The sequence below is a fragment of the Bradyrhizobium vignae genome (genome assembly GCF_900324035.1).
Classification (GTDB): Bacteria; Pseudomonadota; Alphaproteobacteria; order Rhizobiales; family Xanthobacteraceae; genus Bradyrhizobium; species Bradyrhizobium vignae.
This window is the reverse complement of sequence record NZ_LS398110.1, coordinates 6663659-6894344: the sequence shown is the minus strand read 5'-3', so window position 1 is coordinate 6894344 and position 230686 is coordinate 6663659. Positions and strand designations below refer to the sequence as shown.

159 protein-coding genes and 43 pseudogenes are annotated in these 230686 nt (G+C 59.5%); 143 read left to right on the top strand and 59 right to left on the bottom strand.

Annotation, left to right across the window (positions count from 1 at the left end; all coding sequences use genetic code 11):
* Window positions 1-497 precede the first annotated feature (497 nt).
* From BRAD3257_RS33245 to BRAD3257_RS33210, 7 genes and pseudogenes are all read left to right on the top strand, one after another.
* Window positions 498-938, top strand: coding sequence for a tyrosine-type recombinase/integrase (locus BRAD3257_RS33245; RefSeq protein ID WP_122405347.1), 441 nt, complete (start codon window positions 498-500; stop codon window positions 936-938).
* Window positions 939-1993: 1055 nt separating this feature from the next.
* Entirely contained in the window at window positions 1994-2317 is a 324-nt protein-coding gene (locus BRAD3257_RS41855; protein WP_283809916.1) for a CoA transferase, read from the top strand.
* Complete coding sequence (locus BRAD3257_RS33240; protein ID WP_283809915.1) at window positions 2238-2711, top strand: CoA transferase; 474 nt, start codon at window positions 2238-2240, stop codon at window positions 2709-2711. Before BRAD3257_RS41855 ends, BRAD3257_RS33240 begins: the two co-directional genes overlap by 80 nt.
* Window positions 2712-3340: 629 nt before the next feature.
* Window positions 3341-4202: pseudogene (locus tag BRAD3257_RS41545) on the top strand (IS21 family transposase); the annotation flags it as partial.
* Window positions 4203-4459: 257 nt separating this feature from the next.
* Complete coding sequence (locus BRAD3257_RS33225; RefSeq protein WP_283809914.1) at window positions 4460-4657, top strand: hypothetical protein; 198 nt, start codon at window positions 4460-4462, stop codon at window positions 4655-4657.
* A 276-nt stretch (window positions 4658-4933) separates the two neighbouring features.
* Window positions 4934-5782 (top strand): DDE-type integrase/transposase/recombinase, encoded by an 849-nt coding sequence (locus BRAD3257_RS41850; RefSeq protein WP_283809913.1) that lies wholly within the window; start codon window positions 4934-4936, stop codon window positions 5780-5782.
* 252 nt (window positions 5783-6034) lie between these two features.
* Window positions 6035-6439, top strand: coding sequence for a helix-turn-helix domain-containing protein (locus BRAD3257_RS33210; protein WP_160118908.1), 405 nt, complete (start codon window positions 6035-6037; stop codon window positions 6437-6439).
* 61 nt (window positions 6440-6500) lie between these two features.
* On the opposite strand, the gene BRAD3257_RS33205 is transcribed toward BRAD3257_RS33210, so the two are convergent.
* Together BRAD3257_RS33205 and ccrA are read right to left on the bottom strand one after the other, a co-directional pair.
* Complete coding sequence (locus BRAD3257_RS33205) at window positions 6501-7253, bottom strand: enoyl-CoA hydratase/isomerase family protein (protein ID WP_122405343.1); 753 nt, start codon at window positions 7251-7253, stop codon at window positions 6501-6503.
* Between the two features lie 521 nt (window positions 7254-7774).
* On the bottom strand, window positions 7775-9061 hold the full coding sequence (gene ccrA / locus BRAD3257_RS33200; RefSeq protein WP_122405342.1) for a crotonyl-CoA carboxylase/reductase: 1287 nt from the start codon (window positions 9059-9061) through the stop codon (window positions 7775-7777).
* 707 nt (window positions 9062-9768) lie between these two features.
* Between ccrA and proB the strand changes: the two genes are divergently transcribed.
* Together proB and BRAD3257_RS39495 are read left to right on the top strand one after the other, a co-directional pair.
* Window positions 9769-10971, top strand: coding sequence for a glutamate 5-kinase (gene proB / locus BRAD3257_RS33195; RefSeq protein WP_122405341.1), 1203 nt, complete (start codon window positions 9769-9771; stop codon window positions 10969-10971).
* A gap of 555 nt (window positions 10972-11526) precedes the next feature.
* A complete protein-coding gene (locus BRAD3257_RS39495) occupies window positions 11527-11799 on the top strand; it encodes a hypothetical protein (protein ID WP_145987080.1) in 273 nt (90 codons plus the stop codon).
* Window positions 11800-12284: 485 nt separating this feature from the next.
* Here the strand turns inward: BRAD3257_RS39495 and BRAD3257_RS33185 are convergent, their stop codons facing one another.
* Both BRAD3257_RS33185 and BRAD3257_RS33180 read right to left on the bottom strand, forming a co-directional pair.
* Complete coding sequence (locus BRAD3257_RS33185; RefSeq protein ID WP_122405339.1) at window positions 12285-13268, bottom strand: 2-hydroxyacid dehydrogenase; 984 nt, start codon at window positions 13266-13268, stop codon at window positions 12285-12287.
* Between the two features lie 697 nt (window positions 13269-13965).
* Window positions 13966-14205: pseudogene (locus BRAD3257_RS33180) on the bottom strand (IS110 family transposase); the annotation flags it as partial.
* A gap of 395 nt (window positions 14206-14600) precedes the next feature.
* Here BRAD3257_RS33180 and BRAD3257_RS33175 point away from each other — a divergent pair.
* Complete coding sequence (locus BRAD3257_RS33175) at window positions 14601-15959, top strand: LLM class flavin-dependent oxidoreductase (RefSeq protein WP_122406887.1); 1359 nt, start codon at window positions 14601-14603, stop codon at window positions 15957-15959.
* Window positions 15960-16250: 291 nt separating this feature from the next.
* Here the strand turns inward: BRAD3257_RS33175 and BRAD3257_RS33170 are convergent.
* The 3 genes and pseudogenes from BRAD3257_RS33170 to BRAD3257_RS42415 form a co-directional block, all read right to left on the bottom strand.
* Window positions 16251-16970, bottom strand: a pseudogene (locus BRAD3257_RS33170) (DDE-type integrase/transposase/recombinase); the annotation flags it as partial.
* A 782-nt stretch (window positions 16971-17752) separates the two neighbouring features.
* The gene (locus BRAD3257_RS33160; protein WP_122405338.1) at window positions 17753-18955 is read right to left on the bottom strand and encodes an alpha-hydroxy acid oxidase; all 1203 of its coding nucleotides are present in this window, start codon (window positions 18953-18955) and stop codon (window positions 17753-17755) included.
* A 760-nt stretch (window positions 18956-19715) separates the two neighbouring features.
* Window positions 19716-20033, bottom strand: a complete 318-nt coding sequence (locus BRAD3257_RS42415; RefSeq protein WP_122405337.1) for a cyclase family protein — start codon at window positions 20031-20033, stop codon at window positions 19716-19718.
* 630 nt (window positions 20034-20663) lie between these two features.
* On the opposite strand from BRAD3257_RS42415, the pseudogene BRAD3257_RS33150 reads away from it, so the two are divergent.
* Both BRAD3257_RS33150 and BRAD3257_RS41540 read left to right on the top strand, forming a co-directional pair.
* Window positions 20664-21623, top strand: a pseudogene (locus BRAD3257_RS33150) (IS110 family RNA-guided transposase).
* A gap of 195 nt (window positions 21624-21818) precedes the next feature.
* A pseudogene (locus tag BRAD3257_RS41540) lies at window positions 21819-21953 on the top strand (transposase); the annotation flags it as partial.
* A gap of 326 nt (window positions 21954-22279) precedes the next feature.
* On the opposite strand, the pseudogene BRAD3257_RS40655 reads toward BRAD3257_RS41540, so the two are convergent.
* Window positions 22280-22409 (bottom strand): annotated as a pseudogene (locus BRAD3257_RS40655) (ATP-binding protein); the annotation flags it as partial.
* Between the two features lie 476 nt (window positions 22410-22885).
* On the opposite strand from BRAD3257_RS40655, the gene tnpA (BRAD3257_RS33135) reads away from it, so the two are divergent.
* The 4 genes from tnpA (BRAD3257_RS33135) to BRAD3257_RS33120 are packed head-to-tail and all read left to right on the top strand — an operon-like array spanning window position 22886 to window position 25870.
* Window positions 22886-23308: an IS66-like element accessory protein TnpA gene (tnpA, locus tag BRAD3257_RS33135; RefSeq protein ID WP_122405335.1), complete on the top strand. Its 423-nt coding sequence runs from the start codon at window positions 22886-22888 to the stop codon at window positions 23306-23308.
* Window positions 23302-23655, top strand: coding sequence for an IS66 family insertion sequence element accessory protein TnpB (gene tnpB / locus BRAD3257_RS33130; protein ID WP_122405334.1), 354 nt, complete (start codon window positions 23302-23304; stop codon window positions 23653-23655). Before tnpA (BRAD3257_RS33135) ends, tnpB (BRAD3257_RS33130) begins: the two co-directional genes overlap by 7 nt.
* 50 nt (window positions 23656-23705) lie before the next feature.
* Complete coding sequence (gene tnpC / locus BRAD3257_RS33125; RefSeq protein ID WP_091880708.1) at window positions 23706-25271, top strand: IS66 family transposase; 1566 nt, start codon at window positions 23706-23708, stop codon at window positions 25269-25271.
* Window positions 25268-25870 carry a plasmid pRiA4b ORF-3 family protein gene (locus tag BRAD3257_RS33120; protein ID WP_122405333.1) on the top strand — a complete coding sequence of 201 codons (603 nt, stop codon included), beginning with the start codon at window positions 25268-25270 and terminating at the stop codon, window positions 25868-25870. Before tnpC (BRAD3257_RS33125) ends, BRAD3257_RS33120 begins: the two co-directional genes overlap by 4 nt.
* A 476-nt stretch (window positions 25871-26346) precedes the next feature.
* On the opposite strand, the gene BRAD3257_RS39930 is transcribed toward BRAD3257_RS33120, so the two are convergent.
* On the bottom strand, window positions 26347-26493 hold the full coding sequence (locus BRAD3257_RS39930; protein ID WP_160118905.1) for a hypothetical protein: 147 nt from the start codon (window positions 26491-26493) through the stop codon (window positions 26347-26349).
* Between the two features lie 961 nt (window positions 26494-27454).
* On the opposite strand from BRAD3257_RS39930, the pseudogene BRAD3257_RS42410 reads away from it, so the two are divergent.
* Window positions 27455-27827, top strand: a pseudogene (locus BRAD3257_RS42410) (transposase); the annotation flags it as partial.
* A gap of 1097 nt (window positions 27828-28924) precedes the next feature.
* Window positions 28925-29272 carry a reverse transcriptase domain-containing protein gene (locus tag BRAD3257_RS41535; RefSeq protein WP_347338437.1) on the top strand — a complete coding sequence of 116 codons (348 nt, stop codon included), beginning with the start codon at window positions 28925-28927 and terminating at the stop codon, window positions 29270-29272.
* 418 nt (window positions 29273-29690) lie between these two features.
* Here the strand turns inward: BRAD3257_RS41535 and tnpC (BRAD3257_RS33105) are convergent.
* The 4 genes and pseudogenes from tnpC (BRAD3257_RS33105) to BRAD3257_RS33090 all read right to left on the bottom strand — a co-directional run.
* Window positions 29691-31278, bottom strand: a pseudogene (gene tnpC, locus BRAD3257_RS33105) (IS66 family transposase); the annotation flags it as partial.
* A gap of 68 nt (window positions 31279-31346) precedes the next feature.
* On the bottom strand, window positions 31347-31700 hold the full coding sequence (tnpB, locus tag BRAD3257_RS33100; protein WP_122406886.1) for an IS66 family insertion sequence element accessory protein TnpB: 354 nt from the start codon (window positions 31698-31700) through the stop codon (window positions 31347-31349).
* A 121-nt stretch (window positions 31701-31821) separates the two neighbouring features.
* Window positions 31822-32031, bottom strand: coding sequence for a transposase (locus BRAD3257_RS33095; RefSeq protein WP_244607801.1), 210 nt, complete (start codon window positions 32029-32031; stop codon window positions 31822-31824).
* A gap of 624 nt (window positions 32032-32655) precedes the next feature.
* A pseudogene (locus BRAD3257_RS33090) lies at window positions 32656-32930 on the bottom strand (IS66 family transposase); the annotation flags it as partial.
* Window positions 32931-33178: 248 nt separating this feature from the next.
* Between BRAD3257_RS33090 and BRAD3257_RS33085 the strand changes: the two are divergent.
* The gene (locus BRAD3257_RS33085) at window positions 33179-34831 is read left to right on the top strand and encodes a class I adenylate-forming enzyme family protein (RefSeq protein ID WP_122405331.1); all 1653 of its coding nucleotides are present in this window, start codon (window positions 33179-33181) and stop codon (window positions 34829-34831) included.
* A gap of 397 nt (window positions 34832-35228) precedes the next feature.
* Here BRAD3257_RS33085 and BRAD3257_RS33080 read toward each other — a convergent pair.
* Window positions 35229-36157, bottom strand: a pseudogene (locus BRAD3257_RS33080) (IS630 family transposase).
* A gap of 1651 nt (window positions 36158-37808) precedes the next feature.
* Window positions 37809-39124 (bottom strand): annotated as a pseudogene (locus BRAD3257_RS33065) (transposase).
* A 971-nt stretch (window positions 39125-40095) separates the two neighbouring features.
* Here BRAD3257_RS33065 and BRAD3257_RS41525 point away from each other — a divergent pair.
* Window positions 40096-40730: pseudogene (locus tag BRAD3257_RS41525) on the top strand (transposase); the annotation flags it as partial.
* Window positions 40731-41359: 629 nt separating this feature from the next.
* Here BRAD3257_RS41525 and BRAD3257_RS41520 read toward each other — a convergent pair.
* From BRAD3257_RS41520 to tnpB (BRAD3257_RS42405), 5 genes are all read right to left on the bottom strand, one after another.
* Window positions 41360-41620: a site-specific integrase gene (locus BRAD3257_RS41520; protein WP_244607800.1), complete on the bottom strand. Its 261-nt coding sequence runs from the start codon at window positions 41618-41620 to the stop codon at window positions 41360-41362.
* Between the two features lie 16 nt (window positions 41621-41636).
* Window positions 41637-42056, bottom strand: a complete 420-nt coding sequence (locus tag BRAD3257_RS41515) for a tyrosine-type recombinase/integrase (RefSeq protein WP_244607799.1) — start codon at window positions 42054-42056, stop codon at window positions 41637-41639.
* An 83-nt stretch (window positions 42057-42139) separates the two neighbouring features.
* Complete coding sequence (locus BRAD3257_RS41510) at window positions 42140-42301, bottom strand: hypothetical protein (RefSeq protein WP_244607798.1); 162 nt, start codon at window positions 42299-42301, stop codon at window positions 42140-42142.
* The gene (locus BRAD3257_RS41505; protein WP_244607797.1) at window positions 42298-42540 is read right to left on the bottom strand and encodes a hypothetical protein; all 243 of its coding nucleotides are present in this window, start codon (window positions 42538-42540) and stop codon (window positions 42298-42300) included. The genes BRAD3257_RS41510 and BRAD3257_RS41505 overlap by 4 nt, the downstream gene beginning before the upstream one ends.
* A gap of 216 nt (window positions 42541-42756) precedes the next feature.
* Complete coding sequence (gene tnpB, locus BRAD3257_RS42405; RefSeq protein ID WP_145987079.1) at window positions 42757-42906, bottom strand: IS66 family insertion sequence element accessory protein TnpB; 150 nt, start codon at window positions 42904-42906, stop codon at window positions 42757-42759.
* An 80-nt stretch (window positions 42907-42986) separates the two neighbouring features.
* Here tnpB (BRAD3257_RS42405) and BRAD3257_RS33035 point away from each other — a divergent pair.
* From BRAD3257_RS33035 to BRAD3257_RS42400, 6 genes and pseudogenes are all read left to right on the top strand, one after another.
* Window positions 42987-43627 (top strand): annotated as a pseudogene (locus BRAD3257_RS33035) (ATP-binding protein).
* Window positions 43628-45930: 2303 nt separating this feature from the next.
* On the top strand, window positions 45931-47058 hold the full coding sequence (locus tag BRAD3257_RS33025) for an acyl-CoA dehydrogenase family protein (RefSeq protein WP_122405327.1): 1128 nt from the start codon (window positions 45931-45933) through the stop codon (window positions 47056-47058).
* 39 nt (window positions 47059-47097) lie between these two features.
* Entirely contained in the window at window positions 47098-47241 is a 144-nt protein-coding gene (locus tag BRAD3257_RS39485) for a M18 family aminopeptidase (RefSeq protein ID WP_145987078.1), read from the top strand.
* Between the two features lie 20 nt (window positions 47242-47261).
* Complete coding sequence (locus tag BRAD3257_RS33020; protein WP_122405326.1) at window positions 47262-48911, top strand: class I adenylate-forming enzyme family protein; 1650 nt, start codon at window positions 47262-47264, stop codon at window positions 48909-48911.
* A gap of 660 nt (window positions 48912-49571) precedes the next feature.
* On the top strand, window positions 49572-50603 hold the full coding sequence (locus BRAD3257_RS33015) for an MBL fold metallo-hydrolase (protein WP_122405325.1): 1032 nt from the start codon (window positions 49572-49574) through the stop codon (window positions 50601-50603).
* A 501-nt stretch (window positions 50604-51104) separates the two neighbouring features.
* Window positions 51105-51259 (top strand): annotated as a pseudogene (locus BRAD3257_RS42400) (transposase zinc-binding domain-containing protein); the annotation flags it as partial.
* An 846-nt stretch (window positions 51260-52105) separates the two neighbouring features.
* Here BRAD3257_RS42400 and BRAD3257_RS41845 read toward each other — a convergent pair.
* Together BRAD3257_RS41845 and BRAD3257_RS32990 are read right to left on the bottom strand one after the other, a co-directional pair.
* Window positions 52106-52231, bottom strand: coding sequence for a hypothetical protein (locus BRAD3257_RS41845; protein ID WP_283809912.1), 126 nt, complete (start codon window positions 52229-52231; stop codon window positions 52106-52108).
* A gap of 817 nt (window positions 52232-53048) precedes the next feature.
* Window positions 53049-53306, bottom strand: a complete 258-nt coding sequence (locus tag BRAD3257_RS32990) for a hypothetical protein (protein WP_122405322.1) — start codon at window positions 53304-53306, stop codon at window positions 53049-53051.
* Between the two features lie 232 nt (window positions 53307-53538).
* Here BRAD3257_RS32990 and BRAD3257_RS32985 point away from each other — a divergent pair, with 232 nt between their 5' ends.
* The 5 genes from BRAD3257_RS32985 (at window position 53539) to BRAD3257_RS32970 (ending at window position 58656) form a co-directional block, all read left to right on the top strand.
* The gene (locus tag BRAD3257_RS32985) at window positions 53539-54360 is read left to right on the top strand and encodes a hypothetical protein (protein WP_145987077.1); all 822 of its coding nucleotides are present in this window, start codon (window positions 53539-53541) and stop codon (window positions 54358-54360) included.
* 384 nt (window positions 54361-54744) lie between these two features.
* The gene (locus tag BRAD3257_RS32980; RefSeq protein ID WP_244607796.1) at window positions 54745-55494 is read left to right on the top strand and encodes a Crp/Fnr family transcriptional regulator; all 750 of its coding nucleotides are present in this window, start codon (window positions 54745-54747) and stop codon (window positions 55492-55494) included.
* A 285-nt stretch (window positions 55495-55779) separates the two neighbouring features.
* Entirely contained in the window at window positions 55780-56322 is a 543-nt protein-coding gene (locus BRAD3257_RS41500) for an IS630 family transposase (RefSeq protein ID WP_244607795.1), read from the top strand.
* Window positions 56285-56665 carry a transposase gene (locus BRAD3257_RS41495; RefSeq protein WP_244607794.1) on the top strand — a complete coding sequence of 127 codons (381 nt, stop codon included), beginning with the start codon at window positions 56285-56287 and terminating at the stop codon, window positions 56663-56665. Before BRAD3257_RS41500 ends, BRAD3257_RS41495 begins: the two co-directional genes overlap by 38 nt.
* 485 nt (window positions 56666-57150) lie before the next feature.
* Entirely contained in the window at window positions 57151-58656 is a 1506-nt protein-coding gene (locus BRAD3257_RS32970; protein WP_122405320.1) for a porin, read from the top strand.
* A 141-nt stretch (window positions 58657-58797) separates the two neighbouring features.
* Here BRAD3257_RS32970 and BRAD3257_RS32965 read toward each other — a convergent pair.
* A pseudogene (locus BRAD3257_RS32965) lies at window positions 58798-59308 on the bottom strand (IS3 family transposase); the annotation flags it as partial.
* A 48-nt stretch (window positions 59309-59356) separates the two neighbouring features.
* Between BRAD3257_RS32965 and tnpA (BRAD3257_RS42395) the strand changes: the two are divergent.
* The 4 genes and pseudogenes from tnpA (BRAD3257_RS42395) (at window position 59357) to BRAD3257_RS32945 (ending at window position 63457) form a co-directional block, all read left to right on the top strand.
* On the top strand, window positions 59357-59791 hold the full coding sequence (tnpA, locus tag BRAD3257_RS42395; RefSeq protein WP_122405319.1) for an IS66-like element accessory protein TnpA: 435 nt from the start codon (window positions 59357-59359) through the stop codon (window positions 59789-59791).
* Window positions 59788-60135 (top strand): annotated as a pseudogene (gene tnpB, locus BRAD3257_RS32955) (IS66 family insertion sequence element accessory protein TnpB). Before tnpA (BRAD3257_RS42395) ends, tnpB (BRAD3257_RS32955) begins: the two are co-directional and overlap by 4 nt.
* Window positions 60136-60182: 47 nt before the next feature.
* Window positions 60183-61855 (top strand): IS66 family transposase gene (gene tnpC, locus BRAD3257_RS32950; RefSeq protein WP_122405318.1). Its coding sequence is split into 2 segments (ribosomal slippage): window positions 60183-60339 and window positions 60339-61855, totalling 1674 coding nucleotides; the frame shifts between segments, so codons are not numbered across the junction.
* Between the two features lie 156 nt (window positions 61856-62011).
* Window positions 62012-63457, top strand: coding sequence for an IS4 family transposase (locus BRAD3257_RS32945; RefSeq protein ID WP_122405317.1), 1446 nt, complete (start codon window positions 62012-62014; stop codon window positions 63455-63457).
* Window positions 63458-63485: 28 nt separating this feature from the next.
* Here the strand turns inward: BRAD3257_RS32945 and BRAD3257_RS32940 are convergent.
* The 4 genes and pseudogenes from BRAD3257_RS32940 to BRAD3257_RS32930 all read right to left on the bottom strand — a co-directional run.
* A pseudogene (locus BRAD3257_RS32940) lies at window positions 63486-64138 on the bottom strand (IS3 family transposase); the annotation flags it as partial.
* Window positions 64139-64740: 602 nt separating this feature from the next.
* On the bottom strand, window positions 64741-65199 hold the full coding sequence (locus tag BRAD3257_RS39925) for a hypothetical protein (RefSeq protein WP_160118903.1): 459 nt from the start codon (window positions 65197-65199) through the stop codon (window positions 64741-64743).
* A gap of 21 nt (window positions 65200-65220) precedes the next feature.
* On the bottom strand, window positions 65221-65277 hold the full coding sequence (locus BRAD3257_RS32935; protein ID WP_244608047.1) for a transposase: 57 nt from the start codon (window positions 65275-65277) through the stop codon (window positions 65221-65223).
* 71 nt (window positions 65278-65348) lie between these two features.
* A pseudogene (locus BRAD3257_RS32930) lies at window positions 65349-65565 on the bottom strand (transposase); the annotation flags it as partial.
* Between the two features lie 263 nt (window positions 65566-65828).
* On the opposite strand from BRAD3257_RS32930, the gene BRAD3257_RS32925 reads away from it, so the two are divergent.
* The gene (locus tag BRAD3257_RS32925; protein ID WP_174221646.1) at window positions 65829-67046 is read left to right on the top strand and encodes an IS110 family RNA-guided transposase; all 1218 of its coding nucleotides are present in this window, start codon (window positions 65829-65831) and stop codon (window positions 67044-67046) included.
* A gap of 311 nt (window positions 67047-67357) precedes the next feature.
* On the opposite strand, the pseudogene BRAD3257_RS32920 reads toward BRAD3257_RS32925, so the two are convergent.
* The 3 genes and pseudogenes from BRAD3257_RS32920 to BRAD3257_RS32910 form a co-directional block, all read right to left on the bottom strand.
* Window positions 67358-67618, bottom strand: a pseudogene (locus BRAD3257_RS32920) (transposase); the annotation flags it as partial.
* 78 nt (window positions 67619-67696) lie between these two features.
* Window positions 67697-69046, bottom strand: coding sequence for a transposase (locus tag BRAD3257_RS32915; protein ID WP_122405315.1), 1350 nt, complete (start codon window positions 69044-69046; stop codon window positions 67697-67699).
* A gap of 71 nt (window positions 69047-69117) precedes the next feature.
* Window positions 69118-69861 (bottom strand): annotated as a pseudogene (locus BRAD3257_RS32910) (IS256 family transposase); the annotation flags it as partial.
* 354 nt (window positions 69862-70215) lie between these two features.
* On the opposite strand from BRAD3257_RS32910, the gene ltrA reads away from it, so the two are divergent.
* Window positions 70216-71523 (top strand): group II intron reverse transcriptase/maturase, encoded by a 1308-nt coding sequence (gene ltrA, locus BRAD3257_RS32905; RefSeq protein ID WP_244607793.1) that lies wholly within the window; start codon window positions 70216-70218, stop codon window positions 71521-71523.
* 69 nt (window positions 71524-71592) lie between these two features.
* A complete protein-coding gene (locus BRAD3257_RS39920) occupies window positions 71593-71850 on the top strand; it encodes a hypothetical protein (RefSeq protein ID WP_160118902.1) in 258 nt (85 codons plus the stop codon).
* 54 nt (window positions 71851-71904) lie between these two features.
* On the opposite strand, the pseudogene BRAD3257_RS32900 reads toward BRAD3257_RS39920, so the two are convergent.
* Window positions 71905-72273: pseudogene (locus BRAD3257_RS32900) on the bottom strand (IS66 family transposase); the annotation flags it as partial.
* 335 nt (window positions 72274-72608) lie between these two features.
* Complete coding sequence (gene nodU / locus BRAD3257_RS32895; RefSeq protein WP_122406884.1) at window positions 72609-74288, bottom strand: nodulation protein NodU; 1680 nt, start codon at window positions 74286-74288, stop codon at window positions 72609-72611.
* Window positions 74289-75304: 1016 nt separating this feature from the next.
* Between nodU and BRAD3257_RS32890 the strand changes: the two are divergent.
* Window positions 75305-76163: pseudogene (locus BRAD3257_RS32890) on the top strand (IS110 family transposase); the annotation flags it as partial.
* 374 nt (window positions 76164-76537) lie between these two features.
* Here BRAD3257_RS32890 and BRAD3257_RS42390 read toward each other — a convergent pair.
* From BRAD3257_RS42390 to BRAD3257_RS32875, 3 genes are all read right to left on the bottom strand, one after another.
* Complete coding sequence (locus tag BRAD3257_RS42390) at window positions 76538-76771, bottom strand: integrase core domain-containing protein (protein ID WP_122405314.1); 234 nt, start codon at window positions 76769-76771, stop codon at window positions 76538-76540.
* Window positions 76772-77153: 382 nt separating this feature from the next.
* The gene (locus BRAD3257_RS32880; RefSeq protein ID WP_145987076.1) at window positions 77154-77360 is read right to left on the bottom strand and encodes a hypothetical protein; all 207 of its coding nucleotides are present in this window, start codon (window positions 77358-77360) and stop codon (window positions 77154-77156) included.
* Window positions 77361-77397: 37 nt separating this feature from the next.
* Entirely contained in the window at window positions 77398-78318 is a 921-nt protein-coding gene (locus BRAD3257_RS32875; protein WP_122406883.1) for a TauD/TfdA dioxygenase family protein, read from the bottom strand.
* A 597-nt stretch (window positions 78319-78915) separates the two neighbouring features.
* Here BRAD3257_RS32875 and BRAD3257_RS32870 point away from each other — a divergent pair.
* The 41 genes and pseudogenes from BRAD3257_RS32870 to BRAD3257_RS32700 all read left to right on the top strand — a co-directional run bounded on the left by BRAD3257_RS32870 (window position 78916) and on the right by BRAD3257_RS32700 (window position 124814).
* Window positions 78916-80230: pseudogene (locus BRAD3257_RS32870) on the top strand (transposase).
* 52 nt (window positions 80231-80282) lie between these two features.
* Complete coding sequence (locus BRAD3257_RS32865) at window positions 80283-80639, top strand: hypothetical protein (protein ID WP_145987075.1); 357 nt, start codon at window positions 80283-80285, stop codon at window positions 80637-80639.
* A 183-nt stretch (window positions 80640-80822) separates the two neighbouring features.
* Window positions 80823-81128 carry an IS4/Tn5 family transposase DNA-binding protein gene (locus tag BRAD3257_RS41490; RefSeq protein ID WP_244607792.1) on the top strand — a complete coding sequence of 102 codons (306 nt, stop codon included), beginning with the start codon at window positions 80823-80825 and terminating at the stop codon, window positions 81126-81128.
* A 198-nt stretch (window positions 81129-81326) separates the two neighbouring features.
* Window positions 81327-82352, top strand: a pseudogene (locus tag BRAD3257_RS32855) (IS110 family RNA-guided transposase); the annotation flags it as partial.
* Window positions 82353-82530: 178 nt separating this feature from the next.
* Window positions 82531-82581 (top strand): annotated as a pseudogene (locus BRAD3257_RS42385) (hypothetical protein); the annotation flags it as partial.
* A gap of 118 nt (window positions 82582-82699) precedes the next feature.
* Window positions 82700-82849 (top strand): hypothetical protein, encoded by a 150-nt coding sequence (locus BRAD3257_RS41485; RefSeq protein ID WP_244607791.1) that lies wholly within the window; start codon window positions 82700-82702, stop codon window positions 82847-82849.
* Between the two features lie 254 nt (window positions 82850-83103).
* Complete coding sequence (locus BRAD3257_RS41480; RefSeq protein ID WP_244607790.1) at window positions 83104-83847, top strand: site-specific integrase; 744 nt, start codon at window positions 83104-83106, stop codon at window positions 83845-83847.
* Complete coding sequence (locus BRAD3257_RS41475; RefSeq protein ID WP_244607789.1) at window positions 83786-84310, top strand: tyrosine-type recombinase/integrase; 525 nt, start codon at window positions 83786-83788, stop codon at window positions 84308-84310. Before BRAD3257_RS41480 ends, BRAD3257_RS41475 begins: the two co-directional genes overlap by 62 nt.
* A 30-nt stretch (window positions 84311-84340) precedes the next feature.
* Window positions 84341-85414 (top strand): tyrosine-type recombinase/integrase, encoded by a 1074-nt coding sequence (locus BRAD3257_RS42080; protein ID WP_347338411.1) that lies wholly within the window; start codon window positions 84341-84343, stop codon window positions 85412-85414.
* Window positions 85296-85856, top strand: a complete 561-nt coding sequence (locus tag BRAD3257_RS42075; RefSeq protein ID WP_347338410.1) for a phage integrase N-terminal SAM-like domain-containing protein — start codon at window positions 85296-85298, stop codon at window positions 85854-85856. Before BRAD3257_RS42080 ends, BRAD3257_RS42075 begins: the two co-directional genes overlap by 119 nt.
* Window positions 85760-86082 (top strand): annotated as a pseudogene (locus BRAD3257_RS42070) (tyrosine-type recombinase/integrase); the annotation flags it as partial. The gene BRAD3257_RS42075 and the pseudogene BRAD3257_RS42070, both read left to right, overlap by 97 nt.
* A 393-nt stretch (window positions 86083-86475) precedes the next feature.
* Complete coding sequence (locus BRAD3257_RS41455; RefSeq protein WP_244607787.1) at window positions 86476-86781, top strand: IS66 family transposase zinc-finger binding domain-containing protein; 306 nt, start codon at window positions 86476-86478, stop codon at window positions 86779-86781.
* A gap of 847 nt (window positions 86782-87628) precedes the next feature.
* Entirely contained in the window at window positions 87629-87850 is a 222-nt protein-coding gene (locus tag BRAD3257_RS39480) for a hypothetical protein (protein WP_145987074.1), read from the top strand.
* A gap of 303 nt (window positions 87851-88153) precedes the next feature.
* A complete protein-coding gene (locus tag BRAD3257_RS32825) occupies window positions 88154-89566 on the top strand; it encodes an amidase (protein ID WP_122405311.1) in 1413 nt (470 codons plus the stop codon).
* Between the two features lie 848 nt (window positions 89567-90414).
* Complete coding sequence (locus tag BRAD3257_RS32820; RefSeq protein ID WP_122405310.1) at window positions 90415-91275, top strand: transporter substrate-binding domain-containing protein; 861 nt, start codon at window positions 90415-90417, stop codon at window positions 91273-91275.
* A gap of 964 nt (window positions 91276-92239) precedes the next feature.
* A complete protein-coding gene (pimC, locus tag BRAD3257_RS32815) occupies window positions 92240-93442 on the top strand; it encodes a pimeloyl-CoA dehydrogenase large subunit (protein WP_122405309.1) in 1203 nt (400 codons plus the stop codon).
* A gap of 95 nt (window positions 93443-93537) precedes the next feature.
* Window positions 93538-94692 (top strand): acyl-CoA dehydrogenase family protein, encoded by a 1155-nt coding sequence (locus BRAD3257_RS32810; protein WP_122405308.1) that lies wholly within the window; start codon window positions 93538-93540, stop codon window positions 94690-94692.
* A 236-nt stretch (window positions 94693-94928) separates the two neighbouring features.
* Window positions 94929-95315 carry a Zn-ribbon domain-containing OB-fold protein gene (locus BRAD3257_RS32805; RefSeq protein ID WP_174221606.1) on the top strand — a complete coding sequence of 129 codons (387 nt, stop codon included), beginning with the start codon at window positions 94929-94931 and terminating at the stop codon, window positions 95313-95315.
* Window positions 95312-96487, top strand: coding sequence for a thiolase (locus BRAD3257_RS32800; protein ID WP_122405306.1), 1176 nt, complete (start codon window positions 95312-95314; stop codon window positions 96485-96487). The genes BRAD3257_RS32805 and BRAD3257_RS32800 overlap by 4 nt, the downstream gene beginning before the upstream one ends.
* Window positions 96488-96903: 416 nt before the next feature.
* Window positions 96904-98061, top strand: a complete 1158-nt coding sequence (locus BRAD3257_RS32795) for an acyl-CoA dehydrogenase family protein (protein ID WP_160118901.1) — start codon at window positions 96904-96906, stop codon at window positions 98059-98061.
* Between the two features lie 35 nt (window positions 98062-98096).
* A complete protein-coding gene (locus BRAD3257_RS32790) occupies window positions 98097-99227 on the top strand; it encodes a RidA family protein (protein ID WP_122405304.1) in 1131 nt (376 codons plus the stop codon).
* Between the two features lie 3 nt (window positions 99228-99230).
* A complete protein-coding gene (locus BRAD3257_RS32785) occupies window positions 99231-99728 on the top strand; it encodes an FAS1-like dehydratase domain-containing protein (RefSeq protein ID WP_122405303.1) in 498 nt (165 codons plus the stop codon).
* Window positions 99725-100138 (top strand): MaoC/PaaZ C-terminal domain-containing protein, encoded by a 414-nt coding sequence (locus tag BRAD3257_RS32780; protein ID WP_122405302.1) that lies wholly within the window; start codon window positions 99725-99727, stop codon window positions 100136-100138. Before BRAD3257_RS32785 ends, BRAD3257_RS32780 begins: the two co-directional genes overlap by 4 nt.
* A gap of 174 nt (window positions 100139-100312) precedes the next feature.
* Window positions 100313-102427, top strand: a complete 2115-nt coding sequence (locus BRAD3257_RS32775; protein WP_122405301.1) for a 3-hydroxyacyl-CoA dehydrogenase NAD-binding domain-containing protein — start codon at window positions 100313-100315, stop codon at window positions 102425-102427.
* A 47-nt stretch (window positions 102428-102474) separates the two neighbouring features.
* Entirely contained in the window at window positions 102475-103659 is a 1185-nt protein-coding gene (locus BRAD3257_RS32770) for an acetyl-CoA C-acyltransferase (protein ID WP_122405300.1), read from the top strand.
* A gap of 139 nt (window positions 103660-103798) precedes the next feature.
* Window positions 103799-103972: a hypothetical protein gene (locus tag BRAD3257_RS40650; RefSeq protein WP_197711518.1), complete on the top strand. Its 174-nt coding sequence runs from the start codon at window positions 103799-103801 to the stop codon at window positions 103970-103972.
* A gap of 12 nt (window positions 103973-103984) precedes the next feature.
* Window positions 103985-104716: pseudogene (locus BRAD3257_RS40645) on the top strand (AMP-binding protein); the annotation flags it as partial.
* On the top strand, window positions 104659-105357 hold the full coding sequence (locus BRAD3257_RS41840) for an AMP-binding protein (RefSeq protein WP_197711517.1): 699 nt from the start codon (window positions 104659-104661) through the stop codon (window positions 105355-105357). The pseudogene BRAD3257_RS40645 and the gene BRAD3257_RS41840, both read left to right, overlap by 58 nt.
* A 373-nt stretch (window positions 105358-105730) precedes the next feature.
* A complete protein-coding gene (locus BRAD3257_RS32760) occupies window positions 105731-106855 on the top strand; it encodes an NAD-dependent epimerase/dehydratase family protein (RefSeq protein WP_160118900.1) in 1125 nt (374 codons plus the stop codon).
* Window positions 106785-108551 carry a class I adenylate-forming enzyme family protein gene (locus BRAD3257_RS32755; protein ID WP_244607786.1) on the top strand — a complete coding sequence of 589 codons (1767 nt, stop codon included), beginning with the start codon at window positions 106785-106787 and terminating at the stop codon, window positions 108549-108551. The genes BRAD3257_RS32760 and BRAD3257_RS32755 overlap by 71 nt, the downstream gene beginning before the upstream one ends.
* A 676-nt stretch (window positions 108552-109227) precedes the next feature.
* The gene (locus tag BRAD3257_RS39475) at window positions 109228-109464 is read left to right on the top strand and encodes a hypothetical protein (protein ID WP_145987072.1); all 237 of its coding nucleotides are present in this window, start codon (window positions 109228-109230) and stop codon (window positions 109462-109464) included.
* Between the two features lie 293 nt (window positions 109465-109757).
* Window positions 109758-111839 carry a hydantoinase/oxoprolinase family protein gene (locus BRAD3257_RS32750; protein ID WP_122405288.1) on the top strand — a complete coding sequence of 694 codons (2082 nt, stop codon included), beginning with the start codon at window positions 109758-109760 and terminating at the stop codon, window positions 111837-111839.
* Complete coding sequence (locus BRAD3257_RS32745; RefSeq protein WP_122405298.1) at window positions 111836-113575, top strand: hydantoinase B/oxoprolinase family protein; 1740 nt, start codon at window positions 111836-111838, stop codon at window positions 113573-113575. The genes BRAD3257_RS32750 and BRAD3257_RS32745 overlap by 4 nt, the downstream gene beginning before the upstream one ends.
* A 65-nt stretch (window positions 113576-113640) precedes the next feature.
* Window positions 113641-114468 (top strand): annotated as a pseudogene (locus tag BRAD3257_RS32740) (aldo/keto reductase).
* Between the two features lie 144 nt (window positions 114469-114612).
* On the top strand, window positions 114613-116478 hold the full coding sequence (locus tag BRAD3257_RS32735) for an MBL fold metallo-hydrolase (protein ID WP_122405297.1): 1866 nt from the start codon (window positions 114613-114615) through the stop codon (window positions 116476-116478).
* Window positions 116479-117380: 902 nt separating this feature from the next.
* Window positions 117381-118319, top strand: a complete 939-nt coding sequence (locus tag BRAD3257_RS32725; protein ID WP_122405295.1) for a 2-hydroxyacid dehydrogenase — start codon at window positions 117381-117383, stop codon at window positions 118317-118319.
* A 282-nt stretch (window positions 118320-118601) separates the two neighbouring features.
* A complete protein-coding gene (locus BRAD3257_RS32720) occupies window positions 118602-119057 on the top strand; it encodes a hypothetical protein (RefSeq protein ID WP_145987071.1) in 456 nt (151 codons plus the stop codon).
* A 176-nt stretch (window positions 119058-119233) separates the two neighbouring features.
* Window positions 119234-119452 carry a hypothetical protein gene (locus BRAD3257_RS32715; RefSeq protein WP_122406881.1) on the top strand — a complete coding sequence of 73 codons (219 nt, stop codon included), beginning with the start codon at window positions 119234-119236 and terminating at the stop codon, window positions 119450-119452.
* Window positions 119453-119495: 43 nt separating this feature from the next.
* Window positions 119496-120965, top strand: coding sequence for an NAD-dependent succinate-semialdehyde dehydrogenase (locus tag BRAD3257_RS32710; protein WP_122405293.1), 1470 nt, complete (start codon window positions 119496-119498; stop codon window positions 120963-120965).
* Window positions 120966-121990: 1025 nt separating this feature from the next.
* Entirely contained in the window at window positions 121991-123250 is a 1260-nt protein-coding gene (locus tag BRAD3257_RS32705; protein ID WP_122405292.1) for a Glu/Leu/Phe/Val family dehydrogenase, read from the top strand.
* Window positions 123251-123467: 217 nt separating this feature from the next.
* Window positions 123468-124814 (top strand): IS5 family transposase, encoded by a 1347-nt coding sequence (locus BRAD3257_RS32700; protein WP_122406345.1) that lies wholly within the window; start codon window positions 123468-123470, stop codon window positions 124812-124814.
* A 248-nt stretch (window positions 124815-125062) separates the two neighbouring features.
* Here BRAD3257_RS32700 and BRAD3257_RS32695 read toward each other — a convergent pair whose 3' ends face one another.
* Window positions 125063-126016, bottom strand: a complete 954-nt coding sequence (locus tag BRAD3257_RS32695) for a LysR substrate-binding domain-containing protein (RefSeq protein ID WP_160118899.1) — start codon at window positions 126014-126016, stop codon at window positions 125063-125065.
* 292 nt (window positions 126017-126308) lie between these two features.
* Here BRAD3257_RS32695 and gabT point away from each other — a divergent pair, with 292 nt between their 5' ends.
* The 31 genes and pseudogenes from gabT (at window position 126309) to BRAD3257_RS42485 (ending at window position 162348) form a co-directional block, all read left to right on the top strand.
* The gene (gene gabT / locus BRAD3257_RS32690) at window positions 126309-127592 is read left to right on the top strand and encodes a 4-aminobutyrate--2-oxoglutarate transaminase (protein ID WP_122405290.1); all 1284 of its coding nucleotides are present in this window, start codon (window positions 126309-126311) and stop codon (window positions 127590-127592) included.
* Between the two features lie 13 nt (window positions 127593-127605).
* A complete protein-coding gene (locus BRAD3257_RS32685; protein ID WP_122405289.1) occupies window positions 127606-129075 on the top strand; it encodes an NAD-dependent succinate-semialdehyde dehydrogenase in 1470 nt (489 codons plus the stop codon).
* Window positions 129076-129446: 371 nt separating this feature from the next.
* Window positions 129447-131528 carry a hydantoinase/oxoprolinase family protein gene (locus BRAD3257_RS32680; RefSeq protein ID WP_122405288.1) on the top strand — a complete coding sequence of 694 codons (2082 nt, stop codon included), beginning with the start codon at window positions 129447-129449 and terminating at the stop codon, window positions 131526-131528.
* Window positions 131525-133258: a hydantoinase B/oxoprolinase family protein gene (locus BRAD3257_RS32675; protein ID WP_122405287.1), complete on the top strand. Its 1734-nt coding sequence runs from the start codon at window positions 131525-131527 to the stop codon at window positions 133256-133258. Before BRAD3257_RS32680 ends, BRAD3257_RS32675 begins: the two co-directional genes overlap by 4 nt.
* Window positions 133255-133401 (top strand): hypothetical protein, encoded by a 147-nt coding sequence (locus BRAD3257_RS39915; RefSeq protein ID WP_160118898.1) that lies wholly within the window; start codon window positions 133255-133257, stop codon window positions 133399-133401. The genes BRAD3257_RS32675 and BRAD3257_RS39915 overlap by 4 nt, the downstream gene beginning before the upstream one ends.
* 123 nt (window positions 133402-133524) lie before the next feature.
* Window positions 133525-134766: a pyridoxal phosphate-dependent decarboxylase family protein gene (locus tag BRAD3257_RS32670; RefSeq protein ID WP_122405286.1), complete on the top strand. Its 1242-nt coding sequence runs from the start codon at window positions 133525-133527 to the stop codon at window positions 134764-134766.
* A 267-nt stretch (window positions 134767-135033) separates the two neighbouring features.
* Window positions 135034-136680 (top strand): class I adenylate-forming enzyme family protein, encoded by a 1647-nt coding sequence (locus BRAD3257_RS32665; protein ID WP_122405285.1) that lies wholly within the window; start codon window positions 135034-135036, stop codon window positions 136678-136680.
* Window positions 136677-137657, top strand: coding sequence for an NADPH:quinone oxidoreductase family protein (locus tag BRAD3257_RS32660; RefSeq protein WP_122405284.1), 981 nt, complete (start codon window positions 136677-136679; stop codon window positions 137655-137657). Before BRAD3257_RS32665 ends, BRAD3257_RS32660 begins: the two co-directional genes overlap by 4 nt.
* A gap of 13 nt (window positions 137658-137670) precedes the next feature.
* On the top strand, window positions 137671-138573 hold the full coding sequence (locus BRAD3257_RS32655; RefSeq protein WP_122405283.1) for an alpha/beta fold hydrolase: 903 nt from the start codon (window positions 137671-137673) through the stop codon (window positions 138571-138573).
* Window positions 138574-139323: 750 nt separating this feature from the next.
* Window positions 139324-140139: an enoyl-CoA hydratase/isomerase family protein gene (locus BRAD3257_RS32650; RefSeq protein WP_122405282.1), complete on the top strand. Its 816-nt coding sequence runs from the start codon at window positions 139324-139326 to the stop codon at window positions 140137-140139.
* 10 nt (window positions 140140-140149) lie between these two features.
* Window positions 140150-140749 (top strand): aldehyde dehydrogenase family protein, encoded by a 600-nt coding sequence (locus BRAD3257_RS41835; protein ID WP_283809911.1) that lies wholly within the window; start codon window positions 140150-140152, stop codon window positions 140747-140749.
* 22 nt (window positions 140750-140771) lie between these two features.
* The gene (locus BRAD3257_RS32645; RefSeq protein WP_283809910.1) at window positions 140772-141794 is read left to right on the top strand and encodes an aldehyde dehydrogenase family protein; all 1023 of its coding nucleotides are present in this window, start codon (window positions 140772-140774) and stop codon (window positions 141792-141794) included.
* A gap of 408 nt (window positions 141795-142202) precedes the next feature.
* The gene (locus tag BRAD3257_RS32640; RefSeq protein ID WP_160118897.1) at window positions 142203-143357 is read left to right on the top strand and encodes a M24 family metallopeptidase; all 1155 of its coding nucleotides are present in this window, start codon (window positions 142203-142205) and stop codon (window positions 143355-143357) included.
* Window positions 143358-143826: 469 nt separating this feature from the next.
* The gene (locus BRAD3257_RS32635) at window positions 143827-145146 is read left to right on the top strand and encodes an alpha-hydroxy acid oxidase (RefSeq protein ID WP_122405280.1); all 1320 of its coding nucleotides are present in this window, start codon (window positions 143827-143829) and stop codon (window positions 145144-145146) included.
* Between the two features lie 132 nt (window positions 145147-145278).
* The gene (locus tag BRAD3257_RS32630; protein WP_122405279.1) at window positions 145279-145947 is read left to right on the top strand and encodes an SDR family oxidoreductase; all 669 of its coding nucleotides are present in this window, start codon (window positions 145279-145281) and stop codon (window positions 145945-145947) included.
* Window positions 145948-146609: 662 nt separating this feature from the next.
* Window positions 146610-146821 (top strand): annotated as a pseudogene (locus tag BRAD3257_RS42380) (IS5/IS1182 family transposase); the annotation flags it as partial.
* A gap of 55 nt (window positions 146822-146876) precedes the next feature.
* Window positions 146877-147155: pseudogene (locus tag BRAD3257_RS32620) on the top strand (hypothetical protein).
* 363 nt (window positions 147156-147518) lie between these two features.
* Window positions 147519-148376 (top strand): ectoine/hydroxyectoine ABC transporter substrate-binding protein EhuB, encoded by an 858-nt coding sequence (gene ehuB / locus BRAD3257_RS32615; RefSeq protein WP_122405278.1) that lies wholly within the window; start codon window positions 147519-147521, stop codon window positions 148374-148376.
* Window positions 148377-148388: 12 nt separating this feature from the next.
* Window positions 148389-149102 carry an amino acid ABC transporter permease gene (locus BRAD3257_RS32610; RefSeq protein WP_122405277.1) on the top strand — a complete coding sequence of 238 codons (714 nt, stop codon included), beginning with the start codon at window positions 148389-148391 and terminating at the stop codon, window positions 149100-149102.
* Window positions 149099-149746, top strand: coding sequence for an amino acid ABC transporter permease (locus BRAD3257_RS32605; protein ID WP_122405276.1), 648 nt, complete (start codon window positions 149099-149101; stop codon window positions 149744-149746). Before BRAD3257_RS32610 ends, BRAD3257_RS32605 begins: the two co-directional genes overlap by 4 nt.
* A gap of 61 nt (window positions 149747-149807) precedes the next feature.
* Window positions 149808-150602 carry an amino acid ABC transporter ATP-binding protein gene (locus tag BRAD3257_RS32600; protein ID WP_122405275.1) on the top strand — a complete coding sequence of 265 codons (795 nt, stop codon included), beginning with the start codon at window positions 149808-149810 and terminating at the stop codon, window positions 150600-150602.
* A 177-nt stretch (window positions 150603-150779) separates the two neighbouring features.
* On the top strand, window positions 150780-151592 hold the full coding sequence (locus BRAD3257_RS32595) for an enoyl-CoA hydratase/isomerase family protein (protein ID WP_160118896.1): 813 nt from the start codon (window positions 150780-150782) through the stop codon (window positions 151590-151592).
* Complete coding sequence (locus BRAD3257_RS32590) at window positions 151489-152595, top strand: NAD(P)-binding domain-containing protein (protein WP_160118895.1); 1107 nt, start codon at window positions 151489-151491, stop codon at window positions 152593-152595. Before BRAD3257_RS32595 ends, BRAD3257_RS32590 begins: the two co-directional genes overlap by 104 nt.
* Entirely contained in the window at window positions 152592-153956 is a 1365-nt protein-coding gene (locus BRAD3257_RS32585) for an NAD(P)/FAD-dependent oxidoreductase (protein ID WP_122405272.1), read from the top strand. The genes BRAD3257_RS32590 and BRAD3257_RS32585 overlap by 4 nt, the downstream gene beginning before the upstream one ends.
* 39 nt (window positions 153957-153995) lie before the next feature.
* The gene (locus BRAD3257_RS32580; RefSeq protein WP_122405271.1) at window positions 153996-155681 is read left to right on the top strand and encodes an MFS transporter; all 1686 of its coding nucleotides are present in this window, start codon (window positions 153996-153998) and stop codon (window positions 155679-155681) included.
* A gap of 297 nt (window positions 155682-155978) precedes the next feature.
* Entirely contained in the window at window positions 155979-156983 is a 1005-nt protein-coding gene (locus tag BRAD3257_RS32575; RefSeq protein ID WP_122405270.1) for a LysR family transcriptional regulator, read from the top strand.
* Between the two features lie 574 nt (window positions 156984-157557).
* Window positions 157558-159200, top strand: a pseudogene (locus BRAD3257_RS32570) (MFS transporter).
* 273 nt (window positions 159201-159473) lie between these two features.
* Complete coding sequence (gene rfbD / locus BRAD3257_RS32565; protein WP_122406880.1) at window positions 159474-160391, top strand: dTDP-4-dehydrorhamnose reductase; 918 nt, start codon at window positions 159474-159476, stop codon at window positions 160389-160391.
* A gap of 374 nt (window positions 160392-160765) precedes the next feature.
* Window positions 160766-161445: pseudogene (locus BRAD3257_RS32560) on the top strand (IS110 family transposase); the annotation flags it as partial.
* Window positions 161446-161565: 120 nt separating this feature from the next.
* A pseudogene (locus BRAD3257_RS32555) lies at window positions 161566-161817 on the top strand (hypothetical protein); the annotation flags it as partial.
* A 240-nt stretch (window positions 161818-162057) separates the two neighbouring features.
* The gene (locus tag BRAD3257_RS42485) at window positions 162058-162348 is read left to right on the top strand and encodes a sigma 54-interacting transcriptional regulator (protein WP_488225967.1); all 291 of its coding nucleotides are present in this window, start codon (window positions 162058-162060) and stop codon (window positions 162346-162348) included.
* A 2100-nt stretch (window positions 162349-164448) separates the two neighbouring features.
* Here the strand turns inward: BRAD3257_RS42485 and BRAD3257_RS42480 are convergent.
* Window positions 164449-164775, bottom strand: a complete 327-nt coding sequence (locus tag BRAD3257_RS42480) for a hypothetical protein (RefSeq protein ID WP_488225963.1) — start codon at window positions 164773-164775, stop codon at window positions 164449-164451.
* A 48-nt stretch (window positions 164776-164823) separates the two neighbouring features.
* Window positions 164824-166026, bottom strand: a complete 1203-nt coding sequence (locus BRAD3257_RS32545; RefSeq protein ID WP_122405268.1) for an aminotransferase-like domain-containing protein — start codon at window positions 166024-166026, stop codon at window positions 164824-164826.
* Between the two features lie 1119 nt (window positions 166027-167145).
* Between BRAD3257_RS32545 and BRAD3257_RS32540 the strand changes: the two genes are divergently transcribed.
* Window positions 167146-168246 carry an IS4 family transposase gene (locus tag BRAD3257_RS32540; RefSeq protein ID WP_122405267.1) on the top strand — a complete coding sequence of 367 codons (1101 nt, stop codon included), beginning with the start codon at window positions 167146-167148 and terminating at the stop codon, window positions 168244-168246.
* Window positions 168247-168637: 391 nt separating this feature from the next.
* Here BRAD3257_RS32540 and BRAD3257_RS32535 read toward each other — a convergent pair whose 3' ends face one another.
* Window positions 168638-169849, bottom strand: a complete 1212-nt coding sequence (locus BRAD3257_RS32535; protein ID WP_122405266.1) for a pyridoxal phosphate-dependent decarboxylase family protein — start codon at window positions 169847-169849, stop codon at window positions 168638-168640.
* A gap of 1018 nt (window positions 169850-170867) precedes the next feature.
* On the opposite strand from BRAD3257_RS32535, the gene BRAD3257_RS42375 reads away from it, so the two are divergent.
* Window positions 170868-171110, top strand: a complete 243-nt coding sequence (locus BRAD3257_RS42375; RefSeq protein ID WP_122405265.1) for an integrase core domain-containing protein — start codon at window positions 170868-170870, stop codon at window positions 171108-171110.
* Between the two features lie 338 nt (window positions 171111-171448).
* Here the strand turns inward: BRAD3257_RS42375 and BRAD3257_RS32525 are convergent, their stop codons facing one another.
* The gene (locus BRAD3257_RS32525; RefSeq protein ID WP_122405264.1) at window positions 171449-172477 is read right to left on the bottom strand and encodes a phosphotriesterase family protein; all 1029 of its coding nucleotides are present in this window, start codon (window positions 172475-172477) and stop codon (window positions 171449-171451) included.
* Between the two features lie 586 nt (window positions 172478-173063).
* Here BRAD3257_RS32525 and BRAD3257_RS32520 point away from each other — a divergent pair.
* Together BRAD3257_RS32520 and BRAD3257_RS32515 are read left to right on the top strand one after the other, a co-directional pair.
* Window positions 173064-174212 (top strand): annotated as a pseudogene (locus tag BRAD3257_RS32520) (IS3 family transposase).
* A gap of 89 nt (window positions 174213-174301) precedes the next feature.
* Window positions 174302-174688: pseudogene (locus tag BRAD3257_RS32515) on the top strand (IS110 family transposase); the annotation flags it as partial.
* A gap of 10 nt (window positions 174689-174698) precedes the next feature.
* On the opposite strand, the pseudogene BRAD3257_RS32510 reads toward BRAD3257_RS32515, so the two are convergent.
* Window positions 174699-175458 (bottom strand): annotated as a pseudogene (locus tag BRAD3257_RS32510) (IS5 family transposase).
* Between the two features lie 71 nt (window positions 175459-175529).
* Between BRAD3257_RS32510 and BRAD3257_RS32505 the strand changes: the two are divergent.
* Together BRAD3257_RS32505 and BRAD3257_RS32495 are read left to right on the top strand one after the other, a co-directional pair.
* Window positions 175530-176185: pseudogene (locus BRAD3257_RS32505) on the top strand (IS110 family RNA-guided transposase); the annotation flags it as partial.
* A 207-nt stretch (window positions 176186-176392) separates the two neighbouring features.
* Window positions 176393-176806: a hypothetical protein gene (locus BRAD3257_RS32495; RefSeq protein WP_160118894.1), complete on the top strand. Its 414-nt coding sequence runs from the start codon at window positions 176393-176395 to the stop codon at window positions 176804-176806.
* 1094 nt (window positions 176807-177900) lie between these two features.
* On the opposite strand, the gene BRAD3257_RS32485 is transcribed toward BRAD3257_RS32495, so the two are convergent.
* From BRAD3257_RS32485 to BRAD3257_RS32475, 3 genes are all read right to left on the bottom strand, one after another.
* The gene (locus tag BRAD3257_RS32485; protein ID WP_122405260.1) at window positions 177901-180357 is read right to left on the bottom strand and encodes an AAA family ATPase; all 2457 of its coding nucleotides are present in this window, start codon (window positions 180355-180357) and stop codon (window positions 177901-177903) included.
* Entirely contained in the window at window positions 180354-180563 is a 210-nt protein-coding gene (locus BRAD3257_RS32480; protein WP_122405259.1) for a hypothetical protein, read from the bottom strand. Before BRAD3257_RS32480 ends, BRAD3257_RS32485 begins: the two co-directional genes overlap by 4 nt.
* A 1771-nt stretch (window positions 180564-182334) precedes the next feature.
* Window positions 182335-182562 carry a helix-turn-helix domain-containing protein gene (locus BRAD3257_RS32475; RefSeq protein ID WP_122405258.1) on the bottom strand — a complete coding sequence of 76 codons (228 nt, stop codon included), beginning with the start codon at window positions 182560-182562 and terminating at the stop codon, window positions 182335-182337.
* Window positions 182563-183740: 1178 nt separating this feature from the next.
* On the opposite strand from BRAD3257_RS32475, the gene BRAD3257_RS32470 reads away from it, so the two are divergent.
* From BRAD3257_RS32470 to BRAD3257_RS32465, 3 genes are all read left to right on the top strand, one after another.
* A complete protein-coding gene (locus BRAD3257_RS32470) occupies window positions 183741-184019 on the top strand; it encodes a DNA -binding domain-containing protein (protein WP_122405257.1) in 279 nt (92 codons plus the stop codon).
* 170 nt (window positions 184020-184189) lie between these two features.
* Window positions 184190-184429: a transcriptional regulator domain-containing protein gene (locus tag BRAD3257_RS39470; protein ID WP_145987069.1), complete on the top strand. Its 240-nt coding sequence runs from the start codon at window positions 184190-184192 to the stop codon at window positions 184427-184429.
* A 187-nt stretch (window positions 184430-184616) separates the two neighbouring features.
* Window positions 184617-184976 (top strand): DUF2285 domain-containing protein, encoded by a 360-nt coding sequence (locus BRAD3257_RS32465; protein WP_244607783.1) that lies wholly within the window; start codon window positions 184617-184619, stop codon window positions 184974-184976.
* 673 nt (window positions 184977-185649) lie between these two features.
* Here the strand turns inward: BRAD3257_RS32465 and BRAD3257_RS32460 are convergent.
* Both BRAD3257_RS32460 and BRAD3257_RS32455 read right to left on the bottom strand, forming a co-directional pair.
* Entirely contained in the window at window positions 185650-185874 is a 225-nt protein-coding gene (locus BRAD3257_RS32460; RefSeq protein WP_122405255.1) for a helix-turn-helix domain-containing protein, read from the bottom strand.
* A 763-nt stretch (window positions 185875-186637) separates the two neighbouring features.
* Window positions 186638-187546, bottom strand: coding sequence for a LysR family transcriptional regulator (locus BRAD3257_RS32455; protein WP_122405254.1), 909 nt, complete (start codon window positions 187544-187546; stop codon window positions 186638-186640).
* Window positions 187547-188005: 459 nt separating this feature from the next.
* Here BRAD3257_RS32455 and BRAD3257_RS32450 point away from each other — a divergent pair, with 459 nt between their 5' ends.
* From BRAD3257_RS32450 to istB, 3 genes and pseudogenes are all read left to right on the top strand, one after another.
* Window positions 188006-188452, top strand: a complete 447-nt coding sequence (locus BRAD3257_RS32450) for a type IV secretory system conjugative DNA transfer family protein (RefSeq protein ID WP_122405253.1) — start codon at window positions 188006-188008, stop codon at window positions 188450-188452.
* A gap of 141 nt (window positions 188453-188593) precedes the next feature.
* A pseudogene (istA, locus tag BRAD3257_RS32445) lies at window positions 188594-189843 on the top strand (IS21 family transposase).
* The gene (istB, locus tag BRAD3257_RS32440; RefSeq protein ID WP_407120139.1) at window positions 189840-190703 is read left to right on the top strand and encodes an IS21-like element helper ATPase IstB; all 864 of its coding nucleotides are present in this window, start codon (window positions 189840-189842) and stop codon (window positions 190701-190703) included. Before istA ends, istB begins: the two are co-directional and overlap by 4 nt.
* Before the next feature lie 529 nt (window positions 190704-191232).
* On the opposite strand, the gene BRAD3257_RS32435 is transcribed toward istB, so the two are convergent.
* The 4 genes from BRAD3257_RS32435 to BRAD3257_RS32420 all read right to left on the bottom strand — a co-directional run bounded on the left by BRAD3257_RS32435 (window position 191233) and on the right by BRAD3257_RS32420 (window position 196004).
* Window positions 191233-191970 carry a hypothetical protein gene (locus tag BRAD3257_RS32435; RefSeq protein WP_145987068.1) on the bottom strand — a complete coding sequence of 246 codons (738 nt, stop codon included), beginning with the start codon at window positions 191968-191970 and terminating at the stop codon, window positions 191233-191235.
* A gap of 760 nt (window positions 191971-192730) precedes the next feature.
* On the bottom strand, window positions 192731-192853 hold the full coding sequence (locus tag BRAD3257_RS41830; RefSeq protein WP_283809909.1) for a hypothetical protein: 123 nt from the start codon (window positions 192851-192853) through the stop codon (window positions 192731-192733).
* A 983-nt stretch (window positions 192854-193836) separates the two neighbouring features.
* Window positions 193837-195240: a ThiF family adenylyltransferase gene (locus BRAD3257_RS32425; protein ID WP_160118893.1), complete on the bottom strand. Its 1404-nt coding sequence runs from the start codon at window positions 195238-195240 to the stop codon at window positions 193837-193839.
* A gap of 23 nt (window positions 195241-195263) precedes the next feature.
* Complete coding sequence (locus tag BRAD3257_RS32420; RefSeq protein ID WP_160118892.1) at window positions 195264-196004, bottom strand: E2/UBC family protein; 741 nt, start codon at window positions 196002-196004, stop codon at window positions 195264-195266.
* A 117-nt stretch (window positions 196005-196121) separates the two neighbouring features.
* On the opposite strand from BRAD3257_RS32420, the gene BRAD3257_RS32415 reads away from it, so the two are divergent.
* From BRAD3257_RS32415 to BRAD3257_RS32405, 3 genes are all read left to right on the top strand, one after another.
* Complete coding sequence (locus BRAD3257_RS32415; RefSeq protein ID WP_122405248.1) at window positions 196122-196472, top strand: helix-turn-helix domain-containing protein; 351 nt, start codon at window positions 196122-196124, stop codon at window positions 196470-196472.
* A complete protein-coding gene (locus BRAD3257_RS32410) occupies window positions 196472-197365 on the top strand; it encodes an ImmA/IrrE family metallo-endopeptidase (protein ID WP_122405247.1) in 894 nt (297 codons plus the stop codon). The genes BRAD3257_RS32415 and BRAD3257_RS32410 overlap by 1 nt, the downstream gene beginning before the upstream one ends.
* A gap of 80 nt (window positions 197366-197445) precedes the next feature.
* Window positions 197446-197937 carry a hypothetical protein gene (locus tag BRAD3257_RS32405; RefSeq protein WP_197711516.1) on the top strand — a complete coding sequence of 164 codons (492 nt, stop codon included), beginning with the start codon at window positions 197446-197448 and terminating at the stop codon, window positions 197935-197937.
* Window positions 197938-198485: 548 nt separating this feature from the next.
* On the opposite strand, the pseudogene BRAD3257_RS32400 reads toward BRAD3257_RS32405, so the two are convergent.
* A pseudogene (locus BRAD3257_RS32400) lies at window positions 198486-198758 on the bottom strand (transposase); the annotation flags it as partial.
* A gap of 58 nt (window positions 198759-198816) precedes the next feature.
* Here BRAD3257_RS32400 and BRAD3257_RS32395 point away from each other — a divergent pair.
* A pseudogene (locus BRAD3257_RS32395) lies at window positions 198817-199736 on the top strand (IS3 family transposase); the annotation flags it as partial.
* A gap of 257 nt (window positions 199737-199993) precedes the next feature.
* On the opposite strand, the gene BRAD3257_RS32390 reads toward BRAD3257_RS32395, so the two are convergent.
* Window positions 199994-201016: an IS110 family RNA-guided transposase gene (locus tag BRAD3257_RS32390; RefSeq protein WP_122405246.1), complete on the bottom strand. Its 1023-nt coding sequence runs from the start codon at window positions 201014-201016 to the stop codon at window positions 199994-199996.
* 80 nt (window positions 201017-201096) lie between these two features.
* Here BRAD3257_RS32390 and BRAD3257_RS32385 point away from each other — a divergent pair.
* A pseudogene (locus BRAD3257_RS32385) lies at window positions 201097-201366 on the top strand (integrase core domain-containing protein); the annotation flags it as partial.
* Here the strand turns inward: BRAD3257_RS32385 and BRAD3257_RS42370 are convergent.
* Window positions 201353-201772 (bottom strand): hypothetical protein, encoded by a 420-nt coding sequence (locus tag BRAD3257_RS42370; RefSeq protein ID WP_122405245.1) that lies wholly within the window; start codon window positions 201770-201772, stop codon window positions 201353-201355. The pseudogene BRAD3257_RS32385 and the gene BRAD3257_RS42370 sit on opposite strands and share 14 nt — an antisense overlap.
* A gap of 126 nt (window positions 201773-201898) precedes the next feature.
* Window positions 201899-202048: pseudogene (locus BRAD3257_RS32375) on the bottom strand (IS5/IS1182 family transposase); the annotation flags it as partial.
* 514 nt (window positions 202049-202562) lie between these two features.
* On the opposite strand from BRAD3257_RS32375, the gene BRAD3257_RS32365 reads away from it, so the two are divergent.
* From BRAD3257_RS32365 to BRAD3257_RS32330, 8 genes are all read left to right on the top strand, one after another.
* The gene (locus BRAD3257_RS32365; protein WP_122405244.1) at window positions 202563-204143 is read left to right on the top strand and encodes an ABC transporter substrate-binding protein; all 1581 of its coding nucleotides are present in this window, start codon (window positions 202563-202565) and stop codon (window positions 204141-204143) included.
* Window positions 204144-204749: 606 nt separating this feature from the next.
* Complete coding sequence (locus BRAD3257_RS32360; RefSeq protein WP_122405243.1) at window positions 204750-205736, top strand: ABC transporter ATP-binding protein; 987 nt, start codon at window positions 204750-204752, stop codon at window positions 205734-205736.
* Complete coding sequence (locus BRAD3257_RS32355) at window positions 205733-206728, top strand: ABC transporter ATP-binding protein (RefSeq protein WP_122405242.1); 996 nt, start codon at window positions 205733-205735, stop codon at window positions 206726-206728. The genes BRAD3257_RS32360 and BRAD3257_RS32355 overlap by 4 nt, the downstream gene beginning before the upstream one ends.
* The gene (locus BRAD3257_RS32350) at window positions 206728-207663 is read left to right on the top strand and encodes an ABC transporter permease (RefSeq protein WP_122406879.1); all 936 of its coding nucleotides are present in this window, start codon (window positions 206728-206730) and stop codon (window positions 207661-207663) included. The genes BRAD3257_RS32355 and BRAD3257_RS32350 overlap by 1 nt, the downstream gene beginning before the upstream one ends.
* Window positions 207664-207690: 27 nt before the next feature.
* On the top strand, window positions 207691-208536 hold the full coding sequence (locus BRAD3257_RS32345) for an ABC transporter permease (protein WP_244608044.1): 846 nt from the start codon (window positions 207691-207693) through the stop codon (window positions 208534-208536).
* A gap of 693 nt (window positions 208537-209229) precedes the next feature.
* The gene (locus BRAD3257_RS32340; RefSeq protein ID WP_244607782.1) at window positions 209230-210801 is read left to right on the top strand and encodes a porin; all 1572 of its coding nucleotides are present in this window, start codon (window positions 209230-209232) and stop codon (window positions 210799-210801) included.
* Window positions 210802-211705: 904 nt separating this feature from the next.
* The gene (locus tag BRAD3257_RS32335; RefSeq protein ID WP_122405240.1) at window positions 211706-213127 is read left to right on the top strand and encodes an MATE family efflux transporter; all 1422 of its coding nucleotides are present in this window, start codon (window positions 211706-211708) and stop codon (window positions 213125-213127) included.
* A 547-nt stretch (window positions 213128-213674) separates the two neighbouring features.
* Window positions 213675-215159 carry an alkaline phosphatase family protein gene (locus BRAD3257_RS32330; RefSeq protein ID WP_122405239.1) on the top strand — a complete coding sequence of 495 codons (1485 nt, stop codon included), beginning with the start codon at window positions 213675-213677 and terminating at the stop codon, window positions 215157-215159.
* A gap of 380 nt (window positions 215160-215539) precedes the next feature.
* Here the strand turns inward: BRAD3257_RS32330 and BRAD3257_RS32325 are convergent, their stop codons facing one another.
* The 4 genes from BRAD3257_RS32325 to aepX all read right to left on the bottom strand — a co-directional run bounded on the left by BRAD3257_RS32325 (window position 215540) and on the right by aepX (window position 219350).
* A complete protein-coding gene (locus BRAD3257_RS32325; RefSeq protein WP_122405238.1) occupies window positions 215540-216658 on the bottom strand; it encodes a pyridoxal phosphate-dependent aminotransferase in 1119 nt (372 codons plus the stop codon).
* 156 nt (window positions 216659-216814) lie between these two features.
* Window positions 216815-217423: a CDP-alcohol phosphatidyltransferase family protein gene (locus BRAD3257_RS32320; RefSeq protein ID WP_122405237.1), complete on the bottom strand. Its 609-nt coding sequence runs from the start codon at window positions 217421-217423 to the stop codon at window positions 216815-216817.
* Between the two features lie 7 nt (window positions 217424-217430).
* Window positions 217431-218249 carry a phosphocholine cytidylyltransferase family protein gene (locus BRAD3257_RS32315; RefSeq protein WP_122406877.1) on the bottom strand — a complete coding sequence of 273 codons (819 nt, stop codon included), beginning with the start codon at window positions 218247-218249 and terminating at the stop codon, window positions 217431-217433.
* Window positions 218250-218483: 234 nt separating this feature from the next.
* Entirely contained in the window at window positions 218484-219350 is an 867-nt protein-coding gene (gene aepX, locus BRAD3257_RS32310; RefSeq protein WP_174221645.1) for a phosphoenolpyruvate mutase, read from the bottom strand.
* Between the two features lie 767 nt (window positions 219351-220117).
* On the opposite strand from aepX, the gene BRAD3257_RS32300 reads away from it, so the two are divergent.
* The 7 genes and pseudogenes from BRAD3257_RS32300 (at window position 220118) to BRAD3257_RS32270 (ending at window position 228788) form a co-directional block, all read left to right on the top strand.
* Complete coding sequence (locus BRAD3257_RS32300) at window positions 220118-220789, top strand: type VI secretion system ImpA family N-terminal domain-containing protein (protein WP_160118891.1); 672 nt, start codon at window positions 220118-220120, stop codon at window positions 220787-220789.
* A 445-nt stretch (window positions 220790-221234) separates the two neighbouring features.
* Window positions 221235-221444 carry a transcriptional regulator domain-containing protein gene (locus BRAD3257_RS42365; protein ID WP_430648839.1) on the top strand — a complete coding sequence of 70 codons (210 nt, stop codon included), beginning with the start codon at window positions 221235-221237 and terminating at the stop codon, window positions 221442-221444.
* Between the two features lie 73 nt (window positions 221445-221517).
* A complete protein-coding gene (locus BRAD3257_RS32295; protein ID WP_174221605.1) occupies window positions 221518-222036 on the top strand; it encodes a DUF2285 domain-containing protein in 519 nt (172 codons plus the stop codon).
* 1139 nt (window positions 222037-223175) lie between these two features.
* Window positions 223176-223385 carry a response regulator transcription factor gene (locus BRAD3257_RS32285; protein ID WP_122406875.1) on the top strand — a complete coding sequence of 70 codons (210 nt, stop codon included), beginning with the start codon at window positions 223176-223178 and terminating at the stop codon, window positions 223383-223385.
* A 523-nt stretch (window positions 223386-223908) separates the two neighbouring features.
* Window positions 223909-225818: pseudogene (locus tag BRAD3257_RS42065) on the top strand (alpha,alpha-trehalose-phosphate synthase (UDP-forming)).
* Between the two features lie 1194 nt (window positions 225819-227012).
* A complete protein-coding gene (locus BRAD3257_RS32275) occupies window positions 227013-228080 on the top strand; it encodes a prolyl oligopeptidase family protein (protein WP_122405233.1) in 1068 nt (355 codons plus the stop codon).
* A gap of 501 nt (window positions 228081-228581) precedes the next feature.
* Window positions 228582-228788 carry a cold-shock protein gene (locus tag BRAD3257_RS32270; protein WP_122406874.1) on the top strand — a complete coding sequence of 69 codons (207 nt, stop codon included), beginning with the start codon at window positions 228582-228584 and terminating at the stop codon, window positions 228786-228788.
* Window positions 228789-229301: 513 nt separating this feature from the next.
* On the opposite strand, the gene BRAD3257_RS40560 is transcribed toward BRAD3257_RS32270, so the two are convergent.
* Window positions 229302-229460: a hypothetical protein gene (locus BRAD3257_RS40560; protein WP_181956128.1), complete on the bottom strand. Its 159-nt coding sequence runs from the start codon at window positions 229458-229460 to the stop codon at window positions 229302-229304.
* Window positions 229461-230686: the final 1226 nt, after the last annotated feature.

Here is a 230686-nt window from a genome sequence, read left to right as displayed (position 1 = left end):
GAGGTAGGAGGCAGTCTATCCAACCCGGTGATCGAGCCGAGCTCAAGCGATGGCTGTCGGTGGTGCGCGAGGAAGGCGCGATCGCGCCATTGGTGCTACCGCCTCTCACCCGGCACGATCGCATCTTCAGGGAGTTCGATGCCTAGCTGCGATCAGAGCGCGGTTTGGCCCCGAAGTCCATCGTCCGCCATCTCCCGGTCATCCGCAGGTTCCTGCACGAGGCGTGCTCCGGCGGCGCCGCCGCCCTGTGCAAATTAGCCAAGAGGACGTGATCCGCTACCTTGAGCGCCACGCCCTGGATTGGAGCCCGGGAACAGGCAAGCCGATGTGCTGGTCGTTGCGCGCCTTTCTCCGTTACCTCCACCATCGGGGGCTGAACGCGCGCCCGCTGGCGGATTGCGTTCCATCGATGCGACGATGGAAGCTCGCAACTCTGCCGACCTATCTGCCGGCCGCTCAGGTGGAAGGCTCTCGACGGCTGCGACCGAAAGACGGTGATGGGACGGCGCGATTACGCCATTCTGTCGTTGGTGGCCAAGCTCGGCCTGCGGGCCAACGAGGTCGCGACGCTCACGCTCGATGATATCGACTGGCGCACCGGCGAGATACTCGTTCGCGCCAAGGGCCGACAGCGTGCACGGATGCCGATACCTGGAATTGGACGCCACCATCGGCGATCGCCGCTCAAGCGGCATGAGACCACCCACGTCAACAAGGTCCATCACGTCACTACCATCACCCTGGTCGCGAAAGACCTCGGCGAAGATGAAGATTGGCTACGAGACGTCGCCAACGAAATGGAGATCGAGAGCGCTATTTGGGTGTTTGGCGTTGGCGAAGACGGCGTTCAAGCGTTCACCGACTTTGGCATCGAAAACCTGATCGACCTCGTCAGAAAGAAAACCCCCAAGCTGCTTACGCGCTGGCAACGGGAATGATCCAGCCAGCCTGCGGCCCACGCCGGATGCCCGCTGAAGCTGGCCGGGAGAGGGGAGGTTCGCTTCTTTTGTGAGGCCGAGCGAGAAGCTGGATGGAAGGCGCAGTGCCGCTTGACCGCACGCGATCGCGGCGTTGACCGTCTAAGAACTGAGCAAGAGCCGGGAGTACAGGACGCGCATGGCGCGCGCTCAGTAACCATTGGGTTGGCCCGAGCTTTCGTGGAGATTAAGGGCTTCGGCGCAACACGCCGCACCGAAGATACAAAGTCGTTTACACGGGCTGCCGTGCAGTCTGCGGGATTGGTTCTTGATCAAGAGCATGTCCGTAGGGGGCTGTGATGTCAGGTTTGCGACAGCACCATCGTTGAGTTGAGCGTACCTCATTTTCCTTTCCCTTCCATCTGATGCCATACTGGCACGGTCCTTGCTCGGTCCTGGTGTTAAGGCAATCGATGATGCGAGAGGAGCGCCGCGACCGGTAGTACTAAAGCCAATGATCGTCGCGGAAGCATGAGTTGGCGCAATGGTGCGCTGGTCTTGCATTCGCCTGAGCAACACGTTGAGGCATGTCCTTCAGAGGCCGCGGGGGATACGCGATGCAGCTGCATCTGAATAGAGGAAATTGATGGGACCGTAGCGAGCGCGCCAGGCGCCGATGGCGCCGGCTTATCTGCCTAATTTTGTCGAGGCTTGGTCGACGGATAGTCGACGGATGGGACCGAAGAGTTGGATGCTGTGTCTCTTCGGCGGAGGAGGCTATTTACCGACCTGTTCGGACACGAAGAGCATGGCAGGTCTCGCGGAGCTCAAAGCAAGCGACAAGAGTGTATCGATTGCCTCGATGTCAGAGCTCGATAGCGTCATCGGTTTCGTAGAGAGCTGGCGAGCCCGGCACATCTGCACTCGATCGAGTCGCCCTGCGTAGTCTCAGACGCCCGCGTATCGATGCGGTGGAAGCGATCTCCAGGGCTCCTATAGATGCCGAACGATGATTTAGAGCAACAGCACGTCATGATGTCGATGTCAGCGTTTGGTGCGGAGAGCGTCTATCGCGATTGCCGGGCCTACGGCTCCACTCTCGAGCAAGAATCAGGGTTGCCGACCGTAGTCGGAAACCCAGGCGGCCTCCCGTTATGAGCCACACCGCCTTCGGGGATCCTGTCGGTGGATTGAACGGATGCGCCGCAGTTCTGGTCGCCCTGATTCACGCCCGCAACACCGGGCAGGGACAGTTCATTGAACTCGCGCAGATCGAATGTATGATGCCCTTCGTGGCGCCATGGATCACAGTTTCAATCGGTGGGCGGCACGCCTGCGGTAAAATGCGGCAACCGACATTTTCAGTTTGTACCGCACGGCTGCTTTCGGTGCTCGGGTGAGGACAACTGGATTGTGGTAGCGGCGACCAACGGGGACATGTGGCAGAGGCTTGCGCTGGTCATCGGTCGGCCTGATTGGTCTAAGGACGCATCGCTGAAATCCGTGGAAGCCCGCCGCGCTGTTGAGAATGTCATAGAGACAGGCATCACGGCCTGGACGCTCAGCCGCGACGCGGACGAGGCTATGTCGGACCTACAGGCCGCAAAGGTTGCTGCCGGCGTAGCCCGCTTGCCGATTGACCTACTGAAGGATCGACATCTCCGCTCGCGGGCATTTCTGCAAGAGCTGGAACGCGCTTTCATGGGCTTGCATCTGCAGCCCTCGATGCCAATTCGCGAAGGTGTGGGGCCTTATCCGATCAGCAGCGGCGCCGACGCTCGGACAGCCCAATAGAGAAGTTCTATCAGGGATACTCGGCCTTTCTCACGCCCAGATTGCACAATCGGCGGAGGATGGCATCATTAGTACGTCGATGCTCTCCGAAAGCGAGCGCGGGAAAAAATGAAGGCGTCGTGAGGTCTACAGGTCGACGCTAGCGCCCGGCGTTACATACTCATCAGAGTTGATACCCGGTGATGAAAAATTCACGATGGGGCCGGCACCGTTATGGGCGGGGATCGTTCGGATCTCCGGACGAAGTCCATCGTCGAGGTCTCGTTTGATCGCGTCGGCGGATTGCGGTCATCGAACGGCAGCGCAAGCCATTCGGCGCGGCGATGCATCAAGACGCTGCGATATTCCTCATGGCGATCCCCGGTTCTCCGTGCAACGGCAATCCACTCAGCGATCAGTGATCCTTAACGCTTTTCAAATGGGCGTGATGTCTCGGTTTGGCTGGGCTCGGTGGTGCCTCGCCAATATTCGCCTGGAGGTAAGCCCCCGACGGTCGGTCAAAATCCCCGGGTGAGCTCACCTCAAACTCCCCACCTGATCCGCCTGGCTGGGCTGCTGATCGGCCGCAACAGACATAGCAGGACATTTATTTTCGTCGCCTTTTTAGGGAGGAGTGGACGGGGAGTTGAATGAAGCCGCATCTGCAGAGCACTGTACCCACAATACTTGAGCGCCAGACGAGACAGCGAGAGATCCAGCGGCTGACGGGGATCGACCGCAAGATGATCCGGTGCTACCAGGCGATGTTCGTGTCCCAGCGAGCGGCGGAGGCAAATTCCCGGGGTGACCGCCGGCTCCGAGGCTGCGGATGGCCAAACTCCCCGACCTCCGCGACCGCCGGCTATCAGCATGAAGGTGGCCGCGAGGACGTTTGATTTCGCCCGCTCAGCCTGTGAACCGCATCGCGTCAAGCGTTTCGTGCGCACCTTGCGCCTTGCGCCACATCGATCCCAAACAGTTCGACCGTCTCGAGTTTGGCCCCGGCGACAAGGCCTAGTCGATGATGGTAAAGGCGCGCTGACCCGTGATCCGAAAGGGCGGTTGTTACCGCCGGGCGCACCTCTTCGTGATGATCCTGCGCTAGTCGCGGCGTAGCTTCCGGCGCGTGGTCTGGAGTCGAGCCGTCGAGTCAGCAGATCTGGGCACAGCTCCACGAAGAGGCTTTTCGATATTCGGCTATTCGTGCTCGATAATCTCAAGGAAGGCGTCGTCACGCCCGACCCGTACGAGCCCGAGTTCGACCGGCTCTACGGCGCGGTGCTCGCACATTACGACGTCGTCGCCGATCCGGCAGGAGTGCGGAACCCGAGAACGCGATCCAGCACACCCAGGCACCGCGCTCCCCGGCGGCGCTTCGAGTCACTCGAGGCTCAGAACAGCTTTCTGGAGGACTGGGAGACGAACTGGGCTCCGAGCGCATCCAGGCAGCACGAGGCGCGCCAGGTCGAGGCCGTGTTCCAGGAGGAGACACCGCATCTGCGGCCATTGCCCGCGACCGGCTGCCTCTGACGCGGGATCATCCACTGATGCGTCCCACAGACGAATACGGCGAACGCTTTGACTTTGGCGCCAGAACCATGCCAGCAACGATAACCGGCCATCAGCGGCGATGATCAGCCCGGACCAAACCGCGCTCGCGTCGTCTCCGCACCCCCGGCCAGCTCCGACGACGCGAGCGCTCTCACCGAGACCTTGATCGCCGATCAACTCAGCCTTTCAAGCTGCACAGGAGCTCCTTCTAAATAACCATGACCTTGCCGGAAATCGATCTCGGACTACGACAATTGCGGCTGTCGGGCATACGCGGCACGTTTGAAGCCCGGGTCCTGCAGGTGCAGGGCGCCAGCCAACCGTTCCTCGAGACCTTCTGTCTGCTCCTGCAGGACGAAGTCGATCGTCGTCAGTCCCGTCTCATCGCTCGCGGGCTACTAGCAATCCAGGGTTGAAGAGAACCTCACGAGAAGCTCCACGCCAAGATCGGACTATTGACGGTCGAGCGAAATTTCTTAGCCAGGAGGTCCGGAAGATGAGCGCGCCGGATCGTCGAGAATTGCTTCAGTGCGATCATGAGAGTCTATCGATCCGCCGGCAATGCTAACTGCTGAGCGTTGCGCGATCGAGCGTATATCGGCCGCCGCGGCCGGCCAATGACAACGACGTTGAGCTGATGCGGCGGATCGACCAGCTGTTCACGGCCTGGCCGTTCCTGGGCTCGCGGGCGGATGATGGCGATGCTCAATGGCGAAGGGTGTCGCATCAATCGCAAGGGCGTGCAGCGGTTGATGCGCAAGATGGGCATCGCGGCGCTGGGACCAAAGCCCAAAACCACAAAACCGGTGCCGGAACACAAGATCTTCCCGTATCTCTTGCGCCATATGGTCATCGATCGGCCGAATCAAATGTGCGCGGCCGATATCATCTATGTGCCGATCGGCCAGGGCTTTCTGTATCTGGTGGCGATCATCGATTGGGCGAGCCGTGCGGTGCTGGCCTGGCGCCTGTCGAACACGATGGACACATCGTACTGCGTGTCTGCGCTCGAAGGGGCGGCCTTGGCACGCTTCGGCCGGCCTGAGATCTTCAATACCGACCAGGGCAGCCAGTTCACCAGCGTCGCCTTCACCGGCACGCTGGCCGCCACCGGCGTCAGGATCTCGATGGACGGTCGCGGGCGCTGGATGGACAACGTGTTCATCCAGCGGCTGTGCGCTCCCTCAAATACGAGGACATCTATCTCAAGGATTATCGCCACGAGGCAAAGCCGGAATCGCCCCATGGATCGAATTTTACAATTTCCTGCGCCCTCATCAGGCGCTGGAAGACCGCGCGCCGATGGCGGTCTGGCGGGCCAGTGTAAACGGCGCATTCGGCGAAGAGGCTGTGGATATGACGCTTCTCGCAAGCGAGAAGCTTGGACAACGCTGCGCGTTGCCCACATCTCTACAGCCACAACAGCTGGCACTTTGCCGCAGAATCTGATCCTTCAACGCTACAAATTGCACCGCGCGTCATCGTCACGTCTAATCGCGTCGTGCAGGATTGGAACGCTTATCTCCGCGACAACACCATGAGCACGACGACCCTTCACCGCCACATTCAGCATTGTCACCTTCGAGTTTGACGGCCGTAGTTACCGTCCTCAAGGAAACCGCCGAAGCCCTTGCACGCAAGACCCAGTCAACCTAATAGCCTCTTGTCCTCCTCCACAGGTGGGGGAATTTGAGGTGACCATCCGGGTTCGATTTTTCGACTTGTTTGATTAAACGAACTATTTGAAAATGTCACGATCTAAGCTGTTGACAATCAAAAGGCCGGACTTAGCCGTGACATACAGTGATATGGATGCGAGAATTGGTGAACGCATTCGCAATCAGCGAAAGCGAATCGGCCTGAGTCAGAAGGAACTCGCGGGTCGATTGGATATAGTTTTTCAGCAGCTGCAGAAGCACGAGAGCGGCACAAGTCGAGTGCCGGCCAGTCGGCTTTACGAAATTGCCCAGGCGCTGAACACACCCATCTCACACTTCTTCGACGTCGACGAGCGCAAAACGCAGCGACGGCCGTCGTCACTCTCTGACATTTCTACTATCATTGGCCCGAAAAAAGGCAAACTGGAAAAACAAGTGCTGGAGCTTGTCACAGCCTTCATAAAGATCAAGGACGAAGGTGCTCGAACAGACATTGTTTCGCTGGTTGCCAAACTATCAAAGTCGAGCGGAAGTCGATAGACTTGAGCTTTCGGCTCCGACTGACGCCAGCGCGCGTTATGACCGCGTATCATCGCTCCGGCTAATGTCCTAATACACGCTTAAAGTGTGGTTGGGCGGCGCTACTCGCGACGCCGGCGACGTGTGCTTCCTTCGCGTCAAGCGCAATATCGTGTAATCCAGCGACCAAGCCCTGATTGACCAACGCTTTCGTTCGCCGAAAAGTGACTTCCGGAAACTCAGCGAGAAACTGAGCTCGCGCGACTGCCTTCTCCAGAAGAAGATTCGAATCGACCACTTCATGAAATAATTTGTGGTCTAGGGCCCATGCAGTCGGAATGGGCTCGCAACCATAAATTATATCAGACATGGCTGCTCGGCCGACGAAATTCTCAAGCATATAGCTGCCGATTGGACATGCGATACCGTGCTTCAATTCCCACATAAGCAACTTGGCTCCCGGCGATCCGATGCGCCAGTCGCACGATAGCGCGACCTGGAAACCGACGCCAATTGCGTAACCACCGACTGCGGCAATAGTCGGCTTCGTGATGTTGAGTATCGTGGAGTAGAAATCGATCCACCTGTCAATAGCCGCTTCAACCGCCTCGCGTCCGGAAAGCTGCGCCACCTCGTTAAAATCAGCGCCGGCGCAAAACGATCGATCATTCCCGCCGGTCAAAACTAGAGCCCGAATTTCAGCATTATCCTCTGTCTCTTGGCATACAGAGCGAATGGCGTTCTCGAGTTCTAGACTCATTGGGTTCTGAGCACTGGGGTGATTGAACTGCGCGACCAGGACAGAACCCCGAGCTTCTGTTTGTAGAATGGCCATGGTGTCTCCTGATCAGTTGCTTGCCGTGAGGCCGCGTCCTCACTCGCCGTCTCGATCTGGGAATGACTTATACATCTATCGAGAGAATTGCTCAACGACATTGCACACCGATATTAAGAAAACGTGTGAGTGGTGTGGACGGCGTGCTCAAGACTATAGCGCGTGACAACAACAGCGGAACTCCCCCGCGTCTGTACGTGAGATCTGGATCGCCGTACTACAGAGATCGTTCAGGATATGGCATATTGAAATGTGAGCAGAGACGGATCAGAGATCGGGCTCTGTACGTTCATGGGCGTTGATCGACGGGCGAACCCCCGCGCGATCCAGCCGTTGCCGGCCTGCAGCAAACCTTGCCGTCATGGACATGGAAAATGGCGAGCATCAGTCCCAGAGGGCAGCTTTGCGCTAAGAATAAGAAACGATGTTGACGGCAGTGTAAGGTCAGTGATCCGGGGCACGATCGGCAATCGACCGCCGACTTTGCTGCAAAACCGCATTGGCAACCCGTCCCAACGTGATTAGCCACCGCCCTCAACACCAGGCTGCGCTACGCCTGCTTGGACAAGAACCGCCATGTTTCCGGGCTGGTGCTGGTTTCTCCACATTTTTGTGTGTGCGCGCGGAATCTCGGGCCACGTGAATACTTCTGATAGGCATGGATCTATACGCCGTTCAAGAACGAGTCGGTTTGCCTCCCACAACTGATATGGGTTTGCGAAGTGGCTGCCCTGAACTCTCTTTTGCCGCATCCAGACAAAGCGTGCATCCATGGTAAGATTGTAACCTGAGGTTCCACCACAGAATACGACCATTCCGCCTCGTTTCACGACATAGCAGCTGACGGGAAATGTCAATTCTCCAGGATGCTCAAAGACAACATCTACGTCGTTGCCCTTTCCCGTAATCTCCCAAATGGCTTTCCCAAAGCGACGTACTTCCTTCATGTAATCGCTGTATATGGAGGTCTCATCGATATTGGGGTGTCGACCCCAGCAGTCGAACTCTCTTCGATTTATCACGCCTTTGGCCCCCAACGACATCACGTAGTCCCGCTTCGATTCATCTGAAACGATGCCGATCGCGTTGGCCCCAGTTACGGTTATGAGTTGGACCGCCATTGAGCCGAGCCCGCCCCCAGCACCCCACACTAGAACGTTTTGACCTGGTCGGATGGCGTGCGGGGCATGGCCAAACAACATCCTGTATGCAGTCCCCAGCGTGCCCGCATAGCAGGCGCTCTCCTCCCAGCTAAGGTGAGTTGGCCGAGGTAACAACTGACTCGACTGGACACGCGCAAATTGCGCAAAGGATCCGTCGGGAGTTTCGTAACCCCAAATTCTCTGAGACGGCGATAACATAGGATCGCCGCCGTTGCACTCTACGTCATCGCCGTCGTCCTGATGGCAATGAATAACCACCTCATCACCCACCTTCCATTTCGTCACGCGATCTCCGACAGCCCAAACAACTCCCGCCGCATCGGAGCCAGCGATGTGATGAGAATGCCCATGAATGTCGAACGGCGAGATTGGCTGCCCGAGCGACGCCCAGATGCCATTGTAGCCTACCCCCGCCGCCATAGTCATGACGAGCGCGTCGTCCGGGCCAACGGCAGGAGTATCGATTACCTCCACTTGCATTGCAATCTCCGGATCTCCGTGCCGCTCCCGGCGTATCACCCAAGCATACATGTGTCTCGGTGTATGACCCAATGGGGGAGTTTCCCCAATCTCGTAAAGATCCTTCGTGACCGTCTGGGCATGGTTTGTCGCGGATCGGCTGTTGTATTGATTGATTTCGCTCATGTGTACCTCGATGGAAGTGAAGATTGACCAGCGCCCCGTCAATCCAACCGATCAACCCGCGTCGTCGAACGTCAGATACCGCCTCCGGCGCGACATGATTAGGTAGACCATTGCGGGCGACCACCCGCAGTATCTTTGCAGCCGTCACCGCCTCGCGCTCTGAAGAGCGGTTACCCGGTACGATATGTCCCAGCCCTCGAGCTGCACGACGAAAGTCAATTGACCCTGTGCCTTGCAGTAACAGGAAGAGGCCAAAGGAACTTGCTTCGATCCAAATCGACCGGCGACGAGTTAGATCGCTTCTCGTGGAGGGCGCACAGGGCAGCAAAATCCAGCTGATTCTTCGACGTGTCGATCAGAAGCATCTCTCCTCCGATTCTCAATGACGGGACGGCTCTTCGTCTCCGAACAAGCTTCGCACGATCACATCATCCGAGTGAGCGAAGCAAGCCAGTCCCCTTTGGTAGCTTGCTTCTCAACTGACGGCTTGCATCGCTTGGCAAAGCCTACACCTATAATGAGAATAGTCAAACTGAGGCACACATAACATAAGAATTTTATGCTTGTCTCGCCTTCAAATATTCATAAGAGTCAAAAGAGTGGCGCTCAGACTGAAGCCGAAACTTGGGCAGAGGAAACAACATTGGCGATGAGCCAGACCAAGATACTGCCTATCGTTCATTAAGCAACCTGCGCGGGGCCAAGCTATGGCTAAAGAGGACATCAGGCGGTTCATTCGGCTTAGCGAAGCACCAAGAGGGCACCGGGAGTCCGAGCGTCTATTCCGACCAACTTCCCGGAAGCTTGAGTCGGCGCGGCGGATTGTCGTGAAGATTGGTTCAGCTCTCATCGTCGACCAAGCCACTGGCAGAGTTAGAGAGCCGTGGCTTGAGATGTTAGCCGATGACGTCGCGCGGCTTCGTGGGCGTGGCCAAGACGTTGCTGTGGTTTCGTCAGGCGCCGTTGCTGTTGGAAGATATGCTCTCGATCTACACCAGAAGACGCTGCGGAAGACAGAGTGGCAAGCGGCTGCCGCAGTTGGGCAAATTCAACTGGCCAAAGCTTACAGAGAAGCATTCGCGCGACATAGGCTGACTGCGGCGCAGATTCTACTCACCCTGGACGATACGACAGAGAAAAAGCGCATGGCCGGCGTCCGCGCGACCTTGATCAGACTTCTGACTTTGCAGGCGGTTCCCGTGGTCAACGAAAACGACGCTGTTGCGAGGAACATAGCGAGCTTCGGTGATAATGATCGCCTTGCGGCCCGCGCAGCGCGGTTGATTGAAGGCGACACGTTGGTGCTCCTATCCAACGTGGCTGGCCTTTACTCGGCAGATCCGCACGAATCATCAAGCGCCACTTTAATAACAGATGTGAATAACGTAACCGCGGAGATTGAACAGATGGCCGGTAGTGCACGATCTGGTTATAGCTCCGGCGGGATGGTCACCAAGCTCGTCGCCGGGAAGATGGCACTTGCCTCCGGATGCACCATGATTATTGCAGATGGCCGTGATCCATACCCCCTCTCAGCGATTGACGACGGTAGTCAATGTACCTGGTTTCGTCCCTCCACCGCAGCACGTGTCGCCCGCAAGACGCGGATCGCAACCACGCTAAGGCCGCTCGGTGCCCTTGTTGTTGACAATGCTGCAGTGAACCAATTGCGGTCAGGCGAGGGTCTTTGCATCCCGGAAGTGAGATCGTTCGACGGCGACTTTGGTCGTGGTGATGCTATCGTCATACGAGACATCTGCGGTCACGAAGTCGCTCGGGGTCTTTCAATCTACTCCAGCGCAGAAATCCGCCGCATCACGCGGCGGTCCGGGCTGGGTACTGGATGGCCTTTAACCGCTGGTAGTCTTGACCTGATCGTTCACAGTGATGACTTGGTACTTACCGACTGAACGACGGCATCAGTTGGGAGTGCACGGCTCCAGTTGCGTCTGAATCGGAGAAATTAAATTGAGATTGTATCTGCTCGCATCGGAATCCGGCCGACACAGCAGACCGCACGAGATATGCCGGCTTGTGGGCAACACGCGAGATGCCCATATCGCCACCCGGAGCTCGATGTAGAACGTTGGTTCGGAGGTCACCAGACACAAGTGATGGAGGCGCCAGATCTGATCGCCTCAGAAAATGGTAATGCCGCACAGACGAAAACGTTGAGCGGTGCTGCTGTCGGTCCAGGGCTTTCGACAGTGTCGATGCTGACGCGGGCTACGTGTGGATAGCAACCCTTTGAGTGATGTCAAGTTAGCAATCGTATGGACTCACGATAAACGTCCCTTCGGCTTACTCGCGGAAGGTGAGTCGTGACTTATCCCAATTGGTAAGGCGACAAAGCCGTTTGCCGTTTCTGCGATGTGTTTGACCATCAGATCCATTTTCAGTTCTGGTGGTGGGAGCGGTGAGGCGAATTCTCCTTAGAGCTCGCAACCGCTGTCGCGTTACTCCAAATGTTGAGCGACATCGGCGATTGCGGCTCCCAAAAGCACCTTAGATGTGTCGAGGTGGAGCTCAGCGATCTCGGCCTCTGCGTAGCGCAGCAAATTAAGAATGCTCAAGAGTTGTTCCTTCCGTTTGCCATTCGCAACCGATTGATCATCTTCGAGAGCCTTGGCGGGCATAATGTGTCGGTACTGGAAATCGCGCACTCGGACGGCTGCCTTAAGATAATTGCAAGAGTCGTGATCGATCGTGCCGCAGCTCAACGCAACAATGAAATTTGACTGCGTCTCGTTGACGGGTTGTCCACGAAGTCTCTCGTGGTCGATGAGTCTCGGATTGGGGGCGAGGAGCCGAAGCTGAGAATCGGCGACCAGGAGCACGGTATGCTCCAATCTTCTGGTAACGACATAATGTCGAATTGATCGATGGTTTACCACGAGCTTACGTAGGTGAGCTTTGAGCGTCAATGGTGCCCAGCCTTTGGTCGAGACAAGGCATCTGACTGAAATTAGACCTTTTTCTCAGTTGCTTGGGAGATGGTACCTCCTTTCGCGGAATCTTGAAACGCCGCAGGACGGATCTTCCAAGTGACGCACACTACATAAAGCTGACGGCAAGCGGCCCTCCCAGCTCAGGTAGGAGATCGCCCTCGCTTAAGTGCGCACTCTATTAGATGTTCGAACGAGCCTGTTTGACTGTTTGCCGCAAGCCGTCGTGTAGAGCACGATTGGTTGGACGCTGTTGGTCGAATCGCCTCCGTCAACGCCTAGTAACCGCGGGCGCGATCAATGGCATGTGGCGGCCTGTTGCCAGCGAGGATAGCGTCGGCGGTCGCGAGTAGCGTGGTCGCGACCGCGCGTACACTGACGTCGCTCGCATCATGTGGCGTAACTGTTATTCTAGGATGCGTCCAGAACGGATGGCTAGTCGGTAATGGCTCGGTTGCGAAAACGTCGAGTGCCGCCCCCGCCAGCTGACCTTTATTGAGCGCCGCTAGCAAGTCCGCTTCCACGAGGTGTTCACCGCGGCCGATCTGGATTAGGTAACCGCGGCGCTGCATTTTTGCAAAAAGTTGCGCGTCGAGAATGCCTCGGGTCTCGTGCGTGAGCGGCAGGGTATTGACCAGTACCTCCGTATTTTCGAGCATTGCGGCAAGTCCACGGGGCCCGTGGTAGCTCCGAGCTGCGTTGGACATGGATTTGGGTGTTCGGCTCCAGCACATCACCGGAAATCCGAGAAGAGCGAGATCGGTCGCGACTTTGCCGCCGATTTGGCCATGGCCCAGAATGCCGACCGGCACGCTGTCGGCGCTGCGTTGCGGACGCGGTCGCCAAACACGATTGCGCTGTTGCTCGTAATAGTCGGCGAAGCCGCGCTGGTGCCCAATCACGTGCCAGGTGACAAAACCCGCCATCATACGCGCCTGTCCGGGATCAACGACGCGGACCACATCGATCTCAGGCCTGAGGCTCCGACAGCGGACGATATTGTCGACGCCGGCACCTATGGAACACACTGCTTTCAGATTAGGGTAGCGGGAAAACGCATCATCCTGCGGGTGCCACGCCATCGCTAGGCAAACATCGGCCTGACCATCCTCTTCCTGATCGACCAGATCGAGCTGATCAGCAATGAACGAAAGCTCCATGCCAAGATAACGTCGCAAATCCAGTCGACTCGAGATGAGCACGCAGCGTAGCCGCCTTTCGACGTTCAGGCGGTTCAGTGGCGTATTCTCGATTGAAGCCATGCAGAATCTCCTCAAACGATTCAATCGCCGGACAGCTTTGTCCGCCTAACGTGCAATGCAAATTCCTTGCCGCTGCACGTGGCTGTCTCGTGACGTGGGTATAGAGAGCTCTCTGAGCGCGATTGCAATCCTTGCTAGCACGAGTCGGGAGTCTAACATGCGTCGCAAAACAAACAGGCGTGTGTGTTTGCATGCAACTTGCGGGCTCGAACGTCGCTGGAAGTGTGGTGCAAAACCGAGGTAGTGACGCGTTTTGCGGTCGCAGGCGGAAAGTCCGGCATAGCCCGATTATAAACCGCCTCGTGTGGGAGGTGGCGTAGCGTCGCGCCGATGTCTAGCCGATTGTTGACCGCAGATCGACGGTTGCTGCTTGTCGTTGTGGATATCAGAATGCACTGTCCCAGTGCATGCTTAAGCTGTGCAAACGCTTGTGATGGCGCTTAAACGGTTTGGCTTGGTTTCCCGCGGTCAGAGCCGCTCCGCTCGATGACAGGCAAATTCAACCGCACTGTGCACCAGTTCAGCCGAGGCAAGCGTCCTCATCGTCGGGTCGAGGCGTTTGGCATTTCGTCTGATCAACGCGAATTCCGCCGCCGATCCGCCGTCGAGCCTGATCGGACCATGAAGGCCGGCCACCTCGGTTGGTACCGTAAGACCGTATGTCCGTCTCTGACGATGAGGTGGCTCGCCCTACACCGCGGCTCACGTCGCCAAGTTCGGTCGCGAATGTCACCGAGACAATCAGATCGATGCCGCGCAATGTTTGGAGCGCCCGCACGAGAGGCTCCAGAGACCAGGCCGAGACGAACTCTTCGATCGTGCGCTCGAGCCGGTCGACCCGGCCTCTGGCGACGCGAACTGCTTCGACCATTTCTTGTAGCGCGATCTGATGTGCGGGGTAATCGAACTGTTGTTCCTGGAGCCAACGCAAATAGCGCGGCACTCAAACGTCCGTTGTGGCTTAACCGCGAATTCACGCTTTCCCATTGCGGATCCAACAATGTGCTCTTCAAGCAACTACCAATGCTAGGAATTGATGTCCATAACAGGGGCATGCCACCTATGAGGCAATCAGCATTTGAGCCGGTCGACGCCTCATTCCAACAATCTCAGCATGCGACATCACCCGCAATCCCAACGGCTCACCACGTGCAGAGATCGTGCGCTGGCTCAAATCCGGCCTTAGAGGAGTGGACGTGTCAGGGGCCGATCGCAAATATGCTGGCTGCAAAGAGACTGCGTCTGAGGTTCGCGGTTTCTTTGCCCTAGTGGAAATGACGAATTAGCTGAACGCGGCTCGCGAGAGTAGTGCAGTTTAAAAGGAGGTACGGCATGCGTCGCAATGAGGAAATGAAGCTTGGAGTGATGCTCCTACAGGCGGGATGCCACGAAGGTGCGTGGCGCGACCCAGGCGTGCCCGCGAACGGCGGTGTTGACGTAGAACATTTTGCTCGTTTGACAGCGCTTGCCGAAGACGCGGCGTTTCACTTCGTATTTCTTCCCGATAGCCCGAGCGTGGTGGAGCAAGATGACGTGAGCATAGCTCGTGCAAGTCGAAATGATGGGTTCGAGCCATTCACGCTGCTCTCGGCTCTTTCAGCGAGAACGCGAGACATTGGGCTTGTCGCGACAGCGACGACGACGTACCATCAGCCTTATCATCTTGCACGCATGCTTGCCTCACTCGATCATTTGTCGGGGGGGCGTGCGGCTTGGAACATTGTCACCTCAGGATTTAAGTTCGAGGCTCAAAATTTCGGCGAGGCGGAGCTTCCGGACCATGATACTCGCTACGCCCGAGCGAGAGAATTTGTAGAAATTGTTAAAGGTCTCTGGGACACATGGGAGGACGACGCTTTCATTCGTGACAAGCAAAGTGGCATTTTTGCTGATACCAAGAAGCTGCATTTGCTTAACCACGAAGGGGACTATTTATCAGTTAGAGGTCCGCTGAATACCTCCAGGCCGCCGCAGGGTTATCCCGTGTTGGTTCAGGCCGGCACATCCGACGCCGGAATAGCGCTGGCTGCAGAAGTCGGCGAGGTGGTATTCACGGCCGAACCTTCTTTGGAAAATGGGAAGCGATATTACACTACTCTCAAAGAGAAGGCGCGCGAAGTCGGTCGGAAAGACGACGAGGTTCTAGTCATGCCGGGCATTCTGCCAATCATCGGGAGGACCAAACAAGAAGCGTCGATGAAGCTTCAAAGACTGCAATCGGACACGCATCTCGACGTTCAGATTGCATTGGCTGATCGTTGGTTGGGGTTTGTCACCGACCTGCGGTCAATCAATCTCGACTCATTGGTTCCGGAGGCTCTGCCGCAGACGAACTTAATTCGAAGCCGTCAAAAATTGCTTCTTGAGCTGGCCGCTAGGCAAAAGCTCACTTGGAGACAGCTGATCCGCTTGGTGTCGGACAGCCGGGGCCATCTTATGGTTGTTGGAACACCGGACGAAATTGCCGACGTCATGGTGGATACATTTGATCAGCGTGCGGCAGACGGATTCAACGTATTGCCGGCTACGGTTCCCGGCGGACTCAAGGATTTCGTTGATCTCGTCGTTCCCGAACTACGCCGACGATGCAAGTTCAGATCGAGATACCGCGGAAAGACACTAAGGGAGAACCTCGGCCTCACGCGGCCACTCAATCGTTTCGCGCAGGCGGGTCCAACGGGGCGTCGGTGAAAAGGATCCTAGCGGAAGCTGGCTTCTGCTAAGGTTCGCGAGCGCAGTGCTCCCTCAAGTAACGACGCGAGACAACAGCCATCAAGCCAGGTGGGTAAGCCGGTGACCGACGCATTTAGGAACAAGGTCATCGATTGGGGGAGAGAACGGGACCACGCGCGACGTGACCAGTGCGGGTCCGGCAATGTTAGACATGCCGTCAATGTTTAACCATATTGCCGACGGATGCCAACAAATCAACTGCACCATTATAGGGCAACTCTGCATAGACAAGATCCTGGACAAACGCTCGGTGTTTAGTCCCGGCATTTGCTGGAGCGGGTTGAGTTTGAATCTTTCGGGCTGGGAAGCGCAGCATTTGCAGATGTACTCGTAGGGTGTGAGGCCCTTCAGGGTCTTCAGCCGCCTAGCGCGGCGGGAAGGTGAATTGGATCCCATTGTCGGTGAGCACACTATGGACGTTGTAGGGGATGGCCGCGATCAGAGCTTCGAGGAAGGCCGAGGCTGAGGTCCTTCCCGTCTTCCTGACCAGCTGCACGAAGGCGAACTTGCTGGTGCGATCGATTGCGACGTAGAGGTAGTGCTTGCCTTCAGCGGTCTGGAGCTCGGCGATGTCGATGTGGAAATAGCCGATCGGGTAAGCCTTGAACTTCTTCTTCGAGGGCTTGCCGCCTTCAACCTCCGGCAACTGGCTGATGCCGTGGCGCTGGAGGCGGCGATGTAGGGATGACCGCGTCGGGTGCGGGATGGTCGGCTGCAGCGCATAGAGGCAATCGTCGAGTGGCAGCAGCGAGTGCCGCCGGAAAGCGACGATGATCGGTTCCTCCTCGAGGAGAGGACTGTCGACTTGGCTTCCTTGGGACCAGTCGAACGATCGGCGACGGTCTCGCGCTGCTTCCACTTCGCGACAGTCTTCTGGTCGATTTCATGACGCTTGGCGAGACCTCTCAGGCTCTCTTCTCGACGGACTGCCTCCGTCGTGGTGGCGCAGCCGTGTAAAACCTGTCCCATAGCGCATCCTTCGAATCGTGCGTCAAGAATGCACCATCAAAGCGTGGGACTAAACACCTAGGCCGTGTTGGGCTGGCAGATGGGCCATATGGATGCGCGACAATTCGCGGCGAGCCGAGTTATGAGATCCCGGGGATGTATAGAAAAGTTTCACGCGGGGCCCGCTCAGCAACGTCGCTTCGACCTTGTTCAGACCGACACCTTCTGCTTTCATACCTAGCTGGAGGACGCTTGCACCCACTACAAAAAACGTGCGCGGTGTGCCTAAGCAGGATGGATCCTCGGTGAGTACGACATCGCCGGGCTTGATCTAAGCCTCGACAACAATTTGTATAGCTTGTGATGCCCCAGGGTGACGATGACTTCGTCATGCCGCACATTGTGCCGGAAGGCCACGCCACTTCTCCGTGTGGATGCGCTTCAAATCATTCCCGCGTCGGAACGGAGATCCCACGGATACGCGTACGCATCCGACGAAACTTACAATTACCGACATTTTTGAGGGGCAGAGTGCAAAATCTCTCGGCAAGTCGAGCTTCCTGAAATTCGCACAGCGCAGCTTCACGGTCAAACCAGGTCACCGCGTCAGACGCTAACCGATGCGCCTTCTCATCCCGGGCGCGTGAAGTCAGTCCCATTAGAGCACCCCCTCCTGAATCAGGTGCTCATCAAAGAATCACAAGCGATTCTGGCGACGCAAGTTTTTTGGCTCACTGCACCTCAAAAAACGTGGGTAATCCTTAATTTCGCCTATGCGTACACTGCGGTCAGCCGCTTCGCTCTCATCCGGCCTCTCGTCGACAGTTTTGGGGCCGCTCGAGTCGCCGCCCGTCCTGCAATAGCATGTCTCGTGACAGCTGATCACTACTGCTTACGCCGATCATTGCCTGAGTGTACTCGATCTCCGAAGACAGTATTTCGATGATCCGGCGGGCGCCGCGAGCACCATCCGCCGCCAGCCCGTAGAGCGCCGCCCGACCGATGAAACAAAATTTCGCCCCCAGCGCCATAGCGATCAAAATGTCAGACCCTTTCCTGATACCGCTATCAAGAAAGATTGTCGTCGCGTCGCCTGCAAGCTGGGGCTTAGGCTCCGCAAGCAGGTCAATAGAGGCGGGGATACAGTCAAGCTTGTTACCCCCGTGATTTGAAATTGTGACCGCTTCCGCGCCGATGCTGAAAGCGCGCGCCGTATCATCTGGATGCAAAAGACCTTTGATAACGAGCTTGCCGGTCCACTCACGCCTTATCCACTCCAAATCCGACCAGCAAAGATTCAGCGGCCATATGCTGGCAAAATACTTCCTAACATCCAGGCTATTGCTGCCCTCCGGGAGATAACGCGCCCATTCCTCCAATCGTGGTGCGTTCCCGCCTCTCAAAAAGTCGAAGGTCCATCGCGGATGGGATACAATATCAGACAGAATTACCCGCCACATAGTCCAGTCCAGGCCGGTCGTGACCGATACGCCGCGCCGGTCCGATCCGCGCGGCGTTACTGGGAAATCGACTGTCACAACCAGTACGGAGACGCCGGCGTCACGCGCCCGGCCGATCACGTCAATAGCGACCCTTTGATCGCTCGGCATGTAGTACTGATACCACAAATGATCAGGTGCCAGCCGAGCAATCTCTTCGATGGAGGCGTTTGCCATGCCAGATAGGATGAAGGGAATATTGGCGTCGCGCGCGGTCTCTGCGAGGATCTGATCCGCATGCCGCCGCACGAAACCGATGTTTCCCATCGCAGAGATACCGAACGGAAGGGAATATACTCGGCCGAAAATCGTGCGATCGGTAGTCACTGGGGTGACCTCAACTAGACTGCGTGGGACAAATGTATATCGATCGAAGGCAGCCAAATTGCGCTGCTGACTGAGTCCGCTGCCCCCTCCGGTATCAATGTATTCGGAGATGAATTTCGGGAGGTAGTCGTTTGCCAGTTGCTTGAAATGATCTACGCTGACCGGGCGCAATGCCTTCATGAAGAATCTCTCCCTGCATAGGACGTGGAGCTGTCGATTGCCGCAACTTGGCGGTGAGGATGTGGCTTTTCGCTGTGAGTTTCTCTATTCGGCTACTCGCTATTGTGCTGCATTCGCGCAAATCACAGCAACTGGTCGGCCAAGTAGGCATCCCGATCGCGTTGACATAAGATGGTTGGATCTCGTGAAGAGGCCTCATGGTCCTTCCGCTGACTAAGCATATGGGCCGATCGACCCGCCAACGCATAAGCTGCGCAAAGTGATTGCCGTACTTCTCGTCACACCTCAATTCGGGGCGCGATCGTCGAATTCCTTGAGAAAATGAGCCATCTAGAAGCGATCGTCAGACGTACAACAGATGAGCCTCCAAATCGCGTCTCTCTACTCGGAAGGACGTTTTGCATAACGTCGTCTAGAGCACCAGACATGCCGACGTACTGGAGAGCCAGTCCCGTCCCACATCTCCAAGAGCAGGCAAACGTGCAGGAACTTCTTTCTAACCAGGTCAGCGAGATTGCACAGTTGCTGGATCATCCAAATCTTCTTTCTAGCCAAGTCGAGCGTGAGCCGCCGCACTCGCTCGAAGCGTGCATTTCCATGGGATCGGCGCAGAGCAAGTTATCTTGCTATCGACCAGCCACTTCGCAGTTTCCGTTGGGACGAAGGGATGATACCGACCAAAGCCGGGCGTAACCCCGGGCCGTGTCAACGTTTGTCCAGCTAACGTTGCTTTGCCGGTTTCAATCTTTTCGCTCGCCACTTAGGCCTCTCCCACGTTCTTAACGGAGATAGCTTCGCCGATCTTTTCATGGGTGAGGTCCAGGAGGTGACCTGGAAGGATGAGTTGCTCAAGCGGAGACCGCTCAACCGACGCGCCGTTCTCGGAAGAATGTCGCGGCGCAGTAAGGTGAGTGCCGGGGTACTCTGTATCAAGATCATCCGGCCTGCATCCCAAGCTTGCCTCGAGTGAAATGCTCGAAATCGTAGGCAGGCCCAATGCAACTAAGTTCCTGTTGCAAACTGTCGTGCCGTTAAAGCATTCGTGACCGGCATCGATCTCTTGGAATTGTGTTATCATCCCTTCCTTCTTGCGTTCAAACTTGTAACTTCGTTGGCCCCGCTTGTCTGGGGACCAATTGAACCCTTTTCGTGCAATTCTGCCTCTGGGTCTTGCACGGTGCGACCATTCCCAAAGCTGCTACGAATACCATGTTTAGAGCGATCGATATCCTACCAGATCATGTTGATGCCCGCGTGCAACCGCTCGTTAGGCGCGTGAGCGAGTCTTTGCGCGCCGATCACGAAGGGGTCACTGCCGGATGAGGGGCCGAACGAGTGAAAATGGCAAGTAGGACCGGCACCTCAGGAGCAGAAAGCGGCAGACAAACAGCCATGACGGGTCTCAGGCACGGATGGTCGGAGTGAAACCCCTGTTGCCGCAACGGGAAGAGCCGAACACTCTGTGGCCATGACGGCGATCGAAAGGTAAGGCCGTATGTCCGTCTCTGCCGATGAGGTGGCTCGTGACCGTGCCCCACGGGCTTAATCCAGTTTGAAGTTCGCTCTGGCCCACGACAAGGACCTGAGAATGAAGCGCACCCGCTTTTCGGAAGAGATGGGGTATTCGGTCCCGATCGTCTGACCTATTTGCCGCGCGGCACGTTTTGGCTGACGATCATGGACCAACTCCATCCGAAGGAGAAAAGTCATGATCTACGTCGGCCTCGATGTTTCGCTGAATTCCGTTGCGGTATGTGCGGTGGACGAGACCGGAAAGCTTATCCGGGAGGGAACCACGTTGGCGGACGCGCCATCGATTGTGCAGTACCTCGAACCATGGGCTGATCAAGTTGAACGGGTGGGCCTTGAGGCAGGCCCGACGTCAGAATGGCTGACCGCAAATCTAATCGAACTGGGGCTGCCGGCCGTCAGTTTGGAAGCCCGCCAGGTTAAGGCGGCACTTTCGGCCATGCCGGTGAAGACCGATCGGAATGACGCCCGTGGGATCGCGCAGGTGGTGAGAACGGGATGGTTCAAGCCTGTTCACGTCAAGAGCATCGGCAGCCAAAGGGCGCGAACGCTGGCCGCGGCTCGCAAGCATATCATCCGCTCCATCGCTGCCGCAGAGCAAGTCATCCGCGGACTTCTGCGTCCGCTCGGTCTCAAAGTCGGAGTCGTCTCGCGGACTTTGTTCGCGACGCGAGTTCGTGAGTTGGTCGGCGATGACGCTTTGCTGGAGGCGATCATGAATCCACTGCTTGCCGGACGCGAAGCGCTGATGCGGGAGTACGGCCGACTGCATCGTCTGGTTCTGAAGGCCGTGCGCAGTGACCCGGCTTGTCGGCTCTTGATGACGATGCCGGGGGATCGGCCCGATCTCTGCGTTGACCTTCCGCTCCACTGTGGACGATCCTAGGCGATTCCTGCATTCTCAATCCGTCGGCGCCTATCTCGGGTTAACGCCCCGGCCAATCTGGCGAGGTTGATCGGGTGGGACGGATCACAAAAGTCGGAGATGGAGAGACGCGCACAGGCCTGTTCGAAGGTGCGGGTTGCCCACCGGCAAGGAAGCAAGCGTGCGAAGGTCGCGCTGGCCAGAAAGATGGCTGTCGTCCTTCACCGAATGTGGGTTGATGGAACCGAATTCCGATGGACGGCGGTGGCGTAAGGACGCCATCGCCATCCCAAGAGACGCCCGTCGCGGGGCGTGGGGATGGTCGAGTTCGTATGTCGTGGCGTCCGCCCTCCAGGCGGCTGACTACGCCGAAGAGCTTGAACCGACCATTCAACCGAATCCCATCGTGTGGCGGCTTTGCCGACCACGAACAGAAGCAAGGTACCCGCGGCACGCGCTCTTAAGGGATTGACAGAAGCAGACCGAATACAGAAGCAGATCATCGGGATTTTGAAGGAACACGAGGCCGGCGTTTCGGTCGCCGATCTGTGCCGCAAGTATGGCGTCAGCGACGTCAGCATCTACAAATGGAAGGCCAGGTTCTCGATTGAACGGGCGGTGCTATGTGAAGCCGCCTGGAGTTTTCGCACCACGCCAAAAGTCGGTGTCGCCCGAGCGGGTGTTTGCGCTAACCGATGCGCTTCGATTTGAGATCAAGCGGAGCGCGGCGGCCATTCATCCTTTTGTTCGATCGGGCCATCCTTCCGCTCCGACCTGCGTGCCGATAAGGGCTCTTCGGGCCACAGCGTGAGCGGGTCGCAGCGTCCTTGGCGAACGCGAGCACGACGGCAGACTCGGCGGAGTTGAGATGCGATCACGATGGACCTAAGTGGGCTCGACGGCGAGCTGACAGCGGACTCGGCCTTCATTTTGCGCAGGCTATCGCCGCTGAGCTCGATGCGGTATGCGTTGGTGGACGATGCGATCGAGAATGGCGTCGGCGAGCGTGGGGTCGTACCAGTTCTCGATCGGGACCTGACTTGTGATCAGAAGCGAACGGGCGTCCCTTTCATGCTATGGTCCCGAGCTTAAATCTGCAGATCCCGCCAGGCCTTTCGTCGCCACACCTACACGATCTGCGGCACTCGTTCCCGTTGGTACACTCACGCGCTGGTACGGGCTCGGCCTCGATCCTCACACAAAGCGTCTTGCACTCTCGACTTTCATGGGGCACGGCGACATCAATTCCACTGCGGTGTATCTGACGCCGACCCCGGAGCTTCTCGAACACGCCAATCGCCGCTTCCGCGCCTTTGCTGCGACGATGCTGGGGGAGGATCAGTCATGCGCCCTCCCTCGGTACATTGGTTCAGTCACTTCACCGATCATCTCCCGTTACAGAAAGCGCCTGCGGCTCGGTTCGATCCGCAGCTATCGTGACACGATCGTAAGCGTAGCGCCGAGGCCCTTTGGATTGTTTGTGCGGAGTCTTGAGAGCACCGTTAGAAGAGTCATCCCCTGGAAGGGTGCTCACAATGGACGACCATTCTGACGACATAAGACGACCGTTGTCACCGCGTATTGAAGTGTTCGCTGGCGCAGGTCGAAAGCGCTGGCCGGATGATTTGAAGGCACAGATTGCCGCGGAAAGCCTCGAGCCGGGGGCGGTTGTCACAGACGTCGCCCGTCGCCATGGCTGCCGGCCCCAGCAGGTGCATGACTGGCGGCGCCGGGCGCGTTTGGGCCAGTTGGTGCTGCCAGCTTCGGCGGAGACGCTGTCGTTCGTGCCGGTGGTGTCGGAATCGGCGCTACCGGCGGCCGCAGAGCCCACCGGGTCGCCGGAAGCAGCCGTTGTGACGGTTGAGCTCCAGGGGGCACGAGTGGAGGTGCGGGGGGCGCCTGGCCTTGCTGTGTTGAGTGATGTGTTCTTGGCGCTTCGACGGACACGTTCATGCTGACGCCGCCTGCGAACCTTACGATTTACGTGGCGACGCAACCTGTGGACTTCAGAAAAGGTGCGGAGGGCTTGGCGCTTTTGGCGAAGGAGACGCTGGGCCATGATCCGATGAAGGGCGTGGCGGTGGTGTTCCGCGCGAAGCGCGCCGATCGGGTGAAGATTGTCGTCTGGGATGGCAGCGGCCTTGTGATGTATTGGAAGCGGCTCGATAGCAACGGCTTCAAATGGCCTCCCATCGTGGCCGGCGTGATGCGGATGAATGCCGCGCAGTTGTCGGCGCTTCTGGCCGGCATGGATTGGACGCGGATGCACGCGCCTCGGATCCGGCAGCCGAAAGCGCTTGCGTAAAGATACAAATCTCGCTGCATCGGGGCGCGAAGCATGGCAGACTCGGGCCAATGAGTGATTTGCCTGATGAGCTGCCGAGTGATCCAGCTGAGTTGCGTGTCTTTGCCGCGGCTCTGCTGGATCGCTGCGCCAGGCTCGAGCGGTTGCTCAAGCTTGCAAAAGATGCGCAGTTCGGTCGGTCCTCGGAAAAGCTGGACGCTGATCAGCTGCAGCTTGTTCTGGAGGACATCGAAGAGGCCGTCGCGGCCCTCGAAGCAGCCGAGGATCGCGCCAATCCCAGAACCTGCGAGAAGAGGACGGCCGAGCGCAAAGCCAACCGTGGTCAGCTGCCGGAGCATTTGCCGCGCATCATCGAGACCCTGATGCCCGCTGCAACCTGCTGTCCGTCCTGCAAAGGCGATCTCTTTGAGATCGGTCACGATGAGAGCCAGAGGTTGGACGTCGTACCGGCGCAGTATCGCGTGATCGTCACCCGCCGGCCCAAACTGGCCTGCCGCGCCTGTCACGGTGTCATCCTCCAGCATGCTGCTCCCGAGCGACTGATCAGGGGAGGATTGCCCACCGAGCGGCTGGTCGCGCATGTGATCGACGCGAAGTATCATTGGCATTTGCCGCTTTATCGCCAGGCGCAGATGCTGGAGACCCACGGAATAGCGCTGGACCGTTCCACGCTCGCCTTCTGGGTCGGCTACGCCGCCCAGGAATTGAAGCCCTTGTGGCATCGTCTACGCCAGCTTCTGCTGGCCTCCTCGAAGCTCTGTGTCGATGAGACCCCGGCGCCGGTGCTGGATCCGGGGCGCGGCAGGACAAAAACCGGCTACTTCTGGGCGCTGTCACGCGATGACAGGCCTTGGGCCGGACCTGATCCGCCTGGGGTGGTCTATGCCTATGCACCGGGCCGCGGCGCCGTTCATGGCTTGCGGCTGCTTGAGGGCTATCGCGGCATCATCCACTGCGACGGCTATCAGGCTTACAAGACCATGACCCGAGAGACGCGTGCGGACGCCCTGTCCGGGACGCTCGCCTTCTGCTGGTCGCATCTGCGGCGCCAGTTTGTGAAGATCGAGCGGGAGGCTGCGCCGGCGCCAGCTCCGGTTGCCCGCGAGGCGCTCGCGCGCATTGCCCAGCTCTACGCGGTCGAGAAGGCACTGCGCGGCCGCTCTGCTTCCGAGCGCTGCGCCGGCCGACAAGCGCATGCCCGGCCTCTGGCTACAGCCTTGAAGCAGTGGTTTGAGGCCAAGCTTGATCACCTTGCGGGGAAGAGCGACACGGCGAAGGCTTTGCGTTATGCGCTACGCCATTGGGACGGCCTGACGCTCTACCTTGATGACGGGCGCATCGAGATGGACACGAATGCGGTCGAGCGTGCGATGCGGCCGATCAAGCTCAACGCCAAGAACTCCCTTTTTGCCGGTTGCGACGAAGGTGCCGAGAATTGGGCATTGCTGGCTTCGCTCATTGAGACCTGTAAGCTCAATGGCGTCAGTGCCGAGCACTGGCTCGCTGACGTTCTCGCCAAGCTCGTCAATGGTTGGCCTGCGGCGCGACTGGACGAACTGCTTCCCTGGGCATCGACCTATACGATGCATACACACGATCCGAGGCTGGCGGCATGAGCCTGAACACGACCGCGGTCCGGATCAAGGTGACCCTCAAGGATGTGAAGCCGGAGGTGATGCGTCGCCTTGTCGTACCCGTCACCCTGCGCCTTGATCGGTTGCATCTGACGCTTCAGGAGGCATTCGGCTGGACGAACAGTCACCTCTTCGAGTTCTTCGCTGGTGAGGTCCGTTGGGGGATTCCTGATCCCCACAACGATTACGGCCACCAGCCCATGGATGCCCGCAAAGCGCGGCTTTGCGATATCGTTCGCGAGACCGGCGCCAAGACGATCCACTATCTCTATGACTTCGGCGACAGCTGGGACCATGTGATCAAGCTCGAAAAATGGTTCGAGAACACCACGACGGAGGGGCTTCCCTTCCTGCTCGAGGCCGCCGGCCGTTGTCCTCCGGAAGACGTCGGCGGTGCGCCAGGCTATGCCGAATACCTCGCCGCCATCAGCGACCCCGGCCATCCCGAGCACGAACACATGCGCCTCTGGGGCCCGGAGCGGTTCGATCCCAACGTCGTCGACCGGAAGGCGCTCGAAGCCGCCGTCAAGGCGTTGTCCGACACATGGATACCGCGGCGACGCGCCACGCGAACAAAATAGGCGTCAAGCGTCATTCAGAAGGGCTGCAGAGCTACGCTTACACACGATCCGCCTGTTCCTGTGCTTCGTGTCCGAGCAGCGTGGTCGCCGGGTTGCTACACTGGCCCTTGATGACCTGACGTTCGAACGAAGTCTGGCGTTCCTGAGGCGCCTGGAGCAAGAGCGGGGTGACTCGGTGCGTACTCGTAGTCAGCGGCGGACAGCACTGAACACCTTGTTTGCCTAACTCGCCGTGCGTGCCGAGATGTTGGCGGTTTGTCAGCAGGTCGCGGCGCTATTTTTGGCTGATTATGCCGATTGTGGAACTATGCCGAATGGTTCTAGGGAGGAGCCCGCGGTTTGGGCAGGCTTACCGACGGACGAGCGATCGTCGTCCTGGTCCATTCGGCATTGTCCGGCGTCTTACAGCGCCTTGAGAAACGCGAGCAGGTGCTCGCTTGGCTGACGCCCGATATGATCCAAGTGCCGAGCACTCACTAGGCAATCGCGATCGCCAGAGGCAGTTTGCCCACGGCGGCCTGCGCGGTGATCACCGATTCCCTCTCGGTGCGCGTGGCTAGCGGACCATCGGTCCGGAGCCCCCAGATGATCGGCACCGCCGTCCGTCCGCCAAACAGATTCATGTCCTTCACCGCGCGCAACCGTAGAACCGACCTCTCGGCAGACCGAACCTCCTCAAGAAGGTCCGGCAAGATAGCCGCGGCTCACGAATGCCTCTGACTTCCTAGGCGTCCGTCGCCCCCCACTCGCAGCTCGGCAGGAAGTCGCTCGCCTTTGCATACTTACCGAGTAGCCGGACCCTCGCATCGCCGTTCGCGTCCGCCCGAGACGCCAGCCTGATGGTCAGGAACGCCGAAGATTTGCTCGAGCTTGACGCCCTGACTCAGCGCGTAGCGGCGATAATCGCTCGATCTACCTATAATGGCAACCTTGATAACTCCGCGCGAGACGTCTGCGACGGGTAGTTAGATGGTTAGGATTTCCTGGTAGGACATACAGCGCCGCCTGCGGAGTCGCGCTGGCTGCTGGTTTGTGCTTCGCGGCTATCGGCTCTGACACGCGAGGATCGATACGAGCAGGCTGGTAGGGTATAAGGGATGATGTCCAGCAATGGCCCCCATCGTAGCTTGAAAGGATACGTACTCAATTGTGGACCATACGTCCGACTCCAATACCAATTTCAGACGGATCATTACCAAATCGGAATGACGCCTTTCTGGCTTTGATGCTGTCGGCGGGAGGGCCCCCAATGTAAGCGTTAGGTCATCGGATCGAATCGCGCGTTCGAAATCAACGCTTTTATGGGGTAGACGTTTGCCGAGTTGGAGGCCAGTGCGAGGAGGCCCGCCGAATGGTTTGAGATAAGTGCGAGCAACGAAAGGCGCCATGCGGCATGGGCCGGTAGCGTCAGCCCGTCATCCATCCTCCAGCAGCGCCACCAGACCATCCACCCGTTGCCGGCTGCTGGAAATTCAGTAGCGGGTCGATTGACATCAATCCAGTGAGATTTGCGATTGCCACCTCAGCTCTCGGCTGATATCGCGTATCAACCTCCCGCGTTCGCCGCATCCGATGGCGAAGTTGCTGTCCTCGATTCCCGGCATCGACCCCATCACGGCTACGGCTCTCGCCGCGACTCTGCCGCACGCGACCCATGTTCCGCTCCGGGCGGGAGTTCGCGGCCTGGCTTGGGCTGGCGCCCAAGCAGAACTCCACCGGCGGGAAGGACTGGCTCGGCCGCATCACGAAGCAGGGCGATGCCTATCTCAGGCACCTGCTTGTTATCGGAGCCGGCAACGTCGTTCGGTACCCAAAGGCCCGCACGGCCGGCAGAATGCGGATCATCGCTGCCGTCCGCCGCGACTGCGGCGTTCAGCGCCGCCGCTTCGACTGCGCCCGTAATCCGCATCCGAATCCCGGCAGAAAATTCGATCTCGATCGACCCGCCGCTGCTTGACGGCGCGACTGGACCAAGCGTTATGCTGCAATCCTGGACAACCCTCGGTGGTACGAAGCCCATTTGTTGCTCCGGGCTATTCTTCGGCTCCGGATGGAACGACCTTCGCCATCGCAGCAGCAATGACCGCGAAACACCATATCGCCACGCCGTCGAGGCGCCGCAGCGGAAACCCTGATGCCGCTGGTCGACGCAATATGGAGTCATGTCTTCGCTGCCGAGCGCATCCGCGCGGATGACAGTGTGCTGCAGAAGCACACGGAAAGGATGACCCAGATGATCTGAAGATCTGTGTGTACAAGCTGTGGCAGCGATGAGGTAGGCGCCTCGGGATCGACCTTCAGGAGTGGGTCTCATATCACTTCAAGCGGCTTCGCTTAAGAGGCGCGGTCGTGAGCGTTGAAGCTAACGGTCGGGAATACCCGAGCGGATAGGCGTCCGAGAGACGAATGAAAATGAACCCGCCGATGAACCGTCGCACGTGGAAATCGTCGTCAAAACCAGAGGTGTGTCGTTCCTCTGAGATGAGCCCGCCGGAAGCCTGATGACCGGGCAGGCGGCGATCAGCGTTAAGGAGGCGTGAATCGGATGAAGGCGCTGCCGCGGAACTGCAGGACCCAGTCGCTCCGATGGAAAGGGAGAAGGACAAGCGGAGAAGACCGCGAGGCGAGATCACCGACGCGGAGCACTGGGACGGACCGATCCGTATTAGCGACGAAAGCTCGTAATGGGGTGCCGAGCGAAGGGATCGGATCAGGTGCGCTGGCCATCGTCGCAACTGACAACAGGAGGACGACGGTGAACCAGCCGAGCAAACCGTTCAACATCGACAAGAGAGGTGTACGAAGCATATCTGCAGGTGAGATCCAATGGTGGCGCAGCCGTTGTCGACGGAGCGACGATTGAGCAGTTCGAGTCCGACTTGAAGAGCAATCTGTACAAATTTGGAATCGAATGAGCTCAGGCGCTTACTTCCCACCGCCTGTTCGCACCATGTCCATTCCAAAGAAGAGTGGGGGCCAAAGGATCCTCGGGGTGCCCACTGTGGCAGACCGCGTGGCTCAGACGGTTGTTAAACAACTGATTGAGCCGACGCAATCTTTCTGGCAGATTCCTATGGCTACAGACCCGGCAGATCGGCTCTTGATGCGGTAGGCGTCAGGCGACAGCGGTGCTGGAAGTACGATTGGGTTCTAGAGTTCGACATCAAGGGATTGTTAGACGAGCTCTTGCTGCGGGCCGTCCGGAAACATATAACGTGCGCATGGGCGCTGCTCTACATCGAACGATGGCTGACAGCGCCGATGGTGCAAGAGGATGGAACGATAATCGAGCGAAGCCGCGGCACCCCACAAGGGGGCGTGGTGAGCCCGATCCTCGCCAACCTCTTCATGCAGTATGCATTTGATCTCTGGATGGCACGGATGTTCCCCGCTCTGAGGTGATGTCGGTATGGGGATGACGGGTTGGTACATTGTCGGAATGAGATGGAGGCGCAAAGGGTTCGCGAAGTGCTCCAGGCTCAGCTGGAGTGCCGTCTGGAATGGCATCCTACGAAGACGAGGATCATCTACTGCAACGATGATCGACGCCGAGGTAAAAGCGAAACGGTCATGTTTGACTTTCTCGGTTATTGCTTCCGGGCACGATCCGTCCTGGGCCCGCATTCGCGGAAGATGTTCTGCGGGTTCACTCCAGCGGTCAGCAAACCAGCGCTGAACGCCATGCGAGCGACGATCCGCGGCTTGAACTCGCAGGCGAACCGAGGTGACGTTGGACGATATTGCCCGCGAGCTAAACCCGATGGTTAGGGGTGGATCGCTTACTATGGGCAATACACGCGTTCAGCGGTAAGCGCTTAGCCGCCACCCTATTGATGCTGGCTTGACGTCGGAACCGCCATGGCATTAAGTCGTCGATTTCGCTTTGGGGATGGCCGGCGATGATCGCCGTGAGCGTTTCGGCGATGTAGGCGGCCGGGTTGACGTCGTTGAGCTTACAGGTCGCCACGATGGATGCGGGCAAGGCCCAGTTTTCAGCCCCGACCTCATGATCAGCGAAGAGCGCGCTTTTTCTGGTCAAGCAGATCGGCCGGATCGCGTTTTCAACCGAATTGGTGTCGAGCTCGAGCCGCCCGTCATCGAGGAAGCGCGTCAGCCCCTGCCAATGATTGAGCGCGTAGCGGATGTCATCAGCGAGCGTCGAGCCGCTGGAGATCATCGACAGCTGTTTCTCGAACCACGGCTTGAACGCCTCGACGAGGGGCAGCGAGTGTTCCTTGCGCGCGGCCAGCCTGATGTCCGGCGATGAACCGCGTGCCATGGCTTCGATGCCGTAGAGCTGTGCGATCTGCCGGACGGCGGCCTCGGCGATCGGCGATTTACTGTTGCGGGCCAATTTGATGAAGCGCCGGCGCAAATGGCTCCAGCAGTGTACGAGCGTCCAGGGTCCTTGCGGTCGAGCGACTTCGATCAGCCGATCATAGCCGTCGTAGGCATCGCATTGCAGGAAGCGTCCGGTGAAGCCGTCCAGGAACTGCTCAGCGAAGGCGCCGCTGCGACCGGAGGCATATCGGAACAGCACGATCGGCGGACTTGGGCCGCTATGGCCGCGGTCGTCGGAGACGATCGCCCAGAAGTAACCCTTCTTCGTTTGACCACGCCCGGGATCGAGCACCGGCGCCGTGGTTTCATCCATGAACAGGCGATCCGCCGCTGCCAGATGGCAGCGCATGCGGTCGGCAACGGGCTGAAGATGGAAGCCGGCGCGACCGGACCAGTTGCCCAGTGTCGCCCGATCAAGTCGAATCCCCTGGCGCATAGATCTCGGCCTGACGGTAAAACGGCGTATGGTCGCCAAACTTGAAGACGATCACCTGCGCAATCGCCGCTTCGGTCGGTAGTCCACCAGGCACGACATGCTCTGGTGCGTGCGCCTGCACGACAGAGCCGGAGCAGCGGCGGCAGATGTATTTCGGGCGACTCGTCACCAGCACGCGCCATTGTGCCGGGATCACGTCAAGGCGTTTGCTGACGTCCTCGCCGATCTTCGTCATCGCGCCGCAACCGCACGGATAGAACGTGCTCGCAGGCTCGAGGATCCGCTCCACCTGCGGCAAATGGGCGGGCAAGCAGCCCCGATTGCGATGACGGTCCTGATCCGAAGCACGCGATCGGCCCCTGATGACCGCCGCAACCTTCTCTTGTGCCGCGTCCAGGACGCCTTGCGCGATCTCCACGTCTTCGAGCGGCAAATGATATTGATCTGGCCGCAGCTTCTCGGACTTCGCTCCGAACTTCTCTCGGCGTAGTTCCCCGAGAATGACCTCCAACCGGCGCCGCGCTTCTTCCGACGTTGCCAACGCCGCTTGATGTTCGCTCAATGCTGCCTGCGTTTGCGCTAAAAGCGCCTTCAGGCGTTCATTCTCGTCGCGAAGCGTCGCGGTGCTCATGCGCCATGTCGAGCACGTCTGCGCCGACGGCGCCATGCCCAACTCGGCACAGAGTCATTCTGCCGCACTTATCCAGCGATCTGTGGACGCCGCGCTTCCTCCGGGCGGACCAACCGCCAATCCAGGCCCTCAAACAACGCGGCGAACATCGCCGGCGATATCCGCATCACGCCGTCCGCAATCTTTGGCCACACGAACTTGCAACCCTCGAGGCGTTTATGCACCAGCACCAGGCCCGTTCGATCCCACACCAGAATCTTGATCCGGTCCGCCCGTTTCGACCGGAACACGAAGGCTGCACCGCCGAACGGATCGAGGCCAAGCATCTCCTGCACCTTAGCAGCGAGCCCATCGTGTCCACAGCGGAAGTCGACGGGCCGCGTCGCGATATAAATCTTCAGTTCGGAGCCGGGGACAATCATCGTGACGCCCGCACCGCGCGGATCAATCGAGACAGCTGCTCCCCATCTATCGCCGCGTCCGTCCGCACGACGACGTCGCCAATCGCAATCTCGAGCTTGACTGCCGGAACGGGACGCTCCTCTAACGGCCCGTCCACGACCAGCGGCGCGAACGGCGGCTAATTCGCCGCGCTGTCGGAAGATGTCGTCGCCAATCGTAAATTTGCCAGCGCGTCGCTCCGTGCTTGCGTGCTATCTCCGCCACCTGAGCGCCGGGCAGCAGACTCTCGCCCACGATCCGAGCCCACTCGGCATCTGAACGCACACGACGCCCGGACGGTCCCTCAAGCATTCAAGCCGGCTGACTGCTCCAGACCCAACTGTTGAGCTGTCCAAATGGGCGTCTTTTTTGCCGTCCAATCCCATCCTAAACCTCCGTTCAACCCGGAGGCTTCTTCGCACATCTAATCCAACCCCGGAGCCAGGGTATTGGCTGAGCGCTTACGATCAGCGCTTTATCCGTTGGCGCGCTACGTCAACCAGACGTTGGGCTATATGGTTGAAGCGAAAGTACAAGCGCTTTCATCACCGCTTAGGACGTGCGCGTCTCGTCCTGGGAAAAGATCGCGTGAGAACCGCAGGCTCTTTGTGCATTGGCAACTTGGCGATGGCGGCAAACTTGCCTGATGGGAGCCTGGTGAGGCGAGAGTCTCACGCCCGGTTCTGCGAGAGGCTGGAGGTGAAATCCCTCCGGCCTACTCACCCCACGGTGCCGGTCCTGGCCAAGGGCAGGACCCGGACCGGCCGGCTCCGGACCTACGTGCGCGACCACCGACCGTTCGCCGGCCCAGATCCGCCGGCGTCGTATTCTTCTACTCGGCTGATCGTGGCGGTGCGCATCCGGAGCAAACAAGCCAGTGACGCCGGCCTGCGCGTGCTTCGACATCCGTTACCTTCGTCGTCTTGACCGCGGGCTGTCGGGCGCTGGGTCGTCTGAAGTGGCGTCGGCTTCCAGCTGTTCGAACGTCAGCGCCAGTACTCGATCAGGCGCGACGAGCGTTCCGAGCGCGAGCGGTAGATGTGGCGTTCGAGGTTGGCGTTCTGCTGGACGATCAGCGCCTGGTCTTCCGATGCTTTCGCACGGGCAACGGTGAGTTCAGCGGCCATTTCCAACTCCTTCGCACGCTGGATCGCCACTGCCTGCTTACCGGTGGTCACGTCATCCGGAATCGCTTCGCGATCAGCCTCCATGAGCAGCAGTGAATCACAAGTTCGATGCGGCGTCGACCACCCAGCTCTCGACCCCTTCGGGTGTGGCACAGCACGCAGTGAATCCAGAAGCCGTCCAGACGTGTCTCTTGGATCGTGATGATTGGGGGCTCGTCGTCCATTGCGGAAACAGCACGGCCATACACTATCCTCATCAGAATAGGTAGTGTCTCGATCCTTGTTAACCTTATATCTGTAAGCTCGTAACATTGGCCGTAAGGATTCTTAAGATGACCCCTGCAAGCTCGTCGCGAAGCCAATTGCATGACCGCGTAACAAAGGCCTTGCGGAGGATCGAGGCGCTGGAATCCGCATATGAAACCACCACGGTTGGCCAGTTGGTTTCAATGCGGGGGCGAACGCATCCGTCAACGGTCGCCATCGACTTCTTCGAGCGCGGCGAACGCGCGACCTATTCCGACATGGAGTGCTGGTCTAACAAATATGCGCATGCGTTGCGCGCACTCGGAGTGCTGAAGGGCGATCGCATTGGCGTGATACTGCCCAATCGCATCGAGTTTCCGATCTTGTGGTTCGCGATCGCAAAGCTTGGCGCGGTTCTGGTCCCGGTCAACGTGCTTTATACGCCCAGGGAGATCGAATATGTTCTCAGCGACACGCAGGCGAAATTCGCGATTGTCGATGAGTCGGCGTGGCCAGTGTTCTCCGCGATGGACCCATGGCCTCAGGACCTCGCCAAGGAGCGAGTGATTCTCGTCGGACAACCTTCCACCTCGGCCGCGACTACTCTCGACAAATTGCTCAAGGGCGTCGACGACTCGCCGGTGGACGAAGATGTCCGAGCTAACGACCTGCTGATCATCGCCTACACGTCAGGCACCACGGGCTTTCCGAAGGGCTGCATGTTGACGCATGACTATTTTGGCGTTGGCTCGTACGCGGCGGTCAATTGCGACTTTCAGTCGTACAGGAGGTATCTTTCTGCCTCACCTTTTTTCTATGGCAATGCGCGAGGGAATCTTCTGAAGGCATATCGACTTGGCGGCACGCTGTACGTAGCTCAGCAACCGACCTCTTCGCAATTCATAGGTTGGATCAAGAAGTACCGCATCGAGTGGTGTCATTTGCCTGAGCTGATCGCTCGACATCCCGAAGCCACCGCCCAGTCGTTCACGAGCCTCAAGCAGGTCGGGCAGCCCTACAGCTGGAGTCCTGACACAGTACGCCAATTCCGCAAGCAGTGTGGAGTGCGCAGCACGACCGGATTCGGAATGACCGAAATAGGGTACGGGACTACGATGCCCGACATAGAAGAGATGGACGGCTCCGGTTCCGTCGGGATTCGCTCGCCTTTTCGGGTGCTAAGGTTGGTGAACGAGGAGGGTGGCCTCGCGCCGGTCGGCGCAGTCGGCGAGCTGTGGGTGAAGGGACGTGCGATCTTCAAGGGCTACTGGAATAGACCGGAAGCAAATGCCGCCGCATTCGAGGGCGAATGGTTCAAGACCGGTGATCTGTTGCGCCGCGACGAACTCGGCTTTTACTGGTTCATAGGGCGCAAAAAGGACATGATCCGGCGCGCGCCCGATGAGAACATCTCTGCGCACGAGGTCGAGACCATCATACGCGAAATCTCCGAGATCGCGGACGTGGCCGCAGTGCCCGTTCCCGATGAGGAGCGCGGCGAGGAGGTCAAGATCTTCGTCGAGCTGAAGGAAGGTCTCACGGCAGCCGATTTGCCGGTGGAGCGAATTATCCAGCATGCTCGTACGCGCCTGGCCGTATTCAAGGTGCCCCGGTATATCGCCTTCACTCCGGCGCTTCCGAGAACCACCTCAAGCAATAAAGTTGTTAAGCGTGAGCTAGTCGACGTCAGCGATCCGGTTTCCGGCGCCTATGACAGTGAGGAGAAACGCTGGCGCTGAGGTTCGGAAGTGACCAAACAGGTCCACCATGACCACCGTCACGGCGAGCCATTCGACATCAGTGTTCGGGAATGGCCCGGAATCATTGGACTCCGCTGTTGGCCGCCCCTTCGATTGATTCGACGACTTCCGTACGGCCAAGGTCTTTCACTCGACTGCCTTTATGTCGACCTTGAGGACACCGTAGCGGTTCGATTGCGGTGGGCAATGGCAAAATCTCTCATGTCGGAGCGATCGGAGTTCCTTTGCCACCTGGGTGATGGGTGGTGACGTGATGGACATTGTTGACGAGTGTGGTTATGCCGCTCGAGCAGAGATTGCTGACTGCCTCCGCGGTCAGAGCCGCACAGCAGCCAGGCCTTTCGCCCAAGAGTTGTTCCACTAGAGCGGTTCCCGATCAGGTTGGTTCATATCCAGCGGCTGCGAAGTAGTTGGCGCATTCGTGCGAGGTGAAGCGGTCGAGGCATCTTCCGATTGCGTTCCACAAGCCTTGGATGGTTCGTTCTGCGGCGCTGCGCAGCATGCTTTCAGTTTGGCGAAGGCGTTCTCGATCGGATTGAAGTCGGGACTGTAGGGCGGGAGATAAAGGAGCTTTGCGCCGGCAGCCTCGATCGCTGCGCGCACGCCTGCGCTCTTGTGGCCACCGAGATTGTCCATGACGACGATGTCACCTTCCCGCAATTCTGGAACGAGTACTTGGTCCACATAGACCTTGAACGCGAGCCCGTTGATCGGCCCATCGAGAACCATGGGCGCGACGATACCCGACAGGCGCAGGCATGCAACGAAGATCGTTATCTTCCAGTGGCCATGCGGGACGGAAGCCCGCAGCCGCTCGCCGCGGGGCGCGCGCCATGTATCGACGCCATGTCTGGTCAATGAAGATGAGCTTGTCAGGATCGAGGCCAATCTGGCCGTCCACCCACTCTTCTCGCCTCTTCAGGACGTTCAGGCGCTCTTGCTCGGTGGCGTATACGGTCTTGGTTTGAGCGTGATTTGGCGACGCTGGAAGAAGCGCGACAGCGCGGAGTCGCTGAAAGTGTGTCCATCGGCGGCGTGCGCCGCCTTCAGTTCCTCCAATGTGCTGTCGCGCTTGGCCGCAATCAGCGCGAGGATGCGTTCAGCTTGCGCGTCGATCGCATGCGAACGTCGATCGCCGTCCTGTGGCTTCGGTGTCACCTCGCCCGTCTCGCGCGCTCGCGCTACCCAGCGGATCGCGCTCGATACGCCCACTCGAAAGTGCGCCGCAGCCTCCCGACACGACATGCTGCCCGCAACTGAGGTAACCACTCGCCTGCGAAGATCAATCGAAAGAGGTCGCGTCATACCTGCCAGCCTCCTTCGCCAGCAGGCAGCTTGAATCAGAACCGGCGTGGTTCAATTCGGTCGGGAACCGCTCTCTAGCCTCGCTGCACCTACTCCTTCATCGTAAGGGACTTTCACCATCCGTCTCCTACCGGTCTCCCGGCGCACCCAGTCGACCGCTCCTTCCAATAGGGGATCATCCGTTGGATTTCCATTGAACAGTGTCTGTCTTGTAGGGGATTGCGATCGAACCTTCGAGCAATGCGGGTCTGGCGACCGGCTAATGCCGTGGCATTGGATACCCCGATGCGGGGATGATCGCGTCAGATGCTGATGGTCGAGTGGAGCGCATGGAGACAATCGTGGACCGGCAATAGCGTATGCCGATGATCGCCTCCTCCTCGAAAAGCACGGTCGATTGGCTTTGGACGGGCCGATCAGCGACAGTCTCGCGCTGCTTCCATTTCGCTACGGTCTTTTTGGATGCTGAGCGCCCACTCCGATCGTGTTGACGCGTCTAATGCTGCTTGAAAAGCGCAGTACAGTGTCCGCCGGGCGGAAGCGCATGATGGATCAACTGCAGCCGCTGTGCTTTTTGGCCGACGCGAGAGTAATCCTGTCGACGACTGTGATCCATAGCTTGCAGGAGCGGTGGGAGAAGAGGCTCGTCACCACGGCAAAATCATCTTGGAAGCGAGCGACATCGAGCGGAAGCCGCTCGCGCGCCGGCTACATGACAAGGATAAAAACTGCCAGCTTTAGTGGGTTCACTGTTCGCCTTCCTCAGGTAAAGTGAGCGAAGCCATTCTGGGACGTAACCAGTTCCGGACATAACGTTGAACATAATATTTGGGATACGATGTCATATTTGCGCACGTGAGAGAAGCGCGCCTAGTTATCGAACTACCTACTTGAAGGAGACGATAATGGGTGAAGTGATTGGCGAGCAAAGGAATATACAGACTCGCGATGCCTTAGAATCATACCTCTGCTCGTATTCACGTTCGTGGAAGGCGATCTCCTTGGCTGTGGCGAGTCCGATCCGTACCCTTGCGCTGATTCTTCAGCGGACATCACAAGTCTAAGATCGTTGAGGCGATGATGAATTCGATCATGGTATCGCCTCAGTCACCGCACGAGTAGCGCTCAACCTGTATGCCAGCATCCCCGAGGAAGGGGGTAACCTGCGGATCTGGAACCGTAAGCCGACAATCACCGACCGAAAGTCGCAGGGGGTCGAAAGCACGGGCTACCCCTATTCGACAGCCTATCTCGAGGCCGTTCCTTGTCACGACTTGCAGCTCAAGGCGGGGGATATCGCCCTGATAGACGGCGGCTTCATTCACGGTGTTACACGGCAATCAGGCAACGGAAAATGCCGTCTTCTTCTGCACAGCTTCCTCGGGTTTGCGCGGCCGGATCTTGTTCTATGGTGGACTTGAAGTGGGGACACTCTGGCGATTCGCCTGTGAGCAAAGGTCGGTAACGGTGTCCAGGATGACTACCGGTTAGCTCAAGTCGGCGAGGTCCGCGTGACAATCGCTCGCCGAGGAGGTCTAATTTGATGGCGGGCTGAACAGGGCTTCTTACATTCCCATGGCAGCAACCGATGGCGTCACCTAGGAACCCGTCCAGATAGCGCCGGTATTGGGCTTGTCGATGAACGATTTGCTCAAGCGGCTCTTGCGAGCTTTCTGAGATTGTGGGTGGTGCAGATCAACGCCCACTCGGCCGTCACTTTCTCAGTGCCACGCAGCAGGAACTGCCTGAACCCGTGCGCCTGCTTGATCTGCCCGAACACCGGTTTGACGATTTGGTTCCTGAGCCGGTAGCGGCTTCGCCAGCCGGCGCGCTTGAGCTTGGCCCGCATGGCTTTGGTGAGCTCTCCGGTCATGGTTCGCTTGCCTTCGGCGGCATGCTTGGCGCGCCCGATCGCGACGTAAGCGCTGATGTGGCGATCGGCGAGGGTTTGCAGGTTGGCCTCGCTCAGATAGCCGCTATCGGCCGAGGCTTCCTTCGGCGTGAAGCCGAGGTTGGCCTCAATGCCGTCAATAAGCCCTACGAGTTGGCTATGATCGCACATGCGCGCAGTGAGCCCGTGCGCAACGATGATCTGGGCGGTTCCATCGACAACGACCTGGGCATTGTAGCCTTGGATGTACCCGTCCTTGGTCTTCAGGATGCGGCTGTTCGGATCGGTGAAGTTGCGCTGCGCTTTACCCCCGGGCTCCGCTTTCGGCGGTGCGGGCGTCTTGCCGTTCTTTTTCCCCCTTCCGCAATGCGCTTCTTTTTCACCTCGGCCCGGCGCTGCAGTTCCTCCTCGGCGGTGGCTTTGGCTTCGAGCTTGGCCTTGGGCCTCGCGGATCTTGGCCAGGCGCTTCTCCTTGTCAGCCACCCAGTCCGGCAGCTCATCGCCGCGCTGGTAGCCGGTCCTCCTCGGCATCCGCCGCCTCGGCCGCTTCAAGCCAGTGATCGACCTCGGCTTGAAGCTCTGCTTATCGCTTCTTCATGCGCTCGTACTCATGGCCTTCTTCGATGCGTTCGCATTGATCTTGGTGCCATCGAGCGCCATGTGCCCAAGCTTCACCAACCCAGCCTTCTCAGCAAGCTTCAACACCTGAACAAACAGACCCGCCAAGGCCTCAAGGTGCCGCTTGCGGAATTCCGAGATCCCGCCGAAGTCCGGCGGGTCGTCCGCCACAATCATCATCAAGTCCGCCCGTTCCATGGCCGCCTTGGCAATCCGGCGCGACAAGATTAGATGCCGCTCGCATAACCGTGCAGAAGTAGCGCCGTCATTATCCGCGAATCAAACGACGGCTGTCCAAGCCCGCTCCGGTAACTGGCTGTGATCGCAGATAGGTCGAGGCTTTCTCGCACCAGCGATACAATTAGCCGCGACAGGTGGTCCTTCGGCACATAGTCCTGCACGCTCGGCGGCAGAAGCTGCGCCTCATCGATCTTCCAGGGGTGAAAATCCTTGCTCATGCGCACGCAAAGACTCAGACTCACACCGTCTTGACCAGCGACTGCTCAGAGAACCTCCTAGGCTTTCGGGTCGACCTCGTCGCCGGCCGCCGAACTATGCCGAAGGGTCTTGGAAAGGATAGTCGATTTCGGCGTTTGTGGCTGGTCGAGCGGTCGTCGTCCTCGTTCGGCATAATCTGACGTTTGCAGCGGCAAGAAAGGCGCGTTTGTTGGCTCTTTTTTACCCTAGGAAAGCTTTGGCAACGGATCGGCGACTGTTAGTCTCTAAAACGGAGCCGCCGTATACGATAGAGGAACCCAGGACTGGAGATGGGCACTCGTTGGTACGACACGTAACAGCCAGATCAATCGCGTGCCGACTCGAAATAGTCCTGACGCCGCCTAAAGCGGTCGAAGCTGAACCAGATTTGCTGCTCAAGCGGGAAGAGGAAAGGGATGATCGCACACCTAAGAGGCATCGGTCCGGAGTGCGCCCGCCATATGGTCCAAGGGCCTGTTTCGTCACGGCGCCGATCGGATGCCGGCTTGGGCCCGCTGCCTCCGCAAAATGGGTCGGTCCCGCGAGCAAGGGATCTCCACATCGGGTAATCCGAGGCTCCGAAAGATTGTGTTTCAGGTCGCTCGGTTGTGGTTAGGGCATCAACCTCAATCGGCGTTGAGCCTGTGGTACAATGAGTACAATCAACGCGACGGACGGGCGTTCAAGCCGACGATCATCGCGATGGCGCGAAAACTTCTCGTAGCTCTGACGCGATATGCCGTCCATGGCGTCGTTATCGAGCGCTCTGTGATGAAGCCGCGTGAGCTCCAAGACTGCGAAACATCTAGTTGGAACTCCAGGGCATATGTAAGACCGTATGTCCGCCTCTGCCGATGAGGTGGCTCGCCTACACTGTGCGTCCGAGGGGTGCTCGGGGCAAGACCGAGCCGATCCTCATCACAGGAGAACGAGCCGTGGCAGCTTCGTCGGAATCGATGTGGCCAAGCTGCGAAACACCATCGCAATTACGGAGGCAGGCCGGGAGTGAGAAGTTCGCTTCTTCGTCGAGATCGACGCTTCCGCAGCCGACATGGATCGCATCATAGTGCGGATCGCCACCCGGTTTGACTGCGTGCTTTTCCGTTACGAGACCTGCCCGACTGGCTACTGCCTCTATCGCCTGGTCGCTGGGGCATCAATGCACGGTCGTGGCGATCGCAGATCCCAAGGAAGCCGGGCGCTCGCGTGAAGACGAACCGCTGGAACACCGTTTCTCTCGCGCGGCTGGTACGCGCTGGCGAGCTGACTGCGGTATGGGTTCCCGATGAAGGCCACGAGGCGATGCGGGATCTCGTTCGCGCGCGATCGGCAGCGGTTGAGGGGCTGCGGGTTCATTGGCAACAGGTGAGCGCCTTCATGCTCATGCAGGGCCGCACCTATCCTCGCAAGAAGAGTTGGACGATGCGATATCTGCGCCGGCTTCGGGAGGAGCAGCTTGACGACCTCGCACATCAAATTGCACGAAGCAGTTCGCGTCGCCAGGGGCGGGTCGACCGGCTCAAGCGCACGATCGAAGAATTTGTCTCGGGTTGGTCTCTGGGGCCAATCGTGCGGGCGCTTCAAACATAGCGCGGCATCGATCTGATTGTCGCGGTGACATTCGCGACCGAGGTTGGCGATGTGAGCGCGAGATTGCCTGGAAGGCGCAGAGCCGCTGCTACCCGAGGCTGGCTGCGCGCGGCAAACGAACGACGGTGGTAGGCTGAATACGGCCTTGAACAAGCCGCCAGATGCGCTTCGTGACGCTCACTCTTTCGATTGCGTGAGTAGTCGAACACCGCCGCGGCCGGGGGGACTCCCCACCATTTAACAAGCTGATTTTGGGCAGCCAGCGACGGGTCGAAGGTGGTACCGGTTTTCAGCATGGCGCAGGCGACGTTGAGAAGGCGGTCGGCAACCGATCGGAGAGCCCGACCTTGGCTGTGACCTCGGCTTCGGAGTGCGGCGTATTTCGAGCGGCTTCTAGGATCGTGCTGGATGACGACGCGCGCCCAATGGTACATGGCGTTGGCGAGCCTGTCATGACAGGCCAGTCTTCTGACCACGAGGCAGCTCTTACCCAACCGTTTCGTGACGCGCGCGACTCCTGTCCAAGCTGCGCAAGGCGACGTAGACAGGTCGCCACAGGGCATCAAAGGCTTCTGCGAGCAGCGTGGCGAGGAGGATCTTTCCCACTCCCGGCAAGGATCTCCACGTCATGCCGCTTCCTCTGCCTCGGCTCGGCCTCTTCGGTCGGGACGAGACGGGCGGTCAGTGTGCTCAGCTGATGATGCGCTTGCCTGAGCTGCCGGTTCTTCCATCAACTCGGGGCAGGCCGAGAGATACCAGTAACTGTCGCGCACGCAAGCGTGGCCGAGGTAAGTGGAGAGCGCTGGGAGTTGTTGTTCGACGTCCTTGCCTTCGCGATACCAGTCGAGCAGCGTCCGGATGGCGAAGCGATGACGGAAGTCGTGCACGCGTGGCCCGGTACGATCACCTGGGCGCCGCAACCCGATCTCCCTGGACAGTCGCCAGAAGGACGCGATGAACGTACTGGTGCAGCAAGCGGCCTCCCTGTTCGGCAACGAAGAAGGTCGAGCCGCAGCGTGATCCGAGCAGGGCATCGCGCCGGTGGGCGTAGTGGCGCAGAACGGTTCTCGTCGGATGCAATGGCACGAGCCGCGACTTGCCGAACTTGGTCAACCGGACAGTCAGCACGCCGGCGCCGAGGTCGACGTCATCACGCTCCAGGCCCATCGCCTCGGATATACGCATGCCCGTCACCGCGATCAGCCCGAACGAGGTATGGTAGGTCCATCGGCGCAGCCCGTCCGCTGGCGGCAGAGCCAGCGCTGCCGTCAGCGACGCATTGATCTCCGCGTCGCTGTAGACATAGGGCTGGCGCGCTTCCATCCGGGCAGCATGCCGACGGGCGGCACCTCCGTTCTCGGATCGAAGTTGGCGACATGACGCGGGAACCCGCGCATGTCGCTCTCTCAGCGCCAGGATGCATGACGATCGGGCGGCAGCGTTGCCATTCCATTGCCAAGCTTCGTCGTGATGATCCTGGCTTTGCGCCTCTCCATGAAGGCGACGAAGTCGGCGAGCCGACAGGTCTGGTGCTCGTACTTGTATCCCAGCCCCTTGCGCATGCTCACGTACCTATCGAGTGCGGCGCGCAGAATTGCGCGCCTCCCGGCCAGGGCAGGTTTAATGTTCTCAGCGCATCGATATCGACCTTCGCGTAAATCCGGGTGGTGTCGTGGTTCTCGTGGCATAGTTTGGCGGGCGGCATAAACCGCCGTATGCCGCGCCAGCTCGATTGCTCGTCCACGAGCACCGCAAGCCTCTCCGAACGATTCCCGAAGATCATCTTCCTGAATGTCTGCACCGCCACCGCAGCTTCTCATTCTCGGCGTCAAGCGCGAGTACCATCTCGGTCAGAGCCGCCGGATCGGTCGGGAGAGCGTCGGGACGAATCGCCATCATCAGACGATACAGGCGCGCGCCGCATGCTCCAGCAAAATCCTCACTCCTCAGACGACAACGGCCGGCTGCTTCACAGGCTGGGTGAGACACGCGTCCACTCAAGCCCGTCGAGCAGCATCGCAAGTCACGTCGCACTCAGATGCACCACACCGTTGCGGATCGGCGGCCAGGTGAAGCGCCCTTGGTGCAACCACTTCGTTACCAGCACCATGCCGCTGCCGTCCCACGCCAGAAGCCAAATCGATCCTCGAGAAGGAGCTCGATCGCGTTGCAACGCCCGCGTCTCCCGAGCGCGAGGCGATCCTACACACCGACATCAGAGGCTCGTACTATTACCACTAAAAGGGAAGAAAAATGCTGACACACCCCACACTCCACTTGCTTACCCAGCTCGGCCTTGCCAGCATGGCCGAGGCCTTCGAGCCCCGTCGACAACGAGGAGGTCCATGGTCTCGCTCACGCCGAATGGCTGGCGTTACTGCTGGACCACGAAGCGACCTGGTTAACAACCGGCGCCCGGCGCTTCGTCTACGTAAGGCAAAGCTGGTCATCATCCCGTGCCCGAGGATATCGACTACCGCTCCCCTCGTGGGCTCCCGCCGCTTGTTCGACGTGCTGCTCAAGGGAGACTGGATCTAGAACCATGAGAATTGTGCCATTGTCGGACGAACCGGCGTCGGGAAGAGCTGACTTGGCTGTGCGCTTGGTCACAAGCCTGCCGGGACAACCACTCTGTACTTTTACACCCGGCTGCTGCGGTTGTTCGAAGAACTAGATCTTGCTCTGCGCGACGGCCGACTCACCTCGCGGATGAAGAGCATCGCCGCCGTCGAGCTCTTGATTTTGGATGATTGGGGCCTTCAGACCATCGACGCCAATGCCCGTCATTATCTGCTCAACGCTGATGCCATACTCGATCGCCGCTTCACAACACTCACAGGCTCGAACTGAACAGTGACTCCATGCGTCGTCCGCTGGTTCTTCCTCGGCCTTGATTACATCGTCGGCCCGATGAAGACCGAGACTGCAGCCGGCGAAGCTGACCGGCCGCTACGGCACTTTTGGGTGGCGCGTCCAGTCAGCTCCGCTCCATCGAGCGACACCAGACGTGATCTCTTCGGCGGCCACTTGACCACGGGCTAACAATAGTGCCAATTGCCTTCGATCGGGGGTTTCACATGCGCGCGATCAGATTGGAACGCTGCGCGGCATCAGATTGGAACAACTGCGCGCGATCGTCGGAATCCGCATCCAGCATCAACAGCAATTTCTGCCGTTGCGGTCCGGATCAAGGCTTTCGGTCAAGCGCCGCCCGATCTGCTTGAGGATGAGCCGCATCAAGGGCGTGGTGCGAACGATGTCGGATGGCGGCACGACGAGGTAGATTGAGAGACGGGTTCCGGGCCATCAACGAGGTCCCGGATACTCCAGTCGCTTTAGTTTGCATGGCTTTCGCGTCATCCGGCCAGAGCGCGAGGACAAGGCGTCATCCGTGGTCCGTCCAATGAGTATGAGTGCAGCGTCCCCTGCCGTCGTCATTTAGCTTGAATCCCTGATCCTTAGTGGAACTTGAAGCGGCAGCCACTTTATAGTTGAACGATAGCATAGTCTGAAACTTAGGCGGCTCGATATGGTCGAGCTTCTCTTGCAGGGAGCCAACTATTTTAGTGGGGCCGGTGGCGGGGAAGTAGGAAGCTCTGCGCAGTCTCGGAATGCGCACTTCGGCGGCACCGGCGCTTGGCTCCCAGTAAAGGTTGCGATAATCGTTGCGCTGAATGCGGTACCCGGAGCTCTTCTCGCCGTAGCGCCGCCGATCAAGCCTTCGACCCCCACCTTCATCAGTCGCTGGACGGCAAAACCATCATCTCGCGCAGATCGGCCTCCGGGATCTTCCCCACGAGCGTGCGAAGGTTCATCATCTCCTCGGTCATCGGTGGTTCCTCGAATCGATGGAAGCAATCCAACACTTACCGGCGGATCATCGACGCCCACCGCGCAGCTACACCAGCAAAGGGGACACGACTGGTGTCGCGGCGCTCGGCGAATATCTCACCAATTGCCGCCGGTTTCGCAATCGAAGGGCACGCCTGATCTTTTGGCAGGCCGAGTAGACGGGCGTCATCGTCGTGAGGTTCTGCATCGATGGCAGCGAGGTGAAACTCGTCGCGGGCGCCGGAGAGAGCTCTTAGCCGCATGCGTTCGAAAACCGTTGGAGGGCTCTGGGATGAAGCAGAGCGCGTCTCAACGAATGCGTTCATCCCTCGATTTAAGGAAGCGCTAGTCCCTACGAGCCGTCGCACCATATCGCGCGCATCTTTGAACATCCCGGGGGCGCTTTTGCCGCGATAGCGGCTGCGTCAGCTTACATCACGCTCGCATCCGCCGCGCGCCTCTCGCCGTTGACGAGGCCAGCGGCCAACCACGTGTTCGAGAATATGTCGTAGGATCTCACTCTCCCGGAAGCGGCCAAGCCGGTTCACCGATAGTGCCGAATGTGCCGAACCTTATCGTCGAGATCGAACTTGCAGAACCAGCAGTAAGCAAGCCGCAGCGGAAGATCCTGACACAGCGGGCTCTGATGACGAACTCCATAGCAGCAACCGACCACGAGGTCCGGATCATCAGCACGGGACCGGCCGAGGGCCTACAAATGTCGCCGTAAAACGCTCCTAGCTGGTGGTGCAATTGCCCAGAACGGCTGTCGCGAACACACTCGAGGCTAAACTCGCAAAGGAACTGCCCTGATCTCGATCCAGCCATTATCGCCGACTCTCCTGATTCTTAAGCAGCAATCATTGTTCGCTCGGCTCCTTGAGCCCATCTTTCGACAGCATCGGTCAACTATCGAGATGAGGGGGCCATCCGTCATAACCTCGGGTGGCCTCGTCCTCTTGTCCATCGTATGGTTATGCGTGCGGTGGCGCACAGGCGGCCAGTCCGGGTCGGGCGGCGAGTTGCGGCGAACCGTATTGGAAGCGAGGGGAGCGAAACAGTGTGACTGAGCTGCTTGAACTAGGAACGCAAGGCTGTTACCCGGCGCAGGGCGTGGGAGAAGATGACGCAGCATTTTGCCGCTCGCGAAGCGGCGGGCGTGCTTGTGAACGATTATCTCTCCAAGTGCGCCGAAGGGGACGAAAACGAAGTCGACCGTGGGAGGCAAGGCGATAGCGGAGGCCGACGTCACTGGTCTCACCCAGCACGGCATTTGCCCGTTAGGCGCCGCGCAGCGGGCGCCTCTTGCGCGCCACTGCCGATTTCTTCGATAAACTAAATTGCAAAGACGACAACAGGAGACGACATGCACAAGCACAAGGAAGAGACATGGGCACTCGTCGATCTGGTTCGGAAGATCGTCAAGGATCACCAGGCGCCGCTCGAAACACGAATGCTCAGAGGCGAGAAACTGACCCGGGCCGACTTTGAGCCAGGATGTGAAGCGGCCCGTATGGCTGGCTTGTGGGGGCTCAACCTGCCGCCCGAACTTGGCGGCGTGCGCCTTTCTATGGTCGATCGACTCGCCATCACCGAGGAAAACTCCAAATGCCTGGCACCGATCCGCTTCGGCGGCGAAGTCCTCCACGCCATGCTCAATCTGCAGGGCGAGCAGAAGGCCCGTTACCTCGACCCGTTGCTGTCTGGCGTGAAGCGATATTGCTTTGCGCTGACCGAGCCCGGCGGGGGATCTGATCCGGCTCGCGCCGTTTTGACCCATGCGAAGCGGGACGGCGGCAGCTGGCTGATCAACGGCTCGAAGACTTGGATCAGCCTCTTCGAGGATGCCGATGGTGTGCTCGTTTTTGCCCGCACCTCCAAGGAGAAAGGTGCTAACGCCATTTCGATGTTCGCCGTAGAGAGGGGCAACCCAGGCCTCGTCGCGCGTCCGGTGCCAATGCTCGGCGGCTTCTCAACCCACCAGCTAACGTTTGATAACTGCCGAGTCGACGACCTTGCGTTCATTGGCGCGGAGGGCGACGGATTCAAAGGCGCTCAACAGGAACTGTCACGGGTCCGGTTCGAATCAGGCGCGATGGCGCTCGGCATTGCTCAGAGGTGTTATGATATGATGGTCCAACACGCCAAGCAGCGGATCGTATTCGAGGGTCCGCTCAGCGAGAAGCAAGCGGTACAGTCGATGATCGTCGACTCATGGATCGAAATCCAACAGCACCGACTGACGTTGTATGCCTGCGCGGAAAAACATGATGCCGGACAGGATACGCGTGTCGAAGCAGGAATGGTCAAGATGACCTGCACCGAAATGGTCGGCCGCGTCATTGACCGTGCAATCCAGATCCATGGCGCTGCGGGCTGCACGTATGAGAGTCCGCTTGCGCACTGGTACGACCAGCTGCGCTTGTCGCGTATTTATGACGGTCCGACCGAAGTCCACAAGTACCGCGTGCTCGCTCGCAGTCTTTTGGCATGAGCATTATCCCTACAGCAGGTTCGAAAGCATCGACAGCCGTTGCAAATTGAGCAAGCCGCCAAGGTTGTACTACGCGCGCTGATCGAGACGACACTGGAAGAGGCGTTCCCAGATGAACGCTGGTGGTTCGATCGCTCGCTGCAAGGGTGCGGCAGGGTGATGGTCCGCGAGACGCTCGTCTAGCAGGCGAAAGGGTTGTTCTGATGACTGCTATAAGGCTGACAAGCCAGCTGCAGGACCGCGCAGCAGATGCACTGCGCAGGATCGAGGCGTTGGAATTCGCTTATGAGACCGTGACGCTCGGACAGCTAGTCTCGATGCAAGCGCGAGCGCACGGTTCGAAGATCGCCATTGATCTCTTCGAGCGCGGCGAACGTGCGACCTATGCGGAAATGGACCAGCTTTCCAACAAATGTGCGCGTGCGCTGCGCGCATTCGGAGTTCGCAAGGGTGATCGCATCGGTGTGATGTTGGCCAACCGTATCGAGTTTCCGATCCTGTGGTTCGCATTTGCAAAGCTCGGCGCGGTGATCGTTCCTGTCAATATACGCTACACGCCGAGAGAGGTGGAGCATGTTCTGTGCGATACCCAGGCGCGATTTGCCATTCTCGACGAATCCGCTTGGCCTGTTTTCTCCGGAATGGGGTTTTGGCAGCGAGAACTGGCCAAAGAACGAGTGGTTCTTGTCGTTCACTTCGCTGGCGGAACTGCGACGAGACTCGATGAATTGCTCAAGGGAATCGACGACTCGTCGGTGGACGAGAATGTCGGTCCCGAAGACCTGCTGAACATCCAATACACCTCGGGAACGACAGGGTTTCCGAAGGGCTGCATGTTGACGCACGACTATTGGGGCGTGGGCTCGTACGGGTCAGTCTACACCGATTATCAGCCGTACAAAACTTACCTGTCTTGGGCGCCCCTTTTCTATGCCGAAGGGCTAGGGCAACTTCTCAGGTCATACCGACAAGGTGGAACGCTGTACTTGGCTCAAAAACTCAGTTCGACGCGATTTGTCGACTGGCTGAAGAGCTATGGTATTGAATGGTGTATGTTACCCGAGCTGATCGCGCGCCAGCTTGAGGCTGCCGACAGCACATCGATGTGTCTGAAACAGATCTGGCAGGACGGCGGCTGGGGTCCTCAATTGATGCACCGATTTCGCGAGCGGTTTCGAGTCCCCGGCCACAGTGCCTATGGGATGACGGAAATCGGATGGGGCGCACTGATGCCGTGCGGCATCGACGAGATGGATGACTCTGGTTCGGTCGGGATTCGTGCGCCGTTTCGGGTACTGCGGCTGGTCAACGATGACGGCAGCCCCACGCCGGTCGGCGAAGTGGGCGAGTTGTGGGTGAGCGGTCGTGGCATCTTCGAGGGCTATTGGAATAGGCCGGAAGCGAATGCCGCCTCATTCGAAGGCGAATGGTTCAAGACAGGCGATCTGATGCGTCGCGATGAACTCGGTTTTTATTGGCTGATGGGGCGCACCAAGGATATGATCCGCCGCTCCGGCGAGAACATTGCTGCGCGCGAGGTGGAGGCGATCGTCCGCGAGATTCCAGAGATTTCGGATGTGGCTGCGATACCCGTTCGCGATGAAAAGTGCGGCGAGGAGGTCAAGATTTGCGTGGAGCTGATAGAAGGTGTCACTCCAGCCGATCTTCCGGTGGAGCGCATTCTCGAGCATGCTCGAGCGCGACTTGCCGTATTCAAAGTGCCGCGGTACATCGCCTTCATTCCTTCGTTTCCGAGAACCACGTCCAGTAATAAAGTGATCAAACGTGAGCTGATGGATGTCACCGATCCGCTCGCCGGAGCCTACGACACGAAGGAAAAGCGCTGGCGATGAAACGGGCGGCTTTTTCCAGCCCTCGAGCACGCGCTCGCCAGTTCCACCCGTGAAGCGACCCGAAGGACCAACATGGACATCGTCGACTCCATTCTTGGAGACCTGCATACCGACGCAGGAGACGGAGCGAGTGCAGACGCAGCCGATGTCGTGATGACGTTCCGCTGCAGATAACTGGGCACCTGCTCCGCGTGGTCCACGAACAAGAGTAAATTCAATGAGCATCGTATAAGGCAGGGGCGTCGTGGTTATGGGTGCCACCGGCGGCATTGGCCGCGACATCGCGCCCAAGGTAGCTGATTAAGGCGAGAAGGTGCATGGTGAACAGCGAGAGCAAACGGTTCCGCGCAGCCGCGCGGGAGCGAAGTGAATGCTTTGGGCGGGCGGGCCGTCGCGACACTGACGGCACGTCGGAATCGCCAAGCGCGGCGTGCATCGCGGGGAGACCTCACGTCTGCGCTCCGCATCTTTGCCGCGGCTATCACAGATGTTCGGAAGACCTGGCAAAACACCTGACTGTCCCGAGCAGTGCGCGACCCGACGGTACCGACATGGCCCCTCCGATATCGCCGTCATCCTAAGAGCGACGAAGGCTCAAGATCGGCGAGCGGCCGAATAACGTATCTTTGACACTTTCTGATTATCCAACCCCGTTAAAACATGACCGACTCCGTCGTGTTCCCCTACAACCCGCCGGCGCGGGACGAATTCACTGAGATCGCGCCGGGCGTGCGCTGGATCCAGGTGCCCATGCCGGGTCGCCTGGACCACACCAACGTCTGGGTCATCGACGATGACGACGGCTGGGCGTTGGTGGACACCGGGCTGAGCACGCAGGAGGTGGTGGGTGCCTGGGAGGTGCTGATCGCGAAGCCTCCGCTGAGTGGACCGCTCACGCGTGTGCTGGTCACGCACATGCATGCGGACCACATTGGACTGGCCGGCTGGCTCACCCGGCGCTACGGCGTGCGGCTGTGGATCTCCAACATAGAGTACCTGATGTGCCGCGCGATGATCTCCGACAGCGGCCAAGAAGCGCCGGCCGATGCATTGCAGTTCTACCGCGGGGCCGGCTGGGGTGAGGTGGCCATCGAGGACTACCGAGCCCGCTTCGGCTGCTTCGGCACCCATGTCTACGCACTGCCGCACAGCTTTCACCGCCTGCAGGATGGCATGAGATTGCAGATCGGGCAACACGCGTGGGAGGTGATCGCCGGCCATGGACACTCCCCGGAGCAGGCTTGCCTGTACTGCCCCGAGCTAAAGCTGCTGATCTCCGGTGACCACGTGCTGCCCCGTGGCTCCGCCAATGTCTGCGTTTTCCCGTTGGAGCCGGATGCGAATCCAATCGCCGATTGGTTCGCCTCAATGATAAGCTTGAAGCAGCGCGTGCCGGATGACGTGCTCGTCGCGCCAGGCCACCACGATGTCTTCCTTGGCCTGCACGCGCGCATCGAACAACTGCTGAGCCGTCAGCAGGAAGTGCTGGAGCGGCTCCTGGCGCTATTGGAGCAGCCGCGCCGCGTGGTCGACGTCTTCAGCGCACTATTCCGCAGCCGCATCTCGGAGTTCGATTCGCAGCATTTGGGGCTCGCAACGGGGCAGGCCGTGGCTAACCTGAATTATCTGATCGGTGCCGGCCGGGTCGCGAAAGAGGTACGGGATGGCGTCGCGCGGTACCGCAAGATCTAATGCATCGGGAAACTGATCTTCCTTCCCAGTCTTGGGTCGACGTTGCCGCATGGGAATTGTCCAACAACCCACTTGCTAGGGGTCATGAGAGTGGTGAGATCACTACCCGTCTGCAAAGTGATGGAACGATGGGCGCCCATCGTGGACTGATCGAAAAGTAATATTGGATCGTCTCACCTTGGTGATACATTGCAGCTTCGTGCGACTCGCGGCTCTTCTGTCGACGAACTCGAAACATGGGATCAGACGCAGAGCCACGCAAGCTGCCGGTCGTGCTGAGTGCCGACGAGGTGGTGAGCTTTCTGGAGGCAATCCCGAGCCTAAAGAACCGGTAGTTAGTCTATGCTACCGGATTACGCGTGTCGAAGGTGCTTTTCCTCAAGGTTCGGATATCGACAAGCCAGCGGATGGTGATCCGGCTCGAATAAGGCAAAGGCGGCAGGCGCCATACGTCATGCTCTCGCCGCAGCTGCTGAGCCCACTGGCGGGTAACCTGCTCAAATAATCGGTCGCCACGGCGAAGCCTTTCGACAGGCGTATGCCGGTCATTTCGCGTCGAGCGATCGGCGTCATCACAGCGTGCCGGGACTGCGGCGCTCGGCCATATTGAGCAATGCGACGACAGCGGCGCCACGCGCATCGCCTACAACTCCTGTCTTATAAAGGCGACCCGTCGCGGCATCGGGCGGCGGCGCAATTTGGGCGGCATCAGTAACGATCAACGGGTACAGCGCTTCCACGGGATCGGCAGCGTCAAGGTCAAAGAAGATCGCGAGGCCGCTCCGCAAATGGCTGATCCAACGGTGCCGGAACGTTTTACCGTACGCGGGCCGTCGACTCGCTGAGCGTAGCCTCAAGGTCGACAACCGTACGGTGTGGGAATTCGTCCTCGCCGAGAAGCTCAGTTACAAAAAAGACGTTGATTGCCGCCGAGCAGGACCGTCCCGATGTTGCTGGCACAATGGACCAAGTGTCAGGGTCGGATTGATTCCTCCCGCTTGGTTGAAGAGTGTGCTGCAGAGTAGCGAGAGGAGTTCGCCATGAACTGACATGCGCGCAAGCCAAGGATCTGTTGTCGAGCCTTTGCGCATTGTCCGGCCCACGGCCGCGCTCGCGCCGATGATTAGCAGTCGACGCCGGTTCGTTCGCCCATCCGTGATGTCTTGCCGAGCTTCTGCTTTCCGCCGGTGAGCGCTGCAGCGGCGTGAGCCCCAGCCACGCCGCGAAGTCGCGTCCTCTCTTGAAGGCCTGGCCGTCGGCGCCAGGGCAACGAGCGCCGTCGCTGTGATCGGCTCCGATTCCCTAGACCCATCATTAGCCGCTTCGCGGCATCCTTCTTCGCGCGCCGGGCGACTCTCGGTCGAGCAGCGCCCCCCCTCCCGTCCCGTGATCGCAACTGCTCACGACTAGCCGCAGGATAGGTCTAGCCAATTCAGGAACGTCGGCGTCATGGTCCTCGATCGCGCAAAGGAGTTTTGCAAGATTGGACGGAGCTTACGCCGCTACCACCCAAATTCGGCCAGATGGCCGCGCAGCGCATTCATGGTTTGGGTGCGCTGACGCACCAGTGGGTCGCGGGCGCGAAACACAACGGCCGTCGCGTGTTGCTCTTCGCTCTTCACCGCCACGAAAACGCATCCTCGGGCGCTGGGCGGCTTCGCAGATCGCTTCCACATCGGCGGCATCATTCTTCTGCCGCTTTACGAGAGGCTTTACCTGTCTCGCGCAATGGTCCGCACCGCATGCCCCCAATCTCCCGATCTGGCGGCACCCAACCCTCCATGGGCGGCCCCATGACGCCCTGCTCGGCGCAGGCCTCCATGGTGACCATGCGAGCCGACTGCGCGGCAAGAAATTTGAACACCTGGTCCCGGCACGGCTACTTGCGGAAAAGCATAGTTTCTGATGAATCCGCGCCGTGCACCTGGAACACATTCTTCGCCGGATCCAAGCCGATTGCGCTAATTTCTCATATAGACGCTTCCGTTCAAGTGACGAAGACGCCACTTTGGCGCGGCGGTTGCTTTGAGGGGACGTCTACCCCATCAATCTCGGTTCGAAAGCCAACGCCGTGCGTCGCGCCATCCACCTCACTCTAGCTAGTTTCTGTCGCGAAACGCATTTCACCCTTAAAATATGGGTTATTGCGCGATTTTCGCGCACGTTTTTCTTGCGCCGCACATGTGCATAGCATCACATGATTGATATTAAGCATGTTGATTCGGAATCGCCTTCGGATGTTGCGCGCTGGCTGTGCAGCGGAATCGACGAGTCTCTGGCCGGCGCTTCTGTGTTTGCTGAACCTTCGTCGTAGCCGGTGCATCCGCAAGAATGGCCCGGCGTGCCAGTCTGGCGAACAGCATCAAAGTTATGTGCTCTACGGTCGCGCGAACGGGCGTGGCGTTGCCGGCTACACAACGGGCGCGCTCTGCAGGATCTGCTGAGTCAGGCGGCACCGCGATACATCAAAGCGCTGAAACGAGAACGCGCCAAAGCATCCAAAAGCAAGAAGAGCCGAGCGATGTGAGAGCGACGGCGCGACAGATCAGCTTTGCCGATTGGTAGCTGCAGCGCGATCAGGGCATTCGCCTGGAACCGCCGTTGGAGGCGATATCCGGCTTTCTCGACGACCAGCGGGACGTCATCGAGCGCGTCCGGCGGGACTTGGTGCGTGGCCTGAAGCAGCCCGATAGCGGTCGTCACGGATTAACGGCGACGCAGGTTCCGCGCTCGCCGGTTCTGATGCGGCTAGAACCGGGACGATCGCGAGTTGCGTGAACGCCTCGCAGATGGATTAACGCTTCGTCAGTTCACCGACTTCTACTACGCGCCGGTGCCGAAGCATGACGCCTTTCAGCGTGGCTTCATCCGTCTGACCCCATAAACGCTGAGAGCGGTCAACGATTTGGTGGTTCGGGCAGCGGTCGAGCTCGGATTGGAGGACGGCGCTAAGTTGCGGGTCGACACGACGGTAGTGCAGACCGACATTCCTCATCCGACCGACAATACGTTGTTATGGGATGTAGTCCGCGTCGTCACACGCCTGCCACGCGCGGGGATCGAGAGAACCCGCACGATCCGCGGCAAGGACGTCTGCACCGACATGGCCATCAAAGAACTGCGCGGGCAGATCGAACACTGCCGCCACCTGGGAGATCGTGTCATCGATCGAGCACGTCGTCGTGTGCTCCTTGGTGAGCAGCTCGCTACCGACGAGAAGATCTATTCCATCTTCGAGCCTCATACCGACCTGATCAAGCGCGGCAAGTTGCGCACGCTGGTCGAGTGTGGCCACAAGGTCTTCCTCGCCGAAAGCGCAGCGGGCCTGATCACGCAGTACGAGGTGCTGAGGAGCAATCCACCCGACGAGTTCCACGTGGCATTTTCCCTCCAGCGCCACAGGCAGTCCTTTGGCCGAGCCCCCAACTGTACGGCTCAGATCGCGGCTTCTTCAGTGAGCAGAACCTCGCCTCGTGCAACCGGCGTCCAAGTGGTGTGCATTCCTCAGCGTGGCGGCAAGAGGACGGCACGACGGGAGGCGTATGAGAAGAGTACAGTCTTCAAGGATGGTCAGCGCTTTCGCGCCGGCGTCGAGGGGCGCATCTCCGTGCCGTTTAGAGGCCGCGGCATGAAGCGCTGCCACGCCGAAGGACGCGACCGTTTCGAGATGTGGGTCGGCGCCGCCGTGCTGCCAACAATCTCATTGAGGATCGCAGCACTGCTGGCGCGACCGTTACGCAAGCGAAAAGCTGCTTGATCGACACGACGGCCGCCCCAGTCACTCAAAGTGGCCACCGTTCAGCACCCCCCCCCAAGCTCACAAACGGCGCGCAACTCCGAACCGCACCGAAACTCGCCCGCTACGAGCTTGCCGATTCCCCATTCTCCGTCACTTTGTGCCCAATCTATCGGCATAACTTGAATCGGACACCATAAGTTCAGCCGTTTCGCGACAGAAACTAGTCTCAGCAGGGAGCGTGCATGTCAATTCCAGACTGGTATCAATCTCTCCGAAATTGGTATTGGTGCCGGAGGCGGCAATGCAACAAAAATTCGTGAAGCGCAGGGCAACCCTTAAACGAGTCGGAGTCAGTTTTGGCGACGATCTTCCTTGGCCGACCAGATGCATGGGAGACAGCTGATGCGTCATTGGCGTGATGCTGTGCGTCCAAATACGCGGCTCTTCGTCAAGAATGCGATACTGGCAGGCCTCTCCCTCTACGACCTCGCGGCAATAGGGGGGCTCCTAGAGCCAGTCGTGCTGAGAGAACGTATGGTTCTGCACGAGCCGAAGAAGCAGATTGACTACGTCTATTTGGTAGAGTCAGGTCTCATCTCCCTGAGGATTGTCGCTGCCGGAAGCATCCTTGAAACGGCGGTTATAGGATATCAGGGGGCGGTCGGCGCTTCAGTCTTATTGGGAGCGCATCTTACCACCCATCAGTCCGTTGTATTGATTCCGGGCAGCGCTCACCGAATCCGTGTCGAGGATCTTCGTCGAGTAATGGACGCGCGCTCTGACATACGGGATCATCTCCTGCGGTACATCCAAGCGCTAGCTTTGCATAGTGCCCAGACGGGATTGTGCGGGGTTCGGCACGATCGCGAAAAGCGCCTCGCGTCCTGGCTCTGTTTGGCAAGTGATGCTGTTGATTCGCACGTGCTCCCAGTTACCCATGACTATCTTTCGTCCGTCTTGGGATTGCGTCGCGCTGGCGTGACGGAGACCTTAATTCAGTTCGAAGAACAAGGTCTGATTCGTAAGATGCGCGGCGTCTTGCAGATCGATGAACGCAAAGGCCTCGAGCAACGGGCGTGCAGTTGCTACAAGGTGATTTCTGGGGCTTATCCTTCGCCTGAGTTAACCGCGCAAAAAGAGTCCGCAAGCTAGTCATCTGGAACGCAAGTTCGTCACATTAGTTGATAGCTCGAATCTCTACAGAGGAGAGTGCGAGTGGCGAATGCAGGTGAGCGAGGTCGGCCGATCGCGCCGTTAGTACTGAGTGCGCAGGAGCGGGCGTACTTGGAGAGGCAAGTTCGTCGTCATCGCGTAGCCCGGTCGCTATCTGAGCGATGACGTGCGATCTTACGGTGTGCGGATGGCTTGCCAAGCAAGTCCGTAGCTGCCGAAATCGGCCTTCACTAACATACCGTTGGTAAGTGGCGTCGCCGGTTTTTGAAGGATCGCTGTGATGGCCTGCTTGACGAAACGCGACCTGGCCGCCCTCGCACCATCAACGACGATCAGGTTGCCGCCGTGATCGAGCGGACGCTGCGGACGACGCCGGCCGACGCGACGCACTGGTCGATCCGCTCGATGGCGGCGGAAACTGAGTTTTCCCACACCACGATCCGCCGAATGTGGTCGGCGTTCGGCTTGCAGCCGCACCGTAGCCAGACATTCAAGCTGTCGAGCGATCCGCTATTCGTCGACAAGGTGCGCGATATCGTCGGCCTTTATCTATCCCCACCGAACCGTGCGCTCCTCAGCATCGATGAGAAAAGCCAGATTCAGGCGCTTGATCGCGAGCAGCCGGTCTTGCCGATGATGTCTGGCGTGCCGGAACGGCGCACGCACAGCTATGTGCGGCACGGTACGACCTCGCTGTTTGCCGCGCTCGTACGTCGCCTCGGGGTTCGTCATCGGCAAATGCTACAAGCGGCACAGGGCAGTCGAATTCTTGAAGTTCTTAAAAGAGATCGATGCCCAGATCCCTGAAGGCCTCGATGTCCATATCGTTATGGACAATTACGCCACCCACAAGACACCCAAGATCAAAGCGTGGCTTGCTCGCCGGCCGCACTATCATGTCCACTTCACACCAACTTCCGCGTCATGGATCAATCAGGTCGAGCGTTGCTTCGCTGAACTCACCAGAAAGCAGATCCATCGAGGTGTTCACACCTCCGTCAGGCAGCTCGAGGCCGACATCCGTAGCTTCATCGACCTGCACAACAGAAACCCGAAGCCCTTCAAATGGACTAAGTCCGCCGACCAGATTCTGGCTTCCGTCAAACGCTTCTGCCACAAAGCCCACCAGACTTTATGTGGCGAACTTTAGATTCAGGTGACTAGCAAGAGAGCTGCGAGCTCCGATTTGCTTCTTCAGCTCTTCCTCAGACAAATTGCCGATTGCGGTTTTTTATCCGCACCTCCTGTCGGCGGTGCGCGTACGCGTCGGTGAGACTTACGAGAGTCAGATCCAGCATCACGTTTGATGCGCGACGGCCGATGCAATGTACAGAACGTGCGTTCTGAACCGGCGGACGTACGAAGCGTGGCCTTATGAAACAATTGCGACACGCTTGCGGAGCGTCCACGCGCGTTGGTTCGTTCCGTACCAAGTTTGGACGCCGATCGCGAACGCAATCTGTCAACATCCTCATGCGAGGGGCGGAATGGTCCGCACCGCGACGTTCACTGATCGATCTATCACTCGGCGATGAGGAAGGCCGTGCAGGTCGAGAATGATTGGGGGGCGAAAGCGGCTGGTCTCATCGTGACCGTTGAGAAGCCACTTTGAGGTGAAACATTCGGAGGACTTTTATGAAGATAGTGAAGAGCCTTTTGCTCGGTTCGGCAGTGGGGCTGATCGCCGCAGGCGGAGCGCAGGCTGCCGATCTCCCGGTCAAGGCCAAGGCGATCGAGTACGTGAAGATCTGTTCGCTGTATGGCGCAGGCTTCTACTACATCCCCGGGACTGACACCTGCATCAAGGTGGGAGGATATCTGCGCGCTGAAGTGGCGCTGAACACTAACGGGATCTACGCGTCAGGCCGAGTGAACGGTGTGGCAGGAGCTAACAACCGCCTGAGTAACTATTACACCACTCGTTCTCGTGAAGAACTTACTATCGATACTCGCACGGCGAGCGAGTATGGTCTGGTCCGCACGTTCGCCGAGTTGGCCTTTGGTTGGACCGCGGGCGGCTATAGCGGCACCGGTGGTGGCGGTACCGCCTACAGTGGTGACAACATCGCAGGCGGCTCGCTCGGCGTCTATTACGCCTTCATTCAATTCGCTGGTTTCACGTTCGGAAAGGCGCAGTCGCAGTTCTCTGCGCCCTGGTCCAACTATCCTGGGAACAACTTTGACGGTATGCCGGGCGGCGGCGGCTGGGATCCCGTGAACCAGTTCACGTATACCACGGAATTCGGTCAGGGCATCTCGGCGTCTTTCTCGGCCGAGGATCAAGTCATCCGTGACACGACCAATATTTGGAACGTGAGCGGCGCGACGGCCGGGGGGCTCGCTACCGGTACGTACGGTGCCAACGACATCGGTGGTTCGCGAGCTCCGGACTTCATTGCGATGCTTCGTGTTGACCAGGCTTGGGGCCTCTTCCAAGCCTCGGTCGCGGCGCATAACAACCATGCGGCTTACTACGGTGCCACCGAACTTGCCGGTCATCCCGACGATAAGTGGGGCTGGGCTGGTCAGCTGGCATTGTCGATCAAAAACATCCCGACCGGTGCGGGTGACACGATCAACGTACAAGGAGCGTATACAAATGGGGCAAGCCGCTACAACTTTCATCCCTACGTGTCGACCGCCTACGCGATGTACGGTGGTACAGGCTTGGCGGGTGCTTACCAGAGTGTCGGCCTCGGTGGTGTGTCTGACTCCGTGTTCGTCGCTGGCGCTGGCCAGGAGTTGACGACGACCTATGGTTTCAATGGTGCCTACACCCATAACTGGAATCCCTACTGGAACACTTCGGTTTACGGTGCGTGGGGTGCTGTGCGGTACAACGACACAGCCAAAGGCTACATCTGCGGCGCCTTCGTCGCAGCCCTCGCGCTCTCGAGCGGCGCTGCCGGCTGCAATCCCGACTTTAACTACTCGGTTGTTGGTACGGTCACGCGCTGGACTCCGGTCAAGAACCTGACCTTCTCCGCAGATCTCACTTACACCATGCTCGATCAAAAGTATGCGGCGGGAAGCACGGTGGTGTTGCCGGCGCAAGCTAGTATCGCCAAGCCGGGCGTCACCTACGAGCTGAAGGACCAGAGCACGTTGAGCTTGCTGCTGCGAGTTCAGCGCAACTGGTGATTTTTCTCAAACTAGCGAAGGAGAAAAGGCAAGCACTTCTTAATCTCAGTTAACCTCCAAGAAGGCCTCCGGCATGCCCGCCGGAGGCCCTTTACTACTCAGATCGAATTGTGAGCTGCTGCCGGTTTGATGGACACCGAGTTAAGCTAATCCCACCTTGCGCTCGAATTCAACCGGGCTGAGATAGCCGATGGTCGAGTGCCTGCGGATCGTGTTGTAAAATCGTTCGATGTAGTCGAACACATCGGCTCGTGCCTCGTCTCTGGTCCTGTAGGTTTTGCCTTCGGTCCGTTCGGTCTTGAGCGACGAGAAGAAGCTCTCCATCGCCGCCTTGTCCCAGACATTGCCGGAACGGCTCATGCTGCAGATAATGCCGTGGTCTGCCATCAAACGCTGGAACTGCCTCGCTGGTGTACTGACTGCCTTGGTCGGAGTGGTGCAACAGTGCGTCCGGCTTGCCGCGTCGCCAGACGGCCATCAGCAGGGCATCGGTAACCAACTGAGCTGTCATGGCGGCGCTCATCGACCAACCCACCCCCCCGCGTGAGAACAGGTCGATCACTGCTGCGACGTAGAGCCAACCCTCGGCCGTCCAGAGATACGTAAAGCCGGCGATCCACTTCTGGTTCGGCCGCTCGGCAATGAACGTACGCATCCGACTGGGGCCGTCTTGCGTGACGGGTGGTAATTCGCGAAGCGTGTGGCCTTAAGTCTAGCTTTAAGGTCATCAGGCGATGCGGGTCGAGGTTTTGGGCGGGCTGGAGCGGCGGCGGCGCTGGTCGCAACCGACAAGGCACGGATTGTCGAGGAGACGTTGGCGCCGGGCGCGAAGGTGACTGAGGTTGCGCGTCGCAACGGAGTAGCGGCCAGCCTGGTGTTTACCTGGCGTCGACAAGCACGGACATCGGAACAAGCTGTACCATCTTTTACGCCGGTGCAGATCGCCGCCGTAGCGGCATCGGCTGAGGAAACTCCGAAGCTTTTGCCTACGGTTGATGGCCGAGTTCGCTCCGTGGCAGCCGCGCGTACTGGATTGATAGAGATCGATCTCGGCAACCGACGGTGCATCCGGGTGGATGCGCACGTCGATCCGGAGGCGCTGGCGCGGGTCCTCGATGTGCTTGGACGCCGATGATTGCGATGCCGGGGAATGTGCGAGTGTGGCTCGCGACAGGCTACACGGATATGCGCAGAGGCTTTCCGTCGCTGGCACTCCAAGTGCAGGAGGTGCTGCACAAAGACCCGCTCAGCGGTCATCTGTTCGTCTTCCGCGGTCGCCGCAGCGATCTTGTGAAGGCGATCTGGCACGATGGCCAGGGAGCCTACTTGTTCACAAAATGACTCGAGAGAGGAAAGTTCATCTGGCCATCGGTTGCCGGTGAATCGGTAACGATCTCGCCGGCGCAGTTGAGCTATCTTCTGTCCGGGATCGATTGGCGTAACCCTCAAGAAACCCACCGGCCGACGCGGGTGGGATAGCCGCTTTTACGGTTTGAATCTGCTGCTTGATCTGATTCAATGGCTTCATGATATCGAAGCCGGACGATCTTCCATCGGACCTTGCGAGTGCCCTGGCGGCGCTGCAGGCCGAGCGTGAGGCGCGGCTGCGAGCTGAGGCGGTGGCTGCCAACTGGCAGGCGCAAGCCGCGAATGCGCGGGCGCAACTGTCGGATACCGAGGCGTGATCGCGCATCTCGAGTTGCGCATTGAGAAGCTCAAACGCGAACTGTACGGGCAACGCTCCGAACGCACGGCACGGCTGCTCGAGCAGCTGGAGCTGGAGCTGGAAGAGCTCGTCACCACAGCGAGCGAGGATGAGCTTGCCGCGCAGGCCGCAGCGGCGAAGACGCATAACGTCCGCCCCTTCATGCGCAAGCGGCCGGTGCGCAAGCCCTGGCCGGACGACATCGAACACGAGCGCGTCGTCATTGAGGCTCCAACGAGCTGCGCCTGCTGTGGCGGGTCGCGGCTGGCGAAGATCGGCGAGGATGTGACCAAGACGCTGGAGGAGATTCCGCGTCGATTCAAGGTCATCGAGACAGTGCGCGAGAAGTTCACCTGCCGCGATTGCGAGAAGATCAGCCAGCCGCCTGCGCCGTTCCATGCCACGCCGCGCGGCTTCATTGGCCCACAATTGCTGGCGACGATCCTGTTCGACAAGTTCGGCATGCATATCCCGCTCAACGGCCAGAGTGCGCGCTTCAAGGCCGAGGGGATCGACCTGTCTTTGTCGACGCTGGCCGACCAGGTCGGCCACGGCACCTTCGCCGTTATGCCGCTCTTCCAATTGATCGAACGTTATGTGCTGGCTGCCGAACGTCTTCATGGCGATGACACCACCATCCGTATCCTGGCGAAGGGCAAGTGTACCACTGGACGAATCTGGACTTATGTGCGGGATGACCGGCCCTTCGCCGGGCCTGCGCCGCCGGCGGCGGTCTATTACGCCTCGAGCGACCGAGGAGGCGAGCATCCCCAGAAGCATCTGGCCGCCTTCGCCGGTATCCTGCAGTGCGACTGTTACAGTGGCTTCGAGCCGCTGTTCGACCCGCAGCGGAAAGAGCTGCCGATCACGCCGGCGTTTTGCTTTGCCCATGCGCGGCGGGGCTTCTTCGAGCTGGCTGACATCGAGAAAAATGCCCGGGAAGGTAAGAAGGGCAAACCGGTCTCTCCGATCGCGCTGGAGGCGGTCAAGCGCCTCGATGCATTGTTCGAGATCGAGCGCGCCATCAACGGCCGCGACGCCGACGAGCGGCGCGCCGTGCGCCAGGAAAACAGCAAGCCGCTTCTCGAGGACATGCACGCCTGGTTGCTGCGTGAGCGCGAAACCCTCTCGCGCTCCTCCGAGGTCCTGAAGCCGATCAACTACATGCTCAGGCGCTGGGACGACTTCGGCCGCTTCCTCGAAGATGGCAGGATCTGCTTGACCAACAATTGCGCTGAGCGCGCATTGAGAGGCATCGCCTTGGGAAGGCGCAACTGGACCTTCGCTGGTAGCCAGCGTGGCGCCGACCGTGCCGCCATCATGCTAACGATGATCACGACCTGTCGCCTCAACGACGTCGATCCCAAGACCTGGCTCGCCGAGGTTCTCGCCCGGATCGCCGATCTTCCCGCGTCGCGCCTGCACGAACTGCTGCCCTGGGAATGGAAGCTCCTGCGCCAGGCCGAGAAGCCCGCCGGTCAGCAGGCCGCCTGACCATCACCCAACCGATCATAGAGCTCACTGTGCCCGCGCGCATGCGTCAATCAGGCGGTCTTCGCCGTCTTTCGATTACCCACATCTCGTGCGTAGGATTTGCATCGGTTGAATCTGTGATTCTGTTTGTGACGCCGATTCGCGGAGGCGTCACAGATGAGCGGAGACACGGGAGCCGGTGCTGCAGGCTGGCATGACGACGAAGTCGTTTCGGCAGGGCTGCCGGACAAGCGATTGGCGCGCCGATTTGTCCGCCTGCTTGATCAGATGTCGGCGGCACCTGGCCAACCGGTCCCGGCCGCGTGCGGCGACTGGGCGGCGACGAAGGCGGCCTATCGCTTCTTCGATAATCCGCGCGTTACCGAGCATGGGATGCTGGCCGGCCATTTTGCCGCGACCGCCATGCGCTGCGCGGCGAGCGAAGGACCAATCCTCATTCTGCAGGATACCACCGAGTTCATCTACAGCCGTGCGCAGCCGGGTAAGATCGGCTTTACCAAGACCATCAACGCCGGACGTTACAAGGCGGGTCAGCCCAACGTGGTGACTTTGTGCGGAGTGCTGATGCATTCGAGCCTGGCCGTAACCCTCGGCGGCACGCCGCTCGGGCTGACGGCAGCGAAGTTCTGGACACGCACGAAGTTCAAGGGGACCTGGACGCTCAAGCGGCATGTGAACCCCACGCGGGTACCGATCGAGACGAAGGAAAGCTATCGCTGGCTGGAGAACCTGCGCCAGTCGATGGCGCTCGTGGGCACGCCGGAACGCTGCGTGCATGTGGCCGACCGCGAGAGCGACATCTACGAGCTCTTTTGCCTGGCGCAGGATCTCGGCACGCGCTTTCTGGTGCGAGTGCAGACCAACCGATTGGCCGGCGCGCCCGCCGACGCAGAGCCACGGGATGGAGCTCATCGGGTCTTCGCCCAGCTCTCGGCCACGCCTTGGGCGGGACGCCATTACGTCGCGATAGGACAGGATGAGACGGCGTGCGTGCACGTGAAGTTCGCCGCAATCCAAACCTTGCCGCCCATAGGCAAGCAGAAGCGATACAGTCCTCAGCTTCTCACCTACATTCACGCCCTTGAGATCGACCCGCCGGCGGGCCGTCCGCCGATCGACTGGAAGCTGGTGACCAATCTGCCGGTCGGAGATTTCACCATGGCCATCGAGAAGCTCGAATGGTACGCCTTGCGCTGGAAAGCAGAGGTGTTTCACAAGATAATGAAGTCTGGCTGCCGCGCCGAAGAGACGAGGCTTGAGACCGCCGAGCGGCTGACCAAGTTCCTCGCCCTCATCGCGATGGTCAGCTGGCGCATCTTCTTCCTCACCATGTCCGCACGAGCGAAGCCCGACGCTGCGCCGGAGACAGTCCTTACCTCAACCGAAATCGCGACGCTAGATGCCATCGACGCGGCGCGGTCCAAGCCGCGCATCTTGCGCAAGACCCTCGCCACCTACTTGCTCCAGATTGCCATGCTGGGCGGCTACCTCGCGCGCAACCACGATCCGCCGCCAGGAAACATGGTGGTGTGGCGAGGCCTAACACGCCTCAATGACATCGCCTTCGGCCTCTCAATCAGAACTCGTCGACGATGTGGATAATTGAAAGCTTCGCCGTATGCGTACCAATGAACTGCCGGTCAAGGAGGTTCGCCGGCACGGCCTCGAGCTGTCGATCGCCGCTGTCCTTCGGCAAGCGCCGGCGTCGCGGCCGCGCCCGCAAGGCTTGCAGGCGCATCAGTCGTTCGATTTAGTGGAGGCCACAGTCCGCGCCATCGGCAAGCAGATCACGCCACACCCGGCGCGCACCATAGGTGCGGTCGCTCGCCATGAAGCTTGCCTTCACCTTACCGCCGAGCTCTTCGTCGCTGCGGGATCTGGCGCTGGGCGAGCGATTCAGCCAGGCATGGAAGCCCGACCGCGACACCCCCAGCGCATCGCATAGCCATGCCACTGGCCAGATCGCCCGGTGCTTCGCGGTGAAGACGAACTTCATGTCGCTTCCTTCGCGAAGAAGGCTGCGGCCTTTTTTACGATATCCCGCTCGGCCTTTAACTTGGCGACCTCACGGCGCAACCGCTCGATCTCCTGCTGCTCCGGCTTCATCTGCCCGTGGCCGGGAAAGGCCTGCACCGGATCGGAGCCGAACTCTTTCACCCATTTGCGCAGAACGTTCTCATGGACATCCAGGTCGCGCCCGGCCTGCGCCACCGACACCCCACGCTCCCTAACCAGCTTGACCGCCTCGATCTTGAACTCACGACTGAACTTCCGTCTCTTCATCGCCCACCTCCGGCTTCATGAAACACCTAATCTCGGTGTCCATCAAACCGGCAGCAGCTCAGTCATGCGAGCTTCGGTGACGCGTTTGGGGCGATGCGATTGAGCGTGGTGAGCCGAGGACGCGTCAACTGAGAATGCAGAAAACCGCCATTAGATTGGCAAGTCGCTCCGCGGTCCGGAGTTTTGAGTCTTCCGCCTTGCAGCCCGATTTCAGGATCTTATGGAATACCTCGATTTTCCACCGCATGGCGTACCAGTTAATCTTCTCGATTGCTTCGAAGCGACTGCGGACAGACCAGGTCTGTGATGAGCTTCCACTCAATCGGTTTACGACCCTTTGGCGTACCGCGCTCGGTCGCATGGAGTATCGTCAGGTCGAGGACTGGATAACGTTTCTGCTTGCCGATGGGAGGCAAGACCGCGATCCGCTTGAACTTGATTTCCAGCGACCTTCGTCGTCTCACCCTTGTCGTTGCGCACGTCGATGTAATGCAAGCCTTTGACGCTGGTCTCTTCCATCTCGGTTGCAATCGTATGACCGCCATCGCCGGCCAGCCGATCGACGTAGGCGCGGACAAGGAAGTGAGCGCCAAGCTCCTGCGTCAGGCAATACAGTTCGTAGATGTCGCTTTCGCGGTCACCGATATGAAGCAACGCTCCGGCTGTCCAAGCCGCTCGATTGATTGCCTGAGGTTGTCGAGCAAGCGAACGCTTTCCTTCTCAATCGGAACGCGGATCGGGTTAATCTTCTTCTTGAGCTGCGCCGTGCCTTTGAACGTTTTCCGTGTCCAGAACTTAACCGCCGCCAATGCCAGCGGTAGGCCCTCGACAGTCACGGCGAGACTGGAATGCATCAGCATTCCGCAGACCGTGTGATGGCGCCAACGGCCGCCCTTGTCCTGGCCGCTGTTGACGCTCTTGGTCAGGCCAATAGCGCTCGTGTTCGCGCGCTGATAGGAGAATTCCATCGTGTCCTGAATAAGGAGGATCTGGCCTCTACAATCATCGTAACGCGCGCGCGTGGCGGCGAAGTGTCCGCGGAGGATGTCGGCCTCCTCCACGCGCTCGTTGGCGAAGAAGCGCTAGGCCGCCTTAGTGTTCGCCCAGTCCTGGCACGCAAACGGTATGCTCCCGCCCATGCCGATCGTGTCCCCTGGCGTGGTGTAGCTGACGGCGGGTCACCGCCGATTTTCCGGCGGGTCGGAAGGCATCAGCCTGCCACGTCAGGCAAGCCGACAATGGGATCATCGCTCAAGGGCGCGATGGGTTTCCAGCGTCATGTAGCGGGCCCGCTGAACCGCCCGCTCGTCGTTTTGCTCGCGCAGGATCGCGCCGATGAGGCGAACGATGGCGTCTTCATTTGGGAAGATGCCAACCACCTCGGTCCGCCGCTTGATCTCGCCGTTGAGGCGCTCGATCGGATTGGTAACCGGTATGAGATGTCTCGGTGCCAACGTTCCCGCTGCGGTGTGCTACATCGTGGCGTATGGTGCGACCATCGGGACAGAGGCACCGGGAGCACGAAGTGCGGGCAGGCCGATGTTATTCGATGAGCCGAGAGCTCGAGTTAGTAGCTGGCCGCCTCTGCGACTCGCCCGGTTGCGCTGGGAGCGCGAATCCGTAGTTGTCGTGTCGCCCGCCGCTCCCGTCATATGTCTGGCAGGAGGTGCGAATGCGACGGGTGATTGGCATCGACGTCCACCGAACTTTCGGCGAGGTGGTGTTTTGGGAGGACGGCAGGCTCCGACATGCGGGCCGCATCGATATGACGCGGACGGCGTTGGAGGGATTTGGCAAGACCCTGCTGGCCAGTGATGAGGTGGTGATCGAAGCGACTGCCAACAGCATGGCGGTGTCGCGGGTTCTGGCGCCGTTCGTGGCACGGGTGATTATCGCCAATCCGCTGCAGGTGAAGGCGATCGCCCAGGCTCACGTTAAGACCGACAAGATCGATGCCGGCACGCTCGCCAGTCTGCAGGCGGCCGGGTACCTGCCGCAGATCTGGACGCCTGACGCGGAGACCGAACGCAAGCGTCGGCTGGTGGCGGGGCGCTACCAGGTCGTGCGGCATCGCACGCGGCTCAAGAACGAGGTGCATTCGATCCTGCACGCGCACCTAATCCCGAAGTGCCCGCATGCCGATCTTTTCAACGCCCGCGGCCGGGCGTGGTTGGCCGCCCAACAGCTGCGGAACGATGAGCGCGCGGCCATCGATCGGCACGTCCGTGAGCTTGACCGGCTGGCGGAAGACCTGGCTCTGCTCGACCGCGAGATCGCGCGGGACGCCATCGACGATCTCGCGGTCAACAGATTGATGACGATCACCGGCGTCAATCTGGCGGTTGCCGCCGGCATAGTGGCGGCGATCGGCGACATCAGCCGGTTCGACAGCCCGCAGAAGCTGGTGAGCTATTTCGGGCTGAACCCGCGGGTGCGGCAGTCGGGACTGGGAGCCGCCCATCACGGTCGCATCAGCAAGATCGGCCGCAGTCACGCGCGCGCCATGCTGGTCGAGGCGGCTTGGGCCGCGGCCAAGGCGCCCGGTCCACTGCATGCTTTTTTCGTGCGGATCCGCGCCCGGCGTGGCCATCAGGTCGCCGCGGTGGCCGTGGCTCGCAAGCTCACGGTGCTCTGCTGGCATTTGCTGACGAAGGGCGAGGATTACCTGTGGGCGCGCCCGGCGCTGGTCGCCAACAAGACCCGCGCGATGCAACTTCAAGCTGGACATCCGCAACAGAAGGGCAGCCGGCGTGGACCAGCCTATGCCTACAACATCAAGGCGCTGCGCGACCGTGAGATGTTGATTGCCGCCCAGGCGGAGCGAAGCTACGAACGATTGGTGTCGCAATGGAAACCGCGGCGGCCAAAACCCGGCGCGCGGGCGCCTCAGCTCGGCAGGACAAAATAGGCAGTCCGGTGACGCTTGCAGCCGACGCGTCACGCTTCGCCACGAGGTCGCCCGCGCCCGACAACCATAACCGCCGCTGACGGCAAGTGCCAGCCAGGAATGCAGTCCCGTTCCACGCCAGCATGCCGCCGTGCTCGGGCCGGTCAAGGCCAAGCCGTGCGGTGGCCGCAAACGCGGCCAGCCTTGACCGACCCTGCGCGCGGCGGCTGCGGGATCGGTGGCCGGGACGGAAGAATGGCCCGCGGCGCGGCCAAACAAAAGAATGGACGCGATTTCCGCAATCGTCATCGCGGCGCGGTCATAAAAAATCGCTTGTCCATCTCATCCGTCGAATGCAGTTTGGTTCGGTGCTGCGGCGGGAACGTCATATAGGCCAGCACATCGGTCTCGGCTTCGTCGAGGAAGCCGGCAAGCTTGGGCAGTTCGGGACGGAGCTGGTCGGCGACCTTGCGCCACTGAGCCCTGGCCGCTTCGGCATCGTCATGGGCAAAGGCGGTGGCGATGAAGGCGGAGACGACGCGTCTTCCGCTCTTGCCGGCATGGGCCAGGACGTTGCGCATGAAGTGGACGCGGGGGTCGTTGAAGAAGTGGCCAATAGATTTGGCGCGATGCAGCGACGGGCTATCCTGGCCCTCGCGTCAAAGCTCGCGCTACGGCCGATCTGAAGCCGCAAACGCATTTTGAGGGACAATCCAAGACAGAATAAGCGCAAGGAGAGCGGTTGCCAGCCGCTTGAGGTTGATGGCGGCGGCCGTGAGGTAGGCCTGGATCTTCATATTCGGTAGACCGCGCCGTATGGCGCGCGCCAGCCCATGCCAAGTTTTGGCTTCGCCGTGGAAGCCCTCTGAGCGCCAGCGATGGCGTTGATAGAGATGTCGATCCTGCTTACTCCATCGCTCGCGACGGCGGCGGGCGCGCAGCAGTGCCGGATAATGGTCACCGACAACGACCGCTTTGTTAACCCGCCCTTTGGATAGGCAATCGCCCTTGAGCGGACACCGGGTGCAATCCTTCGCCTTCGAGTAAAAGAAACGGCCGTGCTTGATGGGCCGCGCCGGGCGCAAGATACGCCCTCGCGGGCACTTCAAGATGTCGTTCTTGGCATCGTACCGGAAGCGTCTGAGCGGTACGCGACTCTTGATTGGTTCGGCTTTAGCTGGGATGAGGGCATCAATGCCGCGCCGCTCGAGCGCGCCGTAGACTTTAGCGTAGGCATAGCCCGCATCGGCGGTGACCACCTTTATATCGATGCCCGTAATCGCTTCAACCTCATCGACTTGCGGCTCGATCATCTCTCCTTCGTTCGTTTGTCCAGTCGTGACCGCGACATCCAGAATGACACCGACCTTGTCATCGACGGCCGCGTGCTGCTTGTAAGCGGGTTCCAGCCGCCGGTTTCGGGCATTCGTAGCCATTGTCGCATCGGGATCAGTCGTGCAGACCTTTTTGTACTTCCCGCTTTGCCGGGCCTTTCTCTCATCTTCGCTTTGATTTTCGCTCAGCACATCCACCACATGCTGCTCGGTGAGGCTGTCCCAACTCACGTTGGCGCGGATTAGCGACGCATCGATGTGAACCACTTCGGCTGTTGCGATCTTGGCCTTCAGACAGGCCTGGACCGTGCGTTTAAAGATCCTACGGAATCGCTCTTCGCCCCAGCGCTGGCGGATGCGCGTCAGGCTGGAATGGTGTGGTAGCTGCTCATGCAGGCCATAACCAGCAAACCAGCGAATGGCGATGTTAACCTGAGCCTCCCGGATCAGCTTGCGATCGTGTACGATGCCGGTGAGCAGACCCGCGAGCATCAAGCGGACCGCGGCCTCCGGATCGATGCCTGGCCGACCATCGTTCGCGCAATAGCAGTCGGAAACCTCTTCCCTTAGCCAAGATACGTCGAGCACGCGATCGACCCGCGCCAGCACGTGCTCATCTGGGACGAGCTGTCTGAGCGTGCCAGTGATGAAGAGCTCCAACTGATCCCGCTCCTTGCGCCCCAGCATCTCGTTTGCTCCGCCGATCGCGAATCGCCGACGAGAACGGAATCAGCCAATTGCAGCTTTTTCAACGACCCCACGCGGCAGCGCTGCCAGGTGGCGGCACCTTGCTGACTGCGGCCTTGATCCCCTCGTGGGCATCGGAGATCGCCAGTTTGACGCCACGCAGGCCGCGCCGTGCGAGCTTGCGCAGGAACGCGGTCCAGAACGTCTCGGCCTCGGACGGGCCGATATCCATGCCGAGCACCTCGCGCCGGCCATCGCTGTTGACACCCACCGCGATGATGACGGCGACCGAGACGATGCGCCCATTCTGGCGCACCTTCACGTAGGTGGCGTCGATCCACAGATAAAGCCAATCGCCCTCAATCGGACGGGTGAGGAAGGCCTTCACCTTGTCGTCGATCTCGCCGCACAGGCGCGACACCTGGCTCTTGGAGATTCCCGTCATGCCCATGGCCTGCACCAAGTCGTCCACTGAGCGGGTGGAAACGCCCTGAACGGAGGCTTCCTGCACCACCGCGATGAGCGCCTTTTCAGCCATCCGACGCGGCTCCAGGAAGCCCGGGAAGTAGCTTCCTTTGCGCAGCTTGGGAATGCGCAGCTCGACCGCGCCGGCGCGCGTCTCCCAGGTCCGGTCACGGTAGCCATTACGCTGGGCAAGGCGCTCGGCATTCTTCTCGCCGTAGGCCGCTCCGGTCAGCCCGGCAACCTCCAGCTCCATCAATCGCTGGGCGGCAAAGCCAATCATCTCGCGAAGCAGATCGGCGTCTGCTGCCTTCTTCCACGAGCGCGCGAAGGTTCATCATCTCGTCGGTCATCGGTGGTTCCTCGAATCAGCTTGGTGTCAGCAACCCGATCCTACCGGCGAATTGCAGGTGACCACCGCAAAGCGTCCGCCCGCCGATGTAGCTCCGTCGGGGTCGATGGCAGGATCACGCATGGAAGGCAATCATCGGAACATGAGAGGCCCGACCGGGTCCGCTGGATTGGTCTCCAGCGGGGGACAGCGGCAAGGCACTGCCAGAGCCGTTGTCCGAGCTGAGGTCGGGAGTCGGACTGGTCCATACTACCTGTGAAGTCGTCGAAGGTAACGAGACGCATGGAGGGAAGGGACCAGCGCGAGGGGAGCCTGCGCGAGGAGGCCAGGGTCCGCACACAGAGCCGGGTTTACCTTGCCGCCGAACCTCAAGCGGGTGAACGCGGCAGCCAAGCAAGCTGCCCAAACCCGGTTCACGGCCCTGCTGCACCATGTCGACGAAGACGCTCTGCTTCGGGCGTTTCGACGACAAAAGCGGCAGGCCAGCGCGGGGGTCGATGGAGTGACGGTGGCGAAGTACCAAGAGAGGCTGACGGATAACCTCCGCGACCTCTGCGGACGAGTCCACACTGGTCGTTACCGGCCACAGCCGGTGCGGCGCGTCTACATCCTCAAAGCCGATGGCGGTAAGCGGCCTCTCGGCGTGCCGGCGCTAGAGGACAAGATTGTCCAAAGCGCGGTGGCCGAGGTGCTGAGCGCCGTCTACGAGGCCGACTTCCTCGGGTTCTCCTATGGCTTCCGGCCGGGGCGGAATCCTCACATGGCGCTTGATGCTCTGCATACGGCGATCATGAGCCAGCACGTGAACTGGGTGCTCGATGCCGACATACGCAGCTTCTTCGACTCGGTCGACCACGAGTGGCTGTTGCTGGTGGCGCACAGGATCGCCGATCCTCGCATCTTGCAGCTCATCGGGCTGTGGCTGCGAGCCGGCGTTCTTGAGAGCGGCGAGAAGCAAGAGACGGACAGGGGCACGCCGCAAGGGGCGGGCATCAGCCCGCTCCTTGCCAACATCTTCCTGCACTACATCCTCGATCTCTGGACCCAGAAATGGCGTCGTCGCTGCGCACGCGGTCGTATCGTGATCGTGCGCTACGCCGACGACTTCGTCATGGGCTTCGAGAACAAGGCAGATGCGCGGGAAATGCTCTTGGCCCTCAAGGCGCGGCTGGCCGGCTTCGGCCTGATGCTTCATGAGGACAAGACGCGGCTGATCGAGTTTGGCCGGTTCGCGGCCCTCTCGCGGCAGCGGCGCGGCGAACGGCGGCCAGAGACCTTCGCCTTCCTCGGCTTTACCCACTACTGCGGGCGGACCCGAGATGGCCGGTTCATTGTGAAGCACAAGACGGAAGGGAAACGCCTGACGCGCAAGCTGACGGCGTTGCGCCAGGAGGCCTGGCGGCTCATGCACACGCCACTGGCCACGCAGTACGAGTGGTTCGCCGCCGTTCTGCGCGGGCACTATGGCTATTATGGCAGGCCGCATAATTATCCAGCGCTCAACGGCTTCTACCGCGAAGTGCATAGGACCTGGCTGCGTTGTCTGAGACGGTGCAGCCAGAAAAGTCGGCGCATGGGCTGGCCGGAGTTCGAGACCCTGACGGCAGCGCTTCCGCCTGCCAACTTCACGCATCACTCGCAATGGGCGCAGGCGCGGATATGACGCGGGTTACCCTCGGGAAGAGCCGGGTGCGGGAAAGCCGCCTGCCCGGATCTGTGAGGGCGAAGCCAAATGGCCGAGCTACTCGATCACGACCCCCATGCCGTCGCCAATTTGCTTCAACAGCTCGCTAAATCCTTGACCGAGACGGGCATCCTCGAACGCTGTCTTGTCGATCTCGCGCTCCGTCCAATGTTCGAGGGCCCCCCGGGCTGGCCGAGCAACGACACGCCGTTCCGCTTGACCACATCAAGGCACCTCGCGGTCGCGACTCAGGTGCCCGACAATAAATCACAAGCGATTTCATCGGATTTAAGATTTTTCGATTAGAACTATCGCGATCGAAACGAGCATTTGTGGGTAATTGAAAGCTTCACCGGAGGGTTACTCGTACGCGCACGGGCAAGCCCACGGGATTGTTGCACGCGCGCGGGCGCTGGCGGATCTATTAGCTTGACGCAGACGCCTCCATTCCCGGGGGCAGCAGTTCGTGCACACGCGAGGCGGGAACATCAGTAATGCGAGCGAGAACGCCGGCGAACCAGGCTTTCGGGTCGATGTCGTTGAGGCGCGCGGTGATGATGAGGGCGAGCATGATTGCGGCACGGTCGACGCCGCGTTGGGAACCGACGAACGAGTTACGCCTGCCCAATGCGATGCCACGCAAAGCTCTTTCGGCCGGTTGTTGCTGAGGCAGGTCCTGCCATCGTCGAGGAAGCGGACGAAGTCATCCCAGCGCGTGAGCATTTAATTAATGAGCTTCAGAACCTCGAAGGAGGGCGAGAGGGGTTCGCGCTCACGCAGTAACGAGGCGTGCATGTTGTCGAGAACGGTTTGCTCTTCTCCTGGCGCCCGACAAACCGGTCGTGCGCTGATATAGGCCTACAGCTCCAATAGGGAGCGGTCGACGCCTTTCGACCGGCAGTCCTGGCTGGAACGCTGGACAATCCCTTTCAGATGAGAGCGTTCGCGATTCCCACCATTAGGACGGCGTCCAGAATGGTCATCCAAGATCCGATCTCCGCGTTCTTGACCTCCGGACCCTCTCATCGTTGTCATGCTCATCGTAGTGTGAAAGAAGCCGTCGGTTAGTGATCGCTCACGGCTTTTTTATACAGTACGCCGTCGCACCATATGTGCTCAACGCGTCCCCACTCGCACGCAGCTGCGGCATCCGGGAAGAAGCCGCGTCCATGGTGATTGGCACTCGTGTTGCAAAGCAGCGGAATGCCCGTGAGTTTTTCATATTCTACGAGGAGCTCGACAACCTTATGCTGAGAGGTCCTGGGAATAGTCTGCAGCCGCGCAGATCCATCGAGATGTACAACAGCGGGGATCTTGTCCCGCCATTCTGCTCGTGTCTGGTGATCAAACAGCATGTAAGGATCCGGCGTTCCAGGGCTAAAAATATCCGCCGCACGATCTTCGAGGCAGATGGGTGCGACAGGTCGGAAGTCTTCGCGAAGTTTGATGCAGTTGAGATGATCCTTCATTCGCGGCGACGTTGCGGCTGCGACGATGCTTCTGCCACCTAATGCTCGTGGTCCGAGCTCGGCGCGCCCAACGAGAAAGACAACAGGCTTGTTGCTCGCGAGGATGGTCGCGAGTTCGCGCATACTGCACGGCGAGGTATTCCATCCGGGCAGCTCACCGGTGCGCAACAAGGCTGGGCCGCTATAGACCGACCACTCTAGTGGCACGAAACCTTGGTCCGCAGCCAGTGCGGAGCAAGCGGCACCTATCGCCGAGCCACTATCATTTGGGAAAGGCGGCACCCAGATAGCATCGAAGAGGCGCGTCGCACGTAGTGCACTGTTCCATTTAATGTTGAGACCGCAGCCACCGGCTATGCACAAATTGCGTGCCGCAATGCGCGAATGGCGCTGCACAGCAATCGCCATTTCGCGGATGAGCAAACGCTCGAGAAAACAATGAACTGATGCAAGCACATCCTCGGGCGCCTTGGTCTCTAATTGGAGCTCACTAGCATCGAAGAAGTCATGCACGGCCGCAAGCGGCGACTCTGCGCTGTTACGTCCGGCACGCCTCGCGCCGGCCGCCAATCGCTCCTCGTAGAGTTCCTCAAAGACCGTGACGATGCTTTCGTCAACAGACCCGAGCGCGATGTAGGCCATCAGCTTGCCCGCAACACCGAGGTCCAGTTTGGCGGGATCATACAGGTCCCTGCGGTTCGTCTGCCGGTACGGACCAAAGTGATGGCCCGCGGCGGCATAGACGTGTCCAATAAGCGGAAATAGGGACGCGATGAACCGCGCGCCCCGGCGTTCTACATGGTAGAGACGTGGAAAGGTGCCGCCGTCCCACACCAGGCAGTAAGCGGGCTGTCCGGCTTTGGCAAAGGGGCTGGTGCAGTATGCAGAGGCCACATGGCCTGTGATATGCGGATAGCTTCTATAAGGGAAATCGCTGCCGTCGAGCCTAAGGCCAAAGCCATCGTGCGAGTCGAGAAGACCCTCCGCATGGCGTTCAACATACGGGGCTCCTTTAAGAGTGATAGGTGTCGCCCCGCTGAAAACCTGGAACTGGGACTCCACCGCCCCCCCCCAGCCGTCAATGACGAATTGATCAACTTGCCGAGGGTCCAAACCATGCTCCGTCAATGCGACGGCAATTGCGTCGAGATTGTCGATCGTTTGATACCGCGGATTGTTGTTTCGCTTTTCCTGCTCGATACAAAAGATAAGTTTCGCGTCCTCGACAAGAGCAATCGCTCCGTCATGCGTCAGTTTGATACCGCAGATGCGCATAGTGCCCTCCTTAAACGCCGCTAATCGGTTCATTCGCGGGTCAAACCGGATTTCGAAGACGCTCGCCTAGTGGTCCTCGCTCAGCGACCCACCTCGCACTCGTTTGTTCTTGTGCTCACGGCTTGTCCATCTAGGTAATGTGCTCATAACTAACCTCGAAGAACCCCGCAAAAGATCCGGCTTGCGAAGCCACCAGCAATTCCCGAAGCACTTCGTTGTGGTCCAATGATCAGAGTTTCGGATCGATCATCTGTTTCCATTAGCTTTGTGGTGTTGGCGGCATTCCATGACGGCCGATCTGCCCGCTCATCGTCTTGGCCAATCGAGATTTCAAACGAGCCTCATTTTTCGTCGACTCCACCATAGCGTTGCATAACTTGTGCCAGCGCTGAATTAAGGAGAATCGTCCACGGTCGAATGTCGCGGTTGCATACAAGTTGGCGAACTGCTGACATCGGGCGCGAGCGGTGTCGGACAAGAGCATGGGCCGACCCGCCGAACGGCTCCAGATCTGAGCCCGTCGGCCTCCCAAGAACCCGCTAGGCACCGTCTAGGCGCTCGCCGATCTGTTCTGAAGCGACGGACATCGAGACTGTGGGCTGTTCAAATCTCGCGAAGCGACCTTTAGGTCTCAAGATCACACCTAATCAGCTCAGCGCCCGCGGGTTACTTCAAATTCCTCGGGGTGTGGCCAGTCAAATCCTCCACCCCAAGACAGGACGGAAGGGATTGTTATTTGACTTTGTTTCACGCGAAAGCTTCAGCGGCCTCTTTGAGCGGATAACTGCGTCCATCGAACTCCAACACATGGCAGTGATGCATCAGGCAAAAGACGCGATGTTGCGAACTTCTGGTTCAGGACACAAGTTTGTCCGTTTGTCATCAAACATCGTCCGCTACCTAATGCATGGTAAGACCGTATGTCCGCTTCTTGCGGTGAGGAGGCTCGCCCTACACTGCGCGTCCGAGGGTTGCTCGGGCGTACCGAGCCGATCCTCATCACAGGAGGACGAGCCGTGGCAGATTATAGGGAAGCATTTGTCGGAATCGATGTGGCCAAGCTAAGAAATGCCGTCGCGATGCGGATGCTGGCCGGGAGGGGGAGGTTCGGTTTTTCGGTGAGGTCGATGCTTCGGCCACCAACATGCGCCGCGTCTTAGAACGGATCACCAACCGGTTAGACCGCGTCCACTTCTGCTACGAAGCTGGCCCGACTTTATCGCCTGATCCGGTCGCTCGGCTACGAATGCACGGTGGTCGCGCCATCGCTAATCCCAAGGAAGCCGGGCGATCGTGTGAAGATCAACCACCGGGACGCTGTTTCTCTCGCCCGGTTGCTGCGTGCCGGAGAGCTAACGGCTGTGTGGGTTCCCGATGAACGTCAGGAAGCGATGCGCGATCTCGTTCGCGCCCGATCGGCAGCGGTTGAGACGCTGCGGGCCACCGACAGCAGGTGAGCACCTTCATCTCAAGCACGGCCGTACCTATCCCCGCAGGAAGGGCTGGATGATGCGCTATTTGCGTTGGCTCCAAGCGCAGCAGTTCGATCATCCCGCACACCAGATCGCGCTACAAGAAGTGGTCGAAGCAGTTCGCATCGCAAGAGAGCGGGTCGATCGGCTCGAGCGCACGATCGAAGAGTTCGTCTCGCCTGGACGTATCGACACCCCGCCGAAGATCGGCAAGACAAAGTTATACCGGCTCGAGCAGACGTCGCCAGCAGTGCGAGAGATTGCTTGGAAGGCGCAGAGCCGTTTGACGGCCCGCTACCGAAAGCTGGCTGCGCGCGGCAAGCGAACGACGGTGGTCTGCACCGCTATCGCCCGTGAATTGGTCGGGTTCATGTGGGCGGTTGCCAGGCAAGTGCAGCAGCCTGATTTGAGCGCCCTTCTCATCATCGTGCATGGGCGGAGGCGGAGCCACGGCAGAGGGAATGCCCGTCAGACGCTTTGTGGCCGGCAAGAGCGCCGACGCCCGTTGTAAGATAGGAGCAGACCTCGGACGCACAATCGGGAATGTGGTAGTCAACCCGCGTATCAGAGCTTGATCACCGACGTCCTTCGGTTCCGCCTCCACCTATGCACGATCATCTATATCAACGTCCGATCGACGATCGGACGATGCTCTGTGTTCTAATTCTTGACAACGGACATCAGAGCGTCGATCGCGGTAGTGAAATGGACCCGCGGAGCGGGAGCGTTTGAGCCGGTTTGTTAGTTGGAAATCCGACCGCTCCTACTTCCTTTGTATCACGCCGCCAACGACGTTGTCTGCTGTGGGCATGTGGTCAACGCCGTAGCGTTGTCCATCATGTCCACAGCGGCTGCGGTTGGTTCGCGCCAGACCGCCATCGGCGTGCGATAGCAAAGTGCCTGATGCAAGCGCTGTTCATTATAGAACTCGATCCACGCGGCGATGCCGGCCTTGGCCTCGCGGCCGTCGGCGTAGCCCTTAACGTAGGTGAGTGGTGCGGGGCATTGCAGCCCCGCGCTCTCTCAGAACCGGACGTGAACCTCGCGATTCATCCGGCTCCCGCCATCCAACCGTTGATCCCGCAGCCCAGTGGGCGAACAGGCCTGGATTCCGTCGCTTGCCGTGATCCGCCGCGAGCCGAGAAATGGCCAGGCGGTGAACAACTCGTCGATCCGCCGCATCACCGCCAGATCGTTCGTTGGCCAGCTTTTGCAAGCGATAGACGCCGGAGCGCGCCAGCCAAGCAGTTCGCATTAGCGGCGGATCGACAGCCCCTTCGCCATCGAGCATACCGCGACGGTCCGAAACGCTCATCTTCCGGAGCTCTTTGCCAAAAAATCCCGCTCCACCGTCAATTGCCCGATCTTCGTAGAGGTCCTCGACCTTTTTTTGTCACGGCCTTCTCCGCGAAGGCCAGCATTGGCGTCGAAGGCGCGCGCTGCATTCTCCAGAAGCTGCTTCTTCCAGGTAAATCTGATTCGGGTGAACCTCGTAACACTGGGCCAAATCGGCGACCATCGCTTGCTCTCGCGCCGCCTCAAAGGCGATCTTCGCCTTCAGCGCTACATCAATCTTCCCTCTCGACTTCTTCGTGATCATCCGCTCCATCTAGCAAACGGAGCGGTCGCCCTCCAGCTTAACTGATGGTCCGAAAAACGGGGTCCATTTCGGGGTTGACTCGCGCTACACTGCACCGGCCATCGACGCTGATGGGTACATCACCCTCGATAAAGCCGAGCCGAACGACCCGATGCTGTTCGCCGTAATCATTGACCGCAAAATGTAATGTGGCGCGATTGTCCCAGATAGCGACGTCACCCTCCTGCCAGTTCCAGCGCACGGTGTTTTCGGGCGCTGTGATATGAGACTGGAACAGATCGAACAGCCTCTGGCCGTCATATTTTGGGACGTCAACAAAACGCTGCACGTAAGTGCCGAGCACCAGCGTGCGTTCACCGGTCTCAGGGTGGACACGCACGACTGGATGTTCGGCCTCGTAGGTCGTTGCGGTAAAGACCTCCCGAAAATGCTTCTTGTCGATTTCGCGGGCCCGGCTGATTCCCTCGTAGTCGAAAAAGTTGCTGTGAACGGCCCAAAGGTCGTTGGCAAGCCGCTGTAGCGGCGGCGAGAGGTCCATGTACGCGGTCGCGGCGTTTGACCAGATCGTATCGCCGCCGAATTTTGGGATCAACACGCCTCGTAGCACCGAAATCTTGGGATAGGCATCAACGTAGCTCAGATCGATATGCCACCTATCAGCACGGGCACCTGCGGTGGTACAATCGAGCTCGAGGACCCCCTCCGTGTCCACGGTCGGAATCGGCGCGAGTTTCCCCAAACGAAGGGCAAAGCGCTCCTGCTCAGCCTTGTCGAGATGACCCTGGTCGCGGAAGAAGATGACTTTGTGTTCAAGCAGCAAGCGGTTGATCGCAGCGATGGTATCGCCCGGCAAATCGCCCGATAGCTTGACATTCTTGATTACAGCGCCGATGCGCGTTGCGCGTTTGACGACATCAGCACGTGGAATGACATCATAGATCAAAACCGTTTCACTCATGGGGGTCTTCTCCAACGTTGTATCTTCTTCGCCAATAATCGCGACGAAAGCCGCGGGCTTTCACGGCACTAGCGTCACCTCGCGACCTCAAGCAAACGCCGTGCCAATTGCGAAAACTGGGTCTCCCGCCGTTCATTCAACCAAGAGATAGCTTGTGCTATCCCGCGTGCGCTAGATCACAACCAAACCGCTCGCCGGCTGCCATCGCGCGATCAATCCCGGCCGAAGCGATGCCGGCAAAGGATTTGGAGATAACTACGGGGCCTTGGTGCATCTCACGCGTCCCAATGTGGCATCATTTACGGTTCTCATCGGGCTTGCACGGTTATGCTCGATGCGCCGTTACCGGCTGGAAGCAACGATCATGGTCTAATTGGATATCAGGCGCCGAGCAATTGAGGTCCTTTATGCGGCCTGTCTCTGCCATCGGATATAAGAAACCCCGGCCCGGTGACAGCGGAGGCGCAGGCGGCGGTATGGCTCCAAGCTGGCACAGCCGGTTTATTCTCTCGGTTAGGGCAACCTTGCTCATTGACCTAGGAGGCTGTCTGAGTAGTCTCTGGTCAAGAGGGTGCGAGTCTGATTGTTTGCGTGCGCATGAGCAAGGATTTTCACCCCTGGAAGATCGATGAGGCGCAGCTTCTGCCGCCGAGCGTGCAGGACTATGTGCCGAAGGACCACCTGTCGCGGCTAATTGTATCGCTGGTGCGAGAAAGCCTCGACCTATCTGCGATCACAGCCAGTTACCGGAGCGGGCTTGGACAGCCGTCGTTTGATTCGCGGATAATGACGGCGCTACTTCTGCACGGTTATGCGAGCGGCATCTAATCTTGTCGCGCCGGATTGCCAAGGCGGCCATGGAACGGGCGGACTTGATGATGATTGTGGCGGACGACCCGCCGGACTTCGGCGGGATCTCGGAATTCCGCAAGCGGCACCTTGAGGCCTTGGCGGGTCTGTTTGTTCAGGTGTTGAAGCTTGCTGAGAAGGCTGGGTTGGTGAAGCTTGGGCACATGGCGCTCGATGGCACCAAGATCAATGCGAACGCATCGAAGAAGGCCATGAGTACGAGCGCATGAAGAAGCGATAAGCAGAGCTTCAAGCCGAGGTCGATCACTGGCTTGAAGCGGCCGAGGCGGCGGATGCCGAGGAGGACCGGCTACCAGCGCGGCGATGAGCTGCCGGACTGGGTGGCTGACAAGGAGAAGCGCCTGGCCAAGATCCGCGAGGCCCAAGGCCAAGCTCGAAGCCAAAGCCACCGCCGAGGAGGAACTGCAGCGCCGGGCCGAGGTGAAAAAGAAGCGCATTGCGGAAGGGGGAAAAAGAACGGCAAGACGCCCGCACCGCCGAAAGCGGAGCCCGGGGTAAAGCGCAGCGCAACTTCACCGATCCGAACAGCCGCATCCTGAAGACCAAGGACGGGTACATCCAAGGCTACAATGCCCAGGTCGTTGTCGATGGAACCGCCCAGATCATCGTTGCGCACGGGCTCACTGCGCGCATGTGCGATCATAGCCAACTCGTAGGGCTTATTGACGGCATTGAGGCCAACCTCGGCTTCACGCCGAAGGAAGCCTCGGCCGATAGCGGCTATCTGAGCGAGGCCAACCTGCAAACCCTCGCCGATCGCCACATCAGCGCTTACGTCGCGATCGGGCGCGCCAAGCATGCCGCCGAAGGCAAGCGAACCATGACCGGAGAGCTCACCAAAGCCATGCGGGCCAAGCTCAAGCGCGCCGGCTGGCGAAGCCGCTACCGGCTCAGGAACCAAATCGTCAAACCGGTGTTCGGGCAGATCAAGCAGGCGCACGGGTTCAGGCAGTTCCTGCTGCGTGGCACTGAGAAAGTGACGGCCGAGTGGGCGTTGATCTGCACCACCCACAATCTCAGAAAGCTCGCAAGAGCCGCTTGAGCAAATCGTTCATCGACAAGCCCGATACCGGCGCTATCTGGACGGGCTCCCAATGCTCGCACGACGCGGCCACGTAGTTAACATGTATGATGGCACGGCTGAAGAACCGACAAAGACCCACCCGAACTTTCGATTTCATAAACAGACGATAGATACAGGCGAAGGAGGCTTGGAAAACATTATCACCAAGAACGGCCACAGCGTCCGGGATGACTCGTTTGTGCAAATGGACATCGAGCCTGCCAAATATGAAGTTACTCCTGCCACGCCGCCAGACGTCTTAGATCAATTCAAGCAGATCGTGATCGAGATTCCTTGGCTATCTCACCTGGTAAATTCGAGTATCCTCGAAAGGAAACTTGCTACGCTGAAGGCACTCCGGCGATCACATGATGTTACCCTCCGGTGAGGCTTTCAATTGCCCATAACTTTGACCAGTCGGGCTAATCGCTGATCGGCGAAATCTTGAATCGAAAGAATCACTTCTGATCCTTTCTGAGCACCTGATCCGCGGGGGGCTCTATGAGGCTGACATTAAGGGATCGATCAGCAAAAGGGTGTTTGCGGCCCTTGGAAGGCGAATGTTGGATTGATGAGTAGAGGATGCGAGTTTAAGGGACGCGCGGCTCGGCGACAGATTCCGCAAACTGCTCACGCAGATTGGAAGCGCCATGGACAAAGCATTCCGCTCGTCTGCCAGGATTGGGCGAATACCAAGGCGGCCTACCGCTTCTTCTCTAATGACCGGGTCAGCGAAGCGGACATTCTGGCCGGCCATTTCCAATCGACACGTGATCGTGCCGCCGCCACTGAAGGTCTCGTTCTTGTGCTGCACGATACAACGAGTTCAGCTATCAACGCGAGAAGTCAGAATCGATTGGCATCACCAACAGCATAAACAGTGGACGGGATAAAGGCGGGTCGTCTCAGATCGCAAACGGTTTGCGGCATCCTGATGCATTCGAGCCTCGCGGTTACAATCAAGGGGGTGCCGCTGGGTTGGCGGCCGTTAAGTTCTGGACCCGGAAGAAACTCAAGGAGACGGCTGCGCTTAAAAAGAAGATCAATCCGACCCCGTTTCCAAGGAGGACGAGCCGTGGCAGATTATAGGGAAGCATTTGTCGGAATCGATGTGGCCAAGCTAAGAAATGCCGTCGCGATTGCGGATGCTGGCCGGGAGGGGGAGGTTCGGTTTTTCGGTGAGGTCGATGCTTCGGCCACCAACATGCGCCGCGTCTTAGAACGGATCACCAACCGGTTAGACCGCGTCCACTTCTGCTACGAAGCTGGCCCGACTTTATCGCCTGATCCGGTCGCTCGGCTACGAATGCACGGTGGTCGCGCCATCGCTAATCCCAAGGAAGCCGGGCGATCGTGTGAAGATCAACCACCGGGACGCTGTTTCTCTCGCCCGGTTGCTGCGTGCCGGAGAGCTAACGGCTGTGTGGGTTCCCGATGAACGTCAGGAAGCGATGCGCGATCTCGTTCGCGCCCGATCGGCAGCGGTTGAGACGCTGCGGGTCCACCGACAGCAGGTGAGCACCTTCATCTCAAGCACGGCCGTACCTATCCCCGCAGGAAGGGCTGGATGATGCGCTATTTGCGTTGGCTCCAAGCGCAGCAGTTCGATCATCCCGCACACCAGATCGCGCTACAAGAAGTGGTCGAAGCAGTTCGCATCGCAAGAGAGCGGGTCGATCGGCTCGAGCGCACGATCGAAGAGTTCGTCTCGACCTGGTCCCTAGAGCCGCTCGTGCGGGCGCTTCAAACATTGCGAGGTATCGATCTGATCGTCGCGGTGACATTTGCCACCGTCGGTGATGTGAACCGTTTTGAGAGCCCACGTCAACTTAAGGGTTACCTCGGCCTGGTGCCAAGCGAGCGATCGACGGGCGAGTCCGTCAGGCGTGGCGGGATCACTAAGGCCTGCAACGGCCGCGTTCGCCACATGTTGGTCGAAAGCGCCTGGACGTATCGACACCCGCCGAAGATCGGCAAGACAAAGTTATACCGGCTCGAGCAGACGTCGCCAGCAGTGCGAGAGATTGCTTGGAAGGCGCAGAGCCGTTTGGCGGCCCGCTACCGAAAGCTGGCTGCGCGCGGCAAGCGAACGACGGTGGTCTTCTCGCGGCACTTGGGATAGGCGAGTTTCACGATCTCTTTGAAAGGATCGGCTTGTGTCTATGCTTGACCATACGCTTAAGTCGGACGTAACGGTGCGCCGGCTGGAAGTGATCACGGAGACGGGACGCCGTCGTTGAGTTCTCCGAGGACGACAAGGCCCGGATTGTCGAGGAGCGCTGGTACCAGGCGCCGTCGTTTCCGAGATTGCTCGGCGACACGGGCTGACCCCACAACAAGTGTTCACTTGGCGCCGGCAAGCCCGCCGGCAGCCGGTGCCGATGGCTGACGATCCGCCGTTTGTACCGGCGGTGGTGGACGCCGTGGTACCGGCCGTGGCTGTTGGCCTTGAGCGCAAGACAGCGCAACGCAAGGCCGAAATCGGATGTCGGCGGGCCCATCGAGATCGAAGCCGATGGCGTCACGATCCGGGTCGGCCGAGGCGCGGACGTGGCGATGATTGCGGCCATCGTCCATGCGCTGAAGGCAAGCCGGTGATCGGCCCGTCCGGAACGGTCCGGCTGATGGTGGCAACCAAGCCGGTCGACTTCCGCAAGGGAATGGAAGGGTTTGCGACCCTGGTGCGCGAAAGCATGCGGGCAGATCCATTCTTATGTGTCGGACGAGATTATGTGGCGGAGATCCCCTAACGGGCCAGGGCTGGCCACGCCTGGATTCCTCCGCCACATAATATTTTCGTGCCTCTTGCGCGGACGCGCGATCCCCCTGCGCCGCAACGCCAGAGGGGCACAATGCTCGAGTTCTATTTTTCGTATCGCGGGGTGCTCAAGCGCCTTCATAACGGGGCGCTTGGAGCCGAGATGGATCGCATCGCGGGGCACTTTTTCTCGCTCGGTTACAAGCAAACATCCGCTAAGCTTTATCTGAGCCGGATTGCGCGGTTCAGCCATTTTGCCGCAGCACACTGCGGTTCGGCGCCGATCGGCGAAGCTATCGTCGATTGCTATCTACGCTCGTTCACCACGGACTCTCCGCGGATTGCGGCAGTGTCCGCGCTTCAACACGCGCGGCGAGTGGTGCCCGAACGATTTATTGCTTCGGCGCCCAGTGTAGTCGATGATCCGGACGCTCCGCTTTTGAGCTTCTTTTCGGACTATCTAAGTAGGGTACGAGGCCTTGAGCCCAAGTCCCGCGACGGCATTCTCTTGGGCGCGCGGCACTTTCTGGATTGGCTCCGCCATCGCCACCCCGGCCAAGACCTCGAGACGTTGACGGCGGAGCATGTCCTTGCCGCCGTCGAGTATCGGCTGTCGCTCTCGGCGACCTCCGCCACTCGCACGGCGGCGACCTCTTACATCCGAACGTTTCTCCACTTTCTGCATTGGGCTGGCCACCACGAGCAGGATCTGGCTCCCGTCGTTCCAAGAACGCCCCATTGGCGTCTGGCCCATTTGCCGCGCCGGCTTTCGTGGGATGATGTTCGCCGCGCCATCGATGCGATCGGCGCGGCGACGCCGATCGACCTTCGCGATTGAGCCATCCCTGCTGCTGCTCGCCACCACAGGCATTCGCAACGGCGAGCAGCGCGCTCTTCAGCTCCGGGATATCGACTGGCGAGCTGGCGAGGTTTTTGTCCGGCGCACCAAGGGCAAGCGTGACCGAGTGGCCCCGCTCCTCGAGGAGACCGGCGCCGCGCTCGCCGACTACATCCTGCGGGCTCGACCGAAGGTCGATCGTCCGTATCTATTCCTGTCCTTCACGCCGCCCGTGGGGCCGTTCAAATCCGCGTCGCCTGTTTCGAGGATCGTGCGGAAGCGGTTGCGGCATGGCGGGATCGAGCTCGGTCGCGTCGAAGGCGCGCATCTCCTGCGCCACAGTTTGGCCACCCAGCTCGTCGGGCGTCGAAGACCGAATCAACGAGGTCGCCGATCTTCTAGGGCACCCAAGCATCAACACAACGGCGCTGTACGTGAAGGTCGCAGCCTCACAGCTCGCTGAGGTCGCGCTGCCCTTTCCGGGAGGCGCCGCATGACCGCCTTCGCCGCATTCCTCGGCGAGAAGGTCGAGCGTTACATCGAGCTGCGCCGCTCCCTCGGCTACGCCTTCAACAAGCAAGCGGGCACGCTGCGGGCTTTCGTTCGCTACGTCGAGCGATCTCAGCTGCATGCGCCCGCCGCCCGGACGATGGCCCTGGGCTTCGTGCTGTCGTTCGGCGGCGCCACCAACAGTCGCGCCGTCCGTCACGGCGTGCTCCGCCGATTCTACGAGTACCGGCCGTCTACGCCCCCCAGACCGAGGACTTGGAGCGCGGAGCCTTCTCCAGATCCAGAGCGATTCCCCCCGCGCATCCTTACCGAGGCTGAGCTGGCGTCGCTCATCGACGCATGCAGCTTCATTTCGCCAGGGATCCCTCTCAGGGGCCGCACGATGGCGACGCTGATCGGATTGTTGGCCAGCACGGGGCTACGATCGGTCAAAGTGGTCAGGCTTGATCGCGGCGACGTCGATCTGACCAACGGGGTCGTCCTCGTCCGTAAGACAAAGTTCCGTAAAGACCGCCTAGTTCCTGTTCATCAGACGACTCAGGCAGCCCTTCGTCGATACGCCCGCGAGCGCGACGCCGTGTTTCCCAGGCCCAAGGACGAGGCCTTCTTCCTCAGCTCTCGAGGCCGCCGCCTGTCGGCGGCCGGCCTGCAAAGCAACTTCGTTAAGGCCCGCAAGCTCGCGGGTCAGCCCCTGCGACCGCACGATCTCCGGCATCGGTTCGCAGTGACTAAGCTCAGGCTTTGGCACCAACAGCGCGCAGATGTTCAAGCGCTGCTACCTTTACTCGCCACCTATCTCGGCCACGCCAGCTACAGCGACACGGCCTATCATCTCACCTTCTCGCCATCGCGGCTGAACGCGCCTTCCTCGACGGAGGCGCCGCATGAGCGAACACCTCCTTCTGGCGCGGCTGCTGGAGTCGTACTTCCGGCGCCGGTTGACCAAGCAACGCAACGCGACCTCCGCGACGTTGGCCAGTTATCGCGACGCCTTGCGCATGCTGATCCTCTTTGCCGCTGCCCGTTTGCGGAAGAAGCCAGCGGCGTTGGCCCTTGAAGATCTCGATCGGGACCTCGTTCTCGCCTTTCTCGACGAGCTTGAGGAGAAGCGGAACAATTCCGTCGCAACGCGCAACGCCCGACTAGCCGCGATCCGATTCTTCTTCCATCACGTCGCCGCCGCCGATCCCGCCTCGTTCGGCGTCGCCCAACGGGTTCTGACAATCCCCACCAAACGGGCACACATCGAGGTGACGCACCACCTCACCAACGCCGAGGTGGAGGCCATCGTCGCAGCTCCTGATCAGACGATGCCTCGCGGCCGGCGCGACCAGGCCTTTCTGCTCTTCTTGGCGCGAGAACTGGCGCCCGCGTGTCCGAAGCGCCCGGCCTCAACGCGAACGATCTTCAGTTGGAGCGAGGACGCCCGCAGGTGCTGCTTCAGGGCAAGGGACGAGATCGCGTCGTTCCCATTCCTCACGATCTGGTGCGATCGCTGACGAACCTATTGAGCGAACGCGGACTCGCCCGCCGATCTTCGTCGGGGTCCATAACGAGCGCCTGACGCGTTTCGGTGCGACACTCATCGTGCGGCGTGCCGCCTCCCAGGCCGGGTCCACCACGCCAAGTTTGGAGGGCAAGCCCATATCGCCGCACATCTTCCGGCATTCTCTCGCCATGAAGCTTCTCCGGTCGGGCGTGGACGTCCTGACGATCCAGGCCTGATTTGGCCATGCTCAGGTCGCCACAACTCACCGCTGCGCCGCCGCGGATGTCGAGATGATGCGCCGGGGCCTCGAGAAGGCGGGCGTCTCAGGCGACCGCAGCGCGCGATTCCGGCCGAACGACGCCGTCCTGCAGCTGCTCGACAGCATCTGATGATTATGTGGCGGAGGAATCCAGGCGTGGCCGGCCCTGGCTGGCGTGAGGGCATCTCCGCCACATAATCTCGTCCGACACATTAGCTGCGGTTATGTTGCGCGCAACATAACCGCACGGCGACGACCTCTATGTGTTCCGCGGCAAGAGCGGCAAGCTCATCAAGGTCCTTTGGCATGGCGTGCTGCAGAGCATGAAGGAGGTGAATAACCGAATTTGATGCGTACAGCTTTATGAGAGATGGAGGTTGCTGCGCCGACCAACGACGATAGGCCCGCGACAAAGCCTTCCGACAAGCCGCGCAAGAAGGCGCGCCTCAACATCGGTGCACCGCCCAAGCACGTGCCGCGCTGCGAGCAGGTTCTGCAGCCGGAGGCGACCGCGTGCCCGTGCTGCCAAGGCCAAAATCACAAGATCGGCGAGGATGTCAGCGAGGTGCTGGACCTGATCCCGGCGATCCTGCGGGTGCTGCGCACGGTCGTCCCAAGTACGCCTGCCGCAGCTGCACCGATGGCTTGGTCCGGGCAAAGGTGCTGCCGCGCCTGATCGAGGGCGGCACTGGCGTCGACAGTACTCGTGACACACGTGGTCGTCTCGAACTTCACGTAGTATCTGCCGCTGTACCGCCAGTGCAGATCTAGCCGATCAGGGCATTTTCCTTGACCGCGCGACGCTCGCCGGCTGGGTGAAGCGCACGGCCTGATGGCCCAAGAGCCTTCGAGCTCCAGCTACGGATGATTCAGGCCACGCGCGGGTGTTCTGCGACGATACGCCGATGCCGGTGCTTGATCCCGGCACATCCCACCCGCATCTGCCAGTTCTGGGGCGCATGCCATGGACCGGCCGTGGGGCGGCCAGCGGTTGCCTATGTGTTCGTCGACAGCCGTGGCACGTAGGGAGATCGCCGCATAACTAACGGGCTTTTCCGGATTCTGCAGATGGATGGCTATGCCGCCTACGAGGCGCTCGCCCGCGCGCGATCCGGCTCGCTTTTGTCTCGCCAATGCCCGACGCAAAATAAAATCGTCGCGCTGCCCAGTCATGCGCTCGCGAAGTGATCGAATGCCTGCAGGCGTTCTATATCATCGAGACCAGGGGGGCTGATCTCGTTATGGCCCAATACAACCACGGCAGCAGTGCCGAGCAGCGGCTTGCCGGGTCCTGAGCATCGACCGTGGGGTCCTGGTGAGGCGGGCTGGCCTCCGCCATCTTCGACTGGGAGAAAAGCTAGCCGACCATGGCCGTAGATCATGCGCCGATCGGTCAACGCAGCTAGCGGGAATCGTGCTCAATTCCAATTCGGCATTGGTCGGTCTGAAATTGGTATTGGTGTCGCCAATGATGTTTCATCCACAATTCATTACGAATCTTATCAAGCTCTCAGGCGCTGAGCATGGCAGAATTTGTATTTGAAACCAACTCAACGTCGCTGCCACCTAACACGTCGTCTCTTCGAAGTTTGGCGCGCGAAAACGAGATTGATGCCGCAGGCGTCCTAGTTGATGTTGGCAAAAACCGCGGCGCAATTAGAATTGATCTCGATTACCGACCGGCCGCGACGCAAGTCGCTGTAGTGAATGCGTCCAAGAGCTTGCGGATAGAATCTGTCAGCTGATGTCCCTGTGCATCCTTGGCGAGGTCCTTAGCGACGGATCGGCAAGCGGTTTTGATGCACTCCGGCTGGCGAGGTTTTTTTACTACGGACAAAGATCTTGAAGGTCGGTGCGGCCTACACGAACAGATTGACTACGCGCTATGTCCGGAGGGGCGCTCCGTGCCGCTTCCGAGCCGTAGCATCGTCAGGAAATAGTGGCTGGATGCTGAGTCCAGAATTGTTTCGTGAACGGCAGCAGCTGGCGGTCAGAGGTGGGGGCTCGTTTCAATAAATGAATTCTGGACAACGTAGGAAGGGAGCAAAATGAGCGCTCACGATTGGTGTTACGATTCGTTGCTGGCCGTGGCTAAGAAACTTCATTCCGGACAGGTGTCGCCCACTGCGCTGACGGAGTTCATGCTCGAACGTATCAACCGGCTAAATCCGCGGCTCAACTGCTTCCTGACGGTTACTGCGGAGCTTGCTCTTCGACAGGCAGCCCAGGCTGAGACAGAGCTTAGCCAGGGGCGCCGCCGCGGGCCCCTTCATGGGGTACCCGTAGCAGTGAAGGATCTCTGCTTTACCCAAGGTATACCGACCACGAACGGCATGTCGTTCCAGAAGGATTTCAAGCCCAATGAAGATGCGACGGTGGTCCGTCGCCTGCGTGATGCCGGTGCAGTGCTGGTAGGTAAGCTACATCTGGCCGAAGGCGCAGGCGTCGATCATCATCCAGCGTTCGGCAACCCTGTGAACCCTTGGCGGGATGATCTGTGGCCTGGGGGGTCGTCCTCCGGCTCTGGAGTCGCGCTGGCTGCTGGTTTGTGCTTCGCGGCTATTGGCTCTGACACGGGAGGATCGATACGCATTCCAAGCGCCCACAATGGATTGACGGGTCTCAAGCCGACATGGGGGCGCATAAGCCGACACGGGATATTCGATCTTGCGCCGTCCTATGACACGCTGGGTCCAATGGCGCGATCCGCCGCAGACGTGGCGGCAACGATGGGTGTCATTGCTGGACATGATCCCTTAGACCCTACCAGCCTGCTTGATCCCGTACCAAACTACCTCGGAGCCCTGGGCGGAATAGACTCCTTGCGAGGTGTCAGGATCGGCATTGATCGTGACTACAATGGCAACGGCGCCGAGAAACGGACCATCGACCTTCTCGAAGATGTGGTGCGCGTTCTCGAGTCGCTGGGAGCGGAGATCAAGCCGATCACCTTCCCCGACCCGGCACCCATGATGCGGCATTTGTCGAAGGCACTACAGGCCGAAATTGCCAGCGTGCATGCCGGAACCTATCCGGCCATGGCCGACCACTACGGAGCGCGGTTCACAAAGAGCATTCAATCCGGCCTTGGCGTGAGTCCCTTGGACTATGCCAGAGCCGTGATCGAGCGTGATCGTTTCAGCGGGCTGCTTCGTCTGACGCTGCGGGATGTCGACGCGTTGATCATGCCGGTCAGTAGTTTTCAGTCGCTGACGTGGTCAGAGTTGGAACATATGGCCGCGACCGAGACCGAGGCCGGCTTCCGTTTCACTCTCCCGTTCAATGCCAGCGGCAATCCGACCGTGACGTTTCCCGCCGGGTTCAGTGAAGAGGACAGGCCGCTGGGGATTCAACTAGTCGGAACCCATCTCTCCGAAGCGCGGTTGCTTCGTTTCGTACACAGCTATCAAATCGCTACGAGTTGGCACCTAAAATGGAGCCGAGGTGCCACAGACCGGTAACTTCTGGAATGGGTACGAATTTTGACCCCAAAACCGCCGTCATTTTGTCGGAGATGCGACCATGGCGGTGGGATGGACGATCGCGATCGAGGAGATGAACGAGTTCGGAGACGTTTGTCGCCGGGGAGGTCTCGTGTACGAAGCGTATATGCCTCGCCGTTGACCCGCCAAGCATTTCTTGCGCCCCGACACTCGTTCAATCGTTCGATCCGCTTCTTGAACTTGCGGATATCTGAGATGATATCTTCGCTTTCGCTATCGACATTATAGCGATTAACGTTGGTAGCTATAGGCGCAGGACGGCCGCCGGAACTCGCGACACAAAAGACGATCGCTGGATTGACGACCCGCCTTGCCCGGGCCGCTGTAATGCTCTTGGTGATCTCGATCGCGTCTGAGTTTGCTGAACTCAGTCGTATTAGGCGGCACTAGCCTTCTCATCCCTTCCTTGCACCGACAATAGATCCCGATTGGTCTTTGGAGGAGGACTGGGATGCGCAATATGCGCTAGATCATCGGGCGGATCGAAGCTCATCGCGCCGCATGTCTGTAATGTCGAGCACGCAGATGACACCACGTGATCAATGGCACCGTTCATACTTCCAACGCAGTCCTCTTCGGCAAAGTCGCACAAATTGATTCGACCGGTTTTCCATGCGCGCGTTTCACCAAGTGAATGGTCGAGCTGCACGTAGCCCAACGAGAAAGCGAGCGCCGATCTTCCTCGATTCAGTCTGCCGGCGATTCAATGCCAAACTGGTATCGACAATTCCAAAGTTGGTATTGGAGTTGTCGAGTGCAGTAAATCAGATTGATCAAGTAAATTTGATACAATTGAAGGAGACCTCATGCGTGTGACATCAAAACTCTCGTTGCTGGTCCTGCTTATTGCATCTTTCTGCCATTTGTCTCCTACGCTTGCGCAAACGGAGGATCCTCTTTTCGCCTCGATCCGCAAAGCGGGCGGAGTCAAGGTGGCGGTAGTTTCGTTACCTCCGTATATGATTATGTCGCCGAACGGAGAGGCGACGGGTGCTTCGATTGACCTGCAAAATATGGTCCTGAAGGGCATGGGCCTCCCAGCGCTTACGCCGGTGGTCACAGATTGGGCTGCCATGATCCCGTCATTGCAGGCCCGCCACGTCGACTATGTTGGCGCGGGTTGGGACATCACGGCGGAAACCTGCAAAGTCGTAATTTTCTCGACGCCCTATTACGCATTGCAGGCGGCGCTGTATGTCCTACCTGGAAATCCTAAGCATCTGACTACTGTCGCAGACGTCGCGCGTGGGCCCGCGCTCAAAGTTGCAATTATAGGTAGGTCGAGCGATTACCGCCGCTACGCGCTAAGTCAAGGAGTCAAGCCCGAGCAAATCTTAGATGTTCCTGACCATGAGGCTGCCGTCGCTAGCGTCCGCGGCGGTCGGGTGGATGCCTTCCTAGTCGGTCAATTCGGCATCTCGGATCCGGAGCAGAAGGGCGTCGAAGAGGTTGTCGACGAACGGTCGCCGATCACCGCAGGTGGCGCGGTATTTCGCAAGGAAGACGCACGTTTCCGTGACGCCTTCAATGAGCAGCTCAACCTCTTGATCAAGAAGGGCGCGATCCAAAAGCTGTACGAGAAGTACGGGATCGCGAACGGCGATGCGAGGGTCCGGCTACTCGGTAAGTATACAAAGGCGAGTGACTTCCTACCAAGCTGCGAGTGAGGAGCAGCGACTCCTAGGAAATCAGACGTATTTGGCCGTGAGCGGCTGCTATCTTGCCCAAAATCTCCTCAAGGAAATTCAGTTTCCCGCTAGGTAGGGCAGCTCACGGTTGTGCGCGGTAAAGGGTCATGAATGGTTGATGGGCGGTCGGTGGTGCCGATTGTTGGTGGCTCCGAACCGGTGGTCCGCCGGCACGCGTAACCGAGACGGAATGGGTGATCACCGGGGAAACTGCCAATAGCGACCGTGATTGCCCAATGAGTGCTCGGCAGGATCAAATCGAGTGTTCGGTCGGCACGCGAATCTGGCCGATCAACTGGTCGAAGTCGAGACCTAGACTAAGTCTAGAACCATTCGGCTTTGTTCGACAGTCGGCACAAACAGCCAAAAAAGAAGAGCGTCGATCCGCCCGCCCGTGTCTTGCTACATCGCCGCCCATCCCGCTCATCGGCTAGACGAGCTCTGACCTGCAATTGGACGCCGACATCAACATCGCCCCTCAGCGGCATGATGGCTAGAAGGTGCATCATGTAAACACTACTACCTATGTCGCAAAGGCCATCCGTGAAGAGAAGATCGGCTAATCGATTCTTGATCGAAATGAAGATCGAGGATCGTCTGGGTCTACTCTCTCCCGTCAGAACATGTGACGCGTTCCGCACTCGGGGCGAGGATTGGGGGGCGTGGTCTGAGAAAGAGTGTACCACATCAATTCCATCCGGATATTGATCTCTCCAAAATTGGTATTGGCGTCGCCACAGGCGGTTCCTTTAACGACACTTTGCCGAGCCGGTCGTCTATCGCCACGACAATCTCGGTCCCGATCCTGCAAAGCTTAGCGTCAAGGGCGCCGGGGGCATGTTGGGCACGCGACTTGTCGCGCGCCCATCTAAAGGCAAAGCTGGCGCGGTGCGGAGGCATGGGTAGCGCAGGCCAAACGATATTTCTGAAATAGGCAGCAACGATGGACCTGAGCTTCACTGAAGACGAACTCGCTTTTCGTGACGAGGTTAGAGCTTTCTTCCGCGCCTCGGTTCCCCCCGACATCTGCGAGAAACTTGTTGCCGGCCTACACCCCAACAAAAGCGACATGAGACGCTGGACGCGTGTCCTCGCGGATAAAGGTTGGGCCGTGCCGCACTGGCCGATCGAATTTGGCGGCACAGGCTGGGGCCCGGTCAAGCAGTACATTTTTACGGAGGAGATGAGCCAAGCGCCGGCACCGGCGCCGCTCGCCTTCGGCGTAAACATGGTAGCGCCTGTCATCTACACCTTTGGCACCGAAGCCCAAAAGAAGCGCTTCCTGCCGCGTATCGTCACCCTCGAGGACTGGTGGTGCCAAGGCTTCTCCGAACCCGGCTCCGGCTCCGACCTCGCTTCGCTCAAGACCCGCGCTGTGCGCGAAGGCGATCACTATGTCGTCAATGGACAGAAAACCTGGACGACCTTTGCGCAATACGCCGACTGGATCTTCTGCTTGGTAAGAACCGATCCGAATGCGAAAAAGCAGCTCGGCATTTCGTTCCTTCTGATCGACATGAAGTCGCCGGGCATCACGGTGCGTCCAATCCAGATGATCGACGGCAGTCACGAAGTGAATGAAGTCTTTTTCGACGACGTTCGCGTGCCGGCCGAAAACCTCGTAGGTCAGGAGAACCGCGGCTGGGACTACGCTAAGTTTCTCCTTGGCCACGAGCGGTTCAACATCGCTTGCGTCGGCGCTTCCAAGGAGCGCATCCGGCGCATCAAACACCTCGCCTCTCGATCCTGCTTCGGCCGAGGGCGGTTGATTGACCAAGCCGACTTCCGCGAAAAGGTTGCCGCAGTGGAGCTCCAGCTGAAGGCGCTCGAGATCACGCAGCTTCGCGTGCTCGCCAACGTGTCGAAACAGCAAAAGGATGTGCAAGACCCGGCAAGCTCGATCCTTAAGATACGGGGTGCCGAGATTCAGCAGGCGACGTCGGAGCTTCTGATGGACGTGGTCGGCCCCTATGCCTTGCCTCATCAATCCGAGGAGGATCTCGAGCGTCGCAACGAGCCGCCGATTGGCCCCGACTGGGCGACAACGATCGCGTCTGCCTATTTCAATGCCCGCAAAGTCTCGATCTATGGCGGCTCCGATGAGATACAGAAAAACATCATCGCCAAGGCGGTCCTGGGCCTCTGACGATCGAACATCAATGTCGGAAAGCAAGGCAGGGTCTACTTGCGAGGCGCCAGAAGGCGGCTGCTACTGTCCCGACTCACAGGAGAATTCCAAGCATGGACTTTGAACTTTCGGAGGAGCAGCGTCTCCTGAAGGATAGCGTCGAGCGACTAATGCTCGACAACTACAGCTTTGAACATCGTCGCAAATATCAGTCCGAGCATTCACGCTTCAGCGAGACAATGTGGATGCGCTACGCCGAGCTTGGCTTTCTCGCGCTGCCATTCTCCGAGGAACACGGTGGCTATGGCGGCGGCCCGGTCGAGACGATGATCGTCATGGAAGCGTTTGGGAAAGCCCTGATTCTCGAGCCCTATTTCGCAACCGTGGTGCTTGCCGGTGGCATTCTCCGGCATGGAGCAAACGAAACGCAGAAATCCGCTCTGATTCCGGCGATCGCAGAAGGCCGTTTGAAGCTCGCCTTCGCATATGCCGAGTTGCAGTCACGCTACGACCTTTTCGACATCGAGACTTGGGCCAAGAGGGATGCAGACGCTTGGATTCTCAATGGTGGTAAGGGGCTCGTGCTTCACGGCGACGTGGCCGACAAGATCATCGTGTCTGCGCGCACTGCAGGGGCTTCGCGGGATAAGGACGGAATCGGTCTGTTCTTGATAGATGCGGGTGCACCGGGTCTCAAGCGGCGCGGATATGTGACCCAGGATGGGCTGCGTGCGGCGGAGGTCTCGCTGGACAATGTCCGTGTCGATGCCGTCAATGCCATCGGTGATCCGGTGGGCGCCTTTCCGATCATTGCCCGCGTGGCCGACGAGGCGATTGCAGCGCTTTGCGCAGAAGCAGTCGGCTGTTTCGCTGAAATGCAGGCCACCACGCTTGACTACCTGAAGACCCGCAAGCAGTTCGGCGCGACCATCGGCTCGTTCCAGGCGCTGCAGCACCGAGCGGTCGACATGTTCATCGAATTGGAGCAGTCGCGCTCCATGGCCATGTACGCCACGATGATGGTCGACGAAAGCAAGACCACAGAGCGCGAGCGGGCGATCTCAGCAGCGAAGGCTCAGATTGGCCAGTCGGCGAGGACGATCGGCCGGCAGTCGATCCAGCTCCATGGAGGGGTTGGCATGACCATGGAGTATCGCATTGGCCACTATTTCAAGCACGTCACCATGATAGATACCCTGCTAGGCGATGCCGATCATCACCTGCGTCGGCTTGCAACTCTGGGCGGCATCATCCATGAGCTGGAATAGTAATGCTCCTTGTCTCCGCACAACGCGGCGCCAGATGTGAACCATCAGATCTTCGTACTACGCAAAAACGCGAGTTTTTCGGATGAGCCGGCTGTGGCCTCTGCGCTCTGCGCATTACGACGAACGCTGGACCCCGCAGACAATCACGGCGTCCCTGCCGACGCTTGAGGCGCGCCTCTGCGGAATACTGAGTTCGCACAAGCTGTTCAGCTGGGCTTCGATCTAAAGGAATGGTCATGAGTGAATCGAAAGGCGTCGAAGCGTTCCACCAGCTCGAGCTCAATGCGGGCCGCTTCTTGATCCAGCGTTGCATCCAATGCAGTAAGCACGTGTATTTCCCTCGCGAAGTCTGCCCGCATTGCAACAGCAGGTCGCTAGAATGGACCGCACCAAAAGGTACCGGTACCATCTACGCGGTCACCACCATACGGCGCAAACCAGCGGAAGGTGGCGATCTTAACCTCTCGCTGGTCGACCTCGATGAAGGCGTGCGTCTCATGAGTCGCGTTGAGAACCTTGCGCCTAACGCCGTGAAGATTGGCCAGCGCGTGAAAGCGCGCGTGGAGATCGATAACAGCAAAGGATTGGTCGTGTTCGATGCGATCGACGGAGCTGCGCTATGATCACCCTCAAGAATTTGCGCGGAAGTAGCGCAATCGTGGGCGTAGGCACCTTCGGCAATGGCGAGTCGCCTGGGTTCACAGATATAGAGCTGCTCGCGCGGTCGGCCCAAGCCGCTGTGGCAGATGCCGGCCTTAAGGTGAGCGACATCGATGGCCTGTGCAGTGCGAGCATCGGCGCCTCAATGTGGACGATGCCAGTCATCGAGTACCTGGGTCTAAATCCACGCTACATCGACGGCACGATGCTTGGCGGCTCAAGCTTCATCGCACACCTTCTCCCTGCGATGCAGGCGATCCGCTCCGGCCAGTGCAGCGCGGTGCTCGTTTGCTATGGCAGCGCACAACGCAGTAGCGCTTTGGGTCGCCGACAAATGGGCCAACTGCGCCGCTCGATCGATCCGCAGCCATACGAATACGCATATGAGCCGTTGCTGCCGGTGTCCGCGTATGCGTTGGCCGCATCGCGTCACATGTACGAATTCGGCACCACGCGCGACCAGTTGGCCGACGTCGCTGTCGCCGCACGGGCATGGGCCCGCCTCAATCCGGAAGCCTTTTCGCGCGATCCGCTCACGCGCGAGGACGTGTTGAAGTCCCGCATGGTGTCTGATCCGCTCACTCTGCGTGATTGCTGTCTTGTGACGGACGGCGGCGGTGCGTACGTGCTGGTGAGCGCCGAGCGCGCGAAGTCGCTGCGCAAGAAACCAGTATACGTGCTCGGCAATGCGACCGCGGTCTGGAACCGGCAGATCTCGTCCATGCACGACCTTACCCTCACCTCGGCAAGGCAATCCGGTGCCGAAGCGTTCGCGATGGCGGGCATGAAGCCGAACGACATCGACCTGCTTCAGCTGTACGACGCATTCACGATCAATACCATCCTGTTCCTGGAGGACCTCGGCTTCTGCCCCAAGGGCGAAGGGGGCCGTTTTGTGGAGAACGGGACGATCGCACCGGGCGGCAAGCTACCCGTCAACACCAACGGTGGCGGGTTGTCATGCACTCACCCCGGCATGTACGGCATCTTTGCTCTGATCGAAGCCGTACGGCAGCTGCGTGGCGAAGGCGGTGAGCGCCAAGTGAAAGGCGCGAAAACGGCGCTGGTGCACGGCAACGGCGGCACGCTGTCCAGCCAATCCACCGCCATTCTCGGAGTAGAGGAGACGCTGTGATCCGTGACGGCGAAGGGGCTTCGCTGAAACCGCGCTCTCCCGCATCTAGCTCAAGTCACCAGCCCTGTGCCGCTGGTCACGCGCACATGCGAAGCCGCACGCCCCAGTGTTAGAGCTGCACCCCAGTGGCGCAATCCGACGGATCGCACAACCGATGCCAATTTGGTATTGATCGCTCCGCGATTGGTATTGGCCTCACCGGAGGCCGTTTGCTTAACGTGCCGAACGATATCCAAATAATTCGGCGCGCGGGAGGGAATCGCAATGGTAACGATGAGACCAGCATATCTTCGGGTGGTCGCCCGTGTCTGCATCCTAGGACAGTGGCGGTCACGGTGGCTGCTCCCACCTCCGGGTGGGCAACCAGGGACCATGTGCGCAACACTTACCGCGGCATGTACTATTGGGGGGCGGTAATGAATTTCGAACCCATCCCCGAGCATGAGGCGCTGCGCGACAGCGTGCGCAGTTTCTTTGATCGTGAGCTTCAGGAGCCGAAGATCCGCGAGATGGATCGCGCGCGGCGCGTCCCGCGCGATCTTTGGAAGCGGCTTGCCCAACTCGGTTGGCCAGGCCTTACGGTGCCGACCGAATACGGCGGCAGCGGCGGCGACGTAATGACCAGCGCGATCCTGTGCGAGGAAATCGCGCGACGCTTCCCGTCGCTAGCCAACTATTGGGTAATCACTTCAATGGCGGCGCGGGTGCTCAGCGAATCCGGCACCGAAGAGCAAAAGGCGGAGTATCTACACAAGCTTGCCGCCGGCGAATTCCTGATGAGCTTCGGGATGACCGAGCCGGGCGGTGGAACGGACATTCTCGGTTTGAAGACTCGAGCCACGCTTGAGGGCGGCGAGTGGGTCGTACGTGGGCAGAAGCTTTACACATCACTGGCCGACGATGCCAATGCGATCCTGGTCCTGTGTCGCACGCATCCTCCCGAGGGGGCCAAGCGCTCGCGCGGACTGTCACTGATACTCACCCCCGTTCATCAGGAGGCGGTAAAAGTGCGTCGCCTCGAGCTTATGGGGCAGCGCGCTGGATGCACGTGCGAGGTCTTCCTCGACGAGGCTCGTGCGCCGGCCGATGCGGTGGTCGGTGAGGTGGGGCGCGGGTGGCATACGCTCCTTCGGACACTGAACGATGAGCGTATCATTTGCGCGTCGATGTATGTCGGCATCACCGCTGCCGCCCTCGATCTGACCGTGCAATACGCCAAAGATCGAACGGCTTTCGGGCGCCCGATTGGCGCCTACCAAGCCATACAGCATCCACTCGCCGACACTGCGATCGAGCTGGAACAGATCCGTTTGCTCACTGCAAGGGCGGCCTGGCTGCATACCAACGGCCGCGAGTGCTCCACCGAGGCTGCAATGGCCAAGCTCGCAGCGAGCGAGGCGGCGATTCGCGCGACCGACCGGTGCATGCGCGTCCTGGGGGGATTCGGACTGGTGGAGGAGTCGCCGTTGGAGCGCCTGTTCCGAGACGCGCGCCTGGGACCGTTCAGTCCCATCTCCAATGAAATGGTTCGCAATTTCATCGGTGAGCGCATGGGCCTTCCCCGCAGCTACTGAGCCTCGATAACAGCAGAGATAAGCCGGATGATTCCATGACGATTGCACCCATCCACGTGGAACGCTTCCATTGGTATGACTACAAGCGGTACTCCTTCTCTCTTGGGCTCAAGTCGTCCGCGGGCACCTATCTATCCGGCCATACGGCCTCGGAGTACGAGGCCGCAACTAAGCGCATGATCGTGCGCGGAGGGATGACCGAGCAGGTACGCACGATCTACGCCAAGGTTGCCGCCATCCTCGAAAGTGGCGGACTGGGATACGGCGACGTTGCCAGAATCGTCGAATATGTGCGCGCTGAGGACATTGAACGCTATGCGGAAGCGGCGGCTGTGCGGCGCGAGCTTTTCGGCCGACATCAGCCCGTGGTCAATACCGTCGTGGTCAAGAACCTGCTCAGGCCGGATGCCTTCATTGAGATCGAGGTGACGGCAGCGCCCGCGCATGGCGTAGCCACCGGCGGCGTCTTCCTGCCGTCAATCCAGCCCGTGGATGACCGCGGAAATATCGTGGGTGCCGGCGACCTGGTTGTGCAGACCCATGCTGTGTACGACAACGCCGCGCGTATGCTTTCGGAGCTGGGTCTTGGCCTCGATCGCGTTGTGAAAATCGCCTGCTACGTTACGCCGCCCGCGCTGTCGGCGTACGATAAGACTGCGCGCGTGTGGCGCGAGCGGCTCGGCCCGGTGTTTCCAACAGCTGCTGAGATCGTCATGCCGCGGTTGCTGCATCCTCAGGCGATGGTCCAGTGTGACTTCATCGCCACGCGCGAACTGCCGGTGGCGGTGAACCCGGGCTGGAAGCGTTATGGCGAGTTGGCCTGCAGCCCGGCCGTGCGAGCCGGAAAGCTGCTCTATATGTCGGGCCAAGCCTCACTCGACCCGACGACCGGGGACATGTTGCACGAAAGGGACATCGTCGCCCAGGCCGAATGCATCTACGGCAACGTTCTCCAGCTGGTGCGGGCCGCTGGGGGCGCCCCACATCATTTGGTCAAGACAATTGAGTACGTGACCACAGCGTCGCTCGATCGCTATCGCGAGGTCGGTGCCGTGCGTTCGAAGATGCTCCAAGAGCCACGTCCCGCCTCAACCGGTCTCATCAGCGAAGCACTGTTGCGGCCGGGGATGCTAATCGATGTCGATGCGCTTGCCGTCCTGGACTGACCCATGGCACTGCTGACTGAGGAACTGAAGGCATGGATTGGCCGCGAAGCGCACTATCCCGCTCAGGAGGAGCTTGGTCGCGCATCGATCAGGTACCTTGCGCTCGCCATGGGGGACGAGAACCCGCTCTATGTCGATGATGCTTACGCGCGGGAGGCCGGCTATCCGTCAGTCATCGCGCCGCCGACACTGGTCTGCGAAACTTGTCAATACGCCCATCGCAGGCCGGATGCGAACGGCTACATAGGCCACGAGTGGCAACTACCCGTCCCCAACTGTCGCATGATCCGCGCAGGCAACGAATATGAATTCGTGCGGCCGCTGCTTCCGCAAGATCGCATCTCCGTCACCTGGATCCTGGAGGACATCGTGGAGCGAGCGTCTTCACGCGGCGGTACACAGCTCTTCGTCAGTTCGGTCGCACGCTTCAGGGATGCGGCAGGCGAGGTGGTGGCGATCAATCGCGAGACGGTTGTTTATCAGCCGGTGGTGACGGAATGATCAAGCCAACCAAAAACGTGGCGATGGTCCAGATTGGGTTGTCATTGCCAGCACTTGAGAAGACCTTCACGACCGTCGACCTCATGGCCTATGGTGCCGCCACTTGGGATTGGCACCGCCTGCACTACGACGGCGATTTCGCACGGAGCATGAATCTGCCGAATGTCGTCGTCGACGGGCAGGCATTCGGACACTTGTTCGCGCGAGCTGCGATCGATTGGGCCGGACCACAAGCCTTCATTGAACGGCTGTCGTTCAAGATGAAGTCAATGGCCTTCGCTGGAGAGACGCTGCGGGTGGAAAGCGAGGTGACGCAAATCCGCAACCATACCGTCGTTGTGAGGCAGCGCCTGACCAGCCGCGGCCGTCTCGTGTCCGAAGCCGAAACGGAGGTGCGGCTTCCCATGTGATCGGCATTCGCAGGAGTAACGAGCCGGGCGCGTTTCTTTGTGACCATTTTCACCGCGCACGTTTTGTGCCCGGAAATTCAGCAGTGCTATTGCAAGTCCTCAACTGCGGAAGGATGCGGCGCTGGAATTGCCCGCGCGATCATCAAAATTCAAGCCAACTGAACAAGTGAAAACATGTCCTTGAACATCGTCCGCTATGAAAACGGTAATGGCATCGGGCTGGTGCTGATTTCGAATCCTCCCGTCAATGCACTCTCGGCGGAAGTTGTCGCGGGGCTGCGCAAGGCGGTGGATATCTTCGAGGCGGATACCAGTGCCAAGGCACTCGTCCTACATTGCGAAGGACGAACTTTCGTTGCGGGGGGCGACATCGCCAACTTCGAGACGCCGAATTTCGATACTCGGCCATTCAGCTCGCTGCTTTCACGGCTGGATGAGTCGCCGCGACCGGTCGTTGCAACATTGCATGGCACCGTCCTTGGTGGCGGTTTGGAATTGGCAATGTCCTGTCACCATCGGCTAGCCTTACCGGACACACGTCTCGGCATGCCTGAAGTCAAGTTGGGTCTGCTTCCTGGCTCCCAAGGCACCCAACGTCTCCCTCGCCTCGTGGGGGTGCCCCTTGCACTCGATCTCATGCTTACAGGTCGATTCATCTCCGCGCAGGATGCGCTCGCCGCAGGCATTCTCGACGAGATCGCGAGCGACGATTCACTTGCGCTGGGAATTGCCGCAGCCGAACGCCTGGCCGAGGCGAACCTGCCCGTGCGGCGCTCGAGCACCTTGAACGTTTCTGCCGATGCAGCAACGAGACAGGCCCTCGCGGAAGCGACAGCCAGGGCCGCAAAGAAGCCGAACTACCCAGCACTCGGCGCGATCGTGCGAGCCGTCGAAGCAGCTGTCAATCTTCCATTCTCTGATGGTGAAGAGATGGAGGCCCGCGAGTTCGATCAGCTGCGCTTGAGCAGCACCTCCCGAGCGCTGCGCCATTTGTTCTTCGCTGAACGCACTGCTGCACGGATCCCGGGACTGTCGCGAGAGGGGGCCGCTCGCGAGGTGCACTCCGTGGGCATTGTGGGCGCCGGCACCATGGGGGGCGGCATCGCCATGAACTTTGCTAACGTAGGCATCCCCGTTGTGCTCGTAGAAGCCACCGATGAAGCGCTAAAACGCGGCCTGTCGGTAGTGCGTAACAATTACGAGGCGAGCGCCGCCAAGGGGAAGCTGAGCAAGGAGGAGGTCGAGAAGCGAATGTCCCTCCTGAACGGATCCTTGGATTACGGCTCGCTAGCGAGCTGCGACCTCGTGGTCGAAGCCGTATTCGAGGATTTTTATATCAAGAAGGACGTCTGCGCACGACTGGGGCAGATCTGCAAAAAAGGAGCGATCATTGCGACGAATACCTCTACCCTCGACGTGGACCTCCTAGCTGAAGCAACAGGCCGGCCGGCCGACGTCGTCGGCATGCATTTCTTCAGTCCGGCGAACGTGATGCGCCTCGTCGAAGTCGTCCGCGGGGCCCGGACTGCTCCCGACGTGCTGACGACAGCGATGCGCCTCGCGCGCCGGATCGGAAAGGTTCCGGTGGTGTCGGGTGTTTGCTACGGCTTCATCGGAAATCGAATGCTCGATCCGTACATCCGCGAGATGGAGTTTCTGCTACTTGAAGGCGCCGAGCCACAACAGATCGATAACGCCATCGAATCGTTGGGCATGGCCATGGGGCCTTGCCGGATGTCCGACCTGTCCGGGGTGGACATCGGGGCAAAGGTCGTCAACGGCCGCCTTGAAGCGGGCGAATTGCCGCCCGATCCCAGCTATCGCGTGGTGGTGCGGAAACTGTTCGCATTGGGTCGCTGCGGTCAAAAGACGAAGGCGGGCTACTATCGCTATGACGGCCGAACTCCATTGCCTGACCCGAAGATCGTCGACATATGCGCCGATCTGGCGCGCGAGCATGGAATAGCGCGCCGGCGCGACATCAAAGACCAGGAGATCATCGAGCGGCTGATGTACCCCCTCATCAACGAGGGCATTCAGATCCTTGACGAAGGTATTGCATACCGACCAGGCGATATCGATGTCGTGTGGACCGCTGGATACGGTTTTCCCGATTACCGCGGTGGCCCAATGTTTATGGCCGACCAAATCGGATTGTCTGAAATCAAGAACACACTCGATCATTACGCCCGCATGCGAGGAAACCAGTTCGGCTACTGGACTGCGAGCCGCCTTCTCGAGTCGCTTGCGGCGACCGGGCAGCGCATTAGCGCCTGGACCAAACAATAAATCATCTATCAATCTAAAACCAAAGACCACCGGCAGGACATCTCACCATGCGCGAAGCAGTCATCGTCTCCACCGCACGCACTCCGATCGGGCGCGCTTTCAAGGGAGCTTTCAACAATATCAAGTCTCCGACTCTTCTTGGCCATGCCATCCATCACGCCGTCAGTCGTGCAAGAGTCGATGGAGCGGAGGTCGAAGACGCGGTGATCGGCTGTTGTCTTGCCGCAGGTACTTCGAGCATGAATGTCGCTCGCCTCGGCGTGCTCGCCGCTGGACTCCCGGTGGACGTTTCCGCCCAGACCATAGATCGCCAATGCGCTTCGGGTCTGGTGGCTGTCGCGACCGCTGCCAAGCAGGTGATGGTCGACGGTATGAACGTGGCTGTGGCTGGCGGCATTGAGAACATCTCTGCGGTTCAAAACGAGTACTACCAGTGGACGGATCGCACGCACGATAACGCGGTGACGGCGCGGGCGCCGCACATCTACATGCCTATGCTGAAAACCGCCGAATTCGTCTCGAGGAAGTACGGCATCAGCCGCGCGGCCCAGGACGAATATGCCCTGCAGTCCCAACAGCGGACTGCGGCAGCTAAGATAGCCAAGCGATTGGATGCAGAAATAGTTCCTCTCACTACGACGATGGCAGTTGTCGACAAGGCGACAGGGCAGACGATCTACAAGGAGGTTACTCTTGCTGCAGACGAGGGAAACCGTCCGGACACGACCTTCGAGACACTGAAAGGTCTAAAGCCCGTGATCGAGGGGGGCGTTGTCACCGCCGGAAACGCAAGCCAACTTTCCGACGGCGCTTCAGCCTGCGTTGTCATGGAACGATCGCTGGCCGAGCGGCGCGGCATACAGCCGCTCGGAATCTACCGTGGCATGGCGGTTGCCGGCTGTCCTCCAGAAGAGATGGGGATCGGTCCGATCTACGCGATTCCGAAACTGCTAAAGCGACACGGATTGAAGATTGCCGATATCGGACTGTGGGAACTCAACGAGGCGTTTGCCTGCCAAGCTCTCTATTGTCGAGATCATCTCGGAATCGATCCTGCCATCTACAACGTCAATGGCGGAGGCGTTTCAATTGGCCATCCCTATGGGATGACTGGAGCACGACTAGTGGGCCATGCCCTCGTTGAGGGTAAGCGCCGGGGTGTGATGTATGTCGTGGTAACGATGTGCGTCGGAGGCGGCATGGGAGCTGCCGGCCTGTTCGAAGTGGCGTGAGATCGGGATGGACCGCGGCTTCACTTAGCTCGTCACAAATGAGCAGGGCGCGTCATCGTGAGCACGCAGGCAAGACTGGCTATTCCAGAGTTAGCGGTTTGGCGCGCCTCCACACTCACGCGAAGGAAGGAGATTGGCGATGCAAAGCACGATGATGGATGTGCCGCTCTCGCTCAATCACTTCCTTGAACGCGCGGGAACGCTCTTTTCGGGCAACGAGATCGTCTCCCGGTTGCCCGATAAGAGCTTGCGCCGACACAGTTATGGCGAATTCTATGGGCGCACGCGCTCGCTCGCGTCAGCGCTGCTTTAGCTTGGCCTCAAGAAAGGAGACCGCGTCGCGACGCTGTGCTGGAACCACCACGCGCACCTAGAGTGCTACTTCGGCATCCCTGCAGCTGGCGGTGTGATGCACACGCTGAACCTGCGCTTGGCGCCTGATGAGATCGGTTGGATCGCTGGAAACGCCAGGGATCGATTCCTGATCGTCGACGACATCCTGCTGCCCTTGTACGAGCGGTTTGCGCAGTTGCATCGCTTTGAGCGGGTCATCGTATTTCCGTTCTCCGGCGCGCTCGTTTCTCCGGAAATGGATGGCTATGAAGCCATCCTATCACGCGGGGACCCCGACGGCTTCGAATACGCACCCCACGACGAAACCGATCCCGTCGCGATGTGCTACACGTCTGGGACGACGGGCCGTCCCAAAGGCGTCGTATACTCGCACCGTTCGACCGTCCTGCACACACTCGTGGCGAGCCTGGCCGACATCTGGGCCCTGCGTAGCACGGACGTCGTGATGCCGATCACGCCGATGTTCCATGTCAACGCCTGGGGTATTCCCTATGGTGCGTTTAACCTGGGTGCGAAGCTCGTGCTTCCCGGGCCGCACCTTCATGCTGACGATCTTCTCGATCTGATGCAGGTCGAGCCGCCCACGCTCGCGATCGGCGTGCCGACGATCTGGATTAGTTTAATGCAGATCTTCAGTGAGGCTCAATGCGACGGCTCGACCAATCGAGGCGATGGAAGCTGCCGAAGGCGATGCACGCAGTAACAGGCGGCGCCGCGGTATCCGAATCCCTGATCCGGGCTTTTGACGCACACGGCGTGTGGATGGAGCAAGGATGGGGCATGACCGAAACGTCGCCCGTTGCCACCCGATCCTATCGCCGGGCCGAACTGCGCGATGCCGGCGACGACGAGAAGTACCGCCGCGCGATCATGGCCGGCGTACCGGTGCCGCTTCTTGAGCTCCGCCTCCATAACGACGACGGTACTCAGCCGTGGGACGGCAGAAGGGTTGGCGAGATCCAGGTGCGTGGTCCGTTCGTTACCGGCTCCTATTATGAGGTGCCCGTGACGCGCGACAAATTCACCGGGGATGGTTGGCTGCGCACCGGCGACGTCGCCTCGGTGGACCCGCTCGGCTTCGTGCGCATCACCGATCGCACGAAGGACCTGATCAAATCCGGCGGCGAATGGATCAGCTCCGTCGACCTCGAGAATGCGTTGATGGAACATCCCACCGTCGCCGAAGCTGCGGTGATCGCGATTTCCGACGAGAAATGGAGCGAAAGACCGCTCGCCTGCGTCGTGCTCATCCCTGGCGGGGAGGCTAGCGCAAAGGAACTATACGCACCTGCTCGCGCATGGTTGGGCGAAGTGGCAATTGCCAGATCGTTACGAGTTCATTGATCACATCCCGCGAACATCAACTGGCAAGTTCTGGAAAGTGAAACTCCGCGAACGCTTTCCGAAGTGAAATCACTCGCCGCCTGTTAAATTCCATCAAACCGGATCGAATGTATCAGTGAGTGAAGGCCTGCTCCTTTCCAGGCATCAGGAAAACCAGAGAGTCTGAGTGCTCGCGCCGCTCAATCGCGGGCCCGATGGCCTCGTTCCTTCTTAGCCGCATCAATACCACACCGGTATTGACTGCATCGAAATTGGTATTGGCGTCTGGCGAGGTCGTCCGCCTAACGGTTCAAGATGTTATTCTGATGATTCCGGGCAGCGCCGGCACATTCGAAAGGTTGCAGGCGCACGCCGGCCGACCGAGAGGTGTCTCGTGAACGAAGCCAACAGCGCCTTGGTCGTTGGTGGGACGGGCCCCACTGGACCCCATATTGTCAATGGATTGATTGCGCGAGGATACCGGGTCACGGTGTTTCACCGAGGTACACACGAGAGCAACGAGATCCCAGACTCGGTCGAACACATACACGGCGACCCGCACTTCAGCCAAACGATTCAAGAGGCGCTGGGTCAACGTGATTTTGAGCTCGTCGTCGCGATGTACGGTCGCACCCGCTTAGTGGCGCAACACTTCGGAGATCGTGCTGCTCGCTTCGTTGCCATTAGTGCGCTGGCCGCCACCCGCGGCCATTTCGCTCGCGACGCGCTCTTTCCCACTGGCTTGCCGATCCCAGCAAGCGAGACCGAGCCGGCCGTACAAACGGAGGCCGATCCCGATGGGCGCTTTGCCTGGCGGATAGCTGAGACCGAACGCGAGATCCTGGCTCTCCACAAGCACGCGACCATCTTGCGCTACCCGATCATCTATGGGCCTCACCAAATCCTACCGGTGGAATGGTGCTTGATACGGCGCGCGTTGGATCGCCGTCCGTTTGTCATCCTTCCGGACGGTGGTCTTCAGATCATCACGCGCGGGTATTCCCTTAACATGGCCCACGCCGTGCTATGCGCAGTGGATCGTGCGCAAGAAGCCCGTGGTCAGATCTTTAACTGTGGTGACGAGCATCAGCTCTCGTATCGCCAGCTCGCCGAGGTAATCGCGAGCGCGGTCGGTCACTGCTGGGAGATTGTTAGTCTCCCGACCGCCTTGGCAACCCCCGTATGGCCGATGGCCAATCCCCAGAGTGCCAGCTGGCACCGGTTGTACAATACCGATAAGTTGAAACGGGAGCTCGGCTATCGAGATCTTGTTCCGGCTGTCGAGGCTATGACGAACTCAGTTCAATGGTACGCGGAGCGCCGCGCTGCACTGGCAGCAGCAATCGAGAAAGAACTTGGAGACCCGTACGATTACGCGGCCGAGGATCGGTTGGTGGCCGAATGGCGGCAGGGCAGCCAGGCATTGCTCGCTCGCCATAAGCGCGAATATGTCGAACGACCACACCCGTACCCGCACCCGCGCACACCAGGACTTCCGCAAGATCATCGCGGCCGATGAGACCGTTTTCGGCCGACTTGTCTGTTCTATGAATCCAAAGGCGCCCTACATGATCAGTACGAAATTGACACGAGCCCAGATGCAACATCGCGTTGAGAATGCAGTTCGCAGGCTAGAGACACTGGAGTCCACATACGAGACCATCACGATCGGGCAGCTGGTTTCAATGCGAGCGCGCACCCACAGCGAAACGATTGCGATCGACGTCTTTGAGCGCGGCGAGCGCGCGACTTACTCCGAGATGGACCGCTGGTCCAATAAATATGCCCATGCGCTGCGCGCGTTCGGCGTGCGCAAAGGCGATCGTATCGGCATCATGCTCCCCAGCCGCATCGAATTCCCGATTCTGTGGTTTGCGGTCGCAAAGTTGGGCGCGGTCATGGTTCCGATCAATATGCGCTATACGCCGAGGGAGATCGAGTACGTTCTGAGCGACACGCAGGCAAAGTTCGCTGTCGTCGACGAGTCCGTACAGTCCGTTTTCTCAGCAATGATGCCTTGGCCGCAAGACCTCGCCAAGGAGCGAGTGATTGTTGTTGGAACACCTTCCGGAGGGGCGGGCCCTGCACTCGATGAACTGGTCAAGGGCTTCGACGAGACACCGGTAGAGGAGAATGTCGGCGCGGATGATCTTCTGAACATTGCATACACCTCCGGAACGACCGGCTTTCCGAAAGGCTGCATGCAGACGCACGATTTCTGGGGTCTGTCATCGTTCGGGCTCGCCTACACGGACTATCAGCCGTACGAGAGATATCTGTCTTGGTCGCCCTTCTTCTACGCCGAGACGCAAGGGCAGGTTCTGAGGTCGTATCGCCAGGGCGGCACGGTTTACCTGGCCTCTCAAATGAGCTCGTCGCGATTTATCGGTTGGCTGAAGAAGTACCGCATCGAGTGGTGTCCATTTCCCGAGCTGATCACACGCCAACCTGAAAGCTCCGACGACGCATCGATGGACTTGAAGCAGGTTCAGCATTACGGCGGCTGGAGTGCTGACTCTATACGCCGATTTCGCGAGCGGTTCGGCGTCCCCGGGCAGAACAATTATGGCATGACGGAAATCGGATGGGGCACACTGATGCCAAACGATATCGACCACGAGGGCGCTCCGTTCGGCATGCGCGCTCCATTTCGGGCGCTGCGGTTGGTCAACGATGACGGTAGCGAGACGCCAGTCGGGCAAGTCGGAGAGCTCTGGGTAAGTGGTCGTGGCCTCTTCAAGGGTTATTGGAATAGGCCAGAAGCAAATGCCGAATCGTTCGAGGGCGAATGGTTCAAAACCGGCGATCTCATGCGCCGCGACGAATTTGGCTTTTATTGGCTGGTCGGACGGACGAAGGACATGATCCGTCGTTCCGGTGAAAACATCGCTGCTCGCGAGGTGGAAGCCGTCATTCGCGAGATTCCCGAGATCGAGGATGTGGCGGCGGTCCCCGTTAGCGACCTTAAACGCGGCGAGGAGGTCAAAATCCACGTGCAGCTAAAAGATGGCGTCACGCCCAAAGACTTGCCTGTAGAGCGTATTCTCGATCATGCTCGTGCGCATCTTGCCGCTTTCAAGGTGCCACGGTACATCGCCTTCACTGCGACACTTCCGAGAACCAACTCCAGCAACAAGGTGCTTAAGCGTGAGCTGATGGATGTCAGAGATCCGCTGTCCGGCACCTACGACAGCGAGGAGAAACGCTGGCGATAGCCGCCATCCATTTGAGCCGGCCGACCTGAATGCAGCAGCGGCGAATCACCGCAAAAAAGCGCAACTATCACCAAGCAGGCGAATTACATCCTGCCTGCCACAGCCTTGGCGTGCCTCATCATGGTTTAGCGTTCCACTGATCCCCGCTCTGAAAGTTCTCGAGGCACATTGCCCGTCAGTTCCGAACTATCGATACCCTACTGGTATTGGCCACTCCGAAATCGGTATTGGAGGACGCAGCGCAGTTCGCCTAACGAGGGAGATGTATTTCGGACACTGAGGAGCATGGGGGTGCCTCCTTCGTTAGCCTGATTCCGCCGATCACACTGCTCGACAGCGTTGAGGATCCGCTGGCAGACCGGATGGTCTGCCGTTTTCTCCCGACTTGGACTGGGCCACTGCCGGACGCCGGCAGTGGCCCATTTTTTGGCTGGACAATCCGAAATCTTCGGCTTCGATCGAGCTGCGCTCGTAATCATCCAGATCTCCACATGGCGCTGTCGGCGCTGGATCAGCCTGGTTGATCGCTCATTTGAGCGCGATCTAGTATGATGAGCGGCTATTGAATGCTCAGCAGCTGAGCTTCTGGAGACTTGCGAGAGCGTCAGACCGGCCCATTCCGAGCACCAAGAAGCGCCTAAAACGTTCTCGTCAGCAAACGCCCGGCTCGACTTGCATGGTTGTCCAGCAGGAAAGTGCCATATCCACGTCAGATGATGCTTCGGAAACTCATGGAAAGCTCTTTTGGAAAAATACGTTCCTCCAACTGATTGCCTCGCGATTGCAAGCAGGATCAACAACCGTCGCATCTGTCACTCGTCTTCTAAATGTTCATTTATTCCAGTTTGGTATCGGTGCCTTCGAAATTGGTATTGGCCTCGGCGGATGGCTTACCCCAAATGACCTGGATTGATCATTCAGTCATGACCGAACTGGAGGAGGGGGAATGAATCTTGCGCGCGACATCAAAGCATTCATTTCTCGTTCTGCTGTTTAGGCTAGCGGGCGATCCGGCGTTTAGCCAATCAGGGCAACAATGCTGTTTGGCGCAAAAATATCAAAACGTTACGCTACGAGGAAGAATTTACCCGTGCCTAGCTCTGCGCGAGGCGTGCCGACCAGATCCGCGGCACTTGCCGGACCATTTGATCACTGCTCGCGGTGGCCTCTGCCGAAATCTTCTGTCAACGAAAGAGAAATTCAGCAATGACTGATAGCGCCTCCTCAATTGTGGCCCCGTGGCGCATCGGCGTTGACGTGGGCGGCACGTTCACGGACATGGTGCTGCGCGATGCAACGGGGCAGGTGCGCATCTTCAAGTCGCCATCGGTCACGGCCGATCCCAGCGAGGGTGTGCTCAACGTCTTGCGGGTCGCCGCAGCCGAGCTCGATCTGCCGCTTCCTGCGCTGCTGCGGGATTGCGCGCTGTTTGTGCACGGCTCGACGGTCGCCACCAACACCATCCTGGAAAAGAAGGGCGCGCAGGTCGGCATGCTGACCACGCATGGCTTCCGCGATTCGCTCGAGATCCGCCGTGGCATTCGCGAGAACCAATGGGATCATCGTGCGCCGGCGCCGCAGGTCCTGGTGCCGCGCTATCTGCGCCAGCCGGTGCGAGGCCGGATCGCCGCCGACGGCACCGAGGTCGAGCCGCTGGTCGCCGAGGATGTGGCCAGGGCTGCCGATATCTTCAAGCAGGAAGGCGTCGAAGCGGTCGCGGTGTGCCTGTTCAACAGCTTTCTCGACGGCCGGCATGAGCGCGAGACCCGCGAGGCGCTGGCAAAAAGCTGGGGCGGCGATTGGATCTCGCTCTCCAGCGAGATCATGCCGACCATGGGTGAGTACGAACGCGGCTCGACGGCGGTGGTGAACGCCTATGTCGCGCCCAAGGTCACCCGCTATCTCAAAGCCCTCGACGAGCGGCTGCGTGAACTTGGCCTGCCGCGCTCGCTCCTGATGTTGCAGAGCAATGGCGGCGCCGTCTCGGTGACCGAAGTCGCCAACCGCCCGGTGATGCTGGTCCTGTCCGGACCGGCCGCGGCGGTCGGTGCGCTGAGGGGATGCGCCGAGGCGCAGGACCAGGCCAACTTCATCTCGATGGAGATCGGTGGCACGAGTTGCGACGTCATGGTGATGGCGAAGGGTCAGGTGCCTGTCAGCGACCATCTGATCATCGACGGCTACCACCTGACGACGCCGTCCGTGGAGATCCACACCGTCGGCGCCGGCGGCGGCACCATCGCCTGGGTCGATGCGGGCGGCCTGCTGCATGTCGGTCCGAAGGGGGCCGGCGCGCAGCCGGGGCCCGCCGCCTACGGACTTGGAGGCGAGGAGCCGACGGTGACGGATGCGCAGCTGGTGCTGGGACGAATGCGCGCAGGCAAGCTGGCGGGCGGCGCAGTGACGCTCGACCTCGACCTGGCGCAGCGCGCGATCGAGATCAAGCTTGCGCGCCCACTCGGCCGTTCCGTCGAAGACGCGGCCGCCGGTGTGATCCGCCTTCTGGAGCAGAACCTGTTGCATGCGGTCGAGCGACTCAGCATCGAGCGCGGGCACAACCCCGCCAACTTTACGTTGGTGGCCGCAGGCGGTGCCGGTCCCATGCATGGGACCGCCGTGGCGCGCGCTTTGGGGTGCAAGCGCGCGCTGTTGCCGCGCGCCGCCGGCGCCTTCTGTGCCATCGGCACCCTGCAGTCCGATGTACGGCAGGATTATATGCAGGTCTTTGTCGCCGACCTCGACAAGGTTGAGCGCTCCGCACTCGAGGCTGCATTTGGCCAGCTCGAATCCCAGGCGCGCGAGGCCCTGGCGCGACAAGGCTTTGCCGAGAAGAGCACCATTCAGCGCGAGATCGATCTGCGCTATGTCGGGCAGCAATGGCCTGTGCGCGTCACGCTGGAAGCCAATCGCTTCGATGAAGCGGCAGCCCGGCAGTCCTTCGAAGCCGAGCATCAGCGCCTGTTTGGGCACATTCAGCCCGGCGGTCGCCTCGAGATCAGGGCGTTGCGCGTTGTCGGGCGTGGCAGTCTGGAGTGGTCGCTGCCGCCGGCGCGAACGTCCCGGCAAAAGTCTCCTGCGCCCCGGCAAAAACGTCCGGTGTGGATCGATCCGACATTGGGATGGCAAGACACCCCGGTCTACCACGGCGAGGACCTTCGGCCCGGCTGCAAGCTGCCAGGGCCGCTCCTGATCGAAGAGCGTACGACCACCGCCTTCGTCGGTCCCGGCGACGTGGTCGAAGTCAACGCCGCCAACGACTTCCTGGTCCATATTGGAGCTGCCGAATGAACCCCGCCTTGGACCCCATTACGCTCGCACTGGTGCAGAACCGGCTCGATCACATCTCCCACCAGATGGGATGGGTCATGACGCGAACCGCGAGATCCCCGCACCTGACCCAGAGCCACGACTTTTCCTGCTACATTACCGATGCTCGCGGCATTCTGATGAGCCAGGCCGACGGCATCCCCATCCATACCGGGGGCGGCGGCTTTGCCGTGCGCGCGATCCTGCGCGACTTCAAGGAAGCGATCGCACCGGACGACGTCTTCCTGCTGAGCGATCCCTACACCGCCGGCGGCAACCATCTGCCCGACTGGGTCATTGCGCGGCCCGTCTTCGTGTCGGGCAAGCTGGTGGCGTTTGCCTGCAATCGTGCGCACCAGGTCGACATCGGTGGTGGCGCGGCCGGCACCTATAACTCGGCCGCCACAGAGATCTTCCACGAAGGCATTCGGCTCCCGGTGCTGAAGCTGATCGAAACAGGCCGCGTACGTGAGGACCTCTGGCGTTTCCTGCTGCTCAATACACGCCTCCCGGATGCGCTTGACGGCGATGTGCGCGCTATGATCGGCTCGACCCGCATCGGCGCGGAGCGCATTGCCGCGCTCGTCGAGGAGGTAGGTGCCGATCGCGCCGGAGAGTTCTTCGAAGCCGTGCTCGACCACGCCGACCGCCGCTTTCGGGCCTCGGTGTCCCGCCTGCCCAAGGGTAGCTGGAAAGCGGAAGAACCGATGGATCACGATTGCTTCCAGCCGGTTGACAGCGCGATCGTGCTCACGCTGACCGTCGGCGAGTCTGGCCTGATCGTCGACTTCGACGGGACTTCGCCCCAAATGCGCGGCTTCAAGAACAGCTCGATCGCCAACTCGACGTCGGCGGTGTTCATGGCGCTCGCCGCCTTCTTCGAAGCGGACCTGCCGAAGAACGAAGGCACCTTCCGCAGCGTCGAGATCCGCCTGCCGGAGGGCACCTTGGTAAACGCGCGGCTGCCGGCGGCTATGACCGCGAACACGGTATACCCCGCCCACGAAATCATCCACGCGATCTGGAAGGCGCTGGCCCAGGCCCTGCCCGAACGCGCTTCGGCCGGCTGGCCGAAGACGATGTCGACACGTATGTCGGGTCTTCGCCCCAATGGGGACCACTACGTCATGCATGGCTTTCCGGCGGCGGCGGCCAGCGGCGCCGTTGCAGGCCGCGACGGCATCAACATGATCGGCAACCTCATTACGCTCGGCGGGCTCACGTTGCCCAATCTTGAGGACTACGAGCAGTTCTATCCGGTGCGCTTCCACCGCCAGGAATTCCGCTGTGACGGCGGCGGTCCCGGCCGCTTCCGCGGCGGAACGGGCTGCGACTACGAGGTCGAACTGTTCACCCCGGCGGAATATTCCTTCATGATCGGCGCGATCCCTGGGGGGCGACCGTCATCCTTCGGTGTTGAAGGCGGCAAGCCAGGCGCAACCACGATGCCGACGCTCTCGCTGGCCGACGGCACGAAAATCCACCCCGACAATGCCAGCGTGGAACGATACGGACCCACAACCTATCATGTCCTCGCTCCCGGTGGCGGCGGATTCGGCAACCCCAAAACGCGCGATCCCTCCCGTGTCTCGCGCGACGTGCGCGACGGCATAGTGAGCATCGCGGCGGCCGAGCGGGAATACGCCGTGGCCATCACGTCCGACGGATTGCACATCGACGAAGCCAGGACTTTGCAACTCCGCAGAGTTCAGCGTTAGCGTAGACGTCCGAGAAGCATGCTCGAGTCCGTCGCACTTTATCAATCAACAAAATGGAAAGACGGATGAGCACGATTCGCGCCAAGGCTTCCGGACAGTTTCCGATCGGCGAGGCGTCAATTAATCGTCTCGGCTGCGGCGCCGCGCGGCTCGCCGGAACCGACGCCTGGGGCCAGCCTTCTGACCGCTCCACGGCCCTCGCTACGTTACGTAGACTTCCGGGGCTCAGTGTCAATTTCATCGACAGGTCGGACTGCTACGGCCCCGATATAGCGGAAGAGCTGATGTGCGAAGCGCTCCACTCCTATGAGGGACTGCTGATCGCCACTAAGGCGAGCTTCGTGCATCAGGGCCCCGGTCAGTGGACGATTAACGGACGTCCTGACTACCTGATTGCCCGGGCCAAAGGCAGCCTCAGCGTCGAGCAGATCGATCTCTGGCAGCTCCATCGCATCGACCCAAAGGTGCCGTGCGACGGGCGGTGCCATCCGTCAACTTCTGGACGATGGCATCATCCGTCATGCGGGGCTGAGCGAGGTCTCGATGACTGACATCGAAGTTGCTCGGACGACGACCGTGCAAAATCGCTACAACCTGGTGGACCGCGGCAGCACGGATGTGCTGGCCTATTGCGCGGCCAACAACATCGGCTTCATACCTTGGCGTCCACTCGGGGCCGGCAATCTGGCCCGACCAAGCGGTACGGTCGATCGCGTGCGAGGGCGCATTCAGCCACGACAGGGCAGGTCGCTCTCGCATGGTTGCTGCAGCACAGCCCGGTCATCCCGCCAATCCCCGGTACGCTCCGGGTTGCCCATCTGGAAGAGAATGTATCAGCGTCTGCGCCATGGCTGCCCCCCGAAGGAGTGACCCAACTGGACGCCGCGGCCTGAGCGCGCAGCCAACAAGAGCGATCCCTCCCGCGACTTGCGAGATGGCGTGGTGAACATCGCGGCGGCCTAGCGAGAATGCGCTGTAGCTAACGCATCTGGCCGACGCGGATTGGCGAGCCAGGATTGGCCTGTGGAGAACGCAAAATGTCCCTGATTCAACGCTCGAAAAACCTTTGGGAGTTTCAAGACAGTTGTAACGTATACGTTCTGAAAAGTGGCGCGGACTGCCTATTGATCGATACAGGATCCGGCGCCATTATGCAGCATCTTCCCGCAATTGGTATCGAACGCGTCGCTTGGGTCCTACATACTCATCACCATAGGGATCAGTGCTGGGGAACGCCTATTGTGCAGAAGGCCGGAGCGAAAATCGCCGTGCCTGAATACGAACGACACCTGTTCGACAATGCTGAAGCCTATTGGCAAGCGAAGCGAATCTACGGCAACTACAACGACACCAACACGTTCTTCTCGCTAGGGACCGATCTTTCAATCGATGCAGTTCTCGAAGATTACGGTACCTTTGTCTGGAAGGAGTATGAGTTTCGCGTGCTGCCAGCAAAGGGGCATACGTACGGCATGGTCAGCCTTATCGTAGAGGTAGACGGCAGAAAGGTCGCGTTTACTGGCGATCTGATGACGAGCGGCGGGAAGCTCTATCAACTTCATGCAATGGAATATAGCTATGGCAGCTTGGTTGGCGTTGAATTTACAATGCAATCGATACTCGCCTTGAAACAAGAGGATGTGTCGACTGCCTACCCATCGCATGGAGCGCCGATCCGAGAAGTGGCGGGAGACATTCGCAAGCTCGAATCGAGACTTGACGCGCTTGCCAATTTAGGCAGGCTTTTTACGTCGGGCTGGAATAGGAGTGACTGGCAGACTATACGCGAGAGCAAACTGCAGCCGATCACGAAGCACTTGCTGTGGGCGGGACCACACACCTGTTCAAATTTCTACATCGTGCTGAGTGGTAGCGGCCATGCCATGCTGATTGACTACGGACTGACTTCTTCCGCTCATCTCCATTTTTCCAACGATCACGGTAGCTATCAAGCCCTGCGTTTCGTTCAGCATCACCTCGAGCAGCTGCGCGACGATTACGGGGTGCAAGAAATTGAACTCGTCATTCCCACGCACATCCATGACGACCATGTCTGTGGAATACCGTTCCTTCAGCGACATTTCGGCACGCAGTGCTGGGCTCTTGATTGTGTCGCCGAGATCATAGCCGATCCCCCTGCGTGGGCGAGCACGCCGTGCTGCTTCCACAAACCGATCAAGGTGCAACGAATTTTGCGTGATGGTGAGGCGTTTCACTGGAGAGGGGTCGACTTCGAGATTTATCACGCCCCAGGTCAAACCGAATACCATGCGGCAATTTTGGGTAAAATCGATGGCAAGCGGATCGTCTTCGGAGGGGACAATCTGTTTCTTTTCAATCCTCAGGCCGGAGGGATCGAGCGGGAGATCGCCATCCAGTCTACGGTCATGCGCAACAGCTTCCAGTTGGAAATGCATCGGCGCTGCGCAAGCGTGATACGGGCGACGAACCCTGATCTCGTATGCCCCGGACACGGAGAGCTGATTCCGATGGATCAGTCGAGAGTCGCTGAGTACACGGACTACATCGAACGAAAGGAAGTCGCATTCCGCAATATCGTCGCTGAGCCTGCCGATCATTTCATCGACCTATTCTGGGCGCGAATGCTGCCATATCTCTCAGAAGCACAACCGAACAGCGAGATCGCATACACCATCACGATTCGTAACAACTTGGAGCGCAGGGCTGTCTACAGCGCGCGCCTCCTACCAGCGTCCGGTTGGACGTCGCATGAACAAGTGGGACGCATCACGCTTGGGCCAACTGAGCGAGGCGAGATAGTGCTTCGGGCGACTGCGCCAGCTCAGGGGGACCCGAGGCGAAGGCTCATGACCGCTGAGATTCTAATCGATGACGTGTCGCAAGGGCCCGTCTGTGAAGCACTCGTCTCGGTCCTAGACTAAGTCACGCGGCGGCTAGGCGCCGAGCTCACGACGATAGCGGCACGATGGCAGTTGAGCTCCTTCAGCACGACATAGCCGAGATACTTCCCGATTCGAATATTGCGATCGAATAGATATCCATCCGCTGCCGATAGTGATTGATGTTGCGGGACACTAGCAGGTATTCGTGGCCGCCGCTCGTGAGGATGCGAGTTGTGGGAAGGTCTGAACCTGTTCATGTTAGCCGATGTGGCAAGCGCCGCATGGCTCGTCAGCTGCTCATTCCGATAACACGCGAATTATGATCAGTTGAAGAACCGTTCTCTAGCAGAATGGCCATCAGCCGTCCTCTGCTCACCACTGAGCGGATCAAGCACGAGCGAAGGAACGGCAGTCTAGCGATCGAGGCGCCCTTGCGAGCACCGAGGGATCGACTACCCCCAAACCGCGCACGCACACAAACGAACTTGGCAATCGGAAGCGATTTAATATCAAATTGGTATCAAATAGGCCCAAATTGGTATTGGTGTCGCTGAAGGGGAGCTTGCAGAAATGGCGCATACAACACGGTTATATCAGTGCGGGAAAATGTGGCTGGCATGGGCGAGATGTGCGCGGCTCTTCATGGTGACCCACCTTGCGCCCAGGATCGGGTCTGATCTGCCGGGCTCGGTCCACAGGTTGCAGAGCAACGACGACGCTATGTCGGTGGCCGCAGTCGCGAGCCGTCGGGTGATGCTCGTCTCGGGCACGGCAGCGGCTTCCGGCCTCTTAAGCGAAGGCATGCAGCTGCCGTGACTTGCTTACAGTTCTGCCCAACCGCGCACGAAAGAGATTGAAGGACGATCTCCGTATCTACTTGAGAAAGTCGCAATCGAGAGAGCAATGAATTCGGTGCCACTCGGGAAAGGAAAGCGGCAATCATGGCCGGTGCCATTGCCTATATCAGTGGCGAGAGCGACAGGCTCGCCTGGAAGACACTCCTGGAGGCGGGCCTGGGCACGATCGACTTCCGCACGCTGAACGACGGGCTCGGAAACATCGACGAGATCGAGGTGGCGCTCGCCTGGAATCCGAAGCCCGGCCTGCTTTCCATGTTCACGAACATGAAGATGATCGTGTCGCTCGGCATGGGCGTCGATCATCTGTTGACCGACGACAAGCTGCCCCAGGACGTGCCGATCACCCGCATCATGGATGACGGGCTGGTGGGGCAGATGAGCGAGTACGCGATCTACTGGGCGCTGCGGCACCATAGCGACATCGACAAGTACGAGGCTTCGCAACGGAACAAGACATGGAAGCCCGAGCGGTTCGTCGACACCATTGAACGGCGCGTCGGCGTAATGGGGTTCGGCACGATCGGCCAGGACACAGCGAGGAAATTCGCCGCACTCGGCTTCCCGACGGCCGGTTGGAGTCGTACCGCCAAGACACTTTCCGGTATCGAGACGTTCCACGGCCCCGATGGGTTCGCGCAGTTCCTCGCGCGCACCGATATCCTGGTTGATGTTCTGCCGCTCACCCGCGACACCATGGGCCTACTCGATGCGAAGGCCTTCGCCGGCCTGCCGCGCGGCGCCTACTTCATCAACATGGCGCGCGGCGGGCATGTCGTGGACAGCGACTTGCTCGCGGCACTCGACTCTGGCCATCTCAGCGGCGCGGCGCTCGATGTCTTCAGCACCGAGCCCCTCCCAACCGATCATCGCTTCTGGACGCATCCCAGGGTGCGCGTGACACCGCACATCGCCGGCGCCACCAACCCACGCACCGCCGCGCCCGGCGTGATCGAGAATATCAGACGCCTTCGCGCCGGCCAGGCACTGATTAACACGGTCGATCCGAAGACCGGGTATTGACTCCGTCCCCATTTCATATCGGGAGATGTTGGCGTTATGCAGGACGAAGACCGTGCGCCCGCCAATGGTGGTGGGCGAGGTGGGATGTGGATGGCACAGCTCCTGCGAACGCTGAACGACGGGTGCATCATCTGCGCGGCGGTGTAGGGATGTGAGGATCTACCTGAAGAGGGCGGATCGGATGAAATGGGAGAATATGGGATGCCGTACTACTCTTTTGATCTGTGATTGGCGAGGAGCACCAGGACCAGGGCGGTCTCAATAACGCGACACAATTAATCCATGCTCTGTACGTCGCGTACCGATGCAGTTCTTTACTGCATCATTGGTTTCGTTAAACAACTGGCAAATGCGGGTTGGAAATTGAGCTGCGTAACAGAGCGAGGCGTTATGAAATCGATGGTGCTCGAAGGTGAAACCAGCGAAGGGCTAAGTGAGGCGGCTTCCTTGGGCTGCTTGCTTCTTGTGTTTGCGCCTGGTCCGTTAAGTGACTGGGCCAACGCCGCAGATCAGCGCTCTGCTTTCGGACAAAAAGTCTCTGTCGAATCCTCCAAAGAGAAGCCGCTGTCGTCAGATGCGGTCTGGTTTCCCATCAAAGCAATCCTGCTCCCTCTCCTGCTCTCTAATGGAGGTTGCTTAATGTTCAATCATGACCTTATCTCCGCCAGCTACTTAGCATTGGCCGCGGCCGGCCTCGCGCTGCTCTGCTCGAGCCTACTCGCCTTTGCTTTCACTTAGAGCAGCGCTAGCTAGAGCGTTCGATGAGTACACGAAGGTGAAAGCACGACCGATCAACGCAGCAGTGCTAGGCCGATATCTATCGGATTCGTTGGGGTTCTACGCCAAGTACCGAACTAGGGTGTGAGGATCCACCCAAAGAGGTGGTGAGCCCTAATGAAATGGGAGAGTTTGACATGCCGTACTACTCTTTTGATCTTGTGATCGGCGAGGAGTACAAGGACCAAGGCGGTCTCATCCTTGAAAACCTCGAGCTTGCCGCGGGTCGAGCGGATCAGCTTGCGATCGAACTTTCTATTGTACGTCCAGAGCTCAAGTCCAAGGGTTGTGCGGTTCGCGTCGTCGGCGCAGATAGCACTGAAGTGTATCGCACACCACTCGATCCTATCCCGTGACTTAAGCACTGAGTAGTTGACACCTCATTTTTCGGAGATCTGCATGTCGCTGAGAGAGCGTTTGAAGGATCGGACTCTATTCCGTCAGCAGGCGTTTGTCGCTGGCGCATGGGTAGATGCCGGCAGTGGTGCTACCGTCGCTGTCACGGATCCGGCGACCGGTGCCGAGATTGGGACAGTACCGGCGCTCGGAGCGGAAGAAACCAAGCGTGCCATCCTGGCGGCTGAGGAAGCGTGGCCGGCCTGGCGCGCTCTTCCCAGCGGCGAGCGAGGGCGCCTGCTGGAACACTGGTGCCGGTTGATGCTCGAAAATATCGATGATCTCTCCCTGATCATGACGATGGAGCAGGGCAAGCCGCTCGCGGAAGCGGCGGGCGAAATCCGTTACGGTGCCGGTTTTATCAAGTGGTTCGCAGAAGAGTCGCGCCGCCTTTACGGCGACACAATCCCGGCACCCACAGCGGATCGCCGCATCCTGGTCCTGAAGGAGGCGGTCGGAGTGTCCGCCGCTATAACGCCGTGGAATTTCCCGAACGCGATGATTACCCGCAAGGCTGGCCCGGCGCTGGCGGCCGGTTGTCCGATCATTGCGAAGCCCTCCGAACTTACTCCGTTCTCCGCCGTCGCGTTGGCCGTGCTCGCCGAGCGGGCCGGCTTTCCGAAGGGGGTCTTCTCCGTCCTGACCGGTATGCCTCAGGGGATCGGTGCCGAGCTCACTTCGAATCTGTCGGTCCGCAAGCTTTCGTTTACCGGATCCACGCGCGTCGGACAATTGCTGATGCAGCAGTCGGCGAGCACCATCAAGCGTGTGAGCTTCGAGTTGGGAGGCAACGCGCCATTCATTGTATTCAATGATGCGCACGTCGATCTCGCCGTCTCTGGATTGATGGCCAGCAAATTCCGCAACGGCGGCCAGACCTGCGTGTGCGCCAACCGGGTGCTCGTGCAGGAGGGGATATACGACAAATTCGCCGACCGCCTTATGGCTCAGACTTCCAAGCTCGTTGTCGGTAGCGGATTACGTGAGGGCGTAACGATCGGCCCGCTAATCAACCGGGCTGCGGTCGACAAGGTTCGTCGCCACATCGACGACGCGCTTTCAAAGGGCGCCGCGATCACGCTCGGTGGAAAGACTGGATCGAAAGATCAGTTCGTTGAGCCCACTATCCTTTCGCGCGCAACAGTGGACATGCAATTGGCGAATGAGGAGACCTTTGGGCCGGTCGCTCCGCTGTTCCGGTTCAAGCACGAGGAAGAAGCAATCCAGATCGCCAACGCGACTCCTTTCGGATTGGCGTCGTATTTCTACACGTCGGACCTGAACCGTTCCTGGCGCGTCGCAGAACAGCTACAGTTCGGCATGGTCGGTCTCAACACTGGCTCCGTCTCACTCGAAGTGGCACCCTTCGGCGGCATCAAGCAGTCCGGGATTGGCCGCGAAGGATCCAAGTTCGGCATTGAAGAATATCTAGAAATCAAAGCATTCCACATCGGTGGCCTTGACGCACCTTGAACAGGGCCCGCCTAGCGTGCGAGAAATCTCTTACCGGATCCGGCAGGCCGGAGATAAGCGAGCGTCTTCGGGCGGATCCCGCGGACAAGCGCGACTTACTTTTCGGTGTTTGAGCGCCGGAAGGTCGCATTCCGGCGGTGTCAGCGAGCCGCCGATCGTTGAGAGTTTTCGGTCGCCGGTTGGAACGCTCCAGGGGCATCCACTGCGTGTTCCGGTGTGGATGCCGTTTGAGTGTGCAGGTGAGCCTCAGCGCATCACCGAGCGAAGAAGTTGCCGAGCTGGACGTCGCAGCGCAAGCCTGCGCTGGCGCCGGCGGCGTGATTCATATCGCAAGTTTCATGAGCTTCCATTGATGCGCGTCGAAGCTAACGCATATTGCGGTGCAATCCGCTGTTGAACAGCCCATTCTCTCCGGTTGGGCTTCTCATATTCGGCGGAAGAGTTGATCACGCAGTTCCGGGACATTGTCGAACCTTAAAGCGCCAAATTGACGAATCGGTTGCGCGAACGTCTGGAACTAGATGAGGTACATGTCAAAGCACGGCAAATTGCGCACCACGGTCAACAGGCGATGGTCCCTTCGATCCTCCCGTCATTTGTCGACCCGCTGCGTTGGGTGATTTTCGCGGACAACGGCATCATTCACCGTCAGGACTGCCGGTGCTGTGCCACGTCCGGTCCTCGGGTTGAGAAAAGGTCGGAACCTCAAGTGAGGCTCCGGCAGTAAGGGAGGAAACGCCCTGGGAAGATTCCGCGGCGCCCATGATGGCCGCAGTCCCCAACCGAAGGTCGGACAATCTTGTAGCCCAATCGTGCGACGTCAGTGGTGCGAAAGCAAAGCCACTCTGGTGACAACTGCGTGGCTACACTTCTCCCGCCAGCGAAGCCATTCGTGACGGCAAGCTGCAGGCACGCTGCACGGGTGCTGCGGAGACTCGCCTGTGCCGCTGGGAGCTGGCGCGTCTGGCGCTAGTGGAATCCGCAATCTCCTCATCTGCAGTGTGAACCCAACGAGGCATGCAACAATGGATACCTACTCCGGACCCGTTTTCGAAATGGCCCGCCACCAGTTCGAGACAATCGCTAATTATCTGGAGATTCCGGAGAGCCTCCGTGCCCGTCTTCTCTATCCGAAGCGTGCCATCACAATCGCCTGTCCAGTCAACTTGGACAGCGGAACGACCGCCGTTTTCCAGGGTTTCAGAGTGCAGCATCATCTGACCCTTGGCCCGACGAAAGGCGGGACCAGATTTGCCACGACGGTTGACATGGGAGAGGTCGCTGCTCTGGCAATCTGGATGAGCTGGAAGTGCGCTCTCGCCGGCTTGCCTTACGGCGGCGCAAAGGGCGGCGTCACCGTCGACGTTGCAAAACTCTCCGGGCGCGAACTCGAGGCACTGTCGCGACGTTACATGCAGGAGATGATTCCGTTCGTGGGTCCGCACATTGACGTCATGGCGCCGGATATGGGGACAAACGAACAGGTGATGGCCTGGTTCATGGACACTTATTCCATGTATCAGGGCAAGACCGTCAGCGAGATCGTTACGGGTAAACCGGTTTCTTCCGGTGGGACCGAGGGACGACGCGAAGCTACCGGCCTGGGAGTGGTGCACCTCATTGCCCGGGCGATGGAGCGCCTCGCCATGCAGATGAAAGGTTCAAGGTGCATCATACAGGGGTTTGGCAATGTCGGATCGGTAGCGGCCGAAGAGCTGGACAGGCGGGGCGCACGGATTGTGGGCGTCTCGGATCATAGCGCGTCGTATTTCGATAGACGCGGGCTGGATGTCGCCCGACTCCTCGCTCATGTGCGACGTACTGGTAAGCTGGAAGGCTTTTCCTGTGAACTCCTGTTAAATCCTGCTCTTATGCTGGTCCAGGAATGCGATGTTCTCGTTCCTGCAGCGACCGAACGCGTGATTGATGGACCGGTTGCCTCGAATCTCAAATGCCGAATCCTTGCCGAGGGCGCAAATGGTCCAACGACGCCTGACGCTGATCAGATCCTTGACCGACGCCGCTCGGAGGTGTTCGTTATTCCGGATATCCTGTGCAACTCCGGCGGGGTGATCGTCAGTTATTTTGAATGGGTGCAGGGACTTCAACGCCTGTTCTGGGATCGTGAGGCGGTTCTTTCGCGTCTGTTTGGAAAGCTCGACGAGTCTTTCGAGAAAGTCGTAAGAAAGGCCGAGAAGGATCAGGTTTCAAACAGAACGGCAGCGATGGCACTTGGAGTTCAGACTGTGCTCGAGGCGAAGCAGACCAGAGGGCTGTTTCCGTAGCGCGATCGCTTGAACTGTTCCCACTTCTTGTTCACCGACTGTCGACAGAGTCGTCCGTGAAGAGCGGCTAAGCGATTGAGCTGGAATCGCATTTGTGGTTGCGGGGTGTTTTAGGATTGCAGGGTTTTGATGCTTCGGACATCGGAACCTTGCAATTTCATTTTCAGGATTCCGTCGAATCGCCAGACATGATTCGGTGGCCGCATCGGAGGTGGCGATGCGACCGAAGAAGCACAGGACGACGGGATCGGGCGATCTGTTCCGGGCCAGGCTGGACCAGATCATCAACATGAAGCACGAGCTGGTTCAGCTCGCTGGCAAGGTCGATTGGGACTGGATCGACGGCGAGATCGCGCCGCTCTACAGCGAGAACGGCCGGCCCGGCATCGCGACCCGCTTCGTGATCGGGCTGCTGCTGCTCAAGCACATTTACGGCCTGTCCGATGAGGGGGTCTGCGAGCGCTGGGTCCACGACCCATATTTCCAGTACTTCACCGGCGAAGAGTTCTTCCAGCACGCCTTCCCGCACGAGCGCTCGGACCTGAGCCACTGGCGCAAGCGGCTCGGCGACAAGCTGGAACTGCTGCTGGCCGAGAGCCTGCGGGTGGCGCACGAGGCCGGCGCGTTACGCGGCCAAGACCTCAAGCGGGTCACAGTCGATACCACGGTGCAGCCAAAGGCCATCACCTTCCCGACCGATGCCAAGCTGCTGCACGCGGCGATCAAGGGGCTCAACCGTCTGGCGAGGAAGCACGGGATCAGGCTGCGGCAGTCCTATCTTCGCATTGCCAAGACCGCGGCCATGATGGCTTCCCGCTACGCCCATGCCAAGCAATTCAAACGGCATCAGCGGCAGTTGCGCATCCTGCGCAGCCGGTTGGGCCGGATCATCCGCGATATCCGCCGCAAGATCGAAGCTCAGGCCGTGCTCGAGAACGCCTTCGCCCTGCCGCTCAGCCGGGCCGCGCAGATCCGCTCGCAGCAGCAGCGCCAGCGCGGCTGGAAGCTGTATTCCTTCCATGCTCCGGAGGTCGAGTGCATCGGCAAGGGCAAAGCAGCCGCGCCTTACGAGTTCGGTGTCAAAGCCTCCATCGTCACCAACAACCGCCGTGCTCCCGGCGGCCTGTTCGTGCTGCACGCCAGGGCGCTACCCGATAACCCGTACGACGGTCACACCCTGCGGGACGTCATCGACCGCACCGAGACACTCACCGGCTGTCCGATCGAGCGGGCCTATGTCGACAAGGGATACCGCGGCCATGACGCGCAGAACCCGCGCCGTGTCTTCATCTCCGGCCAGAAGCGCGGCGTCTTCGGTATCATCAAGCGCGAGCTGCGCCGCCGCTCCGCCATCGAACCCGTCATCGGACACCTGAAGGCCGATGGTCACCTCGGCCGCTGCTACCTCAAAGGCCGCGCCGGCGATGCCGCCAACGTCATCCTCTCTGCCGTCGGTCACAACTTCCGCCGCATCCTCGCCTGGCTGAGGGTTCTTTGGTGCCTCTTCCTGGCCACCCTCATCGCAGCCATCAGCGACCGCTCACCGCTGCAATCGGCTTCTTAACGGACGACGACAGAATGCAGACAGACTCGCGTGGTGTTCGAATGGCGGCCCGACGCCAAGCGTCGCGCCGAGATGGAGGCGTTCGACTAGCGACTGCACGAGCCTCGATCTCGTCCTGCTCGTTCGGTCGGCCTCCTTGAGTCTTATCGCGTTCCTCGTTTTCCCATACCAGCAAGTTGCTGTTCGACTAACAACCGTCGACCTCGTGGTTGAGACCGGCCCTGCCTTGTGTCGGAAGCCACGGCTGGCTAGCGTCGTTGCTCCTCGTTGCGGAGGCCGTTCTCCAGCCAGACGCGCAATCTCTGGATCATAGGATCGCGGGAGCGTCCTGGTCTGATGTGCAGGTAATAGCCGTTAAGTCTCACATCTGTCCTCAAGAGCTCGACGAGCTTACCATCATCAATTTCGTGACCGACAGTTAGTCGGGACGCCAGCACTATTCCCTGACCTGCGAGAGCGGCGTCGATCGCCATGTTGGCGTCCCAGAGCAGAGGCCCCCTCAGCGGGTGCTTCAGCTTGCCACCAGCGGCCTTGAGCCAAGTTGTCCACTGATGACGGCTCTCTTCGTGGATCAATGGTAGCTTCGAAAGCTCGGCCAAGTCCTTCGGCTGTCCGTATTCCGAGATCCAGTCCTTGCTAGCAACCGGAAACATCCGCGGACTGATCAGCCACCTTGCTCCGGCAGGTAGGTCCTCCCTGGAACCGAACCCGATCATGACGTCCGCTTCCGACTTCGCAAAGTCGGGCAAACGGTCAATTGCCCTGAGCACGATCTCGGCTCCGGCCAGCGTGCGTTCAATCTCTGAGAGTCTCGGTGCGAGCCAGCGAGTGGCGAGACCGGGCATGGCCCAGATGCGCAACATTCCCTTCCGCGTACGCGGGCGAAGCTCGACCGCCGCGGCAGCAATGATCTGAAAGGCCTCGGAAACAGCCCGGTGGAAGATCGCGCCTTCCTGCGTGAGTATTGTGCCCCGCGGTCCTGTCTCGAGAAGTTTACGACCTGCCCAGGATTCAAGGTTGCGGACGTGACGACTTATGACGGTGTGGGTTACGCCGATATCATCCGCCGCCTTTCTCATGCTGCCGGTTCTGGCAGCGGCCTCGAACGCCCGCACCATAACCAGCGGCGGCAGCTTGGGCGATTCAAAAAGAATATCGTCCGAAGCCCTTGTCGAGCGGGTAGGGATCGCGCGTGGCTTCATGTCAAGACTCATATTCTCGATGGAAACTCTCGTGCACGGCAACCTCAAAAACAATAACCGACGATGCCGAGCAAGCGCCGGTGAGCAATTGATCTGAGGATCGCGCCAGCTACAGGCTCTCGGCTGGCAGCGACCGACCTATCCAACATCGCACCGCTGCCATCGCCATTTAACCGGGGACTGTTCATAAATCCAGTGGTGCATCTGATGGACCACTCCGTTGCAAACAAACCGATACCGACGAGGAGCGGAGGTCCGATACGACTAGGGGAATTGTGGAGGAGATCGTCCGGTGTCCAAAAATACTCTGCTTCAATCCCGCCGCACTGCCGCAGTTCCGCGGGGGCTTTCATCTGCATTTCCCGTCTTTGCTGCCCGCGCGGAAAATTCAGAACTCTGGGATGTCGACGGCAGGCAGTTCGTTGACTTCGCCGGCGGGATAGCGGTTCTAAACACCGGGCATCGCCACCCGGCAGTGGTGGCTGCAGTGCAGGCTCAACTCGCAGCATATACCCACACCGCCTTTCAGGTTATCCCCTACGAACCCTACGTCGAGCTGTGCGAACGCCTGAACAGGCTTGCTCCTTTCAGCGGTCGTGCGAAGACGATCCTGTTCTCAACCGGGGCGGAGGCGGTTGAAAATGCCGTGAAGATTGCGCGCGCCCATACGGGGCGCACTGACGTGATCGCGTTCACCGGTGGTTTTCATGGCCGTACCCTCATGGCGAGCGCGCTTACCGGCAAGATTGCGCCCTACAAGAAGAAGTTTGGCCCCATGCCATCCGGAGTGTGGCACGTGCCATTCCCCGTCCCGCAGTACGGCGTCTCGGTCAGCGATACGCTCAGGGCTATCGACGATCTCTTTCGAGCGGACGTTGATCCTACAAACGTCGCCGCGATAATCATCGAGCCTGTTCAGGGCGAAGGCGGCTTCCACCCCGCGCCGCCCGATTTACTGAACGCGCTTCGGCGGATTTGCGACGATAACGGGATCGTGCTGATCGCGGACGAGGTGCAAACCGGGTTCGGGCGCACCGGCAAGATGTTTGCAGTCGAACATTCAGGCGTGGAGCCTGACCTCCTGACAGTAGCCAAATCACTTGCAGGCGGTTTTCCACTTTCGGGAGTGATTGGGCGGTCGCACATCATGGATGCTCCGGAGCCGGGCGGGCTAGGAGGGACCTATGCCGGAAGCCCGATCGCGTGCGCGGCCGCGCTTGCGGTTCTGGATGTAATTGCCAGCGAGGGACTCCTCGAGCGCGCGAACGCAATCGGGACATTGCTGAAGGACGAACTGGAGGGCATCAGCAGGCGAAACGATGCGGTCCCCCTCGGCTTTATCCGCGGTCCAGGAGCAATGGTTGCGTTTGACGTCCTGAAGGCGCGGGGCGGCGCCGAACCCGATCCAGGCACGACAAGACGTGTTATCCAGGCAGCGCTCGAAGATGGGCTAATCCTTCTCGCTTGCGGCGTGCATGGTAACACCATCCGGCTGCTAATGCCTTTGACCATTCCGGACGCAGTCCTGACGGAAGGCATCGCGAAGCTCGAGAACGCTCTCACCACTGGTTGCTGACCAGGATTATCGAATGTTCAAGCCAGTACCGCTGGTCGAGCGGCTGTCGGACCGCTCCCTATTAAAGCTGCAGGCATATATCAACGGACGCTTCGTCGGAACTGCTGACACTGCTGTCGTAAACCCGGCGAGCGGCCAAGAAATCGCGGCCGTACCCGATCTTGGCTCTGCCGAAGCAATTGCATCGGTCGATGCCGCCGCTGCGGCACTCGCAGCCTGGGCTGCGAAAACCGGCAAAGAGCGCAGCTCGGTATTGCGGCGGTGGTTTGAGCTCGTGGTTGCCTCGCGCGAAGATCTTGCTGTCATTCTCACGAGCGAGCAGGGCAAGCCGCTGGCTGAGGCCCGGACTGAAGTCGATTCCGCGGCTGCTTACATCGAGTTTTATGCCGAAGAGGCCAAACGTGTCGCTGGTGAGCTTCTTCCCTCGCACCGTCCCGACGCGCGTATCCTCGTACAACGCCGTCCGATTGGCGTCGTGGCAGCAATCACGCCCTGGAATTTTCCTGCAGCGATGATCACCCGAAAGATCGCGCCTGCGCTCGCGGCCGGCTGCACGGTCGTCGTGAAGCCGGCGCCGGAAACGCCGCTCACAGCCCTTGCTCTTGCAGAGCTGGCAGATCGTGCCGGATTCCCGGCCGGCACCCTAAATGTGATTACCGGAGACGCCAGAGCGATCGGACCCATTCTTACAACCCATCCAGCGGTACGGCTTGTGGGTTTCACGGGATCCACGGCAGTCGGCAAGCTGCTTATGAGTCAGGCAGCCGCGACAGTCAAGAAAGTTGCCCTCGAGCTCGGCGGCAATGCGCCTTTCATCGTCTTCGATGATGCCGACCTCGATGCTGCAGTTGACGGTACCATGGTTTCCAAATTCCGCAATATGGGGCAGACCTGTGTCTGCGCCAATCGGATCTACGTTCAAGAAGGCGTCCACGAAGCCTATGTGAGGAAATTGTCTGCGAGAGTTGGCGCCCTTCGTGTCGGTGATGGCCTGGAAGCGACCATCGACCAAGGACCGCTGATCAACGAACGGGCGCTCACCAAAGTGCAAATGCATCTGAAGGACGCCCTGTCGAAGGGTGCCTCGATTGTAGTTGGTGGCGAGCGGCACGCCCTGGGCGGGACCTTCTTTCAGCCTACAGTCGTTCGCGATGTAACGAGCGATATGCTGCTGGCGAGCGAGGAAACGTTCGGCCCAATTGCTGCGGTCCTCCGCTTCAAAACGGAGGGCGAGGTCATCCAGCTTGCCAACAATACAACGGCCGGGCTTGCCGCCTACTTCTATGCAAAGGATGTCAGCCGCATCTTCCGTGTCCTCGAAGCCCTCGATTTCGGCATGATCGGCATCAATACCGGACTGATGTCGACCGAGCTCGCGCCGTTCGGCGGCGTGAAGGAGAGCGGCAACTCGCGCGAAGGGTCTCATCACGGAATTCTTGAGTTCACGGAGCTGAAATATGCCTGCCTCGGCCTCTCGACCTAAATTGATTAAATGCCGGTGTAGCGTGGGCAAGCCACTTTGTCTTTGCGAACGACCGGGAGTACCTCAACGTCGGCGCGCTCGCGCGTGCCCTGGCCAGAACTCAACGTACCGCGTTGCTTCGGCGGATGTCTCGCGCAGCAATTCCAATCTGGTATTGATCGCTCCGAAATTGGTATTGGCGTTTAGCCAATCAGGGCAACAATGCTGTTTGGCGCAAAAATATCAAAACGTTACGCTACGAGGAAGAATTTACCCGTGCCTAGCTCTGCGCGAGGCGTGCCGACCAGATCCGCGGCACTTGCCGGACCATTTGATCACTGCTCGCGGTGGCCTCTGCCGAAATCTTCTGTCAACGAAAGAGAAATTCAGCAATGACTGATAGCGCCTCCTCAATTGTGGCCCCGTGGCGCATCGGCGTTGACGTGGGCGGCACGTTCACGGACATGGTGCTGCGCGATGCAACGGGGCAGGTGCGCATCTTCAAGTCGCCATCGGTCACGGCCGATCCCAGCGAGGGTGTGCTCAACGTCTTGCGGGTCGCCGCAGCCGAGCTCGATCTGCCGCTTCCTGCGCTGCTGCGGGATTGCGCGCTGTTTGTGCACGGCTCGACGGTCGCCACCAACACCATCCTGGAAAAGAAGGGCGCGCAGGTCGGCATGCTGACCACGCATGGCTTCCGCGATTCGCTCGAGATCCGCCGTGGCATTCGCGAGAACCAATGGGATCATCGTGCGCCGGCGCCGCAGGTCCTGGTGCCGCGCTATCTGCGCCAGCCGGTGCGAGGCCGGATCGCCGCCGACGGCACCGAGGTCGAGCCGCTGGTCGCCGAGGATGTGGCCAGGGCTGCCGATATCTTCAAGCAGGAAGGCGTCGAAGCGGTCGCGGTGTGCCTGTTCAACAGCTTTCTCGACGGCCGGCATGAGCGCGAGACCCGCGAGGCGCTGGCAAAAAGCTGGGGCGGCGATTGGATCTCGCTCTCCAGCGAGATCATGCCGACCATGGGTGAGTACGAACGCGGCTCGACGGCGGTGGTGAACGCCTATGTCGCGCCCAAGGTCACCCGCTATCTCAAAGCCCTCGACGAGCGGCTGCGTGAACTTGGCCTGCCGCGCTCGCTCCTGATGTTGCAGAGCAATGGCGGCGCCGTCTCGGTGACCGAAGTCGCCAACCGCCCGGTGATGCTGGTCCTGTCCGGACCGGCCGCGGCGGTCGGTGCGCTGAGGGGATGCGCCGAGGCGCAGGACCAGGCCAACTTCATCTCGATGGAGATCGGTGGCACGAGTTGCGACGTCATGGTGATGGCGAAGGGTCAGGTGCCTGTCAGCGACCATCTGATCATCGACGGCTACCACCTGACGACGCCGTCCGTGGAGATCCACACCGTCGGCGCCGGCGGCGGCACCATCGCCTGGGTCGATGCGGGCGGCCTGCTGCATGTCGGTCCGAAGGGGGCCGGCGCGCAGCCGGGGCCCGCCGCCTACGGACTTGGAGGCGAGGAGCCGACGGTGACGGATGCGCAGCTGGTGCTGGGACGAATGCGCGCAGGCAAGCTGGCGGGCGGCGCAGTGACGCTCGACCTCGACCTGGCGCAGCGCGCGATCGAGATCAAGCTTGCGCGCCCACTCGGCCGTTCCGTCGAAGACGCGGCCGCCGGTGTGATCCGCCTTCTGGAGCAGAACCTGTTGCATGCGGTCGAGCGACTCAGCATCGAGCGCGGGCACAACCCCGCCAACTTTACGTTGGTGGCCGCAGGCGGTGCCGGTCCCATGCATGGGACCGCCGTGGCGCGCGCTTTGGGGTGCAAGCGCGCGCTGTTGCCGCGCGCCGCCGGCGCCTTCTGTGCCATCGGCACCCTGCAGTCCGATGTACGGCAGGATTATATGCAGGTCTTTGTCGCCGACCTCGACAAGGTTGAGCGCTCCGCACTCGAGGCTGCATTTGGCCAGCTCGAATCCCAGGCGCGCGAGGCCCTGGCGCGACAAGGCTTTGCCGAGAAGAGCACCATTCAGCGCGAGATCGATCTGCGCTATGTCGGGCAGCAATGGCCTGTGCGCGTCACGCTGGAAGCCAATCGCTTCGATGAAGCGGCAGCCCGGCAGTCCTTCGAAGCCGAGCATCAGCGCCTGTTTGGGCACATTCAGCCCGGCGGTCGCCTCGAGATCAGGGCGTTGCGCGTTGTCGGGCGTGGCAGTCTGGAGTGGTCGCTGCCGCCGGCGCGAACGTCCCGGCAAAAGTCTCCTGCGCCCCGGCAAAAACGTCCGGTGTGGATCGATCCGACATTGGGATGGCAAGACACCCCGGTCTACCACGGCGAGGACCTTCGGCCCGGCTGCAAGCTGCCAGGGCCGCTCCTGATCGAAGAGCGTACGACCACCGCCTTCGTCGGTCCCGGCGACGTGGTCGAAGTCAACGCCGCCAACGACTTCCTGGTCCATATTGGAGCTGCCGAATGAACCCCGCCTTGGACCCCATTACGCTCGCGCTGGTGCAGAACCGGCTCGATCACATCTCCCACCAGATGGGATGGGTCATGACGCGAACCGCCCGGTCTCCGCAGTTCAGCCAGGCCCACGACTTCTCCTGCTTCATTGCCGACGCCCACGGCATGTTAATCAGCCAAGCGGACGGTCTTCCCATCCATACCGGGGGCGGCGGCTTTGCCGTGCGCGCGATCCTGCGCGACTTCAAGGATGCGATCGTACCGGACGACGTCTTCCTGTTGAGCGATCCCTACACCGCCGGCGGCAATCATCTGCCCGACTGGGTCATTGCGCGGCCCGTCTTCGTGTCGGGCAAGCTGGTGGCCTTTGCCTGCAATCGTGCGCATCAGGTCGATATCGGTGGCGGCGCCGCCGGCTCCTACAACCCGGAGGCTACCGAGATTTTCCACGAAGGCATTCGGCTCCCGGTGCTGAAGCTGATCGAAGCAGGCCGCGTACGCGAGGACCTCTGGCGCTTGCTACTACTCAATACGCGCGTTCCGGATGCGCTTGACGGCGATGTGCGCGCCATGATCGGCTCGACCCGCATCGGCGCGGAGCGTATTGCGGCGCTCGTCGAGGAGGTCGGCTCTGACGAATTCTTCGATGGCGTGCTGGCCCATGCCGACCGGCGCTTCCAAACCTCGTATTCCCGGCTCGCCAAGGGCACCTGGAAAGCAGAGGAACCGATGGACCACGATGGCTTCCAGCCCGTCGACAACAAGATCGTGGTCGCGGTGACGGTCGGCGAGTCTGGCCTGATCGTCGACTTCGACGGGACGTCGCCGCAGATGCAGGGCTCCAAGAACAGCTCGGTCGCTAACAGCACGGCAGCCGTCTTCATGGCGCTGGCCTCGTTCTTCGAACCGGACCTGCCCAAGAACGAAGGGGCCTTCCGCAGCGTCGAGATCCGCCTGCCGGAGGGCACCCTCGTGAACGCGCGGCCGCCGGCGGCCATGACGATGAACACGATCCTGCCGGCCTTCGAGATCATCCACGCGATCTGGAAGGCGCTGGCCCAGGCCCTGCCCGAACGCGCTTCGGCCGGCTGGGCGAAAACGGGCGCGCAACTCGTCATTGCGGGCATTTATCCCAATGGCGGCCGCTACGTCATGTATCCGTTCACCGCAGGGGCGGGCTGCGGCGCTGTGGAAGGCCGCGACGGTCTCAACATGATCGGCAACCTCATTACGCTCGGCGGGATGACGGCGCCCAATCTCGAGGACTACGAGTACCTCTTTCCGGTGCGTTTCCGCCGCCAGGAGTTCCGCTGTGACGGCGGCGGTCCCGGCCGCTTCCGCGGCGGAACGGGCTGCGACCACGAGTTCGACGTGTTTACGCCGGCCGACTATTGCTACCTGATCGGAGCGGGCAGTGCGCGATCAGCCTCCTTCGGCGTCGAAGGAGGCAAGCCGGGCGCAAGCGCGGAACCGATGCTCCTGCTGGACGAAGGCAGTGTATTTCGCCCGACGAGAAACAGCGTGGTACGACAAGGACCCGTGACGTGCCATGGCCTCACCGGTGCTGGCGGTGGATACGGCGACCCGAAGGAGCGCGATCCTTCCCGTGTCTTGCGCGACGTGCGTGACGGGATCGTGAGCGTCGCGGCAGCCGAGCGGGACTATGCGGTTGCCATCACGGCCGACGGATTGCACATCGACGAAGCCAGAACTGCACAACTGCGTCAAGCTGCGGCTGCATGAATCGTGTCGACCTCGCGCTGGCGCAGAACCGCCTCGACCACATCCAGCGGCAGATGGTCGTGATGCCCGGCGCATGGTCTGCGCACCTGGCGCGGTATCCTTCGAACGTGTTGCCCAATGGGCGCGACGATATCGTGAGCTGAGGTCGAGCGGGAATACACGGTGGTCACATCCGACGGATGCGGCATCGACGAAACCAGGACCTTGTAACCCCGCCGCGCCTAGGCGGTGGGCGACTACTGAACCTTGAACATGGGATCCAAGACATGACCACACTGCCGAAAAGCGGAGCCGATTGGAACAAGCTCAAAGCTCACCTGCGCGACCTGAAGAAGGGTGACGCCAAATGGAAGGAAGGGCGCCTTCCGGTCTACGTCTACTACTATACCGAAGAACTCCTGCGAATCTCGCATGAGGCCTACATGGAGTTCTTCACCGAGAACGCGATGGGCGGCCATGCCTTTCCGAGCGTCGCCCAGCTCGAGAAGGAAGTCATCGAAATGGGACTCGATCTTCTCGGTGGCGGCCCACAATCCGGAGGGACCTTCACCAGCGGCGGAACAGAAAGCATCTTTCTCGCACTGAAGTCCGCCAGAGAGTGGGCACGAACGGAGAAGGGCATCGACCGTCCCAAGATCGTCATGGCTTATTCCGGACACGTGAGTGTCGACAAGTCTGCCGGCTACCTTGGGATGGAGACCGTCCGCACGTCGCTGCGACCGGACCGTCGTGCCGACCTCAAGGCGCTCGAAGCGGCGATCGACGAACGCACATGCATGCTCTACGCGTCGGCGCCTGGCTATCCGCACGGCGTCATCGACCCCATCGAGGAGATCGGAGCGCTCGCCAAGAAGCACGGCCTGTGGCTGCACGTGGATGCTTGTGTGGGCGGGTTTCTCGCACCTTTTGTGCGGGAAATCGGCTATCCAATTCCGGCATTCGACCTGTCGGTCCCCGGCGTCACCAGCTTGTCCGCCGACCTGCACAAGTATGGGTTCGCCGCGAAAGGCGCGTCCTTGTTTCTCCTGGCGAATAGCGAGAACAAGAAGTACCACCGCTTCGAGTTCAACAATTGGCCACGCGGCTCATTCCTGTCCCATACCTTCCAGGGCAGCCGGGCGGCCGGCCCCATCGCGTCGGCATGGGCGGTGATGAATACGCTCGGCCACGAAGGCTATCGCGAGATCGCGCGCGTGATTATGGACACGAAGAAGCAGCTCATCGCAGGTGTGCAAAAGATCAAGGGACTTCGGGTCATTGAACCCGGCGATCTGAGCATCCTGATGTACGACTCGATCGACCCGAAAGTTGACATCTATGCAGTCGCGGAGCGCATGGGCAAGAAAGACTGGTTCGTCGGCAGGTCGACCACGCCGAAGGCGATCCATGTCGTGCTCAATCCCGCGATAACCCCTGCGCTCGATCAGTACCTGGGCGATCTTGCTGAAGCCGTCGAGCATGTGCGCAGCACGCAAGAGGTTGGTAACGTCGATCACCGCTCCTACTGAGAAAACCCGGGAGAACGAACACACGCAGAAAGTGATTCCCTTCTAGACAAGATGACTTACCAAAACGGAAGCTCGCGCACGGTCGGTTTGACGCGCGTGGCCACCGTCAGTCGATTGTTCAGCGGTTGGTGGCGTCACTGAGCGCACTCGCGAGTCCGCAGTGATCGGCAACGTCGATCTTGCGGTCTCGCTGAGCGAGTTCGATCCTCGGGAGAAGGGCGCTGACATGATCAAGGAACACGCAAGGCGGCGGAGGAGGCTTGCTGCATGAACCCTATCGGAACGAAGGCCGGCGTCGCCGCCGCGCTGCGCAGGCTCGAGGCGCTCGAAGCCAACCATGAAGTCAGCCCGCTCGGCGAACTGGTTTCGCTGCGTGCGCGGACGCACGGCACAGTGAAGGCGATCGATGTTTTCGAGCGAGGCCAGCACGCGACCTACCTGGAGATGGATCTTGAGTCCAATCGGTATGCGAACGCATTGCTGGCCGCCGGTGTCCGCAAAGGCGACCGCATCGGCCTGATGCTGCCGAACCGCATAGAATTTCCGCTGCTGTGGTTTGCCTGCGCGAAGCTCGGCGCAGTGGTCGTGCCGCTGAACATGCGCTACACGCCGCGCGAGATCGAATACGTGCTGTCCGACACCCAGGCGAAGTTCGCGGTCGTGGACGAAACGGCATGGGCGGCCTTCCGTGCGGTGGATCCGTGGCCGCGCGACCTCGACATGCAGCGGGTGTTCGTCACAGGCGATGGCGGAGCGGTTCCCTCACTCGCGGGCCTGCTGGCGGGCGCCTCCGATGCGCCGGTTCAGGAGGACGTCAGTGCGACCGACCTGCTGAACATCCAGTACACGTCGGGCACCACCGGTTTCCCCAAGGGCTGCATGATCGGGCACGACTACTGGAGTGTGAGTTCGATGGGTTCAGCTTCGACTGATCATCGGCCATACGCGCACTATCTGTGCTGGGCACCATTCTTCTACGGTAACGGACCAGCGCAGTTGCTCCGCTCCTACCGGCAAGGTGGCACGTTGTACCTTGCCGAGAAGCTCAGCTCGACGCGGTTCCTCGATTGGCTCATCCGGTATGGCATCGAATGGTGCATGCTACCTGCAGCGGTGGCGCAGGTGCTGGCGGCCGGCGAGGGCCCCCAGACGTTCCTGGAACTCGTGTGGCAGGACGGAAGCTGGACCAAGGATCTGGCGCGCCAGTTCCGAGAGCGCTGCGGGGTACCGAGCCAGATGTCGTACGGCTCCACGGAAGTTGCGTGGGGCACCATGATGTGCAGCGACGTCGACGGTGCTGAGGTCGCCGGCACCGTCGGGCTGCGCGCTCCGTTTCGCACCTTGCGGCTGGTGAACGAGGACGGCGGCCCGACGCCCGTCGGTGATGTCGGCGAACTGTGGGTGAAGGGGCGCGGCATGTTTAAGGGCTACTGGAACCGTCCGCAGGCCAACTCCGAAGCATTCGAGGGCGAATGGTTCAAGACGGGTGACCTAATGCGCCGAGACGAGCAGGGTTTCTACTGGCTCGTTGGACGCAAGAAGGACATGATCCGCCGTTCGAGCGAGAACATCGCGGCGCGCGAAGTGGAAGCCATCATTCGCGAGATTCCTGGCGTTGCGGACGTGGCGGCGGTGCCAGTGCCCGACGCGAAGCGCGGCGAAGAAGTGAAGATCTACGTGGAGCTGGCGGAAAGCATCACCCCGGCCGACGTATCCGTGGAGCGCATCGTCGGACACGCTCGCGCGCGGCTCGCTACCTTCAAGGTGCCGCGCTACATCGCCTTCATCGGGTCGCTGCCGCGCACGACCTCGAGCAACAAGGTGCTCAAGCGAGAGCTGACGGATGTCGCGGATCCCTTAGTCGGCGTCTACGACACCGAGCAGCGGCGCTGGCGGCCGGGGGGAACGCAATGAAAGGCTTTGTTTGTCGCCAATCGGGGGAGCCCTCCGTCCTCGAATACGAAGAAGTCCCTTCGCGGCCGCTTGATGCAGGAGAAATTCGCATCGAGGTCCGGGCGGCCGACGCCGGTTTCCATGATACCCTGATGATTGCCGGCAGGTACCAACGCAAACCGGCGTTTCCCTTTATTCCCGGCGAGGGCGTCGCCGGAACGGTTCGTGAGTGCGGCGAATCCGCATCGGGCCATGCTGTCGGCGATCGCGTAGTGGCGCGGCTGCCAAGCGGCGGTGGATTTGCCGAGGAAGCCATCGTTCTCGCTGGGGCGGCAATCACCATTCCCGAAGTGGTAAGCTTCGCTGAAGCCGCCGTGCTCAGCGCCTCCTATGCGACGGCCTATCAGGGCCTCGTCGATCGCGCGCAGGTATGCCGTGGCGAGGTACTGCTGGTGCGTGGCGCTGCAGGTGGCGTCGGGCGCGCAGCAGTCGAAATCGGCTATGCGCTGGGGGCGCTCGTCATTGCCGCGGCGAGCTCGCCGGAGAAGCTGAGTATCGCAAGGCGGGCGGGCGCTAGCCACTTAATCAATACGACAACTGAAGATGTGCGCGGCCGCGTGCTGGAAATCACGGAAGGTCGTGGCGCCGACGTCATCTTTGATACCGTTGGGACCGACTTCAAGCAGGCGTGCCTACGATGCGTCGCCCGCAGAGGACGTATTCTCGTTGTGGGGTTTGCCGGAGGAGAGATTCCGTTGATCCCGGCTCACTACATGATCAATAAGTTCTGCGCGGTCCTCGGCGTGGCAATGTCATATGCGACCTTCGAGAAGGAGCCGGCCCACTACCGGCAAGTCATCGGCGAAGTGTTACGCATGAGAGCGAACGCCCGGATCGGTCCGCTGCTTGTGAACACAGTCGGTGCCGGTCAGCTCGTTGCGGCCCTGGGTGCACTCTCGTCGAGATCGTCGCTCGGTAGCACAGTTCTAACGTTTTAGTCGAGCCACCGCCATGTATCAAGAAAAGCGAGCAGCGCGCGCCACATTCGTCCGTATCCGAACCCTCGACTACCACGTCCTCGAATGGGGTCGGCCCGCGCCGGGTGAGGTGCCTATCGTGATGCTGCATGGCTGGATGGACGTCGCGGCGTCGTGGCAGTTCGTTGTCGATGCGTTCGAAGGCGAGCACTGGGTTATCGCGCCGGACCTGCGTGGGTTTGGCCTCACACGGTCACCCGGCGCAGACTTCCACTGGTTTGGGGACCTGGTCGCCGACCTCGACTTCCTGCTCGACCGTTACTCACCGCAGACAGCTGTGAACCTTGTGGGCCACAGCCTCGGCGGCAATGTTACGACGATGTACGCCGGCTTTCGGCCGCAGCGCGTGCGGCGGCTCGTGAACTTGGAGGGGTACGGTCTCGAATGCGACTCCCCTGCGAACGTCCCGACACGCTTCGCAAACTGGATGGACCAGCTCAAAGCACACCATCGCCACGAACTGGAATTGAAATCGTACGACTCGGCGGAGGCTTTCGCCCAGCGGCTGATGAAGTCGAACCCGCGCCTTGCGCGCGACAAGGCCGACTGGCTCGCGCGACACTGGGCGCGGCAGGATGAACAGGGCGCGTGGCGCGTGCTCGCAGACCCATCACACAAAATCGCACGGCCGCACCTCTTCCGGCCCGAGGAGATGCAGGAAACGTGGCGCCGTATCGTAGCTGCCACGTTGATGGTCGAGGCGTCCGACCCGATGCCCCAGGCTTGGCAGGAGCAGTTCGCAATTCGTGAAGCGCGCGAACGCCTGGCGTGGATCCGCGATTGCCGGCTGTCGCGGATCGAGGATGCGGGGCACATGATGCACCACGACCAGCCGCAGCAACTCGCGCAGCTGATCGAGAGCTTCGTGGCGACGTGATGGCCAGTCACCGGAAGCACAGCCAGATCGAAAGATTCATCCGACCGCTAAGCGATCCTGGTTGACATTATGACAATGGAAAATTCCGCGCGCATCATCGGCTTGGAACAGAAGTATGTAGCCAGCAACAGGTGCGTGTCCTCGTCTAGGGGATCCCTTTTGTGGTATTTCCGCTGCTGGCCAACCGGAGGAGGCAAGATGCCAGCCTCAGAAGGGCGGCGGCGGTTGCGTGCATCGCACCTTCGTATCTTCAGCTTCTATCGGCCTTGCCGGGCACTACGCTCGTGGCGATCCGGCGGAAGGTTGATCAATTTCAAGTTGGTATTGGTTGCTCCGAAATTGGTATTGGCCTGACCACGTGCGATCGCGAGACAAGTTGTGAAGGTCGTTGGCGCGTCTCGACCGGCTCCCTTGGGCGCGTATGGAATCGGATGCTTAGGCTTCATCAGCTCATTGCAAATCTATCCGAATGTCCAGGAATGGAGGACATTTTGCGGTTCAGGGGCAGCGTCATGAGCTTCGCGGAGCTGCTGCAACGACAGCTTTGCCGGATCTCATTCAATGGCGCGAGGCGACGCTCGCCTGCGTTTCCACGACATCGACTTTGTTGATGATTTCCGCCTGGGCCTTATCCACGAATTCGCACGCCCCGACTGCTCAGGCGGATTGGACATTCGGATTGAAGCTTAAATGGCCTGGACGGTCTCGAAACGGCGGACGCAAAACTGAGCAAGAAATGGCAGTTTTATAATGACGGATGAAGTACAGACTGAACTTTTGCAGGGCGTTCTCGTGATACGGCTGAATCGGCCACATTGCCTCAATGCCTGGACCGGAAAGATGAGGCACCACATCTGCGATATTCTGAACGCTGCGGCTGAGCGTGAGGATGTGCGCGCGATCGTGTTCACTGGAGCGGGAGATAGGGCCTTTTGTGCTGGTCAGGACTTGACTGAATCGGAGAAGGTCGAAAGCGAAGCGACCACCCGGGAGTCGATGAATCAGTTCAAGCGTTTCTACGACGCGGTTCGTGAAATGCCAAAACCTGTGGTGGGTGCGCTCAATGGTCTCGCTGCTGGATCAGGCTTTCAGATTACGCTTCTTATGGACGTTATCGTCGCTCACCCCGACGTGCAGATGGGGCAGCCGGAAGTCAATTCCGGAATTCCAAGTATCCTTGGTCCCTGGCTCATGAAGGAAAGCCTTGGGCGCTCGCGCACAGTGGAGCTCGCCGTTACCGGGCGAATGATGGATGCGGCAGAGTGCTATCGAATTGGGTTGATTCATCATCTGGTGGAGCGGCAGAAGGTTCTTGAGACCGCGCTATCGGTGGCACGCGAGCTCGGCGGAAAGCCCGCGGAGGCATTTCGCATTACCAAACAATACCTGTGCCACGCCAATTCAGCTGAGTATGAGCGAGCGTGGGAGCTCGCCGCCGAAGGACAAGTCGAAGCATTCAACGGTGGTGAACCACAAGCCGTCATACGCGACTTCTTTGCGCTGCGCCGTGCCCGCAGGCGTCAAGAGCAAACAGAGCCGCCGGCACCCAAATCAACTCTCGATTGAGGAGCGTGATATGAAATCGTCTGCAGGGGCTGCGCTCTCGCATCCACCATTTCCGCGTAACGAACCCTTGCGAGAGTACGGCCCGGCTAGTCCCGAGCGATCGGCGATAAAGGCCGCGCTCGAGCGAATGAGTCGGGAGCGTGTCGAGCTGCCGCTATTCATCAACGGGGCCGAACAGCGCACCGGCCGTCTTGAGACAGCGGTCATGCCTCACCGTCATGGGCATGTACTCGGAGATGCTCATCTGGCTTCTGCAACGGAAGTAAAAGCCGCCATCGATGCGGCCGTGCGTGCATGGCACGACTGGTCAAAATGGCCCTGGACCGAACGGGCCGCAATTTTCCTGAAAGCTGCCGAGCTGCTATCGGGACCATGGCGCGATCGCCTCAACGCAGCGACCATGCTCGGACAATCCAAAACAGTTCACCAAGCCGAGATCGACTCTGCCGCGGAGCTCATTGACTTTTGGCGATTCAACGTCGAGTTCATGAAGCGCATTTATGAAGATCAACCGATCTCTACGCCCGGCGTTTGGAATCGCAGCGATTACCGCCCGCTGGAGGGCTTCGTATTTGCGCTCACGCCGTTTAACTTCCGCGATCGCCGGTAACCTGCCGACTTCACCAGCCTTGATGGGCAACACCATTGTCTGGAAGCCGGCGGGCACCGCGAAATATGCCGCTCAACTTATTATGCGGATCTTGCGGGAGGCAGGCCTCCCAGATGGGGTGATCAATCTCGTCTATGGCGATGGCGCCGAAATTGCAGAGATTGCATTGGCCGATCATCGCCTTGCGGGTGTTCACTTCACTGGCTCAACGCAGGTCTTTAATAGCGTTATCCGAAAGGTCGGATCGAATGTCGATCATTATCGCAGCTATCCACGGCTAATCGGCGAAACCGGGGGAAAAAATTTCATTCTCGCCCACGGCAGCGCTGACGTTGCAGCGCTGGGTACAGCGATCATTCGCGGCGGTTATGAATACCAGGGACAAAAGTGCTCTGCCGCATCTCGGGTCTTCGTGCCCGCTTCCTTGTGGCCAGCGCTGAAGACAATCTTATGCGATGAAATTTCGACCATCAGGGTTGGCGACGTGTCTGATTTCAGCAACTTCATGGGAGCGGTGATCGATCAAAAAGCATGGCGAAAACACATGCGGGTTTTCGAGGAAGCCAAGGCCTCCAGCGCGAAGATCCTCAGAGGAGGAGAGGGCGACCAGAAGGACGGGTACTTCATTGCGCCGACCCTGATCGAAACGGACGATCTGGAAGCGCCACTTCTCCGTGAGGAATTCTTCGGACCGATCGTTACGACCTATGTTTTTCGCGATAGCGATTTTGAAAACATTCTCGAGAGGATCGATCAATCGGGCGCCTGTCTCACGGGCGCGATATTCTCGACGGATCGCCGCATCATCGATCAGGCATCGAGTGGACTTCGGTTTGCGGCCGGGAACTTTTATATCAATGACAAGCCGACGGGTGCGATTGTGGGCCAGCAGCCCTTCGGCGGAGCGCGAATGTCTGGCACCAACGACAAAGCGGGGTCGATCTGGAATCTGATCCGATGGACATCGCCTAGAAGCATCAAGGAAGCGTTCGTTCCGCCGAGAGACTATCGTTACCCTTACCTGAGCAGTTCGGTTGACGATTGAGCATTTGAGCCCTGACCACGACGTTTTGTTAGCCAGCTCGCTACAAACGTAGACCGGCAACTGTTCGATATGGTCTCAGACGGGTTGAGATCCAGCCCGTCGGTACGGCCTGAATCGAGACTGCCGCATCTGAAACTTAAATTTGCTGAACGACCACAAGGAGGAGCTAAACTAGGCAACCTGACGCTGTCAGACCCCGCAAGGGGTATGCTTGACCGGTTCCCATTTGGCGACTGGAGGCGATGGCATCCACGCGCGGGGCCCCGATCGCTCGGGCCGCCATCCGGGCACTATGCCAATCACAATTCCAATCTGGTATCGAACGCTTCGGAATTGGTATTGGCCCCGGCGGAGCCGCTCCGTCACATTTCATCACAATACTTATCAACTCTCAGGAGCCCGGTATTCATGAACCAAGCTGCCCCCAGACCAATGTCTCCGTGGCCTAATACGTCAGCTCTTCAGGCCTTGGCGGGGAAGCTCGGTATTGATGCAGTTATCGCCACGAGCCCGGAAAACTTCATCTACGCGAGCTGTGTCTGCCTAATGTCAGTCTCGCGTCTGAGACGCCAGGCATTTGTGATCCTGCCAGCCGCCGGGGAGCCGGTCGCGCTAGTTGCGACCACCGAGCGGAAGCAGACGGCTGAGGAGAGCTGGATCAAGGACGTTCGCACCTACACCGAATACACGAATGACCCCGCAGACGCGCTTGCAGATATTCTAATTGGTATCGGGAAGGATCGCGGCACGATTGGTATCGACCTGAACTATCTACCAGCAGGGACCCATGCGCGCCTTGTAAGCAGGATGCCTAATGTTAGGTTCATCGATACCAGCAAATATCTTGCCGCAATTCGTGCGGTCAAGTTGCCGGCTGAAATCGAACTTCTTGAGAGGAGCGCCAAGCAGACGCATCGAGCCGTACTGGAGGCGATGAGTGCCAGCAGGCTTGGCGAGACTGAGCGGGTGATGGCCAATCGCATTACCGATGGCGTCGTCAGCAAGGGAGCCGAGGAAATTGCTTTCTTGATCTTCGCAAGCGGCCCTCGCACCTCCTACAACCATGCGCGCCCGACCGACAGGGTACCCTTGAAAAGCGAGATCATTCGCCTCGACGTTGGCGGCAAATATGGTGCATGGGGCAGTGATTTTGCGCGCACCTATTCGACCGGTGAGCCCACTCTATTGCAGCGCGAGACATACCGAAAGCTTTGGGATCTACATACATCGACCATCAATATGGTTCGGCCCGGCATCGCGGCGGAGGAGCCCTACTTCTTCTGCAGGGAGCAGGCTGAGAAACTCGGGCTCAATTTCAACATGGTGTTTCTCGGCCACAGTTTTGGCGTGGAGAATCACGAATTCCCGATGATCCGGCCTGGCGAGAAGGCGAAGCTGGAAGTGGGCATGGTGTTCAACATCGAGCCAATGGTTACCGACGCCGACGGCTCGATGTATCACATTGAGGATTTGTTCGTCGTAACGGAACAGGGACCGCGCGTGCTGACTTTGGGATTCGGCTCACGCGACATCCCCATCATTGGCGAGCCGATCCGGCTGTGAAAAGACGAAGGCCTCTGGTGGCTTGACTCGAAGCGGAATCGGCTTGGCGGCGCGCCCTAGTCGCCTTTACCGTTTGGCTGGGTCGCAAACTGTCCGATTCGCTGGCAGACGCCAGGGAGGATGAAGGAGAAAACGCGGCGCTATGGGCGAGTGCGGGTACATTATGTGGGTGGCGGCTTGAGGCGGCGCCCCATGACAAGTTCATGCGGATCGACATCGCCGCAGGCATCGCCACCTCTGGAACCATAGGATGTTCGACTGGAACTTCGAGCTGGAAGTCGACGAAAGCATCGCCGGCTGGCAGCGCCGGCGTTCGGCTTCGTCCGCACGGGGGGGGGGCGCTCACATGATCATGATGCCAAGCAGGGCGTTAATCTATCATCTTCCGCCTGGGCTTGTATGCAACTACTAGTTGCATCATTCCCGCCGAAGTATTTCAATTGAGGTCATCGAGAGGATTGCCAGGAAGATGGAGCCAAAACCGCTAAACGAACGACGGACAGAACCTCGTGAGCTGCGCGGCTCGACGACGAAGCACGTTGAGCTAGCATCGCATCCAGTACCGGAGCTGAGCTACGTAAACGACTTCCTCAATTATACGGAGCTTCGGCAGTTGGCCAAACGCCGACTGCCACGCGGCATCTTCGAATATATCGATAGGGGCAGCGAGGACGAGACTGCGCTCCTACGCAACCGGCAGGCCCTCGACGCAGTGCGGGTCAGTCCGCGGATCCTGACGGGCGCTGGCGTTCGCAGCCAAGCCGTCTCGATCTTGGGCCAAACTCATGACACACCAATCATCGTCGCTCCGACCGCCTTCGCAGGCCTAGTGTGGTATCAAGGAGAGATTGAGCTGGCCAAAGCTGCCGCCGCGTACCGGATTCCCTTCTGTGCTGCGACCGAGGCGATTACCGCGGTAGAAGAGATCGCGGCAGCGAGCACAGGTCCGATCTGGCTCCAACTGTACCTTTGGGAACGGGAAGAGTTCTGGCGCGATCTGCTTCAGCGGGCGTGGGACAACGGCGTGCGGACGCTGGTAGTTACAGTCGACAGCGGATCCGTAGCTGCTAACCGCGAATACAACACGCGCAACGGCTTCGGCATGCCCTTCAAATTTTCGGCACGAAACGTTTGCGACGTGGCTCTCCACCCGCGCTGGGCCTTCGGCGTATTAGCGCGCTATTTGGCCAGAGGCCAAGTCCCGGCGTTCGCGAACTATCCACCTGCCTATCGCAGCAACATATTCCGCAGTAAGAGCCTCCGTTACGAGCCCAATTTCGGCTGGGATCACATCCGTCAGCTACGCGAACTCTGGAAGGGCAATCTTGTCCTTAAAGGCGTCCTTCGTGCTGATGATGCAATCCTTGCGGCCAAGCTAGGCGCCGACGGCATTGTCGTTTCGAATCATGGCGGACGCAACCTCGATAGCGCGGTGGCACCGATTGAGGTTCTGGCGGAAATTGTTGATGCGGTCGGTGAGCAAATTGCCGTGATTGCCGACAGCGGAATCCAGCGGGGTAGCGACATTCTCAAGCTCCTTGCAGTGGGAGCCAAGGCCGTCATGATTGGTCGACCTCTTCTATATGGCACGGCCGTCGGTGGCATGGCGGGGGCGAGCCAAGTGATCGGCATTTTGCGGCGTGAACTCGACGTCGCAATGGCACAAACGGGTTGCAAGACTATCTGCGAATTGGACAGGAGCCTACTCCATATGGCGGAGCCCGCGCACCGCCGTCCTGTATCAACCGGTAGCGGGGTCCCCTGCAATGGCGCTACCAAACCGCGATAGCCTCACCCAGTCGCATAGGCCAGTAATAATAAAAAGCGTTATCGGCAGGAGCGACTTGGGTGATGTCCGCATTGGCTGTGCCCCAATGCTCCGAACCGGTTCTCGCTTTCAAACACCGAAGAGGCAGATACGATGCAGACCGTTCTTGTAACTGGAGCTAACCGCGGCTTAGGCTTGGAGTTCGCACGACAATACCACGAAGCCGGTTGGCACGTGATTGCGGCTTCGCGACAGCCCGACGAGGCTGCTCAAACGCGTGCCTGGAGCGCCGAGTTGTTACAGCTGGATGTTCGCAGCGAAGTCGACATACGCTCTCTAGCCCATGTGCTCAAGGGGCGCCAAATCGACCTCTTGATCAACAATGCGGGTTATCACCCAGGCACCCAACAGCTGGGGCAACTGGATTACTCAAATTGGCCGACAGCGTTTCACGTCAATGCCATTGCGCCGCTCCAGATAGCGGAGGCTCTCCTTCCTCTCATTCCTCCCGGGGGCAAGATCATCAATATTGGAAGCCGCCTAGGCAGCATCGCGTGCAACGAGGGAGAAGGAAGCTACGCGTACCGCGCCACCAAGGCAGCGCTTCATTGCATCACACGGAGCTTGGCCATCGATCTGGCGCCAAAGCAAATTCTCGTCGCGGCGCTACATCCAGGCTGGGTGAAGACTGATATGGGAACGAGCGCCGCGGACATCGAGGTTGGAGAAAGCGTATCGAACATGCGCAACGTGATTGCGACTCTCGGCTCGCACAACACGGGTCTCCTCATCAACTATGATGGTGAGGTAATCTCTTGGTGATGTCGCCATTAAGGAAGGCGTCTCTGGTTGTGGCTGGCGCAGCCGCTGTCCGAGGCGACGACCGCGTCAAGTTTTATCCACAATTGGCTCTCCAACCGCGCTGGATCAGTCATTCGCGTTGACATCGAAAACGTATGGTTCAACCAACTTCTCTCGCACGAGATGTCTTCAGTTATGCGAGGTTGACGTACTGGGCACTCCTCTCCCGCAAGTCCCTGCGCGGCTCAGACAGCAGCCGTGCCGGCTGACGCCTCCAAAATCACCGGCCCCTTCCACTTAAGCGTGAAGCTGGGCTAGGATCATTCCATTCTGATATCGGTGTTTTCGAAGTTGGTATTGGCGCCTCGTTCGCCTTCAAAGTAACAACAGGTTTTGCTTAGAGAACTTGATGGAGGAGAGCTCTTGCGCGCTGCATCAAAGCTCTCTCTGTTCCTGCTGCTCACGTTGACGGCCTATTCGATTCCTGTGGCTGGCCACGCGGAGGACGCTCTTAGTTCCATCCGTAAGGCCGGCAAAATCAAGGTAGCCCTGGCGTCGGCCTAGTCGTGTCGCCGACCGGCGAGGCAACGGGCTCTTCCGTTGATCTTCAGAACATGGTCTTGAAAGAAATGGGCCTGCCGCCGCTTACGCCAGTGCTCACAAGTTGGGACTTCATGATTCCTGGATTGCGGGCTGCGATCGATGGGCGAACGACCCGGCACGGCGGCTATGCCGTCAGCCAACGCAGCGCCAATTGCATCGAGGAGGCATCCGGCTGGATCAAAACGGTCGCCGACAAGAGAAGCCCAGCTTCCGTGGCCGTGGGCCCATCGGATGGGCCTTTACCTTTGCTGCTGGCGCCTACAATCTGGTGCGGCTGTCCAAGCTGATAGCGGAGGCCCGCGCCCGGCCTCGCCAAGGCCTTTGCTGGCCGCTGGCGCATCGTCGAAATGAACACCTGGGACGGCGACTTCCTCGATCTCGTCGAACAAGCGCATCTAACTTTCGGCGGCAAGTCCGACGGTAAAATTGCCTTCGGTGCGCTGAAGGTCTTTCTCGACGTCCGCTACGGCGCGCGAGACGGTTCGGCCTGCGCGGAGTTCTCATGGAAGGGCACGATGAGAATGATGCCGCCTGCGGTCGCGGATGGGCTATGATCGGCACTGCGGGCAGGCTCGTTGGTCACTTCTAATGGCGACGATTCAGGCTTTGTTTGCGAACGCGGCTGAGCTCTTCAACAGCCTGCTAGGTCCCAACTGCTGGATGTCGACTTCGTCAGTTCCGCACGTTTTTGGGGACCCAAGAGGGACCACGGGGTCATTGAAGGCAGCAAGCGCTGTGTTCGAGAGAAAGCTTTTGGTCGGCTTAGACCGTTGTAATCTTCACGTTTTCGTTTGACGGTATGCGGCAAACGAGAGTTTCCGGATCTGACGCGCTCAGAACCAAGCCTGCCAAGTCAACTATCATACGGATGCCGACCATCAATTCCAATTTGGTATATATGCTACCTAAATTGGTATTGGCCTCGCGAGAAACAGTTTGCACAAGATGCATCAATCAGAATTGATGAACTTTGAAATGGAGGAGGCCTTATGCGTGGGACAAAGCTCTCGTTGTTTGTTGCGCTGGTAACACTAACCGGCTATTTGGTCCCGATCGCCGCTCAGGCCGAGGACACACTCGCCGCTATCCGAAAAGCTGGCAAAGTCACCGTCGCGCTGGCATCAATTCCACCTTACATGATAGTGTCGCCGAGCGGCGAGGCAACGGGTGCTTCGGTCGATCTGCAGAACATGGTGCTCAAAAACATGGGTCTGCCGGCGCTTACGCCGGTGCTCACGGATTGGTCTGCCATGATTCCGGGACTGCAGGTTAAGCAGTTCGACTACATTGGCGCGGGCTGGAACATCACGGAAGCATTCTGCAAAGTAGTGCTCTTTTCGGCTCCAACTTACGTGAACCCGCCGGGACTGTTTGTCTCAGCTGGAAATCCCAAAAAACTGACTAGCGTCGCGGATATCGCGCGGCAGCCCGATAGCAAGCTGGCAGTAGCAGCGGGCAAGAACACTCCCTACGAGCAGTATGCTCTGAAGCAGGGGGTCAAACCCGAGCAGATCATCTACGTTCCTGACATTCAGGCAGGTGTCGCGACGGTCACCGGTGGTCGGGCCGACGCATATATCACCGGTCAATTGGGTATTCCCCATCCAGAACAGAAGGGCCTCGAACTCGTCCACGACAAAGGAGCGCCTCTGGTCGCAGGGGGTATGGTCTTCCGCAAGGAAGACGTTGCGCTCCGCGACGCATACAACAAGGAGCTCAACGTGCTGGTGCGAAACGGCACACTTCTGAAGCTTTACGAGAAGTACCAAGTGTCAAATGGGGACGCTATAGTGCAAGGAATTAGCAAGTTTACCAAAGCCGCCGACGTCGAGCCAAGCTGCGAGTAGGGAGCGACTGCAGTGAAGGCTGTTGTGGAGTACTGGCCCGCCCTCGCGCAGGGCTTGTGGGTCACCGTGTGGGTCGCTTCGTGCATCATCCCAGGTGCCGCAGTGGGCGCGCTCATCCTCGGCGCGCTCAGGCTCTCCGAGACGCCAGCGATACGAGTGAGCGCGATGCTCGTCATCGAATTCGTTCGCGCCCCCTCGGCTCTGGTTCTCCTGTTCTGGGTCTTCTATGTGTTGCCGCTGCTACCTGGAATGCCGCGCCTCAGCCCCTTGACAGCGGCAATCCTCGTGCTGGTGCTCGATGGCGCGGCCTACGGTGCCGAGATCGTCCGTTCCGGCATCGAGGCTGTCCATCGAGGGCAGACTGACGCGTGTCATGCACTCGGACTGAGCAAATTTCAGAGCTTCATGAAGGTTGTCTTGCCACAGGCGCTCTCTCAGATTGTGCCGGCTTTCGGTAGTCTCGCGAGAAGCATGGTCAAGTGGACCGCGATCGTGAGCTTCATCGGTGTACAGGACGTGCTCTACGTTGCGAACTACATTCGCGGCCAAACATTCGAGACGGCCGCCGTTTTTTGCCTGCTTGCGATCATTTACTGGATCCTGACCATCCTTTGCGGGGGAGCGTTTCGTGCGCTCGAACAGCTTCTCCCGTTGAACCGTGCCTTGCGAGCCGCCCGCCTATCGGTTCAAGCCGAGGCAGCTGCCACTGTGAGAGTTGCCCAATGACCTGGGATTGGACCTTCGTCCTAACGATCCTGCCGACCCTCATGCTGGGCGTCTGGTACACAATCCTGATCACGCTTGCCGGGTCGACGATTGCGCTAATCGGAGGTCTGCTGCTTGCGATCCTGGAGAGCCTGAGTACCACGGTCGGTCGGGCATTCGTGCGCTTCTGGCTCGAGCTCTTTCGCGGTGTGCCGACACTGGTGCTGCTGTATTTTACATTCTATGTGCTACCCGAGGTCGGAATTACCATTCCGGCAATACCTATCGGCATCGTCGTACTCGGCGTTGTCTATGCCGCGTACGCCTCCGAGGTTTATCGAGGGAGCCTGATCACGATCCCCAGCGAACTGCGTGACGCGTGCGTTGCACTCAATCTGAGCTCGTTTGTTACATGGCAACGGGTGCTCGTTCCATTGATGGTGAGACGATCTATCCCGTCCCTGCTCAACTACGTGCTGGGCATGTTCAGGGAAACGGCGGTGCTCTTTGCAATCGGGATCCCCGTATTGATGGGCGAAGCTAATGATGTGGCCCTTCAACACTTCCGCTACATCGAGCCCTTCACCCTAGCAGGCGTCATCTATATCGGCATGAACTTGCCATTCCTCCACCTCGTCAAGAAATTCAAGGACAAGCATGCTTAGCACCGCGGAATCTAGCCGATCAGGACCCTTCGCCCCCGCGGCTGCCGATGCCTCAAGCGCGATGGAGCCACATGGATCCACTAAATCGCAACAGGCTACGTGGGCCATCGAATTCGAGAAGGTCTCGAAGTCCTTCGGCGCGCATCAAGTATTGGTCGATCTCGACATGCAAGTGCACCCTGGTGAGAAGGTCACGTTGATTGGCCCAAGCGGCTCGGGAAAGACGACCGTGCTGCGCCTGGCAATGACCCTTGCGAAGCCGACCACGGGCGATATCCGCCTTTTCGGCGAAAGCATCGTGCTTGACGCGGCAGGCAAACCGCTTTCAGGCTCACAAGAGGCCCGACTCCGCCGCAGGTGCGGCATGGTGTTCCAGCAATTCAATCTGTTTCCGCATCTGACGGTGCTACAGAACCTGATCCTTGCGCCCACAACCGTGCTGAAGCAGTCCAAAGAGCAAGCTGAAAAGAGCGCGCTCGAATACCTTCGGATGGTCGGCTTGGAAAGCAAAGTCCATGCTTATCCTGCCCAGCTTTCGGGAGGTCAGCAGCAGCGCATCGCGATCGCGCGCGCCCTGATCTTGAAACCTGAGATACTCTTGCTTGACGAGATCACCTCGGCGTTGGACCCCGAGCTTGCCGGAGAAGTTCTCGACGTGGTGCGACGTATCGCGCATGAGAGCAACGTGACGCTACTGATTGTCACTCACGAAATGCGCTTCGCTCGCGAAATTTCCGACCGCATCGCCGTCTTCGATGCCGGCCGCATCATCGAGCAGGGTTCGCCCGACAAGATTTTCACAAATCCTGAATCCGAGCGCACGCGAGCCTTTCTACAGTCCGTGCTGAATCACTAGGGCTCCAAGCAGGCCGATGCCGACCGTATCCGAGATCTCCTGGTGCGCGCTCAAGAAGGTAGCGAGCGCGGCTGCATTTCGTACAAGATGCGGCACAGGGAACGTCGACACCGGTTGTGCCAAGGACGTCGGGAAGCCGCATACAAGCCGGCACGAACCGATTGCGGAGTTGACAAGATGACGGAAGGTCAAAAGTTTGCCCACAGGCCTGAGGATCTGCTCTCCGAGGTCCGTGATCGGGTATTGGTGCTCACGATCAACAGGCAGGAAAGCTACAACTCCTGGACGCAGGCACTGCGCGATGAGCTGACGAGTCAGCTGCTCTCCGCGGATGCCAACCCAGATATAGACGCAGTTATCCTCACGGGCGCAGGAGAAAAGGCCTTCTGCTCCGGCCAGGACCTCGCCGAAATGGAGGAATTTCCCGACGGCGGCGAGATGAAGGCGCGACTTGAGCGCCTCATGGTATGCTATGACGCCGTGCGTCAGTTCAGCAAACCACTCGTTGCCGCACTTAACGGCGTGGCGGCCGGGTCAGGCTTCCAAGCCACGCAATTCTGCGACTACGTCGTTGCGCATCCGAAGGTGAGGGTTGGCCAGACGGAAGTCAAATCGGGGCTGCCAAGCGTCTTCGGCACTTGGCTGATGTGGGAACGAATCGGCAGCCGGGCCATCGAGCTCTCACTGCAGGGGCGTCTGATGGACGCCGATGAAGCAAAGCAACTCGGCTTTATCCATGAGATCGTGAAGCCGTCGAAGGTGCTCGAGGCTGCGTTGGATGCCGCTCGGCGTCTGGCGAGACAACCGCGCTTGGCGTACAAGCTCTCTAAGGCGGCAAGCCGCCAGTTTGATCAGGAGCGATATTGCAGTGCCATGAAAATGGCTATTGCCGCTTATCGCGAAGCGTTTAACACCGGCGATCCTCAAAAACAGATTACTCAGTTTTTCGATAGCCGAAATGGTGGAAAGGCCGGTGCAGATGCCAGCTGATCCCGGAAAGCCAACCGCGGTTTCGCCTCTATATCTGGACGTGTCGACCGTACGGGCCTGCCTGAGCGATGAAGAACTCTATGAAATCGTGAACCAGACGCTCCGCGAGTCCAACAGCGCTCGCGTGGTAAAAGGCCCGAAATCCGGTTTTGGAGTGGATATCGGTAGCGACCACCTCCACATGGGCAGCGTCTCAGGGTGCGTGCTCTCAAGTTCTGTAGCAGGCATCAAATGGTTCACTGTCTCGGACAAGAATCCCTCAAAGGACTTGCCACGAGTCCCGGCTACGATCTTGGTATGTGACGCGGAGACTGGCCTGCTTGAGGGTGTATTGGACGGCACACCGCTGACTTCTGAACGTACCGCCGCCATGGCGGTCGCAGCCGCCGCGGCGTGCTCGAGGCGCCCCCTGAAGCATGCGGCTGTGATCGGCGCCGGAGCCATCGGGCGCGCATTGATCAAATACTTGGCTCTAACGCAGCCAGTCGAACATATCGCCGTGGCCGCGCTGGAAGAATCCGAGGCACGGCACGCCTGTGATGCTACCGCCGCAATACTTCGGCGAAACGTGAGCTTTTGCGCGAGTTCGGATCCTCAGGTCGCGGTGCGTGATGCTGACGTCATCTTCACGGCCACTGGCGTTCCCGTCGAAACCGATCTCGTTTGCGCAGAGTGGCTCAAGGATGACGCGATCGTTTGCTCGCTTGGTTCACGTCGCGAGGTCGATCTCGACCTTATCGCTCAAGCGTGGATCATCGTCGACGACATTGAGGGCGTTAAGATGCGCCGTAGTGATTTTCGCGAGGGCGGGATCGGCTGGAACCGAATCGCTGGAGATGTGGCCAGTGTAATGTCCGGTCAACTTCATCCTCCCCCAGACGCGAAACGGATCCTTCTCAATCTGGCCGGACTTGGCATCCTTGATGTTGCCTTGGCTGGCCGCGCGATCGCCAATGCAAGACGCAAGGGCTTGGGCGTTCAGCTCGAGCCGGGCCGGGGATGACCTCAGAAAGCATCGACGCCCTTGTCGTGGGCGCCAGTGTGGTCGGCGTGACCGCGGCATTGGCGCTCCAACAGCGCGGATTCAAAGTCATGCTGTTGGACCAGTATCCGGTCGCGCAGAGCTGTAGCTTTGGCAACGCAGGCGTAATCGCCACAGGGGCATTTCCACTCAGCGCTCACTATCGCCTGACAGACATTCCGGCGATTTTCTTGAACCGGAGTTCACCCGCCGCCCTTGATTGGGCCTCAGTCGCGCGCCTCTTGCCGTGGGCGCTCCAGTACGCAACGGTGACTCGCAGGGACACAGTCTGGCACAACACTGCCGTGATTCATGGGCTCTGCCGAAGCGCGCTTCAGTCATACCAGCTGCTGCTCGGCGCCGAAATGCCGCCCATCAACAGATATGGGTATCTCGCTCTCCACCTTGACGTGTCGGAGCTTGACGCAGCAATCCGGCTCAACGCGATCCGTAACTCGCTGGGCTCGACTGCCAAAACGATTTCAGGGACAGATCTGGTTGAACTCGAGCCTGCAATTGCCGGGCTCGCGAGCGGCGCTACCTTCTTGGAGGGCGCAGGCCACGTCACAGATCCCGCGGCATTCGTAGCCACTCTCGCTAACGTGTTTGCCCAGCGCGGCGGCCGCTTGCGGTGCGATCGGGTCGAGAGGCTGGAAACAGAATCCGATGGACAAGTTTTTCTCAGAGGTGCTCGGGAGAATTACCTGTCCCCGCTCGTGGTACTCGCAACCGGAGCGCGCGCAAACCGACTTTTGGCGGACTGCCGTCATCAGATTCCGCTTGTTTCCGAAAGAGGGTACCATCTCGAGCTGGACGTCGATCGTGGCTTCATCAGTCGACCGACTGCGCTGCCACGTTTCGGCGTTGTCCTGACGCCAAGTCCACACGGAGCGCGCATCGCCGGCATCAGTCACTTTGGCTGCCCCGATTTCCAAGAGCAACCTAGGCTACTCTTATCGGCGCTGAATCGCTTGCGCAGGCTGCTCCCCATCCTCAGGCCCCGACCTGGGCTTGAGGTGTGCAGTGGGGAACGCCCCACCACACCTGACTCTTTACCAGTCGTCGAGCAGGTCCTCGGGCATCGCTCTGTTTTCGTGTCATCTGGTGACGGGCATTTGGGACTGACACTAGCTCCGGTTACAGCAGGCGTTGTTGCTGACATGGTGATCGGCATCTCGTCCAACTATTCGAGGGAGCTCGGTTCATGCCGTTTTTGGCGTTCGGAAGAGAGCTGGCAACGTCTGCGCAAAACATCAATGACAGGGGTAGGTGGGCCGAGTTGCGCGTTAGAGGGGTTGTTAAAAGACCTTGCTGTCGCGTGCAGCTCGCCTGCGCCTCACTGACCCGGCCCAGAATCAACCGAAAGAAACTCGGCGAGCTATATGAGCAATCCTCGCAAGCCCAAGGCCTCAAGCGCTGACGGCATCACCGCACCGCTCCGCCACATCACCTTCCGGCGCGTCTGGCTCGCGAGCGTACTATCGAACCTCGGGATGCTCATTCAAGGCGTCGGTGCCGCTTGGACAATGACCCAGATGACATCGTCGGCCGATAAGGTCGCACTGGTCCAGACCGCGCTCATGCTGCCAGTCATGTTGATCTCGATGCCGGCCGGCGCAATTGCCGACATGTACGACCGCCGTGTGGTGGCACTCGTCGCACTCTCGATCGCGCTCGCCGGCGCTAGCGCGCTGACGACGCTCGCCTGGTTCGACCTGATTGTTCCCAACCTCTTGCTGCTACTCTGCTTTGTTGTCGGGTGCGGCATGGCCCTGATGGGGCCTGCCTGGCAATCATCGGTGAACGAGCAGGTCCCATCCGAGACTCTTCCTGCGGCGGTCGCACTGAACGGGATCAGCTACAACATCGCGCGCAGCGTAGGCCCCGCCATCGGCGGGGTCATTGTCGCAACCGTCGGCGCAGTGGCCGCTTTCGCCCTAAATTCGGTGCTATTTCTGCCGCTGATTGTCGCGTTGTTCCTTTGGAGACGGGTCGCCACGCCCTCGCGCCTGCCTCCTGAAAAGCTCGGACGTGCGATGGTCTCCGGCGTGCGCTACATCGCCAACTCGCCATCTATTAAGGTCGTGCTGACCCGCTCCATGGTGACCGGCGGCATCGGTGGCGCAATCACTGCCCTAATGCCGCTGGTCGCTCGCGATCTCCTCCAAGGCGGCGCTCAGACCTATGGGATCATGCTTGGCGCCTTTGGTTTAGGCGCAGTGATCGGCGCAATCAGTACCACCGAGGTACGCAAGCGCATGAGTGGCGAGGCTGCGATACGCGCCTGCGCACTGTCGATGGGCGGGGCCACGGCTGCGGTCGCGCTGAGCCATGAACCGGTTTTGACCGCGGCCGCGCTCGTCCTGGCGGGCGCCTGCTGGATTATGGCAGGAACGCTGCTCAATATTGCCGTGCAGCTATCGGCGCCGCGATGGGTTGCGGGGCGCTCGCTCGCCGCATATCAGGCTGCAGGATCCGGTGGAATTGCCGTTTGTAGCTGGGGCTGGGGCCATTTGACCGACGCGGCCGGCGTTGAAACGGCGCTCCTTGTTTCGGCCGGCTTGATGGCAGCCTCGCCGCTTATCGGCTTGTGGTTGCGTATGCCGCGCATCAACGCCCGCAGCCAAGACGCCGAGATGTTGGCCGATCCTGAGGTGCGGCTGGCGTTGACGGGGCGCAGCGGCCCCTTGGTCGTTGAGATCGAATATCGCGTGGCCCAGGAGAACGCGCGGGCGTTCCACAATGTGATGCAGGAAGTGCAGCTGTCCCGCAAGCGCAACGGCGGCTATGGCTGGTCTATCGCGCGCGATATTGCCGACCCTGAATTGTGGGCTGAGCGCTATCACTGTCCGACTTGGCTCGAATACTTGCGCCACCGCAATCGCTCGACCCAGTCGGAGCGCGCGATGGAACAGCGGGCTATGGCCTTCCACATCGGTCCGAACCCGGTGCGCGTCCGCCGCATGCTCGAGCGGCCGTTCGGTTCGGTGCGGTGGAAAGACGATTCGCCTGACCGCGCGGCAAACGAAGTTCTCACGGTCACAAGCACGCCGGGAGGGACTACGTAACCGCCGCCAATTTGGGTGAGCGCGATAAAACGGTCCAGGGGCGGAGGCGAAGCCGAGAAGCCGGCAACGACTGTGGTTAGCGGCGGGAAGGACCGCATTATCTCGCTGTCCAGCGAGTCGGTAGCCGAGTCGCTCTTCATCGGACCTGGCGACGGCAGATCGCACAGCAGTTCGTCTCTGAGATGTCGAACTCTGTCTCCGCTTGGAGCGTTCAGCAGCCGGTGCACAGGTAATATAGATTCGTTTGCCGACAGGGACGTCCTTGATGGTAAATCTTTGTAGTTCTATAGTCATAAAATGGACATCAGGCACTTCCGTTATTTCGTGGCAGTTGCAGAAGCCCTCAGTTTCGGGAGGGCCGCTCGTCACCTGAACATGAGCCAACCGCCTCTCTCAAAGCGGATTGCCGATTTGGAAGTAGAGCTGGGCCTGAGGCTCTTTGACCGTACCAGCAAAAAGGTCAATTTGACTCCGGCAGGCGAGACCTTCCTTCCCAAGGCGCGCGATGCTGTACGAGCATTTGATGCCGCAGTACGTGTTGCGCGATCAATGTCACCGAGCCAGTCACGCCGGCTTCGGATTGCACTCCCTCCTGAAACGTCGCGAGGCGTGCTGTCGGACGTCATAAACCGCCTGCAGCAGGAGCAGATGCAAGTAAATATTGTTGAGGCATCTACAGCGGAGCAACAAACCCTGTTGACGGCTGGAGAGATCGATATAGGTGTTTTTCGGCATCCGTTTCCGAAGCGCGGGCTTCGTGTCTCGGCTCCGCTCGGGCAGCCGCTTGGCGTGGTTATGGCTGCAGACCATCCACTTGCAAAGGTCGAAAAACTGCATCTTTCCGACCTCAGTCCCTATCCGCTCGTGCAGTTTCAGCGTCATTTTTCCCCAGGCCTCTACGATGAGCTGCTCGCTCTTTGCCGGGCGGGAGGTTACGTTCCCCCGCGCGTTCTGCATAGCGCGAGGATGACGAAGACGTTTCTTAGGACAGAGTCCGGGGTGGTGCTTGCCGTAGAGCGGCTTGCGAAGCGGCGCGGCGAAGCCGGGTCGGAAGAGTTTGTCTGGCGACCTCTGGAAGGCTCGCCAATCCATTGGTGGACCTCGGTTGTTTGCAGATCGGATGAGTATGTTGGATTAACGCGCGTGGCTGTTGATTCACTATTTACCTCCTTGCAGCAGCACGAAAACTGGGTTCCGATGCCTCGTCCGGCCATAGCGCGACGGAGTGAGACCGAGCTCATAAGACACAAACCACGCCATGCAGCGCGTGGCGGACGGAAACGCGCAGTGCGCCGCGCCTGAAACGAACGGCTTCGCATCGAACAGGCCAGCCGCTGTCTCTGCTTTCGTCCTCCGCTTGAGAGCCCCCTTTCAGCCGAACTGACGGCACAGAGCTAAATGATATATCGATTTTCCATTTCTGATGAAGCCATGGCCCACAAGAGACTTCTCGCGCCAGCGGTAACGATTCGCACGGTGGATTAACTTGGGTCTTTCGGCTGGTGCGCCTGTTTCGACGCGTGGCGCTGTCGGAGTGATCCATTCCGAACTGGTCTTAACCTATCTAAAATTGGTATTGGAATCAGCTAGGCTCACGTCGTCCATGATTTCAATAGGCGCTTTTGATCAGTCGTACATCGACGTTCCGAGTGGCTGTCCTGAGATCAATAATGGCCGAGTACAAGGGAGTCGCGTTTCGATCCATCCCGTCCACACCTGAGAGATCTTCATCAAGGCACTCTCTTCAAGAAGAGGGGGGCGACAACTCTGACTGTCGAACTCTTCGACCTCCTTATCGAGGCCGTTGATAGGTCAGGTGCGCTGAAGCTGCTGGGTCGCGCAGGTGCACCACCCGTGATGTTCGCGCGTGTGCAGGGTGGCGCGCCCGGGTGCGAATTCAATATCAACAACTCCGTTGGCGCCGCTTAGAAACTCTACCTTCCGTTCGATCTGGCTTGCGGCGCAGATTTCCAGCCTTGGCACTCCGATCCAGACGGTCGCCATCGGTTGGTTAATGGCTACAATCTCGAATTCCGATCTGATGGTTGCGTTGGTTCAGGCGTCATCGACACTTCCGACTTTCATCTTGTTTATCTTAGCGGGAGCCATTGCCGGTAATTTCAATCGTCGCAGAGTTATGCTCGCCACTCAATGTCTCATGGCCTTGGCATATGCCATACTGACCACTATCATAGCGCTAGGCGATATGGATCCGTGGATCATCCTCGGCTTCAGCGTTTTGGTCGGATGCGGCGCCGCTCTCAACAATCCAGCCTGGCAGGCGTCGGTAGGCGACATTGTAGACAGACGACACCTTGCAGATGCCGTCACACTCCTTTCTGTCGGGTTCAACATTGTCCGCAGCGGCCCGGCGCTCGGTGGCGTCATCGTTACCTCATTCGGAGTTCTGACAACGTTCGCCCTAAACACGCTCAGCTATCTCGCGCCGCTGGGAGCTATTTGGTGCTGCGCATGGAAAGTGCGGTCTTCATCTCTCCCGCCCGAATCGATGGCCACGGCCATCCATGACAGGGTGCGCTTCACCGCAATGTCCTCGGAAATCAAGGCGTCCATCGCGCGTGGAACTCTCTTTGGCTGGGCCAGCACCTCTATACTCGCACTGCTTCCCCTCATAGTTCGAGATCAGTTGATGGGAGGGCCGATCACATACGGCACTCTGATGGCCGGCTTCGGAACGGGCGCCTTTTTTGCCGGCATCTCCAATGGCCTATTCAGACAAACACTATCGCAAGAGCGGCTCATAGAGCTCGCATGCATCGCCTGCGCCGTATGCTCGCTATCTCTGGCTCTCCACCCCCCGCTCATACTAGCGGCAGCCGCACTGGCCCTGGGAGGCGCAGGTTGGGTCGTCGCCTGGTCAGGACTTGGCGTCAGTGTGCAATTGGCGAGTCCACGATGGATCGTTGGTCGTACGCTGTCGATATATTGTGCCTTGACCTACGGCGGTATCGCCGCCGGCAGCTGGGTTTGGGGCACAGTGGCCCAAAAATGCTCCGTGTCTTGGGCGCTGGCAGGCTCCGCCGGCGGCCTACTGCTGGTCGCTGCCACAGGCTTCCTTTTGCCAGTTGGCGAGTGTCGAGAGTCAGACCTCGACCCTTTGGAGGAATTCGACGCGCCAGCACTCGCCCTCGATCTAAACACGAGATGCAGTCCTGTCGTCGTCAAGATTGAATATTTAATAGCGAAGAGAAACGTCCAGGCTTTCCTTGGCTTCATGCGCGAACGACGGCAGGTTCAGAGCCGGGTCGGCGCTCGCGTGGGACCCTCCTGCGCGACCTTCAAGAGCCCTCGCATTGGACGGAGACATTCAGCACGCCAACCTGGACGGATTATCTTCGCCTAAATCATCGCTTCACAACAACAAATAAGGAGCTTGAAGCACGTGTCCTCGAATTCCACGCTGGAACGAGTCCACCGCAAACGACACTCTTCATTGAGCGACCAACAGGGCCGACGCGCAGGCCCAATCAATTGACGCCCCTTACCTTCCATCCATAATTGTTCGTACATCATTGATGCGTCTCTGTCTTACACAACGCCATACGCGCCTCGCGCCGCTTGCCTTGTCGTGCGCGTTGGCGTTCAGCGTTGGCAAAGTCCACACGCTACTTTCGAAATCACCCAACCGTCAAATGTGGTAAGAAGTCGAGATGGTCATGTGGCGGACTGATTCCGATCTCGCGATCGAATTGGCGAAATATGTCGCCCGGAACCGCCACCAGCTTTCGCCTGCTCGAAACCAGCCCTCCTCCCGGCGCTGGGAGTCCTGAATTGAGAATTCTTTTGACGGGAACATCGGGCCAGGTTGGTCGCGCACTTCGGTCACCGCTTGCAAAGCTGGGAACTGTGCTGGCGCCAACGCGGCGTGAATTGGACCTTGCGCTGCCTCAGGAGATTGAGGGTCGGCTCGATCAGCTGAACCCAGAGCTGATCGTCAATCCCGCTGCTTATACCGCCGTGGATCGGGCTGAGGACGAGAGCGAGCTCGCTTATCGTGTGAACGCAGTAGCCCCCGGTCAGATGGCTCGGTGGGCGGCGCGCCGAGGCGTTCCGCTGATTCATTTTTCGACCGACTACGTATTTGATGGATCTGGACATCTCCCGTGGCGCGAGAACGATGTCACCGCGCCCGTTTCGACCTACGGAGCCTCGAAACTGGCCGGCGAGGACGCAGTGCGCGCGACCGGAGGGCCGCATCTGATCGTTCGGATCTCGTGGGTCTATTCAAACCATGGGCGCAATTTCATGCTGACGATCGCCAGGCTAGCCCGGGAGCGTGAGGAATTGCGTGTCGTTGCTGATCAGTTTGGGGCTCCGACCTCAGCGCATGTGATCGCAGCTGCGGTAGCAAGACTTTTGGGACCCGGCGGCCATTCGATACGCAGCCTCCCGCCCGAAGGTGATGTCATCCATGTCGCATGTTCAGGCGAAACCAGCTGGCACGGGTTTGCCTCCGCGATCCTCGCTGGACTAAAAAAACGCGCGATCTACATGAAGGCGGAGCGGGTTGTATCGCTCAAGACCGAAGGATACCCCACCAAGGCTCGACGGCCGCACAATTCGCGATTTGATCTGAGCAAACTGAGCGACAGTTTTGGAATATCGATGCCGAGCTGGCAGGACACGCTTGAGGTCGAACTCGATGCTCTCGCTGAGTCTTTCCGGAGCTCTGATCCCGGATCACAATAGCAGGCTGCTTAGCGCCGCAAACAAGCGTAACGTTGTTTTACAAGCGGCGAGGGGTATGCTGACGGCGACACGCGCCGTCGTGTAGCAGCGGAACGCGTGTCCTCGCGGAGCGTGATAATGATCTTTGCGGTCCAGGTGTGGCTCGCGCTCCGCCGGCTCACTAGGCCGTGGATATCAAACTGCCGAGCCAATCCTGCAGCGAGGCGCGAGCGATCGATCGACGCATTGAATGCGCAACTCACGATGTCTCTATTGCATTTCCTGCTTCGTAAGGCCGTATGTCCGCCTCTTCCGGTGAGGTGGCTCGCCCTACACTGCGTGTCCGAGGGTTACTCGGGCGTACCGAGCCGATCCTCATCACAGGAGGACGAGCCGTGGCAGATTATAGGGAAGCATTTGTCGGAATCGACGTCGCGAAGCTGAAAAACGCCATCGCGATCGCGGAAACAGGCCGGGAAGGAGAGGTTCGTTTCTTCGGTGAGGTCGACGCGTCGGCGACCGGCATGCGCCGGGTCGTTGAACGGATCGCCAGCCGGTTTGGGGGTGTGCATTTCTGTTATGAGGCCGGTCCGACGGGCTATGGCCTTTATCGCCTCATCCGGTCGCTGGGCCATGAATGCACCGTGGTTGCGCCGTCGCTGATCCCCAGGAAGCCGGGCGATCGCGTGAAGACGAACCGCCGGGACGCTGTTTCTCTTCCCCGGCTGCTGCGCGCCGGCGAGCTGATGGCGGTGTGGGTTCCCGATGAAAGCCACGAAGCGATGCGCGATCTCGTTCGCGCCCGAGCGGCGGCGTTGAGGCGCTGCGGGGCCACCGCCAACAGGTGAGCGCCTTCATGCTCAAGCACGGCCGCACCTATCTCCGCAAGAAGGGATGGACGATGCGCTATCTGCGTTGGCTTCAGGAACAGCAGTTCGATCATCCCGCGCATCAGATCGCGCTCCAAGAAATGGTCGAAGCAGTTCGCATCGCCAAGGAGCGGGTCGAACGTCTGGAGCGCACGAAGAGTTCGTCTCGGCCTGGTCCTTAGCCGCTCGTGCGGGCGCTTCAAACGTAAGCGTAGCTCTGAGGCCCATTTGATTGGCGCTTGACGTCTATTTTGAGCGCGTGGTGCGCCGGTGCGTGGCCCTTTCTCAAGCCCCGACCATGTGGCGGTAGCGCATTTTTCAATCAGGTGAACTTCCAAGTCACAGTCCTGAAGATCCTCGTGAGCTATCCGGATGGGTTCGCGGCACTGTCGGACCTCAAACGCGACATGGTTATCTTAGCGACGAGCGGTCGGGACTGGTCCGAGCGCACAAAAAGGCTGGCCAGCCGTATGCCGTATCTTGATATTTTTTCGGATGGTCTCATTGAGCGTATCCATGGCGGTTGGCGCATCACTGAGAAGGGGCGCGCGGTACTAGAAGTCATGGAAGCACAGCCGATCGGATGGTAGAGAGAGAGTTGGGCGTCTCCGAGCGACTTAAAGCCAATTCCCCCGCGATCAGTTGTCCAGGCCGGCCGCATAGAGCAATCGAGATTAGCGGAAGAGCAAAGCTGTCGTCGGCGCTGCCATCAACCAGGAACTCGAACGTGCCGAGATTGTAAGAGGCGGTCGCGGCGAGCTGCTGGCGGTAGCTGGGCATGGGGACCTCACGACATTGGTGTCTTGCCGATTGTTATAGTGAGATGGTCCCGCGTCGTCATCGCGAGCCAGTGCGCGCCGGTCGGCTCTCGTCCGACGCTCCCGGTGCTGCTGCATGGCGAGACCGGCGTCGGCAAGGAAGTGTTCGCGCGCGCCATCCAATGCCCTGTGTCTCCCCTGTGCACTGTGCGCGCACCAGAACGTGTCGGGCGCTATCTGCCGTCCTATCCCGAGGCCAGCAGCAAGCTCGGAAAGTCAGTAGACGAACACGCGACAGTAGGTTTTAGGCCAGAGATTTGGTTCCCAATGTTCGCTGCAAGGCGTGGCTAAACCTACCTATCCGTCCCGACACGATTACGATGGCACGTCATGCTCATGCGCGGAGGCGCTTGAGTCGCTTCGAGACGCAGTCGATTCTGAGGAATGGGCATATCCGTATAAAGTTTCCGAACATACGCTATCGCGTATAAGGAGATCCTGAAGATACGTAGAGCGGGCCGATCAACAAACTTCGTTTCGAGAGGAATGCCCCCGACGCGCAAGATCCAGCGAGCCGTTTGCACGCTACGTCTCGACCTGTCGCTCACTCAAGGCGGCTGGTCGTTGAACTCGGCGAGAGCCGGGACCTCGATCCCGGTTGTTTCCGTCTAATTGAAATCCTGCATTGTTGAGCATCCTGTGCTCAACATAGCCGGGCCTGCAATCCCGAGCGCGCTTGTACTCTTGGTAGACGTCAGTCCGGTTTTCGTGCCGTCACTCCAATGTGCGCGAGAGCCTGAGCGCACGATCGATCTGATGATCATGTGGATCGTGCTCGCATTGGCTCGATCCCGGAGCTTGGAAGTCGGGACTCCCTCGCGGCTCCATCCATTCGATGTAACGGGAATGTGTCGAGGTCTCAATTCGACGACAGTGCATACGTCGCCCCGGCGAGAGAACGTGTCCTGGCAAGCGCCGCAGGACAGTGAGAGCGCTGTTGAGAAAACGTATTGGCAGACCTCGGATTTTGCCATGAGATCAGTTATCGCCTCAATGCCGAAAAGCTCGGAATTCCCCTCGATGGAGTATCTGTTCGGTTCATCGAGGAGAACGCGATAGGCGGCTTGCTAAACCGGCGCCAGGACGAGCGATCCACGTTGAGGTGATCCTGGACAGCCCGGCCTCCGACGCTGAGCTCGCATCGCTCAAAAATATCATCGATCGTCATTGTCCGGCCTTGAATATGCTTCGCAGTCTCACACCCGTGCAGTCTTCAATTCGCTCATCCTCATGGGGCCTTGCCGCAGAGTAAGCAATGGGGTTACATCTCACAGATGCTGTTTGAGCGGATCTATGGAAGCGCGCCAGATCACTAGGAGCTACCGGTAGAAGTCGATGGGCTCACTTGTGAGCAACCGATGTCGATGGCGACTCGGTTGACCAACGCCGACGCAGATCGGAAGAGATTGAAGTCGGCAAGGGCGCGCGCAGCCGGCGAACGCGGCAAGAGCAACGGATCCGAGCGACGATGTTGATAGACTCTTGTCGCGCTGGAGTAGGTCCGCCTGCGAGCATCCGATCGCGACCGGATAATCTTTGCTCGAGCCAAAGTTGTTTGGATACGTTGACCGGTGGGATGGGTGACGTCCGGCGCAGAACGAAACCAGGTGGTTCTGACGACCTGGGACCAGCATAATTACAAGAGCCACGCACGGAGGATTAGAAGGCCGCGCATTTATACGAGACTAATCAAAGTTGCTGTATCGAGATTGTGAAACCGCTCACCACATCGCGCGGCATTTTACCGAAGGTGAGATAGCTTGCTGCATCCTTCATTCCTGCCGCGAAACGCGAACCGCACCTTATCCGCGCCGAAAAATGCTCCCCCTGCCGAGACCGGCAGGAATAGTGCGGCAAATTCGAATAATGCCGGGCGTGCTGGCCGCCAAAGCGCCGCTAGCCAGCAGCTGCTGCTCTCAATGTTTTAGCGCGGTTCGTTGAAGCTCAGCGATTCAAGCTAGCGCGAGTTTTCATGCAAGTTCCCATTGCGTCTTGCCGGATAAAGGATGCCTACTTTGCGCATTTGGGAGACCACTCGCGACACGTTCTCGAGAGTTAAGCCATATCACTGCGCATTCCAGGGATGGTGATCAGGTGTTGCAGGCGATGGTGATCACGGGTTCCAGTGATCGTGATCAGGTGCGGAGCAAATACGGCTGACGGATTTAAGTGTGCTGGAAATGGTCTCCTGGTCAAGACTGGCCGATTGGTGTCGCGCGCCATGGAAAACTGCCCCCTCATATTGCCTCGATGACAATGTTACCGAAACGCACCCTAGTGTCTCCCGAATCAGCTGCCGCGAGTCCGAGCAAGCCGCTCGCGAAGCGCGCCCTCCAGAGCGCCGTAGCGAGCGAGCGGCTTGCGGTGATTCGGCGAAAGAACCTGTCGGGATTAGAGACTAAGACACGAAGGTTGAAACGATGGTGTGATTTCTGTGCCGCTGATGAGTTGTCGAGCGGCCTTTGATCGCCAATTCTTCACCAATCGCTGCACCGTACGCCGCTGATGGCCGCTGAACCGACCGGGCGCATGCGCTTCGAGCCGGGAGAGAAGATAGATCGCGGACAAGTGCGGAGCCGCGACGACGAGGCGCGCCTCGATTAACTGCAAGGAGTTCCGGCGGATCCAAGACGTGACCCGGGCCGTTCGACACGAGCCATATCGTGGATGTCCCGTTCGGGACGCTGGAAGACGAAATCCATCTTCACAGAAAACCATTGCATTGTCCTTCCGCCGATTTTGGTGGTGTCGAGTACTGTGAGACCCCTAGACAGAAAATGCGCCGATGTCGCTGTTCAGATCCTCGAGTTTTCGAGTACGCGGGCCAGAGTGCGAGTGGAGCTTCGCATGCAAGTCATTCAGTCTCGACAGCCCCTGCTCAATTGCAGCTGTCGGAAGATAGCTAAAGCACAGGCGTACATGATGGCCGCTTCCTGGACCATAGCTACGGCCATGTATAAGGTGCACGTCGTGCTCGCGGCGCGCAGCCTCAATGAAGGTCTGAATATCAGTGTTGGCGGCCAGCCGTACCCAAAACGAAAAACCGCCCGATGGTACAACGTATCCTGGCTCGCAAATGCAGCTACGTCGCAACAGCGTGTGCATGGTGTCTCGCTTGGCGCGATAATGCTGCCGTAGCCGAGAAATGTGCGCATCAAGAGCGCCAGACTGCAACAATCCTAAGACGATGTTGCTGATAATGGGGCTTACGCCGCCATCACATTTGAGCCGTGCAAGCCTGGCGATGATATCAGACTCTGCAAGCACGCAGCCTACTCGTAATCCGGGCGCGGCAATGTTGGACATGCTATGGATGTTAATCACGTTGCCGCCTGGTGCCAACCAGTCAACTGCACCGTTATAGGATAACTCTGCATAGACGAGGTCCTGGATCAACGGTAGGCCGTGGTGGGCTAGGAGCGCTGCCACCTCGGCCATATGGGTGCGCGACAATTCGCGTCCAGTTGGGTTATGAAATGCTGGTGATGTATAGAAGAGCTTCACGCGAGAGCTGGTCTGCAATACCTCTTTGAGCTCATTAAGATCTACGCCTTCTGCACTCATGCCTAGCTGGAGGACGGTTGCACCCAATACAGAAAACGTGCGTAGCGCGCCCAAGTAGGACGGATCCTCTGTGAGGATGACATCACCGGGATTAATCCAAGCTTCGATAAGTAGCTGTATGGCCTCTGAAGCGCCCCCCGTGACGATGACTTGGTCATGCCGCACGTTGTACCGTAGTGCGAGCTTGGTGACGAGCTCCGGCAGACCCATCGCGTCCGTATACTGCATGAGGTCCGCGGCGGCGACGCCGGTATTCTGGTTAAACGCATCTGGCCAGGCGAGTTCTACAAACGTGGCTGGATCGGGAGCTCCGTAGCTGAAATTGATTACGTGCTTTATGCCCGAGTAGTTGAACGGCGCAAAATGCTGCGCGATAGAGCTACGGTAGGAGGCGTGCGATCTCATGGTCGTCTCGCTAGATGTATCTGTCTAACTGTTTCCGGTCCAGATGCGCTTCCTGGAGGTCGCGATGAGGTTTGCAGACGCTGCCTTAGAGACGTATGGTAGGTTTAGCCTACCGCCATATAGTTGTTCTCCGCCGGATGTGGCCGATCAGAATAATTTGATGAGCGAACCCGAAAATCAAGCGTCATGCCTCGGTGGTCGACAAGCTCGTGAGACAGTGGTGATCGTTCAGCGTTGTTAACTCATAGCCTTCACCGAGCGTACTGCAATTGCAATGCCAAGGCTCGCGCTTGTGGGAGCTCAAGCGTCGTGACAAAAGGCGATCGTCCGGCCGCGTCTGAAGTCGAGACTGGCGTAGGAGTTTTAATGAACGCCTCCGCGGCAGACGTGAATTCTTTAGGAGCAAACGAGATCTGAAGAGATCTCGGTAATTTCGATCGCTGATTAATGATTGTCGCCGGCGGGGCCCCAAGGTATCCTGGGCTAGCACGCGACACAGCCTGGTATGAGCGGATCGGCAGACTGGAATGATGGCAAATGCCTTGCATGAGGCGGGAAGGTGATTCCTATCGTCGCGTCGAGGTGATCACTGGGAGCGTCGCCTGCGACAATGGACGCGCGAATAGAAGGGCCGGATCGTGGTGGAGAGCGTTGAGTAGGGTGTGGGCGTCTCCGAGATAGCGGGTTCATTCCTATCTCAACGGCTATGCGGCCGCGATCGTAGCCGGACCGCCGATTCGCGCGGCTGTGGCGTAGTCTTGGTCACCGTCGCACATTACGGGAAAGCCCGCCGCTGCTGGATGAATGTTCGGCGGTGTGGAGTAGACGGTGATCAACCGTGCTCAAGGCTGGCGCGTTGTGCCACCACTTCCGGCGGCCGGTCGGCCAACGTGATTAGAGGCGTCTAGTTTCAGGTGGTCCAAACGTGGGTCTCGTCCCAAAACCGCAGAGATTCTAACCGGCGCCGGATCCGTATTACGATGCGGCATTTAGCTGGTAGCCCTTGCGCATTTTTGGCCCCTGGAGTCCATATCCGGGCAGGGGGCAGGGGGCAGGGGGCAGAGCATAGGCGTTAAGTTTATTCTTGAGTGTTGGAATCACACGTGATTCCAAGGCGGGATGGCAGACGAATCGCTTCTGAACGAGGACTGGACGAGAGTGGTTGCGCAGCTCGGCGGGGCTGCGCAGCTTGAAATAAGTGCGCGCCAGACGAAGGCTTTCGTGCGGCGGCGCCAAATTCCAGATGCGGTGTCGTTACTTCGGCTGATGCTGGCCTATTGTCTGGGTGAAAGAGGGTTGAGATCGACAGCCGCGTGGGCCGCCGCTGTTGGCCTTGCCGACCTCAGCAGCGTGGCGTTGTTCTATCGCCTGCGTCAATGTGGCGATTGGTTTGCAGTGCTGGTGGAGGGCTTGCTCGCTGCGGCAGCCCCGAAAGCGAGCCGAGGCCGCCTGATCCGCATTATCGATGCGACGACAGTGCCTCAGGCAGGACCGGCTGCGCGCAGGAACAGTGAGCTTTGGCGCGTTCATAGTGCATTCGATCTGCCATATGAGCGCTTTGGTCACTTCGAGCTGACAGATCAGCAAGAGGGCGAAACGTTTGACCGGATACCGGTGGTCAAGAACGAGATCCGCATTGCTGACCGCGCTTATCTGCAACCTGACCGCATCGCCGCTGTCCGCGACGCCGGGGCAGACGTTTTGATCCGAGCGGGCTGGAAGAACGCACGTTGGCTTGATGCCAAAGGCCTTCCGTTCGATCTGATGGCCCAATTGCGTGCGGCGAAGGCGCACGGACTGATCGATCGGAGGATTTGGATCAAACGCAAGGACGGTGCGCCTCTGGCTATGCGCCTGGTCGCAGTCAAGAAGCCCGCCGGTGCAGTCGCGGCTTCGCGTCGTAAAGCCCGGCGCGACGCACAAGACGAAAACCGCGTCATCTCCAAAGAAACTCTGGAAGCCGCGGATTGGGTCATTCTGGTCACGTCGCTCGCACGGGACGAGTTCTCCACCAAGGATGTACTCACGCTCTATCGACTGCGATGGCGCATCGAACTTGGCTTCAAGCGACTGAAGAGTCTGATTGGTCTCAAGACGCCACCTGGAACCGATCCGCGCTCCGCCAAGCCCTACTTGCTGGCACACCTCTTGATCATCCTGCTGCTCGAGCCGCTTGCCCGCGACTTCGAGGACTCTCCCCGCTGGATGCAGGCCGCCTGACGGCACCTGGCGCTTGGCGTGTTTTGCAACAACTCGTTGCATCCTTGCTACAAGCGATCATTCCACAACCAACCATCCGTTGCTTCCGCCGCAGAAAGCGAGCGCTTGGGCGGCACCTGCGCGAGCCTCCTCGAAAACGTCCGTATCAATCGATGCTCGCGCTACCTTAACGCCTATGGGGGGCAGGGGGCAGCCATTTTGAGCAGATTGACGTCGATAGTGTACGACCTGCGGTACAAGACGATCACGTGGCGGATGATTCTCGGTTCGGAATATCTCCGATTGATTTGTCCAGATCATGAGAGAAATACACAGGCCTGACGGGCACCGAAAGCGGCGGGTCGCTGTTAGTGTTGATCTTCCCAACAAATTAGAGAGTGACTGTTCGGGCTTATTTCGTGCTGCGCACGTGTTCGACGCACGCAGCTAGATCGGCCAAGTAGTCATCGAGCGCACGGGCGATCACAGGATTGAGCGCAACGTGAACCGCCCTGGGCGTGATCGACTTGCCGACGTACCACTCATTCTCACCCATGCGATCTGCGACCGCATAGATATCGACGTTCGGATCCATCGACTCGTACAATACTATGCAGAGATCGCTGGGGCGGATCACCCGAAGCCCATTGATCTGTTCTACCCCTGCGATAAGCCGCTCCCTGGTTCCCATGATCACACGTGCGATCTCGCGATAGCCGGCGTGGCCAAGTGTATTCATGACTGCCCATGCTGACGCAATCGAGCCAGCCGCTCGACTACCCTGGAAGGTATTAGTTACATAAGTACCGCGCTGCCAATTGCTGAACTCGAAGCACTGGTACTTCAGATGTTCGCGATCCGATAAAATCAACAAGGACGCGCCCTTTGCGGCGAATCCGTACTTGTGGATATCTGCGGATAAGCTGCAGGTACCGGGAACCGACAAGTCGAATGCTGGGATAGGATAGCCGAGTTCTCGCGCAAAGGGCGCCAGAAATCCTCCTAGACAAGCATCGACGTGAAGCCAGAGGCCACGCTTGTTGGCGAGTTCGCCAATCTCCTCAATGGGATCGAAAACGCCATGTGGATATCCAGGTGCGGAGGCATAAATCATACACGTACGATCGTCGATCGCGGCTTCGAGCAAGCTGATGTCCGCTCGGAAGTCGGATCGCAGAGGAACGCGCACGACTTCCATCCCAAGGTAGTGGGCAGCCTTGTCGGCAGCAGCGTGACCGGAATTGGGCATAACGATCTTGGGACGGTCGATTCCTTTCTCCTTACGTGCCCAGTCTCTGGCAGTCTTAATTGCGAGAAAGATGCTTTCAGTCCCGCCGCTGGTGAATGTTCCTCCAGCGCGGTGACCTCCGCCAAAGAGTCCGATACCCATCTCGATGACTTCCGTCTCGAGCTTTACGACGCTCGGAAACGCCGTACGGCCGAGTGCATTCTCGGTGAAGAACTCCATGTAAGCCTCTTGTGAGATCCGCAAGAGTTCATCAGTGTAGTGATAAATATAAACTGGAAGCCGTCCTGCCCTCCACGCATAGTCCTCTTGCTTCATCTTGCGCAAGCGATCTCTGAGTTCGCTCCAGTTCGTCCCAATTTGGGGCAGCGTGGCCATTACTTCATACCCATGTTTGGAATTCAGGGAATGTGCGGTAAGTCAAATGAGTACCGCGACGAGGGCGGATGAACTTGCCGAAGGGAATCTGGCAGTCTTGACCGTTAGCGACTAGAATGACGACGCTGCTCCGGCAATGCCCGCAGCAAAGCGGGGTCTCGCTGTCGCAGCTATGGGATTGATGTTGATGGGTTGAGTAAGTCTCATCTAAATTCCTGAGCTGGCGAGCACGTCGGCCATCTTCATGGCGATTCGTCACAACACTCCAGCAATTGCTGTGCCATCAAAACAAGCGAGCTTTGCTCGAAGAAAAACCAAAATACGTGCTTCGAAGGTCGCGAAGGCAGAACAGCAGCGCGCCTTCAGCGTGTTGTTGCGGACATTGACGTCTACAGCCTGACACGGCTGAACACGGAGCTCGAAGTATTGGAGAATGGTAGCAGTCGCTCAGTCCAACTCGAACATCCACTCCCAATGGTGATACGCAATGGTAAGCCGTTGGCGATTCACAGCCCCGTCTCGCCAGCGGTCCTGGCTGTTCAGCACCTCGACCTTAGATCTGCACTAACTGATCTTCCGGAAGTGACGCAAAGCGAGCTCAAGCGGCGGCCAGCCCTGCCCGACAATGGCTGCGAACTCAGCAAAGTGGGCTCGGATGGCGCAAAGACGTCATGGTCGTCCGGCAGACCAGTAGGCCTCTTGCGCGAAGAAGCGGCAAGAAGCCTTGGTTCTCGACGCTCTCGATTGTAATGAACCGTATACTGGGCTGCTGACCGCTTCGCAAATCGCAGCCGCGTCAGCGGCGTCATTCCTGGTCCCTCTTCGCATGAAGTCTGACACGGGCCGACGGAATTCATCTTACATTGTCTCCAAACTGCCAAATCTCTCTGCGCCCAGTGGTGAGCGGTGGCGCGGGCGTCTATGCCGACCAGGCAAGGTGTGAGAAGAACGAAATGATCTCGCCTTGCCGTAGGCGATTAATCACTCGACCTTGTCTATCAAACTGGATGGATGTGAAATGCGCGCTTGGAAATATCCAACCCAAATTGTCGAGACTTCATACCGAACGCTCCTGTTGGTGGTTCCGTTCATCACCAATATATCGCCGGCTCCGAGGGAGCGCGGCCGACTTTACCATCAACGGTCGGCTGCGGAATTGTTGAACGAGACGATGTTCACATCGCTGGGCCAGGCCCGCAGCTCCCTCAAATGTTGGCGGGCCGATTACAACGCTGCACAGCCACACTCGCAAGCTGGATAGAAGACGCCGCCCGAGTTTGCCTTCACCTCATCCGCGTCCGAAACTGGCGGGGTGCTATGCTGAGGGCTTCGCCCATCTCCTGCCGCTACAGCTACCGAACCAGCTCAGGGCTGGATAAGACTTTGGGGCAGGATATTTTAGGTTGCGCAGCAGATTCGGATAAGTCCTATGGCCCGGTGCAGGCCTGGTCGTCCACGGGTCGATCCGAGCGCGGCAATCCTATCTGACGCATCACCCGCTTCATGCGCTTGCGATTGACATTCTCGCCGCCGGTCTGCGGCATTTCCGCCGGACGTCTCAGTATCCCGATGACTACTTGGGCCGGCGAAATCCTATTGTCACCTCGCTTGCCGGGACATACTTGCTCTTGCTGCCTCTTCCGGCACAACTTCGCCGGCAAAGAACCGTCGAGGGTTGTCTTCCAAGATTGAGACGATGTCTGTTTGGCTGACGCCGCGGGCGCGCAGCATAGGGATGAAGTCGGTGAAGATGTACGTATGCGACTGCCAAAGCCCCCGTGACTTCAGGTATTCGATCTTAGCCATCTCCTCGGGGGTCGGTTGGCGCGCCGTCGGCTTGCCGAGATAGCCGCATAGACGGTCCATGCTCATTATGATCTGCGCACAAAAGCCGTCGCGCACGAGCTGCGCCACATTGTTGGCGCGAACGTCGTCCCGCTGGACATTCTCCATCCCGATTTGATCGAAGCCGATGTACGAGCCGCCTTCGACTATGCGACGATGATAGGCGACATCTGGATTGGTGCAACAATGGCCGATCAAACAGCGATGTGCGGGGACGCCGCCAATTTCAAACAATTGCTGCTGTTCCGGCCCGGCGCAGCCTTCTGTGGTGTGGGTAATAATCGGCATGCCCGTCGCCTTATGTGCGATGCAGGCAGCAGCGAGGAACTTCTTCTCCTCCTCGGTGGCCACGGGCGCGCCCGTGGAGACCTTGAAGGCGCCGGCCTTTACGCCAGTGTGCCCAATTCCATGGGTGATCTCGCGGATGTAGAGATCGGCGATTTCATCGACGGTGCGGCGGCGCCAGTAGATCGGCAGTCCCATCTTCTCGTAGTAAAATCCGGTCGTACAGATGATCTGCATGCCCGACTTTTCTGAAATCTCCTTGATCATCGTGGCGTCGCGGCCAAGTTCGATAGGACACGGGTCGACAAAGGTGCGCACACCGCATTCTGCGCGAAGTGTCACCAGCCGCCGAACAGCCTCTTCGATCAGTTCCGCTCGGTCGAATCTTGCCAGTGGATCGAACCATGAGCCCGGAAAGGCGATGAACAGATGCTCGTGCATTAGTGTGCGTCCGAGGCTTTCGACTGGGATCGGCCCTGTTACTGTCTGCACCATCATGCGCTGCTTCTCCTCAGGCTTTTGTACATCGTCTGCAATGTGGAGGGAACCGCACCAGGTAAGGAGTGGTCACGGCGAGGAGTCGCCATAACATCGTGCCCAAAAGACAAGCTTCAAAGTTACCGAGCGTTGGCACGAAGGCACGACACCAAGTAGTTCTTCAACAATTGGTAAAGGTTCGTTCACCGGAGTACTTCGTTGAGTCTGGATCCTACTATACGGCCGTCTCGACAAGCGCGAGCACAACAAAAGCAGATTCGTTCCGAACAACTCCGTGAGGGTCAAGTCGAGGCGTCATAGGGCAACTGCGCCACACTTTGTTCAGTTACGTAAGCCAGACATTCGATAGGGCTGCCAACTACCCGTTTTTGTTGTTGCAATATTTCCGGAGCGTATATGCGGAGTTGGCTGCAGTGCGACTCATTTTTCGAATCTCGGAACCTGAGCAGGTCCGAGGCGTCTTTCTGTATCTTGATGAGATTAATAGAGTGCTCGAATCCACAAGCCAGCCAGAAGCGAGCTTGATCTCCTCCCATGGGCTTAGTCCAGTTTGAAGTTCGTTCTGGCCCACGACAAGGACCAGAGCATGAACCGCAGCCGCTTTTCGGAAGAGCATATCATCAGAATTTGAATGAGCATGAGACCGGCCTGTCGGTCGCCGATCTGTCGCAAGCGTGGCGTCAGCGACGCCAGCATGTACAAATGGAAGGAGGTTCGACGGAATGGAAGTGTCGGAGGCCAAGCGGCAAGACGCTGGACGACGTGAACACGCGGCTGAATTGGTGTTGGCGGACGCCATGCTGAACAACGCGGCCTTGAATGACGTGTTGGCAAAGAAATGATGACGCCGGCAGCAAGCGGAAAGCTGTCGCCCATCTCCGAGGCGCCTTCGGGATGAGCGACTGCCGCATGACCATGTGATATCGAACGACCCGGGCGGACGAAGCCGGCCTTCGCCAGCGCATAAGGGCGATCGCGCAGGAGCGCCGTCGTTTCGGCTATCGGCGCCTGCACGTGCTGCTCAAGCGGGAGGGCTATGTGATGAACCACAAGAAGCTTTTACGGCTCTACCGGGAAGAGAGGCTTGCGGTGCGCCGCCGTGGCGGCCGCGAGCGGGCGATCGGGACCCGATCGCCCATGACGGTGGCGATGACGCCGAACGACCGCTGGTCGTGGACTTCGTGTCGGATCAGCTCATCGATGGCCGCCGCTTCCGTATCCTCACCGTCGTCGATGATTGCACCCGCGAGTGCCTAGCGCTGGTAGCCGAGACCTGGCTCTCTGGCACCCGCGTGGCGCGGGAGCTGGACCGAGGTGATGGAACGCGGCAGGCCGAAGATGGTGGTCGGCGAGAACGGCAGCGAGCTCGCCAGCAACGCCATCCTGACATGGGCCGATCAGAGCGGCGTAGCCTGCACCACATCGCGCCGGACAAGCCCATGCAGAATGCCTTCTTCCATAGCTTCAACGGCCGGCTGCGGGATGAACTGTTGAACGAGACGCTGTTCACGTCGCTGGCCCAGGCCCGCATCGCACTCGGATGCTGGCGTGCCGATTAAAACGATGCATGACCACACTCGCGGCTCGGATGGAAGACGCCGTCCGAGTTCGCCTCGATCTGCCATCGGTGCTGGGATCTGCGCTGCGCAATGCCGAGGGCTCCGCGCCGGCTCCCGTCGCTACCACCGCACAACCGAGCAAATCCAACAGCCGGGGCGAACACAGGACTGGATAAAACTTGATGTGGTGGAACGGCCCGCTCCAACAGCATCAAAGTGCTAGAACGTGGTCGTTGTTCGAACGCCACAAAGGAGGGACCGTTCCGTGAAACAGGTTAGCACCATCGGGTTAGATTTGGCCAAGCACGTTTTCCAGGTTCACGGCGCGGATGCGGAGGGCTCGCCCATGTTCAACAGGAAATTGCGGCGCAGCGAGGTTCTGCGCTTCTTCGAGAAACTGCCACCATGCCTGGTGGGGATGGAAGCCTGCGGTAGCGCCCACTATTGGGCGCGCGAGATCGCAGCTCTCGGTCATGAGGTGCGGCTCATTCCGCCGGCTTATGTCAAACCCTTCGTAAAGCGAGGCAAAACGGATGCGGCGGACGCAGAGGCCATCAGCGAAGCGGTGACCCGCAAGACCATGCGCTTCGTCCCGATCAAGACGGCCGAGCAACAGGCTGCCGCGATGGTGCTGAAGACCCGCGCCCTTCTAGGGTCCGGACTCAATTGATCCACCAAGTAACGGCGGCGACCAAGAGGATGGCCGAGAGGAAGTTGTCGGCTCGCTTGTCGTAGCGGGTCGCAATCCGCCTGAAGTCCTTGAGGCGGCAAAACATGCGTTCGATGAGATTGCGTCCTTTGTAGGCCTTCACGTCGTACCGGTGCGGATGCTTGCGAGTTGGATTGGGCGGAATTACTGCCTTTGTTCCGCGCTCGGCCAACCACTCACGCAGGCTATTGGCGTCATAGGCCCTGTCAGCAAGCAATCGTCGAGCAGGTGAGACGGCAGGCAGCAGATCGCGCGCCGCCGTGAGGTCATGGCAGTTGCCAGGCGTGATCACGAAGGCGATCGGACGTCCATAATCCTCGGTCAGCGCGTGGATTTTGGTGGTGCGTCCGCCTCGCGAGCGGCCGACCGCCTGCTGGAAGTCCCCCTTTTGCGCCCGCCGCCGAGCGGTGGGCTTTGATGTGGGTCGCGTCGATGGACATTGTCCCGACCCGGCCGGTTGAGCCAGTCAAGGCGTAGAAAATATTGCCCCACACGCCTTGGCGGCTCCAGCGATTGAAGCGGTTATAGATGGTCGTGTAGGGGCCGTAATCTGCCGGGCAGTCTCGCCAGCGTGCGCCCGATCGCAGCATGTGGAGGATCCCGCTGATCACGCGTCGGTCATCCACGCGATGGGCGCCGCGCCGCCCACGTGGCAACAGCGGTTCAATCCGCTTCCACTCCGCCTCACTCAGCCAATATAGCTTTTGCCCCATCAAGCCCCCTTCGACTCGGAGGTCTTGAATCACAACTCCGCCTCAGCGGGAATCCCTATTGAGTACAGACCCTAGTGCGGCAGCGAACGCAGGCGGTCAACGCGTTGCGCGCGCATCTGGCCGAATTGGGCATCATCGCCACCGCTGGCCTGGCAAAGGTTGAGGCGCAGGTCGCAATCGTACGGGATGAGTCAGATGCTCGCCTGCCCGCAGCAGCGCGCTTCGCGCTGAGGGCTATTGCCGACGAGATTGAAGCTTCAGCCGACCAAATCGAGAGGCTCGAGCGCGCGATTGTTGTGGAGACCAAGCACGACGAGGACATGCGTCGGTTGACCACGATACCTGGCGTCGGCGCCATCACGGCGGCGACCATCAAGGCGCTCGTGCTGGATCCCGGGGGGGTCAAGTCGGCTCGCCACTTTGCCGCCTGGCTGGGATTGACGCCGCGGCCTCATTCAAGCGGAGCAAAGAGCGACTGGGAGGAATATCGAAGATGGGAAATCCGGAACTCCGCTCTCTGCTCGTTGTCGGGGCGACTGCCGTCTTGCGGGTTGTCCGAAACGACGCTCGGGCGCGGCCGTGGCTGAAGGCGCTTCTCGCCAGACGGCCCTCCAAGGTTGCCGCGGTCGCGCAGGCCAACAAGACGGCGCGGATCATCTGGGCGCTTCTGAACAAGGGCGGGACGTACCGACGTCCCGACCCGCTGACTGCCGCGGCCGCCGTCTGATGGACGCAGTGACCGCCAAAGGATCTGACCGGCGCAGGCCGGCAGAGGGCAAGGTGCAACAACAGCCGATGAACCCATGGGACGACATCCCGAAACGAGTGAAGCTACTGCCCCCAATGCGCTCAAACGCGTAAACTTGATTTAGCTCCTCGTTCCGCGGATCTCATCGAGGCCAGCGGCCATGTGCCGCGCGCAAAGGCCGGACATATGACCGCACCGTTCCAATGTGTGAAATCGACTGAAAAAGCTCTTGCCACGCGGGCCGTTCCACATATGGGGGCAAGGTCACTCGCAATGCTCTACACGACCCGCATTTTCGCAGGTGGCCTCGCAGCTCAAATACAGGTTTCGGAGTGGCTTTTCAGTTTCTCCATGTTCATTTTCACGTCGCTCGCGCTAATCAAGCGCTACGTTGAACTGGCGACGAGGCTCGACCGCGGCCTCTCGGATCGTTCAGGCCGCGACTATAGGATCGGCGATCTTGATGTCGTTGCGGCTCTGGCTGCTGCAGCTGGCTTGAATGCTGTCACAATCTTTGCATTCTATGTTACGTCTCCCGATGTACAGATATTATATCGACACCCGATGGCACTATGGCTTATCTGTCCAATTCTTCTCTAGTGGATAGGCCGGGCACTCATGATGGCGCACCGGCGTCTGATGGACGACGACCCAGTCGTCTGGGCATTAAGGGACCGTCCTAGCGCAATAGCTGTCGCATCTATGATTGCGATAGTTATCATCGCCATTTGATGCAGCTAAGTTTCGATGGCACCAAATCGCGCAAACGCTGTTCTCATCCTGGGCGCCACGTCGAACGTTTCGAGGGCCAGCTGCGCTTGCCTTTGCCCGGAGACGCTGGATAGTGCGCGTCACAGGACGCTCGCTGCCTGAACTACAGCGTGAGGCTACCGACTCGCACGGTAGCCAGGTCACGATCCACCAATTTGACGTACTCGACATCAGGTCATTTGTAGCCTTCGCGATGCATTTCCGGATCTACCCGATGTCGTCATTTCGGTCGACCTCCTTGGTAAGTAACCGCGCGCCCAAATTGACCTTGATGGCTCGACAGATCATGCGAACAAACTATGATGGCCCCTCGTTGATCCTCGGCCTCTTTGCAGAACGATTTGCCGCACGCGGACGCGGGTCCATTGTCGAATCTCATCTGTTGCAGGAATCCGGTGAAGAGGCTCGAATTATGTTTATGGTTCCGCAGAAGTAAGACTGACAGCGTTTCCTTCGGGTTTGCGAAATCGTCTGCCGATCAACGGCAGCAACGTTCACGTGATGACCTTCCATACGAAACAGAATGACCAGCAACATGAGGCTGCCACCGGTCCTCACGGCCGTTCCCGCCTAGCTGGGGGAAGCCATACTGGAGGGCTTCGACCGACGCAAAGACGTGATTTCCGTAAGGTCCATATGGTCCTTCTGAAGCTGGTCATCCCGCCTGATGCCAAAACGTTTTTTTTATAGCAAAGGCGATGCAACGGCGGTGGCCCGCTCAGGACGAGAATCGCTCGTTGCCATGCGAGGCGGTCAACGCCCGGCATTTTGGCCGACTCCACTTGCACTAGAGTGTTGTCAGATCTGAGTTCGCTCTGGTGGTGGATTTGTGCCGTTGGGCGCGAAGCGCGGATCGGCACTCGGCATTGTGTCGTGCTGAAGGCTTGTGGCGCTGAAAAGATTGCAGGTTTTTGCAACTCCACCTAGCTACCTTTTTGCAGGAGATTGAAGTTGAACGCTCCGCATCCGCATCGCAGCGCTTCCTTTTTTCCTCGGTCGGGAACAACGAATAACATTTCGTTGCAGGTCTCGCAGGCGAATGCGCCGGTAAACGTCCGGAATGCCTCCACAACCGGAGCAAAGTCCTGGTTCTTCAGGTCGGCCCATTCATTGAAATGCACGGCGGTGTTAATCTGCCAGTTCTCATAGCCAGTCTTGGTCTTGGCTTGGCCGAACGCGGTTTCGATCGCGGTGATGCGCTCGACGACGTCTTTCTGATTCCAGGAGTGGGCGGCTACTTTTGCTTTCTTGAGCAAGTCGCCGAGCGTGCTGGTCGCCCTCGGAAGAAGTTCGCCGAGCATGAACTGGGCATCGCCACGGAATTCCACACTGGCGCGCAGGCGATCGCATGCTTCTTTGGCGAAATGCTCAAGGTAGTGGCGCAGCAGCGCAGCGGCGCCCCGCACGTCGTTCTTCGCGACATAAACTTCCAGTTCGGCCCAGACATCGCGATCGTCCCATTCGGTCGGACCGAAATCAACCGTCCAGGTGCGGAAGTGCGCAAAGTTGCGGCTTCTGATGAGGCCTTCCGATTTCATATGCCGCAGCCAGATCTCATCATGCGTCGTGAAGATGAACTGGGTGTTGGGGAATCTGTCTTTCAGGAGAGCGCACACCTGACGTCGGTGGCCAGCGTCGACAGACATCAACACGTCATCGAGGACTGCGAAGGTAAAATTCATCCCGAGCAGATGGTTCATGAGGGCAAGGTAGAGGCAGAGGCCCATGCCATCTTGATGGCCCTCGCTATGATATGCGCCCGGAGGGAAATGCCCGCGCCCATAGAAGTCTACGTCGAAGCCGAGCTTGCCGATCGAGGGCATGAGCTTCGCCGTGAAGGAGCTTTCGTCGTCCTCGTTGATTTTTCGGTAATAACTCGCGAAGGCCGCCTCAACCTCCTTGTAGATCCTTTCGAGCGCAGCGGTAGTCACCGTCCCATAGGTGCTAGACACCTTTGTGGCGCGCTCGGCGCGAAGCTTGCCGGCCGCCAGTTTCAAACGCGCCGTCCGATAGTGTTCAAGCCGCTCCTGCGCCAGCACAAGGAAGTCGCGCGCGGTATCCTGCCGGGTCGGCTCCGGAATCGCCCCGATGGTTGCATCGAAAGCGATCATCGTCGGCTCCAGATCCGGGACGATGTGGACGGCCGCGAGAATCGCGCGCGTGTCTTCGAGCGGCAAAAGCTTCTGAAGCTGCTCGTATCGGCCACGTAGAACGGTCCTGAATTTCGTCAGCTCGGAGGCGTCGATCCTAGGCGATAACAGGCTCGCATAGTCGATCATGATGTTCAGCGCGGTGCCGGCGGCATGAAGACGGTCAAGGATCGGCTTCAGCTCCGCTTCGAGGGCGGCCCGTCGCTTGCTCACATCGTCGAGGTGGGCGAGCCTTGCGGCGAGATGACCCTTGAAGACAGTGGGCTCGAATGGCGTGTCGCAGACCGGGCAAGCCGTTCCATCGTAGAGGTCCAGCGCCGACTTTAGAAGCGCTTCGCGCGACAGGCCGGTGAGGCTGTCTGCATCCTTGCCGAGTTCGGCCGCGTTGAAACTGGCGGTTGAGCAGGCCTGTTTGAACGTGTCGGCCTGGAGCGCCTGGACTGCTTCCTTCAGCGTGGCAAGGTCGGCAGCGGCTTGTGTCTTAGGCACACGGCTCGCCCCACTGGCGGCGATCGCGGTCAGCCCATCCTTCAGCGACGTGTTGGCGTCGAGCTCCGGCAGAGGGGCCAGCCCAAGAAGTGCACGATGTGGATTGACCGCATCGAGGACCGACTTCCTGGTGAGCTGGGCGGTGTCGAGCGCTGCAAGAAGATTCGTGACTGCGTCGTTCTCTGCTCGTTCGAGGCCAGCAAGGTCTTTGGCAGCGTTGTTGGCGATCTTCTGCAGGACGGCGCGGAGCTTCTCGACGTCGTCGAGACGCAGAAGTGACTGAACCTCCTTCGCTCGCTGCCCTGGTTCGGAGAGGACATAGCGGATCAGTTCGCGGCGTGAGAGCACGAATTCGGGGTGGAGATTGACGCTCTCGAACGCCGCGATAACATCCTTGTCGGCAGGCGTGATTTCCGGCGCGCTCGCCGATTTCACGGATCGCCGAATCCGGGCCTTCTTGTTGCCGAGCCCGGGAAGCGTGACGTCGATTGTTACCGACGCGGCCCCTGGCTTGTTGCGACTGTCGACGTGCGGGCCGTGCGCTTTGACAGAAAGGCCTCCGGTCCCGGCGCCGGCCAGGCGGGAGATGTTGCCGGTCAGAGCGAACTCGATCGCGTCGACGATGCCGCTCTTGCCGGTCCCATTCGGTCCGCATGCAGCGAAGTTCTGGCCCTTGAACTCGAGGGTCAGGTTACGGATGCCGCGAAATTCCTTAACATGTATCGTGTCGATCCGGATCATGGCGCATCCGGAAACAGTGCGGCTCGTATGGCGGGTTCGTGGAGCATGCCCTCTTCAAGTACGACCTTGCGGAGCCCCGACGTCACTTCCCCGAGTCCTTCCTCCTTCTCCAGAACATCGAAGAACTCGCCAAGAATGGTGGCGGCGACGGATTTAACTTTCGCGGGCGGCTCAGCCGCCTCGATCTTATCTTCCCTGGTGTCCAAGCTGTTTACCCCGCTGCGCGCTCAGCGCGATGATTTTGCTCGCCATAACTCGCCGGCTGTTCGCGATGCACCCGTCATCGACGATCGTAGCTCGTTGCCTCGCGAGCACTTGCTAAGTGGCTTGATGATGTTTTGTCGTCAATTCTTTTGAGCCTTCACAAGTCCGCTCGCAACTTCCGTCCCTAGCTCCGACCCGCACAGATGACAGCTTTGAGACCATAAGTCGTGGTCTCAGTATCATATCACGCAAGTAAAGCGCGACCAAATTTCGGTTAGAGGCTGCTGTTGAAACCAGAAGTTCTGTACAGAGCGTACATATCTCCAACTTCGTCGCCTAAATTATAGCGATTCATTTCGTCCGAAAGGTACCAATGTCCAACCTACATCCTCATCTTCGGGCGCTTCGCCAGTGCCAGCGGTTTTGAAGAGGGATGCTGCCATTTGTCTGCCTGGCCTCGGATGCAGAGCACAGGTCCGTATGGTCGCGAATGTCACCTTTAGCGTCGGGGTTTGCTAGCTGCGAGACCATTGTTCGATCTGAATGAATCCACTGCGACTCCCAGGACGGCTCGAATCAAATTCGAGCTTCGGGGCGAATGGGTCCGGGCATGCATGGCCGGGGCACGTTCCGTTGATCTCCGCCAAAGAGTATTCGCCCGCTCTATGGCGGTCTGTCGCGTCGACCGGCCGCGGTGCAGCTTCGGCATCAGCGCAATCCGCCGGCGGGGCCGACCGAAGGAGGCTGGCGACACCGTCTCCCAAACAGCAAGGAAGAGACCGCAAGTCGTGGAGCATCGGGCGAAGTGCCAGTTAATTCTGGAAAGCTGTGGCGGCGACGCCGGACGTCACGCATGCCGAGCTGCGGCACCAGTTGAAGAACGATGGCGTAAACGCTCCGAGTATCTACCTCGTGAATACGAGTTCGAGCGAACACTAAGCCGATCTCCACGTCGCTCTCGATTTACCGAATTCGCCTCGCGATGCTTCTGATTAAACCCGCGATGGCCCAGATGGTGCGGGGCAGTAGTGAAGTTCTGGGGACGCGCTCTCATTATTTTCCGGCCTGTGACCAGCCCGACGACGTTCGCCTTTTAATGTAGGGTATCTCGCGGACACGGCGTCTCGGAAATCCGACCACTGTCTTTGACCTGAACGCGTCACCTCGCCGATCCTCATGGTGCATCCTCGCCGCATACCGCAACCGGCACAGCGCGCGCCTTGCTGCAGTTCATCGAAATCTCAGCTCGTCGGACGGCAGCCCGGCGGACGAAGACACTTGCTGCCTTATCGCGCAGCGGGCGAGGTCCCGCTGCGGATCCAGATTCTGACGCGCGGCTTTCAAGATCTCGCCGACAGGGCCGCATGGCAAGGGGAAATGCCCGTGCGCTATTGCGGTACAGACTCGCTGTAGTGCTCATTGACTATCAGTTCAGGATTGAACCAGGCGTGGGACAATACCGACCGGAGAAAGCAGATCGTTCGCACGGTTCGGACGAATTTGACGCGCGAGTTCTGTACGTCGGATACAGGCCATTCGCTGGAACCTGATAAGGTTGAGAACGCGCCAATGATGGCAACAAGATTCCTCATCAACTGGCGACCAACGGTATCGTGTCTGGCGCAAACGCTCCCTAGTGGCGCCTTGAGCTTGACAGACGTTGTGATCGGGCAATCACAACGTTGCACTTCGCGAGCTGTAGAGCCATTCGATCGAGAAGAACATTCGATCGAGAAGAAATGGATTGAGAGTAAGACGCGTATTGGGATGTGGCTACCTGGCGGCTGTCTTTGCGGGCCGTTTCAGGAACTCAGCAGGCTTAACGTCGAGCGTGTCGGCAAGGCGACCTATGATTTTGATGCTGACGTAGTACGTACCCTTTTCAAGCTTGCTCAAATAGCTCCTGCTGATCTCGGCCTCGAAAGCAAGTTCGTCTTGCGACCATCTCCTCGCGTTGCGCAGACGGCGCAAATTAGTGGCGAATGTCTCCCGCAAATCCATGCGGGACAGGAAGCCGCTTGTTCGACATACTGCACCTCGATATACTTCACAAAACGTCATCTCATGCGCATTGAGAACCGAAACTGCTCAATCTGCTGCAGGTGCGCAAGATCATCCGGCGGAAATCACCTCCTAAACCAGCATTGAAGGGTTACGTAGCCAGAGGAAATGGATTGAGAGCAAGACCTGTATTGGAATTGGTCTAGCTTAGCGCCCTCTTTTTTGAAGGACCGTTTCAGGAGCTCAGCAGGCTCAACGTCGAGCTTGTCGGCAAGGCGACCTATGATTTTGATGCTGACGTAGTACGCGCCCCTTTTCGAGCTTGCTCAGATAGCGCTCCGGCTGATCCTGGCTTCGTAGGCAAGCTCGTCTTGGACCACCCCCTCACATTGCGCAGACGGCGCAAATTGGTGGCGAATGTCTCCCACAAATCCATGCGGGAAAGGATGACGCTTGCTCGATATACCGCACCTCGATATACTTCACAAAGTGCCTCTCGTGCACGTTATGGACGGAAACCCCCCGTCAGTTTCCCGTCCGTTCGCAAGATCATGCAGACCACCACTCGATCCTCTCGTCATTGATGCTGTTCCGGTTAATTCGATGCCCATGGTCCATGATGAACCCCTGACGTATTGCCGGCTTCTCGATCGGGAAACCGCCGGCGTCGGCCGGGAAAAGGTTGCTCGGACCGTGCTGCATATCGGTCCAGCGCGGGCCCGTGCGTGCTCGCGAACGGCCGCTAGCCGTTTGGTGGGCGCCAGATGGAAGGACAACCGAGGTTGCTGCGGCTTTCGTGGCGGTCGCGCGGCCAAATAGCAAAATTTGGTCATGTGGCGTTCAAAACCGGGAACGAAGTTCTTACCGGCCGGCTGGACCGAGCAGCCAAATCGTCGGCCAGCGAGCACGCAACGGGTTCTTCCGCCAAACCCCCACGGGTCGATGCCAGCTGGTCGGCAACAAGGGAGCCGGCGCTTACACTGGCCCAAACGGAGCCATCGTAATCGAAACAAACGGCGGGTCGGGACCACCAGGATGTCCGATAGCAGCCTCCGATCGACGATCTGCAGGAAAGGTTTCCGCAAGCCGCGACAATCGGGCTGGTGTCAAGATGCCATGAATACAGCTACCATCGCGCGGATTTATCGACGTTTTTCGGTTTGGTAGGAGATCCAGGCGTGCAGCCCGATTCCAAGATTGCAGATTTGGCGCCGAGTGCTCCCGAGCTCACGTCGTACGACGAGCAGCACGCCGTTACTTATATGCGCCTTCTCGATGCCGAAGCTGACAACGCTGATTGGCGCGAAGTCGCGCGCATTGTTCTGGGCTTCGATCCGACCCTTGAGCCGGATCGCGCACGCCGTGCGTTCGAAAGTCATCTGGCTCGCGCCAAGTGGGCTGCGCGTCTCGGCTATCGTGATCTCTTGCGCGGGGGGTGGCCGAAAAGCGAAGAGTGAAGGGGGCGCGAAACCGACGCGACCTTCTTTCCCATCGCACCAGCAGATCATTCCATCGCGAAAGCGCCTGAGTAGGGGAGACCTGCACGCGCACGACCAGAAACCGTCACAATTGTCGGGCTGCAATTCTCTTGCGTGCGCATCGAGAACATGCGGGGGAAATGAGAGTGATGCCGGGTGCCGATTGGAGATCAGAAAGCGCGTACGGTGAGGTCAGACAAGCAGAAGCTGCCGACATCGCCTGGGAGTGGCTTCGCCGCGACGGCGAGTATCAAAAGGCCTTCACGGCTCTGGCGGGTAGCGAACTTTCCAGCGCCGCGAGCGATGACTTTCGACGAAAGTGGGGGCTGACGTTTTGCAGCCGATCCGAAAAAGGCGTTCGACAAACAAGCCGTTTTCTGGGCGCCTGAGACGCTGTCGAGCGTGCTAGCCGTTCGCCCGGCCATCTGCTCGACGAACTCCGAATCATATGAGCTTGATTTCGCCAAACTGGCAGGCGGGAACCTTCGGCATGCGCCAGATGGATGGCATGGCATCGTGCCGCTCGGAGGAGTGCAGCCTCGCCTTTGGTTAAAGGAGCTTCCGTCGAGCGGCTCATTGGCTACGGTCGACCTACCGCTCGACCGCGACTTCGACTTCCGCTTGCAGGCAGCACATCGATTTTGGCGGGCGCTCGAGCAGCACCCTCTCGGACCGCCTCCTCTTGCTCTACCGCCCCAAGCCCGTCTTCGCCTCGTCCTCGCTCTGCGTGCGCTGGATGGGTGGCTGGAAGGGAATAGCTATCGCAAAATCGCGGAAGGCCTGTTCGGCAAAGCTCGCATTCCGGATCGAGGCTGGAAAACACACGATCTGCGCCGCCGGACCATCCGTCTGGTTCAGAAGGGGCTGCTTCTCATGCGGGGCGGTTATCGCGACTTGCTGCGTCACAAACGCAAAGACAACGAGGATACCTCCTGAGCTCTTGACGGGCCGGCTGCCCGACTTGTGTTGTGCTTAAGCGCAATTCACGGCCCGAGCCTCCTGTGCTGCTCCGGCCGGCCTGAACGGGTCCGCAAATACATTGCGCGTTCATCCGACAACCAAGGCTACGGCGCTGTCTAGCGAACCTGTCGATGCACAGATCGCGGCTCCTTCTGACAGCAATAGCCGAACCACGCATCGGTCGGCCGATATCACGGTCGCGCTCTTTGGCTTTAGCTGGCGCCCGGACCAATCGCGGTGGTTTTCGATGCGGCACTCGTGTTTTTCCAGTTCGTACCACGCCGAGATCGAGCCGTACGACACGGAGCGCGCCGGAAAGCGTGCTCCCTCGTCTTCCGGATAGCGCTCAATTTCCAAGATGCTGACCTGGCGAGCTCGTCTGCCGCTCTTTGCTCCTTTCGCGACTGGCTTCAAGTCAACGCGATCCCTGCGAAACGATGGCTCAGGAGATGCTAGTGTCGTCCCCACCCGCGGTCGTTTCTGATACCGCCATCAAGGTTGTTGCGACCATCTCCACAACATCGACGCGTTCCCGCTTGAGCCCGCGTTCTCGGCAACGCCCATTATGATGGATAGACCTAGACCAGCAAAGGCGAGGGAGAGACCAAAAAATGGATTGAGAGTACGACATGTGTCGGGCTGGGTCTATCTAGCGACCTCTCTTTGTGGGCCGCTTCAGGAATTCAGCCGGCTCGACGTCGAGCTTGTCAGCAAGGCGGCCTATAATCTTTATGCTGACGTAGTACGCGCCTTTTTCAAGCTGGCTCAGATAGCTCCGGCTTATCTTTGCTTCCAAGGCAAGCTCGTCCTGCGACCATCTCCTGGCATTGCGCAGACGGCGTAAATTGGTGGCGAATGTCTCCCGCAAGTCCATGCGGGAGAGGATGCCGGTTGCTCGGTATACTGCACCTCGATATACTAGACAAAGTGACGTCGCATGCGCGTTATGAACGAAAACTACTTCGATTGCGCATTCGAAAGAGCATGCTGGGAACGCCCCGCGACCTTCTCATTGCTCGTTTTGGTCCGGGTGATACCCAATGCTCTCCGCTCCTGACGAGAAGCATCCGATAACGGTGGCGCATGCTTGATGCCGGCGCGCGGGCGCCGACTGGGCGAAAGTTGCTCGGTTGGTACTGCATATCGATCCAGATCGCGGGCAAGCGCGATCGCGAAGCGCAGATGATCATTCAACACACTCCAAAAAGTGGGATGACCGGCCAAAGCTGCCGCGGCGTGCTTCGCCGTCCCGCGAGATACCAAAGCCGAAGCTCGTAGGTGAGAACACGGCTTCCGAACTGGGCAGGCGCTTACCTCTCCACTGGCTCGATCCCGCCGAACGAGCAAGAAGCGGACGCATGCCGGTAGAAAGCTTCTCGGCCAAGGACATTCGATGGCGGTCGACAATCGACATTCTGGCAGGAAATGTTGTGGAGGCCGCAACGATCGGGTCGCTTTGAAGATGCCCCGAATGAGGTTAGCAGCGGTGCGGCGGAGAAGATGTATTTACTCGCACGCGAGTAGTGCCACCAGCCTTGTGCTATTTCGGTTTTAGCCTTGGAAGAGCTGTCGCTGTCGTTTGGGCTACCGGGGCCTACACTTGATCCGATGACCAAGTTCCGACAGTCCAAACGATATCAGGCCGTCTCCGGGATTGCGGCCTTCTTACAGAGCCGTGCTACCCATCGGCAAAAGGCGCGAGCGATTTCGGGATTTTCGCTGCGGTCGACCGCATAGGCCCGATACTGCATGCCGCTGGGAGTTCGCGATCCTGGTATCACGTTCAGGATACCCCCGCGCACCAGATCGCTGACGATGATTTCAGGCGCCACCAACAGGCATTTTCCCGTTATGACGGCCGGCAGGGCAAGATAATTGTGATCATATCGCGCCCCCGACTTTATGTCCTTCGTGGCCAAGTTCATCGCCCTCAGCCAGGTCGGCAATACGTCGGGCCGGGATGTGATGTTGAGAACCGGCATCGAGCGAACAATCGAGAGTGTTTTTCCCGCTACATGATTTGGAGATCCGACACATACAAGTGTCTCATTGTAAATCTCCCAATCATCGGCCGGTTCAATGACCGAAAGATCACGAGTAATCAAGATATCGAAATCGTCGGAGGACGTCGGCGGCGACAATGAACTGATCACGTCGACGATTACGCCGCCCATCTCGGCAGAGAACGCCTGGAGATTCGGAATCAGAAAGGAGTACGCGAAAGTGGAAAGCGACGTGCGGACCACGATCCGATTGGCGTCCGCTCGATTCCGGCGCCGCATCCTCTTGGCGGTAAAACACACCGTATCAAGCGGTTCGGCTACGGTGTTGACAAACAGCCGTCCGAATTCCGTCAGTTCGCTGCGCCGGCCTTTCCGTTCCACGAGGTCTGTGCCAAAGTAATCCTGCAACACCGACAGATAGCGGCTGACCGAGCTCTGTGTCGTTCCCAACGTGCGAGCTGCGCGTGTTACGCTTCCTTCTCGCGCGATGGTCACGAACACTCTGATTGCATTGAGGGGCACGTCATCGTGCTCGGCAGGCATCTTCTGCTCCGGTAGAGTCTTGAATGTCCGCCAGTGACGCGGCAGGCCGTTGTCACAAGTGATGCTTCATCACATTATTCGATGTACGTTGTCGGAGTACTGCTTATCAACGACATTTGAGCGCAAAATCGGCGGCCTTTAGTACGATGCGTACGGTCCAGTTTGCGACTTCATGAATTTAAGCGCCGCGAATGGCACGCAATTGCCTGGCGATGGTCGAGCAGCCACGTTCTTCTCGATGAAAGGTCTTCTACTTGGAATGTCCGCAGGCTCAGGACAGCGCCGGGCCCAGATCAAGCGGCTGAATTCGTGGCAAGATCTCGCTCGCTAGGGTGGACCACGCGCAGCGTTCAAAGCAAGCGAGCTTCAGCAGCCTTGACTTCATGGAATTCAAGGCCGAAGGCCTGCTGACCTGCCTCATCCTGCACGTGGTGCGGCTTGAGCTGCACCTGCGCACCCATGGTGCAATTGCGTACGCTCTCGACGCGACCGCCGGAGAGCCTCAGGGAGCTGCTACGCACCATCGCCAGCGAGGGCGCGCCCGCGGCCCGAGAACTGGCTGGCAGTTTCCTCGCCATGGAAGGCAGCGAGGAATACCGCAGCATGCTGTCCAGCGCAGAGAAGGCCACCCGCCTCTGGTCCTCCGCTAGCCCAGCCGGCGAGATCAGCACCACCTCCACCTTCCAGCTCGCCGAGCTGGTGAGCGAAGTCTCCACGATCTACCTGATGGTCGACGAGGAGCAACTCACGGTTGACGCCGGCTTCCTGCGCGTCATGGTGGGGTGCGTCATTGACGCGTTGACGCGCGGCAAGCACCTGCCGCGCCCCAAACACGAGGTACTCCTGCTGCTCGATGAGGCGGCTGCCTTGGGCAGCCTTGAGCCGCTCGAGCGCGGAGTAGTGTGAGTGGCGGAGTAATTCTCCCCACTTATGGCATTTGAAAATTCCCCAGTTTTCGCGACGGCCGACCGGCCAGGGCATGCCCTGGCCGGTCGGCCGTCGCGTCGAATCGCCGACGTTCCTCCTGCAGGCGGAAGGGAGGGCGCGGTGCTCAAACTTGGGGAACTTGTCATGATCCTGGATTTGCATCGTCAAGGTCTGTCGGTCAGCGCTATCGCCCGGCAACTTGGTGTCGATCGAAAGACAGTCAGGGCCTACATCGCCAAAGGATTGGAGCCGCCGGTCTACAAAAAGCGAGCGGTGCGGCCCGGAATTGTCGACCACTTCGAAGCTTATTTGCGTGAGCGGCTGGCTGCCTATCCTGCGCTCACCGCCGTGCGGCTGTGGCGTGAGCTCAAGGAACGCGGCTTCGTCGGCGGCTACAGCATCGTACGCGATCGCGTGCGCGAGCTGCGGCCTGCCCAGCCGGCAGCCTTCGAAGTGCGTTTTGAAACTCCAGCAGGTGAGCAGGCGCAAGTCGACTTCGCCAGGTTCGAGGTCCAGTTTGTCGATGAGCCAGGAGTCAAGCGCATCGTCTGGCTGTTCTCGATGGTGCTCGGCTACTCACGACTGATCTGGGCGCGGTTCGTTGTCCATCAGGACCTGCAAACAGTGCTTCGCTGCCATATCGCCGCTCTGGAAGCGATCGGCGGCGCTCCGCGCGAGATCCTCTACGACCGCATGAAGACCGCTGTCCTTGGCCAGGACGCCGAGGGGCTCGTGGTCTACAACCGCGCGCTGATCCCGCTCGCCATTATGGCTTCCAGCCGCGCGCTTGCCGGCCTTATCGGCCCAAGACAAAAGGCAAGGTCGAGCGGCCATTCCGCTACATCCGCGAGGACTTCTTCCTCGGCGGGGTCTTCCGCAATCTGGACGACCTCAACGGCCAGCTCCGCCATTGGCTGGATACCGTCGCCAATCCGCGGGTGCATGCCACGACCCATCGGGTCGTCAATGAGGCCTTCGCCGAGGAAAAGGCGGCACTGCAAGCCTTGCCGAGCGCGCCCTACCGGGCGGTGTTGCATCTGGAGCGACGGGCCTCGCACGAAGGCATGGTGAGCGTCGGCGGCAATCTGTACAGCGTGCCTGATACGAGGCGGCGGCGGGTCTTCGACGTCCACGTCCTCGCCGACGAAATCCGCATCTTCGAGGGCAGCGTGCTGGTGGCAAGTCATGCCCCGCTCGAAGGTCGGGGCCAGAAGCGGCTCGATCCGGCACATCGCAAGCTCGCCAGCTTCGGCCGACGCCGTCCAGGCAGTGCAGAACCCGTCACCCTCACGCGCGCCGGTGACCACGCCGTTCGTCGCTCGCTTGACTTCTACGCGGCCGTCGGCCGCCGCCTGGCAGCCCAGGTATGATGAGTGCTTCCTCCGTCATCGAGCGCGTCAAGACCAACCTGGTCAGTCTGAAGATGCCGCGCGCCCTGGAAATCCTCGATGTCACCCTGCGCGGCCTCGAACGCGGCGAAATTAGCGCCCTCGACGCCATCGATGCCTTGCTCACCGAAGAACTCACGATGCGCGAGAACCGTCGCATCAAAATGGCGGTTCAAATGGCCAAGTTGTCGGCCATCAAGACGCTCGCCGGCTTCGACTTCGCCTTCCAACCGTCGCTCGACAAAAACCGCGTCCTGGCGCTCGCCGGATTGCAGTTCATTAATCGGGCCGAGGCGGTCCATCTCATTGGGCCACCAGGAACCGGCAAGACCCATTTGAGCCTCGCTCTCGGCGTGGAGGCCGTTAAGGCAGGGCGCAGCGTCTACTTCAGCTCCCTCGCCGATATCGTCGCCTCGCTCGCCAAGGCCGAACGTGACGGCGCTCTGCGCGAGCGGATCCGCTACTACTGCCGGTTCGCGCTGCTCATCGTCGATGAAATCGGCTACCTCCCGGTCACCCCCGGTGGCGGCAACTTGTTCTTCCAGCTCGTCAACGCCCGATATGAAAAAGGCGCTATGATCCTAACCTCGAACCGCGGCTTCGCCGAGTGGGGAGAGATCTTCGGCGATTCCGTCGTCGCTACCGCGCTGCTCGATCGCCTGCTTCACCACGCCGTCGTCATCCAAATCGAGGGCTCGAGCTATCGCCTACGCGAACATGCTGATCTCGTCCCCGAGACGATCCGACACAAAACGCAGGCAACCGCGAACCCCATTCCCCCGACCCTGAAACGGCGGGGCCGTCCACCAAAAGACGGAGGTGCTGATCACGTCGACGGCTGATCGCCATCCCGCCAACTGGGGAATTTTGCGGCGCCACTTCTGAGGAGATTCCGTGCGCCGTTGACACAGTAGGGTACCTGCGCGCGTATTGTATCCCCTTCTCGTCTCCCTGGACCGAGCCAGCTGCGCGAGCTGTACCGACGGTCAGGTTCGTTCCTCGCGAACGCGACCTGCAAGGTGTTCTTCAATGTTGCCCACCTTGAGCCGGCGGAGGTTCGTTTCGGAGATCATCGGCCGAGCAACGTCGCTGGCCAAGAAGCAGGGCACCTCGCGGTCGAACATGGACATGATGCGCGAGCAGCATTCGATGGGTCTCTCCGAGAACGGCCGCTGGCTACTGGACCCTTCCGAGGTGCTGCGCCTGCCCGGCGGGCGCAGCCCAATCCTCTGCCGCAGCGACATCCTGCGCTATTCGGTGCGTCAGCTATCGCTCGTGGCGCCATTGCGCTGGTGGAAAAAGTACGATTCGTTGACCGGCATTGACCAACGATTCCCTTCCGCGACAGCCCGGTGCGACTGTGATCTGCAACTAGGGCTTCGAAACAGAGACCTCCAGCGGGCCGACCTTGAAGCCAGCCTTTCCTTCGGTGGAAACGATGATCGGCGGGAACCCATCGCATTTCAATTCGTATTCAGCCACTAGATCCGGGCCTTCCGACGATTCGGATTCCTTCGCCTCGGACTTCTTCGGCTTCACGCAAATCTGTGGCTCGACTTCACAGCTTCGATGGCGCTTTGCCCCCTCGGCATCGGCATTCTTTGCGGGCTCTCGCGGTGGAGGTGGTGCAGGTGGGGGCGGGGCATCTGGCGACGGCGCTACGGCAGCCTGCTGGAGCAGGCGGGAGGCAAGCTCAAAAGCCGCAGCGGACGACTCTGACTGCAACGCCAGGTAAAGGGTGACGAATTCGTCTCTGTCGGGAAGGACCAAGAACATCTTCCCGCCGAGCAGGTCTGCCTGTTCCTTAGTGAGAGATTGAGGGGTCTCGGCTTTCCTTATGGCGTCGAGCACGCACTTTTGCACATTACCTGCCATCAGGTAGCACTCGCAGACATGAACGTTGATGATGCCCTTGCCCGCGAGCTTGTCTATCTGGTTGACGGGAGCAAGCAGTCGAAAGGACTTGATCGATACCTCCGATATATCCAGAGAGCATGACGTGCCCTGGGTTAGGATCGCGTACTTCGCTGGGTCGGCTGCGAGAGCGTGGCTGGGTAGCAAAGTGACCAGGAAGCTCAGAACAGCGAACATCAAAGCCTTGTGGCTCATGATCTCCTCCGTCAATGAACTCGCAGATGAACTTGCTTGTGGTCCTTCTCCCAGAGGGACGGGCCTAATATCTTCAGAGATTATAAATCAACGTCTTGGACGTTCGCAATCTCGGGTCGACGATGAGTTGCTTTGGTCCAAGATATCATCGACTTGCTATGACCCCGTGTCATCGCGGCCGCGAACGACCTGCTACGGGAAGGTGCGTGAGATCCTGGCGGCAGGATCGGAAGCGGTTTGACCAAACCGTCGGGCGAACGAGCTGGTTCTCACGCAAACCGAGCAGCTCGAAGAACAACCGGTCAAGCTCCGTGATGAGCCACTGGCCTTGCGCGGCCCGCTGACGGGCGTGAAGAGTGCGGCGATCCGCCGCTGCTGCCCCAACCGCTTCAGAGTCGCGGATGCGCGGCGTAGTAGGCAGGCCGGGTCTTCAGACGCGCGATGTGTTTCTGCGTTTTCGCGGCGGCCAGTCCGACTTCCTGCGTTCCGCTGTAGGCGAGCGCTATTGTTCCGTCCGGCTCCCGTCGACCAACCGTGGATACTCTATTTTGCGGCGTTGCTTCCTGCCGTCGGTCCGGTTGGCGGGCCGGTCCTGCGGGCTTGTCTCGGCTGACAGGCGGCCGGCTCCAGCCACTCATCGCGATCGTCGTGCGCAAGGATTGGTGAGGATGAAGTCCACACTGGCATCGCCCAGGCGGCCATGACCTTCACGCAATCTCCGGGAAGAACGGTGTTGCGGATCTCGTGAATGGGAGGGCGCTCATGAGCGCACCTCCTGGATCAGCGGTCGCGCGCTCCAGCCGAAGTCGCTGCGGATCAGCTCAAAGTGGTCCATGGTGCCGAGACTGTCGGTGAGCGGCTTTCCGCCTCGACGGCCACCCACTCTTCATACTCAAAGCACTTGACCAGGAAGCTGGAAGAAGGGGCTCATCGCCCCGTCTCCTTGTCGGCCTTCGGCTCGCAGACGACCAGGCGGCTATCCAGGGGGAGGCAGCTGAGCTGGAGGTTGAACCCCTTGCCGTCATCGTGGGGCCAGGCGGTGCCGATCTTGGTTCAGAAGGCTTTGTCGCCTTCGCCCTCAACCAGATAAACCCCATGTGAGCGCTGGTTCCTTTCGTTGCGTTTCATTTGACGATCTCCCGTTTGTTTCAGCCGGCTGCGCTAATCGCGGCCGGACGGGGAATGTTTGGGAGACGCGGACACAGCGGCGGCGCAACGCAGGGTCCGGCCGAGGGCTCCCTTCAGGGATACGGGTTGGATGCCTTGCGCCGACGTGCCTCGGCGCCAGTTTCCCCCGTCCTCCTGGCCGTGCATTGGGGTTAGAGGCGCAACGGGAGAGCGGCTTGAAACGCAATAGGACCACGCCAGAATGAGTTTCTGGTCAAGTTGAAGCGGCACGTTCGAATCAGTAATCGAACGGTTCGCGGACGAGGACCGGTAAGTGCACGTATCCAGCTGCTACTGAGCCGTAGAACCGATGGAAGCCGTTATGGACCGTGAAACGGTATGCACCTGAGCTATCGCGGTAGACCTCGATGGGCGGTAGTGCGCATTCAGGTGATTGAAAAGCGAAGAGCACAGGGAGCAGTTTGTACTTCTTCAGAATGGGAATGCCAGGATCGCGCTCAACATCGCCGATAGGAACGATTTGGACGTCATCCTCGCTGCCAAGCTGATAGGGGTAATGACCTCCGGGACTAGGCTGGAAGCGCCTCCATTTCAGCGAAGCGCCACCAGTCTTCCGGAATGTCGAACGTGCCCGCACCTGTTGGAAGGTCAAAGCGCACGACTCAGTCCTTCGTTTACCCGTCAACCGATGAAAAGACGTTTGACTGCGCGAGAGATTTGCTGGAACAGGCTCGGCGTCTAGGTGTGCGGTTTCTCGAGGACAGGATCTCTGTTCGCTGGAGGATCGCCAGTTACCTCAAACCCACAGTGATCCCCCAGTGCAACGACGTCGGCAAACAAACACTCGGGGCCGCATTTCCCGTGCTCGCTCGGCTCCATAAAGCTACCAACGAAATGATAGAGCTGTTGACCAGGGTTCGACCGGCCAAGGGGATCAAGAACCATCGCAAGCATCTGAAGTGTCTGAAGACTCGCGCATGCCATTGAAAACGCGAAAACGTTCTCGCGAGCTCTTAGCGGGTGGCGCTTGTCCAATCCCTGGATGTAGGTCGGGTCGTCCAGATAGCCCTCACGTTCGAGCTGGACAAGCCCTGCGTCGTACTGCCCCATGCATTGCATGCACTGATGCCCCACCGTTACTGTATGAGCACGCCAGTCGGCCGCGGCCAATTCCTCATGTCGGTTTGTACGTACAGCAATTCCACCATCAACGACAGGAATCAGGTGAGCATAGGCAATCAAATTAAGAACGTGCCTTCCCCAGGGGCGGTCGACGCATGAAAACAGAACGTCGCAATCCAGCGCGGCACGGAAACCGGCTTCCTCATAAACGGCGGCCACCACCGGAAGGGCTTCGAATCTCGCCCCTGTTGCGCATGCGCCCAAATGGCCAGCCAACGCTGTTGCTTTTAGCTCGCCGACGTTGGTCCGCGTCGCGTACAGAAGGCGGTCCAGATTTTTGGTCTCGATCCGGTCGAAATCAATCACCGTAACATCTTCAATCCCGGTGCGTGCCATGCTCTCCGCGATGAAGGCGCCCACACTGCCTGCTCCGACAATGCCCACCCTGAGCCTTGCGAGATCGGCTTGCTTCTTCTTTCCCCAGGCCGAAATCGTTCGAATCTGCGCTTCTGTTCCGCGCGGGACCGGCGCGAGAGCTTCCATGAAAGTGGAACGAAGCCTTTCTCCGACCACGCGGACAGTGGCGCAGTCCCGCTTGGCGTACTGCCGCGGCGCCATGCGCTCCCAGAACCTGGCGCTCCAGGCTCCGTCGCTCGCGATCGTCAGGCCTACGAAGGGCAGCTTGGTGGCGCCGTAGACGGCGGCTGCGCGACTCTGCTCGGTGTTGATGTCATCCGGACTCATGCCCTGCCATGCCAAGCCGCCCGGATGGCTGTGCATGAGAACTAGGCCTGCGTCTGCCTGTGCGGCTTCTGAAAGGGCTCGGGTGAAATAGTGGGATTCGAAGCTGGCATTACCGTGGACGTTCCGCTCTCCTTCGCGCGGCAAGATGAGCCGTTCGACCAGAGCGGTCGTCCGCGTCTGCCCCGTGCTCGGGTGCCAGAGCGCAAAACAGAGATCTTCCTGACGGTCGGCGCGTAGCAGGTGACGTCGTGCCTGCGCGTCGACCGTCTCGGACATGGCAGCGCTTCGGACGACCCTAGTCATTGCGTGTCCCAGAGTTTCCAGACATGGCTCATGTAGGTGGCCACCGCCTTCTTCGCGGCGCCCCAGTTCTTGTAGGGGCGAGACCAGTATTGCCACTCACCACCGAGCGCGCTCTGAAACTCCGCGCTGTCGTGAATGCCGCCTGTCGGGTGTTCGCCTCCGCCCTGGTTGGGATGAAACTTCGGCGACACGTGGATTCCCCCGGGCGATGTCATCGGAAAGTCCGTGGGGACGACCAAGCCGAGCCGGACCTGTCGTCCGGCGAATTTGCCGGCCGGAATTTCATAGTCGAAGTAGACATGCTCGGCCTTGCCGGGAGCGATCGCAGGATTGAAGCCGAGTGATTTCAGACCCGCGATGAAGAAGGGCACGCCTGTTGCCGTCCCGTCGGAGACCGGGGCGGGGCCGACCGAGATGACCTGGAAGCTCGCACCATCGTGCAATGTGAAGGGAACGTCGCCCTTGCCCTGAAAGTTGGCCTGATGATGGGGGTCGGTTTCGATCAGGTAGTGCGTTGCGACATCCAGTCCCGAGAACTCCTTAATGATCTCGTTGGGCGTCCACCTGCGCTCTTCCGTCTCGTAGTTTTCGCCGTCCACCGAGAAATGGATGACCTTCGGATGGCGGTGGGCCTCGTCCTTGGCTTTATCGATATCGACCATAGCTTTCTCGATATCGTGCAGGGCCTCCGCTTCATCCCAGGCCGGATGACCCTGATCGTTGTTCACATTTTCCATCGATGTGGTTCCTTTCGTTTGCACTTGCGCCATGCGCTTCCGCCATGGCATAGTTGACGATATCGCCATGATGACTCTAAATGGCGAGAACGTCAATAAAAGAATGTCGAATTCGCCATGAATGCGGAAGCTACTGATATCTTTAAGGAAAGACTGAGGGCTGCCAGGGATCTGCGTGGCCTAAGCCAGAGTCAGTTGGCTTCGAACGCAAAACTTCCGCCCAGCTCGGTGTCGCACTTTGAGGCCGGTACCCGAAAACCATCCTTCGAGAATCTCAAACGGCTCGCTGTCGCCCTGGATGTCACGACCGACTATTTGCTGGGCCGCGCGGATGCTCCCAACGCCGATGGGACCGTCGGCCGCCTGCATCGCGACATCCATAACCTCAGCCACGAAGACATGAAGCTCGCCGAAGACTTCGTCGGCATGCTCCTCAAGCGCGCCAGCGCGACCAAGAAGGATGACTAATGAGCGCGAAGACCCGCGTACCTCGAAAGATGATCGCGGAGGGCGCCGCGACTGTCGTGTTGCGTGAAATGAAGATTGAAGGCTTGCGCGTGGACCCGATTGATATCGCCCTACGCAAGGACATCGTGGTCGAGCCGAAGCCGGATAACGCCAAGGGCGTGTCGGGCATGTTGGTAAAAGCGGGTGACACCTTCGGCATCATGTACGCAACCCACGTCCCCAATAAGGGATTTCAAAAATTCTGCGTCGCCCATGAACTCGGTCATTACTGCATAGATGGCCACGCCGACGCACTCCTTGCGCACGGTCCACATTATTCCAATGCTCACTTCACATCGAACGATCCGTTTGAAATGGAAGCGGATTACTTTGCCGCTGCCTTGCTGATGCCCGAGGTGCCGTTCCGCAAGGAGGCCAACCGGCATGACCCCGGCCTTACCGCTGTCGAAACGCTCGCTAAAGCATGCGAAACTTCGCTAACTGCAACGGCGATCCGGTACGCGGGACTTACACGCGATGCGGTTGCTGTCATCGTGAGCACAGGTCCTTCAATTGACTGGTGTTTCATGTCGGAAGGACTGAAAGAAGGTAAGAAGCTGGAGTGGATCAAGAAAGGCACTCCCGTTCCCACCGGAACGGTCACCGAAAGCTTCAACGCACTGTCTGAAAATGTGCGCCTTGGCAAAAAGGATTCAGGTGACGGACGATTGAACGACTGGATGGGGGGAGAGCGCATCTATCGCATTACGGAGGAAGTCGTCGGTCTTGGGCAGTACGGCCGTACCCTAACGGTGTTGACGTGCGAGTCTCTAACCGCGCAAGCGAACGGCGACGAGTCCGATGACGACGAGGCCGATCTCGTAGAAAGCTGGACTCCCAAATTTCGACGGTAGCGCGGCGGTCTGTCTTTTAGATGGCAAGTCGTCGGAGCTGACTCGCTGAGTGCACGATGAACTTGAATGAGAGGGAGATAATGGCGACGTACACACAACGGGTCAGGGATAGCATCCTCCCGCTTCCGGTCGCCGATACCCTACCCAAAGCGTTTGAAGAATGGCGCTTTACCGGTCAGACCCATGACCACGAAGAGCCCCACGAAATGTGTCAACTCTGCGGGCAGGAAGGGCTTCGATATCATTTTGAGATCCAGAACGACTTCACCTACCACACGCTTGACGTCGGCTCACATTGTATCATGCAATTCGATGTCGCGGTGTACGAGGATGGTCGCCGTCTCAGCCCAAAAGACGCGAGAGCTCGCCTTCACAAGCTAGTCCAGAAAATGCGATTGGAATCTTGCATCAAGTCGCTTCAACGCCTGGCTCACGCCGAATCCTCACAGATCCTCGCTGGCGCGCTGCTTACTATCAGGCAAACAAGAAGCTTACACCAAAGCAGGCTTTTGTCGTCTTTTGGCGGCTACGCAGCAATGGTATCGATCACGATCCGTCGTTCTTCAACATAACGCTAAAGAAGAAGCGATACATGGACGACTTCGCCGCTATGGACACGACAAAAGTTCATTTTTTCTGGAAAGCGCTAACGCCGAGCCAGCGCAAGCATGCCCTCACGTTGGGACATACACCACCACACATTCAGTAAGCATAAAGTTTGTTCTTTGCTGCAGGGCTGCCTCGGTGTTGATGCGGGAAGCGTCAGCTTGGCAGACCTCGGCACTTGCCATTAGCATCGCCAAGCGAAATTGAAGCGCATCTCCTTGTCGCGATGGAGGCGACTGGCAAAGCCCAAGGTGATCTCGTGGTCGCCGCTTTCGAGGATATTGTTGGCGCGAATCGGCATTCCGTGGCCGCACAAACACGGCCGACCACGTTCAGGATTGGGTCTTGGGTGTGTGCAAACGGATAAGTCGGCACGCGGCCGTGATCGCCAATCGTTGCAGGCGGCCGATGTCTCGCGTCGGAGCGTCCAATGACCGGCCAAAGTGGGTATCGCGACGGGATATTGCGCTTTTGGAGGCACTTTCCGGCCTTCAGGCGACGCGGATGGCTGCAATCAGGCTCGGTTTCCGACGATGTTCATCACCCGTGTGAGGTTATTGGCGAGAACATGCAGCGCCATCTCAGCGGCGACATTCCGTAGCCGCTTCATCAGGAAGTGGGTTGCACCCATCCAGGTTTTGATCGTGCCGAAGGGATGCTCGACCGTCTCGCGCCGCCTCCGCATGGCGTCGGGATCGGAATCGAGCCGTCTCTGGACCTCCTCGACCACTTGCTCATGCTCCCAACGCGCGATGCGGCGCTCCTTGGACGGCATACATTGTGACCTTGCCCCACGGGCTTAATCCAGTTTGAAGTTCGTTCTGGCCCACGACAAGGACCAGAGCATGAAGCGCAGCCGCTTTTCGGAAGAGCAGATCATCGGGATTTTGAAGGAGCACGAGGCCGGCGTTTCGGTTGCCGACCTGTGCCGCAAGCATGGCGTCAGCGACGCCAGCATCTACAAATGGAGGGCGAAGTTCGGCGGTATGGAGGTGTCGGAGGCTAAGCGGCTGAAGGCGCTGGAGGATGAGAACACGCGGCTGAAGCGGCTGCTGGCGGATGCCATGCTCGACAATGTCGCGCTGAAGGACTTGCTGGGAAAGAAATGGTGACGCCCGCGAGGAGGCGGAAAGCTGTCGCCCATCTCATGGATGCCCACGGGATGAGCGAACGGCGGGCGTGTAAAACCATCGGCAGCTGCCGCATGACTGTGAGATACAAGACGATCCGGACGGACGATGGCGGCCTTCGCCAGCGCATGAAGGCGATCGCGCACGAGCGCCGCCGCTTCGGCTATCGGCGCGTGCATGTCCTGCTCAAGCGGGAGGGCTATAGGGTCAACCACAAGAAGCTGTTCCGGCTGTACCGGGAAGAGAAGCTTGCAGTGCGCCGCCGTGGCGGCCGCAAGCGCGCCATCGGGACCAGGGCGCCGATGACGGTGCCGATGGCGCCGAACGAGCGCTGGTCGCTCGACTTCGTGTCGGATCAGCTGACCTGCGGCCGCCGCTTCCGCGTCCTCACCGTGGTCGATGACTGCACCCGCGAGTGCCTGGCGCTGGTGGCCGATACCTCGCTCTCCGGCATCCGCGTGGCGCGGGAACTGGACCGGCTGATGATCGAGCGCGGCAAGCCGAAAATGGTGGTCAGCGACAACGGCAGCGAGCTGACCAGCAACGCCATCCTGACATGGGCGGATCAGAGCCGCGTCGCCTGGCACTACATTGCGCCGGGCAAGCCCATGCAGAATGCCTTCATCGAGAGCTTCATGTATAGACGGCCCCGCGGATGCAAGGGATTTCAGCAGCACTTTGGATACCGGTCGGGTGCGTTCATGTATACGGCCTGTTTGTGCGACCGATGCCATGGCCGCTGGCCCTGATGGAGATCGCGGATCGAGGCCTCATCAACGGGTCGCGCTTGTTGCGCTTAAAGCTCTTCGGGCTTGCTCGATCCCCAGCTCCGCCGGTGTCCATCATGCTGTCATTTGCCCTCACACCATAAGGTGGCCAACATACGCGACATTTAGGTCGCGAGCTTAGGCCGATAGAATTCCCCGGTCGTCATCATCGCCCAGACGATCCGTGCCAACTTGTTGGCGACAGCGACAGCGACCACCATGGGCCGACGCCGTCCAAGCAGGGCTTCGATCCAGCCGCCTCCAACCCGGGACCGGGCCTTTGGATACCGAACGACGTTGCGTGCCCCGATGACAAGCAAGTGCCTGAGATAGGAATCGCCCTGCTTTGTTATGCGGCCGAGCCGGTCCTTCCCGCCGGTGGAATTCTGCTTAGGCGTCAGGCCAAGCCAGGCCGCGAACTCCCGCCCGGAGCGGAACATGGTCGCGTCCGGCACGGTCGCGGCGAGAGCTGTGGCCGTTATGGGACCGATCCCGGGAATCGAGGACAGCAACTTCGCCATCGGATTTACTCGCTGGATCTCAGCCAGTTCGCGCTCGATGACCTCGACCTGCCGGCCCAATTCCTTCAGTTGGCTCACAAGGACGGCCAGCGCGATGCGGGCGTGGGCCGGTAGCGTCAGTTCCTCGTTATCCAACAAGTCCGCCAGACCATCCACCCGTTGCCGGCCTTGCCCGACAATGATTCCGAACTCAGCAAAGTGAGCCCGAATGGCGCAAGCTGTCATGGTGCGTTGGCGGACCAGCAAGCCTCTTGCACGATGAAGCATCAAGAAGCCCTGATTCTCGGCGCTCTTGATTGGAACGAACCGCATATTGGGACGACTGACCGCTTCGCAGATCGCGGCCGCGTCAGCGGCGTCATTCTTGGCTCCTCTTCGGAGGTAGGGTTTAACATAGGCTGGCGGGATCAATCTCACATCGTGTCCAAACTGCCGAATCTCCCGCGCCCAGTGGTGAGCAGTCGCGCAGGCCTCGATGCCGACTAGGCAAGGTGCGAGCGAGGAGAAGAACGACACGATCTCGCCTCGCCGGAGACGTTGGCGACCGGCCACTTGGCCTTGCCTATCAACTGCATGGATGTGAAATACGTGCTTCGAAATGTCCAACCCAATTGTCGCGGCTTCCATTGGTCAATTGCTCCTGTTAGCGGGTTCGTCCATCGCCAGTATATCGCCGGCGCCGAGGGAGCGGGGCCGTCTTCCCCATCAACGGCCGGCTGCGGGATGAATTGCTGAACGAGACGCTGTTCACGTCACTGGCCCAGGCTCGCGTCGCACTCGGATGCTGGCGGGCCGATTACAACGATGCCCGACCCCACTCGCAGCTCGGATGGAAAACGCCCTCCGAGTTCGCCTTCACCTGTCACCCGCGCCGGGATCTGGCGCTGCGCTATGCCGAAGGCTCCGCGCCAGCTCCCGTCGCTCCCACCGCCCAACCGGGCAAATCCAACGACCGGAGCGAACTCAGGATTGGATAAAACTTGGGGGCAAGGTCAATTGGCTCTTGATCGCGCAGCCTTGGCAGCCGCTGTCGACCAGTAACGGCGCAGCGCCTTGGCGTTCGACGTCATGGGCTTGGGCAGGCGCATCGAGCACTTCCAGGCGGCTCATCTCCTGCTTCAGCCGAGCGATCTTTTCCTTGATCCTCGTCGTCTTGATGCTGATCGCTTCCGACGGCTCCTGCCGATCGGCGCTATCGAGTTGACGCAGATATCGACCAACGCTTTCCTCGATCTGCGCCATCCGCCTCGCCATCTTGGCATGCGTGAAGTTGCGATCGCGGTTGTTCACTGCCTTCTTGCTGCCATTTCCGTCGAAGTAACCACGGTCGGCGACAGCCTCGAGTTTGTCTACTTCGAGCACTTCTTTGGCTTGCTTCGACATCCGAGCAAGCTGCCCACGGTCGTTACGAGATATTGGCCTGCGAAGAGGCTGGCGTTGCAGTCACGCCGTCATTCCGTGCTCGATGTTGGTGTAGTGATAGGGCAGCAGCTGGCCGGACGGGCAGCTGCCGACGTTTATGACCTCATGCGTAACAATCAGATGGTGTTCGGTGTCCACCGCGACCTGGACATTGTAGCCGACGACACCCGATCCGCGTCCGCTGGTGGCCATCGAACGGGCATCCGGATCGATCAACGATATCTGTTGATCCGGCGTTGCGCATCTATGGTCGGTAACCGCACCAAGGGCGCGAACTGCTGTCGATTTCGCAAGATTGCGAGCGGACAGATCGGCTCGGCTCCAGCTTCCCTGTAGGCTTGGGCCCGGTGCGCAACTTCCGCTTTGCCAAGACCTGCAATCAAGGTTTCGGTCCGAGAGATCACGAGAAAATCCGGGTCGTGTCTTGTCGTTGGCCGGCGGGCCTGCCCAGATCCTGCCCTGCATTCGCTCCATCGGCATTCCCGCCGCAGGTGGGCGGTGCGTTGAGCGATCGCTCGTTCATCATTCTCTCCCTCGGACACCTATAGCCATCGTATATTCGAAAGTTTCCATCGACTTATTCGATGGACGTCATTCCGCCGTAGCAGTTCGGGTTTCTAAGGTCGCGCACATTCGGATTTGCCTAGACCAGACAGGCGATCGATTTTCCGGGTTCGCAAGTCTCATGCCAATCTCGAAGTCACGGCAGTAACATCCTTGATCCAAACTGAAGTTGAATTCCGAGGCAGTTATGATCCGTTACGATCTGACGCGACGACAAGCTCTCACCGGCGCTCTTTCGGCCAGCATGTTGGCCAGCACGGGCCTTGGGGCTGTCGAGAACGATTTCAAGAAGCTGCCGCGTCGTCGGCTGACGATCGGCATGTCCGGCTTTCCTCGCGCATTCGACCCAGTCATTGCGACCGACACTGCCATTCGCCGGATCATGCCACAGCTTTTCGATACGCTCATCACCTTCGATCACGGCCGGGACATGACGTTGCGGCCCTGCTTGGCCGAGAAGTGGGAACGGATCGATGCGCAGTCGCTGCGATTGTTTTTGCGCAAGGGCGTCACCTTCCATGACGGAGCCCCGCTGACCGCCGAAGACGTGGCCTTCAGCTTGGGTCCCGACCATCTGCTGGGACCTGGGCGCAGCGGAATGTCAGAGGCGTTGCAGTCGCTCGACCGCCTCGAGAAGGTCGAGATCATTGATCCCTACACCGTCGTTGTGCATGCGAAGGGCGGCGATGCGCTCCTCGAGCAGCGGCTCGCGGCCTGGGGATCGGAGATCGTCAGCAAGCGCGCCTTCACGGCCGCGGGCTCTTGGGAGCGCTGGATGACCGCCCCCGTGGGAAGCGGGCCGTACAAGCTGGTCGATCACAAGCTCGACATCCATGTCACTTTGGCCGCGCACAATGGCTATTGGGGCGGACCGCCAGCATTCGAAGGCATCGAGTATCGTATCCTTCCCGAACTCTCCGCGCGCGTGAACGGCCTGCTCGCCGGGGAGCTCGATATCGTCACCGACATTCCGCCGGATCAGTTCGAGGGCATCCAGAAGCGCGCCGATCTCGAGGTCGTGGGTGGCGCCGTGCAGAATATCCGCTCGCTCGTCCTCGATCAGACCGATCCGGTCCTAAAGGATGTACGCGTCCGCCGCGCGATCAGCCTTGCGCTCGATCGCAGGCTGATCGTGGAGAGTCTATGGGAGAATCGGCTTCCGATCCCGAACGGCTACCAGCTGCGGAGCTATGGCGAAGGCTATATCGAAGAATTCGCGGCGCTTGCCTATGACCCCGACAAAGCCAAGGAGCTGCTCGCGGCAGCGCGCTACAATGGAGAGCAGATCACGTATCGCCTGCTCAACAACTACTATCCCAATCAAGTCTCCACCGCGCAGATCATGATCGAGATGTGGCGTGCCGTCGGCCTGAACGTCAAAATCCAAATGATGGAAAGTTTCGCGCAAGTGCAAGGTCAGCCGGTGCGGGCCATATTCGATACCTCCAATACGGCGCTCTTTCTCGATCATCTTGGTCATCCCTGGCGCGAATACGGTCCCAGCGGCTCCCTGCCAAAGTCGATCGGAATTTGGCACAACGAGGAATATTTCTCCCTCGGCGCGAAGCTTCAAGCTGCCGTGCAGCCCGAGCAGCGGCGACCGATCATCCGCCGCATGCTCGAGATCATCGACGAGATCGATCCGCCTTGCGTTATTCTGCACGTGTCGGGACAGTTCTACGGCAAGCGCCGCGACGTGACGTGGTTGCCAGGACTGACGCTCGATCTCGATTTCGGGCCGCGCAACAAAGCCCTGATCCGGACCTGATCGTAATGATCGGCGGCTCCAACCTACGATCCTGCGATGGCAAGCCCAGTTTGGGGCCCTGCCTTAACCGAGTAGCGTCGTCATGATATCGCAAGGCAACGCGATCGTCGTCAGCAATCCTGCGATCCAGTTTGCACGGGCGATCCGACGCGACGACTACGCTCTTCGGGGGGCGGGGAAGCCGCGGCGCATATGTGGCTGCGCAGTTCCGTCCATTGCCGTCGATCTGAGGTCGCAGCGGCCGGAGACAGATCCCTCCGCGACGCGCAGCCAGTCGAAGGCGCTGGCCGCTGGAACTGCCGTGCCGTCGCGTGAGATCAGCGCGCGTGCGAGACAATCCGGTTCGCATGCAGCTATCGGCGCGAAGCAGCCTGGCGAGCGCTCTCGCCATCTGGCTGAGCGACGCCGACAAGATCCGGCGCATGGACGCACGCCTCGTGGAGTCGGTCTGCGGGTAGGGGCCCTTGCGACGGATAGACGAGCGGCCGCCGAGTTTATTGGCGCAGTCAGCGACGCGATCGCGTTGTTTCGTCCCTCGGGCCGCGAGGATGCCGCCCGCCGTGAACCGAAGGGGCCGCGATGATGCGCCAAGGTCAGAGTCCTCAAATGGAGCCGATTCTCGAAATCGCCGGTCTTCGTGTGGCGTTCGACGATGTCCCGATGCTGCGCGGAATCGATCTCACGCTCGCGCGCGGCGAATCGCTCGGCATGGTTGGCGAAAGCGGTTGCGGCAAGTCCGTGACGTGGCTTGCGGCGCTAGGGCTTTTGACCCGGCGCGCCCGGATAACGGGCAGCGTACGCTTAGCCGGCGAGGAGCTCCTCCATGCTTCGGCCTCTCGCCTCGACAAGGTGCGCGGCGGTCGAATCGCGATGATCTTTCAGGATCCGGCGAGCGCGCTCAACCCGGTACACACGGTAGGCGATCAGATCGTCGAAGCCCTGCGGCTCCATCGCGGCATGGACCGGCACACCGCGTTGGCCGAAGCGCGGCGTCTGCTGGACCAGGTTAGCGTTCCAGACGCGGCGCGCCGGCTCAAAGCCTATCCGCACGAGTTCTCCGGTGGGCAGAGCCAGCGGGTCATGATCGCAATGGCACTTGCGGGGCAGCCTGACGTCTTGATCGCTGATGAGCCTACCACCGCGTTGGATGTCACCATTCAAGCGCAGATGCTTGACCTTCTGCAGCAGATCCAGCGGGAAACAGGCATGGCGCTGGTCCTGATCTCGCACGATCTTGGCGTCGTCGGCGAGATGTGCGAACGCATCCTGGTCCTTTACGCGGGGCACATTGTCGAGGAGCTGCCCGCCCAGCGCCTCTTTGATCAGCCTGTTCATCCCTATACGCGAGGTCTTCTCGCGGCGCTTCCGGACCTCGAGGCACCACGGCGCCGTTTGCCGGCCATTCGTGGTGTCGTTCCAAACGCGGCCAAGTTGCCGCCAGGCTGCCCGTTCGCTCCCCGCTGTGATCAGCGGATCGAACGCTGCGGTGAATGGGTGACCGAGCTCGCTCCGCTCCGTGGCGAGGCCCGACACAGAGCTGCATGTTTGCGTGCCGTCGGAGATTCTTCTGCGGGCGAGATCGTGGCCGCATGACTAGGACCACGCCACCGCTTCTCCAAGCCGACAGGCTTGTTCGCCAATATCACTTGCGAGAGGGCCTGTTCCAAAGATCAGCGAAGGTATACGCCATCAATGGGCTTTCTCTGGCCTTGGCTCGTGGTGAAACGCTCGGATTGGTTGGCGAATCCGGCTGCGGTAAGTCCACGGCGGGCCGGCTCCTGATCGGCTTGGAACGACCTGACTCTGGCGTGGTCAGCTTCGACGGCGAAGCTCTACCTCCCATTGGCCATGCTCCATGGCGGCGTCTCAGGATGCGAATCCAAATGGTCTTTCAGGATCCGCTAGGCGCGCTCGATCCTCGCTCGACGATCGGTGCGCAGATCGCCGAACCGCTCGACATTCACCGCCTCGGCAGCAGGTCCGAGCGCGAGGCTCGGGTCGATGCGCTTCTCACCGATGTCGGGCTCGGGAGCGACCACATCAAGCGCTTTCCGCATGAGCTTTCAGGCGGCCAGCGCCAAAGAGCCGTCTTGGCCCGTGCGCTCGCGACCGATCCAGATCTCCTCGTTTGCGATGAACCCGTATCGGCTCTCGATGTCTCCATTCAGGCCCAAGTCGTCAACCTTCTGCATGACCTTCAGGAGCGACGCCGCATGGCGATGATCTTCATCAGTCATGATCTGCGCGTGGTCCGGCAGATCTGCGACCGTATTGCCGTCATGTATCTCGGTGCCATCGTCGAAGAGGGCTTGTCCGACGCGGTTCTGCTGAATCCTTTGCACCCCTATTCACGAGCACTCGTTTCCGCAGTGCCGACGCCTGGACGACATCGCAATCGCACGATTCTTCAGGGAGATCCGCCCAATCCGGCCGCGCGGCCGAGCGGCTGCGCATTCCATCCCCGCTGTCCTGCCGCCCGCCCGGTCTGTGCGCGGGGCGTGCCAGAGCTGAGATCCGTCCCTGACGGGCGCCGCGTCGCCTGCCATCTCGTCGGCTATGGTGCCGAGCGCGGAGGCGAGGGGTGATGGCTCGCTTCGTCGCCGTCCGCTTGGTGCGCGCGGTGCTCACCATCACGATGGTGGTCACATTCGCGTTCGTGGTGCTGCGTGCCTCTGGCGATCCCGCCCGGGCGCTTTTATCGCCCGAGACCCCCGCTGCGGCAGTTGAGGCTTTCCGGAAATCATGGGGCCTCGATGCGCCGCTCTGGGTCCAATACGTCAGATATCTGGGTGCCGTCGCCCACGGAGATCTCGGCCAATCCATGCGTAACGGACGGGCCGCCATCACGGTCGTTGCCGAGCGCATTCCTGTCACGCTGATGCTGACCGTGCCCGCTCTCATCCTGAATCTTTGCTTCGGCATTCCGGCCGGCATCTACGCAGCCCTGAAACGCGATAGTCTGGTGGACCGGCTGGTGATGACGGTGGCGGTTCTTGGGTTCACCGTGCCCTCTTTCGTGCTCGGCCTCGTTCTCGTCCTGGTCTTCGCCATCGAGCTCCCCTGGTTTCCTTCGGGTGGTGCGGGCACTTGGCCCCACATGGTGCTGCCCGTCGTTACGCTCGGTCTTTCCGGCGCGGCCGTTCTGGCTCGCTTCACCCGCAGCGCCATGCTCGAGGTGCTTGGGCAGCCCTATATCCGGACCGGCAGCGCGAAGGGGGTGCCATGGCGCAGCGTCGTGACGGGGCACGCCCTGCCGAACGCCGCCATAGCCCTGTTGACCATCATAGGTTTCATGGTTGGTAACCTTGTCGCAGGAACCGTGCTCGTCGAAAGCGTCTTTTCATGGCCAGGCCTTGGCAGCCTGCTCATCGTGTCGGTCGCAAGCCGGGATCTGGCCGTCGTTCAATGCATCATGCTCGTCGTGGCGGCCGCCATGATCACCACCAATGTCACTGTCGATTTGCTCTATGGCGTCCTCGATCCACGCCTGCGCGAATCACGTTCGGCCGGAGGCGCATAATTGTCTCACGTTTCCGCAGAACGGGTTCTGCCGTCTTTGAGGACGGGTAAGCATTGGCGCAATCGCGCGATCGTAGCGGCACTCGTCTGGCTCGCCCTCATGCTTGCCGTCGTGCTCTTGGCTGATCGGATCACCCCTCATGATTATGCAACTCTCGACCTTCGTCATCGTCTTGCTCCACCTCTCGGATTCGGCGGAAGCCTCGCGCATCCTTTCGGTTCGGATGAGCTCGGCCGCGACGTGCTGGCGCGTCTCGTCATGTCGATCCGCGTCAGCCTTCTCATCGCCTTCGGAGCTACGCTGATCGGGGCCACTCTCGGGACCACACTTGGCGTGCTCGCCGCTCATTTTCGTGGCTATGTCGAACAGGTCATCCTCGCATGCGTCGATTTCCAGGCAAGCATGCCATTTCTCGTTCTGGCGCTCGCCGTTCTCGCGTTTTTCGGAAATTCTCTGTTCCTCTTCGTGGCGCTCGTCGGCCTGCACGGCTGGGAACGCTACGCCCGCATCACGCGCGCGCTCGCGATGAGCTCGAATGCGCAAGTCTATGTGATCGCGGTGCGCCAGCTTGGCGCTGGACCATGGCGCGTCTATTTGCGACATGTCCTGCCGAACATCGCCTCGACCCTGATTGTGACCATGACGCTCGCCTTTCCGGACATCATCCTGCTCGAAAGCGGTCTCAGCTTTCTGGGCCTTGGTGTGCAGCCGCCGCTTACGTCTCTCGGCAACATGGTCGGCTACGGTCGTGACTATCTGGCGCGAGCGCCCTGGATTCTTGTCCTTCCCTCGCTGGTCATTTCGCTCACGACATTATCGATGTCGCTCGCCGGCGATTGGCTGCGCGACCGGATCGACAAAACGTTGTCTTGAGGTCTGCGACCGTGCCAATCAGCTCGTGCCAAAGGGAGCGATCGTCCGCGTCAGTGCGATGAGGACACGGTCGCCTGTGATCCCATTCAGAGCTCCTCACGCTGGCTTACGCTGGACGGAAGCGGCCGGCCAGAGAAAGGGCTGGCGTTCTCGCCTCGGTACACGAACGAAGTCGATCGCGCGGCTGATGCTAGCCAACACCTGAGCGATGATTGGCTCTCTCTCCCGCTCCCTGCGGCTTTTCACTGCTATGAGCCCAGCAGGGAACTCAGCGCCGGTCCTCCAGCCAATTAAGGCATGGCGCAAACACGATCTTGTTCGAGCCGACCGATCGTTTCGCCGTGAGGGCGACGGGCGCCGCCAAGCTAGACGCGACTTTGACCGCAAAAATGCATCGTGGTGCAGCCGCCCGGCAAAAATCCCTGAACGGCGTTGCGTCACAAGAAAGATTTGAGAATGCGCCATCACGCCATGGCTAAACGCGATCGATAACACGGGCAAACGACGATGTGATGGATCATCTTGCTGCGGCGGCTTGTGATTGGTCCAACGGTGAGAGTTCGATCGCGGTTTGAATCCAGTCCATCATCAAATCGGAAAGATCCCATCGCATTATTTGATGTCTGTCACTGGATGTTTGCGCCCCGACATTACTGCCTCGCCCACACCAGTCTAACCCGGAGGATAGGGGCAATGATATTCTTGAAGATGACCGCGGAGTTGTTTCGAACGATCAAGAGAGTTTTACTAATATCAGCGGCAGGCTTGACCGCATCGGGTGCGGCAAAAGCTGCGGACCTTCCCGTCAAAGCCAAGCCGATCGAATATGTGAGGGCCTGCGTGCTGTATGGCGCCGGCTTCTATTACGTCCCTGGCACGGACACTTGCATCAAGTTGGGCGGTTATCTACGCGTCGACTTGATCGCGAACAGTAACAGCGATTTTGATCCGGCTGCCAATGGCGTGGCAGGGGCGCGGAACCGCTTGAGCAACTCCTACACTTGGCGCTCTCGTGAAAGCTTGGGTATCGATACGCGCACTGCAACCGAGTATGGCGTGGTCCGCACTTTCTTCCAAGCCGCGTTCAGCTGGACTTCGGGTGGCTATGCTGGTGCAGGTGCAGGCGATGCCGGCGGTGCAACGACCTATACGGCAGCTGTGGCCGGAGGACAGGGCACTGGCGCGATCGCACAAGGATCGCTCGGTGTCTATTCGGCGTTCATCCAGTTCGCTGGCTTTACCGTGGGTAAGGCCGTCTCTCAATTTTCCGCACCTTGGACCAATTATCCGGCGAACGAGTTTGATGATCTACCCGGCGGCGGCGGCTGGGTGACCGGCGTGAACCAGCTGACCTATACCGCTGATTTCGGCCAAGGAATTACGGCTACCTTTTCCGCTCAGGATCAAGTTGCCTATGGCACCACCAACATTTGGAACATAAGCGGGGCGACGGCCGCCGGTCTCGCCACAGGAGCGTATGGCGTCAATGACATCGGCGGTTCGCGGTCGCCCGATCTCATTGCGATGACTCGCGTGGATCAGAGCTGGGGTCTCTTCCAGGCCTCACTTGCTGCACATGATAACCATGCGGCTCATTATGGCATCGACGAGACGAGCGGCCATCCAGGCGACAAGTGGGGCTGGGCTGCTCAGTTGGCCTTGTCTCTCAAGAACATTCCGACTGGCGTCGGCGACACCATCAATTTGTCCGGCGCCTACACGGCTGGTGCGACCCGCTACAATTTCAACGACCTGATGGCGACGACTTACGCGATGTATGGCGGTAGCGGGGTGACGGGCGCCTATCAGAGCGTCGGCTTGGCCGGCCTATCCGACTCCGTGTTCGTTGCGGGCGCCGGCCAAGAGTTGACAACGACCTACGGATTCCATGGCGGTTACACGCATAACTGGGATCCACGCTGGAATACGGGTTTCTACGGCGGGTGGGCCGCCGTTCGGTATTCGAGAACCGCCAAAGGGTATATTTGCGGCGCTTTCGTCGCGAGCCTGTCGCTCTCGAGCGGCGTTTCCGCCTGCAATCCCGACTTCAACTATGGCGTTGTTGGCGTCGTCACGCGCTGGACGCCACTCAAGAACCTGACTTTTACCGTTGACTTGGCCTACACCATGCTTGACCAAAAATACGCGAGCGGGAGCACGGTTACGTTGCCAACCCAGTCGGCGATCGCCAAACCGGCTGCTGTCTACGAGCTGAAAGACCAGAGCACGCTGACCCTGCTCCTCCGAGCTCAGCGCAACTGGTGAGGGTCGAAGCCGGCGAAAGAAGACACTAAGCCGGCTCCATGAATCCAGGTCAACCTCCCAAGGAGGCCTCCGACGTGCCCGTCGGGGGCCTTTTTCGTTCTGGGTTCGACACGTCGATATTGAAGCTCATGGCCTCAACGACCTCTCGAGCGTGATACGCGGGCCGAATGAAGGATTGAACAGACAAGCCGGCAAAAGCTTCTTGTCAGGCATCGAAGGCGACGCAGTGATAATCGGCTGCACCTTGCGCCGATAGCCTATGCTCTCTAACGCCGAGTGGCCGTGCCGCACATCAAGGCGGCCAGCCTCGTTCAAGGCGAGGCGGCTCATCAACGTGCGAACGCATTTTCCTCATTGGTCTGCTCCAGTCGGCGCTGAGCCAGGGTATCTCCAGGCGAACGATCTCTCGAAGTCGTCGCTATCGACAAGCGCGGCCCTTCCGGGGATTAGCGCGAGAATACGGTGCACATCTAGAGTAGCTGACATCGTGTCGGCCTTCCGACGTTGTCGGAGCCGCGACAGGTCCGATTTCGAGCGAACCTCCTTCATCAAGCCCTCTCGCTTGGCACAAACCTTGAACAGGGAAGACGCGCGAGAAGGATCGCAGCCATGGCCGCATGACAATCATTCTTCAGTTCGCCGTATGGTCCAGTTGGCAAATCGAAGATGCCAGCCACTGCGTGCATATTCCTGGCGCTCACGGCTGTGTTGAAAAGATCGCAGCCGCTGGCAAACCCGGGTAGGTCCAAGCCGATTGCGCGATCAGCTTCTGTGACGCGTCGTGCACCAAGGCTGCGCGTCAGTTCGCATCACAAAGAGGCCTCCCGACTTCAGGCGGCACGAGATGTCTTGGGGGAAAACGCCGTCCCTCGTTTGGCTACACAAGCAGGGCAACTCGACTTCCATGTACAAGTTGATCAAAACAAAGCTGGTCTCGGCTTTTCGGCGCCATCTGACGAGAGGTGCGGCCGCCGATCAATTCATCAAAGAGCTCGCTGAAACAGCGAAACTCGCCTTACCCATGGTGCTGACGCAGGTCGGGCAGATCGCGATGATGACGACTGATATCGCTTTCATCGGACGCATCAGCGCTGAGGCGCTGGCCGCAGCGGCGCTTGCGAGCCGGTTCTATTTCATCAGCATCACGCTCGGCGCGGGCCTGATGTCAGCCATAGCGCCTTTGGCGGCGCAGGCATTTGGGGCCGATCATCCGGGTATGGTGCGGCGCGCGCTGCGCATGGGCCTATGGATTGCGCTGATCCTTTCCGTTCCGATCATGGCGAGCGCGCTGCAAGGTGAGCGAATACTGCTTGCTCTTGGTCAGGACCCGGGCGTGGCGCGGCTCGCCCAGCTGTATCTATCCGGATTGGCGTGGGGCGCAGCGCCCGCGCTGTGGTTTCTGGCCATCCGCGGTTTCATGGGCTCGGTCAACCGGCCGCAGCCGGTCTTCTGGATTACGATGGCGGCCATCCCGCTCAACGCACTGCTGGTTTATACGCTCACCTACGGAAATTTCGGACTGCCCCGGCTCGGGATATTCGGGGCAGGTCTTTCGACCGCGCTGGTGAACTGCGGCACGTTTCTGGCAAGTGCCTATTTCGCTACAAAGCGTCAGCCGTTTCGTGACTACCACGTTTTTGCGCATCTGTGGCGCTTCGATTGGCCCGTCCTGCGGCAGCTGATCGCGATCGGAGCCCCGATCTCAATCGCCTCCTCGATCGAGACGGGGCTATTCTGGGCCGCATCGCTTCTGGCAGGCGTGATCAGCACGAACGCGCTCGCCGCTCATCAGATCGCGGTTCAGGTCGCCGCGATCCTGTACATGATCTATTTCGGCGTCGGTATGGCAGCGGCGGTGCGCGTTGGCCATGCGGTCGGTCGCAACGACCGTGCCACCATCAATCGGGCAAATCTGGCGGCGATGCTGCTCGGTATCGCCATCGCCGCGACGCTGACGCTTGCGGTGATCGCCGCCCGTTTCGAGATCGCCGCGCTGTTTCTCATTGGATCGGCCGATGATGCCAATGCGACGATCAGCCTTACCGCAAGGCTCCTCCTGGTCGGCGCAACCCTCTTTGTCGCCGATGCCGCGCAGTGCGTTGCGACAGGGGGGCTGCGCGGACTAAAGGACACGCGAATGCCACTTCTGTTCGCCGCCATAGCTTGGTGGCTGATCGGTCTTCCGCTTAGCTACCTGCTTGGTTTGAAGATCGGTCTTGGCGCCGTTGGCATCTGGATTGGCTTGTCGAGCGGGACGACCGTCTATGCGGCGTTGCTGGTCCTGCGGTTTCAGTACCTGACAACGCGCGCTTACTGTCACGGTTGAGCGGCTGGCGAACTTTACCACTGCATGGAAATCGCCGCGCAGCGGGCCGTCAACGACGTGCACGTTCCAGGAGATCCGTGCCCGACGCAAACAACGCAAATTTCGATCGATGAATCAAAAAATACGATGATCAAATTGGTTAACCTGTTTAAGGGCGAGTAACGTCGCGGCACGCTTTATTCATAGTTCCCGAGCTTTCAGCCTCGTCTTCCTGCTTTGAAGTGCATGCCATGGGGCTTAAGCGGCTCGCGGCACGACCAGGCCACGGTGCGATCATGCTTAGCCAGGGCCAACCGGATTTCGATCGATGTGCGAACCTTGGAATCTGCGCACTTCACGACGGGCTCACCAGATGCAGCTGAATGTCGTAGTCGACCAGGCGTCGATCAGGCCTGCCAGCATTGCGCGATGAGAGTTGCTCGCGCTCACCGCGATCCCGGTCGTTTTGTAGCCGGCCCATGTGGTTCGCCGGTGCAGGGACAAGGCCTCGATCTGGCGCAAAACCCCGACCACTCTCCGCTATATCCCAGCTAGCAAGGCTTGCATCATGTCCGAGCGCTCGGCCCGAAATCGGGTTCTCATCGTGCTGTTTGATGGGCTTCGGCCCGATCTCGTCAATTCATCACTGACACCGAATCTTGTGAGGCTTCAGCGCCGGGGCGCGATGCTTGCGCGGCAGCGCACGGTCTATCCCAGCGAGACACGAATCGCGCTGACAAGCCTCGTAACCGGAACGACGCCAGAACGACACGGCATCGTCGGGAACGAGTATTTCGACCGACTATCCCCGACGCCACGGCATGTCGATTCGAGTGAAGCGCACACGATCGAGGATATTGATGAGGCGAGCGGTGGCCATTTGCTCGGCGTGCCGTCGCTCGGCGAGATTCTTCAGGCGAGCGGCAGGACGTTGTCAGTTCTCGCGTCGAACTCGGCCGGTGCAACCCGCCTGCTGAACCATAAGGCGCGAAAGCTTGGCCAAGTGACGCTCTCGGGCCACTTCCCTCGGGTCGCGACCTCGACCGAGATGCTCGAGCGGGTCGAGGCCCTGCTCGGACCCACGCCTGCGCCGCCCCCGTCGGGCATACCGGATCTGCCCGCTCAAGCCTTTCTAACCTCCGCTTTCCTGGACGTGATCTGGCCCCAAATTCGGCCTGACGTCGCGATCCTCTCCTTCGGCGAGCCAGATGTTTCGTCGCACGATCACGGTGTCGGCGCGCCGAAGACGCTGGAGGCGATTGGCTTTGTCGACCGGCAGTTCGGTCGAGTGCTGGATTGGTGGGAGAGCGAAGGCGAATCCGAAGGGGTGCATCTGATCGCCATGTCCGATCATGGCCACGTGACGGTGCACGCGCGGGCTGATCTCATCGAGACACTCGAGGCGGCCGGGCTGCGCTGCGGCCCGGCAACCGCGCCAGGAATCGACGCTCTCGTTATACCAGGCCAGGTCGGAGCAATTTACCTGGCCGAGCCTTCAGACCCTCTCATCCGCCAGGTCGTAGCAGCGATGATCAGGCGGCCCTGGTGTGGACCGATTTTCACAGCCGGCCGCGGCGAGGTCGACGGCATCGCACCAGGTAGCTTCGCCCGCCGGCTTGTCTTCGCCGATCATGCTCGTTCGGCGGACATCCTGTTTTCGTTCCGGGCCGACGACGGTCTAGATGCATTTGGTCTTTGTGGCCGCAGCTGGAGCGCAAGCTGGCCGATTGGCGTCGGCGTTCATGGCGGATTGCATGCCAACGAGATGTCGTCGCTTGGCATCTTGGCAGGACCGCTGATCAAGGACGGCTTCGCCTCGCAAATCCCCTCGAGTATTTGCGACCTCGCGCCGACCGTGCTCGGCCTGCTTGGCATCTCTCCGCCATCTTCCATGACCGGTCGCACCCTTGCCGAGGTTTTTAGCGAGGTCGGAAATCAGGTGCCTGGAATGACCGAGGTGGTGCACGAAACACGCGATGGCGCATACCGGCAGCGCCTCCGTCGCGTGCGGGTCGGTGCGGCCGTGTATCTCGATGCTTGCGATGTTCTATGACGAGCTGCCTTCCACATGAGCATAAGCTTGCGCTTCGACCCTTATAACGGATCAAGGATTGAGCGAGGTATTCGGTCTGCGGTCCTCACGGCTCTTGTCTGGTCGGACGTGGGTTACCGTTAGCCGGTCTTGATTCCAGACGGCGACGATCAGAAGAGCTAAGGACATCTCGCGAATGACGAACGTGCGTTTCGGCGCCTTTCGCGCTCGGGCTGGACCACAGCTGTCCACGGTGCCACTTCCAACCTGGGCAAGAGCATCGCAAGCTTGCGCGCATGGTTCCTGGCACTCCTTCAGCAGATCCGGGGCGATCTACGGGCGCCCCCCGGTCCTTGCTCTCCCCTGAGCGCTGCTCCAACTCCGCCGAATGGAGGCCGTTTTTACCGCGTTCCCTTGCAGATTCCTTTTAGCGCTGCGACCAAGAGCTGATTGTCTTCGGCAGTACGGCTTGCAATACGCAAGAACCTTTTGCCATTTTGAAGGGTTTTGCCGCCGTTGTGCCGGATCAATATGCGTCTGTCCTTCAGAAGTTTCGAGGCGATCACATCCCCGTCCGGCCAACGAGAGGGCAGTTCGCAGAAGACGAAATTTGCGTAGGGCTTGAGAACTCTCATCCCGTCGATGCCGAGCAAATCTTTGTATAGTCTCTCCCGATCGCTGCGCACCCTCGCCCAAGACTCATTTGCTTCGTGCGTGAGGTGCGGAAGCTTGCTCAGAAAGAACTCGGCACACGTATTGACGTTCCAAGGTGGGAGAGCCGCTCTAATTTGATTGATCAGTTCGCTATTCGCCGATGCCGCGTATCCGATTCGCAAACCGCAGGTTCCGTAAATCTTGCCCAGGCTTTTCAGAATGATCACGTTGGGAAATTCGAAGAGGTGATTTTCAAGACTCGCGCTGCGTCCCGCCTCGCTGAATTCGATGAATGACTCGTCGAGTAGCAGGAGTTGTTGTCGATCTCGGAGCTCCGAAGCCAGACACAGCAGATCCTCGCATCGAACCATTCGCGAGGTCGGATTGTTCGGCGATATCACCACCACACCGCTCACTCTATTCGCTCGCGCGAAAGCCGCGTAATGGTGCACGTCGAGTTCGAAATCGGGCGGCGGAAGAATAAAACGGTACAAGCGTCCCGGCAGGGCAATCGTTTCATAGGGATTGAAGGATGGGACCGGGACCGCGATCTTCATGCCCATTCGACCGAGGAGGATGGGGAGCAGCTCAGCCACGCCATTGCAAACGGCGAGATTGTTCGCCGGGATTTTCACGACCTCGGCAACGAGCTCGACCATCTGCGCGTGAGGGGAGGGATAGCAGGCAATCAGCCTCGGTAAAGCGTCTTTAAGTTCGTCAAGGAACGACCTCGGCGGAAAGTAGGGATTGACCAGAAGGACGAAGTCTTTGATGTCATGCTTCCAATAGCCGCCTGGGAAGCGATTGACGAGCTCAGAGTCGTCGAAGGACTTTGGATTCACGTTGAGCTGGGCGGTGCTTGTCATGGGACCCGTCGTTGTCAATAGATAAGCGGTTCATTACGCGCCAGCCCGATCGTGAGGCATCGACTATCCGGCGCCTGCTCCTGCCGGGAATAAGCACCTGCTCCGGAAGGTGCCGCTGGCCGCTGAGTCGGTGGTCTGCCTGCTCACCGCTCGCGGCTATTCGAAGGAACGACTGGCTAAAGCTGCCGAGGATGCGACGGCGAAGACGCTGATCGTCGCGTACGCCGCCGCATTCGGTGATGGGACGCGAATGGATGCCACATGAGCGACAGCCAGAAGCAAGAAACAGGTGTTGACGACGCCGGAAAATGCTTCCGCGGGAATGAGAGGCTGGACAAGGAATAAGAGCGCCAGTAGCGGTACATCGTAAGACAAGGGGAGCCCCAGGAAGCGCCCATCGGACGACCTGCCGAAATTGGCAAAGTAGCTCAGCCTGACTGCCCCCGCTACCAGTAACGCTGTTGCGGTCGTAAAAGCAAGAATCGAGAGGTGGCTGAGTTGTATCACGATGACCGCGGGCAAAACGGCCCCGTAGATAATGTCTGCGAACCCGTCGAGACTCTTTCCCATCTTCGCAACGTCCGGGTCGCGATCTTTCGTGCGACCTGCAACGACCCCGTCCAGGTGATCCGACAGAACGGCCCAGAGCGCTGCGGCTACCGAAAGCTCGAAGCGCCCGGAAATAGCGAGAAACAAACTCGCGGAAGAAAAAAGAAGACCGGCGGTCGTGATGACGTTCGCTGGATCCCAAAGATATTTGAGCATCGGACTTTCACCTTCTGCCGGGCAAGCCTCGGCCTTTCGCTCTTCCGAAAATACGCTCTGCAACCTGCAGATCGTCGGTCGTGTCAATCTCATACCACCTGAGTCCATCGCATCGCACCGCCGCAAGCTGCAGCCCCCGCCGTTCGACAAGATAAGAAAGAAGCTCCTCTGTGTAGGCCTGGGTCACTCCGGACCCGATGATCTCGTCCAAAGCCGGAACGATCGTCGCCTTGAGGGTCGGCCCAGAGAGTCGAAACAGATTCATCGCTTTGAAAAGGCTTGGCCCATTCCCGACCAAGTTTTCGCCGCTTTGCTTCATTCGGAACTCGGAGATGAAGCCGCAATCCGACAACAGAACCGCCGACCCTTCCATCGAGAAGTCGAAGGGAGCGATTGCAGCCACGTCGGGCGCTTGGCTGATCATCAGATAGCGCAGCGCATCCTCCTCGAAGAAGACGTCGCCCTCCAGGAGAAAGCAGTCTCCGGAGAGCAGCGCGTCGCGCGCCAGCCAAACGGAGTAGGCGCTGCCGGTGCGGTCAAAGACTGGCGATACGACATAATCGATCTCGATCGCACCGAAGCGTCGACCGCACGCGTATTGAATAGCGTCCTTGCGATAACCGACGACGATCGTCACCTCTTTGACCCCGACAGCCTCCAGGTTGCGCAGGGCATTGTGGATGATTGACGTGCCGTTGACCTCGACCAGCGGCTTCGGCCGCAAATCCGTCAGCGGTCGCAGGCGAGAGCCGACACCGGCGGCGAGAATGATGGCCTTCGCCGGAGTGCTACTCGCCGTTTGAGGTCGTTTATCGTCGCTAGACATCGCGTCTTGGTTCCAAGGAGTCGAGAAGTTCGACAAGCCTCGCGTCTTTCGATCGCTCGAGGCCCTGGCTAGGGGCTAGACGCCGGGGAGCTCTCGAGTTCTTCGTTTGTCGTGGAATCGCGTTAAGAGGCGCGGCCCGCGAAATCCGATCATGACGCGCACACAAGAGCGCGTCTGCGTCTATCGAACAGGTCGCGCAAGGCTGATGAGTGAGGTTGGCACATCAATGTGAAGCTAATGGTCGAGGTCGTCGCGTTGCAGATATCGGGCTTCCGCAGTCGCGAGTTCGTTGTACTCGAGTAGGTCGAACAGCTCGTCGAGCGGCGCGATATTGGGTTCGATGCTTGCAGTGGTCTCCTCGGCGAAGATGCGACCGCAGACTTGTCGCATTGCGGATGCTGCAGCTCGCAGGGAGTGGTTGGCCCAGATCACCGTGGAAATGCGGTCTTTGCGATAGGCAGAGATAGGCGTTCGATAATACTTCGTTGGAACGATCACCACCGGCAGCCTGTTCTGCCAGGCGCACGCGAACGCATGAATCTCGTCCGCGGCGCTCCGTCGCGAGTGAATGAGGATCGCGTCCGCTCCCGCATCGGCGTAAGCGTGAGCGCGCGAAATTGCTTCGTCCATTCCGTGCCCGGCGATCAACGCCTCGATGCGGGCCACCAGAACGAGGTCATTGGCAACCGTATCCTTCACGGCGCGCAAGCGGCCGGCGAATTCGCGGGTGTCGGCGAGGGGATGTCGATCGCCAACGAACGAGTTCATCTTCGGAAAGCAGCTGTCTTCCAGCGCTAATCCGGCCGCGCCGCGCTGACGGAGCTTGCGCGCGAGCAGGCGAGCGTTATTGAAGTTGCCGAAGCCGCCGTCCCCGTCGACCAGGACCGGCAGCTGGCTCGAATCCACGATCCGCTCGACGCTACCGACTAGTTGGCTCCAGGATGCTTCGTTGGCGTCGCGGTAACCCAGAGAGGAAGCTATCGACAGACCCGATGCCCAGAGGCCCTTGAAACCTGCACGCTCGGCGATCGCGGCGGAGAGGCCATCATGCGCTTCCATCAGGAAGGAAAGTTCGCTGTTGCAGCAGACCTCCGCGCGCATCAGTTCGACGTGTGAGGAACCGATAGATTGAATGGAGGCCTTGGCAAGGACATTTGGTGACGGGTCTTGCATGCCGATTCCTTGTGCGTCTGACCGGCCGACGTTCATCAGGGAATGGTGACATGTCGCTGTCATCTCGATCAATCACGCGAGCTGGCAGTTGACTCGGAGCTCAAATTGCTGGGGCTCGCTGTCAATGCGGTAACTCTGACCAAGCCTGGCGATCATCAGATCGATCGTTTCCGGTCGGGCGCCTTGCAATTTCTCCCTGCGGTGTACGGCTTGCGAGAGCGCCAGGGGACGGTTTGTCGCCCCCCCCGACCATCGGATTGTCAAGCGGTCCAAACGAGGGCGGAGCCAAGCGCCCATTTGAGTGGATTGGCGAGGCCTAGTTCGCCAGCGTGTGCTCTAAACGCAGCAGCGACAGCTTGATCGTCGGCTGCGGCCTCCTGCCGCCGCAGTTCCCGCATCCTGGAGCACCGCCCAAATGATTGGGCGGATCTGAGGGCCGAGAGTCTCTGATGTGTCGGCCGCGCGACGTGCTGTCGGAGCCCTGACACCCGATCAAGCAGAGCTGTTAAGAAACAAGCCATCCCGATTGGCACAGACCTTGATTGAGGCTGTCCGGGAACAGCGCCGGTGCAGGGAGCGGAAGCGGTGGCTTACAAGATCATCGGTCCGCAATGTCTTGTCCCGTGCGGGCACGAATTGGACCACCCCAAGGACGCGACGCATGGCAACTGGGGAGCCCGTGTGGCTTTGTCGGCGTGATCGATTACTGGATTATGGTTCGCGCCGACATCGCGGCGAGGTCGCGCCGCGGCGCTACGCGTGTGCCTGGCCCTGCACCTGCCGGCGCTCATATACGAGATGGCGCCGAATTCAAGCGCCTCGAAGCCGAGGTTCGTCGGGTAGAGCGTGACTGCCCGTCAGGGGGTGATTGGGGCAAAATCAGTACGCGATCGCTGGATATTCTGTCGAGCCAGTCAAAGGACATTCTGGTCGCCTGCTGGGCAACCTATGGTTTGTTCAGGGTCGAGGGATATGTAGGTCTTGCCGTCGGCTTTGCCCTTTTGCAGGAGATGGTGGACGCACATTGGGAGGGGCTATTTCCGGCAATCAAGCAGGAGCATGCCCGGATCGGAGCGCTCGATTGGCTCGTTGCTCGCCTCGCGCCGGCGGTGGCCGAAGCTGCGCCCACTGAAGCCGACGCTGCGGCAGTGGTCGTTGCCTATGATGCGCTTTATGATCTCGTTCGCCAGCTCAGCGGGAAGCTGGTCGACAAGCAGCTCACTTTGGAGGTTTTGCTCCGGACACTGCAACCGTACTACGAACAAGCAACGTGCTCGCTGGTGACCGCGACCGAGCATGCGACTGAAGCGGTCCTAGCTGCTGAGCGGGCGCGAAGCACATTGGCGGATCCCACATCAACCGGCTGAGGGTGCGTACCCAGCAGCACCGAATTTGGCCCGATCGGCTTGCGCCGACGGCGATTGCGCTATCTTTTTGGACCTCTTGTCCCTTGTTGGTCGAACACGGGCGAGTCTCGAGCGCAATCTGGGCCCTCCACGGTTGATCGAGGCTGATGACCAAAGACATCGGCGTCCCATCATCCCATTGTCCTGTGGGGTCTCACTTCGTTGTATTGGACCTTTTTGCAGGCGTCACGACATCCGTGGGCGTCCTACAGGGCCAGTGCGTCAGGGCTATCGTGGCCTGCTGCGCCGGGCACCTAAAACAAGGTTTGATGGTATCTGAAGCGCGCGCGTCCGTTCAATCGCAAAATTAGATTGTTCCATCGGGTAAGTGCATCAAACATTGATTAGGAGAACACGCACAACCAGAAATTGTCGCAAATCTTGGTTCTCTACGGTGCATTCAAACATGCGGGGAAGTTGTGCGATGTCGGGTGCAGAGTGGAGATCAAAGAGCGCATATGACAATGTCAGGAAAGCAGAGCCGGCCGACATAGCCTGGGAGTGGCTGCGCCGCGATCGCGAGTATCAAAAAGCCTTCAGAGGCCTGCAAGGCAGCAAACGGTCGGGTGCGACAGATCCATTCCGACGGAAGTGGGGGCTGACGTTTCGCAGCTGATCCGAACGAGGGGTTCGACAAACAGGCGGTTTTCTGGTCGCCTGAAGCGCTGCCGACGGTGCTGACCGTTTGCATGGCCAACGGGCCGACTGCATCGAATCCGTACGAGCTTGATTTCGCCGACCTGCCAGGCAGCGAGCTTCGTCAAGCGCCGGATGGATGGCATGCCATCGTGCCGCTCGGAGGAGCGAAGCACCGGCTTTGGCTGAGAGAATTGCCGCCGCGCGGATCAATGGCTGTTGTCGACTTGCCGCTCGACCGGAATTTCGACCTCCGCTTGCAGGCTGCACATCGATTTTGGCTGGCGCTCGAACGGCGTCCCGTCGGACGGCCGCCTCTTGCTCCGTCGATCGGGGCCCAGCACCGGCACATCCTCGCTTTGCGTGCGACAGATGGGTGGCTGGAAGGCAACAGCTATCGCATTATCGCTCAGGGTCTCTTTGGTAAGTCACGCATACCCGATCGAGGCTGGAAGACGCACGATCTGCGCAGCCGGACCATTCGTCTGGTTCGCCAGGGACTGAGACTTATTCGCGGCGGCTACCGTGACCTACTGCGCCACAAGGACAAAAGCAGTGACGACACGACCTGAACTTGCGCCATTGACGAGCCGCATGTCGTGCTCCCAAGCAAGCGGTCCGCTGGCATGCGATTATGTCTCCTCGTGAAACTTCTATGCGAATACCGCGACGGAGCGCCTCGATCCAAGTAAACTCTTGCACTGCCATCTGGAGATCGCGATGCACGCAGCTTTGAGGCTGAACATGAGCTGGCTGCTGACAACGAGCCGTCTTTGTCGTGATGGCGCTCGTCACACGAGGCGAAGTACGGGCGCATTGCTGTCCCGGACTCAGAGGATCGAAACTGCGGACCGTCTGACCTAATTGTTCCGATCGGCGCGCACTAGATGTCGACTTTGCAACCAGTTCTGCTGGCGTCGACGCTCTGGACGAGCTGGGTCCACGAAGCTTCATTGGCATCGCGGATAGCCGAGCGAACTGGCAATCGACAGGCCAGAGGCTCAGAGCCCGTTGAATCCTGAGCGTTGGGCGATTGCAGCGGACGGGCCATCGTGCGCTTCCATCAGAAACGACAGCTCATCATTCGAGCAGACCTGGGCGCGAAGCATTTCGACAGGCGACGGCTGTGCGCATCAACGACCTGCAATAGGCCGAACGGCTTGTGGTTGATACTGCATGCCTAGATCCTGCAAGCCGATTCTCGATTGGCACCAACGTCACCGTTCATGTCTTTTTGGGGGAATGCCGACCAATGACCAGCATTGGTAGTTTTTTGAGGCGCGCAGATTTGCATAATTGCTTAGGAGTGGCGCCGAACGCGAAGCTTTCGCTATCAGTTGATTGGGGTCGCTAGAGGCTGCAAAGAAGGGCCTTGCTTGCAAATGGATGACCTGGGTTCGCGAGCCTGGTCCTGCAGCTCCCAGGAGAATTCTCCCGCTTCTTGGCGGGGAGGAGTGCTTAGTGGAAGGGTGATATCCGGCTCATTAGAGTTGGACGCAATATCGACAGCCACGATTGTCGTAATGCTGATGTCGTGTTTACGACACATGTCGCAAGCCCATCAACAGGGCTGCAGTGGGATGGCGGCCTCGCGCGAATGTCGCGGCAATCGCCGAAGAATGTGTCCTGTCTCGCCGGTGTTTGCCGGCGCCACTGAGTGGCATCGCATTTGCTGACGCCTCTCCTGTTCTGTCGAGTCCAGGAGAAAATCATGGCGGATGTGCAAGAGGTTGTGCTGTCGGAACGTGAAAGAGAGTGTTTGCGATGGATCGAGCAGGGGAAGTCATCATGGGAAATCGGTGTCATCCTGAACGTGAGCGAGAACACCGTCAACTTCCATGTCAAGAATGCGATGCGAAAGTTGGAAACGACCAGCCGGACGCAGTCCGTCGTCAAGGCGCGGCGCTTGGGTCTTATTTAAAGTAACGGCCGCGGTTGCGTTGCCGCTCATGTAGAGCTAGCGAATGTAAGCGGTAACTGTGGGTTGCTCCGGCGGAATGCGAGGCGGATTACGCGTCGCAGCTGTAGAGCTATAGACGCTGTTACTACTAACAGGACCTGCTTCTATTTCGTCCGCCGATCGTCATGGGCCGCCGTGGACCACTAGGCGAGGCGCGCTCGCGCCATTCAAATGGTGCCGATCAGGACGGTGACCTCGCCCCAGCGCCCAGCGCCGAGGCCCATTGCGCCTCGCCAGCTATGAGGGCGACGCTCTGCTTGCACTCATCAGCTCGATGAAGCCAAGCGTCGTCTTGCCTTGATCCGGCATCTCGTTGCCTCATCCGCCACGATTGCCTTGAAGTCCGGGTTGGATGCAGCAATCCGACCATTTTGCCCGACTGTCAGCTTCCGGAAAGCTGAACCTGCCATCGTCCCTAATGGAGATAGGTCGGGGCTGATCTGCGACTGCATCGCACGCAAACATCGTCATAGGGAGTTACGAGATGGTTCGGATCCATGACGCGCTCGACACCGCAACGTTGGATTCCAGCAGCACATCAGGCGCGAGCCAGCAAGATGAAACCTTAGGCCAAGCGGCCTTTGACCTGCACCTGCACGACATGCCGTTGCAGCAGGAGCAGCAAGGAGGTGCAGGTCCTTCCGATGCTTTTGTTTCGGCCGACGCAGAGGACCGCTTCGATACGGTCAACCAGAAGCCCGAAATGAAGCTGGTTGTCATTTCAAACCGCGTTGCGCCGTTCGACCCCAATAAACCCCAGACCGGCGGGCTTGCGGCGGGCCTCGAGCCGGTCGTGGAACGTTCCGGTGCGGTCTGGATGGGCTCCTCGGACAACCGGGGCGACGGGAGCGAGCAGCCGCTGCCGCTCGTGAAGTCCGGTGCAGGCGATGTGGCGATGCTCGATCTGCCGGAAGCCGACTATTCCGGCTACTATACAAGGTTTTCGAATTCGACGCTATGGCCGGCATTGCATTCTCTGCCCGACCAGATGGCCGGCTCCACAGTCGACGATGACAGCTCGGGCTCCGATTATGACAGCTCGGGCTCCGACTATGACAGCTATCGAAAGATCAACGAGTTTATGGCGCGTGCGGCATTCGACTTGCGGGATAGGGACGCGTTCTGGGTGCATGATTATCATTTGCTTCCGCTCGGGGGCAATCTGCATAGCCTCGGCATCGAGCGGCCGACCGGCTTTTTCCTGCATACGCCATGGCCGGCGCCCGACATGATAAAGCGCGTGCCCAACTATCGCGAACTGATGAAGTCGATGCTGGAGTACGATCTGCTCTGTTTTCAGACGAACCGGGACTTGAACAATTTCCTGGCCTGCCTGCGCACCTATTTAGGCTGGAGAGCAAGGATGGTGTCGTGACCACGCAGCGTGGCGAGACGCGACTTCAAAAATTCCCAATCGGTATCGATCCCAAGCAGTTCGCAGAGTATCTTGCGGCAGAGCTCTCGCCCGCCGAGCAAGAAAAAGTCTCGTCGCTATTGCAAAACTTCGAGGGCGCCAAGTGTGCGATCGGCGTAGACCGGCTCGACTACACGAAAGGTATCGACAAGCGGGTCGAAGCATTCAACCATCTTTTAGCGGCCGAGCCGGGCAGCATCTCGCTATTGCAGATCGCGCCGCCCTCACGCGCCGACGTCAACCAGTATCGGAAGTACAAGGAGAAAGTGGAGAATGCAATCAACCACGTCAATGCCGAGTACGGCACAGACGACTGGAAGCCAATCCACTACACGAATGACTCGTTCAGCCAGGCTGCGCTGGCGCGTCTTTACCGCGCGGCACATGTCGGTGTGGTCACGCCGCTGCGGGACGGGATGAATCTGGTAGCGAAAGAATATGTTGCTGCACAGGACCCGGAGAATCCTGGCGTTCTGATCTTATCGAAGTTTGCAGGTGCGGCTGAAGACTTCAACGACGACTAGGCGCTGCTGGTGGATCCAAACCACCCCGAAGAGATCGCAGACGCTATTAAGAAAGCAGCCAACATGCCGCTTGAGGAGCGTGTCAAGCGCTGGCGATCGATGATGGACAAGATTGAATCCTACACGATCCACGACTGGTCGGCGGACTACCTCCGGGAGCTGGACAAAAGCCGCGTCACGATTCCGGCTGATCACATCCTCCTTCCCGGTTTCGGCTGGAGCAACGAGGCTCAAATGCCCCTGTACCAGAACTATAACAAGGCCGTCACCGCCTATAACGAGATCGACCCAGCGGATGCCGCTTTGAGGGAGGCTACCTATGCAGACGTGAAGTCAGCCTTTGAGGCTTTAGCGGCCCCACTGAACCATACACAGGACAGACTCTGGGATCTGCCGGCGGCGACAGCTTCACGCGATGGTCGTCGCGGACAAGAGCTCGGTGCCCGCGAGGACTGACCGGCCGAAAAGCATAGCACGGCGGATGACAGGCTTCTGTAGCAGGACAGAGGAGCAATCCAGGTCTTTGGCGCTGACGCGGTTCTTGCGGGCGGCGCAGGCCCGCATGAAATCAAGACATCATGCGAGTGGTCCATGACCAGAACAGGGCGATACAGTCAACTCATGCTCCATCTGCAAACGACGCTGATGCGAGTGGTGGCGGCGACAGCCGGCGGGCTGCTGCCCGTTGATCGCTCCGCCCCGGAAAGCGGCGCTTGCTCTGGGGCCGCAACAGCAACGTTACGGAATAGTTCGCAGTGAGGGTTGCATCAGCCTTGGACGGCCCGGATGATCCGGCAGCAGCGAGCATTCTCGATCGAAATCTAGCCCTTGGTCTCTTTTGTGTAATCGGGCGTCGTCGATGAGACCACGGCTCGTGCGTCGGTCCAAACCGGGTAAATCAGGATCGTTTAAGCTGGACCGTAGCTCCTCAATTGCTGCTGATGCCCAGCTTCATTTCGCCATTTTGTGCCCAGAAGAACCTGATCTGGTGCTTGTACCTGTTGGTGATTGTTGGCTCAATCTCAAGACGTGTTGCAACGTAGGCCGTTCCGGGGCACTTTTACTCTCCTCGTCTCGAGCGCAATCCTCTCGGCAACCAGTTAACGACCCGAGTTATCGGCGTGACTTCGTGTGTGTTTTCGTAAGGAAAAGCTCCTCCAACTCGACAATGCTTACAGCCGACGGGTCGGAGATCGCCATGCATACCATCCTTAGCATGATGTCGATCTGGCTGCTGATCAATGCGCCTGGTGTTTGTCTTGATGATGCCCGTCGACAAGTCCGCCCGGTGACGCCGACCAGGAGGACCTCAGATGCGGAGGTAAGCAGCATCGCTGCGTCCCGGTCTTGCCACTGAAAATCGAATGCTGGTGCTGTCTCGCAGGCCGTCCGCCGACACGCTGTGATGTCCGCTTGGCAACCAATGGCGGCAACCGAACATGGTCGTGCAGCCCCGAACGGCTGAAACTTGCGACTCTTTAGCCGGCACGCAGCTTGCAGCGAACGGTCCCGTGACATAGCGCAATCCGCGCTAAGTCATGCGCTTGCGCGCTTTCCGCCGCTTCTGCGTGACGCGCCAGGGCCCGCGAGCGTGGTCGCTCGACCTCAGCCGGAGCAAATTTATGAGGACGTCACTCTCTCTTCGCCACGCTGATTTCGATTGCCTGCTTCATCTCCACGGCGCTTTCACAGGAGCGAACCGATGCGGCACTGATTGATGATCCATTCCGTTGGCTCGAGGAGCGAAGGGCCAGCCGCAGTGGCTTGGGTTCGCGCCGAAACGAGAAGACGCACGGGGTGCTTCAGTCAGATCCTCGCTATCGTCATTTCTACGAACAGGCGCTCGCCATCCTGCAGAAGGATCGGATCGCAGATATTCCATTGGAAGGGCGCGGTTTGGAGCATTTCTGGCAAGACGAAAACCAGGTGCGCGGCGTCTGGCGGCGCACCACGCGTGAGAGCGATCGTAGCCAAGTCCCAAATTGGGAAGCCATCCTCGACGTGGACGCCTTAGCCGCCGCCGAGAACAGAAATTGGGTCTTTCGAGGCGCCAGCTGCCTTCCGCCTGAAGAGCGCCTCTGCCTAATTAGTCTTTCCGACGGCGTCAAGGATGCCGTTTCCATACGAGAGTTCGATCGCACCGCGAAGACCTTCGTTGCGGACGGCTTTTATCTCCCAGAGGACAAGCAGGACGTCAGCTGGGGCGATGGTGACACACTCCTTGTTGCACGGGGCTGGGGCGAGGGGACTTTGACGCAAGCCGGCTACCCCTTTGTGGTGAAGGAGCTCAAACGCGCTCAGTCGCTCAGTGAGGCTCGCGAGATCTTTCGTGGCGAGCCCACCGACAGTGAGACGCAGCCCCTCGTGCTTCGTGACAGCGAGGGTCATATTCATGCGACCGGCGCGGTCCGCGCAATCGGCTCTTTCGAGACCGAATATGTGGTCTTCCGCGAGGCGGCTTTGTTCCGAGTAAAGTTCGATCAACAGGCTGATCGAAGCAGACAAAATCGAGACCATTGGTTATCTCAACGTCTTCACGTTGCTTCGCTGAATTCATCGAAGCCAAGGCGAAAGGCTGATGAGCCGCCGGCGGCGCGACGAAGTTCGTCAGATGCGCAAGTTACCGGTTTGAACAAGGCTCCGCCGTTGTCGAGCGGGTTTGCCGGCTCCCCAAATACAACAGGACGAGCGGATAACTTGCCAAATGCGCTTCCTTGAGGATTGTCTCGGCGGACCCTGTTCGTTCGACCGGGCTCGACGTGCGGTTGACATCCGAAGACGAACGCCAAAGCGCAGCCATGCGAGCGTCTTCGTGCTTGAGAAAACATGCCAGGTATCTTCATGCAGGCGTGCTCGGATTGATAATCCCGCTCCAGGCTGCGCAAACGAGTTCACGGCCGACCTGTTGTTCAACGTCGATGAAAGCCACCCGCCGGCTCTGGATGAGAGCGGAATGTTCGAGGCTCCACAGCTCTTCTGTAAGCCGGTGGCCGCGATGAGTGAAGCGAAGGTCAAAACGTCATCTGGGCTCAAGCCCTGAGGCAAAACTGTCGTCGACGTCAGGGTTTTGGTCGCTTGGACGATGCGGCCGCAGCTAGACCTGGCGATAAGAAAACGAGGACGCGAGCAGCGCAGCGACGCTGGGCATCTCTTGCTGACCGTCTTGATGGCCGGGAGACTCTTCGCTAGATCACAATGGTTCACTATGGAGATGCCGCCGTGGCGATGGGTATTGTAAAGTGGTTCAACTCGACCAAAGGTTATGGCTTCATCAGGCCTGAGGACGGAAGTCCCGATGTCTTCGTGCACATCAGTGCCGTCGAAAAGGCCGGTTACACCACCCTCGAAGAGGGGGCCCGGGTAAGTTATCAGCTCAAGGCCGGGCGTTCGGGTAAAATGTCAGCCGAGGATCTGAGGGTTGGCTGATCTGACTCGCCTCCGGATCACGGCGGGGCTAACAATGCACGGCTCGTGCTCCCCTGTCCAGGCGTGACGCACGTAGCTCATGAAGGTGCTCGCACAACCGAGTTCGTCCGTTATGGACCATACTGGCCGGCTGGGCTGCGGCTGCAGGTCTATATCCGCTACACCGATGCCATAGGCCTTCGAGGGTTGGTGTAAACAAAAGCGCGTTGGCTTTATGCCTGCGACGGCCGTTCTCCGTGGATGCCATAGTTGGACGTTGAGTCCTTCAGCAGGAGGAACGCGGCGGTGCGGGCAAGCAGATCCTTCGGCACGTGGCTGACCACGGCGCCCGCTCCTTCCAGTCCTGCGCGATGAACTCGTTCAGCGCAGAAGTCCTGAAAACCAGCAGACAAAATTCCGGCGTGCCGGGAAGGTTGTTGCGGACGCAATGCCGGGCCCGGCTTCTGCCCCGCGCCTGCGAACTGGATATCGGTATCGACAGCATCTACATACGAGACTCCGCGGCAGGCAGTTTCAGCTCGCGGCCAAGCGCCATTCGTACAAGAACCAGATCCGGCGCGCGTAGAGGCCGGTCGGCTTCTGCCGCGCGAGCTCTATGATGTCTCCTTCGGTGACGGCGAGGAAGAGCCGCTTCAGAACCGCGAGATCGAGGCCCTCCGTACTTGAAGGCAAAGGTCAGGTGTCTCTCAAGCGAGGCTTCAGGCGCATGGCGCGGGCCGGCCGCCCTGTTCGATGAGGCGGTGCTTCGTGCCGATCGCCGAAAAGGTCCGGGGAAGCGGGACGGGCAGCTTGTAGGCGTGGATCAGGGCGGCGTAGCCCACCGGAACGGCGGTTGGGGGCGCCGGCGGTCGTGAAAAACATTCACTTGTCCTGAAAATTGTGCGCTCATGCAAAATTTCCTGAAAAATATATCTGACGCGTGAATTGCAGATCCCCCACAAATCAAGCTTCCATCCTAGCTCATGAAAGATAATCTCAAAACACAATTCTCGTGAAAATCGTTATCGGTCGCGCGTGCCTCCTGCGCATGGGACGGCCTCGACGTTGGTCCCCGTGAAAGTGAAGATCCTCAATTCACTGGCGCCGTTCGCAAGTCTACGCGCCAGATTGGCTGCTCCATCGGTGCGACGGAGAAAATGGGGCGATCGCCGGAGGGACAAGACTGACTGGGCCCGTGTCGACGTGTTCACCGACGCGGAGACCGAGGCTACGATCGAGATCCATCCCGATTGGCGGGACTTTAAGGATATCGATTAGTCCGATGCGGTGCTGGTGATACCTCGCCGCATCATTCGAGCAAATCGCGACGCTGTCCGACATCAGCACGCGGGCTGGCGGGAGCAGTAGGGCGACTACGAAACATGGTCTGGAACAGTCGGTATCGTCTGTCGTATGGCACTAGCGGGGAGACGCGCAGCTCGCACGTTCGCGGTTGGTTCGGCCTTGGAAACTTCCTTCCAAAAATGGGTAAAGCTTCCGCGAACGATACCGATCCTAGTTGGGCAAAACACCGATAACGAAATAGGACCTATCGTTGATGGCCAGTGAAATGCCAAGCGTCAGCGCCTTTTGATGCAGTGAGCCTACGGTTCGATTCTTTTGCTTGGCGATCTTTATAAGGAGCGTCTTCGCGTTCGAATAGGCGCGCAGTTATTTAACGTTCGCTATGGTGTATGCGCGGCGGACAAGCTTCTTGGTTTTCTTTGCCATTGGGAATCCCGGCTCGTTATTGAGCGGCGCTTCTAGCGTACGACGAGATTATCAATGTTGGATACCTCGCAACTGCCTGTGAGGAGCTTTTCGAGCCAGCCGGTGAGCACGGCGAACGGTGGCTGCGTCCTCTCTGAAGGACGCAGCAGGTGTGGCGATGTGCGTGTAGGCTTGGATTTGATCAATCA

Excerpts from the sequence above, each read along its gene's own strand:
- BRAD3257_RS32325 (WP_122405238.1), bottom strand. The coding sequence starts at position 216,658 with ATGACAAGCACCGCCCAGCTCAACGTGAATCCAAAGTCCTTCGACGAC.
- BRAD3257_RS32575 (WP_122405270.1), top strand. The coding sequence starts at position 155,979 with ATGGACATCAGGCACTTCCGTTATTTCGTGGCAGTTGCAGAAGCCCTC.
- BRAD3257_RS32580 (WP_122405271.1), top strand. The coding sequence starts at position 153,996 with ATGAGCAATCCTCGCAAGCCCAAGGCCTCAAGCGCTGACGGCATCACC.
- BRAD3257_RS32495 (WP_160118894.1), top strand. The coding sequence starts at position 176,393 with ATGACCGCACCGTTCCAATGTGTGAAATCGACTGAAAAAGCTCTTGCC.
- BRAD3257_RS32820 (WP_122405310.1), top strand. The coding sequence starts at position 90,415 with ATGCGTGTGACATCAAAACTCTCGTTGCTGGTCCTGCTTATTGCATCT.
- BRAD3257_RS39930 (WP_160118905.1), bottom strand. The coding sequence starts at position 26,493 with ATGAATCTGTTTGGCGGACGGACGGCGGTGCCGATCATCTGGGGGCTC.
- tnpA (WP_122405335.1), top strand. The coding sequence starts at position 22,886 with ATGGACGACCATTCTGACGACATAAGACGACCGTTGTCACCGCGTATT.
- BRAD3257_RS32455 (WP_122405254.1), bottom strand. The coding sequence starts at position 187,546 with ATGCCTGCCGAGCACGATGACGTGCCCCTCAATGCAATCAGAGTGTTC.
- BRAD3257_RS32485 (WP_122405260.1), bottom strand. The coding sequence starts at position 180,357 with ATGATCCGGATCGACACGATACATGTTAAGGAATTTCGCGGCATCCGT.
- BRAD3257_RS33185 (WP_122405339.1), bottom strand. The coding sequence starts at position 13,268 with ATGGCTTCAATCGAGAATACGCCACTGAACCGCCTGAACGTCGAAAGG.
- tnpC (WP_091880708.1), top strand. The coding sequence starts at position 23,706 with ATGAGTGATTTGCCTGATGAGCTGCCGAGTGATCCAGCTGAGTTGCGT.
- BRAD3257_RS33015 (WP_122405325.1), top strand. The coding sequence starts at position 49,572 with ATGACCGACTCCGTCGTGTTCCCCTACAACCCGCCGGCGCGGGACGAA.
- BRAD3257_RS32340 (WP_244607782.1), top strand. The coding sequence starts at position 209,230 with ATGATATTCTTGAAGATGACCGCGGAGTTGTTTCGAACGATCAAGAGA.
- BRAD3257_RS32825 (WP_122405311.1), top strand. The coding sequence starts at position 88,154 with ATGAGCGCTCACGATTGGTGTTACGATTCGTTGCTGGCCGTGGCTAAG.
- BRAD3257_RS32755 (WP_244607786.1), top strand. The coding sequence starts at position 106,785 with ATGTCGAACGACCACACCCGTACCCGCACCCGCGCACACCAGGACTTC.
- BRAD3257_RS33175 (WP_122406887.1), top strand. The coding sequence starts at position 14,601 with ATGCGTCGCAATGAGGAAATGAAGCTTGGAGTGATGCTCCTACAGGCG.
- BRAD3257_RS39915 (WP_160118898.1), top strand. The coding sequence starts at position 133,255 with ATGAATCGTGTCGACCTCGCGCTGGCGCAGAACCGCCTCGACCACATC.
- BRAD3257_RS32585 (WP_122405272.1), top strand. The coding sequence starts at position 152,592 with ATGACCTCAGAAAGCATCGACGCCCTTGTCGTGGGCGCCAGTGTGGTC.
- BRAD3257_RS42480 (WP_488225963.1), bottom strand. The coding sequence starts at position 164,775 with ATGGTTTTCTGTGAAGATGGATTTCGTCTTCCAGCGTCCCGAACGGGA.
- BRAD3257_RS32360 (WP_122405243.1), top strand. The coding sequence starts at position 204,750 with ATGGAGCCGATTCTCGAAATCGCCGGTCTTCGTGTGGCGTTCGACGAT.
- BRAD3257_RS32875 (WP_122406883.1), bottom strand. The coding sequence starts at position 78,318 with ATGAGTGAAACGGTTTTGATCTATGATGTCATTCCACGTGCTGATGTC.
- BRAD3257_RS33085 (WP_122405331.1), top strand. The coding sequence starts at position 33,179 with ATGACCCCTGCAAGCTCGTCGCGAAGCCAATTGCATGACCGCGTAACA.
- BRAD3257_RS33095 (WP_244607801.1), bottom strand. The coding sequence starts at position 32,031 with ATGCTTGAGGGACCGTCCGGGCGTCGTGTGCGTTCAGATGCCGAGTGG.
- proB (WP_122405341.1), top strand. The coding sequence starts at position 9,769 with ATGGCTAAAGAGGACATCAGGCGGTTCATTCGGCTTAGCGAAGCACCA.
- BRAD3257_RS32635 (WP_122405280.1), top strand. The coding sequence starts at position 143,827 with ATGGAGCCAAAACCGCTAAACGAACGACGGACAGAACCTCGTGAGCTG.
- BRAD3257_RS42080 (WP_347338411.1), top strand. The coding sequence starts at position 84,341 with ATGACCGCCTTCGCCGCATTCCTCGGCGAGAAGGTCGAGCGTTACATC.
- BRAD3257_RS41475 (WP_244607789.1), top strand. The coding sequence starts at position 83,786 with ATGATGTTCGCCGCGCCATCGATGCGATCGGCGCGGCGACGCCGATCG.
- BRAD3257_RS33020 (WP_122405326.1), top strand. The coding sequence starts at position 47,262 with ATGACTGCTATAAGGCTGACAAGCCAGCTGCAGGACCGCGCAGCAGAT.
- BRAD3257_RS39920 (WP_160118902.1), top strand. The coding sequence starts at position 71,593 with ATGGCCGAGCTACTCGATCACGACCCCCATGCCGTCGCCAATTTGCTT.
- BRAD3257_RS32545 (WP_122405268.1), bottom strand. The coding sequence starts at position 166,026 with ATGAGATCGCACGCCTCCTACCGTAGCTCTATCGCGCAGCATTTTGCG.
- BRAD3257_RS32335 (WP_122405240.1), top strand. The coding sequence starts at position 211,706 with ATGTACAAGTTGATCAAAACAAAGCTGGTCTCGGCTTTTCGGCGCCAT.
- BRAD3257_RS32745 (WP_122405298.1), top strand. The coding sequence starts at position 111,836 with ATGAACCCCGCCTTGGACCCCATTACGCTCGCACTGGTGCAGAACCGG.
- BRAD3257_RS32790 (WP_122405304.1), top strand. The coding sequence starts at position 98,097 with ATGACGATTGCACCCATCCACGTGGAACGCTTCCATTGGTATGACTAC.
- BRAD3257_RS32775 (WP_122405301.1), top strand. The coding sequence starts at position 100,313 with ATGTCCTTGAACATCGTCCGCTATGAAAACGGTAATGGCATCGGGCTG.
- BRAD3257_RS39475 (WP_145987072.1), top strand. The coding sequence starts at position 109,228 with ATGGTTGTCCAGCAGGAAAGTGCCATATCCACGTCAGATGATGCTTCG.
- BRAD3257_RS32780 (WP_122405302.1), top strand. The coding sequence starts at position 99,725 with ATGATCAAGCCAACCAAAAACGTGGCGATGGTCCAGATTGGGTTGTCA.
- BRAD3257_RS33120 (WP_122405333.1), top strand. The coding sequence starts at position 25,268 with ATGAGCCTGAACACGACCGCGGTCCGGATCAAGGTGACCCTCAAGGAT.
- BRAD3257_RS32945 (WP_122405317.1), top strand. The coding sequence starts at position 62,012 with ATGAGCGGAGACACGGGAGCCGGTGCTGCAGGCTGGCATGACGACGAA.
- BRAD3257_RS41490 (WP_244607792.1), top strand. The coding sequence starts at position 80,823 with ATGAGTAGAGGATGCGAGTTTAAGGGACGCGCGGCTCGGCGACAGATT.
- tnpB (WP_122406886.1), bottom strand. The coding sequence starts at position 31,700 with ATGATTGTCCCCGGCTCCGAACTGAAGATTTATATCGCGACGCGGCCC.
- BRAD3257_RS42365 (WP_430648839.1), top strand. The coding sequence starts at position 221,235 with ATGCGGGGAAGTTGTGCGATGTCGGGTGCAGAGTGGAGATCAAAGAGC.
- BRAD3257_RS32640 (WP_160118897.1), top strand. The coding sequence starts at position 142,203 with ATGAACCAAGCTGCCCCCAGACCAATGTCTCCGTGGCCTAATACGTCA.
- nodU (WP_122406884.1), bottom strand. The coding sequence starts at position 74,288 with ATGCGCATCTGCGGTATCAAACTGACGCATGACGGAGCGATTGCTCTT.
- BRAD3257_RS32355 (WP_122405242.1), top strand. The coding sequence starts at position 205,733 with ATGACTAGGACCACGCCACCGCTTCTCCAAGCCGACAGGCTTGTTCGC.
- BRAD3257_RS41850 (WP_283809913.1), top strand. The coding sequence starts at position 4,934 with ATGATGGCGATGCTCAATGGCGAAGGGTGTCGCATCAATCGCAAGGGC.
- BRAD3257_RS32660 (WP_122405284.1), top strand. The coding sequence starts at position 136,677 with ATGAAAGGCTTTGTTTGTCGCCAATCGGGGGAGCCCTCCGTCCTCGAA.
- BRAD3257_RS41455 (WP_244607787.1), top strand. The coding sequence starts at position 86,476 with ATGGAGGTTGCTGCGCCGACCAACGACGATAGGCCCGCGACAAAGCCT.
- BRAD3257_RS33160 (WP_122405338.1), bottom strand. The coding sequence starts at position 18,955 with ATGAAGGCATTGCGCCCGGTCAGCGTAGATCATTTCAAGCAACTGGCA.
- BRAD3257_RS32650 (WP_122405282.1), top strand. The coding sequence starts at position 139,324 with ATGACGGATGAAGTACAGACTGAACTTTTGCAGGGCGTTCTCGTGATA.
- BRAD3257_RS32350 (WP_122406879.1), top strand. The coding sequence starts at position 206,728 with ATGGCTCGCTTCGTCGCCGTCCGCTTGGTGCGCGCGGTGCTCACCATC.
- BRAD3257_RS42370 (WP_122405245.1), bottom strand. The coding sequence starts at position 201,772 with ATGTCGAAGCAAGCCAAAGAAGTGCTCGAAGTAGACAAACTCGAGGCT.
- BRAD3257_RS32810 (WP_122405308.1), top strand. The coding sequence starts at position 93,538 with ATGGACTTTGAACTTTCGGAGGAGCAGCGTCTCCTGAAGGATAGCGTC.
- BRAD3257_RS33205 (WP_122405343.1), bottom strand. The coding sequence starts at position 7,253 with ATGGCCATTCTACAAACAGAAGCTCGGGGTTCTGTCCTGGTCGCGCAG.
- BRAD3257_RS39470 (WP_145987069.1), top strand. The coding sequence starts at position 184,190 with ATGCCGGGTGCCGATTGGAGATCAGAAAGCGCGTACGGTGAGGTCAGA.
- BRAD3257_RS32795 (WP_160118901.1), top strand. The coding sequence starts at position 96,904 with ATGAATTTCGAACCCATCCCCGAGCATGAGGCGCTGCGCGACAGCGTG.
- BRAD3257_RS32705 (WP_122405292.1), top strand. The coding sequence starts at position 121,991 with ATGGATACCTACTCCGGACCCGTTTTCGAAATGGCCCGCCACCAGTTC.
- BRAD3257_RS32330 (WP_122405239.1), top strand. The coding sequence starts at position 213,675 with ATGTCCGAGCGCTCGGCCCGAAATCGGGTTCTCATCGTGCTGTTTGAT.
- BRAD3257_RS32450 (WP_122405253.1), top strand. The coding sequence starts at position 188,006 with ATGGTGCAATTGCGTACGCTCTCGACGCGACCGCCGGAGAGCCTCAGG.
- BRAD3257_RS32630 (WP_122405279.1), top strand. The coding sequence starts at position 145,279 with ATGCAGACCGTTCTTGTAACTGGAGCTAACCGCGGCTTAGGCTTGGAG.
- BRAD3257_RS32980 (WP_244607796.1), top strand. The coding sequence starts at position 54,745 with ATGCGTCATTGGCGTGATGCTGTGCGTCCAAATACGCGGCTCTTCGTC.
- BRAD3257_RS41515 (WP_244607799.1), bottom strand. The coding sequence starts at position 42,056 with ATGGAAGCGCGCCAGCCCTATGTCTACAGCGACGCGGAGATCAATGCG.
- BRAD3257_RS32880 (WP_145987076.1), bottom strand. The coding sequence starts at position 77,360 with ATGATCACGAAGAAGTCGAGAGGGAAGATTGATGTAGCGCTGAAGGCG.
- BRAD3257_RS32435 (WP_145987068.1), bottom strand. The coding sequence starts at position 191,970 with ATGAGCCACAAGGCTTTGATGTTCGCTGTTCTGAGCTTCCTGGTCACT.
- BRAD3257_RS32805 (WP_174221606.1), top strand. The coding sequence starts at position 94,929 with ATGAGTGAATCGAAAGGCGTCGAAGCGTTCCACCAGCTCGAGCTCAAT.
- BRAD3257_RS32525 (WP_122405264.1), bottom strand. The coding sequence starts at position 172,477 with ATGATGGTGCAGACAGTAACAGGGCCGATCCCAGTCGAAAGCCTCGGA.
- ccrA (WP_122405342.1), bottom strand. The coding sequence starts at position 9,061 with ATGAGCGAAATCAATCAATACAACAGCCGATCCGCGACAAACCATGCC.
- BRAD3257_RS32770 (WP_122405300.1), top strand. The coding sequence starts at position 102,475 with ATGCGCGAAGCAGTCATCGTCTCCACCGCACGCACTCCGATCGGGCGC.
- pimC (WP_122405309.1), top strand. The coding sequence starts at position 92,240 with ATGGACCTGAGCTTCACTGAAGACGAACTCGCTTTTCGTGACGAGGTT.
- BRAD3257_RS32535 (WP_122405266.1), bottom strand. The coding sequence starts at position 169,849 with ATGGCCACGCTGCCCCAAATTGGGACGAACTGGAGCGAACTCAGAGAT.
- BRAD3257_RS32595 (WP_160118896.1), top strand. The coding sequence starts at position 150,780 with ATGACGGAAGGTCAAAAGTTTGCCCACAGGCCTGAGGATCTGCTCTCC.
- aepX (WP_174221645.1), bottom strand. The coding sequence starts at position 219,350 with ATGCGCGCGGAGGTCTGCTGCAACAGCGAACTTTCCTTCCTGATGGAA.
- BRAD3257_RS39495 (WP_145987080.1), top strand. The coding sequence starts at position 11,527 with ATGTTGAGCGACATCGGCGATTGCGGCTCCCAAAAGCACCTTAGATGT.
- BRAD3257_RS40650 (WP_197711518.1), top strand. The coding sequence starts at position 103,799 with ATGCAAAGCACGATGATGGATGTGCCGCTCTCGCTCAATCACTTCCTT.
- BRAD3257_RS32785 (WP_122405303.1), top strand. The coding sequence starts at position 99,231 with ATGGCACTGCTGACTGAGGAACTGAAGGCATGGATTGGCCGCGAAGCG.
- BRAD3257_RS32315 (WP_122406877.1), bottom strand. The coding sequence starts at position 218,249 with ATGTCTAGCGACGATAAACGACCTCAAACGGCGAGTAGCACTCCGGCG.
- BRAD3257_RS32295 (WP_174221605.1), top strand. The coding sequence starts at position 221,518 with ATGGCCAACGGGCCGACTGCATCGAATCCGTACGAGCTTGATTTCGCC.
- BRAD3257_RS32670 (WP_122405286.1), top strand. The coding sequence starts at position 133,525 with ATGACCACACTGCCGAAAAGCGGAGCCGATTGGAACAAGCTCAAAGCT.
- BRAD3257_RS32285 (WP_122406875.1), top strand. The coding sequence starts at position 223,176 with ATGGCGGATGTGCAAGAGGTTGTGCTGTCGGAACGTGAAAGAGAGTGT.
- tnpB (WP_122405334.1), top strand. The coding sequence starts at position 23,302 with ATGCTGACGCCGCCTGCGAACCTTACGATTTACGTGGCGACGCAACCT.
- BRAD3257_RS39480 (WP_145987074.1), top strand. The coding sequence starts at position 87,629 with ATGGCAGAATTTGTATTTGAAACCAACTCAACGTCGCTGCCACCTAAC.
- BRAD3257_RS32685 (WP_122405289.1), top strand. The coding sequence starts at position 127,606 with ATGTTCAAGCCAGTACCGCTGGTCGAGCGGCTGTCGGACCGCTCCCTA.
- BRAD3257_RS42415 (WP_122405337.1), bottom strand. The coding sequence starts at position 20,033 with ATGATAACACAATTCCAAGAGATCGATGCCGGTCACGAATGCTTTAAC.
- BRAD3257_RS32750 (WP_122405288.1), top strand. The coding sequence starts at position 109,758 with ATGACTGATAGCGCCTCCTCAATTGTGGCCCCGTGGCGCATCGGCGTT.
- BRAD3257_RS32665 (WP_122405285.1), top strand. The coding sequence starts at position 135,034 with ATGAACCCTATCGGAACGAAGGCCGGCGTCGCCGCCGCGCTGCGCAGG.
- BRAD3257_RS32735 (WP_122405297.1), top strand. The coding sequence starts at position 114,613 with ATGTCCCTGATTCAACGCTCGAAAAACCTTTGGGAGTTTCAAGACAGT.
- BRAD3257_RS32675 (WP_122405287.1), top strand. The coding sequence starts at position 131,525 with ATGAACCCCGCCTTGGACCCCATTACGCTCGCGCTGGTGCAGAACCGG.
- BRAD3257_RS33225 (WP_283809914.1), top strand. The coding sequence starts at position 4,460 with ATGACCTTGCCGGAAATCGATCTCGGACTACGACAATTGCGGCTGTCG.
- BRAD3257_RS32425 (WP_160118893.1), bottom strand. The coding sequence starts at position 195,240 with ATGTCCGAGACGGTCGACGCGCAGGCACGACGTCACCTGCTACGCGCC.
- BRAD3257_RS33025 (WP_122405327.1), top strand. The coding sequence starts at position 45,931 with ATGCACAAGCACAAGGAAGAGACATGGGCACTCGTCGATCTGGTTCGG.
- BRAD3257_RS32365 (WP_122405244.1), top strand. The coding sequence starts at position 202,563 with ATGATCCGTTACGATCTGACGCGACGACAAGCTCTCACCGGCGCTCTT.
- BRAD3257_RS32800 (WP_122405306.1), top strand. The coding sequence starts at position 95,312 with ATGATCACCCTCAAGAATTTGCGCGGAAGTAGCGCAATCGTGGGCGTA.
- BRAD3257_RS32645 (WP_283809910.1), top strand. The coding sequence starts at position 140,772 with ATGGGCAACACCATTGTCTGGAAGCCGGCGGGCACCGCGAAATATGCC.
- BRAD3257_RS32415 (WP_122405248.1), top strand. The coding sequence starts at position 196,122 with ATGAATGCGGAAGCTACTGATATCTTTAAGGAAAGACTGAGGGCTGCC.
- BRAD3257_RS32420 (WP_160118892.1), bottom strand. The coding sequence starts at position 196,004 with ATGGAAAATGTGAACAACGATCAGGGTCATCCGGCCTGGGATGAAGCG.
- BRAD3257_RS32715 (WP_122406881.1), top strand. The coding sequence starts at position 119,234 with ATGCCGTACTACTCTTTTGATCTTGTGATCGGCGAGGAGTACAAGGAC.
- BRAD3257_RS32970 (WP_122405320.1), top strand. The coding sequence starts at position 57,151 with ATGAAGATAGTGAAGAGCCTTTTGCTCGGTTCGGCAGTGGGGCTGATC.
- BRAD3257_RS42375 (WP_122405265.1), top strand. The coding sequence starts at position 170,868 with ATGCGCGCTTGGAAATATCCAACCCAAATTGTCGAGACTTCATACCGA.
- BRAD3257_RS32605 (WP_122405276.1), top strand. The coding sequence starts at position 149,099 with ATGACCTGGGATTGGACCTTCGTCCTAACGATCCTGCCGACCCTCATG.
- BRAD3257_RS32540 (WP_122405267.1), top strand. The coding sequence starts at position 167,146 with ATGGCAGACGAATCGCTTCTGAACGAGGACTGGACGAGAGTGGTTGCG.
- istB (WP_407120139.1), top strand. The coding sequence starts at position 189,840 with ATGATGAGTGCTTCCTCCGTCATCGAGCGCGTCAAGACCAACCTGGTC.
- BRAD3257_RS32460 (WP_122405255.1), bottom strand. The coding sequence starts at position 185,874 with ATGGACTTGCGGGAGACATTCGCCACCAATTTACGCCGTCTGCGCAAT.
- BRAD3257_RS32655 (WP_122405283.1), top strand. The coding sequence starts at position 137,671 with ATGTATCAAGAAAAGCGAGCAGCGCGCGCCACATTCGTCCGTATCCGA.
- BRAD3257_RS32725 (WP_122405295.1), top strand. The coding sequence starts at position 117,381 with ATGGCCGGTGCCATTGCCTATATCAGTGGCGAGAGCGACAGGCTCGCC.
- BRAD3257_RS32915 (WP_122405315.1), bottom strand. The coding sequence starts at position 69,046 with ATGCTGGGGCGCAAGGAGCGGGATCAGTTGGAGCTCTTCATCACTGGC.
- BRAD3257_RS32410 (WP_122405247.1), top strand. The coding sequence starts at position 196,472 with ATGAGCGCGAAGACCCGCGTACCTCGAAAGATGATCGCGGAGGGCGCC.
- BRAD3257_RS32320 (WP_122405237.1), bottom strand. The coding sequence starts at position 217,423 with ATGCTCAAATATCTTTGGGATCCAGCGAACGTCATCACGACCGCCGGT.
- BRAD3257_RS32600 (WP_122405275.1), top strand. The coding sequence starts at position 149,808 with ATGGAGCCACATGGATCCACTAAATCGCAACAGGCTACGTGGGCCATC.
- BRAD3257_RS32710 (WP_122405293.1), top strand. The coding sequence starts at position 119,496 with ATGTCGCTGAGAGAGCGTTTGAAGGATCGGACTCTATTCCGTCAGCAG.
- ehuB (WP_122405278.1), top strand. The coding sequence starts at position 147,519 with ATGCGTGGGACAAAGCTCTCGTTGTTTGTTGCGCTGGTAACACTAACC.
- BRAD3257_RS32700 (WP_122406345.1), top strand. The coding sequence starts at position 123,468 with ATGCGACCGAAGAAGCACAGGACGACGGGATCGGGCGATCTGTTCCGG.
- BRAD3257_RS41835 (WP_283809911.1), top strand. The coding sequence starts at position 140,150 with ATGAAATCGTCTGCAGGGGCTGCGCTCTCGCATCCACCATTTCCGCGT.
- BRAD3257_RS32390 (WP_122405246.1), bottom strand. The coding sequence starts at position 201,016 with ATGGAAGCCGCGACAATTGGGTTGGACATTTCGAAGCACGTATTTCAC.
- BRAD3257_RS32695 (WP_160118899.1), bottom strand. The coding sequence starts at position 126,016 with ATGAAGCCACGCGCGATCCCTACCCGCTCGACAAGGGCTTCGGACGAT.
- BRAD3257_RS32680 (WP_122405288.1), top strand. The coding sequence starts at position 129,447 with ATGACTGATAGCGCCTCCTCAATTGTGGCCCCGTGGCGCATCGGCGTT.
- BRAD3257_RS41480 (WP_244607790.1), top strand. The coding sequence starts at position 83,104 with ATGCTCGAGTTCTATTTTTCGTATCGCGGGGTGCTCAAGCGCCTTCAT.
- BRAD3257_RS32865 (WP_145987075.1), top strand. The coding sequence starts at position 80,283 with ATGCTCGCACGACGCGGCCACGTAGTTAACATGTATGATGGCACGGCT.
- BRAD3257_RS41840 (WP_197711517.1), top strand. The coding sequence starts at position 104,659 with ATGCGACGGCTCGACCAATCGAGGCGATGGAAGCTGCCGAAGGCGATG.
- BRAD3257_RS33245 (WP_122405347.1), top strand. The coding sequence starts at position 498 with ATGGGACGGCGCGATTACGCCATTCTGTCGTTGGTGGCCAAGCTCGGC.
- BRAD3257_RS32405 (WP_197711516.1), top strand. The coding sequence starts at position 197,446 with ATGGCGACGTACACACAACGGGTCAGGGATAGCATCCTCCCGCTTCCG.
- BRAD3257_RS32720 (WP_145987071.1), top strand. The coding sequence starts at position 118,602 with ATGCTCTGTACGTCGCGTACCGATGCAGTTCTTTACTGCATCATTGGT.
- BRAD3257_RS32475 (WP_122405258.1), bottom strand. The coding sequence starts at position 182,562 with ATGGATTTGCGGGAGACATTCGCCACTAATTTGCGCCGTCTGCGCAAC.